Genomic DNA, 230,686 nt, shown 5'->3' with positions numbered 1-230,686 from the left:
CCGCGGCTTGCCTCCTGCGCATAGGTATAAGCACCGATTGTATGCTCGGCGCCCAAGCCTGCCGGCAACGCTTCGCCGCGGCTCAGCTCTGCAGCAGCCTGCAGTCCGTGCTCGGCCAGATGCGGCAAATGCAGCGGCTTCGGCGCTTCGCCTGCGTGACGCGGATTTTTCGCCAGCCAATCGCAGATATGGCCCAAGGTATCTGCACCCTTATCACCGTAAGCTTCGGCATCATGGGCATAACCGATACCGAAGGAATCCAACAACAGAATAATAGTACGAGCCATTTTTTCACCTGCTTTCTTAAGCAAAAGGGAGCTGCTAACACCAACGCTAAACAACTCCCCTAAAATCAGAATCCTAAACTTTCACCAACTAAAATGACTTTAATGCGTCCCTTATTACGACTGGTACGCGTTATAACAATCTGCGAGCAGATGCAGTCCGCGGAAAGGCAGTCACCGCAAAGGCCGGCTTTATAACAAGGTGTCTGCAGTCTGGCAAACCTTTTGGCATTTATCGGCGCAGCTACATTGCGCGCTCTGTCCATGGCAGCCTCCAAGGAGCCTGTAACTTTATTCAGACCGGCAACAACAAGCACCTGCTTCGGTCCGTAAATCAAAGCGGCGCAACGGTTGCCGTTACCATCGATATTTACCAGCTGACCATCACTGCTGATGGCATTGCTGCTCATTAAATATGTATCACATAAAAGCGCCTGACGCATCAATTCTGTTTTTTCTTCCGGAGTTGCTGCCGCAGCTCTGTCGATAACCTTATTGCGCTCCTTTACTGCGCTCAAAAGGCCTATTTCATCAATCGTTACAGAACCGCCCCAGGAAACAACATCCTCCTGCGGAATCAGCGCCAATGCCTGCTCGAGCGCTGTCTGCTTATCAGCACAGTAATAAGCATCAAAGCCACGCAGCTTCAGTTTTTTTACCAGCGTTGCGCCCAAAGCCTCATTGCGCAACATTTCAGCCTGCTGCATAGAATCTCCTCCTGTTCCATTAACAAGCTACTGTTGATTATTCTTCGATATCACCGATTGCTACTTCATCAATGCCGTCTTCCTCTACCAGGTATACATTGATAGCTTCCTTGTGGGAGGTAGGAACGTTTTTGCCGGCAAAATCCGCACGAATCGGCAGCTCGCGATGTCCGCGATCAATAAGTACTGCCAGCTGAATAGCCTTCGGACGGCCCATATCCATAACCGCATCAAGAGCAGCACGGATAGTACGGCCGGTGTAAAGCACATCGTCAACCAGAATAATGGTTTTGCCGTTCAGGTCCAGATCGATTTCTGTACCGTGAACAATCGGATTATAAGCCAAGGTAGACAGGTCATCACGATAAAGAGTGATATCCAGCATTCCTACCGGCAGCTCAACATTCTCTATATCTTTAATTGCTGCTGCCAGACGTTCCGCAATAGGTACACCGCGGGTACGGATACCGACAATAACAACATTGTCTACGCCTTTATTTCTTTCGATAATTTCATGAGAAATACGGACAATCGCACGGCGCATAGCCTCTGCATCCATAATAACATTCTTTTTAACAAAATTGCTCATTTGGCTCACCTCTTATTTTTATTCAGGCTTTTTAACCTGCTATCAAGACTGCCCTAAGGCAGAACTCTGCTAATTAAACTGTCCCAGGCGCAGGCGGGTAACAATCTTATGCATATCCTCCGGCAACGGAGCTTCAAAGCTCAAGCGTTCTCCCGTACGCGGGTGGGTGAATTCCAGTGTCTGCGAATGCAGAGCCTGTCCCTGAATGCTGAAGGGAGTTTTCATCGGAGAATATTTCGGGTCGCCTACCAAAGGATAGCCCAGATACTCCATATGCACGCGAATCTGGTGCGTGCGTCCTGTACGCAGGCGACAACGCACAATAGTATATTTGCCAAAGCGCTCCAGTACCTCGTATTCGGTAACAGCATCACGTCCGCCTTCTTTGACAACCGCCATTTTCTTGCGGTCGTTTTTATCGCGGGCGATAAGCGTTTCAATCACGCCGCTGTCTGTCTTGATGTTGCCGCGTACTACAGCAAGATAGGTACGCTGAGCGGTTTTGGCCTGTATCTGCTGCGACAGGGAAAGATGCGCCGCATCATTCTTAGCACAAATCATAATACCGCTGGTATCCTTATCCAGACGGTGCACGATACCCGGGCGGATAACACCGTTGATACCGGATAAGTTTTTGCAGTGATACAAAAGCGCATTGACCAGCGTTCCGTTTAAATTGCCGGCTGCCGGGTGGACTACCATACCGCGCGCTTTGTTGACAACAACAACATCCTCATCCTCATAAATAATATCCAAAGGAATATTTTCCGGCTGTACATCCAGAGGCTGCGGCTCAGGCAGAGTAACATCAATTTCGTCACCCAGACGCAACTTGTAGTTGGATTTCAGCACCTTGCTGCCGCGCACCGCACGGCCCTCCTCCAGCAGCTTCTGCATATTAGAGCGTGTAAGCTCCAGCATTGCCGCCAGGCCTACATCGGCACGCTGGCCGGCCTCCTGTTCAGTTATAATCAATCGTTGCTGCTCAGCAGCTCCGTTTTCAATATGCTCCATATAATCAAACCTACTCCCACACAAATTGCTATATCGGCCACATTAAATATCGGCCAGATACGAAAATCAAAAAAGTCGATTACCACACCGCGTGTAGTGCGGTCAATCAGGTTACCCAAAGCACCGCCGGCAAAAAGCGCTGTTCCCCAGCAGGCCATCGCGCCGATTTTAGCAATCTCCTCGCGCATATACCAGACACCGCCGATTACCGCAAGCGCAATCAGTACGAACAGCCAGCGGCTGCCCTCCAGCATGCCGAAGGCGGCACCACGATTCAGTATAAACGTCCAGTGAAATACATTATTAATCACCGGTACGCTCTCCCCTAACGCAAAATGTGTTACCACATAATACTTTGTTGCCTGGTCCAGCAGAACCACCAGCAAAGCTAACAAACCATAAACCATTTTATTCTCCTATTATCTTGATATGTATATTATAACACACTAAAGACATAAAAATACAGATGACACAAAAACTTAATGAAAAAAAGCCATTGCATATTTCCGCAATGGCTTTCGTAAATACTAATTAATTATTTTCAGTTGCCAGATCTTCACGAATCTCAGCAAGCTGTTTGCGACGGCTGTGAACCTTTTCCCAATGCTCGAAGTACAGCTTGGTTTCTGCCACAACCACACCGCTCAGGCCCAGCAGAGCAATCAGGTTAGGAATAGCCATCAGACCGTTAACGATATCGGCAATAATCCAAATCATTTCCAGCTTCAGGAATACACCCAGGCCTACCAGAATGATATAACCGATACGGTAAGGCATGATGCATTTTACGCCAAAGAGGTATTCTGCGCAACGCTCGCCGTAATAGCTCCAGCCGATAATAGTGGTGAAAGCGAAGAGTACCAGGCCGCCGGTCAGGACATACTTGGCAACAGCCGGGAAAGCAGAAGCGAAAGCAGCCTCAGTCAAAGCAGCACCGTTCAGGTCACCGGCCCAGGCACCGCTGACGATGATGGACAGGCCGGTCATGGTGCAGATGATGATGGTATCGATAAAGGTACCGGTCATAGAAACAAGGCCCTGTTCTGCAGGCCATTTGGTTTTCGCTGCAGCTGCTACGATAGGAGCGGAGCCCAGACCGGATTCGTTGGAATAAATACCGCGGGCGATACCACTGCGCATTGCCAGCATAATTCCGGCACCGGCAAAACCGCCTGCTGCCGCAGTACCGTTGAAGGCACCGTCGATAACCAGCTTAATTGCTGCCGGCAGAGCATCGGCATAAAATACCAGCACGGAAACGGTTGCGATAACATAAACAGCAGCCATGAAAGGAACAATCTTGCTTGCTACGTTAGCAATGGATTGCAGACCGCCGATAATAACAACAGCAACGAGAACAGTCAGGATTGCTGCTACAACGTATTCGGAAACGCCGAAGGATACATTAACAATAGAGGTAATGGCATTTACCTGAGTAAACGTACCACTGCCCAGGCAGGCAGTCATAACACCGAAGATAGAGAACATTACAGCCAGGGGCTTGAATTTTTTGCCCAGGCCCTGTTCAATGTAGTACATCGGACCGCCGGAAGCGTTGCCGTTTTCATCATAGGTACGATACTTAACAGCCAGCACGCCTTCGGAATATTTGGTTGCCATACCGAAGAAAGCTGCCAGCCACATCCACAGCAAAGCACCGGGACCACCGAGCTTAATTGCCGTTGCTACGCCAACGATATTACCGGTGCCGACAGTTGCGGCCAAAGCAGTGCACAAAGCCTGAAAGCTGCTTACATCACCTTCGCCCTTGCTGCGGGCGGTAAAAATCAGCTGCAAGGCTTTAGGCAGCTTCATAACCTGAAGCAGACCAAGACGGACGCTCATTAAAATGCCTGTGCCCATAAGCAGCATCATCAAAGGCGGGCCCCAAATAAAGCCATCAATAGAATTCAAAATCTCCAACATAAAAAAATTCCCCCCAGTAAAAAATTAAAACACGTTTACAATTTAAGGCTTTTTCCCGAAGCCCATGTATAGTATTGTAGCACATCAATATATAGTGTACAATACTTCACACGATTGTATACACGTATTCTTCTTAGCGGCAGGGAATAGTGTGACAACTTATTGCATGCAAGCAAAAAGCCTCCGTCTGCGGCCAAAGGCCACAGGCAGAGGCTTCTATTCCTTAATCAGCGATGCTTATTTTACTTCGCATTCTACACGCGCCAGGATAAAGCACAAATCAGACAAACGGTTCAGGCAAACCAGAACATTGGGGTTAACCGGTTCGGTTTCAGCCAGACGCAGCAGGCAACGCTCGGCACGACGGGTAGTAGTGCGTGCGATGTCCAGTGCGGCAGCGCCTACAGTATCGCCGGGGATAATGAAATGGCCCAGCGGCTGCAGCAGAGAATCAAACTTGTCTATTGTATCTTCAAACAGCTTAACGTGTTCTTCTTTGATGTAAGGTTCGGGCAGGTTGAGGCTGGCAATATCAGCCATCACAGACATGAGCAGCTTTTGTACATTGAAAATGGTTTCACGCACATCCTCACGCGTAACCTGAGCACGTGCCAAACCTAATGCCGAGGAAATTTCATCCACAGTACCATAGGCTTCTACACGCAGGCTTTGCTTGGGAACACGTTCTCCGGTGTACAAACCGGTAGTTCCTTTATCACCGGTTCTGGTATAAACAGCAGCTTTCTTCATTTCTGCACCATCCTTTCCGTGAGAGTGTAACCCCTCTCAGTCAGCACATGGCCGCCGAAAGGCTAAAGTTAATTAGTAAATTTCTTCCGGAGCGAAGAAGTTGTTGATTTCGCGTTCAGCAGCTTCCGGGCTGTCGGAACCGTGAACAATGTTTTCACCGATGCTCAGAGCGAAGTCGCCGCGGATAGAACCGGGAACTGCTTCGATCGGGTTGGTAGCACCGTTCAGTTGACGAACAGCTTTGATAGCGTTTTCGCCGCGGATTACAGCGCAAACCAGCGGAGCGGAGGTAATGAAGTCAACCAGTTCGCCGAAGAAGGGTTTGCCTTCATGCTCAGCATAGTGGAATTTAGCTTGAGCTTCGGTAACTTTAACCAGTTTCAGAGCTGCAACTTGCAGGCCTTTGTGTTCGAAACGAGCGATGATATCGCCGATCAGATTTTTCTTAACTCCATCAGGTTTTACGAGTACGAGTGTTTGTTCCATTTGTAAATCTCTCCTTAAAGTGTAATTAAATTTTTTATACTAACCCAGTCACCGATGTGACTTAGAGGTATAGTTGAATTGTTAACGGATACCCATTTTTCTTGCCTGCTCACGCAGCAGCTGAACTCTTTCCTCGGTTGCGGGGTGAGTACTGAAAAGCTGCTTGGCATCAACACCGGCAAAGGGGTTGATAATAAACATATGCGCAGTTGCTTCGGTAGCACCGGGCATTACGCGACGCTCCGCATAGGCTTCAATCTTCAGCAGAGCATCAGCCAGAGCATTGGGATTGCCGCAAAGCTCACCGCCGGATTTATCTGCCATATATTCGCGGGAACGGGATACTGCCATCTGAATCAGCATAGCTGCCAAAGGCGCCAAAATCATAACCAGAATAGAAGCGATAGGATTACGGCTTTCGCCATTCTCATCACGGCCGCCGCCAAAGAACATACCCCATTGGGCAATCGTGGAAATAGCACCTGCCATAGAAGCGGCAATAGTGCTTACCAAAATATCACGATGCTTAACGTGGCTCAGCTCATGGCCTAAAACACCGGCCAGCTCTTCCTTGGTCAGCATATCTGCCAGCGCAGTATTTACCGCAACGGCAGCATGCTCCGGATTTCTGCCGGTAGCAAAAGCGTTAGGCACCGGACTATTGATAATATAAACCTTCGGCATAGGAATATTGGCTTTTTTAGCCAGCTTTTCTACTATTCCGTACAGCTCCGGCGCACTGTTGCGGTCAACCTGTTGTGCATCGTAGTGTGCCAGAACCATCTTATCGCTGTTCCAATAAGCAAAGAAGTTCATTGCCACGCCTACAAAAAGCATTACGGTCATGCCGCGCAGACCACCTAAGAAGTCGCCCAGGAGCATCAGCAGCGCTGTCATTAACGCCATTAAAAACGCTGTTTTCATCTAAGTAATTTCCTCCTCATAAAAGACCTGCACTGTAAACAGGTACAGGCATTAATAGAATACATTTTCAACATATCTATTATAACAAGTAATTACTTATTTTTCAATTTGGGCCTTGATAGAGTTTAACATATTTTCACTGTTTTCACGAACTTTTTTCTTAAGAATAGGATTCAGCAGGCCGGCAATCATCGGAATACCGAACTCAAAATCAACTGCCAAAGTTACCTCGCAGCCGTCAGCCTGCGGTGTAATCAGCCAGGAGCCTTCCATTCTCTTCAAATCACCCTCGGTCTGAGCGTAGGTAATCTTCAGCTCCTCAGGATAGAAGGTATCGCGCTCGGTCCAGACAATTTTGCGTCCGTCAACATTACTTACCCAATGAGAAACAGTGTAATTCTCACCGCGCTCCAGAATTTCTACGCTTACCAGGTCATGCATAAAATTAGGGTAAGCAGCCATATCCTTGATAATATCATAAATTTTTGCACCATCGCCCTTGATGGTGGTTTTGCTCTCTACATAAGGCATAATCTTATCTCCTCTTATAAATCTTCAATAACATCTGCGGTTTCCTTAACTGCGCCTCTGAAAGCTTCCAGAACATGGTCGATAACCTCTTTAGGCATAATCAGCGGCGGCTCCATACGGATAACCTTAGGATTGTTCAAGGTATAAGCAACAATAATGTGCTGGTTAATCATCAGGCTCATCAGCATACCGCCGGCGCCCTCTTTAGTCAGCTCAATACCGATCATCATACCGCGACCGCGTACTTCCTTGATAACGGAAGGATATTCCGCAGCGATAGCCTCCAGACCAGCCTTCAGATAAGCGCCTGCCTCACGTCCGCGACGCAGCATATCCTCTTCCTTAATAGTCTTGATGGCTGCTACACCGGCAGCACAGGCCAGCTGGTTGCCGCCAAAGGTAGAGGTGTGCAGGAACGGTGCTTCAATCAGACCGGCCCAGGCACGCGGAGTACCGATAATCGCACCTATGGGCATTACGCCGCCGCCCAAAGCCTTAGCGCAGGCCATCAGGTCGGGAGTAACGCCGTCATGGTTAACGCCGAACCATTCGCCGGTACGGCCGATACCGGTCTGTACCTCATCGGCAATCAGCAGAGCACCCTTCTTCTCGCAGATTTCCTTCACCTCGCGCAGGTAGCCTGCAGGAGGAACAATAATACCGCCCTCGCCCTGAACAGGCTCCAGAATAACGGCAGCGGTATCTTCATCAACAGCTTCATCAACAGCTGCGGCGTCGCCGTATTCTACATGAGTAAAGCCATCCAGCAGCGGTTTAAACGGCTCGCGATACATATCACGGCCGGTAGCAGTTAAGCTGCCAAAGGTTTTACCGTGAAAAGCATTCTTCGCAGCAACGAACTTTTTGCGTTTTGTTGCCAGACGTGCTACCTTCAGACAGCCTTCAACGGATTCGGTACCGCTGTTGACAAAAAAGCTGTATTGCAGCTCACCGGGAGTAATCTCAGCCAGTGCCTCCGCCAAATCAGCCATCGGACGGTTGAACAGCACCTTGCCGCACATCGGCATAGCATGCAGCTCCTTTTCCACAGCCTCGACAACCTTCGGATGACGATGACCTAAAGCAAACATACCATAGCCGCCCAGGCAGTCAATAAACTCCTGCCCTTCACTGTCGGTAATAGTCCAGCCCTCAGCATGGCCTTCAATGCTTGCCAGGCCCATGAAGCGGAACAGCTTCGCCTGCGCGGGATTAATATACTTTTCATATTTACCGATTGTTTCTTCTACATAATTAGACATTTTCTTACCTCGATTCAGTTTATGTAAATTAGAGTTTTGCAAACATAATATGTACACATAAGAGCCTCTCCTTGGGGAGAGGTGGCATCGCGTAGCGATGACGGAGAGGGGTGTATCATTTTACCGTATAAAACACTATTCACGAACAATCCCCTCTCAGTCGCCTTTTAGGCGACAGCTCTCCCCAAGGAGAGCCAATTTTCTTGCCTTTTCCAACTGGAAAAGCAACTGCCATTAACCTTTCTTGCCGGCTTCTTTCAGTTATGAAAGAAGCCGAATCCCAATACTAATACAAATTTAATACAGCAGCTCCGTCACCGGCACAAAGGTTATCCCCGTCCGCTTAAACTCCGCCGCATACATCTCCCAGCATTTGGCAGTATTCGGTCTGGCGTGGCAGATAGCAATAACGCTGCCGTTCTTTTCCGCCATAGCGAAAGCCTTATATATCTGCTGACGAATCGCCTGCACGTCAGAGCTGTTATCCAAAAAGATATCATTGCGGGCAGTCGAAACACCCAGCTGCTGCGCCATATTGCGTGCTACCGAAGCAGAATTTGTACGGCTGTCCACAAAAAACAGCTTCTGCCGCCGCAGCTCCTGCAAAACAACTCTCATAGTATCCTTATCCGCAGTCGCCTTCGAGCCCTGATGATTATTCACACCCATAACTCCCGGCAGACTGTTAAGCGCTTTGCGCGTCAAGGACAGCTTCTCCGCCGCAGACAAATCCGTACGAATAGTAGCAGCGCCCTCGCTCATAGCACTGCGGTCAATAGGCTCCATCGGCAGATGCAGCATCGGCACACGTCCTTTAGCCTTTACCATCTCCAGAACATCGCTGCTGTACTGCTTATACGGCAATATCGCATAGCTGAACGGCAGACCAGTATTCAGCAGCTTGCGCACCGGCGCCATATCATAACCGCAGTCATCAATAACGATGGCTACTTTTCCTCTGAATTGCCTGACGGTCCCCTGCTGCTCCTCTTCTGCCTTTTGCTCCGGTAAATCCTTAACATCCTTATCCTGCTTAGTCAGGTTACTGTTATGGAAGAAAACCACAGTATCCGTTACAAAGCTCTTGCTGCCTGCACCGGCCTTAACCTTAATACCTATTTCTGCCTTATAGGCATCCCATTTTTTATATTTGGCAGGCTTGCCGCTGATATAAACCAGTCCGGCCTGCTCCACCTTCGTCTGCAGCCAATCACCGGCACCGGTCAAACTGGTGCTGGATGGAATTCCCACCGCCAGTTCACGCTGGTTAATCTGCACCTTAGCGCCGGATTCTTCAACCTCAACATCCTTTTTGCCGTGATCGTTTTCAATCAGCTGCCAATTATTTTTCTGCAGCAAAATATTATCCAACAATCGTTGTGCTTCTATAGATTCATCCAGCAGACTTACCGTCTGCGGCTCGTCACCTTTCTTGTCCAAAACATCCTTCTTGCTGTTGCTGGTGGCATAAAAAAGTCCGCAGCCAATGGCAACAATCGCAATAACCGCTGTTAAAATCAGCACAGCATATTTACTGCCGGAGGATTTTTTCTTGCTTGCTTTTGTCATAGGTGTTCTCCTTTCTAAGCCCGTGGGTGCGTTTTATCATACACCTCGCGCAAACGCTCCACATCAAGATGCGTATATATCTGCGTGGTAGAAATATCTGCATGTCCCAAAAGCTCCTGCACTATGCGCAGGTCGGTACCGTTATTCAAAAGATGCGTCGCAAAGGAATGTCGCAGCATATGCGGTGTAACGCGCTTGCTGATGCCTGCGCTCTTGCCGTATGCCACAATAATTTCGTAAAAACGCTCCCTTGTCATCGGTCCGCCCCAGCCGGTTACAAAAAGTTCTGCAGCCTTATCAGGCTTGCCATGCAGAAGCTGCGGGCGTATCACAGACAAATAATGCTCCAGATAATGCAGTGCGGTACGGCCTAACGGCAGCATACGCTCCTTGGAGCCCTTGCCCATAACAATGACATACTGCATCTTCATATCAACATTCTTTACCGGCACATTTACCAGCTCAGACACACGCATACCGGTAGCATATAACAGCTCCAGCATCGTCTTGTCGCGATAACCGTCCAAAGTTCCCAAATTAGGCTCATCCAAAAGCCTTTCGACCTCCTGAACGCTCAGCACCTTCGGCAGATGCAGTCCTCTGCTCGCCGCCTCCAGCACCTCGGCAGGATTGCGTCGGATATAACGCTCTGCCGTAAGAAAACGGTAAAACGCCTTAATCGAAGCCAGCTTGCGTGCCACCGTCGAGGCAGCGCGGCCCTCCTGCTTCAACCGCACAAGATAGGCAATCAGCTGCTGTCGCGAAACCTGCAGCAGCTCTTCATCTGCCTTCAGCTGCAGGCTTTTCATCAGCAGACGCAAATCACGCATATACGCCAGCTGTGTATTTTTTGCCAGTCCCAGCTCTACCGTCAGATATTCCTGAAACAAGGCCAGATAATCAAACATAAAAACCTGCCTCCATCCCGCAAATTCGCTGTTTGCAAATTTTGCCGGATGCAATCTCTTTCAGAAAAAGAAAAACAACGCTTATGCGCCGTTTTTCTCTATAATCATAACTTTATTAAAATTCTTTTTTCTCAGGCTGCATAATAGTAATATTAGTTGCCGGAGAAATAGTGGAAATAGCATGCTTGTAAACAAGCTGCTGTTTGCCTTCGTTTTCAATAATAACAGTAAAGTTGTCAAAACCTCTTACTAAGCCACGGATTTGGAAACCGTTCATCAGATAGATGATAACACCCAGGTTTTCCTTGCGAACATGGTTTAAAAAGCTGTCTTGCAAATTCATTGCGGGTTTTACTGAAGTAATCATTAAAAGCCCCTCCTACTCATTCGTTATCTCCGGAAGCACAGATTCCTAAAAACCTACACTCCTCTTTATACTTACATTTTACACCGAAATGCCACTTTCTACAAGTATTTCGGAAATTTCTGCCACTGCCTGTTTATAATCAGGCTCATCGTCCAGATGCAGCCAGTGAATATACGGCATTTTTTTATACCAGGTAATCTGCCGCTTGGCAAAGTTACGCGTTGCCTGCTTCAGCTTGTCTACGGCAGCCGCGTAATCCATACTGCCGTTAAGATACCATACCATCTGTCTGTAGCCGATGCTCTGCATCGACTGACACTCGGGCGCTACGCCCTGCTCCAGCAGACTGCGCACCTCCTGCTCCAGACCGGCCTCCAGCATCAGGTCAACACGCTTGTTGATGCGCTCGTACAGCGCCTGACGCTCCATCTCCAAACCGATAACTACGGCATCATAAGGACTTTCCTGCGCACCGTACTGGTTGACAGCCTCGCCCTGCATAGCAGATTCCAACGCACGGATGACGCGGCGCACATTATTGGGGTGAATGCGCTGCGCCTCCTGCGGCGCCAGCTCCTGCAGACGCGCATGCAGCGCCAACGCGCCCTTTTCCTGTGCCTCGGCCTCTAGCCTGCGGCGCAGCTCGCTGTCCTCATCCGCATTGTTAAAGGCATAATCCTCGAGCAGCGCTTTGATGTACAAACCTGTACCGCCGGCAATTATCGGCAGATGTCCGCGCGCATTGATTTCCGTAATCAGCGCAGACGCACGCTCCTTAAAATCCACAACGCTGAAGGATGCGTCCGGAGGCAGAATATCCACCAGATGATGCGGTACGGCAGCAAGCTCCTCGGCAGTAGGCTTGGCAGTACCGATATTCATATTTTTATAAACCAGCATTGAATCACCGGAAATGATTTCGCCATGAAACTGCTTGGCAATCTCAATAGCGCAATGGCTTTTTCCGGTTGCTGTCGCTCCTAAAATAACAACTACCTTGGGTTTTTGCAACATAAATCACCTTTTTATTATTCCGTACTTAATCCTGCTGTATTTACCGCCGATAAATTCCTCGCAGCCATACTCGCGCAGAATATATTCGCTGCGCTCCTTGATAACCACGCGCGGTGCTACACGCAATGCCAGCTGCAGCGTTTCTGCCGACAGCGCTTCCTCGTAGGAAAGCGGCCGCAATGCTTCCATGCCCTTGGCACCGTTAACAGGATGGCGGAACATCGGATCGAAATAAACAACATCAAAGCTGTCCGGCGCACACTGCGCCAGATAATCCTCCGCCAGCGCCTGCACCGGCTGAATCCGGCGCAGTGCCGCCGTCAGGTCAGCATCCTCGGCAAAGTAATTTTTAAGGCCATAGCTCACGGCAAAATACAATAGCGGTGAAGCCTCCAGCCCTACAACCGTTCCATCCTCACCGACAGCATAGGAGCTGATGGCGGCATCCGCCGCCAGGCCCAGCGTAGCATCCAGCACTCTTTTCCCCGGACGCAGGTCCAGCGCTGTCAGCAAATGCTCCGTCGCACCGCGCTTCAGCTGCTGCAGACGCAGCACGGCCATCCCCGGATGATAGGCAAAGCTGCCTACGGCACTGTGAATACGCGGGCCGTCCTTTTCGCCCACAACAAGCGCTGCCAAGTCATGTTGCGCCATAAGCTCGTCTACGCCCATATTATGCGGACGCTCCACATAAAGTGCGCCCAGCTGCTCCGCCCAGGACCTGGCCTGAGCTGCAGCGGCGCTGCCTGTCGCATTTCTGGCCGTTGTTACGCCAATTTTGCCTGTAAGCATTAAAAGCCCGTCCTTTTAAACATTTTATACAGCTGATTGCTGTCAATTTCAATCATGCAAGGTCTGCCGTGCGGGCAGGTAAACGGATGCGTAGTATTGCACAAATCAATAATCAGCTGACGCATCTGCCGCATATTCAGCAGCTGTCCTGCCTTAATCGCTGCCTTGCAGGCAGTCATGTGCAGCACCTCCTGCCGCAAATCGCTGCCGTTGACATTACGCATTTCCCGCAGCATTTTGCTGATAGCGTTGATAAAATCCTCGGCGGCATCTGCCTTGATATCCGCAGGCAAGCTGCTCACGCGCAGCAGGCTTTCGCCGGCGCTGGCAGCGTCCACACCCAAAGCCAGGAATTCATCCCTGTGCTCCTCAATCAATGCAATATCATCGGCAGCCATATCTACATACAACGGCATCAAAAGCTGCTGCGACGGAATCTGCTCATGCGAAGCCACGAGCTTGTCATAAAGAATGCGCTCATGGGCAGCATGCTGATCAATAAGATAAAGCGTTGTTTCGCTTTGGGCAATAATAAAGGTTTTATCAACCTGACCAATCGGCCAGATAGTATCCATACCGCTGTCGGTATCGGTAAAAGCAATAGTTTCCCTGTCAGTCGCAGGTGCAGCCTCCGCCGGCTGCGGCTTGGCAAATTCACTGCGCGCCTCATGCACCTCCAGCACAGGCTCCTGATATCCCTTGCTGTAGGAAACGGTTGCGGCGGTTTGGGCAAAATCATCAAACGGCTGCCACATTGCCTGCTGCTCTCCCTGCTCCTTTTTCACAACAGGCGCAGGCTGCTCAGGCACCAGCAAACTTTCGGAAGCAGGTGCAGGCTGCACATCTTCCTTGCGCTCCGGCGTTTTAAAAATCGGCTCTGCACCGCTCTTGAACACAGGCTGCGGCGCCTGATACGCCGGCTTAGGCTGCGGTGCAGGTGCAACCGGCACAGAAACAGATTGCGGCTGCGGCTTCACAAATACATTCAGCTCCGAATCCGGCAGCAGCGTTACCTGCGTCTTTTGCGCACTCATCGGCTTCGTCAGCGCATCGGTCAGCGCCTTATACATAGCCTTGTAAATAAGGCTGTCATCACTGAATTTGATTTCGCTCTTCTGCGGATGCACGTTAACATCAACGCTGGCTGTATCAACCTTTAAATTGATGACAGCAAAGGGAAAGCCGCTTTTAGGAATCTGCGACTGATAAGCATGGTCCATAGCCTTGGAAAGCATCTTGCTGCCAATGCAGCGTCCGTTAACGAAGAACGTCTGCCACTGGCGCGTTCCCTTCAGCAGCGTAGGCTTGCCGATAAAGCCGCTTACTCTTACCTTGGGATCATTCAGCGATACCTCCAAAAGATTTTCGGCAACATTCTTGCCGTACAGCGCTCTGATAGCATGCTCCAAATCACCGTCACCGGGAGTGCTGAGCACCTCTTTATCATTATTTACCAGCTTAAAGCGCACATCGGGACGCGAAAGCGCCAGCCTTGTCAAAAGCTCGCTGATATAACGGCCCTCGGTGCTTACGGTTTTCAAAAACTTACGGCGTGCAGGCACGTTGAAGAACAAGTTCTCCACAATTACGGTAGTACCTGTACTGCCGCCGCTTGCCGTAACCTCCGTGTTTTCACCGCCGTCGATATGGACGGAGGTAGCGAATTCCTCGCTCTCCGGACGGGTCAGCAGCGTAAAGTTAGAAACAGAAGCGATACTGGGCAAGGCTTCACCGCGAAAGCCCAAGGTATTCAGGCTCAGCAAATCCTCAGCCTTCGTAAGCTTGCTTGTGGCATGGCGCAGCACAGCCATTTTGGCATCAGCTTCACTCATGCCGCAGCCATTATCAGTTACTCTGATATATTCCGTACCGCCGGCAAAAATCGTTACTTCAATTTTATCCGCACCGGCATCCAGTGCGTTCTCAACCAATTCCTTTACTACGGACGCAGGCTTTTCTACAACCTCGCCGGCAGCAATCTGGTTAGCGGTATTCGTATCCAACAAACGGACGGCATGCTCTTCTGCCATTATTTACCCAGCTCCTTTCTTGCTTCATCCTGCAATTTATACAAAGCGCTCATCGCCTCAATCGGTGTCATACTCATAACATCGAGCTTCAAAAGCTCATTGGCAATAGAACTGCCAAACAGCGAGCCCATCATATTATCCGGCGCTGCAGCAGCTGCAGGCTGCTGTACACGTCCGTTATCATTATCATATTCCTTCAGCAGCTCTTCCGAACGCTCCAGCACCTTCTTCGGCAGACCGGCGAGGCGTGCAACATGTACACCGTAACTGCGGTCGGTACCGCCCGGTACAATACGGCGCAGGAAGATAATATCCTTGCCTCTTTCTTTGACGGCAACGGAATAATTTTTTACTCCGCTCAGCACATTTTCCAAAGCAATCAGCTGATGATAATGCGTAGCAAACAGCGTCTTTGCCTTGATGCGGTCATGGATATATTCCATAACTGCGTGGGCAATACTCATACCGTCAAAGGTACTGGTACCGCGGCCAACCTCGTCAAGGATAATCAGACTGTTTTTCGTAGCGTATTTTAAAATCTGCGCTACCTCGTTCATCTCCACCATAAAGGTGCTCTGGCCTGTTGCCAGATCATCACTGGCACCGACGCGAGTAAAAATCTTATCTACCGGGCAAACGCTCGCCTGACGCGCAGGAATAAAGCTGCCGATTTGCGTCATCAGCACCAGCAGCGCCACCTGACGCATGTAGGTTGATTTACCTGCCATATTCGGACCGGTAATAATTATCATGCGCTCATCGGCATTATTCAGATTGGTGTTGTTTGGAACAAAAATCTCCTTTTCCAACAGGCGCTCTACTACAGGATGGCGTCCGTCAACAATCTTGATTTCGCCGTTATTATTCAGCTCCGGTCTTACATAATTATATTTATAGGCAGCCTCTGCCAAACCTGTCAGCACATCAATGTAGCTGACGGCGCGGGCAGTTTCCTGAATCTCCTTGATTTTGCCGCGAATCAAAGTACGCAGCTCATCAAACAGATAATACTCCAGCTGCTCGATTTTTTCCTTGGCACCGAGAATCTTATTCTCGAACTCCTTAAGCTCGGGAACAATATAACGCTCCGCGTTTACCAGCGTCTGCTTACGTACAAAGTACGGAGGCACGCTGCTGCTCTGACCCTTGCTTACCTCGATATAATAGCCGAAAACCTTGTTGAAGCCGACCTTCATGGTTTTAATGCCGGTTTCCTCTTTGATTTTCTGCTCAAAGTTCTGCATCCAGGTTTTGTTGTCGGCAGCAATCAGATGCAGCTCATCCAGCTCCTGATTATAACCGGTGCGAATCATGCCGCCCTCGCGAATAGAAAACGGCGGCTCATCGACAATCGCCTGCTGCAACCTTGCTGCCAGCTCCTCGTGCAGATGCAGGCCCTTCCACAGCTTACGCAGCAGTCCGCTGCTGCAGCCTTCCAGAATACCCTTCAGTCCCGGCAGTACGCTTAAAGAATTACGCAGCGCTACCAAATCTCTGGCATTGGCACTGCCTACCTCAATACGGCTGACAATACGCTCCAGATCCGCAACTGCCTTCAGCTGCGCCACAATCGCTTCGCGCAGCTCTGCGGCTGCCGCCAGCTCGGCTACCGCCTCCTGACGCTCATAAATGCGGCCTACATCCAGCAGCGGGCTTTCAATCCAGCTGCGCAGACGGCGCGCACCCATCGAGGTATTGGTAAAATCCAGCACCTGCAAAAGCGTACCGCGCTTCGAGCCATCCGTCATATTGCGAACCAGCTCCAGATTGCGGACAGCTGTCACATCAAGATTCATAAAGCTGTTGCGTTCAATTCGTACCAAACGGTTAATATGGCTCAAATCGGCCATAACCGTTCCGTGCAGATAGCGCAGCAAAAGCTCAACCGTACTGTGTACCTCATCCGGCACATCACAACCGGCAAAGTGCTGCGCAAAATAATCAGCCTCCGGCGTACTCTCGTCATAATGCGTAACAACGCATTCCGGCAATCTTGCAGCCAGCCATTCCTGCAGCTTCTCACTCATTTTCTCCGAAGCAAGATGCACAACAAGCTCTGCTGGCTGCAGTCTGTAAAGCTGCTCGGTGATATTCAAAAAGCTTTCCGATGTCTGGTCAAGGAACCATTCGCACTCGCCCGTAGTTACATCGGCCGCTGCCAGGCACATTCCCTTTTCCTGAGCCTGCTGTAAAAATACCAGATAGCGGTTATGCTTATCCTCCAGAAGCTGTTCGTTCAGTGCCGTTCCCGGCGTAATAATTTTAATAACCTTGCGCTCTACAATGCCTTTGGCGAGCTTAGGATCCTCCACCTGCTCGCAGATAGCGATGCGATAGCCTTTTTTTATCAGCTTGGCGATGTAACCGTCAACCGAATGATAAGGTACACCGCACATCGGCATATGCTCCATGCCGTTGGAGCGCTTGGTCAGTGTTAAATTAAGTTCACGTGATGCCGTAATAGCATCGTCAAAAAACATTTCATAAAAATCGCCCAGACGGAAGAAAAGCAGCTCATTCTGATGCTCCTGCTTCACTGCCATATATTGCTGTACCATGGGCGTAACATTTGCAGCAGCCATTAATCAACCGCCTTACCTTTCACAAGCCAGGTCTGTGCAGCGTCAATCTGCACGTTAACCTTTTGTCCTACCTCGTATTGCTTATCTTCAATCGGCCACAGCACCAAAACTCCTGTGCGTGTGCGTCCGTTCCAGACGGTTTTCTGCTTGCTGGGACCTTCTGCCAGCACTTCCACAGTCTGACCTACCAGCTTTTCATGGCACTTCAGGCTGTTTTCGTTCTGCAGCGCCATCAAACGGTTCAAACGCTCCTTCTTCACTGCCAGCGGCACCTGGTTTTCCATCTTGGCAGCAGGTGTACCGCTGCGCTTGGAATAAATAAAGGTATAAGCAGAGGTAAAGCCAACCTGACGCACAACATCGAGAGTTTCCTCAAAGTCCTCTTCGGTTTCGCCGGGGAAGCCTACAATAATATCTGTAGTAATCGCTGCGTCCGGCACATACTTGCGTACCAGCTTAACCAGCTCCAGATATTTTTCCTTAGTATAACCGCGGTTCATGCGGCGCAGAATTTCCGAGCTGCCTGCCTGGAACGGCAGATGGAAGTTTTCGCAGATATGCTCGCATTCTGCAACAGCCTTGATAACCTCTTCGCTCATATCGCGCGGATGACTGGTCATATAATGAATACGCTCAACGCCGGGAATAGCATCTACACGGCGCAGCAGCTTAGCGAAAGCATCCTTGTCACCAAAATCCTTGCCGTAGGAATTAACGTTTTGTCCCAGCAGAGTAAATTCTTTATAACCATCCTTCACCGCTGCCTCAATCTCGGCAACAATATTATCGATGCTGCGGCTGCGCTCGCGTCCGCGTACATACGGCACGATGCAGTAGGTGCAGAAATTATTGCAGCCATACATAATAGGAATCCAGGCAGCAAAAGAGCTTTGGCGTACCATATGACCTTCAAACTCACTTTGATGAATAGTCAGATCGGTATAAACCGCAGCCTTGCGCTCTGCCAGAAATTCCAGCAGCAAACGCTTGAAATCGTTAACGTAAGCAGTACCCAGCAGCAAATCTACCTGAGGATGCTTTTTGCGCAGCTTTTCGCCGTCCTTCTGTGCCATGCAACCGGCCACACAGATAACTACATCCGGATTGGCACGTTTTACAGCCTTTAATTCGCCAATTTTGCCGGCAATTTTCTTTTCCGCACTTTCGCGCACGCAGCAGGTGTTAACGATGATTATATCTGCGGTATGAAAATCAGGATTAGGCGCATAACCAAGCTCTTGCAGCTGTCCTGCATAATGCTCCGTATCGGATTCATTCATCTGGCAGCCATAATTTATCAGACAGTAGGTTTTATTTTTATCACTCATGTAAATACCTCCGTGTAAAATCAGTCTATCATTATATTATAACCAATTACACTCACTTCCCGCAACATTTCCCACGGAAAGAAGTAGGGAATAATTTATAAAATATTTTAGTAGTAGGTATTGAAATCTGCCCTTAAGATGATTACAATATATGCAGGCAAAGAATTTTTCCGATTGCCTTTTAATATAGTTTAGGAAGGTCAAAATCATGCAAAGCAAAAAGAAATGGTTTGTTGTATTTATTCTGCTCGCTGCCCTTGCAGGCGCAGCCTTTTATTTTCTTTATTTCATCCGTACACCGGCCTACGCTCTAAATGAAGCGCGTGTTGCACTGCAGCAGCATGACAGTGCAAAATTTTCACGATATGTTGATGTTCCATCTGTTATGGACAACGCTTTTGAGGATATCATCAAGGCAGAAAGCAAAATCAACAATGATAATGTTTTCTCCAACCCGTTCGCACTCGGCATTCTGCATATGCTGAAGCCGTCCGTTGTAGACCTGATGACGCAGGAGGCTTTAGACAAAATCGCCGCTAAGCCGGACAATGCGCCTAAGCAGACAGTCGACCCGGTACCGGATGCTATGAAGCGTAACCTGGAGCGTCACATCCCCATCCAAAACCTTACTGTCAAAGATCTGAAGCTCAGCAAGCATGAAGGCGAAACAGCTAAAGCAACGCTGGTACTGCGCGATAAGGATCTGGAAAAGGATTTTATTGCCGAGCTGTTGATGCAGCAAAATGATAAAGGCGATTGGCAGATAAAAAAAGTCAGCAATCTGGCAGACTTTATCATCCAATTAGACGCAGCTAAACGTGCTAAACAAGCTCTGCTGAACAAGCCTGTTATGGAACGTCTGAATAAAGCACTGCAGGCAACCAGCGAACGTCTGACGCTGAACAAGGACAATAACAAAGCAGGCAGCGAAGAAAAAGCTACGCTTACCGCTACCATCATGGCCAAAAACATGAGCAGTGTTGCTATCAACCGTATGTATTACGATGTAACCGTTCTCAACGATAAGGGCGAACAGCTTTATTCCTATCCTGAGCATTACCAGGGCAGTATTGCCCCCGGACAGGCAGTGGAGCTCACAACCAGCAAAACTCTGAATTCCATGTTGCCGGATGACAAAAAGCTGATGAATCTGGATATTACCAAAGAAACCGTAAAAATTCAAGTCACCTACATTGCTTTTGATAACGGCGAAGTAATTTCTCCTAAAGGTTTGATTGAATAACCACAAAAAATTAAACGCTTACATCCCACGTGATGCGTGGGGCGTAAGCGTTTTTTTGTTTGTTGTTACGTTTCAGCCCACAACCCTCAGCCAGCCTTTATCCAGCACTGATTGGCAAAATACATCCTCTTTAAGAATATAGATATTCCTGCCCGCGCTTTTCATACTGATGGCAAGCTGCAAATCTGTACTGTCACACACGGAAGCATCAGCCGTGCCGACAATAACCATATCAGAAGCTGCTGTAACATGATAAGCAACGCTTGCACCAAGCGCAGTCAGTATCTCCCGAAGGTTTTTAAGATAAAGGCTGTCAAAAGAGCCTAACAGAACTATATTTTTATCTGCCAACGGTCTTAAGCACCTGAAAGACGGTACAACTGCAAGCTCTCTTTGCTGCGGCGGCAGATGATAATCAGCCATCGCCAGCTCCTTCAGCTTTTGGTAGCAGCCATTGCAAATATTGCAGTCAACAAGCGCCCTGTGCGCACCTGCTGTAGCAATGTTGAAGTATTCGGCGACCACAGTCTGCTTATACCTGCCTAAAAACGGCAATTCATTCTGCGCCAGCTTCATAACATCAACATAATTATTGGCTAATCTTTTGGCATAATAGCCTGCCAGATTTTCGGCAATAAAGCTCAAATCAAAGCCTACATTATAGCCTGCAATAATATCATCAGCCAAAAAATCCATAAAGGATAAAATTACCTCGTCGATTGCCGGAGCATCTGCTACCATAGCGTCATCGATGCCGGTAAGCCGTGTAATATAATACGGAATAGATAATTCCGGCTTAACTAAGCTGGAAAATTCATCTACTCTGCGATTATTGCGGTATTTTATGGCCGAGATTTCCGTTATATAATCATTTTGCGGACTCAATCCGGTAGTTTCAATATCTAAAACAGTATAATCATCAGGATAAGCTAAAAGCAGCTTGCCATCCATATACCTGTTTCTTTTTACAGAACTCAAATAATCACCTTGCCGAGCCTAGCTCAGCGTCTATGTCCTTTCTTTTGCTTATTTCTCCAACACCTTCATGCACATAATGCCTTTTTCGTTACGCACCAGGAAAAAGCTGATTTCATCGCCCTTATGCAGACCATTTGCAGTTTCAGGCTCGGAAAGCAGCGTACCGATAATATTTACCTCGCGTACCTCCTTAAGCAGCACATGAGCTGCTTCGGCCTCATCGCCGCACACCAGATAAACCGTGACGATATCGGGATGCGCCGCAAGTCTTGCCGGATCTAACGAAGTAAGCTTGCGCATGGCTTCCGTTGCTTCATCGGCTTTATATGTTTTTTGCACTGTTGCAACCTTGCTTTGAAACTCGCTCAGCCTAGGCATTTCGCTCGGCAGCACAGCTGCCTGCGCTTCCAACAGCTCAGCTAAGCGTATCTTCGCTGATTGCTCGTCATTGCCATGCAACAGCTTCAACGTATTTTTAGCTGCATCATATACGGCGCAACATAATATTTCGAAGCAGATGCCTGCCTGTGCATCTATATAGCCATAGCAGAGCACGCCGGTAGCATCTTCTGTTACCTCAAAAATTCTGCCAAGGTTTTGCGCCACGCCGACTGCATCTATGTAAAGATATTTATCCACGATGTCACGGAAATTCATTTCTTTAAGAAGCATATTATCACCTCATAGGAATGGAGTTAGTTTTAATTATGATATAGGCATTTTACTTTACGCTTTTGTAAAAGATTGCCTGTAATCAATCATACATGCAAATTAAGTAATTTGCAATAAAGTCGTGAGTATTTTTGAGTGTGTTGGGTTTGGCAAAAGTAAAAGAGGAGAAAATGAAAACGTCCCACCCGTCAGACGAGTGGGACGAAAGTTCATTATAAAGCTATCTTAGTGGTGGAACAGGCGCAGGCCGGTGAATGCCATAGCAATACCGTACTTGTCGCAGGTTTCGATAACATTATCATCACGGATAGAGCCGCCTGCCTGTGCAATATACTGAACGCCGCTGCGATGCGCACGCTCAATGTTATCGCCGAACGGGAAGAATGCGTCACTGCCAAGAGCAACATCCTTCAGCTGTGCAACCCAAGCCTTTTTCTCTTCGCGAGTCAGCGGTTCCGGTTTTTCAGTGAAGAAGTTTTCCCATACGCCGTCAGCCAGTACATCCTCATAATCATCGGAGATGTAAACGTCGATGGTGTTGTCGCGGTCGGGACGACGGATGCTGTCTTTAAACGGCAGAGCCAAAACCTTCGGATTTTGGCGCAGCCACCAGATATCAGCCTTACCACCTGCAAGACGGGTGCAATGTACGCGAGATTGCTGGCCGGCGCCGATGCCGATAGCCTGACCGTCTTTTACATAGCAAACGGAGTTGGACTGAGTGTATTTCAAAACGATTAAGGAAATCAGCAGGTCGCGTGCTGCGCCTTCCGGAATTTCTTTATTCACGGTCGGACGGTTTTGCAGCAGGTCAGCGGTAATTTTAGCTTCGTTACGCTCCTGCTCGAAGGTAATACCGAATACCTGCTTGTGCTCCAGCAGTTCCGGCTTGTAATTTTCATCAATTTTAATAATGTTGTAGGTGCCTTTGCGTTTGCCTTTCAGAACAGTAAGTGCTTCTTCGGTATAACCGGGTGCAATAACACCGTCGGAAACCTCGCGTGCCAGCATTTTAGCGGTCTGCACGTCGCAAACGTCGGACAAAGCAACAAAATCGCCGTAGGAGCTCATGCGGTCAGCGCCACGAGCGCGTGCATAAGCATTTGCCAGCGGAGAAAGCTCCAGGTCATCTACATAATAAATTTTCTTCAAAGTATCGCTCAGCGGCAGGCCTACTGCAGCGCCTGCAGGGCTTACATGCTTAAAGGATGCTGCTGCCGGCAGGCCGGTTGCTTCCTTCAGCTCCTTTACCAGCTGCCAGCTGTTAAAAGCGTCGAGGAAATTGATGTAGCCGGGGCGGCCGTTCAGTACCTCAATCGGCAGCTCGCTGCCATTGTTCATGTAAATACGTGCGCTGCCCTGATTAGGATTGCAGCCATATTTTAATGCTAATTCTTTCACTATAACTCCTCCTCTTTTGTATAGTGCCAGTCACTTAGACAAACAAAAAAACCGACTCACTGGCACAAGAAAAAATCTTTGCCCAGACGGTCGGCGTGCTACCGGTCATACTCCCCTGTGGTAACCCACTTCCGTCAGTTATATGACCTAATACTAAAATTATAAGATGCCTCGTTGTTTTTGTCAATACCGGGCGATTGTGGTAGAATAATGGTATAACGAATTAGAGTGTTGCAGAAGAGAATCTCTCCCAGAAGAGATAAGATGAATTGCCCGTAAGGCAAGGAAGAAAGCCCTCGGACGGATGTCATCGCCAAGAAATGACGGAGAGCGGTTTTGCCTGTCATAACATTATCATTAAACGTATGATGTACCCTCTCAGCCATCATATAATACCAATAACACCAATAACAGCTCTAATTTTCAAAGGAGGAAATAATATGACTCTCTGTTATGTATGTCCGCATCGCTGCGGCGTAGACCGCCCGGCAAATATGTCTGATACTACCGGCTGCTTCGGCAGCTGCGGCGTAGGACTCGCTCCGATTGTTGCCCGCGCCGGCCTGCATATGTGGGAAGAGCCCGTCATCAGCGGCACTAAAGGCAGCGGTACGGTTTTCTTTTCCGGCTGCAACCTGCACTGTGTTTTCTGCCAGAACTATGACATCAGCTGCAAAGGCTTCGGCAAGGAAATTACTATTGAACGTCTGAAAGAAATCTATCACGAGCTTATCGCCCAAGGTGCGCACAATATCAATCTTGTTACGCCCACCCATTTTACCGAGGCAGTACTGCAAAGTTTGGACGAGCCTCTGCCGGTGCCTGTTGTTTATAACACCAGCGGCTTTGAAACGCAGGATACACTGCGCCGCCTTAAAGGCAAGGTGCAGATTTATCTGCCTGATTTAAAATACAGCGACGATATGGCTGCTATTAAATACAGCAATGCACCCTACTACTTCCGCATCGCAACCGAAGCAATTAAGGAAATGTATAATCAAGTCGGTGACTACCATATTGATGATAACGGTATTATGACGAAAGGCGTTATTATCCGTCATCTGATTATGCCCGGCATGCCGGACAACACCAAGAGAATTATCGACTGGGTTGCTGCCAACTTCAAGCCCGGGCAGGTAATGTTCAGCCTGATGCACCAGTATGTTCCCTGCGGCCGCGCCAGCGAATATCCTGAAATCAACCGTAAGGTTACGGATGAGGAATACAAGGAACTGGAAAACTACCTGCTGCAAAGCACTATCGAAGATGGCTTTGTGCAGGAGGGTGATGCAGCCTGCAAAGATTTCATCCCCTGCTTTGACGGTACAGGAGTATAAAAGGCATGAAAAAAAACCGCCTAGTGTAGAGGCGGCTTCCTTCAAACTCAAACTTTGCAAGGAAAGCCGACCTACCACAATCGGCTATCTCTATTCTTAATTATAACAGTTTTTTGTTATTGTCAATTTGCCTCCCGACGCAAAACCTCCGCCAGCACCTCGATGCCGCGGCAGATATCCTCAGTTGAAGCGTACTCTGCCGGGTTATGGCTGATGCCTGCGCGACAGGGAATAAACAGCATCGTCGTGGGGCAGATTTTCGTCATATGCATAGCATCATGGCCGGCGCCACTGTTCATATGCAAGAAGCTGAAGCCCTTTTCCGCACATATCGCTTCGCTCTGCGCGGCCAAAACCTTATCCAAAGCAACAGGGCTGTCTGCAGTCAGCATTTCTATCTGCACGCCGACGCCGTCGCAAACAGCAACGTTTTCGGCCTGCTCGCGGATGCTTTGCAGTACGCGCTCAATGCTGTCTTTATCAACACCACGCACATCAACCCACAGCGTAACTGCTCCCGGCACAACGTTAATTGAACCGGGTTCTACGTCAACCACGCCAACGGTACCGACACTGCCGTTGGCTTTTTCTGTTTCAGCAGCCTCGTTCACCGCTAAAATGAGCTTAGCAGCGCTGACGAGCGCATCACGGCGCATGCCCATCGGCGTTGCACCGCTATGGTCGGCCATGCCCTTGATATGAATTTTAAAGCGCGTCGGTGCCGCAATATTATGCACGATGCCCAGCTGGTGCTGCGTTTGCTCCAGCACCTTGCCCTGCTCGATATGCAGCTCCGCAAAGCACTTATAGCTGCCGGGCGCAATTACGGCATCACGATAAGCGTCAGGATCACAGCCCCATTCACGCAAGGCCTCGATAAAGCTGATATCACCTTTCTTGGCTCCATTGTTCAGCTGCTCCGGCGCTGCGCTGCCTGTCAGCAGCTTGCTGCCCATAGTTGCAAAGCCGAAGCGGCTCGATTCCTCCGCACGGAAAATAATCACCTCAATGCTGTGCTCAAGCTCCTCGTCCTGCAGCATATACAGCGCCTCCAGGGCACCTACCACACCGCACATGCCGTCATAGGCACCGCCATGGATAACAGTGTCCAGATGTGAACCGCCGGCCACCGGCGCCAGCTGGGACTGTTTACCCTCGCGACGCAAAAAAACATTGCCAACAGCATCTGTACGGATTTGCAAATGCAAATCCTTCACCTGCTCCAACAACCAGCTCTGAGCCTTTTTATCCAGCGGACTGTAGGCAAGACGGGTAACACCATCCGCACTATCTGTAAAAGCTGCCAAACCCTGTAAAAGCTTGGCCACACGCTCCTGATTTACTTTTAACATTTTTATTCCCCCTTCATCTAGAAAAAATCAACAACAGAAATATAAATAGCATAGATGACAGCTTTATTATACTTGCTTCTGAAGCATCACACAAGAGCGGCACTTCATCTGAAAATCCGAGATTATGCAAACTTTTTTACACTTTTCCTAAAAACTCCTTGCAATTAATGTAAAATCCACGTAAAATTATCATAGCAAATTTTAAGAAAAGAGGTTATTTATTTTGGAACGCAAAGTTATTCAAGTTGAAGAACGTCCGCCATTACTACTTAACATTCCTTTAAGTATCCAGCATCTGTTCGCTATGTTCGGCTCCACCGTGCTGGTTCCCTTTTTATTCAAGGTCAACCCTACCACCTGCCTGTTTATGAACGGCCTGGGCACCCTGCTCTACATCTTTATCACCAAAGGCAAAATCCCTTCCTATCTCGGCTCCAGCTTTGCCTTCATTTCTCCTGTACTGCTGATTATGTCCACATCTGCCTATAATCATGCACAGTCCGGCTTCATCGTTTTTGGTCTGCTGTTCATGCTTTTCTCGCTGATTATCCACTGCGTAGGTACCAAATGGATTGATGTCATCTTCCCGCCGGCAGCAATGGGCGCAATTATTGCTGTTATCGGTTTGGAGCTGGCACCTGTTGCAGCCAACATGGCAGGTTTGACCGGCGATAAAATCGACATGGTCAACGTTGCTATTTCTATGTTCACATTGGCTGTCGGCGTTATCGGCTCCGTTGCCTTCCGCGGCTTTATGAGCATCATCCCGATTCTCTTCGGCGTTGTCTGCGGTTATGTTTTTGCTGCTATCATGGGTATCGTCAACTTCCAGCCGGTAATCGACGCACCCTGGTTCCAGGTACCGCATTTCTACGCTCCGGTTTTCGATATCAACGCTATTATGATTATTGCTCCGGCAGCACTCGTTGTTTTGGCTGAGCATATAGGCCATCTCGTAGTAACCGGCAACATTGTTGACCGCGACCTGATTAAGGATCCCGGCCTGTCCCGTTCCCTGTTTGCTGACGGTCTTTCCAATGTTATCAGCGGCTTTGCCGGCGCAACTCCGAACACCACCTATGGTGAAAACATCGGCGTTATGGCAATTACCAAGGTTTACAGCACCTGGGTTATCGGCGGCGCTGCTGTCATGGCGATTATTCTTTCCTTCTGCGGTAAGCTCAGCGAGCTGATTCACAGTATCCCCGTTCCTGTTATGGGCGGTATCTGCATCCTGCTGTTCGGCGTAATCGCTGCCAGCGGTATCCGCGTACTTGTTGAACGTCAGGTAGATTACAGCAAATCCTCTAACCTCGTAATGACCTCTGTTATTATGATTATCGGTCTTTCCGGTGCGAAGCTTTCTTTCGGCGCCTTTTCCGTACAGGGCATGGTTTTGGCAACTGTTGTTGCTATTATTATGAGCCTTGCCTTCAAGCTCTTTGAATACCTGCACCTGCTGAACGAATAAGACTACTAAAGCACAAAACCGCTGCAGAAGCTCTGCAGCGGTTTTTTAGTATTTGCAACGCAAGCCTGCACCCGCAGGCTTGTCTTTTTTTATTTTAGAAACGGAAATCTCTTTCACCCTGAGCAATTTTTTGCAGACGCTCTACGCAAACCTCACGCACCTTTTCCTGCGGAATGTTCGGCAGCTCGGCCTGTACCAGTTTTTCGCCCAAAGCCTTAGTTGCCGGGGAAGCATAATCCTCCAGATATTCCTTCAGCGTCAGCAGCGCATTAGGATGGCAGCAGTTCTGAATCTGCTTAGACTTGCACAGCTCCATAAATCTGTCGCCGGTACGTCCAGCACGGTAGCAGGCAGTACAGAAGGAAGGCAGGAAACCAAGCTCCATCAGCCATTCTATTACTTCATCCAAAGAACGTTGGTCAGAAACGTCAAACTGCTCGGTATCAGTCGGGCGCACATCCTCGGTGTAACCGCCTACGGAAGTACGCGAGCCGCCACTGATTTGCGAAATGCCCAAATGTAAAGCCTTTTCACGCACAGCCTGATTTTCACGCGTAGAAATAATCATGCCTGTATAAGGAACAGCAATACGGATAATAGCAATAATCTTGCAGAAGGTTGCATCATCAATACCGTTGTCAAAAACGCCCGGGTCGATATCGTCGGCGCGTTTGATACGCGGTACGCTGATGGTATGCGGACCTACGCCATGCACTGCCTCCAGATGCTCGGCATGCATCAAAAGGCCGGCCAGCTCGTAGCGGTAACGTTCCAAACCGAACAGTACGCCCAAGCCGACATCATCAATGCCGCCCTCCATAGCTCTGTCCATAGCCTCCGTATGGTAAGCGTAATTGTGCTTCGGTCCACGCGGGTGCAGGTTCTCATAGCTTTCCTTATGATAGGTTTCCTGGAAGAGGATATAGGTACCGATGCCTGCTTCCTTCAGTTTGCGGTAATTTTCTACGGTAGTAGCCGCAATGTTTACGTTTACGCGGCGGATAGCGCCGTTTTTATGCTTAATAGAATAGATAGTCTTGATGCAGTCCAGAATGTATTCAATAGGATTGTTTACCGGGTCCTCGCCGGCCTCCAGCGCCAGGCGTTTATGGCCCATATCCTGCAGCGCGATAACCTCGTCGCGTACCTCGTCCTGCGTCAGCTTTTTGCGTCCGATATGCTTGTTGGTAGCATGATAAGGACAGTAAACGCAGTGATTGATGCAATAATTGGATAAATACAGCGGAGCAAACAGCACTATACGGTTGCCGTAAAAGTCCTTTTTAATCTGCTCAGCCAGAGCAAACATTTCCTGCACTAGCTTTTCGTCCTCGCAGGCAAGCAGTACGCTGGCCTCACGATGGCTCAAGCCCTTGCGCAGCTTGGCCTTGGCAATAATCTGCTCCAACAGCTCCTTGTTGTTTTTGTTGGCCTCAGCATAAGCAAGCGTGTCGAGGATTTCCTCATGACAGATAAATTCTTCGGCCTTCATTGATTTTGCATTATACATTTTGTCTCCTCCTTACAGGTCAGTAATATCTTTCCCGTCAGATAGTTTGTACCCAGCAGTTTTATTCCTTAGCAATTACGTTGGAATAAGCAGTTTTGGCATTCACACCGGCCAGCAGTCCCAGCTTACCGCTCATAGCGCTGATAATATCCTGCGGTGCATCAACGGCTACGCAGATAATATTAACATTCTTCTGGCGATATGGCAGGCCCATGCGGCCGATAATATAACTGCTGTAGGTGTGTAAAATTGCGTTAAGCTCTTCCACGGCCTCAGGCTGCGTTACAATCAGAGAAATAACAGCTACTCTTGTTTCCATACTAATCACCCTTCTCTTTTTGGAACTTAGCAGAATCTAAATCTGCGATATTTTGCTGAATATATCTATAATAGTATACCATATTTCACGAAAAGTGTGGTATACTAATTCTATAAATATTTATCTGCTTGTAAACAGCTTATAACAAAAGGAGCCATTATAATGCTGAATATATTTTTCTCTTTATTTCTTTTGGGCATGCTGATCGTTTTATGCGGCAAGGCTATCAGCCGCGCCATGCACCAGCAACAGCCGTTAAACAGCAAGGAAGCTGCTCTGCTCATAGCGCTTTCGCTTGGCTGCCTCTTTGCTCTGAATGCCGGCGTCAGCGCCGTCTACAAAACCCAGCTGCTTTTCTACTGAAAAGAGCGCAGCCCGGCTGCCGCATTTGCGGCAGCTTTTTTGCTTTACGCAAAAAAGAGGCAGACAGCAGGCTGTTGCCTCGCTGTTTGCCTCTTATGCCGCTATTTTGTTGTGCGTTCTGTCACAGGAATCCCCATAAAAACCTTTTCATACTTTTATAATTAATCCTGCTTCAGAAAATTAATAGTTTGTTACCTTCAGCTCGAAATAACCCTGAGGATGGTCACATACCGGGCATTTTTCTGGAGCCTTTTCAGCGATAACAATCTTACCGCAGTTAGTGCAGATCCAAACCTTTTTCTCTTCACGTTGGAAAACACGATCATTCTCAATGTTTGCCAAAAGTGCACGATATCTTTCTTCATGCTCTTTTTCAATCTTGCCTACTTCCTCAAACAGGAATGCAATTTTATCAAAGCCTTCCTCTTTGGCAACCTTGGCAAATTCGGCATACATTTCGGTCCACTCATAGTTTTCGCCTGCAGCTGCATCCTTCAGATTTTCAATAGTCTGGGGAACAGCGCCGCCATGCAGTGCCTTGAACCATAATTTGGCATGCTCTTTTTCATTACCGGCAGTTTCGGTAAAAATAGCACCAATCTGGTTGTAGCCTTCTTTTTTGGCTGCACTTGCATAATATTGGTACTTAGTGTGAGCCTGAGATTCTCCCGCAAAAGCGGTCTGCAGATTTTTTTCAGTCTTGCTGCCTTTTAAATCCATTTTCAATTCCTCCTCTTGAAAACGACGCAACAGCCTTCCTAAAATAAAGCTTATACAGCTTTATTATCAGTTTTGGTCATCACCCAAAACATCTTCGCTTACAGGGTGCTCTGCCATTTCCTTTTGGCATTCGGGGCAGATACCACTGAAAACAATATCATGATGATTCATTTTGTAGCCGGTTACAGCAGCTACCTTTTCATCCATATCCGGAATATAATCAAAGTTTTCTACGTTCATGAACTTACCGCATTCAGTGCATTTGATGTGGTAATGTCTTGCGAGAATATGATCAAAACGATCAGCACCGCTAGGAACGGAAACCTTGCTCAGCAGGCCGCTTTCAACCAAAGAATTAAGGTTGCGGTAAACGGTACCTTTGCTGATATCGGGATACTCCATAGTGATGCGGTCATATACTTCTTCAGCAGTAGGGTGATCTGCTAAAAAACGTACAGCCGCGATAACAAGTTGTCTTTGAATAGTGTTTCTTTTAGCCATTTTCATCATCCTTTATCAAAAATAATTCTCATTTAGAATTATACACCCTCCGTCAAAATTGTCAAGTATTTTTAGCACCAATCTACAAAATAATCACAAATAAATTTATACTTTTTTTGCTGTTGTCTAGCATATAATCAATTCATTCTTAATTCTAAAATTACTCAATAGGAAAATTATAACAAAGAATAGAAAATGCTTCTCATTAACACTTTATTCAAAATATAAAAAAAGTACTGTCGGAACTTTGTCCGACAGTATTAGTTAACCTATACCATTTATTCGGTTTTCTCCCAAATCAACTGCACAGGCAGGTTAGAGGCTCCGGGAGGAGACCAGATAAAGCTGTATTCGCCCGCTTTCAGCTGAGCAAGCTCAATAGCTTCCTCTATTTGGGAACCTAAGCATACTTTTTTCTCCGGCAATGCCAACAGCTGACGTTCACCCTTGGTTTTGTTTTCCAGTACGCCGTAACCGGCAAACGGTCCGCCGATTGGGTTTAAAATAAAGCTGATTGGCTTTTTGCCGGCAATTGTAAAGTTTACCTTATAGATAACGCCGTAGTTGCCGTAGTTTTCCGCAGGCAGTCCGGTAGTAGCATCAACACCCTTGGCATAACCCTCCTGCGACGTTGCCAGCTCCAGCATGAGCGGTTTTTCCGGCGCATTGACAGGCTTTTTCAGCGTATAGTTCCAGTCTGCAGCCTCAAAGGTACCGCGCAGCGGATGCTCATCCATCGGCTGAATGGCGGCAGCTTCGTTAAACAGCTCCAGATCACTCTTTGTTTCGCACATCAGCACGCTCACCTCAACAGGCTTGTCAAAGTGCAGGTCAACAGTTGCCGTATAAAGCTTATCCGTCGGCAAAATAATTCCGTGGCCGCTGAGCAGCTCATGGCTGCCACCAAAGCTCAGCTTGCCCTCCTGCGGCTTCTGGCTGCTGTCATCAAAATATTCCTTTTGGGAGTTTTTGCCGTCACGCATATAATCATAAGCAAAGCCTGCTACGCCGCTGCGTGTTACCTTATAATGCACAGGACGCAGATTATCTGTATTCTTCAGCATTACCGCCAACTTTTTCTTGCCGGCAACACCATTGACATGATGCAGGAATAAACGTACATCACCCTCCACCTTATCGCGGTACAGAATGCCGTTATGATAAACAGTTTCAGGACTGTCGCTGAAAAGCAGCTTCGGTCCATTGGCGACAAAATCCGCCTGTGCCTGCTCGGTAACATAATCTTCCGGAATAAATACAGGTCTTTGCTGTGCGCCTGCTACATTCAGCATGCCACAGGATACAGTAACAAGAAAAGCCTGCAAGGCTTTTTTTAAATTCATCAAACCCCTCCTTAAAGCTCACATGAAAAACTTTCCGCAGCCAAAATTATTACCAATAATTAAGGCTGCGGACTCAGTAACAATATTCTAAGATTTTTACTTCAGGCTGTTTTGATAATCAGCCATAAACTGCGCCAAACCCTTATCTGTCAGCGGATGGATAATCATCTGCTCCAGCACCTTAGTAGGAATAGTTGCAATCTGGCAACCGGTCAGCATAACCTTTTCTACATGCTCCAGATTACGGATGCTGGCAGCAATTACCTCGGTAGTAATGCCATAAAGCTTAAAAGCTTTGACAATGTTTTCTACCAGCTGTACACCGTTTTCACCGATATCGTCCAAGCGGCCGATAAACGGGCTGACATAGCTGGCACCTGCGCGTGCGGCCAGCAAAGCCTGAGCCATACTGAATACCAGCGTTACATTTGTTTTAATACCTTCCGCGCTCAGAATTTTTACTGCCTTCAGACCTTCCGGAATGCAGGGAATTTTGATAACGATGTTATCCGCAATCTTTACCAGCTTGCGTGCTTCCTCTACCATGCCGTCACATTCGGTGCTGATAACCTCAGCGCTGACAGGACCGGCAACCAGCTTGGCAATTTCCGGGATAACCTCAGCCTGGGTACGGCCGCTTTTGGCAATCAGGCTCGGGTTGGTTGTAACACCATACACAACGCCCCAATCGACAAATTTGGCAATCTCCTCTACATTAGCAGTATCCATAAAAATCTTCATTTTTTAACTAACCCTCTTTACAAATCAAATTCATATTTTTGTTATTTATTATTGTGCTTTATCGCGCGTCCTTACGGAAGTACGACTACCTTCTCAGCATGAATCTGAGCAGGCAAGCTCATGGTCATCATGCTGCTCCAAACCAGCAGCTTATCACCTTTTTTAATCTTAGCGAAGTCTGCACACGCATTGGCATCAATCGTCGCAATAACATCATTATTGGTGTTGAGTACGGTTACATAGCTGCCGTCCTTAGCAAGGCTTGCCTGTGCTACCTCAAAAAAGCTTACAGGCTCTTCGCTGTCTTCGATAACAATCGCCAAAGCATGGCTTTGCGGCGGCATGCTACGAGTCATGGTTGCGGAATAATAAGCAGTAACCTTCTGGCCTTCCTTTAAAGCATAGGGCAGACGCAGCTTACCGCTGGCACCCTCCACAACGTAGGTATCACGGTCAACAATGGCTGCAACCATATTTCTGCTGCCCTCACCTTTAATCACGTACATGCCATTCTCTACAGCAACTATTTCGCCACGGGTAACATAGGTTCCCGGTGCGCGCATTACCTCAGGATTTGCCTGCACCTCGTCCAGGGGAGAGGATTGAGCCGCGTCAGCGGCGAAAGCACTGCCGGCACCCAACAGTGCCATGCAGGAAAATACCAAAGCGATTTTTTTAAGTGATTTCATAATATATACCTCCAAGATATTGCTTTTGTTTATGTTTATAAGTATAGCATAAGATTATGGCAAAATCATGGCAGTTTTGATTAATTATTTACTTGTTGCTGAAATGTACAGCGATTTCCGTAACGGTAGCAGCAGCCTTCCACAGGCAATCCTCATTGAAATCGAAGTGACTGTTATGATGACCTGCCGCAATCTTGGTGCCGTACATCATATACAGGGCACGGCCGCCATGCTGCTGTACGCGCTCCATGAAGTAACCGCAGTCCTCGCTGCCGCCCATGTCCACATATTCAACAACCTCGTCATAATGACATTTTTCCTCAATCAGCTCTGCTACCTCATGGCCCAGCTCCTTGTCTGCAAAGCAGGCAGGTGCAGCACCGGCCATGGTGATTTTTACCTTAACGTCATACATAGCAGCGCAGGCATTAAGAATGCGCTTAGCCTCGGTAACCATGTATTCATCGATTTCAGTAGTAGCACCGCGTGTTTCCAGCTTAATAGCAGCGATATCAGGCACAACATTGCGGCCGGTGCCGGCGTTGAGTACGCCTACGTTGATACGACTGGAGCCCTTGCTGTGACGGGGAATGGTATTTAGGGAAATTGCAGCCTGTGCCGCTGCCAGCAAAGCATTCTTGCCCTGCTCCGGAGCAGCGCCTGCGTGGGCAGACACACCGGTGAATTCCGCATCCAGCTTCGTTGTTGCCAAAAAGCCGTCAGTCATCGTTACCAGGCAGTTGTCTGCAGTAGCTTTGAAGCCGATATGACCGCCGAACAGGTAATCCACATCATCAACTACACCTGCGTTCATCATAGCGAAAGCACCGCGTACACCCTCCTCTGCCGGTTGGAAAATCAATTTAACAGTGCCTGCCAAACGTGCTTTATTAGCAGCAAGCAGTTTTGCTGCCGACAGGCCGATGGTTACGTGACCGTCATGACCGCAGGCGTGCATAGCCTTTTTATGTTCGGAAGCAAAGCCTTCCTTAGCAGGGCGATGCTCCTCGCTGCGCTCCTCTTCTACGTCGTTGCAGTCCATATCAAAGCGGAAGGCAACTGTTTTACCGGGTTTATCTGTCTTAAGAGTTGCCACGATACCGGTCTTGCCGCCGGCCATCTTCTTTACCAGCTCCGGATCCGCACCCTCGCTGATGGCTCTTTGCATATAATCAGCCAGCTCTGCCTCGCTCGGCACGCCCATCATAGATTTTTCGTCAATAACGTCAGCGCCGAATTTAACATCATAGCCAAGCTTTTTCAGCTCACCGATAATCATGCTTGCCGTACGGAATTCCGTCCAGCCTGTTTCCGGATGTCTATGCAAATCTCTGCGGCGTTCGACCATTTCATCTTTTAATTCTTCAGCCTGTTGCCAAATTGTTGCCATGTTTCTTACCCCCATTAAAAAAGTACAGTCTGCTCACTGTCTAAAGGCAGATAAACCTCACTCTTATCTTTTAAACGATTGTTATTATCCACCCACTGTCCGCACGGACATTGTATTACAGCGGTAGGCAGCGCCCAAGCCAAATGTTTGCCGCAATCAGGACAGATATATTCTACCTGCAGCCTGTCACGCTCTTTTTTCTTCATAAATAAAGCGCACCTCCTGCTTCTTATTGCGGTTTTTATTATAGCACATTTGTACCATTAAGAAAATGCTTTGACGGCAGTAAGTGTTAAAATTGACATACTCCCCACGGCTAAAGCCGGGGGATTCTGGGATATTAGCGAACCTTGCCTACCAGAATAGCAGATCTTACGAGTTCTCTCCACAATGGACAATGCCCTGCCCATTTTTATTTCATGCAAAGAATATCCTTATTCCTTCCCGTTCAATATTTATCGAAGCGTTCCTGTCCCGATTATGAGTGCTGCCACATTCAGGACAAACCCACTCTCTGATTTCCAGATTTTTGATTTTGGTGTTCTGGTATCCGCATGCTGAACATATTTGGCTGGAAGGGTAGAACCTGTCTATTTCTATAACAGACGAACCTGTCTTGTTTGACAGGTATTTCAGCTTGTCTACGAAATCAGCAAAACCTAAATCAGATATTTTCCTGCCAAAACGCTTTTGCATAGCCTTCAAGTTTAAGCTTTCAAGGCATATCAGGGCATATTCGGCAACGAGCCTGTGAGCCACCTGCCAGTGAAAATCATTTCTCTGATTTGCTATCTTTTTATGCAGTCTTGCCAAAGTTAGTTTTGCTTTTTGACGATTATTAGAGCCTTTGACCTTACGGGACAGATTTTTATTAGCTCTTTTTACTGCATTGGCATTTTGCTTGAAGAATAGTGGAGAAGCAATATCCTTCCCGTCAGAAGCATTAAGAAACATCTTCAGGCCGAAGTCAAAGCCGACACTTTTACCTGTTCTTGCCAAGACTTCATTTTCTGATGTTTCGCAGACGAAATATAAATATATATCGCCTAATGCGTCACGTTTAATAGTCAGGATTTTTATTTTTCCGTCTATTTTTCTTGATTTTGCATAACGATAGCGTTGTTTACCGATTATGATGCTGTTATCAGCTTCGTTAAGTTTCCAGCCGCTCTGTTTCAAAGTGAAAGATTTATATTTTTTTATTTTCTTGAAAGATGGCGGCGCTGTGCGGATTTTATGTTTTAAGTTGCGAAAAAACAGTTTATATGCTTTGTCTATCCTCTGGGTTATATCCTGTACAGCCTGGGAGCCGATTTCTTTCAGATAGGTAAATCTGGAAATTTTCTTCAATTTGCTCAGATACTTTTGCAGTCGATATATGTTCAGAGATTTCCCGAACAATCTATAGTATCGCTTATGCAAAGCAATGCAGTGATTGTAGACAAGGCCTGCCGCATTAATCTGACTATGGAGTTTCCTGTTTCTTTTTGAATCATACAGCTTAAAACAATATGTCTTCATCTACAATCACCACCTTATTTTGATTTCTGATTTTCAATGTATTGTTTAATAACAGACAACGGAGCACCACCAATAGTAGAACAAAAATAACTGTTTGTCCATAATCTTGGTATCTGGGAACGCAACCACGGAAACTCTTGTCTTAAAATACGGGATGTAGTTCCTTTAATAGTTTTAACTGCTTTATGAATTCCAAATTGCGGATCTACTCCTAGCAGAATATGTACATAATCTGGCATTATTTCCATTTCTATTATATCGACATGGAGTTCTTCACATATTGAGTTAACCAGCTCCTTTAGTCTGGTATCAACGCCATTAACCAGTACCTTTCTACGGTATTTGGGGCAGAACACGATATGATACTTGCATGAGTATACTATATTATAATTAGACTTATATATTATTTACCCATAGCTATATAATAATATAAAGATATATAATTTGCAACCGTATTGGCAAACGTGCCTTATATCCCCATGCCTAAAGGCAGGGGATATAAGGCACTTATGGTAAGTTAACCGCCGTTTCTTATAGACCTGCTACAGCCTCACGCTTACAGCTTCGTGTTTTTTCTGTGTCTTTCAGATTTAAATTATATTTATATGCTATAATTAAGCTGATTAAATCAGAATCAGGAGGTTAGAAATATGTCTAAGATTAAACAAATGCTTTGTGCTCTGCTTACCGTCTGCCTGCTGCTTATCGGCAGCACAAATGCCATGGCAGCACAGCCTGATACCCCCAGCATCAGCGTCAGCGCCAATGCAACCATTGAAGTGGCACCGGATACTGCCGTAATCAGCTTTGATGTCAATGGCAAGGGCCGTACCGCCGCCGAAGCAACAAGCGCATCTGCCGCCAAAATGGATAGCGTTAAGCATAATCTGCTTGGCTGCAATATTTTAGGTAATGATATTACAACAACAAGCTATACTCTTTATCCAGATACCGACATCAAGGGAAAAATCACCGGTTATACTGCCAGCAACAGCGTGCGCATCAAGCTCAAGGATATCAGCAAGCTTGGTCCGGTAATTGATAAAATCAGTGCTGCCGGCGTTGATACAATCAATAATATTTCCTTCAGCGTCAGCAGCAGAGAGCTTTACCGCAACAAGCTGCTGGCTCAGGCTGTCGAAAACGCACGCCAGCAGGCTGCCGTTGTCGCCAATGCCGGCGGACGCACGCTCGGCAAGCTGCTGAGCGCTAACATCAGCACCTACAGCGGCGGCATAGAGCGCTCCTATGGCAACATGAAGCTGATGGCTGCTGCCGATAGAGCTGCTGCCCCCGAAACAAGCATCGCTGCGCAGGAAATTACGATTAAGGCCAGTGTTGATACCGTTTTCGCTATGGAATAAATTACTGCAAGCTAAAAACTGCTGCCTAGCGTCACAGACGCAGGGCAGCAGTTTTTCTTTGGCAGAACAAGCCTGCCGTATTGCACTGTTTTATTTTTTCTTCGGCAGCTTGTATTCCTTCAGCGCCTGAAAAAGCTCCGCACTTCCTGGTGCATATTGAGCACACAGCTCCTTGAGTGCCGCAAAGTTTTTCAGCTCTACACCCCACAAAAAGCAGTCAGCATCATCATATGCAGCAACAACGATAAACTTTTTAGCATCCAGCGGTGTTTTGCCCAAATCATCCGTCAGCATAATATAATCCGTGCCAAAATCCATACCGTACACCGTAATATTTTCTTCCGGAGTAGCATCCTCCCAAAAGCCAAGTTGATCAAAATCAGCAGCAGTAAGCATAATACACCTCATTTTCATATAATCTAGCCTTAATATAACACGTTGCGCTGTCATTTGCAACTTTAGCTGATAACATAATGCAACTTATATTTATGCCGCTGACTCGGCTCCTTATTCAGCCAAAATATGGTTTACTATTTTTTATTATCAGTTAACAATATAAAGATAATTTAAAGAATAAATTTTGTAAATAAAATTCGTCTTTTTTTTATAAAAATACTGCCCTATCCTACCCGAAATCGCCATTTGGTGTAGGGACATTCAGGTATAAATCTGTCATAATATACTTGAAGGACGAAGCAACGGCTCGCGTTCATACCGAGAAAAATAAAATATGCTATTGTTAAACAGCAGCTGGAGGTGTTATTATGGCAAGCTTAACTGTAAATCCTGACTACAAGCTTATCGGCAACAATATCAAACAAATGCGCACCAAATCTCAGGTGTCGCAGCAAAGCCTGGCAAAAGCGATTAATATTTCCCAAACCCACATGAGCAATCTGGAAAACGGTAAGACTGGCGTAAGCCTGGCAATTGCCATCCGTATCTCCCAACATCTTAAATGCAGCCTGGATGAGCTGATTTTCGGCACGAATAAAAAATCTTGTCCGGCAGCAGGCAAGCCATTGAGCGACCACACTGTTGATGAATTCAATCAGCTTTTGAAGCGCTCTCTAGCAGAAATGATGTTTCAATGCCTGCAGCATCCGGAAGGCAAGCAGGCAAAATAAGCAAGCATCTTTACTGCACTTCTAAGCTGAATTTTTCAAAAAATCACTTTAAAAGTCTTTACTAAATGAGAAAAAACAGTTATGATTATATATAAGGCTTTTAAGCTATCTATAATTGGAGGTAATGTAAATGAAAAAATTAGTGTTAGTCTTAACTATGCTGCTTGCTTTTGCCTGCAGCAGTATGGCCTTTGCTGCTGACGGCGGCGATTTGAACAAGGAGCAGAAAACCGCTGAAAAGATGATGACCTCTCTCGAAGCAGATGCTGCTGCCAGCTATACTGCTCTTGCTCCCACACTGAGCGCTGACCTTAACAAAGCTCTGGGCGAGAAAAACTTTGCTGCTATCCAAAAACAGGTTAAGCAACAATTCGGTTCCTTGAAAGAAACAAAATTCCATAGCTTTGAGCGTTTTGACCAAGGCGACAGAGTAACCTATATTGCAGCCTTCTCTAAAGAAAATGTTGTTATTATGACCTTCATGTTTGGCAAGGATGCCAAACTGCAAAACTTCAGCTTCTCTCCGTACAAAGCTCCGGAAAAAGCACCTGCTGAAAAGAAATAATCCTCTTTGAACTGCATCCTGCCAAAGTGTGGGATGCAGTTTTTTTATTGCTTATAACCAACCTTTCGCTTATAATTAACTTATCCAAAATTTTTTAGGGAGTAGGTATGTATTTATGGAAAGAGAAAGCTTTTCCTCACGCCTTGGCTTTATTTTAATCTCTGCCGGCTGTGCAATCGGCTTAGGCAATGTCTGGCGTTTCCCGTTTATTACGGGCTTATACGGAGGTGCCTCCTTCGTTTTAATTTATCTTTGCTTTTTGCTGCTTTTGGGCCTGCCCATCATGGTAGCGGAATTTGCTGTCGGCCGTGCCAGCGTGCGCAGTGCGGCAAAATCCTTCGACGTACTGGAGCCTGCCGGTACAAAATGGCATCTTTATAAATACGGTGCTATTGCCGGCAATGTTCTTCTGATGATGTTCTACACCACTGTTTCCGGCTGGATGCTGTATTATTTCTATAAAATGGCTGTCGGCGGTTTCGTTGGTCTGGACGCCAAAGGTGTCGGCAACGTGTTCGGCAGTCTGCTGAGCGATCCTGTAACCATGGCAGGCAATATGATTATTATCGTTCTCTCCTGCTTCGGTGTCTGCTATCTGGGCGTCAAAGCCGGCGTAGAACGTATAACAAAAAATATGATGGCCTGCCTGCTGCTGCTCATGCTGATTCTGGCAGTAAATTCCATTTCCCTGCCCAACAGTGCTGCAGGTCTTAAATATTATCTCTATCCTGACTTCAGCAGAGTTCTGGAGCACGGTATCCGTGAGGTAGTCTTCGCTGCTATGGGACAGGCCTTCTTTACGCTGAGCCTTGGCATCGGCGCACTGGCTATCTTCGGCAGCTACATCGGCAAGGAACAGCGCCTGACCGGTGAAGCAATGTGGATTATGGCATTGGATACCTTTGTTGCGATTGTTTCCGGCCTGATTATTTTCCCGGCCTGCTTCAGCTTCGGTATCAATCCCGACAGCGGCCCGAATCTGCTGTTCATCACCCTCCCCAACGTATTCAACGCTATGAGCGGCGGCCGTATCTGGGGTACTCTGTTCTTCCTGTTCATGCTTTTCGCAGCCATGTCTACAGTAATCGCTGTATTCGAAAACATTACCTCCTGCATTTGCGACTTAACCGGTTGGGAGCGCAAAAAGACTATTCGCTTCAATATTATTGCGATTATCCTGCTTTCCCTGCCCTGCGTGCTGGGTTTCAATCTGTGGGGCCACATTCAGCCCTTGGGCAAAGGCACCTGCATTCTTGACCTCGAAGACTTCCTTGTCAGCAACAATCTGCTGCCCCTGGGCAGCTTAATTTACCTCAGCTTCTGCACCAGCCGTTACGGTTGGGGCTGGGATAACTTTATTGCAGAGGCAGATACAGGCAAGGGCATTCCCTTCCCCAAATGGATTCGCTTCTATGCTACCTACATTCTGCCGCTGATAGTGCTGTATATCTTCTTCAACGGTTACTATGCTATGTTCGTAAAATAAGCTTGCGTTGACAGTTTACGTCAGTGCATTTATAATTATTATATAAATATAAGAACAAAAAGAGGTAAGACTAATATGAGTAAAATTATTCTGACCGGCGACCGTCCTACCGGACGTCTGCATGTAGGCCACTATGTAGGCTCTCTGCGCCAGCGTGTACAGCTGCAAAATTCTGGTGCATACGATAAGGTATATATCATGATTGCTGATGCCCAGGCGCTTACAGACAACGCTGAGCATCCGGAAAAGGTACGTAAGAACATCATCGAAGTAGCACTGGATTATCTGGCATGCGGCCTTGATCCTGCTAAATCTACCCTTTTCATCCAATCCATGGTACCGCAGCTGACCGAGCTGACCTTCTACTATATGAATCTGGTCACCGTATCCCGTTTGCAGCGTAACCCGACCGTTAAGAATGAAATCAAAATGCGTAACTTTGAAGCAAGCATTCCTACCGGCTTCTTCTGCTATCCTATCAGCCAGGCTGCAGATATCACCGCTTTCCGCGCTACTGTAGTGCCTGTAGGCGAGGACCAGCTGCCGATGCTGGAGCAATGCAAGGAAATCGTGCACAAGTTCAATTCCGTGTACGGCGAAACTCTGGTTGACCCGGACATCATGCTGCCGCAGAACGACGCCTGCCTGCGTCTGCCCGGCATTGACGGCAAAGCAAAAATGAGCAAATCCTTGGGCAACTGCATTTATCTTTCCGATGAACCGGAGGATATCAAAAAGAAAGTTATGTCCATGTACACCGATCCTGACCATGTACGCGTAGAGGATCCCGGTAAGATTGAAGGCAACACTGTTTTCACCTATCTGGACGCTTTCAGCACCGAAGAGCACTTTGCCAAATTCCTGCCGGACTATGCTAACCTGGACGAGCTGAAGGCTCACTACAAACGCGGTGGTCTGGGTGACGTAAAGGTTAAGAAGTTCCTCAACAACGTGCTGCAGGACGTTCTGGAGCCCATCCGTGAGCGCCGTCACTATTGGGAACAACGCATCCCTGAGGTTTATGAAATCCTGCGTGCAGGCAGCAAGGAAGCTGAAGCTGCTGCTGCTGCAACTCTGCATGACGTACGCGAGGCAATGCGCATCAACTACTTCGATGACGAAGCTCTGATGAACCAGCCTTACGAAAAACAACACTAAGCCATAAACAAGCTATCCCCCTGTTCCTTAACCGGAACAGGGGGATTTTTTGTGCGCTGCAAAGCTCGTAAAGCTGCCTGCAGGCAAAATAAAAGACCTACGGTATTTCTACCGTAGGCCAATATTGTAATGTTATTCCTGATTCCTTACATGCAGCTGTGCCAGCGCCTGCTTAGCAGCATGCTGCTCCGAATCTTTTTTAGTGCGACCGCTGCCCTCGCCGATAACAGTATTACCTAACATTACCTGAGAGGTAAATACCTTATTGTGCTCCGGACCGGTGCTGCCTAAAAGAACATAATGGATATCTGCATCGCCGTCACGCTGCAGATACTCCTGCAAACGTGTCTTGTAATCATTAAAGATACCATGGCGACAGATAAAATCTATTTCCGACTGCATCATACCCAGCAGGTAGGTCTGTACGACCTCAAAGCCCTGATCCAGATAGATGGCACCCAAAACAGATTCAAAGGCATCAGCCAGAATAGACGGACGCTCGCGTCCTCCGCTCAGCTCCTCGCCCTTGCCAAGCTGCAGGTAGTCTCCCAGATGAATCTTTTTGGCATATTCATACAGGGAGCCTTCGCAAACAAGATAAGCACGCAGCTTAGTGAGCTGGCCTTCAGCCAAATCAGGAAAGTTCTTATACATGTAGGTGCTCACGATAACGCTGAGCACGGAATCACCCAAAAACTCAATCCGCTCATTATGATGCGGTTTAGGATACTGCTTAGCTTCATGGGCATAAGATGTATGGGTCAGAGCCATGTCAAGAAGCTCTAAATCATGCATATGGATACCCAGCCCCTGGCAGAAGCTCTGCAGCTGCTGTGTACGTTTTTCCTGCATTTTAATCAATCCTGCTTATTAATCAACGTATTTTTTGAATACGATAGAAGCATTGTGACCGCCAAAGCCCAGGTTGTCGCTCAGTGCAACATTAACAACTTTCTTACGAGCTTCGTTCGGTACATAATCCAGATCCAGCGGACCTTCCGGATCGTCCAGATCCTTATCCTGGTAGTTGATGGTCGGCGGAATGATATCGTTTTCGATAGTCATAACGGTAGCAATAGCTTCTACGCCGCCGGCAGCGCCCAGCAGATGGCCGATCATGGATTTGTTGGAGCTGATGCACAGTTCGTAAGCATGCTCGCCAAATACCTTCTTGAAGGCAATGGTCTCGCCCAGGTCATTACGATGGGTAGAAGTACCATGAGCATTGATGTAGTCAACCTCTTCCGGTTTTACGCCAGCGTCAGCAACTGCTGCAGCGATGCAGGCAGCCGGAGTTTCGCCGGTCGGGTCCGGAGCGGTGATGTGGTATGCGTCGCAATTCATAGCAAAGCCGGCCAGCTCAGCATAGATGTGTGCGCCACGAGCCTTAGCATGCTCCAGCTCTTCGAGAACCAGAACGCCTGCGCCTTCACCCATTACAAAGCCATCACGCTTTTTATCGAACGGGCAGGATGCTGCTTCCGGATTTTCGTTGTTGGTGGACAGAGCCTTCATGTTAGCAAAGCCTGCGATAGCAATCGGAGAAACTGCAGCTTCGGTGCCGCCTGCCAGCATTACGTCAGCATCACCGTATTGAATGGTACGCAGAGCGTCGCCGATGCAGTTGGTGCCAGTAGCACAAGCAGTTACGATAGCGGTGTTAGGACCTTTCAGACCGGTTGCAATAGCAATCTGGCCAGCAGACATGTTCGGAATTTCCATCGGAATGAAGAACGGGCTGATTTTGGACGGGCCTTTGGAACCCAGCTTCAGGGATTGCTCCAGGAAGGTGTGGATGCCGCCGATACCGCTGCCAACGCAAACGCCGCAACGCAGAGGATCTTCCTTGCTCATATCCAGCTTAGCATCTTCGATAGCCAGTTTAGCAGCAGCAACTGCAAAGTGGGTTACACGGTCCATACGCTTGCCTTCTTTTTTATCGATGAAAGCAGTGTAATCAAAATCCTTAACCTCACCGGCAATCTTTACTGTGAAATCAGTAGTATCAAACTGAGTGATAGGGCCGATACCGGATTTACCGGCAACGAGATTATTCCAGAAGGTATCCTTGCCGATACCGATAGGAGTTACAGGGCCAACGCCAGTTACTACAACTCTTCTTTTACTCAAAATAGTTCACCTCGTAATCAAATTTTTGAAATTTCATCCTTTATGCGCCTGAAGATTTCTTTTACAGGCAGAATTTCCTTGATTTTCCACATATTGGCACCGGTGAAAACAAGACCGGTTTCTACGTCACCCTGCTGTGCACGAGTCAGCGCTCTGATAATACAGAAGCTGTGGGTGCAGTGCTTCAAGCACAAATCGCAGGTGGTGGGTTTAGGAGCTTTATTTTCTAAAGATAACTGTGCAAAGGGATTGCGGATAGCACGTCCCTTATAGCCTACAGGGCTGTCAATCTGCACAACATCTTCTTTAGTCATTTTAAGATAGAATTCTTTTAAAGCAGGTGCGCCGTTGGATTCCTCACTGGCAGCGAATCTGCTGCCCATCTGCACACCGCTTGCGCCCAGCTTCAGAAGCTCGGCAACATCACTGCCGCAGACAGCGCCGCCGGCAGCAATAACAGGTATATTAACGGATTTAACAATCTCCGGAAGTATCTCTTTAATAGATTGCTGAGTTCCCAAGTGACCGCCTGCTTCGGTGCCTTCGACAACGATAGCAGAAGCTCCCAGCTTCTCAGAAATCTTAGCCAGTTTTACAGAAGAAACAATTGGTACTACTTCGACACCATATTTACGTCCGACGGCAAAAATATCTCTTGAAAAACCGGCGCCGGCTACGATTAAATCTATTTTCTCTTGTGCAGCGGTAGTAATCAGACCTAAAAACTCTCTTGCCGCAAACATTGCATTAATACCAATAATGCCTTTGCCGCCTGTAAGTTTTCTTGCCAGACGTATTTCTGTACGCAGTTCGTCAAAGCTCATGCCGGACGCTGCGATAAGTCCTATACCGCCTTCTTTAGCTACAGCAGCTGCCAAACGGGCTGTAGACAGCCTGATAGCCATGCCTCCTTGTATAATCGGTACTTCAGCAACAAGCTTACCGATTTTCAGCACTGGTAGTTTCAACAAATATCCCCCATTTCAGGACTAAAGTAGAGTAGCTTGTGTCCGGGAACCCACAAGGGGTTCCCTAAACATAAGCAGGTAAAGCATTATTTTTCTTCATCCAGCAGTTTAACAGCGTCAGCTACAGTGCGGATTTTTTCAGCTTTTTCATCAGGGATTTCAACACCGAATTCCTCTTCGAAAGCCATGATCAGCTCAACGATATCGAGGGAGTCAGCGCCGAGATCATCGATGAAAGCGGATTCCATCTTTACTTCGTCAGCGTCAACGCTCAGTTGTTCAACAGTGATGTCTCTTACTTTGTCGAAAGTGCTCATTACGATTCACCTCCTTCCAATAGGTAAAGTTGCAGGTCTCCCAAACGGGCCCCCTATTACATTACCATACCACCGTCAACATGTAAAGTCTGTCCGGTAATATAATTGGCGTCATCGCTCACAAGGAAGACAACAGCCTTGGCAATATCAGTAGTTTCACCCAGTTTGTGTAAGGGTATAGAAGTCAGCATACCTTCAACAACTTTGTCGGAAAGTACACTGGTCATATCAGTTTTAATAAATCCGGGAGCAACAGCATTCACGTTGATACCGCGAGCAGCTACTTCCTTAGCTACGGATTTGGTAAAACCGATTACGCCGGCCTTAGCAGCAGCGTAGTTAGCCTGGCCAGCATTGCCCATCAGACCAACAACAGAACTGATGCTGACAATTTTGCCGGCTTTTTGTTTCATCATGTATTTGATAGCAGCCTTGGTGCAGTTGAACACACCCTTCAGATTGGTGGTCAGAACTGCGTCCCAATCCTCTTCTTTCATACGCATCAGCAGACCATCGCGGGTAATGCCTGCGTTGTTTACGAGGATATCAATGCGGCCGAATTCTTTTACAACTTCGTCTACCATAGCAGTAGCAGCTTCGTTGGAGGAAATGTCTGCCTGTACTACGAAAGCCTTGCGGCCCATAGCTTCGATTTCTGCAGCAACCTCTTTAGCGGCAGCTTCACTACCTGCGTAGTTTACAACAACATCAGCACCTTCTGCAGCGAGAGCCAGTGCGATTGCACGGCCGATACCGCGGGAAGCGCCGGTTACGAGGGCTTTTTTACCTTCTAATTTCATTTTGAGTTCTCCTTATCCTTCAATTCATCAACTGTCTTTTATGCTTCACAAATACATACTGCATCTACATATAGGGGAACCATGAAGCGGACAGTTCAGCTTGGTGAATTATTTATTCAGCTCAGCTAAGGTTTTTTCCAGGCTTGCAGCGTCTTCTACGTTCAGAGCCATCATACCTTTGGCAATCTTCTTGGTGAAGCCGGTCAGAACCTTGCCCGGGCCAACTTCAACAAAAATGTCTACGCCGCCTGCAACCATGTTGCGTACGCTGGTTTCCCAGAGAACAGGCATAGCAGCTTGTTTAACGAGCAGCTTTTTGATTTCTTCGCCGCTGGTAACTTCCTGAGCAGTTACGTTAGCAACAACAGGAACGGTGATATCTTTGATTTCAATCGGAGCCAGAACCTCTGCCAGACGATTGGCAGCGGGCTGCATCAGAGTGCTGTGGAAAGGAGCACTTACGGGCAGCAGCACAGCGCGTTTTGCACCGGCAGCTTTCAGAGCTTCGATAGCTTTATTTACAGGATTAACTGCGCCTGCGATAACAACCTGACCGGGGCAGTTGAAGTTTACTGCTTGAACTGCTTCGCCGGATTCAGCTTCTACGCTGCGGCAGATTTCTACGATTTTGTCGCTGTCCAGGCCAAGAATAGCAGCCATGCTGCCTTCGCCTACAGGAACAGCCTCTTGCATGAACTGGCCGCGTTTGTTAACGATGCGTACAGCGTCAGCAAATTTCAGAGCGCCGGTGTTAACCAATGCACTGTATTCGCCCAGGCTGTGACCAGCAGCGATATCGCAGCTTACGCCATGCTCCTTCAGAACTGCTGCACAAGCAGTGCTGGCAGTCAGGATAGCGGGCTGGGTGTTAGCGGTCAGCTTCAGGTCTTCAGCAGGACCTTCGAAGCACATTTTGCTGATGGAATAGCCAAGAGCGTCATCAGCCTCTTCAAAAATCTGTTTTACAACAGGATATTCATCATAAAAAGCTTTGCACATGCCAACGGTCTGAGAACCTTGGCCGGGGAATACGAATGCGATTTTACTCATCGTGTAAATTACCTCACTTTCGATAAAAATCAATTACTATCAAGACAAACGAGAAGGGTTTAGATACGAGCAATGGCGACGACGGCGTACTACTGCTACTCCTAGGAGCCATTACGAAGTAGATGGGCCCTTATCGTTTGGATTATTTACTCCACTTGAAGACAATGGCAGCCCAGGTCAAGCCTGCGCCAAAGCCATCAAGAATAATGTTGTCGCCTTTTTTCAGTGCGCCGGCCTTTTGAGCCTCGCACAGAGCGATAGGAATAGATGCAGCAGAGGTATTAGCGTATTTGTCTACGTTTACCCAAACCTTATCCATCGGCATCTTCAGACGCTTAGCAGCGGAGGTGATGATGCGGTAGTTAGCCTGATGCGGGAACAGCATATCCAACTCTTCCGGCTTCATATTCGCCTTAGCAAGAGCACGCTTTGCAGTCTTGCCCATAATCTGAATAGCGAATTTGAATACTTCCTGACCGTTCATATGAATGGTGTGGTCTTTTGCAGCAACAGTTTCTTCACTTGCCGGATTACGGCTGCCGCCTGCCGGTTGCAGCAGGAACTTGCCGCCGTTGCCGTCGGCACCCATGTCAATGCCTAATACACCATAGCCCTCTTCAACTTCACCGATTACAGCAGCACCAGCGCCATCACCGAAGAGAACGCAGGTGTTACGATCGGTCCAGTTCATAATACGGCTCAGAGTTTCCGCACCGATAATCAGAATCTTGTTGTACAGACCGCTCTTAACCATCTGGCTTGCTACAGCAAGGCTGTAAACAAAACCGCTGCAGCCTGCAGCCAGGTCAAAGGCAGCTGCGTTTTTAGCACCCAGACGAGCCTGTACCAGGCAGGCAGTGGACGGGAAAATATAGTCGGAGGAAGCAGTGCCTACAATAACGAGGTCCAGCTCTTCCGGAGCAACGCCGGCGTCCTTCAGTGCTTCTACAGCAGCATTGTACGCCAGATCAGAGGTTGCTTCTTCCGGAGCAGCAATGTGACGCTGCTTGATGCCGGTGCGCTCAGTAATCCATTCGTCACTGGTCTCAACAATTTTCTCCATGTCTGTATTAGTGATAATCTTCTCAGGAACATAATGTCCTAAACCTAAAATACCAACAGCTCTTGTCATTTATCTAATTCCTCATTTCTTTTGATTCCGCAATCTTATCTTTGATGATACTTACAACATCCTGCTCGGCAAAGTCCATAGCTACATGAATAGCATTTGTAATTGCCTTGGCCTTGGAGCTGCCGTGGCAGATAATAAAAGGCGCGCGGATGCCCAACAGCAAAGCTCCGCCGTATTCGGCAGGATCAAGACGTTTCTTCAGCCCCTTCAGTGCAGGCTTGATTAAAAGTCCGCCCAGCTTTGCCAGAATGCCGCCGTTCATAATCGCTTCCTTGATAAGCGTCATAATAGCCTTCGCCAGACCTTCACCGAACTTCAGCACAACATTGCCGACGAAGCCGTCGCAGACAACTACGTCTACCGTGCCTTTGTTGATGTCACGACCTTCAACATTGCCGATAAAGTTTATCGTCCGAGTATCCTTTAAAAGCGGGTAGGTTGCCAGTGCTTGTTCGTTACCCTTAGTTTCTTCTTCACCGATGTTCAAAAGTCCTACCTTCGGCTGAGAAATTTTTAAAATTTTTTCTGCGTACACCGTACCCATGATAGCACTCTGTACCATATGCTCAGGTTTGGCGTCTACCTTGGCGCCGCTGTCAAGCACTACAGTAGTACCCTTCAGGCTGGGAATCGGCGTTGCAATAGCAGGTCTTTCCACGCCCCTGATGCGGCCTACGCAAAAAAGCGCTGAGGCAACGGCAGCACCGGTGCTGCCGGAGGAAACAAGGGCATCACATTCCTTGTTTCTCAGCAATCCTGCCGCAACTACGATAGAAGCGTCCTTTTTGGACTTAACCGCAATTGCAGGATGCTCGTCCATCGCAATTACCTCGCTGGCATGATGAATAGTAATCTTCGGATTTTTATCCGCACCGTATTTTACCAGCAGCTCACGGATTATTTTTTCATCGCCAACCAAAACAGTTTCGCAGCCATACTCTTTAACAGCGTTGACTGCGCCTAAAACAAGCTCCTTGGGACCATAATCGGTACCCATAACATCTACGGCGATTTTCATGCTTCCTGCTCCCCCTCATGCTTAGTTCTGTTATCCAAAGAAACAATAATGAACTTAGCGCGAAAAACCTCTTCGTTATTGTTTTTCACGGAAACAAAAATATAATATTTATCCATGCGGCGGTGCGTAACCACTGCACGGGCTACAAGTACAGCTCCTGCGTTGACAGGCAGCTTATACTTGACATTACCTACAGCAGTCAGTGCATATTCCGCATCTACAACTGCCAGAGCCAAAGTATTGGCCATGGCAAACATATAATAACCGCGTGCGATTCCGGTACGTTCAAGCACCATATCCGGTGTAATCTTCAGCGTTGAGATGCCGATTTTGTTCAGCTCCAGATCCAGCAGTTCGCCCACGATATCTTTTTTATCAATGGCACGCAGCTTGGTCTGAGCTTCCTCTGCCATAGTACGAGTTCTGGCACGCAGCTCAGGAATTCCCAGAGCAACACGGTCCAGACGAATTGTCTGTACGCTGACATCCAGCATTTTTGCCAGTTGCTCATCAGTGCTGAAGGGATTATCCCTAAGCAGCTTCTTCAAGCTTCTGTGACGTATTAATTTTTTAGAAGAAGTCATTACCTCACCTGCTTTTTAGTACCAGCTCATAATATCTGTTTTTATTATAAGAGCATCGCAGGTTTTTGGCAAGGGCTTTTTAGCAAAAAATTTGTGATATCCCTTACATTCCGCCAATTTCTTTAATTACATAATTAACTATCCGTGAAATTGGAGATTTTACCGTACCATGTAAAAAGCCTCCGGAAAAAATTCCGAAGGCCTTATAAACAGCTTAAAATTATTCAGCTTTAGCAATGACTTGTTTGCCATTGTAGTAACCGCATTCAGGGCAAACGCGATGCGGCATTTTCATTTCATGACATTGCGGGCATTCAACCATGCCAGGAACGCTCAGTTTCCAGTTAGCACGACGTCTGTCACGACGGGCTTTGGACATTTTTCTCTTAGGTACTGCCATTTCTCAATACACCTCCTCAGTGCTATGAAGTGAATTTAATTTTTGATGAATTGCTTTAATGCCGCCAGCCTCGGATCTACAGTGGACCTGTCGCATCCGCAGTCACCATCATTAAGATCAGCGCCACAAACGGGACAAAGTCCCCGGCAGTCTGGCTTACACAGAGCCTGCATGGGCTCTGCAAGCAGCAGCCCTTCACGAAGCGGTTCCGTTATATCAATAACGTCCGAATCGTAGACAAAAGCATCATTTTCAATATGTTCAGCACTTGCCGGATAAAACTTCTCGACAACTTCTGCCCTGGCTACACCTGTAAAATCCTTCAGGCAACGGCCGCAGGTACGTTGTACCTTAGCAGTCATTACAGCCTGCAGTAATAATACATCACCAGCATTGCTCATAGTGCCTTCCAAATTTACTGTACCGTCAACAACAAGCTCTTCAGGTGTTATTTCCAGTTCAGCAGGCGAAAGCTCATAAGCAAGAGTCTTTTCACCGACTAGTCTTTTCTTGATTTCTGCGACATTTATTTTAATCATATTTCACCAATCGTTACAATTATAGCGGTATTACCGCTCTTTGTCAAGTAAAAATGCTTTGTACGGATAAAAACTGTTATCAGTTACTATAACCTCATGCAAATGCCTACAGCTTAATGATTCTGCGGCAGATGTTATATGTATCGCGGGCAATAACCAGCTCCTCGTTTGTCGGGATAACGAAAATTTTTACACGCGCACGGCGCACGCTGATTTCACGCTCTTTGCCGCGTACCTGGTTGAGTTCCGGATCAATGCGCGTACCGAGATATTCCAGACCGTTGCAGATTTTATCACGCATAAAGGGAGAGTTCTCGCCCAGGCCTGCGGTAAAGACAATCGCATCTACACCGCCCATTGCCGCTACATAACCGCCGATATATTTTTTTACCTTGTAGGCAAAAACATCGATTGCCAGCTGGCTGCGGTCATCGCCGCGGTTAGCAGCGCTTTCCAGATCGCGGAAATCGCTGGACAGACCGCTGATGCCGAGAATACCGCTGCGGCGGTTCAGGTAATCGTCTATCTGCTGCGCATTCATATTTTCCTTTTCCATCAGGAACGGAATAATTGCCGGGTCAATCTCGCCGCTGCGTGTGCCCATAATCAGGCCCTCAAGCGGTGTATAACCCATGCTTGTATCAATAGATTTGCCGTATTTGATTGCCGCAATGCTGGCACCGTTGCCCAAATGGCAGCTGATGATACGCAAATCATTCATATGCTCCTGCATCAGCTCCGCAGCACGCAGAGCCACATATTTATGCGAAGTGCCGTGGAAGCCATAACGGCGTACACCGTATTTTACATACATTTCATAAGGCAGACCGTAAAGGTATGCAACCTTCGGCATCGTCTGATGAAAGGCCGTATCAAAAACAGCCACCTGCGGTGTACCGCGCATAATTTCCATGCAGGCATTAATGCCGTACAGGTTAGGCGGATTATGCAGAGGCGCAATCTCACAGCAGGCCTCGATACCGCGCAGTACATCACTGGTAATCAGTACGCTGTCGGTAAAGCGCTCGCCGCCGTGCACAACACGGTGACCTACGGCATCAATCTCGGACATATCCTTGATAACGCCGTATTCCTTGCTGGTCAGTGCCTTAATAGCCAGACGGATACCAACCTTATGGTCGGGAATTTCCTCTTTTAAATCAATTGTATATTTGCCTGCCGGCGTATGCTTCAGTGTGGAACCTTCCATACCGATGCGTTCAATCAGGCCTTTGGCCATGACACGCTCGCCTTCCATGTTTATCAGCTGATATTTGATGGAGGAGCTGCCACAATTTACTACGAAAACAATCACAATAAGCCTCCCGGTCAACGCCAAAATTAAATCGAGTCTTAAATACCAATACACTATTAGTATACACTATTCGCGGCCAATTGAACAGAAATATTTTCTCAATTCACAGCCTATGTTATAATATTCCCAGAGATAAAATCATGCGAGGTAAAAAATATGCAGGCCACTGGCATCATTGCCGAATATAATCCCTTTCACAACGGTCATCTATATCATATACAGGAAACAAAGCGCCTGACGCAGCAACCGGTCATTGTCGTCATGAGCGGAAGCTTTATGCAGCGCGGCGAGCCTGCCGTTTTAAGCAAATGGCAGCGCGCCTCATTCGCAGTACAGGGCGGTGCCGATTTGGTGCTGGAGCTCCCCTGCGTCTTTACACTACGCAGTGCCGAATTCTTTGCCAAGGGTGCTGTGCAGCTTTTAGCAGCCACAGGCTGCGTCAACACCCTTACCTGCGGCACAGAAAATCCGCAAAGTGATTTTGAGGCGGCAGCAAGCCTTGCCTGCAGCGCTGAAGCGCAGGGAAGGCTGCGCGAGCTGCTGCAAAGCGGCTTAAGCTATGCGCAGGCCTGGGAAAAAATTTTGGGCGCACACACAGTCTTCCGCTCTCCCAATGACATTTTGGCCTTGGAATACACCAAAGCACTGCTGCAAACTGCCGCAGACATTCAACCGCTTTATCTGCAGCGCACGGACGATGGCTACAATTCCACCACTATCGGCAGCAGTATAGCCAGCGCCAGCGCCATCCGCCGGGCAATAGCGGACGGTAACGAAAACTGGCAGCAGGCAGTTCCCGACTATACACACGCAGCTCTTGCTGCCGGAGGCTACGACGCACAGCTTTTGTGGCAGCTGCTGAAATACCGTCTGCGCCTGCTCACGCCGCAGCAGCTGGCGGAGCGCTGCGAAGCCAGTGAAGGCCTCGAAAACCTGCTCAGCAAGGCCGCTGACTGCGCAAGCCTGCAAGCCGCGCTCACTGCCTGCAGCAGCAAGCGCTACACTGCCAGCCGTATTCGCCGTCTGCTACTGCAAATACTTTTGGACCTTCCGAAAGCAGTATGGCAGCAGCAAGCCCCGGCCTATCTGCGTGTGCTGGCCTTTAATGACACCGGACGCCAGTTGCTGCACACGATGAAAACAAGTGCTCAATTCCCAATCATCAGCAAGCTTGGTAAAAACGCCCTGTACAACGACACCCCCGCCTACAGGACGCAGCTTTCAACAGAAGTAACTGCTACCGATCTGTGGTCCCTGCTGCAGAAAGATGCAGCACTCAACCGCAGCGGCAATGATTTTTATCAGTCACCGGTCTATGTCCGCAGCAAAATATAATATCAGACTATACCGGCGAAATCTGCTGTAAGGCAACAAAAAAGCTGTAACGCAAGCGCATTTGCATGACGCTCGTTGTTACAGCTTTTATATTGCTTTTATTCTTCCTCGGGAGCTTCCTGTACGGGAGCCTCCTCAGCAACTGCCGGAAGCTTGAGATTCTGCATCTCATTTTCTACGTTTACTTTATTTTCTTCTAGGCCTTTCAAAGCACTGGACAGATTACCGCTCAAATAAGCCAGCATATCCTCTGCATATTGCAGGGAATCCTGCTTTACCTGCAAAGCATAGTCATCGGCAGCAGTCTTGGTTTCCTCCTGATAGCGCAGCGCATTGGCTTTGATATCTTCCGCCGCAGCATTAGCCTGCTTAACAATTTCCTCCTGCTGTACCTTGGCATCAGCCTCAGCCTGGGCAACGCTGACAATACGCTCAGCTTCATCCTTGGCCTGCTGCACTATACGGTCAGCATCGGCATAAGCCTTATTGACAATATTCTTCTGCTCCTCCAACACCTGGTTAGCGCTTTTGATTTCGCGTGGAATTGCTTCCTTGAGATCGTCGATAATATTCAGCAGATCATTTTCATCAACCATAATCTTATCTACCAGAGGAACACGTCTTGCCTCGGATATCAAATTAAGAAATTGCTCAAAAAGTCCATCAAGTGCTACGTTAGTTTTGTTGCGTTCAATCATGATATCAACCCCTCTAAAATCTATTCAAACTTTTTGTAAACATGCTTGCGTACGCGTTCTTCAATGCATTCAGGCACCAAATCCTTCAGCTGACCGCCAAAGGTTGCCAGCTCACGCACACCGGAGGAGCTGACGAAGGAATATTTGGCATTGGTCATAATAAAAACCGTTTCCAGATCATTATCAATTTTTTTCAAAAGCAACGCTCTTTGGAATTCATATTCGAAATCGGTAAAAGCGCGCAAGCCTCTGACGATAAAAGGAGCCTCTTCCTTTTTGCAGAATTCATTCAGCAAGCCGGAAAAGCAGGTTACTCTTACATTTGGAATATGCTTGGTTGCTTCCTTAAGCATTTCCACACGCTCTTCCATGGAAAACATGGCCTTATCCTTACCAGGATTATGAAAAACGCTGATAATCAGCTCATCAAACATCGCACTTGCTCTTTCAAAAATATCAATATGACCCTTGGTAACAGGATCAAAGCTTCCTGGACAAACTGCTCTGCGCATAGCCAGACCTCCTAATCTATCCTTAATCAAAAAAATGACCAAAGAAATTCCTATATTATATCTTGTCTTTTATTCGACATAAAAGGCGAGAATCCTTTTTATTCTCCAAAATACTATATATTATAACATATTATAACAAATAAAATCCACTATTGTTTCACCGTAACGGCTGCTGCGTACCAGCTCACAGCCTGCCGGCAGCTCCGGCAGTGCGTTATGCGCGCTGCGTTCCACAACAAGATAGCCTCCCGGACGCAAAAACGACTTTCTGCCCAGAAGCGCAATTATCTGCTCAATCCAGCCCTTATTGTACGGAGGGTCGCAAAAAGCAAAGTCAAACAGCTCCCCTGCTGCCGCCAGTCTTTCCGCAACTGCCGGAGCGCTTCCCTGCAGCACCCTGCAGTCAGCCTCCGCACGGCACTTGGCAATATTGCTACGCACCAGTCGCAGCGATTCCTTGCTCGCGTCAATAAATGTAACAGCTGCAGCACCACGACTCCAGCTTTCCAGCCCCAGGTTACCTGTACCCGCAAAAAGGTCCAGCACCTCAGCACCGATAATCTTACTGCCTATAATATTAAAAACGGATTCCTTAACCCTGTCCGCAGTCGGCCGTACATCGTATGTTTTCGGTACAGTCAGCTGCAGGCCGCGGGCCTTGCCGGTAATTATTCTCATATACTGCTCCTCTGTGTTATAATTGGGTTGAGATGGCATTTCGCCCCCTTTCGCCTCACTTCGTTCGGCACCTTCCCCGTAGGGGAAGGCAAGCAGTCAGCTTTCGCAATCACTTTCTCGCCTGCCCCATCGGGGAAGGTGTCAGCGAATGTAATGAGCTGACGGAAGGGGGAAATTAATCTTAAACATTCTCTACATTTTCTTTCAAAGGACACCCTTATGCGCAATTCAAGCAAAATAATCTTCATAATTTGCACCATAATGCTGATATCAGGCATTTGCTTACGCCTTGCGCTGCCTTCAAGCACTCCGCTCAGACTGAAGCAGCAACCGTCAACGCAAAGTATTTTGCTGCTCCCGCTGGACAGCCGCCCCGTCTGCAGCACTATGGTACAAAAACTGGGCGCGCTTGCAGGCCTAAATGTAATTTTACCGCCAAAAGCCTGTCTTGACAACTACCGGACGCCGTCTGACAGACAAAAACTTTTACAATGGCTGCAGACAAGCCAGCCCAAATACGATTACAGCATCATTTCTGCCGATAATCTGCTGCACGGCGGCCTGCTGGCCGCCCGCATGAACACCGCCGCACCGGCGGAGGAGGATGCGCTGCTGGAGCAGCTGCGGCAGCTTACACCGAAAAAACAGCAGGCCGTTTTTTCCGTCATACCGCGTCTGCTCGTCAGTGACCAGCTTTTACCGGACCGTTGGTACCAATATCAGCTGATGCGCTATTCCCAACTTGCCGACATGGTGCGCATCACCGGCAGCTTCGCCCTCACGCAGGAGCTGCGCCGCACAGAAGCTAAAATTCCTGCCAAGGTTCTGGTTAAATATCGCAGCCGTTATCAGCAGAGCGACCGCTTTAACCTGGGCCTGCTTAAGCTTGCCACGGACGACAGGCAAATAACCTTCGGACAGGACGATGCTTCGCCTATCGGACTGCCGCATGCCAGTGCCGTAAGGCTGCAAAGCAGCATCGCTGCCCAAAAGCTGCAGCAACAGGCTCAGCTCACCTACGGTGCTGATGAAATTGCAGCCATGCTGCTCACGCGCTACTATCTGCAGCAAAGCGGCTGGCAGCCAAAGGTTTACCTGCATTATGCTTCTCCCAAAACAGAAGGTGCGGATATGCCCTATATGGCTGTCTGCGTCGGTGCAGCGCTGCGCAACCAGTTGAAGCTCATGGGAGCTTCAGAAGCAAGCACGCCGGATAGTGCAGACCTCATCTGCTATGTTAACTGCGGTAATGACGATTTCCGTCCATCTGCCAAGCAGGCGCAGGAGCTGCAGCAAATGCTGAACCAAGGCTATAAGGTCGCACTCATCGACAGCAGCGCCAACTTTGAAGCCGAAGAGCTGCTGCTGCCGCAGCTTTTGGCACACAACGTACAAATCAACAGGCTTGCCGCCTACGCCGCCTGGAACACCTTCAGCAATTCGTCGGGCACAGCTTTAGCACAGGGGCTGCTTTTCTGCGGCCGTCTGCGTCAGCTGCAGACAGCAGGTGCAGCTGCGGACCGACTGGCAGCACTCTACGCTACCAATCTGAACTTTACGGCAGAGCGTATCCTCGAGGATTATTATTACCAAAAGCTGGTGCATCCGAAACTGCGGCAAACACTGGAATCTTTTGGTATAAATCCCGTAGAGCTAGACAGCGAAGATAAAACGGCAACAGAGCAATATATTCAGGGAAAGCTCAGCCTGCAGGCATATAAGCTGCTGCACGATAATTTGGGACGCACACCCTTTTATCAGCAAAACGGGCAAAGCTATTATCTGTGCGACCTCAGCGTCGGCGCCAAGCTCCCTTGGGCAAGAATTTTCGAGGTAGAACTGCAGGTATGGACAGATACGGGTGTCAAAACAGAATAAAATACAGTACAAGCGTATTTTTCTTAATAAGCTTAAACGAAATAAGCCTCTGATATAACTTCTTTTAACAGTATATCGGAGGCTTATTTAAATTTATAAGACCAATCACACAAGTTCTATAATGCTAAATTCTTAAATACCTTGAGAATCAAAAACGAAGGCTGTACTTTTGACAGCACAGCCTTCGCTCTTTTATCTCAGCAGAAGCCGAAAATATTATTTTTTAGCTTTAGAATCAACTACGTCTTTCAGGATTGCTTCAAATGCTTCGAAGCTCATAGCGCCCATATCGCCTTCGGTGCGATTACGCGGAGAAACGGTATTGTTTTCCATATCGCGGTCGCCGACAACCAGCATGTACGGAATCTTTTCCAGCTGACCTTCGCGGATTTTCTTACCGATTTTTTCGTTACGTGCATCAACAGTTACACGATAGCCGTTAGCCTCCAGCTTATGAGCCAGCTCATAGCAGTAGTCAACAGCACGGTCGGTTACCGGCAGGAAGCGAACCTGCTCCGGAGCCATCCAGGTCGGCAGTGCGCCTGCATAAGTTTCGATGAGGTATGCCAGAGTACGCTCGTAGCAGCCCAAGGAAGTACGATGGATGATATACGGCAGTTTCTTCTCGCCGTTCTCATCAACATAGTACATACCAAATTTCTCTGCCAGCAGCATATCAATCTGAATGGTAACGATGGTATCTTCTTTGCCGAATACGTTGTGGAACTGGATATCCAGCTTCGGACCGTAGAAGGCAGCCTCGTCAAAGCCAACTTCATATTTAACACCGAGGTCATCAAGGATTTTCTTCATAGCAGCCTGTGCATGATCCCATTGCTCAGCGGTGCCTTCATATTTGTTGTTCGGGTTAGCAGGATTCCATTGGCTGAAGCGGAAGGTGCATTTATCCAGCATGCCTACAGTTTCCAGGCAGTATTTAGCCAGATCCAGGCAGCCCTTAAATTCTTCTTCCAGTTGGTCAGGACGAAGAATCAGATGGCCTTCGGAAATGGTGAACTGACGAACACGGATCAGGCCGTGCATTTCGCCGCTGTCCTCGTTACGGAACAGAGTAGAAGTTTCGCCCAAGCGCATCGGCAGCTCACGATAGGAACGCTGACGGTTCAGGAAAACCTGATATTGGAACGGGCAGGTCATAGGACGCAGAGCGAAGCATTCTTTAGTTTCGTCATGCGGGTCGCCCAAGATGAACATGCCGTCAAGATAATGATCCCAGTGACCGGAAATGCGGTACAGATCGCGTTTTGCCATCAGCGGAGTCTTGGTCAGCAGATAGCCGCGTTTTTGTTCCACATCCTCAACCCAACGTTGCAGCAGTTGGATTACACGTGCGCCTTTCGGCAGCAGGATAGGCAGACCTTGGCCGATATAATCAACAGTAGTGAAGTATTCCAGATCACGGCCCAGTTTGTTATGGTCACGCTTCAAAGCCTCTGCCTGCTGTTCCAGATATGCGTCCAGCTCTTCCTTCTTCGGGAAAGCAATACCATAGATACGTTGCAGCATCTTGCGGTTGGAATCGCCACGCCAGTAAGCGCCGGTAGCGGAGGTAAGTTTAATAGCGTTGCCTTTAATACGGCCGGTAGAATCAAGATGCGGGCCTGCACACAGATCAGTGAAGTCGCCTTGTTTGTAGAAACTGATAACCGCATCCTCAGGCAGGTCGTTAATCAGTTCAACTTTGTACGGTTCTTCTTTTTCTTCCATGAATTTTACAGCCTCTGCGCGCGGCAGCTCAAAACGCTCTAATTTCAACTTTTCTTTGCAGATTTTACGCATTTCGCCTTCCAGAGCAGCGAGGTCCTCCGGAGTGAACGGAGCCGGAGTATCGAAATCATAATAGAAGCCATTGTCAATGCTCGGACCGATGGCCAGCTTAACATCCGGATGAAGTCTCTTCATAGCCTGCGCCAGCACATGGGAGCAGGTATGCCAATAGGTTTGGCGGTATTCCTTGTTTTCAAAGCTAAATTTGTTTTCCTCAGACATTTTTGTTTCCTCCTAACATGATGTATCGTAAACAGTGCAGTCCGGGCAAAAAAATAAACCCCGGTCCCACACCAAAGGGACGGAGTTATCCGCGGTTCCACCCTCATTGACATATGTAGTGACATACGCCCACTCGGTACCGTTAACGCCGGTAATACGGACTGGCATACTTGCTTGCGCGTTCCGCAGTCAGTTTGAAGGCGGTACGCCCTTCGTTTCCTTCCTGCTGCTCTCAGCCACGGCAGCATTTTCTGTAGAACCCTCCACGACGGCAATTCCTTCGCATTACTGTTACTATTTTCATTTACCAGTTTATTATAGCACACCGGCAATGCTTGTCAAGCTTCCACTGGAAAAAACTTTTATTTCATAGTATAATAAGAAAATAAATTCTTCTACTTGTAAACATGCCAAACAACGAGTCCTTTGTGCATGTATATTAACCTTTATAAAACGTATATATTCAGAACTGTTAATAATCAAGGAGGCGTACGCATGGCAAAATTCACATTCCGGCACCATAAGCTGGCAGCAGCCATCTGCACAGCTGCTTTACTGATGCCGGTTTCCGTCCAGGCCAAACGCCTGACTATTCTTTATGTACCCTTAGACAACAGACCTGTCTGCTCCGCCTATGTACAGCAGACAATGGAGGCAGCAAACTGTAAAATTATTCTGCCGCCCGAAAAATATATTGCCACTAACGAAAAAAACGGTAATCCCGAAGCTATCTGGGACTGGCTGGAGCACAAGGCTCCCAAGGCTGATGCCGCAGTTATCAGTACAGATAGCCTGGTTTACGGCGGCCTTGTTGGCTCGCGCACACACAACGTAAGCCAGGAGGAGCTGCAAAAGCGCGTTAATCACCTCTACAAGCTGAAAACCACCCTGCCGATAAAGCTATATGCTTTTTCGACGATTATGCGTACCCCACGCGCCAGCAAAGGGCGCGTAGAGCCCCCCTACTACAGCACCATAGGCCCCAGCATTTTTGCCTACAGCCAGCTGCTGGACAAGCAGGACCAGGGTAAGCTGTCGCCTGCGGAAAAGCTGACGATGCAGGCACTGGAGCGCAACATGAAAAAAGCTGAGCTGGGTAACTGGTTGGAGCGCCGTGAAAAGAATCTGCTTATCAATCAAGAGCTTACACGCATGGCCCGCAACGGCAAATTTCATTATTTAGCCATCGGCAAGGATGATAACGCCACCCTTTCCGCTACGCACATGGAAGGACGCAAAATCAGCCTCAGCACCTTTGATATGAGCAAGGACTGCTTCCAGATTTTGGACGGAGTTGATCAGCTCGGCCTGCTTTTAATCGCCCGTGCCTACAACGAGGCCAACGGCACCAAACCTTCCGTCTATCCCCTGTACAGCGTAGGAGCCGGTGCCTCCACCCTGCCCCAGTACAGCGACGCACGTCTGCAGGACAGCGTACCGCAGCAGATTATCGCTGCCGGTGCAGTACAAGCACAGTCCGCTGACAACGCCGACCTTATTTTGGCGCTCAATACGCCGCAGGACGGCATCGTCAAGGATTCCACAGCAGACGACAATCAGCCATTCGCATCTGCCGGCAATAAAAATTTTGTCGGAATCCTAGGACAGCTGCTCCGTTCCGGACGCAACGTTTCCCTGGCCGATATCAGCTATTCCAACGGCGCGGACAACGGCTTTATGAGCCTGCTGGCCAACAGCATCAACCTGCAGCCGTTAGCAGCCTACAATGGTTGGAATACAGCTGACAACGCCGTAGGCTATGCCATCGCCCAAGGACTTATCGCCCGCGATATGAACAGCGAAGCACGCAGCAGACTGCTGCGCCAACGCCTTATCGACGATTGGTTTTACCAGAGCAATGCCCGCCGCAGCATTTCCAACGAGCTGGAAAAGCATAACCGTGAGGATTTGAAATATGATCTAGCTACAGAAGAAAAAAACATCCTGCAGCAGATTACTGCCGACTGCCAGAGCATGGCCAACAGCTATTCTATAACAAGAGGCACTAAATTCACCCTCTCCTTCCCCTGGAAGCGTTTATTCGAGGTAGACGTAGAAATTAAGAAATAAAAAACAAAGCGCAGAGAAGCTCAGTCAAATACTGAAAGCTCTGCGCTTTTTTATGTGCATCAGCCCCATATGTCGAAACTTAAATTTTTTAGGCAACAAAAAATCTCCCGCCACTTACGTGACAGGAGATTTTGTTTTTTGATTTATAAAGCATATGGTACTTTAGTCGTCAGTCTGGAATTATTTGCCAGGGAAGAACGGCCATACCATCGGGATAACAACCAGGGATACTACGAAAGCTACCAGAACCAGGCCGGTACCAGCTTTTACATAGTCCATGAATTTGTATCCGCCAGGGCCAAGTACCAGAGTGTTCGGAGGAGTACCTACCGGAGTTGCGAATGCGCAGGATGCTGCAACAGCGATAGCCATCAGAACTGCCTTCGGGTCAGCGCCTAATTGTTTGGAGATTGCAATACCGATTGGGCACAGCAGAGCTGCAGATGCGGTGTTGGACATGAACTGAGTCAGGCCGCAGGACAGGATGAACAGAACTGCGGTTACAACCAACGGAGAAGGAGAGCCGCCCATCAGGCTAACAGTCCATTCAGCGATGAGTTTACCAGCGCCGGTTTTATCCATTGCGGTAGATACAGGCATCATACCTGCGAACAGGAAGATGGTTACCCAGTCGATGGAAGCATAAGCTTGTTTTTCAGTTAAGCAACCGGTCAGCACGCAAACCAGAGCGCCGATGATAGCAGCCATCTCAAGGGTTACGCCTTTGATACCCAGTGCCATTACGATAACAACTGCCAACAGGATAATACCGGAGATGACCATTTTCTTGGAATCGGTGCTGTTAGCTTCGATTTCCTGTTCGATCTCCTGATCAGCATCAAGCTCAACCTTCGGGAGCAGATGTTTACCGATGAACATCATGTACAGCATACCAGCAACGGATACCGGAATACCGATCCATGCGAATTCGAAGAAGCCGAATGCAGGAAGACCGGCAGCGGTCATTGCACCAGTAGCAATGATGTTAGGAGGTGTACCAACCATGGTGATGATACCGCCCCAACCGCAGGCAAATGCCAAAGGCATTAACTGACGGGAAGCAGGAATCTTAGCTGCAGAGCAGATACCTAATGCTACAGGCAACAGGCAAGCTGCAGTACCGGTGTTGGAAAGCACGGAAGAAAGTACGGTGCCAACAACCATCAGGCCAAACATCAGGCTGTTTTCACCAGTGCCGCACAGATGAACTACTTTGTTACCGATAGCCTGAGCTAAACCGGTGTAGAACATTGCTGCACCAACAACGAACATGCCGGCGGACAGTACAACGGTGGAGTTAGACAAGCCGCTAAATACTTGTTTAGCAGGAATCAGGCCTAACAGGCCGCACGCAATAGCGCCAGCGGTTGCAGTAATTGCCAAAGGAATGAGTTCGGTTACGAAGAATAACGCAACTACTGCCAAGAGGATTAAACACTTAATTGCAGGGGACATTTTAAGTTCCTCCTTTGTAAAAAAATTTTATATACAATGTCATCTGGACATTATATAACATTAAGTATAGCTTTGTGAAAGTACATGTCAAAGCAATGTTTTTACTTTATTAAGTATTGTTGTTTGCTTTGTTGAATTTATAATAACAGCATTTTTTCTGCGCTTCTGTTGCACAAGCAACACATTTTTTAGCACCAGCTCTTCATATTGCATATATGACCATGCTATCATAAATCCCTAAGCGTTATTTTTTTCTTTTAGAAATAACTGCATATATTCCGCAATCCCTTTTATTAACTGTATTTTACCACACTCTCTCATTTTTATTAAAGTAAAAATGCCATGCAATTACGCACGGCATTTTTACCACTTTCTTTAGTTTTTTAAGTAAAGTAAGTACTAATTTGTCAAAATATTACATTCAACTCACTTGCCCGGGAAGAACGGCCATACGATAGGAATTACAATCAGGGATACGATGAAGCATACGATAACCAGACCGGTACCTGCTTTAACATAGTCCATGAATTTGTAGCCGCCGGGACCAAGAACCAGAGTATTCGGAGGAGTACCTACCGGAGTTGCGAATGCGCAGGATGCTGCAACAGCGATTGCCATGATAACAGCTTTCGGGTCAGCGTTAAGCTGTTTTGCAATTGCTACACCAATCGGGCACAACAGAGCTGCGGACGCAGTGTTGGACATGAACTGAGTCAGGATGCAGGAGAGTGCAAACAGTACAGCAGTTACAACCATCGGAGAAGGATCGCCGCCCATCAGACCAACAGTCCATTCAGCAATGAGCTTGCCGGCGCCGGTTTTATCCATAGCGGTGGATACAGGCATCATACCTGCGAACAGGAAGATGGTTACCCAGTCAATGGAAGCATAAGCCTGTTTTTCGGTTAAGCAGCCGGTCAGTACGCAAATCAGCGCGCCGATAATAGCAGCCATTTCCAGAGTTACGCCTTTGATATCGAGAGCCATTACCAGAACAACGGCAATCAGGATAGCACCGGAGATAATCTGTTTTTTGCTGTCAGTGCTGGTAGCTTCGATTTCCTGCTCAATATCCTGGTCAGCATCAAGCTCAACCTTCGGCAACAGGTGTTTACCGATAAACATCATGTACAGCATGCCGGCAATGGATACGGGGATACCGATCCAGGCAAATTCGAAGAAGCCAAAGCTCGGCAGGCCGGCAGCAGTCAGAGCGCCGGTTGCAATGATGTTAGGCGGTGTGCCTACCATGGTGATGATACCGCCCCAACCGCAGGCAAATGCCAGAGGCATTAACTGACGGGAAGCGGGAATCTTCGCTGCGGAGCAGATGCCTAATGCTACAGGCAACAGGCAGGCCGCAGTACCGGTGTTGGAGAGCACGGAAGACAGTGCAGTGCCGACAATCATCAGACCAAACATCAGGCTGTTTTCACCGGTTCCGCACAGGTGTACAACTTTGTTACCGATGGACTGTGCCAAACCGGTGTAAAACATCGCTGCACCTACGACAAACATGCCGGCAAACAATACTACGGTAGAATTGGATAAGCCGCTAAAAACTTGCTTAGCAGGCAATAATCCCAACAGACCGCAGGCGATAGCACCGGCAGTAGCAGTGATTGCTAATGGAATAAGTTCGGTAATGAAAAATAATGCAACCACAGCCAACAGAATCAAACACTTAATTGCAGGGGACATAACAGTTTCCTCCTTTTATAAGTTTTTACGTAATGTATAAATATAACTTATCACAGTTTATTTCTACATTCCCGTTGTCTTAATATTAACGTAAAAACATCAACCATTGTGTGACTTAAGCAACATTTTAAACGGTTTTTCAGAATATTTTAAATGATTTTATTTACATTATATTTATTTAATTTTTTAAAGTTATTTTTAGTACTTGTTACGCCGTTATTATGCGTCTAGGTACTAAAAAAATATAACGTATTATAGGCTGTCAACACTGTCATTCTTATCATATTTTTCCGCCTACATAACAGCAGAAGGCCGCTGCGCTTTTACAGCAACAGCGACCTTTCTGCCAGTGTTTGATTCAGGGTGTCGTCTAATATGGGAGCATTAAGGGAAGAACGGCCATACCATCGGAATAACAATCAAGCTTACAACAAAGCATACCAGCACCAGACCGGTTCCGCATTTCACATAGTCCATAAATTTGTAGCCGCCGGGACCAAGCACCAGAGTACAGGGCGGAGTGCCAACGGGAGTTGCGAATGCGCAGGATGCTGCAACAGCAATCGCCATTACAACGGCCTTGGGGTCTGCATTCAGCTGTTTAGCAATCGCTATACCAATCGGGCACAGCAACGCAGCAGAAGCGGTGTTGGACATGAACTGTGTCAGGAAGCAGGAGATGGAGAACAGTACTATCGTTACAATAAGCGGTGTGGGTTCGCCGCCCATCAGTCCTACTGCCCAGTTAGCAATCAGCTTGCCTGCGCCGGTTTTATCCATTGCAGTGGACACAGGCATCATACCTGCAAACAGGAAGATGGTTACCCAGTCGATAGAGGAATAAGCCTGTTTTTCAGTCAGGCAGCCAGTAAGTACGCATACCAGAGCACCGATAATAGCAGTCATTTCCAGGCTGATAAACTTCAAATCCAAGGCCATTACGATTACGCAAACCAACAGGATCATACCGGAAATCATTTGCTTTTTCTTATCATGGGTAGTAGCTTCAATTTCCTGTTCGATTTCCTGGTCTGCATCAAGCTCTGCCTTCGGCAGCAGATACTTGCCAATCAGCAGCATATAGAGAATACCTGCTACAGATAAAGGAATACCGATCCAGGCAAATTCAAAGAAGCTGAAACCAGGCAAACCGGCAGCTGTCAGAGCGCCACTGCCGATAATATTAGGCGGTGTACCTACCAGAGTAATAATGCCGCCCCAACCGCAAGCATATGCCATCGGCAACAGCTGGCGGGACGCAGGGTTTTTGGAAGCAGCACAGATACCAAGTGCTACCGGCATCAGGCAAGCGCAGGTACCGGTGTTGGAGAGAACAGAAGAAAGAGCAGTTCCGACAAGCATTAAGCCAAGCATCAGGCTGTTTTCACCGGTGCCGAAAATATGCACTACCTTTTCACCTAAAGCCTGAGCTAATCCGGTGTAGAACATTGCCGCGCCAACTACGAACATGCCGGCAAACAGTACTACAGTAGAATTAGAGAGACCGCTGAAAACCTGCTTGGCCGGAATCAGACCCAACAAGCCGCAGGCAACAGCGCCGCCGATTGCAGTAATTGCCAAGGGTATAATTTCAGTTACAAAGAACAAAGCAATTACCGCTAACAGAATTAAACATTTGATTGCGGGGGACATAAGCAATACCTCCTTTTAATCTTTTTCCGAAAGTCATACAGCAACGAAATCTTATATGCTCTTCCGTTGATTTTATGATAGCATTTTACCCCATCTTTACGCTGTAGCCTAGGCAACAAATTTATTATATTTTACATAATCTTTTTCATGTTTTAGTTTCTAAATTTCATAATTTCTATTGTATTTTTGTTTATAAACTTACGTATCTTATTTTAATTACTTAAGCACTGTTTTTCAGCTGTCCAGGTACTAATTTCAGCAACTGTTCATGACAATAAAAAAGACACCTTCACGGTGCCTTTCTTAATAAATATATAATTATTATTCCGTATGAGAATGCTCCAGAATCTCAAATGTATTCTTCTCAAAGCTGATAAGTCCGTCAGCACGCATGCGCGCCAGCTCCCTGGTCAAAGCACTGCGGTCGGCATCCAGATAATTAGCCAAATCGGTACGGTTGAAAGGAATAGTAAATTTATCACTGTCATTGTACCGGGCTTCCTGCTCAAGATACGCCATAATCTTACCGCGCAAGGTCTTTTTGCAAAGAATTTCCGTTTTCTCAATCAGGCGTGTATTATTATCTGCCAGAATCGAAACGATATTGCACATCAGACGTCTGTTGGTTTCATTGTGATTGCTGCCGTCAAACAGCATTCTTCCCAAAGGAAGCATCAGAATCTCGCTGTCGCTTGCCGCAAAATAGCTTACCACACTGCGGTCACTCAGCTTACCCAGGTAGTTTTCCGCAAAAACGTCACCTGCGCTCAAATTGGCAATAATGGATTTTTCACCCCAGATATCCTCTTTAATCATCTGAACGGTGCCTTCCATGACAACGCATAAATTTTCGATGCAGTCACCTGCCAGATAAATATAGTCGGATTTAGGAAAATGCTTAATCAGTCCATGAAACTTGTGCAAAACCTCGTTAATCTCTTCTCTGCCCAAGCCTTTAAACAACGGTATATCATGATAATTCGGTGCAAACATTTTTACTGCCATATTATCACCAGCCTTCTATTTCATATTAGTTATTCCACATCCTTATTATCCCAAATTAAAATACATATGTAAATATTATGTAATTAAAGTAAACGTTTAGTAATTTTGTTGCTCATGCAACATTTTTTCTGATTTTCAAAATTGAGAAAAATCCCCTAAAACTGCGCTTTTATGCGATATCCGGCTCCACTTACAAAACTTACAAAATTATTCTTTTCTGATATGTTTTGTAAATAAAGAAAGCACTTGCAAACTGTTAAAACGTTGCTATGGCAACGCCCACAAATTGTCGCGCAATTTATAATATAACCATAATAACCTTAAGACATTTGCTGGGACGTTGTTCCTTATACCAATTGCTTTACCGGTACATTTTGAGGGAAGTGTACCGGGATTTTTTTGCATTATAAGCATCAGCCGGTATATGAGGATTGCCCACTGTATAGACAAAAAAGCGCAGACTGTTCACCAGCCTGCGCTTTTTGTATCTGACTAATCTATAAATGTTATCTTTAACCGAACATAGCCGCAATCGCCTGCTCCAATGTTTTGACGCGCACAATCTGCGCCTTGACAGCCGGCAGCTGCAGCTTGCTGTCCGGTACAATAAACTTGCTGAAGCCAAGATTAATGCCGTCCATAATTCTGCGCTCTGGCGCGCTGACGCGACGCACCTCGCCTGTAAGACCAACCTCGCCAAAGACGAGGATACCCTTAGGCAGAGGCCTGTTGCGATAGCTGGAAACAAGCGCTGCCGCCACCGCCAAATCTGCCGCCGGCTCATTAACCTTCATGCCACCGACTACGTTGACATAAGCATCATAAATGCCAAAGTCTAAGCCAAAACGTTTTTCCAGAATCGCCAGCAGCATATTCACCCTGTTATAGTCAAAGCCGACTGCCGTACGCCTTGGCATGCCGTAGGGGGTTTTGGCTACCAACGCCTGGATTTCTGCCATAATCGGCCTATTACCCTCCATACAGGCACCGATAACGCTGCCTGCCGCTTCGCCGTCTCTGTCCTCCAGGAAAAGGCCCGCAGGATTTGCTACCTCCTGCAGACCGCCCGCCTCCATCGAGAAAATGCCGCTTTCGCTCGTACTGCCGAAGCGGTTTTTTAATGCGCGCAAAACACGGAAGGAATAGGAACGGTCGCCCTCAAACTGCAGCACTACGTCCACCATATGTTCCAAAAGGCGCGGTCCGGCGATAGTGCCGTCCTTGGTAACGTGACCGATAAGCAGCACGGCAATGCCCGTACTTTTGGCAAACTGCAGCAGCTTAGCCGTACACTCACGCACCTGCCCCACACTGCCGGCAGCAGTCTGCAGCTCAGGATTATACATCGTCTGAATACTGTCGATAATCAGAAGCTGCGGCTTCAAGGCATTCGCCTGCGCCAAAATAGCGTCCAGATCCGTTGCCGTAAGAATCAACAGGTTATCATTAGCCTGCGCTCCGCCAAGGCGGACAGCACGCATTGCAGTCTGCTCCTCCGATTCCTCGCCGCTGACATACAGCACCTTGATTCCCTGCTGCCCGAAGCGCAGGCCTGCATCCAGCAAAATCGTAGATTTGCCAATGCCCGGCGTGCCTCCCAGCAGCACAAGACTGCCTGGAACGACACCGCCGCCCAGCACACGGTCAAATTCACGGATGCCTGTTGCCAGACGTTCTACCTTCGTTTGAGCAACACTGGCAATAGTACGCGGCCTAAGCTTTTCATTATTAGTCGGCAGATAGCTTTTGCCGGCCTTGGCAGTCACCTCTGCCTCCTCCACCAGCGTGTTCCAGCCGCCACATTCCGGGCAGCGTCCCAACCACGAGGAAGCAACATAACCGCATTCCTGACAGACAAATCTGCTCTTAGTTCTGGCCATGCTGCGGCTCCTTTCCGCTGCTTACAGCAACAGTCTGTTCATCTGTCACCGGCAGCTCCAGCAAAAACTGTGCTCCCTCAATCGCCGTATGAAAATCCATTTTTTTATCTGCAGCCTCGGCAATAATCTTATCACCGCTGTGGAATTTTCCTGCCAGGAATAAATCACTCAGCGGATCCTCCACCAGCTTGCGCAAAGCGCGGCGCAGCGGACGCGCACCATACTTGCTGTCACTGCCTTCCTTCAGCAGCAGCTCGCGTGCCGGAGCGGTAAGCTCGATGCTGAGGCTGTTGCCTGCCAGACGCTGGTTCAGCTCACGCAGCATGTTGTCGGCAATCAGCTCCAGCTCCTGTCTGCCCAAGGAATTGAATACAAGGATTTCGTCCACACGGTTTAAAAACTCCGGACGGAACACGTTCTTGATTTCAGCAAGCACCTGCTCCTTACGATTCTTGCGCTCGCCTGCCTCATTACCGGCAAATCCCAGCGGTCTGGTGTTGGCCAGCTGCTGTGCGCCGGCGTTGCTCGTCATAATCAGCACGGCATTACGGAAGTCTACCGTGCGTCCCTGTCCATCGGTCAGACGGCCATCCTCCATAATCTGCAGCAGCAGATTAAACACATCCGGATGTGCCTTTTCGATTTCGTCCAACAGCACTACGCAGTAAGGCTTACGGCGTACCGCATCCGTCAGCTGTCCGCCCTCGTCGTAGCCTACATAGCCCGGAGGTGCGCCAATCAGGCGTGCTGTGGTGTGCTTTTCCATGTATTCCGACATATCGAAGCGCAGCATAGCACGTTCATCGCCAAACAGCTCCTGTGCCAATGCCTTCGCCAGCTCAGTTTTGCCTACACCGGTAGGACCGAGGAACAGGAAGGAACCGACAGGTCTGTTTTTATCCTTAAAACCTGCGCGGGCACGGCGAACAGCTCTGCTTACCGCGCTCACAGCCTCATCCTGACCGATAACACGCTTGTGCAGACGCCGCTCCAGCTGCAGCAGACGGCTGCTTTCTGTTTCCGTCAGACGTGTCAGCGGAATACCGGTCCAGGAAGCAACAACCTCAGCCACATCCTCCGCAGTTACCGGCTGCTTCATGGCCACCTCGGCCAAGGCTGCCGCCAGCTGTGTCTGCAGCTCGATCTCCTTGTCACGCAGCTCCGCTGCCTTTTCGTAATCCTGCTGCTCTACAGCCTCTTCCTTTTCCATCTGCAGATATTCCAGCTGCTCCTGCAGCTCTCTTGCGGGTGCAGATTTTTTATACAACTTGATACGCAGACTGGCACAGGCCTCATCCATCAGGTCGATAGCCTTATCAGGCAGATTTCTGTCCGTAATATAGCGGTCACTCAGCTCCACCGCAGCCTTGACAGCCTCCGGCTGAATCTTAAGCTTGTGGAATTCCTCATAACGCTTGCGCAGTCCCAACAGCATCGCTTCGCTGGTTTCCGCACTCGGTACATCAACAAGCACAGGCTGGAAGCGTCTTTCCAGCGCCGCATCCTTTTCGATATGCTTGCGGTATTCATCAACCGTTGTTGCGCCGATAACCTGCAGCTCGCCACGTGCCAGCGCCGGTTTGATAATATTGGCAGCATCGATACTGCCCTCGGCACTGCCTGCACCGATAATAGTATGCAGCTCGTCGATAAAGAGAATAATCCGTTTGTCGTCACGCACCAGCTTTAATATTTCCTTCATGCGGTCTTCAAATTCACCGCGATATTTTGCACCGGCCACCAGCATTCCCAGCTCCAGCGAAAAAATAATTTTCCGTTGCAGAAACTCAGGTACGTCACCCTTGATAATCTTTTGCGCCAGACCTTCGGCAATAGCGGTTTTACCCACACCGGCCTCGCCGATAATTACCGGGTTATTTTTTGTTCTGCGGCACAAAATCTGGATAAGGCGTTCAACCTCCTTATCACGGCCGATAACAGGATCAATTTTGCCGCGGCTGGCTTCCAGGTTCAGATTACGTCCGTAACCCGAAAGGACCTCCAGAACATCAGCCTGCTTTTCTTCTACCGAACGGCGCTGCTGATTTCTGCCCGGCACAGCCTTGCGCTGATCATCCAGTGCCTGCACCAGCTCCTTGACAGCAGCCAGCGTAATCTTAAACTTCTGCAGTACCTGATAGGCAATGCCGTCGCCTGCAGCCAACAGACCTACAAGCAGCTGCTCACTGCCGACATATTCCTGCTCCAGCTCCTGCGCGTTCTCTGCCGCACGCTCCATTACACGCTGCGCGCGTTGGCTGTACTGCGGCAGTTTGGACTGCTTACTGCCTTTATCCAGCCAGCTCTCCAGCTCTGTTTTCATCTCATCGAGATTATTATGCAATTTGTGCAGCAGCTTCTTGCCGGTACAATCCGGTATCGTCAACAAGCCCCACAAAATATGCTCCGTACCTATATGCTCGCTGCCGCAGTCCAAAGCCTTGGTGGTAGCCAGCTCCAGCACCTTGGCCGCAGCCTCGCTGAAGCCCTCGCGGGTAACCTTTTTCTTGGGCTTGCGTCCTGCGCCCTTCAGCATTTCATCCAAAAAGCGTTTAGCTCCCTCAGGTGTCAGCGGCATATCGCCCATGCCCATAGGCAGGTAATCCTTGGCGCAGTCACCGCAAAGCCATTTATCAATCTGCTTATCACCTACAAGGCACACCATGTGCATGATAGCCTGTTTTTTATGACAATTTTCACAAAGCATTTCTTCACCTCCGTCCGGTGTTGTGCAGCAAGCCTACAGCCTGCTGCAATATTTCCTTCTTCTTATCCTCATCGGCGTCGATAATCTGCAGCATATACTGCAGCAAAGCGCCTTCTCTTGCTGTAACCATTTTCTGCTGCAGCAAATGCTGCACCAGCTGCAAGGCTGTAGGCGGCTTGGGTGTTTCTGCCGCAGGCTGCATACGTACAATGCGTACAAAACCGCCGCTGCCGCGCCTTGACTCCACCATAAAGCCACGCTCCGGCGTAAAACGCGTACTGAGCACATAGCTTATCTGCGAAGGAGCGCAGGACAAACGCTCAGCCAGCTCATTGCGCTGCACAAGCACAGTATCCTCATGCTCTCGCAGCAATTCACCTATAATAAAGCTTTCAATTGCATCTGCTAAATTTTTCATAGTAACTCACCTTGATTATATATTTGAATATATTATATTTGACTTTTCGACTTTAGGCAAGTGAAAAATCTATGGCAGAAAAAAGCATATAAAAAAAAGACTACCGCAACCATACTCAGTCACGGCAATCTTTAACATTAAATTGATTAACCCTTAATAGTCTTCAGCATCTGCAAAGCCTGCACGATATCCTGCATAGTGAAATTCTCCAGAGAGGTTGTCTGGGTTTCTTTCTTGGCTTTTTCTTCACCGAATACTATATCATCAATACCACAATTAAAAATATTCGTCATCTTAACCAGATTTTCCAAAGTCAGACCGGCACGTCCGCTTTCGATATTACTCATATGGGTTTGCGATACACCTATATTTTTAGCCAGCTCAGTCTGATAAATATTATTCTTCAAACGCAATGTTTTGATGCGTAGACCAACAGCCTTATAATCCACTTGCTTTGCCATATTAGCTCATCCCCTAACTATTTGCTGATATAGTGATGCCAGCTACATCCTACTGCTTGTGAAATGACCTCCTACATAACCGCACCCTATATAATATAACACAGCATTCTCTAAGAACCCCTTCCTGCAAAGCTACCCCCTCTCCCGGAACCGGCGCTCTATTCGCACTTTAATTGTCCTTTTAACGAATGCTTAAACCAGCTTACCTAATTATATAATACACCTCTTTAAGGCATTACGCAATAATAATAATTAATATTTTAAGGCAATTAAGTTGCATCCAAACTTTTCTCCTTCTTATTCTCATTGTTTGAAAACAAAAAGCATCTCTGTTTTATAAATAATTTTCTATGATTCTTTAATTGCTGAAAAAAAGCGGCATATTTCACAATAGTTTCGCAAATTCTTTGCCTTTTTGACTTTTCATAAATTGACAGCAGTAAAGCTTTCTTTTACAATTAAATTAAGCAGGCTGTACATGCCTGCCTGATGTCCGTTAATACGAAAGGAGCTATAAAAATGAGTAAAGGTATTTTAGGTGTTATCGCCGCTATTGTCATTATGGCAGCTATGTTTTTCAGCAGCTATAACGGTCTTGTAAGTATGAATGAAAACGTTACCGGCAAATGGTCGCAGGTGGAAAACCAGTTGCAGCGCCGTAACGATTTAATCCCTAATCTTGTAAATACCGTCAAAGGCTATGCAGCGCACGAAACAGAGGTATTCAAGGCTGTATCCGATGCTCGTGCTAAGCTGGGCGGTGCCAAAACCGTAGCAGAAACAACTGCAGCCAACAATGAAATGAACAGTGCTCTGAGCCGCCTCTTAGTTGTTGCCGAAAATTACCCGGATTTAAAGGCCAACACCAACTTCCAGCAGCTGCAGGATGAGCTGGCAGGTACCGAGAACCGTATCGCCGTAGCACGTAAGGACTACAATGATGCGGTACAGTCCTACAACGCCAAAATCAAATCTCTGCCTACCTCTTTATACGCCGGTGCCTTCGGCTTTACCGCCAAGGATTACTTCAAGGCAGATGCAGCTGCCCAAAAGGTACCGCAGGTTAAATTTTAAGCAGATAATCCCGCTAGCTGCAAGCTGCTGACGGAGGGATAATAATGAAACGTTTTATAATCTGCCTGCTGCTTATCTTGCAGACCTTCTTTGCCGCTTACGCCGGCGCCGCACCTGCCATTCCGCCGCGTCCGGCGGCCGGCAGCGGCATTTACGTACAGGACAACGCCGGTGTCATCTCCGCAGAGGATAAGCAGCAAATGCTCAGTTTGGGCGCTGAGCTTGACAACAAAACAACAGCACAGCTGGCAGTACTGACAATCAACACGCTAGACGGCGAGCCTATTGAGGATTACGCTCTGGAAGTGCTGCGCCAATGGGGCATTGGCAGCAAGGAGCAGAATAACGGTGCGCTCATTGTTGTCGCCGTTAAGGACAGACGCTCACGCATTGAAGTAGGCTACGGTCTGGAGGGCTCGCTGCCCGATGGTCTTACAGGACGCATCCAGGATCAGTATATGATTCCTTACTTCAAGGACGGTAACTACAGCAAAGGTATTTTGCAGGGCTACAAGGCTGCCGCAGCCAAAATTGCCCAAGGCTATAATACGGAGCTGAGCGGTGTAAAATATCAAGCTCCCGCTTCCCAACCGCAAAAAAATACCGGCTCCGGCCTGGATGATTTGCTATTGGCACTAGGAGTCATCGGTTTTCTTATTGTGGATAATCTTTTATTGGGCGGCTTTTTCACGCGCATATTACTGCTGCTGATTTTCCGCGGCGGTGGTCGCGGCGGAGGAGGAGGCCGAGGCTTCGGCGGCGGCAGCGGCGGTGGCGGCGGTTCGTCCCGTAGCTGGTAAATACACAACAAAGCCCACTCTGAACTGCATCCCCTTCCGGTGATGCAGTTTTTTGTATGCTCACTTTACAGTGAGTCGACAATACAGCCACAATGCTAAAACTCCTGCCAAGGCACAATGCCTAGGCAGGAGCTCATATTATTTTATATTATTAAACGAAATTCAGCAGTTATACCATGCCTCTGATTTTCATTGCTTCTTCCAGGCTTCCCAGAGCAACCATGTAAGCGGCAACACGCAACGGCACATTATACTGCTTTGCCTTTTCATAAACAGCCTTGAAGGCCTTGCGCATCAATGCGTTCTGCTTTTCAATAACTTCTTCTTCAGGCCAGAAGTAACGATACAGATTCTGTACCCATTCGAAATAGCTTACAGTTACACCGCCGCCATTAGCCAGAATATCCGGGATAACCATAACGCCCTTAGCCTCCAAAATATCGTCAGCCTCCGGTGTAGTCGGTCCGTTGGCACCCTCGCAGATAATGCTGGCCTGTACAGCAGCTGCATTTTCCGCAGTAAGCTGCAGCTCAATAGCGCAGGGTGCCAGCACAGTAACTTCCATCGCCAGCAAATCAGCATTGGTAATCGCTTTACTGCCCGGATAGCCTACTATGCTGCCTGTTTTCTTAACGTAAGCATCTACATCATAGCAATCAAAGCCATCTGCCTTAAAGATAGCGCCATAAACATCACTCAAGGCAATAACCTTAACGCCTGCATCACAGAACAGCTTGGCAGTCCAGCTGCCTACATTACCGAAGCCCTGAACAGCAGCGGTTGCCTCATGCGGCTGAATTCCTTTCAGCTTCAGTGCTTCCAGTGCCGCAACAACAACGCCGCGTCCGGTAGCAGCAGTACGTCCCAAGGAGCCGCCTACGCTGATTGCCTTGCCTGTAATAAAGCCGGGCTCATATTGACCGGTAAGCTTGCTGTATTCATCCATCATCCAGCCCATAATCTGAGCATTAGTATTCATATCAGGTGCCGGGATATCACGTTTTTCACCGATAATCGGTGCAATTTTATCTATATAACCGCGCGTCAGACGCTCCAGCTCTGCTTTCGAAAGCTTAGACGGATCTACGATAATACCGCCCTTACCGCCACCATACGGCAAACCGGCTACGGCACATTTACAGGTCATCCAAAAGGCAAGCGTCTTTACCTCATCCATGCTTACATTCTGATGATAGCGTACGCCGCCCTTTGCGGGGCCAAGGATTGTGCTGTGCTGGCTGCGATAGCCGGTAAATACTTTTGTAGTACCGTCATCCATTTTTACAGGAATAGAAACTTCCAAAGTACGTTCGGGAACCGCAATAATAGCTGCTGCGCCTGCATCAAGCTCCATTGTTTCAATCGCTTTATTCAGTGGAATTTGGGCCATTTCAAAAATATTCATAATCAAGCCTCCTTGCTTTCCAAAAGGATATAACCCCATATCCGTACTTTTATTATATCGTGTACACTATTCACTGTCTACAGAATTTTTTGTAACTTTTCTTATATTCAGAAGCTTTTTTACTTACAAAATCACTTTATTTACAACAAAAACGCCGGCAAAGCCACCGGCGTTTTACTTTAGTCTATCACAGGAAACTCGTCATATACTCTGCCAAAATCAATTCCACCAATAATTTTATTCTTGTACTGCTCGCGAATAGCCCGCTCGCCCTCCTCCATATGCTTGGAGGTTATGCCATAGCGACGCGACAGCCACACCTCTACAAAGGCCGAAAGATTATCGCAGCCTTTGAGCACACTGCCGTCAATTGCATGGAAGCCCGGCTTGTTGTACTTGCTGCTAATCTCTTCAATACTCGTATGTACTACCTTGCCGTCAATTCTGACACGATTGGAAAATTCATCCTGCGTATAATACAGAATATCCTCATGCCAGGTATAAGGCAAGAGCGGCAGGATCTTTTCAGCTACCATACGCTCTTCCATACGCTTAATCAGCTCATCAAGGCCCGGTACACTGCGTTTGACCGGTGAAATAATATCGCGTGTCAACACCTCCGGCAAATCGTGGAAAAGGCCGCAGAGGAAATCGCCCACGATACGCTCATCACAGGCTCCCAGCTTAACTGCGCAAAAATAACCCATAATCGCTACCAGCAGTACATGCCCCATAACAGAGGTTTCAGGAACACGCGGCGACTGCGCCCAACGCTTTTGGAAGCGAAGTTGGCCGACAAGATCGATAAACTTGCTGCTCTTACCCTTCAGCGCCAGCTTCTTTACTGCCGCCAAGTCGTAATGATCCTCCAGCTCGTTTTCTATAACAGCCTTGGTATCCTCACTGCCGTAAATACCCTCATTAAAGTGATATATCAGCTCAAATTCCCATTTGGTTGCCAGATAATGGGCAGCGCGTAAAATCTTTTTTTCCATAGCGCAGTATTGCGGGTCCTCAAAATAAAGCTGCATTTTTTCCATAAAATCTTCCTGAATATCAGGAATCCGCCGCCGCAGCTCCTGATAAACCCAGGCATTAAGCTCCTTGCCATAAACACGCATCATTTCATGGAAAATCTGCGGCTTGATATCAGTCAGCACGTTACGCTGCAAAAACTCAAAAATACCGCCCTCAATCAGCAGACGCCAGTTGAGCTGCGCACCATGGTCATCCTCCTCATGGCGGGCCAGCACATACATAATCATCATCTTATGAGCCTGCTTATCAAGCTCTGTAAAGCCGCTGGGACGGATATGCTCATTCCAGCGCTGGATATGCGCTGCATCATATAAAAATTCAATAAAGCTTTTGGTCAGCATTGCTTCATCTCCCTCATAAACACGTCTACTCTTATTTAACAGCAAAAACAAGCTTTTGGCAAGAACGCCGATAACTTTATTTTGTACCTGCATATATTAAAAGGCAGCCTCCACCTGTGCGAAAGCTGCCCGTTAATTAACTTATGCCTTTTTATCCAGCATTTGCTCCAGTGTATGCCAGCCAAGCACGGCGCATTTAACGCGCGCCGGCATGTGGGATACATCCTGCAGCACACCTGCTTCCTCCAGCTCGTCAATCTCTTCCTCGCTGGCAGTGCCCTTAATCATGCGCAGGAAAATATCAGCAAGGCGCAAAGCATCTTCCTCACTCTTGCCGATAACCAGGTCCAGCATCATATCAGCACTTGCCTGGCTGATTGCACAGCCGCTGCCCTGAAAGGCACCGTCAACAACCACGCCGTCGGCAAGCTTCAACTTCATGGTGATATCATCACCGCAGCTGGGATTGTAGCCGCGCATCTCTACGTCTGCATCAGGCAAATCATGCTTATGACCGGGATGCATATTGTGGTCGATTAAAATTTCGTTATAAAAGGCTCTATTATCTGCCATAGCCCATTCTCTCCCTTATTGTAGATAAGCTGCTGATGAAGCGCTCTACATCTGCTGCCGAATTGTAGAAGGCCAGACTTGCACGGGCAGTAGCACCGGTGCAAAGGTGGTCCAGCAGCGGCTGAGCGCAATGATTGCCGGCACGTACATTTACGCCGTCAGCATCAAGAATTGCAGCGATATCATGTGGATGCACGCCTTCTACCGTAAAGGTAAGAATACCCTTATGCTCTTCCGCAGTTTTGCCGCCGATAATATGCACACCGGGAATATTCTGCATAGCATCAAAGGCTAATTTCGTCAGCGCTGCTTCGCGCGCTTCGATTACCTCAAAGCCGATGCTGTTGATATATTCGATAGCAGCATGCAGTCCGGCAGCACCGGCAGCATTTACCGTGCCAGCTTCAAACTTGTGCGGCAACGGCGCATATTCCTGGCCGTCACGGCTTACAAAGCTGATCATCTCGCCACCGCTCAGGAACGGAGGCATAGCCTCCAGCAATGCCTTTTTGCCGTATAACACACCGATGCCCATAGGTCCGAGCATCTTGTGGCCGCTGAAAGCAAGAAAATCAGCGTCCATTTTCTGCACATCAATCGCCATATGCGGTGCGCTCTGCGCTGCGTCAATCACAGCAACAGCGCCAACCTTATGCGCAGCGGCAATAGCCTTGGCAACAGGATTCAGACGTCCCAAAACATTGGAAACCTCTGCCATCGCTACGATTTTAGTTTTTTCGGTTACAGCAGCGTCAATAGCCTCATCGCTGATGCTGCCGTCAACAGCACATTCAATGTACTTTACTACAGCACCGGTCTGCTGCGCAACCATGCGCCAGGGCAGCATGTTGCTGTGATGCTCCATAATCGTCGTAACGATTTCATCACCGGGCTTAAGGTTAGCCAGACCGTAGCTGTAAGCTACCAGATTCAGGCTTTCCGTAGTATTGCGGGTAAAAATAATCTCCTGCTCGCTCTTGGCATTGATGAATTTCTGCACAGCAACGCGTGCATCCTCATAAATATCGGTTGCCTGCATTGCCAGGTCATACAAGCCACGCAATGGATTAGCATTGTGTTTGAGATAAAAATCACGCTCTGCCTCAATAACGCAGGCAGGCTTTTGTGTGGTAGCAGAGTTGTCCAAATAAGCAACATCGTTAGCTGCCAGCAAAGGAAAATCCTTTTTATAATCAAAGGACAGTAAATCCTTATCATTCACCATCTGCCATCACTCCTTCCAGATAACGCTGTACCAATTGCACAGTATCCTCGTCATCAATCTTGCGGCACAAAGCATCAATCTTCGCCTTGGCCATCATATCAACAGCCTCCTGCTCACTGAAGCCGCGGCTGCACAGGTAGAATAATAATTCGTCATCAAGCTTGCCGATGCTGGCGCCATGGTTGCCCTGCACGTCCTCCTCGCTGCACAGAATCAGCGGAATCGTCTGGTTAACCACGTCGTCGCTCAACAGCAATACTGTTTCCTTCTCGTCACCAATCGCACCGGCGCTGCCGTTTTTGAAATCAATCGTGCCACGGTAAATTTTCTTGGCACCACCCTGCAGCACGCCGTCTGCAGTCATTTCGCAGGTAGTCTTTTTGCCGTAATGGTTGGCGATAAAGTTCATGTCCACAGTCTGTCCATGGCGGCCGTAATAACCGATAGCAGCATTGAAATCACTGCCGTCACCGAGAAGCTCGGTGCGTACGCCATTATAGATTTTATCTGCACCAAGTTGGATTTGCAGAAGCTCAAAGGCAGCATTGTTGCCAAGCTCACTGCCAACGTCATTGATATGCAGGAAATCTCTACCTAAAAGCTGCACCTGCACCAGCTTAACCTTAGCACCGGCAGCTACGTCTATCTTAGTCTGAATGCTTGCCTGACCTTTAGCCTGCGCTGTAGAGATATAGGTCATCAGCACAGTAACCTCACTGCCGGGCTTAGCTTCGATTTCAATCTGATTATAGCAGCTTGTATTATCGGCATAACGCAAAGTAACAGCAGCTACGCTCTTGCCTGCGTCAGCAACAAGACGCAGCTTTTGGCCTTCGCCCAGACTGCTCATTGCTTCACCGACACCGCCTGCTATTTTGGCAAAATCAGTGCCATGTACTGCACACTGAGCCTTTTCGCTGCAGCCGCAGCAGTTGCTGCCCTTGCTTTTATTCAGGCAAACACTGCCCTCCAAAGCTACACGCGGTTCACAGATATCCTGCGGCAGCTCCAGACCGGACAGCTTTGTTTCATTCATTTTTAACCTGTTCCAGGTCGGAGCAGGCAACTGATTTATTACTAATTCTTCTATCATGCTGCTCCTCCTTAACCTATACTGCCTTGCATTTCCAGGCGAATAAGGTTGTTCATCTCAACAGCGTACTCCAACGGCAATTCTTTGGAAACATTATCCGCAAAGCCGCTGACAATCATCGCTCTTGCTTCTTCCTCGCTGATACCGCGGCTCATCAGGTAGAACACTGCGTCATCGCTGATGCGGCCGATTTTTGCCTCATGTCCGATATCCGCGTCGGCAGTACGCACATCAATAGCGGGAATGGTATCGGAACGGGAAATATTATCCAGCATCAGGCTTTGGCAGGAAACAGAAGATTTGGCCTGCTTAGCCTTATTGGTAACAACTACGCTGCTGCGGAAGGTGCTGATGCCGCCGCTCTTGGAAATAGAGCGTGTGTTGACAATGCTAGTAGTTTTCGGTGCATTGTGCACAACCTTGCAGCCTGTATCCAGGTTCTGGCTGTGACCGGCAAAGGTTACGCCGGTAAATTCACTGTGCGCGCCGGTGCCGTTCAAAATACTCATCGGATAGAGATAGGAAACATGCGAACCGAATGAGCCGGAAACCCATTCAATAGTACCGCCCTCTTCAACCAAAGCACGCTTGGTATTAAGGTTGTACATATTCTTCGACCAGTTTTCAATCGTAGAATAACGCAGCTTAGCATTTTTGCCGATAAACAGCTCAACGCAGCCTGCATGCAGGTTGGCAACGTTATATTTCGGTGCGCTGCAGCCTTCGATAAAGTGCAGGTCTGCGCCCTCGTCAACAATAATCAGCGTATGCTCAAACTGGCCTGCGCCCTTCGCATTTAAGCGGAAGTAGGATTGCAGCGGAATAGCCACGCTTACTCCCTTCGGTACATAAACAAAGGAACCTCCGGACCACACTGCGCCATGCAGTGCGGCAAATTTATGGTCGGTAGGAGGCACCAGCTTCATAAAATGCTCATGCACCATTTCCGCATAAGGTCCGTTCAAAGCGCTTTCCATATCAGTATAAATAACGCCCTGTTCTTCTACCTCTTTACGCACATTATGATAGACAACCTCGGAATCATACTGTGCGCCTACACCTGCCAGACTGCTCTGCTCTGCCTGAGGAATACCCAGACGATCAAAGGTATCCTTAATGTCTTCGGGAACATCCTCCCATTTACCCTGCATGTTCGTATTCGGACGTACATAGGTAACGATGTTATCCATATTCAGACCATCAATAGAAGGTCCCCAGTTCGGCACCTGCAGCTTATTATAAATATCCAGGGATTTCAGACGGAATTCCAGCATCCATTCCGGATCATGCTTTTCACGGGAAATTTTTTCAACAATCTCACGTGTCAGGCCTTCCTGAATGCGGTAAGCGTCCTTATCCTCGTTACGGAAGTCGTAAAGACTTCTGTCTATATCATCAACATAGGTTTTTTCTTCCATATTTTCCCCACCAGTTATTCCTTATTCTGCAAAAACTTTTCAAAGCCATTTTTGCTGACTTCATCAACCAGCTCCGGACCGGCATTTTTGATAATCTGTCCCTGAGCCAGAATATGAGTATGGTCAACATGCAAAGCATCCAGAATTTTAGTATTGTGAGTAATAATCAGCAATGCGCCCTGACGATGCTCCTGGAAGGTTTTGATGCCTTGGGAAACAATCTTCACTGCGTCAACGTCCAGACCACTGTCTGTTTCGTCAAGAATTGCCAGCTTAGGATTCAGCATCAAAAGCTGCAGAATTTCTGCCTTCTTCTTTTCGCCGCCGCTGAAGCCGGTGTTCAGATCACGCTCGGCATATTTGCTGTCCATCTGCAGCAAAGCCATAGCCTGACGCAGTTCCTTACGGAAATCCCAGGCCTTGATGCGTACACCGCGTTGCTGCTCCAAAGCAGTTTTCAAAAAGCTGCTCAGGCTGATGCCGGGAACCTCCAGCGGATTCTGGAAGGAAAGGAACAGACCTGCCTTAGCGCGTTTATCTACGGCAAGTTTGGTAATGTCTTCGCCGGCAAAATTAATGCTGCCGCCCTTTACGGTATATTTGGGATTACCCATCAGCGCATAACCCAAGGTGGATTTGCCTGCACCGTTAGGTCCCATAAGCACATGAGTTTCACCCGGCTTAATATCAAGATTAATATTGTGCAGAATCTCTTTGTCCTCTACATTGACTACGAGATTTCTTACCTCTAATAAATTCTCTGCCATATTTATCCTCCAATCGAAGCAATCCGGAAGAACTGCTTCTCAAAATTTTAATTCCCACATTTCTAGTATGAATTCCATACCCTATTATAAAATTATTTCTCGCACTATGCAAGCGCTTAACGCAAATATGCGCCTACAATTTGCAAATATTTTGCAATACAGCGCACTTAAAAATGCCTTTTAACAGCATTCTTCTTATTATATAATATTTTCAGGAAAATTTATAGTGAGGCGGGAAAATTTATGGTCAAAACAGCAAAATTCACTGTCTAGGAAAATTTTTTTCGGAAACAGCGCCGAGAAAATTACAAATCGAAGCACAGTAGTCCGGATTCGTTTAAGCCGATTACTAAACTCAAGTCCTATGACAAGCTTAAAAAACGCTCCCAAAGTAAAACAGGATGCGCAAGCATATGCCTCAGCTTCGCATCCTGTTATTGATTATAATAAAAATATACGCAGCTAATGTCTGCTAATTGGCAGACATTAAGTTAGCCACATAACGAAAAAAAGCACTCCATTTGCATGAAGTGCTGAATTTACGTGGTGGGCGCTAACGGGATCGAACCGCTGACATTCTGCTTGTAAGGCAGACGCTCTCCCAGCTGAGCTAAGCGCCCGAAAATGGTGACCGGTGGGGGAATCGAACCCCCGATACCGCCGTGAAAGGGCGGTGTCTTAACCGCTTGACCAACCGGCCAGGTGGCTCCCCGAGTAGGACTCGAACCTACGACGCCCTGATTAACAGTCAGGTGTTCTACCGGCTGAACTATCGGGGAATATTTCGTGATGTTTTGTGTTGTTCAACATCACGAGTGTTATTATACTAAGTCCACACGCATTTGTCAACACTTTTTTTAAACTTTTTTATGATTTTTTCAGAAAAAGTTTTTCAAAGTCGTCAAACCGCTTTGTTTAAGCAGCAAAAACCGCTCAACCATGCGTGTTTTAGGCTTTTACCTTAACTACGATTTTTTGTACGTTGCTGGCGATTTTTTCTACAGAACAATTCGGTCTGTGCAATTCCCACGGGAAAAAAATTGCAAAATCACCGGAACTTAATACTGCGCAGTTCTTCTCCTGCGGGTCAGCATAAAAAATTACATCTTCTTTTTCTGCTTTATTTTCTGTTTCTACACAATCAGCTGTCAGCGGTGTATACCAAATTACTTCCTCACCGCGAGCAACAAACTGTACATCAATATAATCGTTATGCTTTTCCGGACGGCGTTCAGCCTTAGGCTCGGTATCATAAGTATTGACGCGGGCAAAAACATTGCGTCCGTCAATTTCATATTCTCCGTTTTCTACCTTGCTGAAATCAGTCGCAGCAACGTAAGCCAAAGCTTTTTGCAAACGCTCGCTTACATACGGCAGAAGCTTTTCAATATCATTTTTATTTCCTTGCAGCATAATTATTTTCCTCCTCTATCGTTGACGAAAGCATTGTTGATTGTTATAATATATGTAGGTTGGTCTGACGATTGAGCCCGTCAGCTCTTCCCAATTAATTCTTTAAGTTAAGAAAAGGCTGGCTTGCTTTAGTCGGTCTTTTTCTTTTTATGTAATGTTACTTACACGCCAAGATAATGGTCGCAATAAGAATGCCGAAAGCAATCATAAAACTTAAGGCTTCGTACATTCGCATAGCTCCCAACTCCCTTGAGGGGCAGCCGACGTTCGTAAAACCATTATCATTATACCAAAACTAAACTAATAAAGCGAGGTTTTTATGAGCTACTTAAACGTCACCAATGTTTCCCACTCCTTTGGCGGCCGCCAGATTTTAGAAAACGTTTCCTTTAAGCTCCTGCGCGGTGAGCACGTCGGTCTTGTCGGCGCTAACGGCGAAGGCAAATCCACCTTTTTAAATATCGTAACCGGTCACGTACTGCCTGACGAAGGCAAGGTTGAATGGCCCGGCAAGGTTACCGTCGGTTATCTGGACCAGCAAAGTACCCTGGAAAAGGGCATGACCATCCGCGAAGTTCTGCGCACTGCCTTCGACGGCATGTATGCTATGGAGCAGCAGATGCTGGAGCTGTACGATAAAATGGGCGATGCTTCTCCCGAAGAGCTTGATAAAATGATGAACACCGTCGGCGAAATCCAGTCTGAGCTGGAGCACAGCGGTTTTTATTCCTTAGACAGCAAAATCGAAGAATTTGCCAACGGCCTCGGTCTTGGCAGCATCGGTCTTGATAAAGACGTAAGCGAGCTTTCCGGCGGTCAGCGCAGCAAGGTTCTGCTTACTAAGCTGCTGCTGCAGAACTCCCAAATTCTGCTGCTGGACGAGCCTACCAACTATCTGGACGTTGAGCATATCGAATGGCTCACCAAGTTCCTGCAGAACTATGAGCATGCCTTCATTTTGATTTCCCATGACATTCCCTTCCTCAACAAGGTTGTCAATGTCATCTATCATCTGGAAAACTGCGAGCTTACCCGTTACAGCGGCGACTACGATAAATTCCAGGAAATGTATGCTATCTATCAATCCCAGAAGGCTGCAGCCTACGAGCGTCAGCAACAGGAGGTTGCTAAGCTGGAGGACTTCATCGCCCGCAACAAAGCGCGTGTTGCTACCACCAATATGGCAAAAAGCCGTCAACGCAAGCTCGATAAGATGGAAATGATCGAAAAGCCGCGTGAAAAGCTGAAACCGACCTTCAAATTCACCGAAGCACGTACCCCCAGCCGCTTCATCGTAGAAGCGAAGGATTTAGTACTCGGTTACGACAGCCCTCTCACCCGCCCTGTTACCTTTAATCTTGAACGCGGTCAGAAAATTGCTATCCGCGGTGTCAACGGCTTAGGTAAAACCACCCTGCTGAAAACTATTTTAGGCATCATTCCGCCTGTCAGCGGCAAGGTTGAACTGGGTGAATTTCTGGAGCCCGGCTATTTTGAGCAGGAAGAGCGCGAAAAGAACGAGAATACTGCTCTCGATGATGTTTGGAACGAATATCCCGGCCTGACCAACTACGAGGTGCGTGCAGCACTCGCAGGCTGCGGTCTGACTAACGAGCACATCACTAGTAAGGTTTTCGTCCTCAGCGGCGGTGAGGCTGCCAAAGTGCGTTTGTGCAAGCTGATGCTGAAGGATGTCAACTGGCTGGTACTGGACGAACCTACCAACCATCTCGATGTTGACGCAAAAGACGAGCTAAAGCGTGCGCTGAAGGAATTCAAGGGCAGCGTTCTGCTTGTTTCCCACGAACCGGAATTCTACGAGGATTGGGTAGATAAGGTTTGGAACATTGAAGACTGGACCACTAAGATTATTTAATATCATAAGTATAAGACACAAAAAGCGTTCTGCCGCAAAATTACGGCAGAACGCTTTTTTATTTGCAACAGCTTGCTTTTCAGCGTACACGTTTCTTAAAAATTTTAAACAGCTCCGTCTTTTCTTCAGACATAAATTGATAACCCGGTGCCAACAGCGCAGCACGCTCGCGTGCCGCCTCCAGATCATGGAATACATCCCATTTGGATGCTACCAGCTGCTTGCCGTACTGACGCAGCAAATACGCCGGATGGTAGGTAGCAATGCAGTCAAAGCCCTGTTCCGTGCGGAACCACATACCGCGGTCGCGCGTAATGCGCATATCGGGACGGCCCAGACAATGCAGCGCCACGCTGCCCAAGGCCACGATTACCTTCGGCTTAATAATCTCCAGCTCACGCTTCAGCCACTGCTTAGCGCAAAAATCTGCTTCGGCAATATCCGGTGTACGGTTATTCTTCGGTCTGCATTTAATCACGTTCGTGGTCAATACTCTGTCACGCGTCATCTTGGCTGCCCACAGAGCCTTGTCCAGCAATTGTCCGGACGGACCGATTAACGGACAGCCGTAATCATCCTCGACCTGGCCCGGGCCCTCTCCTACAAACACAATCGGGCTTTCGGGATTACCGTACCAGCCTACGGGAGCAATAGCATCCTGACGTAAGGGGCAGGCTTGACAGTTTGCCAGCTCGCCCTCCAATTCACTTAAATCCATATCCTCATCCTCCACTATTTCAACATTCTAATATCCTAAGTCAGCTTCATGCTGCGTTACGATAAACGGCAGCTGCTCACACAAGGCTTCGCGTGCCTGCCAAAGGTTTTCGCCAACAGCCTGAATATTGCCTACAGCCGGTGATACCTTACGGCCGAAGCTGCCAAGCGCCAGCATGCGCCCGTTTTTATCAACCAAAGCCTGTTCCAACGTCAGATACCAATAACCATCCTTGGGAGCCTGACTGCCATCCATGCCGCAGACCAGCATATATTCCGCACCGGCCTCTTTGCTGAGCTTCAGCAAATCCTGCTTTGTGTAGGCATCCTTCGGCAGATTGCGTTCCATAATAATATAGCTTGGCAGCATTTTGCGATATTCGTCAAGCACAAAACGCTTGATATCCGTTACATAGGCAAGCTTTTTCAGACTGTCGGAGGTATTTACCCAAACAGCTACCACGGGCTGCTGCGTAATTTTTCTATCCGTAACAGGCTCCAGGCGTCCCATGCTTATCTCTTTGTCACGCTCTTTATAGTATTCGCTGATGCTGTAATCAAAATACATAGCCATAGCATGCTGCAGATTGCTGATTTTATTGGAAAGGCTGTACTTCACAGGCTCGCCGAACTGCTTATAGCCGCCGAAAAAAGTCTGCAGGCTTCCGGGCACAGGGTCCGCCGTGTTGCTGATACGCAGCAGCTTAATCTTATCACCGTACTGCTCCGCAAAGGCACTGTTGCCAATCGCCGGAGCGCCAAAGGTGATAACAACGAACTTTTCCTTAGGCATTCCCAGGCTCGCTAAACGCTCGCCCAGCAGCGTCGCTGTCGCTCCGCCAAGGCTGTGACCTGTAAGCACAAGATAAGCATCAGAATCCTCGCTTACGCGCTTGAACAGCCCTCTCAGCTTGCCGTTCTCGTCAACTACGCCGCTGCGCAGCACAGCATCCACATAGCTGTTAAAGCCTGCATGCACTGCCGCGCCATCCTTAGGCACAGGCTGCGCTGCCAGCTCCTGCATCTCCGCTAAGGTAGAACCGCCGTAATTAACCTTTTTGGTTGCAAGATTAATCTTCCAATCACTCTTGCTGGCGCTGCCGCGAAAGGTTACCAGATATATTTGCTTATTAACTTGCGGAAAATAATTTTTGGCTACAGCATAATTCAGCTCCACCTTGCCATCATTTCCCTGCTGGCTTTCAATCTGCCAACCATAGCTGCGCAGATAGTCAAACTCCTGAGAAGTATACGGCAGATAAACACCCAGACAGGATGCTGCCGCGATTGTTGTAAAATAACTCTGCATATAGGCAGAGCTTACCGGATTAGGTGACGCTGCATATGTCATCGTACCCAAGCCGAAAAACAGACATACAATTGTAAGTAAACGCATAAGCTTAAGCATGCTGCACCTCCTTGTAACATACCATTGCTATTATTATAACACAAAAGTCCGAACCTCTTGAAGAGATTCGGACTTTTGCGTTATATATCTGTGCTTACCTTTTAATTATTCCCCAAGGCCACGGACGAATTCGTCTACGCCTTTACCGGGCGCAACCATCGGTACTACCATATCCTTAGGATCGATATCAACCTCAATTACATAAGTATGGTCCTTGTCTAAACCGCGCTTTACTGCAGCAGCAAAGTCTTCCGGTGTAGCAACATGCTCTCCTTCCAAACCGAAGGCTTCCGCATATTTTACAAAGTCAACATAGCCGGGACATTCGCAGGCCATAAAGCGTTTATTAAACTGCACCGTCTGCAGCTGACGGATCATGCCCAAACCGCTGTTATTGAAAACAACGGAAACTACAGGAATATTATTGCTTGCTAATGTAAACAGCTCGCTGCCTGTCATTTTATAGCCGCCGTCACCGCTGATGCAGATAACTTTTGTTTCCGGACGGGCAAGCTTTGCACCCATAGCTGCCGGCAGACCAAACCCCATTGTTCCCAGTCCGCCGCTGGTAATCAGCTGGCGTGCATATTCAACCTTCAGATGCTGTGCCGTAAACATCTGATGCTGTCCTACATCCGTTGCCAAAAGATAGTCCTTGCCCTTCAGGACAGGATTAAGAGCTTCAATAAAGAGCGGTGCGGCATTATTGCCGTAATCCTCATCCATACCGGGCCAGGTCATGATTGTATCCCACCATGCTTTTATATCATGTCCCTTGCAGCCTTTGTCCAGCATCTTCAAAATAGTACGCATATCACCGGAAATATCAATCGTGCTGGCAATATTTTTATTCAGCTCAGCAGGATCAATATCAATATGGATAATTGTTTTATGCGCGCTGTATTTATCACGGTCACCTGTTACACGGTCATTAAAGCGTGTACCTACTGCCAGAACAACATCCGCATTAGCGACAGCATTGTTGGCACGCTCATGTCCATGCAAGCCGCTCATGCCCAAAAATTGTTCACGGTAGGAGCTGATGCAGCCCAAGCCCATCAGCGTGCTGGCTACAGGCAGATGCATTTTTTCACAAAGATGCACAGCTTCGTATTCCGCACCGGAGATAGCTACACCGCCACCAACCAGCATCACGGGACGTTCAGCCTTGTTCAGCGCAGCTACAGCTGCAGCAACCAAATCCTTTTGCGGCATAGCAACTGGCAGCTCGCGCAGCTTGCTCGCATGATATTCCATCATGCTCGTCTGCACGTCATGCGCTACATCTACAAGCACAGGGCCGGGACGACCGCTTTTCGCCATCTGAAAAGCCAGGCGCATGGTCTGCGCCAATTCTTCCGGCTTATTGACCAGGAAATTTTGCTTCGTAATCGGCATAGTGATACCGGTAATATCTACCTCCTGGAAGGCATCATGACCGATCATGCTGCTTTTTACCTGTCCGGTAATAGCTACTACAGGAATAGAATCAAGAAATGCATTTGCCAGACCTGTTACAAGATTCGTCGCACCGGGACCGGAGGTAGCACAGCACACGCCAACCTTGCCGCTGGCACGTGCATAGCCATCAGCAGCGTGCGCTGCTCCCTGTTCATGCGCTGTCAGTACATGCTTAATATTTTTTACATCACGCAGCGCGTTGTAAAACGGCAGTATAGCACCACCGGGATAACCAAAAATTGTCGAAACGCCTTCTTCCTCAAGGCATTTCACCATAACTTCCGCACCAGTAAGCTGCATAGTGTTATACTCCTTTCTTACGCTTCTTCGGCATGAGGCCATTCATAGCGTGATTCTTTAACTTCCAATGCTTCATCGCCACGTTCTAAAGCAACGATTCCAGTCTGCACCATTTCGACAATACCATAACGGCGCAGAGCATTGGCAAAGGCGCACAGCTTGCCTTCATCACCTGTGTTGACAAAGGTCATGCTGTTGCCGGTAACATCAATAGCATGGGAACGGAAGGCTGTTGCTAATTGCAGCACCTCCATTTGCTTTTCGCCGGCGTGTACCTTGACCAGCAGCATACTGCGCAGTGCGCTCGTTTCACGATGCAGCACCTTAATGCGTTCTACCTCGCTAAGCTTAGCCAACTGCTTGCAGACCTGCTCGATTGTCAGCTCGTCCGCATCCAGTACGATGGTCATACGTGCATATTCCGGATCCTGCGTACTGCCGCTGGTTAAGCTGTCAATATTATAGCCACGACGGGAAATCAGTCCCGTAACCCTCATTAACACACCAGGACGATTGTGTGCGACAATAGATAATATCTGTTTCATTTCTTTTCTCCTGAATCTGATAAATCCACAGCTATTTTATCTTTATTTAATAAATTTAACGTGTGGAATAATCTCGTTATATACTTCTTCCTTGCGTTGGTTATAAATTACCTTTTGCTCTTCAAAAAAGTTTCTGCCATAGCTGTCGATAGAAACAATCAGCGGGCCAAACATTTTTACATGGCAGCTCCACAGAGTTTCCGGCATACCCAGCTCACGCCAGTTGGCATCCACAATTTCCTGCACTTCAGTTGCTGCCACAACAGCGTTGCCTGCGGGGAATACGCAATGAATAGCGCCAAAGTTTTTGCAAGCATATTCAGTGTTGGGGCCCATGCCGCCTTTGCCGACGATAACGCGGACACCGGTTTTTTCAACGAACTCTTTCTCAAATTTTTCCATGCGCATGCTGGTGGTAGGACCAACAGATACCATTTCAAATTTGTCATCGCCCAAGGGACGGATAATCGGACCGGCATGCAGAATTGCTTTATCCTTAACATCAACTGGCAGCTCACGGCCATATTCTACGACACGGCGATGTGCAACGTCACGACAGGTGGTAATGTCACCATTCAGATAAACAATGTCACCAATATGAATATTCTTTAAGTCTTCTGCGCTTACAGGAGTAGTTAAAACCTTTTTGCCATCAATTACTTCGTACATTATAAAGTCACCCCGCTATGAGAAAGAATTTTGTAGTTTAAGTTTTTGTCGAATACGATATGGCCACGACGATGAGACCAGCAGCCAACATTTACAGCAACACCGATTACAGACGGATGACGTGCAGAATTTTCTACGTTAACGCCCATAACGGAATATTTGCCGCCTAAGCCTTGAGGACCAAGGCCGATTTTATTGATGCCATCCTCCAGCAGTTGTTCCAGGAGTGCTGCATTCTTGTTCGGGTTATGGCTGCCAATCGGACGCATCAATGCTTTTTTAGCATGCAGAGCAGCTACTTCTACAGAAGTACCAACGCCAACACCTACCAGAAGCGGCGGGCAGGCATTCAAGCCATAGGAGGTCATAACGTCCAACACGAATCTGGTTACACCTTCATAACCGGCACCGGGCATCAGCACCATTGCTTTACCGGGCAGGCTGCAGCCGCCGCCGGCCATATAAGTATACAGATCCAGCTCATCGCTGTTCGGCACAATCTCCCAGAAAATAGTAGGAGTACCGGTGCCAACATTTTTACCGGTGTTGTATTCATCAAAGGTTTCTACACTGTTATGACGCAGCGGAGCTTGCTGAGTTGCGCGAACAACAGCTTCCTTCAGCAGCACCTCCAGCTCGTTGATCAGCGGGAAATTGGTGCCGCATCTTACTACGAACTGCATAACGCCGGTATCCTGGCAGCTGGGACGATTCAGATCCTTAGCCAGCTTCTGGTTCAGCTTCATGGTCTGGTAGATAGTTTTAGACAGCGGGCTGTCTTCCTTTTCTGCCAGCTCATCCAGCTTAGCGATAACATCGTCAGGTAAAACCTTAGCGGTGTGCGCTACAAAATGTGCTACATAGTTTGTTAATTGTTCAACTTGTTCTTGCTTATCCATTTTTACCCTCCATACGCAGCATCGGCTGCAAATTTATTATTTATTGCCTGCTTTCTCCACACTCTCAATTTCCTCCTTGGAAACATCAGTAAGAGTAAGCTTTTGAAAAAACCTTGTTTTAGGAATCAGGAAGTTAAAGCCTTCGGTTCTGCCCATATAAGCCTTGCCCTCCTGCAGGGAGCAGTCAAAAACATGACCGCCCATAGTTCTGTCATCAGAAATAAAATGCACATGCCAGCCTGCAACATTCAAGCCATCCATATATTGCGGAAAATATACGCAAACGAGGCTGCCGCTGACATTTTTAAATTCAAACTCACGCTGATCTGTTTCCAAAACCTTAGCAAATGTTTTATAAGGCTCGCTATGCTGCTTCTTTTCAGAACGCGCGTAAATTTCGTTAAAATACCCATCTATACGGCAAGCGTAGATATTGTTCTCACCATGAGCTTTGCCAACCTCGTCCAGCTTAGCCAGAAGCTCGCTCATATCAGCGATGTTCTCCAGCTCAAAAGCTATATTCTTATTGAGATACGTCACAGAAGCAAACGGCGTCGCAGCGTCTGCAGCAGCAATCTCTACTGTACCATCTGCTTTCGCCCGATAGCAGACACCATCAAGTACAATCATTTCACCATCAACCGCTTCAAAAGTACCTAAGCCTATATCGCCGTTGGTAAGCAGTTCTTCAATTGTTGCATTGCCATAAAAATCACCCTTTGCTAAAGCCTGCAGGGTTGATACCTGATACATTAAAGCCATCCTCTGACCTCCTCATGCTTTTTCTCTAATCAAGACCGCCTGAAACCACATACATTAAAGTATCTGTATGTCATTATCCTGTACTTTAGCAGCAGTCTTTCTTGACCTGCCTTTACTATAACATCAATCTAGTGTATAATCAATTTTATAGAATTAATGTTTCTATAAAGGAGATTTATAGTATGGAGCTAGAAAAAAAGTATATCTACCAGGTCTATCAATGCGGCAGTTTTTCTAAAGCTGCAGAAGCGTTATTCATTACTCAGCCTGCACTGAGCATAGCTATCAAAAAAGTGGAGCAGGAAATAGGTGCTGCCATTTTTAACCGCAGTCAAAGACCGCTCACACTCACAAGCATCGGCGAACTGTATCTGCAGCACATCAAAAAGGAAATGCTGCTGGAGCAGCAGCTCAAGCAGCAGATTGATGATATTCATGGTTTAAAAAGCGGTGATCTGAAAATCGGCGGCACGCATTATATGAATGCTTATCTCCTGCCATCATACATAGCCCAATTCAACATTCTCTATCCCAACATCAACATTACAATGGCAGAAACAAGCTCTGATATGCTCATTGAAATGCTCAAAAATAACGAGCTTGATTTCACCTTCAGCTGTGATGAAGACGTAGTACAAGAGTTTGACAGCTATCCTACTTTTTCAGACCATATCCTGCTCGCCGTTCCGCAAACCTTCGCGCTCAGCGATAAATTACTGGATGATAGCCTGAGCGCAATAGAAGTCAGACACGGCATCCACCTATCGGAAAATTGTCCCAGTGTTGACTTACATCAATTCACGGACTACAACTTCATCCGTATCGACGCCCATGTCAACCTTGGCATGCGCACGCTCAAAATGTTTGAAGAAGCAGAAATTCTGCCACGTATAAAGGTCAAGGTGCCGCAGCTCGTCACAGCCTTTCAGCTTGCGGAGCATGGTATCGGCGCTACTTTTATCAGCGACAAGCTGGTAACCGGCAACGAAACCTCTCTGCGCTTTTTCAAGCTGCAGTCTAAGCAGGCAGAAAGAAAATATTCTCTGCTTTTACCACATAATGTTTACGTTCCTAACGCAGTCATCGAATTCATCAAGCTTTTCCGGCAATGACATTATATGAAGAAAAATACAGCAGCTGAGGGTTTGCCCTTCGGCTGCTTTTCTTTGCGCTTTATTATAAATCAGATTTATATGCTTATTAATTCCATAAAATTGATTTATCTTATTATCCGTGGTATATTTTAGTCAGTTCAAAAAACAGCTGCTAAACAAGCATAAAGAAAAATACACAGTAGCTGTTATCCATACAAATTTTAAAAATCATGTTTTATTTTACGGAGGGATTTTACTATGAATAATGCAAAACAATACTTCAGAATCGAGCCCTGGAAAAGCGTTCGTGCTTTAAAACTTCAACTGCTTGGTCTGAGCGACTAATTAACATCAACGAAAAACATATTTGAACTTACGGAGGTAACTACCATGAATAACGCAAAACAATACTTCAGAATCGAGCCCTGGAAAAGCGTTCGTGCTTTAAAACTTCAACTGCTTGGTCTGAGCGACTAATTAACATCAACGAAAAACATATTTGAACTTACGGAGGTAACTACCATGAATAACGCAAAACAATACTTCAGAATCGAGCCTTGGAAAAGCGTTCGTGCTTTAAAACTTCAACTGCTTGGTCTGAACGACTAATTAACATCAGCAAGACTTTTTATTCAAACTTACGGAGGTAACTATCATGAGCAATGTAAAAGATTTCATCAGAATTGAACCCTGGACAAGCGTACGTACCCTTAAAGTAAATCTGCTTGCTTCGGCAATGCATCTCAACTAACCGGAGGCAAGAGCATGGCAAACAAACCTGTAAAAATCGTAGAAACCGTCCTGCGTGACGGACACCAATCCATCGCCGCAACACGTATGCGCATCGTTGATATGCTGCCCGTGCTGGAGAAAATTGATAACGCCGGCTACCATGCCGTTGAAGCCTGGGGAGGCGCAACCTTTGACTCCTGCCTGCGCTTCCTGCATGAGGATCCTTGGCAGCGCCTGCGTCTGCTGAAGAAGAATCTGCCGCACACCCCGATTCAAATGCTGCTGCGTGGTCAGAACGTTCTTGGCTACACCAATTTAGCCGACGACGTTGTTTCTGAATTTGTTAAACGCTCTGTAGATAATGGCGTTTCCATCATCCGTATCTTTGACGCTTTGAACGATACCCGCAACCTGGAAACCGCAATGCGCGCCACCAAAGAAGCTGGCGGACATGCTCAAGGCTGTATCGTTTATACCATCAGCCCTTACCATAAAGATGAAAATTTTGTGCAGCTTGGCAAAGAACTTGTACAGATGGGTGCCGACTCCATCTGCATTAAGGATATGGCAGGACTTTTACGTCCCTATGATGCTTATAACCTGGTTAAAGCATTGAAGGCTGAAATTAATGTGCCGATTGATTTACATACTCACTTTACCAGCGGTATGGGTGATATGACTTATCTGAAGGCTATCGAAGCAGGCGTAGATATTGTTGATACTGCGCTCTCACCCTTCGCCTGCTCTACCAGCCAACCATGTACCGAATCTTTGGTAGCAACATTACAAGGCACAGAATACGACACCGGCATTGACCTGCCGCTTCTGCATGATTTGGCAGATTACTTCAAAGGTGTCAAAAAGGATCTGGTAGATGATTTCAACCTGAACACCAACATTCCTATCGATCCGAAAGTACTTACCTTCCAAATCCCCGGTGGTATGCTTTCCAATCTGCTCAACCAGATGAAGGAAATGGGCGTTGCCGATAAATATCCGCAGCTGCTCGAGGAAATGCCCCGCGTGCGTAAGGAATTAGGCTATCCGCCGCTGGTAACACCTACCAGTCAGATTGTGGGCACCATGGCAGTACTGAACGTAGCCTTGGGCCGCTATAAGATGATTCCTCGCGAAGTTAAGGATTTAGTTTTAGGTAAATACGGACGTACACCCGCACCTATCGACCCTGAGGTTAAGCGTCTGGCTATCGGCAACGCAGAGCCTATCACCTGCCGCCCCGCGGATTTAATTCCGCCGCAGTTGGATAATTTCCGCAAACGCTTGGCTGAGGACGGTTATCCTAATGCCAGCATGGAAGACCTGCTGAGCTATATTTCTTTCCCGGAAGTAGCAAAAGCATTCTTCGGTCACAACAGATAAGCACAACTCAACTCATATTTCTCTCACTAAAAGTCATCAATATATTCCTACCTTTAATTTAAATACAGCAATTGGACAAAGAGCACAAAAGCCCGAACCTCTTCAGGAGATTCGGGCTTTTCTATATTTCGGGATACACTCTCAGACGTTTTATTGAATTTTTTCAAATTCGCCGTTGTAACGGGCATTTTCCTTGTCATAGGCTGCAGGATCAGCATAGCGGTTAACCTTGCTGTTCAAAGTGCAAGCCTCGGTAATGCAGTCATTAACGGCATTTTTTGTATTGATGCGCGGATCATCTTCACTGGCAATAACATAACCAGCTACACGCAGCATGCTGCTGTCATATTCTTTGATACCATAATCATAGCTGAAAAGCTTACCATCTACAACGGTGCTTTCCTTCAGCGCAACCTTCACAGTGCTGTATTTGCCGACCAGCTTTTCACCGCTGCCAACACCGGCCAGATTGAGCTTCACAACAACCGGCACCCAATTAGGACGGGTAACCAGGGATACATCTGCGGCAGTCAGTTCCTTATCCGGAGCAGCCTGCTTAATCATCTGTACAGGAAAACGCTTGCCGTAATTTGCCATGAGGAAGGCTTCAAATTCAGTCTTACCCTTCTCAACATCATTTTCAAGATTCTGCGCTTCCAAAACAGCCTCCGGAACCTGATACCATAGAACTACCTTTTTTGCAGGGGCAGCAGCGCAAACGGAACACATCAACAGACAGAGAATACAAAGAAACAGTTTTTTCATGGACCTTTCCTCCTCGCTATATTCGTTAACTATATTGTAGCAAGAAAACAGCCCGCTGAAAAGAGTAATTGATAATACATTCCCAAGAAAACGAAAAGAGAGCAAGGCTTTCCCTGCTCTCTCTGCAAATGACAAATTTTCTTACAGTGTTTAAAACACCAGCAAATCTACAGCCATCCAACCGGCAAATAAAATCAATATCGGGTATAAATCCTGCATAACGCTTACCTCCTACGCATATCGCAGACTTAATTCATCTTTGTTATACATAGTATAGCCTCTGAATATTAAATGCAGATTAACCTTAAGGTAAAATCCGGGTAAACAATATTCGATTCCGTTAAATGCTTTTATTTGTCAGTCATAACCTGTTATAATTTATAATCCGCTTTCAGCTCTGCAATATGCGCTTCCAAATCCTTGGTATTGCCAAAGCCGCAGCAGTATTCAAATACCTGCGTAGCCTGCGGTGCATACTTTTTGACAGCGCCGAAATATGCCTTCCAGTCAATATCGCCCTGACCTACCGGCAGATGAGCGTCACCGCTGCCATCGTTATCGTGAACATGGCAGGCCGCTAAACGCTCGCCCAACGCCTTTACTACCGCAGGAATATCCCAACCGTTGACATGCGCATGACCTGTATCAAGCAATGCTCCTGCCTGCGGAAAAATATCAAACAGAGCAACATACTCAGGCAAATCAAACAGTACATTATTTTTAGTACGCAGGCCGACATTTTCAATAAGCACCTTAACGCTATAGCGCTTGCCCAGGTTCATAACCTGACGCAGACGGCGAATAACACGTGCCTGCAAAAGCTCCTTGTCACCCTCAATGGCTTCATTGGTATGCACCACAACAAAATCAGCCTTGCATTTTTGCGCATAGGCAAAGGTCTTTTCTATAACACGGGCATAATTTTTCTGCTTAGAATCAGCAAGATTCAGCGCAACACAGGGAGCATGAATCGAAAGCGCACGTTCGCCCCATTCCTCCACCTGCTGTTTCCAATAATAATCCTTGCCGAACTCATAGAAGAATTCAATACCATACTGCTTATCAAGCCTCTTCATTGCATCCTTCGTAAATCCCGGAAAGAGTAAATCACTGACTTCAAATTGCATACAACTTCCTCCCTTCAAGGCTTAGCGTACCTTCGCTAAGTTTTCACCGCTTTCGGCATCAAATAGGCAAACGTTTTGCCAATCAAAATTGAAGCCGCGGATATCCTCCATTTGCAGGCCTTGGTCACTGTCCTGCAGATAAAAGCTTTCACCGGTTGCCAATTTAAGTGTAGCAGTTTTCAGGTTGCCTGTATTTTCAACAAAGTCTACCTTACCATTAATCATAGCACTTTCAAAGCTCGGTGTGCAAGCCTCAGGACGCAAACCGAAAAGGACCTTGCTGCGGCCGCCAAGCTCCTGCAAGCGCTCCTGCGGCAGCTTCAAAGCGCAGTCACCGACAATAATTTTACCGTCTAAAATCTCAGCCTGCAGAATGTTCATTGCCGGAGAACCGATAAAGGTTGCCACAAAGGTATTGGCAGGATGATGGTAAATATTTGCCGGAGTATCAATCTGCTGAATTCTGCCCTGATTCATAACGGCAATACGATGCGCTACTGTCATTGCTTCAATCTGGTCATGAGTTACATAAATCATGGTCGGCTTGAACATTTCATGGATTTTTACCAGCTCGGTACGTGCCTTCTGGCGCAGTTTAGCGTCCAAGTTTGATAAAGGCTCGTCCAGCAGGAAATACGGTGACTGCTTTACCAAAGCACGGCACAGCGCAACACGCTGCTTCTGACCGCCGCTCAATTCATGCGTCTTTTTATTTTCGTAGCCTTCAAGATGCAGAATTTCCATCGCCATACGCGCACGCTTTTCCATTTCAGCCTGCGGCAGCTTTTGCAGCTGCAAGCCAAAGGTGATGTTATCCCAAACACTCAGATGCGGAAACAGTGCATAGCTTTGGAACACCATAGCAATGTTGCGCTCACCGGGAGCGATATCATTAACCACGCGGCCGTCCATATACAGCTCGCCCTTGGTGATTTCCTCAAAGCCGGCAATCATACGCAGGGTTGTTGTCTTGCCGCAGCCGGAGGGACCAAGCAGAATCAGACGCTCGCCCTTTTGTATCTCCAGATTCAGATCATTGATTACGACATTACTGCCGTAAGCCTTTTGTACATGTGAAAATATAATGCTGTAATCGTTTTGTAAGTTATCCATCTTCTTATCCTTTCACTCCCGATTGCATAAATGTGTTGATAATAAATTTCTGGCAAAAGCCGTAAAGCACTAACGGCGGCAAGCTTGTCAGCGTTGCTACAGCCATAGCGATGCCCCATTCACTGCCACCCTCGGCATTGATAAACATCTGCAATGCCAACGGCAGCGTCAGATTTGCTTTATCCTGCAAAATCAGCAACGGCCAAAAATATTCGTTCCAGCTGTTAATGAAGAATAAAATCGAAATTGCGAGTACCGAAGGCTTAATCAAAGGCATAATAACCTTGAACAGTACCTGATGCGGTTTGGCGCCATCCAAAATTGCTGCTTCCAGCAAAGGTTTGGGAATACCGCGCATAGTCTGACGCATCAGGAAGATACCCATACCGTCTACAAGACCGGGAGGCATAACACCGTAAGGAGTATCCAAAAGGCCCAGCTTAGACATCATCAAATAGTTCGGCATAATCAAAACGGTGATGGGGATGAAGAACGTCAGTAGCATACCGTTGAAAACTGTTTCCTTATATTTGAAGTTGTAATACACAAAGGCAAAGGCTGCCAGTACGCTTGTCGCAGCCTTGCTGGCCGTAACAACGATAGCAATGTAAAACGTATTCCAGATATAGGTCAGCAGCGGAAAGTTATGCAACACCGTAGTGTAGTTGTCAAAGGTCGGCGGAAACGGTAAAGGATTTAACGTAGATTCAAAGACCTGATTCAAATCCTTCAGCGAGGTAGAAATCATAAACACTATCGGCCACAGCATCAGGAAAACTGCAATGAGCAAAAATGCATGCCAATACCATTCATTCTGCAGCTTAGTTTTCATAGTACACCTTCTTTTCCAAATATTTATTCTTCACGAAGAGGAAGATGAGATAGCAAACCATGGTGATAACCGCATAGGCCGCACTGGTGCCTGCCTTGAAGAAGGTGAAGGCATATTGGTAAATAATATATACAAGGTTACTGCTGCCCTGATCCGGACCGCCCTGCGTCAGCATATTTACAGGTACAAGAACGTACTGCAGGCCAAAAACTACCGTTATCGTAAAAACATAAATTGCGGTAGAAGAAGTCATCGGCAAAATAATTTTTTTGAAGATAACCCAGTTGGAAGCGTTCTCCAGCTTGGCAGCTTCAATCATCTCTTTGGGAACCGCAACCATAGCAGCTAGCATAACGATAAGATTATAGCCGAAAACCTTCCAGCCGATAATCGTGCAGATGGCGAAAATAACCAGATAGTTTTCCTTAAACCAACGCGGTGAAGCGATATCAAACTGACTGAGAACAATGTTAATCGGTCCGGCCAGCGGATTGTAAATCCACAGGAACAAAATACTTGCTACCGCCAGTGATAAGGTAGACGGCAGAAACAGCGCGCTACGGTAGAATGCTGTCCACCGATGCACTAAATGTCCCAGGATAAACGAATAAAAATAAGGCAGAACAAAATTCAGCACCAGCATAATTGCTACAAACAAAACGGTGTTGATTAAAATTTTAATCAGCTCGGCAGAGCTGAAAATAGTGATGAAGTTTTCCAGGCCCACAAATTTTTGATTAGGGCTGATCATATTCCAGGAAAAAACACTCAGATATATGTTCTGCAGCAGCGACCAATAATAAAATACCAGAAAAAGTACGGCAGCAGGCAGCAGATAAAGTATTGCTTCCTTGTTGTTCTTACTCATAGCAACCTCCTTTGCGCTATTAGCAAAATAAGCTGCCGCAACTGCGACAGCTTATTTATCAGACTAATTACAGCAGCTTGTTAATTTTTTCTGCGGTTTGATGTAAAGCATCCTGTGCACTCATTTTGCCGCTCAGGATGATATCGCGGGCATCAATCAGCAGTTGTTCAGCCTGCAGACCGTTAGCACCGGGGAAGCTAGCCCATTTGGTAACCTTAGTCATTTCCTGCAGAGCCATTTTGATGTTGGGGTTTTCATCAGCAAGCTTTTTGAAGCCCTTAGGATCATCAGCTACGCCTTTGCGAGGAGGCAGATAACCGGTACCGGTGCTCCATTTAGCAAGTGCTTCCAGAGATTCCAGATATTTGATGAATTCAATAGCAGCTTTTTGCTTTTCAGCATCTTTGGAGAAGACCATCAGGAAGTTGCCGCCTGCAGGAATCTTGGTCGGTTTGTTGCCGAAAGCAGGGAACGGAGAAGCCATTACTTTGAACTTAGCGCCTTTTTCGAAGTTAGCACGTTTACCGATGGTGGTGCAAACCATGCCCAGCTTGCCGCTCAGATAAGCCTGGAAGCCTTCTTCGTTAGTTGCATGCAGGCCGCTGCCGTTTTTAACCATATCAGCTACAACCTGATAAGCTACAGCAGATTCCGGAGTATCAAAGCCTGCTTTAACCTTGCCGTCAACCTTAGTCAGCATTTGGCCGCCGTTGGATTCGATCAGAGCCTGTTGAGTCCAGTTATCGGCATATTCCTGCATGAAGAAGCCCATGTTGCCGGTTTTATCTTTAATTTGTTTAGCTGCCTTGCTAACCTCTTCCCAGGTTTTAGGCGGATTTTTCGGATCTAAGCCGGCTTTTTCAAAAATTTCCGGATTGTAGAAGAGTACAGGAACACTTACGGAATACGGCAGACCGATTTGCTTGCCGTCTTCGGTTTGTGCCAGCTGCAGTACGTTCGGCAGATAATTGTCTTTCATAAAGTTTTCATCGCCGGCAGCTTTAAATGCTTCATTCAAATCGGTGTATTTAAAGTTTTCAGCAGCGTAGTTCAGGAAGGAATAACCCATTTGCACTACATCCGGATTCTTGCCGGAAGCCATAGCAGCCTGCAGGTTTTGCGTCAGGCCTTTGTACATATCCGGGTTATATTTTTCTACTACTTCAATGTTCGGGTGAGTTTTGTTGAAGTCGGCAACCAATTCTTTTACGGTTGCGCCGCCAAAGCTCTCAGCAGCAACGTGCCAATATTCAATCTGCACCTTTTTGCCGGTGTCAGCACTTTTCTTATCGCTACCGCAGCCGACAAGTGCAGTAGTTGCCAGCAGGGAAATCATTGCTGCTGCCAAAACTTTTTTCAGTTTCATTTCCATTCCTCCGTTTACTGATATTCCACAAAAATTATTGTTGTCATCTTTACAACGTGCTTTTATTGTAACGGATGAATGTAAAATCCAAAGTAAGCTTGCGGTTAAATCTGTGTTAAAAAGGTTACAGAAATGAGAAAAATATCCTTGAGCATTCCACAACTCCAAGCAATTTGCTTTATTGGAAGCATAATGCTGCTTAATAAGATTAAAATCCCTGACAGTCACGAAGCGTTATAACAGCTCATCCTTTCTGCTGATAATTTATCATCCTCACCAATATTCGCATACACTTCTCTTTATACAAAACTCTGCATTTACAATAACTTTAGTTTTTAAAGTTATTCTTTTATACATTGTTGCATTTGCAGTTGACAAGAAGAATTTTCGCTTTGTAAAATAAATTTAAGAGGAGTATTTTTCTTTTTATTGCTTTGACGGAGGTGAAGCCATGTTACGAAAATTATCAGCCATTTTTTTACTCATACTGACCTCACTGGGATTTATAGCAGGCAATGTCAACGCCGCTAATGAGCAACCAAAACAAGAGGTTGTTTTTGCAGACGCCGGTTGGGACAGTGTTAAATTTCACAACGCCGTTGCCGGTTTCATCGGCACTCACGCCTATAACATCACGCCTAAGATTATCAGTGGCTCCACGCCCATCATCCAGACGGCGCTGCTCCGCGGCGACGTAGATGTGCATATGGAGCTGTGGACCGATAACGTGCCTACCTTTGAAGCTGACATGAAAACCGGCAAGCTGCTCAACCTGGGCATCAACTTTGATGATGATAAGCAGGGCCTTTATGTTCCCCGCTATCTTATTGAGGGTGACGCCAGCCGCGGCATTAAGGCACTCGCTCCGGATTTGAAAACCGTCAAAGACCTGGCACGCTATGCACATCTTTTCAAGGATCCAGAAGATCCTTCCAAAGGCCGTCTTTACGGAGCTATCCCCGGTTGGAGCATTGATAAGATACTTTATTTGAAATATGAAGCCTACGGCTTAAACAAAAATTATGTCTACTTCCGTTCCGGCAGCGAGCCGGCGCTGAACAGCGCCTTCCTCGCCGCCTACACTAAGGGCGAACCGATTGTAGGCTACAACTACGAGCCGACCTGGCTCACCGGCAAGCTGGACCTCGTTCTGCTGCAGGACGAGCCCTACAATGAAGTCGGCTTTCAACGTGGACTGACGGAAGCTCGCTCCGTTCCCGTCTGCATCATTGCCAACAAACAGCTGCAAAGCAAAGCACCGGAGTTTGTTGCCTTCCTGCAAAAATATCACACAACCAGCGCACTCACTGCGGAAGCATTGGCGCACATTGCAGATACCAAATGCACCTATGACGAGGCTGCCATCTGGTTCATGCAGCGCCACCCCGAGCTGCTCGCACATTGGTTGCCTGAGGATAAGCTGCAAAGCATCAACAAAGCCCTCAAAGGCGATAAAACAACTGCAGCAAGCTGGCTGCTGAGCTTTCCTGAAGAAGTTCAGGTAGACTGGACTAAGCCCATCGACAATTTCGTCAACTACATCAACACCACCTACGCAAGCTTCTTCAATAAGGTGAAGGATATTCTTACCTGGTGTATTCTTTCTATCGAACGATTGCTGAACTTTATTCCCTGGTGGCTGACTATCATCGCTATTGCTGCCTTGGGCAAGGTGCTTACCGGCAAGCTGTCGCGCGGTATTATCTACGGGATAGGACTGTTCGCCATCGGCGCCTTCGGCTATTGGAGCATGATGAATGAAACGCTGGCAGTTGTTATTTCCTCTGTTATCATCTCGTTGCTTTTAGGTCTGCCCATCGGCATCCTTGTGTCCACCAGCAGACTGGCAAATAGACTGCTGCGTCCTCTGCTTGACGCTATGCAGACTATGCCCACCTTTGTTTATATGATTCCCGCGGTTATGCTGCTCGGTCCCGGCAAGGTGCCTGCAGTTCTTGCTACGGTAGTTTATGCCGTTGTACCTGTAATCCGCTTAACCAGCCACGGTATTCAGCAGGTTGATCCAAATGTTGTCGAAGCCTCAGCTGCCTTCGGCGCTTCGCGTTGGCAAACTCTGTTCAAGGTGCAGATTCCGCAGGCCATGCCCACGATTATGACAGGCATCAACCAGACGATGATGATGGCCGTAGCGATGGTTGTAACCTGCGCGATGATTGGTGCCAACGGCCTCGGCATGGAGGTGCTGATTGCCATCAACCGTACCGAATCCGGTCGTGGACTCATCGCCGGTATTTCTATCGTTATTATCGCGATTATCATTGACCGCCTGACGCAAAGTCTGGCTGACAAGAAAAAGGAGGGAAAATAAATGACTGTACCCGTATTACAAGTAAAAAACCTGTACAAGCTGTTTATTCCTCTGGAGCATTCGCAAAACGAGAAAAAAGCTATGGCCATGCTGGAGCAAGGCGCTTCCCGCACCGAAGTACAGGAAGCCACCGGCATCACCGCAGGTCTGATTGATATAAATTTTACGGTCAACAAAGGCGAAGTATTTGTCCTCATCGGTCTTTCCGGCAGCGGCAAATCCACGCTTATCCGTTGCCTGAATATGCTTAATCCGCCAACCTCAGGCACAGTTTATCTTGAGGGCGATAACATTACCGATTTCAGCAGCAAGCAGTTGCAGGAGCTGCGCCGCACTAAGGTAGCCATGGTGTTTCAGAACTTCGGACTTATCAGCAACCGTAATGTTTTGGAAAACACCTATTATGGTTTGGAAATACGCGGCGTACCGCTGAAGGAGCGAACCGAAAAGGCTATGCAGATGCTGGAAATGGTTGGCCTGCAAGGCTGGGAAAAAACGCGCATCAGTGCGCTTTCCGGCGGTATGAAGCAACGCGTCGGCATCGCCCGCGCACTTGCCAACGATCCAGATATCCTGCTGATGGACGAAGCCTTTTCTGCGCTCGACCCTCTGGTACGTAACGATTTACAGTTTGAGCTGCTGCGTATTCAGGAAAAAACCGGCAAAACCATTGTTTTTATCACCCATGATATCAACGAAGCCTTCCGCCTGGGAACACACGTCGGTATTTTACGCGACGGCCGCATGGTGCAGATTGGTACGCCGGAGGAAATGATTACTAATCCCGCGGATGACTATGTACGCAGCTTTATCAATAATGCCGATTCCAGTAAAATCTTCACCGTGCGTAACGTAATGAGTACGCAGACATGTATCGTGCGCAATATCGACGGTGCCGCCGTTGCACTGCGTAATATGAAAAACAGCGGCGTATCCAGTGCTTACGTAGTTGACGAGCATCTGCACTTTATCGGTATTATCACATTGGATAGCGCTATGCAGGTGCTTTCCGGCTATACAACCTTTGATAAAAGCATTCTGCGCAATGTACCTGTGATAGATAATCTTGATACACCTGTGGCAGATATTATGCCGCTTTCGGCAAGCACGCCCTTCCCTCTGCCTGTAATTGACGATAATAAACTGTTTTGCGGTATTGTCACCAAGGCCTCGGTGATATCCTCCTTTGTTACCAGCTGAACTCTCATCCTCCCGCAAACAGCAAAAAAGCTGATGCTCCGGCAGTTACCTGCCTTAGCATCAGCTTTTTATTTGCATTTATTATTCAACATGCACAACGTTAGTTGCCTGTTCGCCACGGTCACCTTGGATAACGTCAAATTCTACGTTCCAGCCTTCTTCCAAGGTTTTAAAGCCTTCGCTTTTAATACCGGAGAAGTGAACGAACAAATCCTTGCCGCCTTCTCTTTGGATAAAACCATAGCCTTTTTCTGCATTAAACCATTTAACTTTGCCTGTCATCTGTAGGCCTCCCTAATTACTATTTGAGCATCTTAAACTCACTTAGCTTATTATAGCCTATATGTACAGGAAAAGCAAATATTTGTCTGAATCTTTATAATTTTATTCTGCAATGCGAGCCTGCCATGTCTGAAGCAAAGCAAGCTTCTGCTCCCGGCGCAGCTTTTTTATGGCACATTCACGCCGCAAAGCCGCTTCCTTATCCGGCAGCTCCTCACTGTAGACCAGCTCCAAAGGACCGCGTCCACGCGTATATTTGGCACCGCGTCCGCTGTTATGCATCGCCAGACGGTGCTCCAAATCATTGGTCCAGCCTGTATATAAGCTGCCGTCCTTGCAGCGCAGCATATATACAAACGCCGCCATTTATTTTACAACCTCTACCTTTTCCATTGTCACAGCTTCGCGCGGACGGTCACGGAAATCAGTCGGTACTACGCCAATCAGACGTACAACATCCATGCCTTCAACAACTTTGCCGAAAATTGCATGGTGTCCGTTCAGCCAGGGAGTCGGTGCCAGAGTGATGAAGAATTGGCTGCCGCCGGTGTTAGGGCCTGCATTAGCCATGGACAGAATGCCCTCGTCATCATGATTCAGGCCTTCACCGAACTCGTCTTTAATCTTGTAGCCGGGGCCACCCATACCGGTACCAGTCGGGTCACCGCCCTGAATCATAAAGCCGTCGATTACACGGTGAAAAATAATACCGTCATAAAAGCCTTTTTCTACCAGCTCGATAAAGTTTTTGGTGGTCAGCGGAGCCTTGTCCTCAAACATTTCGGCAACGAAAACACCTTTATTAGTCGTAAATTTAATTTTTCTGTTTTCACTCATTGATATTTACCTCCAAAATAGCTTTAAAATACTTCATGCTTCAGCAACGCAACAAACAGATAGATACCGCAGCCTGCCGCAGCACCTACAGCCGGCATCAAAGACGGTACGATAGCATTGCCATGCAAAAATGTCAGACTGAACAGCATCATGCAGAAATAACCCTGCATGGTCTGCAGACGCTTCGGCAGCAGACGCTTGCCGTTTTTATCACCCTTGGACTTCACATAATCTGCCACACGGATTTCCGGCAGGAAAAGGATGAAGGCCAGTGCCATGATAATAATATTGCTCATGGACAGTTCATTGGCAACGGTATCATACTTCGCAAAAAGCAAGCAAGCCAGAGAAATACCTGCCAGATAAAGACTACGGAAATAGCCTGCCTGAATTTGGCTTTCCAGAATATAGGCAGCACCGGTCAGCAGCGGGAATACCCACAAGCCCTGCAGGCCAAGCCAGGCAGCACTGCCAATCATAATAACGTTATCAATCAGACGATGTCTGTCACCGGAGCTGCGGTTCAGCATACGCAGGATAAAGAGCAGCCACAGCATTACCAGGATATTGCCTTCACCCATAAAATAGGTTGCTACCAAAGTCAGTCCGCCGCCGATGAAACCGCCGAGCTGACGGTCGGGATCAAGCTCCAAAGCCAGCATATAGCTGAAAAGGAAGGATAAAGCATAGCCCAAAGCACTTACAACAGCAGCACCGGAATCCATACCGGTAGAGCATTTCCATAGCGTTACCACAACGGAAATAGCAACAGCGCACATCATCGCAATACGCACCGGCTTTTTGTCAAAGTCAATCGGGCGTCCCAGGCCAAGATACTCGCTTATGCCCGTAGGATCGTAAGCGGCAGGCTGATCACCTGCATATTTATTACTTTTTTTCGACATATCATCACACCTTATCTGTAAGATTTTAACTATTTTATTATACCACAAGTGCAGTGTCTAGTCATTATGTAAAACATATAAAGGTTGGCGGAAAGTCAGAATATAGCAAAAAAATTTCCCCGACGCACCATTAGTACGCGGGGAAAGCTTTCAACTCATTATTAAAATTTTATCAGAAGGTTTCTGCCAGCTCAGCCAGCGTCAGCGCAAAGGCTGTTGTTCTGGGAACTGCGGTATTCAAATCTACAGATTCATGGTCGGTATGCTCATCATAGTTTTCTACACCCAAAGCATCCAGTGTCGGTACGAACTTCGCTGTGCGGTTGCCATCTGTCAGTCCGCCTGCTACCCATTCGTTCACCTCAGCACCGTATTCCTCTTTAACGATGCGCTTATAAACGTCAACCATCTTCTGTGCCTGCGCAGTTTTCTGCATAGGTCCGGTAACAATGCCGCCGGTAATTTTTATGCTGGTACCGGGAATAACAACCTTATCTGCCAGCGCCTTAACCTCAGCATCAATGCGCTGCTGCTCTTCAATCGTAAAGCAGCGGATATTTACCTCACAGAAGGCATCGCCCGGAATAACGCTGATTTTGTCATTGGTAGAACCGATTACGCCAACATTTACGGTATTCTGCGGAATAAACTGACCAGCATCAACAATGCCGCGCGCCTTCAGCGCTGCTGCCGTGTAATCCTCCGGATGTCCCGGCATGGGGCTGGCAAGCTTCTGCAGCTCGGTAATCGTGTATGCCAGCTGGTGAATAGCGTTAGCGCAGGATTGAGATGCGTTACCGTGGTGTCCGCCTTTACCGGTAACCTCAACGCGGTATTTGGCATTGCCCTTGCGCTGGGTAACAATACCCCAGTTCGGACGGGCAACGTCCATAATAATCGCAAAGTCGGACTGCTGTGACAGCTCTGCCACAATATCCTCGGCGGTCTTGCTGCCGCCTTCCTCTTCGCCGTTGGTGTAATAAATAATTTCCTTAAAATTATCAAAGCCTGCAGCCTTCAAAGCCTCCAAGCCATATATAACCTCTACAACAGTAGCCTTATCATCGCCTACGCCGGGACCCCAGGCAAAGTTATTCTCGTCAACACGGAACGGACGACGTGCAGCTTCACCCTTCTTAAATACTGTATCAACATGGGCAACAAGCAGAATCGTGTATTTGCCTGTTCCTTTTAAGCGGGAAATCAGATGGCAGGCTCTGTCATTATATCTGAACTCCGTGGTAGCACCGATAGCTGTCATTTTTTCAGCGACAAACTTATTTGCTGCTTCCGTACCTTCTCTGTCACCATTACCGGAATCAATATTCGTCAAGGCTTCCAAATCCTTCACATAATCCTCATAATGCTCGGCAATATACTTTTTTACGGTTTCTCTCATTTTATTACCCCTTTCATATTTGGAATCATAGTTATATTTATTCGTTAGAGCGAGTAAAAAATCCTGCCATGGGAGATTTTTTTAAGTTGATAAAGTGAAAAGCAGCAGCCATTTCTGACTACTGCTTAACAACATGCTACATATTATATTAGTGAGTACCGTCTACGATGGTAATGCCTGCTTCCTGCAGCTCATCAATAATCGCTTTAATCTTGGGACAGAGATGCTTTTCGCCATTGTCATCCTTTTTGTGCGTGCAGTGACTGATATGCAGAGCATCCAGCTCCAAAGCCTTCATACGCTCTATCTTCTTGCGGATACCTTCCTGGTTTTCCAGCTTAGAATTGCCACAACCGTTGCAGGTCCACATCGCCATCAGGCGCAGCTCCTCATCACCATACTGTGCAAAGGCTTTATCCTTTTCATAAAAAGCGCGCAGGCAGCCTGCTCCCGCACAGGAAGCGGAGGTTATCAGGCAGCGCAGAATTGCTATTTTCTTCATAATATAGTCCTCCAAAAAATAACTTGCAGGCATTTTCAGCCTTGCTGTTTATTTGATTTTATCATTATTGAGGATGGTTGGCAAGAAAATCATACTTAAACCGTGTGCTTTATTGCATGACGTGTAGCATCAAAAAGAGGACGGTGCGCACCGTCCTCTTTTCATTTATGCATATGCGATTTTTGCTTTTCAGCGATGTGACAAAAAGTCAAATTAGAACATGAAGTTCAGTTCAGCATACAGGGTGTTGGTTTCATCGTCGCCCTTCTTGCCTTCCAGATCGAAGTATTTAACAGCACCAACGATGTTCTTAGCGAAGGTGTAGTTAGCACCTACCATGTAGCCTTTGAAGCCATCAGCATCAACGCCAAAGTTTTCACCTTCCATGGTATGAGCTACGAAAGTACCAGCAGCTTGATCATAGTATTTAGCGAAGATACCATAAGAACCAGCTACGCCAGCTTTTGCACCTTTGTAATCCAGACCAATTACATAGCCGTCATCATCAATAGATTTGTTGTTATAAGTATCAACATCAGATTTCAGGTATACAGCAGACAGTTTCAAGTCTTTGAGAACAGGGAATGCTACGCCAGCAGTCCAAATCTTGTCGTCATCTTTCAGTGCAGCTACATCAGTAAATTTATAATAACCAACATTAGCATCAACTACACCAAGTTTAGCGCCGAGGTTTGCATAATAAGTATCTTCTGCAACGGAATCTTCATCTTTTACATAAGCTTTAGCTTTTTTATCCCATTTCGGCATACCAGTTGCAGTTGCAGCTTTACCAGCGCCAACAGTCAATTTAACATCTTTGCCATAAGCAACTTGAACACCATCAAGGCGTTGATCATAGATATTACCACCAGTGAAATCAGTCAATTGATAACGACCAGCTTGAACAGCCATACCACCAAGTTTACCAGTTACATAAGCACGTTGGAATTTAACAGTTTCGTCACCAACGTTGTCATGTTGGAAAGTTTGAATGTTTTCTAACATTGCTTTATAAGTCCAATCATCATTGATTGCACCATTTACCCAAATACGGGAACGCAGAGCGTCTTTGGAGTTATCTTTGCCACCATTAGCTCTGTCATAATCCCAATAACGATATTTGGTTTCACCAGTGATTTTAACGTTGTCAGCTTTTTTCTCCAGGTTAGCAACGCGAACGCCCAGGTTGTCCAGTTCGTCAGCGAATTCAGCAGCCAGTTTGTCAACGTTAGCGCCTTTTGCCATTGCTTTAGCAACGATTTGAGCCATTTCATAACGGGTCATCAGTTTGTCGCCACCGAAGGTGGTGTCGCCGTAGCCTTCGATTACGCCAGCAGCAGCCAGTTTGTTGATGCTGTCATAAGCCCAGTGGCCAGCAGGAACGTCAGAAAAGGGGTTAGCAGCGTAAGCGGAAGCGGTTACGCCAAGAGCCATTGCCATTGCGAGAACTAAAGATTTTTTCATTTTCTTTTCCTCCCTTAGGAAATCCGGCAGTATAGTCGACTGCCAATTTTTATTTTTACAAATCACCCTAAGGGAAACTTCAGTAAAGTCTGTGCAAGAGTTGCCTTGTTTCCTCTGTACTTCTTTGCCGGTATCCACCGCGGGCAATTTATAAACGTATTCAACACAGCAAGAGGAGGAAATGCAGATTGCAAAATCCTTAGTACTGTTATAAAGCTATCTGCAAACTCTTGCTGTTGAATTCATTATAATACAGTTGCCCCCCCCGTCAAGACTTATTGTCTGAAAAATTTTCAAATTTACTGCACTTGACGGGCACGTGGAGGAGAAAAAGAAGAAATACATTTGCTTCTCTAAACTCGCAAATGTTTCTATTGAAAAAAGCTGCAGACAGAACTTCTGCCCACAGCTTGAAAACCATATTAATCTTACTTCACCCGCGAATTGATTACGTCAACAATGACAGTTCCGTACAATCCCTTTGCGTCATAGAACTTGATTTTTCCCTGCTGTACGTGCCGCTGCTTCAGCTGCTCCGGCGAAAAATACAGCTCCGCACTCACTGACATCTGTCCCTTGTACTGCTTTATCATCTCATCAGGCGCCAGCTTTTTCCACAAGCCTTTCTTGCTGCTGCGCGACAGCAACATCTGCAAGCCTTCGCCCTCGCAGCGCAGCTGCGCTTGCTTATCATCCGGTAGCAGGCGTAAATATAAGGTATAGATATTGGGCTGCAGCAGATATTTCAGCGCTCCCTCCTTGCCAAGGTCTATTTGGCAATGCACTTCCTGCCCCCGCGCCAGCTTAGCACGAAAATAGTGCTTGTCGTAATTATTTTCACTGCGGAAAAATACCAGGCCTACCATTACTACCGCCATCAACACAAAGGCCAACACACGCTTCAAAATTTGCTTATTCATGCTGCACCACCCCGCCATGATAACGTTTGTAAATTGCCTTGCCTGCCAAAAGCAGTAAAGCAACTATTCCCGGCGCGCAATTCAAGCTGCAGCTGCCGCAAATCCCTGTACATCCTGCCCCTTGCGTAGTAATGCCGCTGACAGGAATTCCCATTGCCGCAATAAAATTTATCAGCTTATTTTTCATACGCGTTTCCTCCCGTAGCTGATAGCCTGCACCGGGCAAGCATGCTGACATACGCCGCAGCAGATACAGTTATGCTGATTAATCTGCGCTTTGCCTTCAGCAAGCTCAGCGGATTCCATCGGACACTTCTTTTCGCATAAGCCACAGCCTATGCATTGGCTTTTATCAACACGCATGCGCAATACAAACGGCAGCCTGCAGCCTATGGCATGCATCAGTACCTGTGCCGCTCCCACCGGACACAAAAAATTACAGAAGCCGCGTCCGCCTTTAGTAAAGATACCAAAGACAAGCACCCACATAACAGCTGTCAGCAGTAGACTGGATGTCAGTGAAATAAAATAACCTCGTGTATAATAGTTAGCCAATAAATCAAACAAAAAGAAGTTGCAATATGAGCAGGCCAGAATGCCGCCGAAAAAGGGCACAAGACAAAAGCCTGCCAGCATACCGTAACGGATGGGGGCAATTTCTGTATAACGGTGCCAGCTTATTTGAAATTTAGACGGCACCAGCTTCGACAGATATTCGGTAAACGCACCTGCCGGGCACAACCTGCCGCAAAAAACAGGCCCCAGGAAGAACGCTGCTGCCAAAAGCAGTAATGTACTCAGCATGCTTATCGGTGTCAGCCGCCAGATGATTCCGTCCAAAATATGCTCTATCGGTATACGAAAACAAAGTCCATGAATACTCTGCGGCTGCCAGCTGCCGTAAAGCAGATAGAACAGGCAGCGCTGAAAGAGCGCCACCGGCGCATAAAACAGTACAAAGCCAAGAGCATAGCCGGTTAAACGTTTAAGGTTATAAGCCATGCATCCACCACCTTCCTTTAGAATTTTTACATATATTGCCTCTCGGCAAAGGCGCAAATAAGGATAGGGCGTGTACTTTACCCTATCCTTATTGCTTTATGTAATTGATGAGAGATGAACGAGGGGATTAGAATGTAAAGTCTACACCAACATTCCAACTTCTACCATCAGCTTTATACCACTGCCAATAATCTCTATCAAAAATATTATTAACAGCAAAGCTAATGGTGCCATTCTTCATGAATTGATAGCTTACTCCAGCATCGGCTGTAAAGAAACCGTCTTCTGCATAAAGTTTACCACCAATCTGTTTTTCAGTATTACGACTACTTACGTATTGTCCATTAATATATGCAGTCCATTTATCATAATTGTATTTTACTCCTGCTTTAAGCAATTGCTTAGGAATAGAGTAAATTCTATCGCCAGCCCCATCCACAGCATGTTGTAAGTTGATATTAGCAAAAGTACTAAACTTATTATCCATTTGATAATCCAGAGCAAGTTCAGCACCTTGACGTTTGGCTTCATCAATGTTTACATACCATTTTTTGCCATCAGAACGAGTTTCAGCATTAATCATATCCGTAGTCTTAGCTGTATATAATGCCAATGTAGCATACAATTTAGAGCCAAAATTCTTTTTCAAACCAATTTCAAAAGTATCACTTGTTTCAGGTTTCAAATCTGGGTTAGCCACATAACCATAAGCCGGATCATGACGATACAACTTATACAGACTCGGTGCATTAAATGAATGTCCGTAAGATACATAATAGGTCGTATCTTCATCCGGCATATATCTGAATGCTAATTTAGGACTCAGTTCTGTATATTTTTCTTCTCGTTGATCGATGTGAGTAGATGCATCATCAAAAAAACCATCTTTCTTTTGATAATGGTCGAGGCGTAAACCCATGGTCAATCCATATACATCACTTAACTTCAAGTCATCTTGAACAAATAACGCACCATTTAAATTAGTGCCTCCCATTCTACTCTTAATAGATGTTATAGAATCTTTATCACTCCATTTTGAAAGGTTTGCTTTAACGTATTCCATCGTATCCTTTTGAACGTTAAAGCCTGCAACTACAGTATTCTTACTTCCTTCCCAAACCTTTTGAAAATCTGCCTTGTAAGCCTTGCTAGGATATTTTGAATCATTGCCGGAACCTTGACCTGCTAAATCACTACCCGTGGCATAACCATAATCTTTTACATTTGTCAGACCTAGATTAAAGTTAATGTTATTTTCATCATCTTTGTACTGCAATGCATGACGATCAATATTACGGCGACCATCATAATCTGTAAAATCGCTCTCAGTAAAATCCAAGTATTTACCATCTGGTAACAGAACGCTACCACTAAACATAGGCTTTCCGTCTGCATCATGAATAAAAGTTACTGGATCAGTTGCAAAATATTTGTATTTATCATGCGTATATCTATAAGTCATAGACTGTTTATCAGTAAAATTATATTTAATCTTAAAGTTATATGTATTATCCTCACTTCGACCACCACCAGGTTGTCCCAAAATATACATATCCTTACCATTGCTATGCTTATCTGCTACTGCACCAGTACCTATTACACTGCCAGAAGCCGGAGTATTCTTAGCTTTTGTTTTGTATTTGTAAATCAACTTCTTGTAATGACCGTCTGTTTCTTTGTTTTCATAACCAAAGCCTAAGGACCATTTGTCATTAAGTTTTTTGCTCAAATTAATGCCACGTTTCCAGGTGCTATCTGAACCATAGTTAGCATAAACATGTACACTATCTTTATCAGGATTCTTACTAATGATATTAATTACACCGCCAACAGCACGTCCACCATAAAGAGAAGAAGCAGCACCCTGAAGAACTTCAATTTTTGCAACATCATCAATAGCAATAGCACTCCAGTTTACTTTGCCAGAATAACCATCATTTAACGGCATACCATCATACAGTACTAAAATTTCATCTTCAGCAAAGCCACGAATTTGAATGCTATTAGCAACATCAGACATGCCACCAGCTCTACCATCATATAAACCAGGTATTGTTTTCAATGCATCAGTAATCGTTAAAACATTTTTTTCTTTAATATCTTCTGCAGTAATAACATTAACCTGAGCGGGAACTTTTATGTTCTCTTGCGCTGTTCTCGTAGCTGTTACAACCATCTCATCCAGTTCATACTCCTGAACCTCATTAGCAAGAACTGTTGTCCCCCCCCAGAGTACGTTACCGCAAATCAATGCGCTCATCAATAAACCTTTACTAGCCAATTTTTTCACAGATATACCTCCATTCACTCATCACAAAAAACATCAACGAAGTGCATATTAAGCACCTAAAATTATTTGGATTAAGTCTTAATATGCATTTTCTCTTTTATATGTTATAATACTGTGTATAGCAGCTAGACAGTCAAGGGGGAAATGCTAAAAATGTCAAAAAACATACAAAATTACTTCACAACCGGTGAATTATCGCAGCTTTGCAAAATTCCCCGCAAGACTCTGCTTTATTACGATAAGCTGGGATTGATTACGCCAGAACTTGTTGACGAAAACGGTTACCGCTATTATAAGCGCAGCCAGCTGTTTTTACTGCAGCTGATTCTGACACTGCGCCAGCTTGATGTGCCGATTGCACGCATCAAAGATTATCTTGCCAACCGCTCGCCACAAAACTACCGTGATTTATTTAATGAGCGCATAGATTTCTTCACACAGGAAATTGCCCGTCTGCAGGCTATGAAAAAAGAGCTGCAAAGCGAACTAAGCAAGCTCGACCATATTGCGGACATTACTCTGGATAAAATTACGCTTGTCCATGAGCAGGCACATTATCTTTATCTGAGCAACGCTACCGAAGAAAATGAATGCTTCAAAAAGCGTTCCTCGCATATAGCCAAAATGTTTACCAATCTGCAACACGATATCACTTTAACAAGCAACGGCTTTGGTTATATTTACGATACGGAAATTCTGCAGGATTTTGCAACAAAGCATCTGAAGCATTATTTTTATACGATCCATGATAAGCTCCCTACACCGCATTGTTATCAAAAGCCCGCAGGCGATTATCTGACGCTTTATTTTCAGGGTATCTACATGTTTAACAATAAAAAGTATCTGCAAATGCTGGCAGAATATTGCAAGGAGCATCAGCTTACGCCGATTTCACCACTCTATGTAACATCGTTGTGTGATTACTGGCTGACAGGTGATACCGATAAATATATATATAAGCTGGAGCTGCAGATAAAATAGCATATTCAATGTACACAAAAACCCCGCGGCAGTCGCCACGGGGTTTCGTAATCAGCAAAGCACTTAGCAAGCTTTGCTCTTTTTTATTTTTACAGCTTTAAGTCAATCTCAGCCTAAGGTTACGGCATCACTGTTCAGCATTGGAATAGGCTTGCCGTTTTTATTATTGCGATACAGTCTGAGGCGCTCAATATCCGCCATTTCTACAGGCAGAGCCAAGCCATATTGCTCGTTCAGCGCATTCAGCAAATCTACTGCCTTCATGCTGCCTGTCGGTGTAATCTTGCAGTCGAAACTGAAGATTGTTTCTGTTTCGGTCTGCTCCGCAGTCAGTTTCGGAATGTAAAACTTAACGTCGATTTCTTTGAACTTCGCCTTAGTCTTAGGTGCTGCTTTTTTGAACAGCAGCTCCGGCGCAGCATTAAACTCTGCAACAGCAGCGCTCACGTCCTCGCTATAGGGCAGCGTTACGCGATAGCTTGCACCTGCCGCCTGACTCATCAGGGCAGCGTGATGCGTATCAACAGCATCGGCAGCCAGTACGCGGATACCGCGCGGTAAAGCAGCATCAAGAGCCAACGCAGCCTTTTCAACCTCCATAGGCTCGGCAAGCTCGATTTCTACGAACTCCGTATAGCTTACAACGCCTACACCCAGCGCAGAAGCCAGACTGAACTTCAAATGCGGATTAAAGCCTTCGGAATAGGCAGCAGGCAGCTTGGCACGACGGATTGCACGGCCGATGGTGCGCACATATTCCAGATGGGAGATAAAGCGGATATCCTTATCCTTGGTAATTTGCATACGCAGTTTCATTATGCCTGTACCTCCCCATTGTTTTGATACTCTTCTTTATAGTCAACGATTTTTACGCCCAGAGCCTGGCAAACACCGCAGCCGGTGCAGCTTGTGCGACGGCAGTCGTGCGTAAGCTGCTGAGCGTAAGCCTTACGCCATTCGTTCCACAGGAAGCGGCGGCTGACACCCGGAGAAATGTGCTCCCACGGGAAAGCCTCCTGCTCACCGCGCTCGCGGGCAGCGTAAAAGTCTTTATCAAGACCGGCGTCGCTGATAGCCTCCAGCCAACGCTCGTAGGAGAAGCAATCACTCCAACCATCAAAACGCGCGCCCTTCTGCCATGCCAGCAGCAGCGCTTTGCCTACACGGCGGTCACCACGGGCGAAAACAGCCTCAATCGTACCGGTCTTGGCATCATGGTAGTTTAAGGTGATATTCTTATATTTTTTGATTTCATCCTTCAGCAGGAACTGCTTACGGCGGATTTCTTCTAAATCGTTCTGCGCGAACCATTGGAAAGCAGTGTACGGCTTAGGTACGAAGGAAGAAGCACTTACAGTAACCTTGCAGCCACGCTTACCGATAATCTGGAAATATTTATACTGTACCTTGCGCGCCAAATCGGCAATCGCCAGTACATCCTCGTCTGTTTCATAGGGCAGGCCGATCATAAAGTACAGCTTAACGCTGTTCCAGCCGGATTCAAACGCTGCACCGACAGCATTCATCAAATCCTCTTCGGTAACGCCCTTGTTGATAACGTCACGCATCTTCTGGCTGCCTGCTTCCGGAGCAAAGGTCAGACCGCTCTTACGCACTGCCTGTACCTCTTTAGCAATAGCAACACAGAAGCTGTCGATACGCAGAGAAGGCAGAGAAACGCTAACGCGTTCATCTTTAAATTCGCCAATCATCTTATGTACGAGCGGTGCCAGGCAGGAATAATCGGCGCTGGAAAGGGATACCAGGCTGATTTCGTTATAGCCTGTGTTATCTACCAGCTTACGCGACAGATCCATCAGCACCTCCGGCTTGCGCTCGCGCACCGGACGATAAACCATACCTGCATGGCAGAAACGGCAACCACGGCTGCAGCCACGGAAAACCTCCAGCATAATGCGGTCATGGACAATCTCACCGAAAGGAACAATCGGAGAGGTCGGGAAATCTACGCTGTTCATATCCTCTACAACACGCTTTTGGATAACAGCAGGAATATCCTCACGCAACGGCTTAATTGCCTTAAAGGTGCCGTCCTCATTATATTCTGCTTCATAGAAGGAAGGTACATAAATGCCCTTGATTTTTACCACACGCTGCAGGAATTCTTGTCTGCCGCCGGGTTTTCCTTCACGCTTCCACTCCTTGTAGCAACGCATTACCTCAATCAAAACCTCTTCGCCTTCACCGATAACGGCAAAATCGAAGAAATCAGCCAAAGGCTCCGGGTTGTACACGCAGGGACCGCCTACAATAACAAAGGGGTCTGCATCGGTACGATCCTTAGCAAGCAGCGGCACGCCACCCAAATCAAGCATGTTTAAGATATTGGTATAGGAAAGCTCGTATTGCAGAGTAAAGCCTACAATATCACATTCGCTCAGAGCCTTTTTAGTTTCCAGAGTGCAAAGCGCAATTTCACGCTCACGCATCTTCGCTTCCAGGTCAATCCAGGGTGCGTAAACACGTTCTGCGGCAATACCGTTTTCCTTGTTCAGCAGGTGGTATAAAATTTTGAAGCCAAGGTAACTCATACCTACTTCGTATACATCCGGGAAGGCCAGAGCAATAGTTGCCTCTACTTCATCAGCAGGCTTAACAATGCTGGCAAACTCGCCACCGGTGTAGCGTGCAGGCTTTTGCACGCTGCTTAAAATATCAATAGTTAAATCCTTTTTCAAATTCATTTTCTCCTCTATTTTTAATGATTGAAGGGTTTATCAAAAACAGTTTTCGTCAATATTTATCTGATATGATGCTTTAGCGTCGACCGATTCTTCTAATATTGTATAAAAAGGTTGACGAGAAAGTGTCAGAGGCGAAGCGACGGCGACGACGGCGTACTAAACGTACTCCTAGGAGTCGTTGCTAAGCATATGGCATTTTAGCGTCGACCGCTCCCTCTACTTTTTTATAAAAAGGTTAATATCATCATCTTCAGAACTGTAAATTCTGCTTCTTAACCTTAATATTCAACAAAATCGCCACCAACATAAGGTTCGTCGTAAGCGAGCTGACGCCATAACTCAAGAACGGCAAAGGTACACCGGTTACAGGCATAATACCGGCAGTCATACCAATGTTGACCATAACATGGAACATAAACATAGATGTTACACCGGTTGCCAGAAGCATGCCGAAGGTATCATCTGCATCAAGCGCAATCGCAATACCGCGCCAAATGATAATCATATACATAGAAATGATAAACACCGTTCCGATAAAGCCAAACTCTTCACCGGCAACAGCAAAAATAAAGTCCGTATGGTTTTCCGGCAAAAAGTTCAGCTGGCTCTGCGTTCCGGCCAGCCAGCCCTTGCCAAGGAAGCCGCCACTGCCGATAGCAATTTTGGACTGAATAACATGATAACCGCTGCCGAAAGGATCAAGCTCCGGATTCAGAAAAACGCGGATACGGTTCTTCTGATAATCCTTCAGAATCATCCAAAATGCCGGCAGCAAGGCCATAAAAGCCAGCCCCATGCGGAAGAACCACTTATACTTAAAGCCGCTGACAAAAATCATACCTATTAAAATAGCTATAAAAGTCAACGATGTTCCTAAGTCCGGCTGACGCATAACAAGTATAAACGGCACCAGAATATAAGCAAAAACCGGCAGGTAATCCTTAAATTCCTCCAGCCATTCAATACGCTTATCCATAAAGGTTGCTAAGCAGATAATGAGAAAGACCTTAGCAAATTCACTGGGCTGAAAGGACATTGAGCCTATTTGAATCCAGCGCTGTGCGCCCAATTGACTTTGTCCTACAAACATTACCGCTAAAAGCAGTATGATATTAATTATATACAGCTTGGTGGCATAATTTTTGAGAACACGGTAATCAAAAGCCAATGATACAGTAACAATAGCCAGGCCAAAGAGCATAAACATACTTTGGCGCTGCACATGCCAGGCCTTACCGGTGCTGACAGCAAAGGAATGGGTAGCACTGTCGATAAGTCCCAAGCCACAGCCCATAAGAATCAGCACAGCAGTAATCAGCCACCAGTCAAGATTTTTTAGGATACGTTTTAAATCCACAATGTACTCCTTCCTGCATTATTGGATGGTGTCCTTCTTAGGGGCAGCCTTATCAGGGCGGGGCATATAACCCCTTTCCTGGAAAAATTCTTCAAATGCTTTATAAACAATAGGACCTGCAGCAACAGAGCCAAAACCACCCTGTTCCACAATGCAGACTACAACAAGCTCGGGATCATCTACCGGTCCATAGGCTACGAACAAGCCATGGTCACGTCCATGAGAGTTTTCTGCAGTACCGGTTTTACCGGCAATAGGCTTAGGCAGACCGGCAAAGTAAGATGCCGTACCACCCTCCTGCGTAGTAGCACTCATGCCCATACGAATATAATCAATCGTCTGCTGCGATACATCGATATGCTTGCCTTCAGCGCGTTTGGGCTTTTCAAAAAGACTGCCGTCACTGTTTATAATACTGTCAACCAAATATGGCTGATACTTAGTACCGCCATTGGCAACAATACTCAGCATAACAGAAAGCTGAATCGGTGTCGTAAGGTTAAAGCCCTGACCGATGGCAGCATTGAAGGTATCACCTAAGCGCCAATCCTCGTCCCAAATTTCACGCTTTACTTTTTTAGAGGCAACAAGGCCCTTGCTTTCGCCTTCCAGGTCAATACCTGTACGTTCGCCAAAGCCAAAGATATGCGCATATTTTTCAATATTATCAATGCCGACGCGATAACCGAGCTCGTAAAAATAAACGTTATCACTCATCGCCAACGCTTTGATAAATGTCAGCCAGCCTAAAACCTCGCCGCCGGCGTTACCCATGGTGGGAACCATCGGATGGAAGCCACCGTCGAAAATCGGCTCATCCAAGCCAACCTTTTTCAACTCGAAGGCAGCACTGCCGGTAACAATCTTAAAGGTAGAACCAGGCGGATATTCACCGGTAATAACCTTGTTATTCATCGGGTAATTGGGATCATTATTAATGGAGTTCCAATTTTTAGAGGAAATGCCATGCACAAACCAGTTGGGGTCATAACCAGGACGGCTGACCATCGCCCTTACCGCGCCATTGCGCGGGTCGATGGCTACTACCGCCGCTGCTCTCGCTCCGGGAGCAATACCGGAGCTGCGCAGAAAAGCAAGATGCTTATCGGTAAAAGCTTCCAGCTCCTTTTGCAGCTCGTAATCTATCGTCAGCTTCAGATTTTTGCCGGGAATAGGCTGCACGGAATCGTAATGCTTGACAACGTTGCCAGCAACGTCAACCTCCTCCATAAAGGCGCCATCCTCACCGCGAAGATATTTATCATAAGTCTTTTCCAGTCCGGCCTTACCGACAAGACTGCCCTGAGTAATATTCTTAAACAGCCCCTGCTCAATTTCATAGGAGCTTACCTCACCTACATAACCCAAAGCATGTACAGCAAGCTCATGATAAGGGTAATTGCGGATAGGCTGCACGGAAAGCATAACCTCCGGCATATAGCGGCGCTGTTCCTCTATTTTCGTTACCATCTGCTGATCAAGATTATTTTTCAGCATAATAGGTTCATAAAAATTTTCGCTCGCCTTAATTTTAGCGTTAATTTCTTCTACCGGCATCTGCAGCAAATTGCTGAGGCGCTGCAGTGTTTCAGGTTTATAGCTGGACTGCTTTTGCAATACTACAGCATAACCGGGCAAATTGTTTACCAGCTCTTTGCCTTCGCTATCATAAATAATTCCACGGGGAGCAAGAATACGCGACTGGCGCAGCCTGTTGCCGTCAGATTGCTTGGCGTAGTAATCACCGCGCCACAGCTGCAAATAAACCATTCGTCCCAGCAGCACGGCAAATAATACCAGACACACAACCAGCAAAGTGTGCAATCTGGTTATCCGGTTTCTATCTTCCATAGGCTAACGTCTGTCTCCTTTCCCGCTTCCTGTTTAATAAGATATATCTTCTTTTCTGATCCATTCATAAATCATCTTCATTATAATTACAACAGGCCATACCAACAGCGCATTGCCTATAATATAGCCCAGGGAATCCCATAAATATGCAAAAAAGATGCTCCAGCGTCCGCCAGTGCGCAAAAGTTCCAGCCACCAGTAAACAAAACGCAAGATAAAAGTAATCGTCGCAATAGCGCTCATATGATAAAGATAATTATCCTTAAATACCTTTTCCTTGGTCAGGCCTACTATATAACCTACACAGATACGACTGAAAATATGGAAGCCAAAAACACCCACCGTCATTGCATCCTGCAGCAGTCCGATGATACCACCGGCTACTGCGCCCGCTTTTTCACCGCGCAGCATCGCATAAGCATATACCGCTAAAAGCAGCAGGTCACAGGAAAGCCAGCCTGTATAGTACACAGACATCGATCCCTGCAGCAGCATTAAGAACAGAAACAGGACGGGCCAAATCAGTCTCCTCATTTTGCCTGTCCTCCCTGTAATACGATTTTCGCTTCCGGCGTAAAGCCAACAATAACCAATACCTGTTCCACATCTGCAATATCAGCAGCAGGTACAATATCAGCTTCCTGCAGCAAACCGACACTATCCATATGAGTAGCTGTAACCTTACCGATAAGAATATCCGCAGGATGAGTGCCGCTGTAACCGCTGGTAACAATGATATCGCCATCACGCAGGCTTGCTTCGCGGTAAATATGCTCCAACAGCAGTTTATCCTTGCCGCTGACACCGCCGGCTACACCGACAGCACGTGAATCAGCGCGCAATACCCTAGCACCTACACGACAGCGCGGAGAGGTAAGCAAAAGTACACGGGCATAATCATCATATACCTCGTCAACCACGCCTACCAAGCCACCGTTTACTACAGCCATATCAGGTGCCAGGCCTCTGTCCTTACCGGCAGCGATATATATGCAGTCACGTAAATCGCCGAAACTGCGGGCAATTACCTTTGCTGCTACAACCTTCTGCGATTTATGCTGCTCCTTATACTCCAGCAAGCCTCGCAGTTGCCTGTTTTCGGCATACATAGAAGCCATCTGGATATTGGCATTACGCAGCTCAATATTTTCTTGTTTCAGATTTGCATTTTCGCTCTGCATTTCTGTCAATGCCTTCCAATAGCCACGCACGCCATCGCCGGCATGGCCTAACCCGGTCAGCATACTTTCTACCGGCAGCACTACTGCCGCCACTGCTCTGTTGACCAAAGGAAAACGGCTTCTGCCTGCTACCGCCATCGCCAGCATAGAAAACAGGACCAGAACAAACAGAGCTACCAACATAACCTTCTTATTCATGTTGCATTCCTACTTATTTAGAGGTCATAAAGCCTTTGCGGTAAATATCAATATTTTCTACAGCAATACCGGTGCCGAGAGCAACACAGTTCAAAGCTTCATCAGATACGAATACCGGCATACCGGTTTCCTGAGAAATCAGTCTGTCCAAATTACGCAGCATAGAGCTGCCGCCGGTCATAACAATGCCACGGTCCATAATATCAGCGGACAGTTCAGGCGGTGTACGCTCCAAGGTATTACGAACAGCATCCACAATCATGCTTACAGGCTCGTTTACAGCTTCGCATACATGGTTAGCATTAACCTCAATGCTCTTAGGCAGACCGCTGAGCAAGTCACGGCCGCGAACCTCCATAACAGCAGGCTCGTCAACCTTCATTGCGGTACCGATTTCAATTTTAATATTTTCTGCTGTACGCTCGCCGATAAACATATTAAAGGCTTTGCGGATATAACGCACAATAGCACTGTCAATAGCATCGCCGCCGCAGCGTACGCTCTTGCTGACAACAATGCCGCCCAGAGAAATTACGGCAACCTCGCAGGTACCGCCGCCGATATCTACAACCATGCTGCCGGTTGCTTCCTGTACCGGCAGGCCGGCACCGATTGCTGCAGCCATCGGCTCTTCAATCAGATAAGCCTCACGCGCACCTGCTTCAATAGTAGCATCAACAACGGCACGCTTTTCTACTTCCGTAACACCGGAAGGCACGCCAACCAAAATACGCGGACGTACAAAGGTACGGTTGCCCATAGCCTGCTTAATAAAATACTTCAGCATAGACTGAGTAATTTCATAGTCGGCAATAACGCCATCCTTCATAGGACGGATAGCGACAATGTTACCGGGAGTACGGCCAATCATTCTCTTGGCCTCCGCACCGATTGCCAGTACCTCGTTAGTATCCTTTTCAACAGCTACTACAGACGGCTCGCGGATAATAATACCCTTATCCTTGCAATGCACCAGCGTATTCGCAGTGCCCAAATCTATACCCATGTCATCCGACATATTGTTAAAAATACTGATATTAGGGAAAGTAAACTTCATTTCCGACTATCCTCCTAAACTTCTAATGCTCCATCTTCCTGAAAGCTGTAATAAGCACCGTCTCCGATAATCAAATGGTCCAAAAGCGGAATTCCCAACGTTTGTCCTGCTGCCAGCAAAACAGCTGTCAGCTGCCTGTCCTCAATGCTTGGCATCGGATCACCAGAAGGATGATTATGTGCCACGCAGATAGAGGCTGCATGCTGCAGAATCGCCGGCAGGAATACCTCGCGCGGATGCACCACCGAGTTGGTCAGCGAACCTTCTGATACCAGCTCTGTGCCTATTACTTTATTCTTACTGTTCAACAAAATTACCAAAAATTGTTCCTTTGTGGCATAACGCAGGCGTGGCATCAAAAATGCCGCACCATCCTGCGGACAGCCAAAATGGATTTTATCCAAAGGGCGGGCCGACGCAATACGCCTGCCTATTTCCAGAGCTGCCAAAACTGTTGCTGCCTTGGCCTGCCCCATACCCTTGATTTGCATAAGCTCATTTAAGTCCCTCACTCCTGCCAGACGCCTGTACAGACCTCCGTCAGCTGTAAGCTCCTTAGCAATTTCCAACGCTGATTTTTGAGCAGTGCCTGTGCGCAGCAATATTGCCAGCAGCTCTGCATCCGTCAGTGCCTCCACCCCACGCAGAAAAAGTTTTTCCCGTGGTCTGTCCTCTAAGGGAAGATTTTTAATACTCTCTGTGTTTGTTGTTTTGTCGATACTACTAAAATCACTGCAAAAATCGCAGGTCCTGCTTACTGCAGGATTAGTCACTCTTCATAGCTCCTCATACTCCCAATCTTTGCATCATTAAGTACAACAATGACAACGGCAGGCCTACAACATTGTTATAGCAGCCATTGATTTTTTCCACCAGAACAGCACCTCTGCCCTGAATACCATAGGCTCCGGCCTTATCCATAGGCTCGCCTGTAGCAATATAAGCATCTATTTCTTCAGCAGTCAGCTGACGAAAGCTTACATCGGTAACGCACACCTCGGACATTTGCTGTCCCTTATAGCGCACAGCAACGCCTGTCATAACCTGATGTGTACGTCCGGACAAACGCTGCAGCATAGCCTTGGCAGCTGCTGCATCCTGCGGCTTGCCCAAAATAACATTATCAATTACCACGATTGTATCTGCAGCAATAACGGGAAGCTCATCTCCCATTTTTGCTGCTACAGCAGCGCATTTACCGGCTGCATTATGCAAAGCAACCTCCTGCGCCTGGCTGGCAGTGCCGCTGCCTTCGGCAAAATCCGCCGGACAAACCAGCGGAGTAATACCTATTTGCTGCAGCAGCGCCTGTCTGCGCGGAGAGGCTGATGCCAAAATAACTTTCATGCTTCAGCCTATTCCTTTTGACCCATATCAATAACAATCTTCGGCTGCTGGATTTCAAAAATAACAGCCTGCTTGCCTTCGCGTACAGCATCACGTTTAAAAATACGTGCATAGTTTACGGTTACCAAAAGCCACAAAACAATGCAGGCAGCGATAAACGGCAATTCATCCATATGAAAGAACGTAGCCATGCTGTGTCCGCAGGCAACACCTGCAAGAATACCTGCTACCGGCAGTCCGTAAATAACCAGCTTAGCCTTGCGTTGGTCAAAATCACGGTATTCCGCACCAACCACATCGCCGGCCTTGGCACCTACCGGGTTCCAGCAATCTATATATTTAGGCAGGCCTGTCAGTTCGCTTTCAGCTTTATCAACCTTTACCTCAGCGCGCTCGCCCTGCTTTTTAACAACAATACCTCTAATTTCTGCCATTGAAGCAAATCCTTCCTCTTATAAAACTTTTAGCTTAATATGCGTGTACGAAAATATACCAATAACCGACGCCGAAAACTACGCCGTAAATCGCCAGGAAAACAAGAACACCTTGCCAGCATACAGGATAACCGAAGTTAATATCCTCACCGAAAATACCACGGCGGTTAAAGAAGGTATATTTTTTACGTTTTCTGAACCAGGCCAATTTGTTATCGGGGCCAACCAGCTTGGCAATCAGATAAATGTAAATAAAAGAACCAAAAAATATTTGCATAACGCGGGCGCAGACTACCACCGGTTCTACGTTAGCTATTGTTTCCATCTGTCAAAGCCTCCTATACCAAAACAATCATCAATTAAAGCTGAATGAATTTATCCGGCATTTCTTTACGCAATACACGGACAAACTCATCACTGGATTTAAACAGCAAACCCGCCAGCTTATTTTTCTTGCCTTCGGTAAATACCAGCAAGCGCTGCGGATTTTCATCAAGTGAATTATAGCGATGGATATAATGTTTAATCGCTGTTTTGCGGAAAAAGCTCTTTACATATTTATCGGTAAAGCTTTCTGTACGGGTCAGGTCAACAACATAACTGCGTTTAATAAAGCCTAAGCCGTGGCTGATTACCTCAAGCTTCATATCCTTGTAGAGTATCAGAGTATAGCCAAAGGCTACACGCCAAATCCACAGAGCCAAAAGCACTGTATCCATACCCCAGCCCAGCATATCAAAGCGTCTATGTTCCTGCAGCCAGGTCCATTCATGCCAATAAAGGCTCGCAATCATAAGCAAGGCAATCACTGCAAAGATTTTTCTTTGCGTACTTGTTCCAGATTCTTCACGATACAATTCTTCCAAAAGAGTTCCCTCCAGCTTCCTAAATTGTGCAATAGCAACAAAGCAATCTTATCCAATTAATTATATCAAATTTTACACTTAAAGCATATACCTCAGGCAATAAAAATCAGTGCAAAAATGTGAATTTTACCTGCATCCGACAGCTTTCCTGCAAAAGCAAAACACCGCTTCGCCGGCTTACGCCATTGAAGCGGGTTTTCGGTAAGTATTATGCTTTATTAAGATTCAGGTGCCGGCATTGCGTCAGCCCCGAGTAATTAAAACCATTACTGAAGTTTTTCATTGCTAACCATTCAGCAACACAGTTACATGTGAGCTTATTTGCGCACCTGACCGTTACCGTTAATCAGATACTTCGTACTCGTAAGCTCCGGCAGTGCCATAGGTCCGCGGGCATGCAGCTTTTGTGTGCTGATGCCGATTTCCGCACCGAAGCCGAATTCGTTGCCGTCGGTAAAACGGGTAGAAGCATTGACATAAACAGCAGCAGCATCCACAGTATATTGGAAAAGCTGTGCCGCCTGATAATTATTCGTAACAATACATTCGCTGTGACCGGTACCGTATTTGGCAATATGCGCCATGGCCTCCTCAATGCTGTCCACAATCTTGACGGAAAGACGCAAATCGCCGTATTCCGTAGACCAGTCTTCTTCCGTTGCCGGATGCACCTGACCGCTGTACTCCTGCACAGCCTCGTCACCGCGTATTTCTACGGCGGAGGAATTATACATCATCAGCATCATCGGCAAGAATTTATCCGCAATATCCTTATGCACCAGCAGTGTTTCCATCGCATTGCATACGGAAGGACGCTGCACCTTAGCGTTGAAAGCAATTTTCATCGCCATCTCCACATCGGCATCCTTGTCAACATAGGTATGGCATACGCCCGCACCTGTTTCGATAACCGGCACGCTGGCATTACGCACTACCGCCTGAATCAGGCCGGCACCGCCGCGCGGAATAACCACATCCACAAGACCATTCATATGAATTAAATCCTGCACAGCCTGTCTGTCACTGGTATCAATAAATTGAATAGAGCCAGCGGGAATGCCTGCACCCTCAGCAGCCTGCGCCAAAATTGCAGCCACAGTCTTGTTGGACTCCATCGCCTCGCTGCCGCCCTTAAGGATAACAGCATTGCCGGACTTCAGGCAAAGGCCTGCGGCATCCGCAGTAACGTTGGGACGCGCCTCGTAGATAATACCGATAACGCCCAAGGGAACGCGAATTTTGGTAATATGCAGACCGTTAGGCAGAGTTTTGCCGTCAATAACATTACCAACAGGATCAGCCAGACCTGCTACCTGACGCAAGCCGTCTGCCATACCGCTGATGCGCTCGGCAGTCAGCTTCAGTCGGTCCAGCATAGAGCTTTTCATGCCCTTGGCTGCAGCAGCAGTCATATCACGCTCATTTGCAGCCAAAATTTCAGCCTGCTGTGCCTCCAGCGCAGCAGCCATCGCCAAAAGTGCCGCATTCTTAACTGCGGTAGAAGTAACGGCAAGCTTTGCCGCAGCCTGCTTTGCAGCCTGCGCCTTAGCCTGAACCAATTCATACGTTGCCATAATCCTCACCCTGCCTTATAAAATAACCAGGTCATCGCGATGGATAACCTCATCAAAATTTTTATGTCCAAGAATATTTGCAATCTCGCCGGAATTGCAGCCCTTAATCTGCTCCAGCTCGGCAGAAGAATAATGCACTAAGCCACGTGCCAGCTCGTGCGCATCCTTGTCGATAACGCTCACCGTACTGCCCGGCAAAAATTCACCCTGCACGGCAAATACGCCTGCCGGCAGAATACTGCAGCCGCCGGCCTTGCGGATAGCCTTGGCGCAACCGTCATCCACAACAATGCTGCCGGCAATCTTTGCACCAAAGGCCAACCAGCGCTTGCGGAACTGCAGACGGTTTTCACGGCTGACGAACAAGGTTCCCAGCTCTTCGCCCTGCAGCACGCGGGTAATGGCATTCTTTTCGGTACCGCTGGCAATCACCAGATGAATGCCGCTGCTCGTCGCAGCCTTGGCAGCCTGAATCTTGGTAGCCATGCCGCCTGTACCACGAGAAGAGCCTACACCGCCGGCACTTGCTTCAATCTCCGGAGTGATTTCCGCAACTTCGGGCACAATCACAGCGTCCGGATGCGTTTGCGGATTAGCGGTATACAGGCCGTCCACATCAGAAAGAATGATAACAAGGTCAGCATCCACAATGCCTGCAACAAGAGCAGACATATTATCGTTATCGCCGATTTTAAGCTCATCAAGTGCCACAACGTCATTTTCGTTGACGATAGGGATAACACGCTGACGCATCAGCTCCATAAAAGTATTACGTGTATTGGTATAACGGTGGCGGTCAATAGCCTCTGTTTTGGTAATCAGCACCTGCGCCACAATCTGACCGTAATCGGCAAAGAATTTTTCGTAGGTGTGCATCAGAACGCCCTGGCCTACGGCAGCAGCGGCCTGCTTGCCGGGAATAGTTTTGGGTTTTCCGGGCAAGCCCATGCGGTCCACGCCCACAGCCACGGCACCGCTGGTAACCAGAATCATTTCCTTGCCCTGATTCTGCAAATCGCTGATTTCACGTGCCAGACGATCAATCTGACTAAAATTGCGCTTGCCGTTGGCATAGGTAATCGTACTCGTACCAACCTTGATGACAATACGCTTAGCCTTTTTTAAAGCCTCACGGCTTGCTTCATTGTTTAACATTTCCCCTCACCTGCAGTTCTAGTTTTTTTGTGCGTTATCCGCAATACATAGCTTTCTCCAAGGACACATAGGATGTATCAGTTACTAAATACAGTTTACAACGGCATACTCCCTAAGGACGCATAGAATGTATCAGATGCTAAATGAAGTCGACGACGACGTACTGCATTGTACGTCTAGGAGGCTTCATGACGCAGATGGTGCATTATCTGCGTCCTTATATACGTCGAGGAATTTTCATGACGCTCGACGGTGCGTTATCCGCAGTCTCAGTCTTTATAGTCGAAAACCATATCCCTAATACGCACACTCTGACCTTCCTGTACGCCTTTCTCCTTCAGCGCCTCGTCAATGCCAAGACGTTTCCAGATCAGCTGGAAGCGGTAAAGTGCTTCGTCGTTATCAAAGTTAGTCATAGCAACAAGACGCTCGATATTCTTGCCGCGAACCTCCCAGTCGGTATCGTTGCCGACAACAATTTCATAGCTGTCCGGATCAATCTCGTCGAAGCGTGCCAGGTCTTCTTCATCCTCCTCGGGAACATACTGCAGCAGCAGGTCGTAAGCCTTAAACATCAGCTCACGCAAGCCTTCGCCAGTAGCAGCACTTGCCTTACAGATTTCGTAGCCTTTAGCTTCAACGTATTCCTTTAAGCGCTCAAAGTTTTCCTGCGCTTCCGGCAGGTCCATTTTGTTGGCAACAACCAGTTGCTTACGACGTGCCAGACGCTCGCTGTATTCTGCCAGCTCTGTATTGATTTTGTCAAAATCCTCAATCGGATCACGGCCGTCAACGCCAGCAACGTCAACAATATGCAGCAGTACCTTAGTACGCTCTACGTGACGCAGGAAGTCATGGCCAAGACCTACACCCTCATGCGCACCTTCAATCAAACCGGGGATATCCGCCAATACAAAGCTGCGCTCCTCATCCAAACGTACTACGCCCAAAACCGGGGACAGCGTTGTAAAATGGTAGGCAGCAATTTCAGGGCGAGCAGCGCTCACCTGTGCGATAATGCTGGACTTGCCTACACTGGGATAGCCTACCAGGCCAACGTCAGCCAGCAGCTTCAGCTCCAGCTTCAGCCAACGGTTTTCGCCGGGTTCGCCCTTTTCGGCAAAGGTCGGAGCACGGTTGGTGCTGGTAACATAGCAGGCATTGCCCTTGCCGCCGCGGCCGCCTTTAGCAGCCGTATAGGTCTGGCCGTCCTCAACAAGGTCTGCCATAACGGCGCCGGTAGCATCGTCACGTACCAAGGTGCCCATCGGCACCTTAACGAATACGGTATCAGCGCGTACACCGGTGCAGTTTTTGGTACCGCCCTGACCGCCGCGCTTAGCAACATACTTTCTCTTGTAACGGAAGTCAATCAGGGTATTAAGGTTTTTATCAGCAATCAGGACAACGTCACCGCCGCGACCGCCGTTACCGCCGTTCGGGCCACCCTTTTCTACAAATTTTTCTCTGCGAAAGCTGCTCATGCCGTCGCCGCCATCGCCTGCTTCTACATAAATTCTCGCTCTGTCAATAAACATTTTGTTTTCTCCTATATCGTAAATTTAGCTATTGCTAGGTATATTTATCTATATTATAGCTTATCTTGCAGGGAAAGTGCAACGTGGTAACAATCAAATCCGCAGAAAAGCTTTGAGTTTGCGAAGATTTCACTTCTGATTTATATGACGCAGATGGTGCATTGCTGTAGCCGTTACCTATTTCAAGGCTACAGCTAATAAAAAATGTGCCTGCAGCTATTTTTCATATATACAAAAGCTGCAAGCACATCTATAAAAGAAAAGGAGAACCGTATTGCTTATTTCTGCAAAAATTTATCAACTACATGTGCGGCACCACGCCCTTCGGCAATAGCCCACACCACCAGACTCTGTCCGCGACGTGCGTCACCGGCGGCAAAAACACCGGGTACGCTGGTCGCATAGCTGCTGTCATCGGCCGCTATGCTGCCGTTAGGTGCCTTCGCCAACTTGAATTCCTCAAACATTCGCTCTTCGCTGCCCACAAAGCCCATAGCCAAAAGCACCAGCTGTGCAGGCACCCTCGCAGGGAGCCGGGCAGACATGAGATGTAAATTCCGGGAAATTATTGGTTTTATTCAGACGGGCATAGGCATAATCATCCATCCCGTGGTAAACAAGATTATTAAATTCCGGCATCAGATTGTGCAGCTGACAGCCTGAAACCATGCGGTTAATCATTACACCGCTATGGCAAAAGGGAACACCGCAATCCATACAGCGCGCTGCTTGGCAGCGCAGTGCTTCCTTGTGCGGCAGGCTGCTCGTCTTAATTTCCTGCCAATCCTTAATTCTTTCTTCGGGGGCACGCAAAGCAAGCTCCGCACGCTTGTAATCCATAAATCCGGTCGGCTTACCCATTATGCCTTCACCTCCTCAAATACCTTCAGGGTGGCAGCTTTCCGGCTGCGTATCAATCAGATTTAGTTCCGGACCGATACCGCTGGTTGTATCCGTAAAAACCTCCTCACGAATGGCATCAATCGGCGGATTTGTTACCTGCGCAAAGAGCTGTTTAAAGTAGTTATATAAAAGCTGCGGCTTTTCGCTGAGTACTGTTTGGCGCATTCCTTGACAAAAAAGTTATGCGGAATCTGCAGCAGTACACCGGCACCGTCACCGGAGTTCATATCTGCTCCCTGACCGCCGCGATGATCCATGTTATGCAAAACCACCAAAGCCTGTCGTAAAATTTTATTAGACTTCTTGCCCTTAATATTGGCAACTACGCCAACACCGCAGGCATCGTGTTCAAACCAAGGATCATACAATCCCTGTTTTTTGGGCAGCGAAGTATTCATAATAAATTCCCCTCTCAAAGCATTTTATCAATAAATCTATTAGCAGTTCCGTTAGTGTTTCTGTTAAAGACCTCCACAGCGACTGTAATTTTAATTATAATACCACGTTATTACGATTGTAAATTGTATACATGTATATTTATTTGCATGACAAAAATTCTGTAAAAGGCAATTTTCTGAAAGAAGCATTTTTTATACCCCTACACTCCCGTGCACTTTGGCAATACTTTTTTCCGTTTCAGATGCACATTAAATGTTTTTCTAGGCATTTTTTCATTTTCACACTTGACAAACCACGAAATTGTTGCGATAATGTGAAGAACACAGTGATGTGTATATTTTAATTTTAAAAACAAAAATGCAATGACCGGGAAAATTTACCTGCCCCAGCATCCAGAGAGACGGCGTATGGTGCAAGCCGCCAACAAGCAGGCAAAGAAGCTCACCCGCGAGCAGCTTCTCTGAACCAAGTAGGAGCAGACGTTTCCAGCACGTTACGCTGCCGATTCGCTAATCGGGAAAATTAAGTACAACTTAGGGTGGTACCGCGAAAAAAACTTCGCCCCTATCTGCAAGCGCAGATAGGGGCTATTTTTATTATAAGGAAGAAGGTTAATTTTATGGGAATGACAATGACGCAAAAAATCTTAGCCAAGCACGCTCACCGCGACAGCGTAAGCGCCGGCGACCTGCTTGTTTCTCAAGTAGATTTAGTATTAGCTAATGATATCACCGGTCCTCCGGCTATCAACGAATTTGAAAAAATCGGCAAGCCGGTATTTGATAAAAACAAAATTGCTCTGGTTCCGGACCATTTCTCCCCCTGCAAGGATATCAAATCCGCAACCATGTGCAAGCGTATGCGTGACTTCGCCCGCAAGCACGAAATCAAAAACTACTTTGAAGTAGGCCAGATGGGTATCGAGCATGCACTGCTGCCGGATAAAGGCCTTGTTGCTCCCGGCGAAATCATCATTGGTGCCGATTCTCATACCTGCACCTACGGCGCGCTCAACGCACTGAGCACCGGTATGGGCCAGACCGATATCGGCTGCGCTATGGCCAGCGGCACCTCCTGGTTCAAGGTTCCGCAGGCTATCAAGGTTAACCTGACCGGCAAGCTGCCGAAATACGTTAAAGGCAAGGACATCATCCTGACCATCATCGGTATGATTGGCGTTGACGGCGCCCGTTACCAATCTTTGGAATTTACCGGCGAAGGTGTCAGCGAGCTTTCTATGGCCGACCGTCTGACTATCTGCAACATGGCTATTGAGGCCGGCGGCAAAAACGGTATTTTCCCTGTTGATGAAAAAACCATTGAATTCTTAAAGGAACGCGGCGTAACACGCGAATGGGAAGCAGTTACTGCCGACGAAGACGCTGAATATGCCCGCGTACTCGATATTAAGCTCGACGAGCTTGTTCCCGTTGTTGCTTATCCGCATCTGCCGGAAAACACCCATCCTGCCAAGGAAGGTCATGCAATCAAAATTGACCAGGTTGTCATCGGCTCCTGCACCAACGGCCGTCTGGAGGATCTTGAGCAGGCTGCCGAAATTCTCAAAGGTCACAAGGTTTGCGACCATGTGCGTATGATTATCATCCCGGCAACCCAGCAGATTTATCAGGAGGCTATGCACCGCGGTTACATCGATACCTTTATTGATGCCGGTGCTGCCGTTTCTACTCCGACCTGCGGTCCCTGCCTGGGCGGCTACATGGGCATCCTCGCTGCAGGCGAGCGCGCTGTTTCCACCACTAACCGTAACTTCCGCGGCCGCATGGGCCATGTCGACAGCGAGGTTTATCTGGCAAGCCCCTATACCGCTGCAGCCAGTGCCATCACCGGTTATATCACCAGCCCTGAGGAGGTAGTAAAATGAGCAAAGTTTGGCGTTACGGCGACCACATCGATACAGACGTTATTATTCCGGCAAGATATCTGAACATTGCCGATTTCAAGGAATTAGCAGAACACGCTATGGAGGATGCGAAGGAAAACCTGGAAATTAACTTCGCCGCCAACGTACAGCCCGGCGACTACATCGTTGCCGGCAAAAACTTCGGCTGCGGCTCCTCCCGTGAGCATGCCCCGGTAGTATTAAAGGTTAAGGGCATCAAATGCATTGTAGCAGACAGCTTTGCCCGTATCTTCTACCGCAATGCTATCAACATCGGCCTGCCGGTGCTGGAAATCGGCGCCGACGTAGAAAAGATCGAACCCGGTGACGAAATTGACGTTGATGTCAACAAGGGTGAAATCAAAATCCTTAATAAAAACATTACAATCAAAACAAAACCGCTGCCGGAATTTATCCAGCATATCGCAGACTGCGGCGGCCTGATTAATTATATTAAAGGAGAAAACAAATAATGAAGATTTGCTTACTGCCCGGCGACGGCATTGGTGTAGAAATAGTTGATGCAGCGGTAGAGGTTCTCGACGCTGCTGCCAAAAAATTCGGCTTTGAAATTGAATATGACAATCAGCTCATCGGCGGCTGTGCAATCGACGCAACCGGCGTTCCCCTGCCGGAAGCAACCATCGCCAGCGCTAAGGCTGCTGACGCTGTACTGCTCGGTGCTGTCGGCGGACCGAAATGGGATAATGTTGCTCCGGATATCCGTCCGGAAAAAGGCCTGCTTGGTATCCGCAAGGCTTTGGGCCTGTACTGCAACCTGCGCCCGATGACCGTTTCCAAATTCACTGCTCATCTTTCTCCGCTGAAAACGGAACGTGCCGAAGGCGCTGACCTTTTAATCGTGCGCGAGCTTACCGGCGGCATCTACTTCGGTGAGCACAACGAAGCGCACCTCAACGCTGACGGTGTTGAGGAAGCAAGCGACGTTGAGCTTTACACCCGTCCGGAGGTAGAACGCATTGCCCGTTTTGCTTTTGAAGCTGCTAAAAAACGCCGCGGTAAAGTAACCAGCGTAGACAAAGCCAATGTATTGGGCTCCAGCCGTATGTGGCGTAAAATCGTTGCCGAAATGCAGGCTAAGGATTATCCGGAAATCGAGCTGAACAATTTCTATGTTGATAACTGCGCTATGCAGTTAGTGCTGAATCCGAAGCAATTCGACGTTATTTTGACCAACAATATCTTTGGCGATATTCTCAGTGACGAAGCCAGCACAATCGCAGGCAGCATCGGCCTGCTTCCGAGCGCCAGCCTCGGCGATGGCACCGGCATGTACGAGCCTATCCATGGCAGCGCGCCTGATATTGCCGGTCAAGGCATTGCTAACCCGCTGGCAACCATTCTCAGTGTTGCTATGATGCTGCGCTACTCTCTGAACCAAAACGAAGCAGCAGACGCTATGGAAGCAGCTGTTGATGCAGTTATGGAGCAGGGCTACCGCACTCCGGACCTTTATGCAGAAGGTCTGAAGAAGGTTTCCACCTCTGAAATGGGCCACCTGGTTGCTCAGGAACTGCTCAAATAAAAATATCGGCAAACGCCATCCCCTCAGCGTTTACCAAAGTATTTCTACCCGTAAGCCTTCCGTTTGGGGCTTACGGGTAAATTTTCCAACATTTAGGCATTATTATATTTTGATTTTTTTGTTTTTTGGATTTTCTTACGATTGTTGTGGTGTATTATGATGCAAATTTCAACTGAAAACATCGATTCCGTATATACTAATAATGCTTCAAGCAATGCTGTGGCCTTCCGCCAAGGCTTGCACGATGGCATCCCCATAGGATTGGGGTATTTTGCCGTAGCATTTTCTCTGGGAATTATTTGCCGCACATCCGGGCTTTCTGTATTACAGGGCTTTTTAACAAGCCTGCTCAACAACACTTCAGCCGGTGAATTTGCCGCCATTACCCTCATAGGGCAAAACGCCAGCTATACAGAAATAGCACTGGTCACACTCATCGCCAATGCACGCTACATGCTAATGAGCTGTGCTCTTAGCCAAAGGCTTAGCAGCGCACAAAGCTTTTTACATCGTCTGGCTATGGCCTTCGCTGTAACGGATGAACTTTTCGGTATCGCTATCTCCCGTCCGGGTGTTTTGAATCCATACTATTACTATGGCGGTATGGCTGTAGCAATTCCCGGCTGGTCGATTGGCACAGCCTGCGGCATTATCGCCGGTGCTGCGCTGCCCGAGCGCATTGTCAGCGCACTGAGTGTAGCACTGTTCGGCATGTTCCTTGCTATTATCATTCCGCCGGCACGCGAAAGCCGTATCATTCTCACTGTTGTAATCACAAGCTTTATCGCCAGCTTCGCAGCAGCATATCTGCAGCCGTTGGCACAGCTTACCGGCGGTACGCGTACCATTATCCTCACTGTAGTCATCGCAGCAGCTGCAGCCTGGCTTAGGCCGGTACAGTCCCAGCAAAAGGAGGATTAGCAGATGGAACACAATATTTATATTTATATTGCAGTCACGGCACTTGTTACCTACGCTATCCGCGTGCTTCCGCTAACACTCATTCGTAAGGAAATCAAAAATCCCTTCATCCGTTCCTTTTTATATTATGTCCCCTACACGACGCTCGCAGTAATGACCTTTCCTGCTATCCTGCAGGAAACGCAGACACCTGCTGCAGGTGCTCTTGCCCTCGGCGTCGGCGTTGCCACCGCCTGGCGCGGCATGAGCCTTTTTCATGTGGCTTGCTGCTGCTGCGCAGTAGTGTTTATCGTAGAATTTATCATGGTGCCGTAAGGCACACAAAAAGCCGCCGGCTCAGGAGATTTTTCTCTGAGTCTGCGGCTTTTTGGTATTACTGTAATTAACGTGCATTTTTTATGCTTGCTGCAACAAAAAAGCCTTCGCGCATATCTGAATATACACGAAGGCCAAAATAATTTATTAAGCTTCTATCTCACAGCAGCCAATGGAACATGCCGAAATAAGAGAAAACACACAACACGGAAACGCCCAGCGCAGAAACGCCGAACATTTTCATAAACAGATTCTGCTGCTGCTTCTGATTAGCATTGGCGGCAGAAGCATATGCTGCCAACGCCAACGCACCGCCTGTAGAAAGCGGACTGATGGCAGCGACATGTGAAATCGTTGTAATCGAGGAAGCCAATTCGAACTCATTCACCCCGCCAAGCTGCTGGGCAACATGCGGCACAGTCGGCAGCAGTGTAGGCATAACAACACCGCTGCTTGAGCTGAACCAGCTCATAATTCCGGAGGTAAGTCCCATAACAGCGGCAGCACTTTTAGCGCTCATCAGCGAAACAAGCACATTGGAAAGCACCTCAATACCGCCGAGATCTATAATCAGCTGCATCAAAACACCGACACCGGTAATCAGCAGCAGCGTATTCCAAGGAATGTGCCTGATAGCTTTGCTCTCATCGGAAACACGTAAAAAGGACAATACCGCAGCAACTGCAAAACTGACCAGTCCGACATTAATACGCAAAAGCATAACCATAAGCACCATTACTACAACACCTGCAATAGTCGTAAGCTGCTTTTTATTGAAGCAAGGAACCTCTTTTGTCTGCTCCACAGCAGCAGAACGCAGCTTATAGCCTCCCAACAAAATATAGATAATAACGGCATAAATAGTAAATGAAAGAATACCATTCATAAGAAAATCATTTTCAATACCGGTTAAGCCAAACTCTGCGCACAGATTCGCACCGATAATGCCGGTAGCAGCAAGCGGTGATAAACCACCGGCGCAAGAACCCAAAACAGTTAAGGTTGAAAGCAGCACAGGACTGATTTTCATTTCTGCTGCCAAGGACATGGAAAAAACCATCATTATAGCCATAGTCGGTACAGAGCCGGGACCAAGCGCAGCAAGTATAATTGAGAATACATAAATGATGATTGGAATCAGGTAAACACGCTTACCTGCCAAGGAAATAACTTTTTGTGCCAGTAAATCCAGACTGCCGTTAATCTGTGCCAAACTGAACAAATAAGTTACACCCAAAAGCATCAGAAACAAAGACGCATTGAATCCTTTAATAATTTCCGCATCACTGATGCCTGCCATACGTCCCAAAAGCAAGGCAAAAGCTATGCACAAAAGACCCGTATTCATTTTACGGATAAAACCAAGCATTATCGCCAGCAGTAAAAAACCCAAGGATAACAGAGCCATCGGAAACCTCCAAAAAATTTATTTGAGAGTGTATTTGAGAGTGTAACAACGGGAATATTAAATATAACAGAATCGCCATTTATATAATAACACTTAGGAATTACTTTGTAAAACGGTAGTTTTATTTATCTTATTCTTGTTTGGCATTAAAATTATTCCATATAGGAATAGTCTTTTTATTGTCGCCTCTGTGCAGATATAGACTATGCTATTCCCACTCTTTAAAGCAAAATAGTTTATTTCCTGCAAAATAAATGTTACAATAAATAATTGAGAGAAGATTAGACAATTTTCATAGCTATAACAACGCTGTGAAAATTACATTATGGAGATGATTGCTTTGCCAAATTATGCAGATATCAACGGACGGCCGATGAAGAAGCTGCAAATACAACAATACCTGCGCAAGCTGCAGCTCAACGATTTCGAGCCGGCTGTTAATTTAGCAACCCTGACTAAATTGCAGGACGCGCACCTCAAATATATCCCCTATGAAAATTTTGACTGTCTTAACGGCAAAATTACCTCGCTCAAAAGACAGGATATGTTCAATAAAGTTATCATGCACAACCGCGGCGGCATCTGCTTTGAGCTGAACGGACTTTACAACTGGCTTTTGGAATCCCTGGGCTTTGATGTGACCAGCTATTCCGCCCGCTTTATCGATAAAATGGAAACCTACCAGCTGCGCCGCCACCGCGTAATGTGTGTAGCTTTAGGCGATAAGCGTTATCTTACCGATGTCGGTGTGAACAGCGAAAGCCCGCGTGTGCCGCTGGAAATTACTGAAGGCCTGATTCAAAGCGACGGCATCAGCCAATACAAATTTACCCGCAGTGAATTTTGGGGCTGGCTGCTTTGGCAGAAGGAACGCGGCAAAATCTGGAAGCGCCTCTTTGGCTTTACCGAAGAGCCGCAGATAGACAAAGACTTTATTACCGCCAGCTTCTGGTGCGACGCACATCCCGACTCACCGTTTATCAAAAGCAAAAAGCTTTCTATTTTCCGCGAGGACTGCAATATTACCATCCGCGGCAACTATTTAAAATTTTACCTCGGCGGTCGCGTTAAGTACCGCTATAAAATTAACACTGGTGCCGAGCTTAAGGAAATTCTTTGGGAATATTTCGGTATTAATGTAGAATACCGCCTCAAGGATGATGGTATAGAATACTAAGCCGGCAGGAGATTTGTAAAATGCCTGATTTGTTTTTTCCCAGTTATACAAAAAAAATACTGTCTGCCTTGAACGCTGCCGGCTATGAAGCATATCTTGTCGGCGGCGCAGTACGCGACCTGCTTTTGGGTAAATCACCGGATGATTACGATATCACCACCAATGCTCTGCCTGAGCAGGTTTTGGCAGTTTGCAAGCAACATGATTGGAAAACTGTTGACCAATTAGGTCACAATTTCGGCTGCGTAGTCATCGTTATCAACGGCGTTGCTACCGAAGTAACAACCTTTCGTGGCGAACGCTATAACGATGACGACATGCATCGCCCTGCTGCAACCTGGTTTTGCAGCAGTCTGCGCGAGGATTTGAGCCGCCGTGATTTTACTGTCAACGCTATGGCGCTATCACTGGACGGCACATTGTATGACTACTTTGGCGGTCAGCAGGATTTACAGCAGAAGATTTTACGCACTGTAGGTGACGCTAAGCAACGCTTTCATGAGGATGCGCTGCGTATGCTGCGTGCCTGCCGCTTTGTGGCACAGCTCGGCTTTACCTATGAGCAGGCAGGCTGCGAAGCACTGCCTGCCTGCGGTGCGCCGAACACGCCCTACTACCTGCCGCATGGCTACAGCTTTCCGGTTAAACGCTGCTCCGGCCTTTCGTTGGAGCGTGTACGCAAGGAGCTTGAAAAGCTCATTACCGCTAAGTATGCAGGCAAGGGCTTAATGCTGATGATGGCAACAGGCCTTTTGGGTGCAAGCTGCCATACCCGTGAAAACGGCAACAATACTGTCATTCCCATTCTGCCGGAAGCACTGCATCTTTTAGGTCTGCACCAAAATCCACGCTTTCATTTATATGACACCTGGGAGCACACACTGCTGGCACTCGACAACAGCCCGCGCGATTTAGCCATCCGTTGGACATTAGTGCTGCACGATTTAGGCAAGGGTTTGCCGAATGTACGCAAGCTGAACAAGGAAGGACAACCAAGCGATCCCGGCCACGAAGCAGAAAGCGCCAAAATGTCTAAGGCTATCCTGACACGCCTAGGCTATAACAAAAGCTTCGTACATCTGGTAACCTGGCTGGTAGCGCAGCATATGCGCTTCGCGCCTATGCTGCTAACCGGCGAGCGCACCCTGCTACGCTGGGTGCGCAGCGAAGCCGCCAGCTCCGGCTTCCGCACGCAGGCAGAGCTGACACAGGCCTACAAACTGCTGGTCGAGGTTTTTCTTGCGGATATGGGCGCTACCCACGCCCGCGAGAACGAACAGCTGATGGCCGAAGGACGTCTTTTAGGCCGTCAGGTTGTGGAGCTGGTACGCACACGCATGCCCGTATGCACCAAGGATCTTGCTGTCAGCGGACGCGAGCTGCTGCAAATTATTCCTCAGCATGAAATCAAAAATATTTTATCCTACCTGCTGGAACGCGTGCAGTCAGGCAATCTGCCCAACGAAAAAAACGCTCTGCTCACAGCAGTCCATAAGTATCAAAAGCGCAAAGCTAAAATCAGTTCAGGAGACAACATATGAAAACAAAACGCATTTTACTGGCCATTGTTTGCCTGATAGTAATTTTAGGCGGCCTTAATTATCTTTTGCAGCAATCCCCTATGCCCATCGGCACTCCCGGCAGCACACCGGCAGCCGGTGCCGCACAATTCGTTGGCAAGCACGATATCAAGGACTCACCTTATTTTAAGCATCCTGATTTCTATAATATGCAATCTGACGAGCATCTTACTATTCTGCCGAAATTTGCAACTACGCAGCAAATCACTCATTATACCTGTGGTCCTGCCGCTGCAAATATGGTAGTAAAATATTACAAGGGCAAGACGCTTGATGATGAGCTGGCCGTTGCCAAAATCATGGGCAGCAGCAAAACAGTCGGCACTAATACTAAAGGCATGGTAAACTACTTTGAAAAAATCGGCTGGGAGGTTCATTCCTCCATTAAAGATAAAACTCCCGACAGTTATAAGGAGTTCCTTAAATTTGTCGATAGTAATCTGAAAAAAAATACCCCTATTATTGTAGAAAACGTCGATTGGGGCGGGCATTGGCGCGTCATCATCGGTTACGACAGCATGGGCACAGCACACCCAAGTGACGATGTGCTTATTATGGCAGATCCCTATGACACCACCGACCATCTGCAGGACGGCTACAGCATTGTACCGGCAGAACGCTTCTTCTATATGTGGTTTGATCACCAGCTTTTCCCGCAAAGTGAGCAAAAACGCCAATGGCTGACGGCTAAACCGAAGGCTTGATGGTTCCGAAGAAAACATTCTATATTTTTCCAAAAATAAAACCGTTGCCGCAAATTCCCTGCAGCAACGGTCTTTTATTTTATATGGATAAACTTTTAGCTTGCAGCTTCCTGCTCCGCTCCACGCACATGCGTGAAATAAGAGTAAACCGCTACGCTCATAAGCACGCAGCCGGCAAATACAAGCACATAACGCGAGCTCATAAAGCTGCCCAAGGCACCGCCAAGCAGCGGTCCTACAACACCGCCAAACTGCTGCGCGCTCGTAACCAGGCCAAAGGCCTTACCACGCATATTGGCAGCAGTAACACGCGTCAGGTTAGCATTGATATTAGGCACAGCGCCTGCCAGGAACAGGCCGTAAACAAACTGGATAGCTGCAAACTGCCACACAGTATTGATGAACACCTGGAAAAGGTTAATAAAACCGGCAATAAAAGTTACAATGCAGAAAACGCGCACATAACCGAAGCGCTGGCCGCGCTTTCCCCAAAACGGTGCCGCTAAAATACCGGTAATACCGGCCAGTGAGAAAATCACACCGGACATCTTAATAGCAGAATCACCCATATCATGCATCAGCTCGCCTACGTACAATGTAATCAGCGGCTGAATCAGCATTACGCAGGTCTGCACCACAAAGAACATAGCCATAATATACAGCAGGCCCTTGTTATGCAAAGCGTTCTTTAAATCTGCCAGCAGATTGCTTGCTTCGCGCGCCCCCTTATTGAGTACGGACATATCCTTAACGATAAACACTACGGCACTAGTTGCAATAAACAAGGCCAAACTACCTACATAAAACGAAGCACGCATGCCAAACCAGCTGCTCAGATAACCGCCCATCAACGGTCCCATGATTGTGCCGCTGGCTACCGCAGTCTGCATCAGTCCCATACCCCAGCCCATACGCTCCTCCGGTAAGGATGAAGATGCCATCGACATGCAGGCAGGCACAAAGCCGGCAACAACACCGCACACAATACGCACAAGCAGAAGCTGATAGACATCCTGACAGACGCCGGTAAGAAAATAGGTCAGCGCCAGGCCATAGCCGGCGCGAATCGCCATCTTTCTCTGCCCGACATGGTCAGCCAAAGCGCCCCAATAAGGTGCCATCACGGCAGAACCCATAAAGGTTACGGCAAAGGTAATACCTGCCCAGAAGTTAACGTCAGGTTGAGCAACATGCAGCTCGCGCAGCAGATAAACAGGCAAAAACGGTATGCACATAGTATAGCTGGCGCAGCATAAAAATACTCCCAGCCACAATACAGGCAAATTTGCCTTCCAGCTGCTTTTTTTGTCAGAAGTAAAAGCTTGTATTGACATTTTATCTCCCTCTCATCTCTCTAATTGCTATTATAACACAACGCAGGCAGATAGTCACAGCAGATAAATGGCGAAGTTTTTTCTTTCTAGACAATAGATGCACTTTTAGCGTATAATATTGTTTAGATTAAATTCGTATTGTTAGCGATAAAATAAACCGCTGGCAACTTTATCAGCGTAAAAATCAAAATGCAGACTTTAAGCCTGTAAAGGAGAGTGCAGAATTTGAAACCTTATAGCATGCAAGAATTAGAAGAATGCGGCTTTTTATCAAAAATATTCGGCAGCAAGCCTACCGAAAACGGCTGGAAGGAGCTCAACAATCTGTTGGCTGCAGCACCAGACGCTTTAGCTGTCAGTGCCGATGATGTACATCACGCTCTGAAAAAATGGGGCGTAAAATTCAACGATGATAATTTCAACCAACGCAGCGGTATTTACCGCAAGCTGGCGGATGTTATCTTTACCGAAGTACAGACTAAGGAAGACAGCCTTTGGGGACAGCTTGCACATTTAGCTGAAATTTTGGAGCTGCCGCCGCATCTGGCAAAGCAGGCTGATAAGGCAGCAAAAACAGCTGCTTATTTTGTCCGTTGCCGTGATTTGCTTGCAGGCACCGAAAAATTGGATATAAAACAATTGAATGACTTATTCGGCTATGACTACGAAGACAGTCTTTCCATGCGTAAGCAGGTTTTTCAAGCTCACTTCAATCTAAAGTTTGACGAAATCAGCAGTGCGCAGCGCTATACTCCGGAAGAAGAAGCTACACTGCGTGCCGACTGCGCAACTCTGGATATCCCTTACGAATTAAAGAATAATATTGTCAGCGCTCTGGAAAAATACCGCAGCCTGTGGAATGCGGAGCATATGCCTTTAGGCGATATCAAACAGGATGCTTTCCCGCTCAACCCCGGTGAAATCTGCCATGCCTATACCAACTGCGGTCTCTGCCAAAACAAAATGATAGAACGCGAGGACAATTACTATGAGCTGACACGCAAATTCCGCATTGACGAAACCGTTGCCTTCAATGGCGAAAAAATCGAGCATCCCAAATTCACCGAGGAAATGACTATTATTGAAGAGCTTGGCATGTTCTTCCTTACTAACCAACGTTTAGTTTACATTGGTAAGAAAAACGCCTTCCACATCCCGCTCAATGTTCTCAACGGTGCTGATTTTGACGGCATCAACATTGTAACCTTCCATCACACCGATGGTACCGACAGTATCTTTAAATTCAGTGACGAGGCTGCCGGAGTTTTATACATTCTGTTCGAAAGAACCTTAAAGGCTGCTAAAGCATAAAACAGCATATATACAAAATACCCCTGCAGAAATTTTTCTGCAGGGGTTAAATTTTTATCAGCTGTAAAATTTACAAGACAGCTTAAGCCATCAAAGAATTACATGCACTCTTTTATTGCTTTAGCCATGCGTTGGATACCTTCAACAATGCGGTCATCCGGCATGTTGGAGTAGTTGATACGCATGCTGCGGTCAGTCTTCCGGTTCGGATAGAAGGCATCACCGATAACGCCGGCAACCTTCATCTCGATGCATTTGTTGAATACTTTGCGTGCGCTTACGCCTTCAGGGAAGGTCAGCCACAGGAACAGACCACCTTCCGGATGAGTCCATTCGGTGCCAGCCGGGAAGTATTTCTCCATGGATTCAAGAATCAAATCACGACGATGTTTGTACAGAGCAACGATTTCTTTAACATGCTCGTCAAGATCATATTGTTCCATGTAAGCATCTGCAACGCCTTGGTCAAAGTTAGAGGTGTGCAGGTCAGCACTTTGTTTGATTTTTACAAACTCGCTCAGCAGGCTGTGCTCTGCAGCGATCCAGCCAAGACGCAGGCCCGGGCAGAAGATTTTGGAGAAGGTACCCAGGAACATAACCAAGCCTTTAGTATCCATAGATTTCAAGGACGGCAGAATAGTACCTTCATAGCGCAGTTCGCCGTACGGATTATCTTCGAGTACCGGCAGGTTGTGTTTGTTAACAACTTCCATAAATTTTTGACGGCGTTCCATGGACCAGGTACGACCGGTCGGGTTTTGGAAGTCAGGAATTACATAGATAAATTTGCAGTTTGGAGTGGTTTCGAGAATTTTGTCCAATTCTTCCGGAATCAGACCACCGTTATCGGTCGGAACCTCAACAAATTTCGGTTGGTAAGCGTTGAATGCGTTCAAAGCGCCGAGGTAGGACGGGCTTTCGCACAGAACAACGTCGCCGGGATCCAGGAACAGCTTGCCTGCGAAGTCCAGGCATTGTTGAGAACCGGTGGTAATCAGAATGTCATCTGGATCAACATTGGTGTGATATTTATCAGCCATGCGTTTAGCAATTTTTGCACGCAGGGACGGACGGCCTTCGGTAGTTGCATACTGCAGCAGCTGGCGACCTTCCTTCAGTACCAGGTCATGAGAAACCTTGGCAATTTCTTCTACAGGGAACAGCTCCGGTGCAGGCAGACCGCCGGCAAAGGAAATAATATCAGGCTGAGCAGTTAATTTTAACAGCTCGCGGATTTCAGAAGCTTGCATACGCTCCATACGTGTTGCGAATTTCATGTTTAAAAACCTCTCTTCATTGGAAACTATATTATTTTACCGTAACACTTATTGTAGCACCACAGTCCAAAACAAACAAGCAAAATATAGCTTTTGCTTAACTCTATCTATTTTCATGGTAAATTATGTTAACTTATTAACGGTTTACACGGAATTTTGTTTGTTTTAATATTTCAGATACTTCAGTAAGCCATCCAGACCTTCCATGATATCATTATAAGTCACTTCAAAATCACCGGTATACCACGGATCGGCAATGCTGGCACCTTTGCGCTCGGTATAATCCAAAAGCAGGTGTACCTTATCCTGCGTATCTTCACCGACTACTCTGCGTAAATTACGAATATTATTGCTGTCCATCACCAGCAGCAAATCATAATATTCGTAGTCACGCTTTGTTACCTGTACTGCATGCTTGCCTGCGACGCTGATACCAAGCTGCGCCAGCTTGTTGCGCGTGCCGTAATGTACGGGATTACCGATTTCTTCCCTGCTTGTCGCTGCCGAAGCAATTTCAAAATCAGCGGCAATGCCGCGCTTTTTTACAATGTCCTTCAATAAAAACTCTGCCATAGGCGAACGGCAGATGTTGCCATGGCAGATAAATAAGATTTTTGTCATTGCTTATATATCCCTTCAAAAGGCTCCAAGCCTTGATATTTCAGGGCTTTGGGCGCTTCTTTCATTTTTGCTGTCATGCCGGAAACCTACGCAGATTTCCGTAACTCTACACAGATTTTCGGGCAAATGGTGTAGTAATTGGTGTAGTGACTGCGATTGCTTCAACCTGATTTTCTCTGCGGCTCCGGTGTGGCAAGCCCTTTGAAATCAATGATCTTTGCCAGCTGCTCGGCAGCGCGGTCATAGCTCGCATGGGTGTAAACATTCAGTGTAACGCCCACATCGGATTGTCCCATGACATACTGCAAGGTCTTGATGTCCATGCCAGCGTTCGCCATGTTTGTACAGAACGTGTGCCGGAACACATGGGGCGTGATGTGCGGCAGAGGCTTGTCCGGGTGCAGTTTTTGATACTTCTTCATTGCCCAGCACATTTCATTCTCGATGTGCAGGGCAACCTTCGGACTGTCGTTTTTGTCCAGCAGAAGGAAACCGCTGTACCCGTCGATGATCGTTTCCGTTTTCACGCGCTTGCGGCGGGAAAGAATATTTTGTAGGCTTCGGTAAACCTCATCCGTCATGGGAATGTAGCGGCAGCCGCACTCGGTTTTGGTTTTCTCCACATAATACTTGCCGCCGCGCTCTCGGACGAGCTGGTGATCTACTCGGATTTTCCGCCCGGTAAAGTCCAGATCAGCCTTTGTCAGCCCGCAAAACTCGCTGATGCGCATCCCGGTTCCCAGCAGCACCACAAACTCGTCGTAATACTTGCAGTAGGTCTTGTCCTCCCGGATGAAATCCATCCAAAGCGTCTGCTGTTCCTCTGTCATGGCAATGCGCTTCTGTGAATCATTGGAAACTACATCGACCAGCTTGACGTCAAAGGGATTCCGACGGATCACATCCTCATTGTACGCCATCTGGAAAGCCGGTTTGACAACGCCCCGAACGCTGGTGAGGGTGCTGTATCCCTTTCCGTCCTCGTGTAGCTTCATGATCCATTTCTGCGCGTCCGAAACCTTGATGTCTCGGATGGAACGGTAGCCAAAATCTTCTTTCTTCACCAGATTCAGCACGAAGTTATAGCCAACCTTGGTATTGTAGCGCACGCCCTGTTTGATGCTGATGTAGCGTTCCAGCAGTTGAATGACGTTGATTTTGCCAGCCGCATAATCAATGCCATCGTCGAGCTGCTTCTGGATTTCCTTTTCTTTTTCCCGCAGTTCTTTCAGATCGGAGGAATACACTGTCTGCCGTTTGCCGCGAATGTCTGTGTACCGATATTGATAAATCAGGTCTTTTCTCTGGCTCTCTCCTGTCCGCAGGATGCGTCCCTTGTTGTCTTTGCGTTTTTCGGACATTGTCAAACTCCTTTCCGTGAGGGAAAGAGCCTTGATATGACACACTTATTGTATCATATCAAGGCTCCGATTTACACCACAAATTTCAAATAGAATACGCCTGCTCGATGAACTGATCGAACAGGCGGCGTTTAATCAGGCGCTTGTTGCCCACCCAGAGGACGAATTTGCACCGGTCCTCGTTGGTGATCTCTCGCAGTTTGTTGATACCAATGCCGGAGTAAGCCGCAGCATCCTCCAAGCTCAGATTGCTCTTTTCCCAAATCGGGATTTCCTTCATAGGCAGTTTACCCTCCATACAAAAATAGCCAGACAGGGCGAGGCGGCAACGAAGTCCGGCAACGGACTTCCAAAAACCTCGAAACATACCCGGTCTACCGGTTGATTTACGTTTTTCCTTTTCTTCTATTTTTCTGTTGTTTTGGTTGTCAACGGCAGAAAAAGCCTGACAGGACAGGGATTCTCCCGGCAACAGGGCAACAACATGCTTTACAACAAGCCGTGCTTTTCAGAACGGTATCTCAATCTGCTCCGTAATCTCTACAAAGCCGTCCAGGATTTCTGCGGCATGGTTGCCGCTGCCCGTTGCAGCCCTTTCACGCTCCCAGCCCTTTTGCCTGCCGTACCCGGCAAGGCTACGGGGATTGGAGAAATACGTCCAGCCAGTCACGCACTGGTTCATAATCTCGTTGATCTCGCGGATCTCCCACTGCTTCGGCTCATCAAATGTGTGATTCAGCGCCTCCTTGTAAAGCTGCTTGGAGCAGACGGTATCGCCCGTGTAGCTGTCCAGAAACGCCTGAATCATGCCTGCTTTCGTGTCCTCCGGCGTCTGCGGGGCATAATCCTCCTTCCAGCGGCATAACAGTCGGTAATAGTCCAACAGCACACGGAAGCAGTAGCGTTCCATGTGCTGATAATTCTGTTCGTCGGTATTCTGTTTTTGTGGCTTACATTGCTTATCTGCGCTGCCCTCATACGGAATGGCAAAATCCTGTGCCAGCAGAATTGCAGCTTCCTTGCTGCCGATCCCGCGAAGCCGGGAAACGAAGTCGATCACGTCCCCGGTGGTACCTCATCCGAAGCAGTAATATCGGCGATCCAGCTTCATGCTGGGCGTACTGTCATCATGGAACGGGCAGCGGCACATTCCGTTTCGCTCCACCCGGATGCCGTATCGCTCCGCAGCCTGCCGGGTGGTCACAGACTGCTTGACGGCTTCAAAGATACTCAATAGGCATTGTCCTCCTTAGTGTTCGATTTCCTGCTTTTTCTGCCTCGTCGCGGCGTTCTGGCGCTCTTGTTCATGCTGCACCTCGTAGATGTTGTAATGAATTACCCAGAGCTTTTTCGCGTCGGCATGGAGCGGCAAAAGCTCCGTTTGAATGTCCTTGTATTCCTGCTCCAACTGTTCGCGCTCCTTGCGCCATGCGGTGATGGGCAGCTTGCCATCCTTGAAATGTGGTCTCAGCTTGCGATCTGCCATGTAGAATGTCCGCAGCTGGCTTGCCGGACTTCTAATAATCCACCATGCGCAGCAGCTCGTCCACTTCTTTGATACGAGCTTGCTTTGTGGATGCAGATTTTTTCAACGTATCGATCTTGTCCTGCATGGCATGAAGCGTATTTTCCAGATCGTCCACGGTGTAAAGGTTTTTGGATTGTAAAAAGCTGAACGCCTCGGCGTAACGCTGCAAATTGGCGTTCTTCGCCTTATTGCTGTACGCGCCCTTGTTGCGGATGCTACAATGCAGCACCAGCAGATCATTCAGCATGGGCGGCTGGGGCTTGGCAAGCTCGGCTTTTACGTCCTTCAGCCAGCCAATCAGCGCGGCGATTTTTTCTTTTGCCTCACGCAGCAGCGCGTTTGTTTTCCGAATGAAACGGTTGAGATCGCCTTTGTCAGTGCGGATGCCCTTTGCCTCCATTACCCGGACGGTGGGACCCTCGTGCTGGGTGGGTATCTGCTCCACACCCTGACGGGCAAAGCTGCGGTGGTCAATGCGGCAGCCTAAGCCTTTTTCGGAAAACTTAGCATTGCACAGGTCAGCCCATGCCTGCCGCCACGCTTCCAGCGTTTCGGGTTTGCCCCAGTCGGTTGTAGGCACAGCGTTGAACACATAGTTGCCTGCCTCGTCCAGAACACGCTCGCCGTGTTCGTCCAGCACATATTCCCGCCGCTGTTTGTTTCCCCACCTGCCGTCCGGCTCAATGGGACGGATGGGACACATGACGTGAAAGTGCGGGTTGGAAATGCCGCCGTCCTCCTTGTCTGGCTGATGCACAGCGAAGTCCGCCACCATTCCCCAGTTCACGAAATTGTCCAATAAGAATTGCCTTGCAAGATCGATGTTCTCCTGCATGGAAAACTCATTCTGCAAGGCAATGTCAAAGCTGTAGGCAAGCTGTGCTTTCTTCCCACGCTCGGATTTCTCTACGGCGTTCCAGAGCGTTTCGCGGTCTGCATACTCAGGCGGCGCGTGTGACGGGAGTAGGATTTCAGAGCAGATCACGCCGCCTTTTCGGGTGTAGTCGCTGATCTCGCCGTAGTATTCGCTGTGCAGCTTTTCCCCGGCACGGTAGGCGGCAGCAGCCACAGCAGATTGCCCCGCGCTGCGCTTGATCTGCGTCACATGAAAATGAAATAACGCGATACTCAGTCACCTCCCGCATGATCTCTGACGGTTTTTGTGAGCAATCTTTGCGTGTCTGTCAGCGCAAAGACCTGTTCGGCAAAAGCATAAAACGCGCTTTCGCTCAAATCCTTTGTCTGCGGTGCGACGCTCTCGATGGCTGCACCACGGGTGATAAGCCGGTGCGCCCGCTTGCGCCGTTCTCCCTTTGCATAGTAGGCGGCGCGGTTTTCAAGCCGCTGGATTATGTGCTGTTCCTGTACAATCTGGCGTTCGATTTTCTCTTTCTCGGCTTGCAACTTCTCAATTTCTTTTTCGTGCATGATTTTAACCTCCTGACTGATAAATGATGGGGTGGATAGATACAAAAAGACCGCCTACGTTTTCAGTAGACGGTCTTGATAACGATATGGATTTTCAGGCTTTGCGGTGGAAATGATCTGCGCCAGCAGACGATTTCCACTGCAAAGTCCGCTGGGATAGGCGCGCAAGCGTCGCAAGGGGTGCAGCCCCTTGTTCGGAGCAAAGTGACGCAAAACAGCCCGGACATTTGGCTGTCCGGGCTGTCTGCCTCGCAGAGCGCACATACTCCCGTCAGGGGAGTATAGAAGTGCGCCCTTTGTTCCAAAGGGTTGACGTAGGCCGATCTTAGTCGAACTTGCTATTGACCATAGCAAAAAGTTTTTCAAATCGTCCTATTGTTTCGTCTGAAAATACAAGGCTACCAATATTCTTAGCCATATAATTTGCAGGTGAATAATGGTTAAAGGCCTTATTGCCGTTAAGCCGTTTTAACTGCGACATTATTGGTTTATTCGTATCGAGCTCACTAATTTGAACCGATTTTCCAAATGCTCCATTAAACAGCACAAGGTACTCTTCCTTGTCAAATAAATCCTCAATATCGGCGTAAGCTTGCCCCACGATCGAATGGTAATACAAAATTTTTTTATCGGCGATAATTTTTTGCTCGACCATGCGCTTCAAGCGAGCTTGGGCTGCCTGATCTGTAAAGGTATCAAGCAAACACACCGTGGATAGCTCGTTGCCCCGCATTAACGAAATAAAGGTTGCAATTTTATCTGCACCACCTACCGGAACTATGGTAATATCCTCAGACAATCCCTCTTTTCCCATATCTTTGAGAATTGTTGAGAAATGATTTAGGTACACCAAATCCGAGATTCCTTCCACCAAAAGATTTTTAGGTGAAACATATAGATTTTGGGCAATTGTATATCCTAATGCCGCTTACAGCGGAAACAATGTATCAGAATCCTTTTCCTCTACAGCATCGGATACAACACTACCAATCTTAGGATTTTGTGTATCATAAACAGTTCGCACCTCATTAAGCTTGAGAGAATCAATCATAAATGGGGAGTGCGTTGTATATATAACCTGATACTCCGGTGCCAGCTTCTCATCGATAAACCGTAGTAAATCATTCTGCGCAGAAGCATGAAGGCTTAGTCCCGGCTCATCAAGAAGTAAAATATATTTACTTTTCTTATCACCTTGAATCTTGCTGAACCACACCAAAAATGAAAAGAACCACAAGAAGCCTTTGCTACGATTTTTCAAAGGCAGAGTAACTCTGTGCTTTGAATTATAAATTCTGATGTTCAAATATCGAACACCGTTAGGCGCGTGTTCAATCTCAAAACGAATTTCAAGATTCTGATTTGTTGTCCAGTATTCAAACATATCATCAGTAATCGAATTGGAGGTTGCCTCCAATTGCGCCTTAAACGCTTCAAAATTACTTTCGTTTTGAATATCAGAGACCCGCAAACCACTCAACTCAAATAGAGCATTTGCAATTTTGACCTCTTCACGAGATAGATTATTAGTTGGCTGTCCCGCAGAAAAATCATCCAAGTTTATTCGGCATGGCAAGCTAAAATAGTCGCTGAAATACCATAGCTTCGGAATTTCCGGAGAAAGATACGTGTTGTAAATGTACCCCTCAAGTCTATTCTCAAAATCCCCAGCCCCTGTTTTAATCTCCCCCAGTTGAGCTTGGATTTGTTCCATCGCGGGGAGTTCTGCATTTTCAGATACGACACTCTCTAAAGTTGAGAAGGAATCTGCTGCCCGAATAAGCTGTTTCCCTTGATCACCAACGCCAAAAAATGAGATTAGCCAGTCCTTAAAGACAGTAAAATCACTCTCTACACCTGATGCCTTGCTTGTATTATCATAAAAAGAAGTTACGCAAAAATTTTTCCGTGGTATTATTCCTTTGGCGAACGCGGTTTCAACACGACTAATATCCTCGTCTGACAATTCATACTCACAAGTTAGGGCGGGTGGATTTTCGTTACGCACTTTTATGAGCTCACTACGAGGGTAGTCTAAGTCCTTGTTAAATCGGAACTCAGTATTATCTTCAAAATAATTTGATTTTGCCAGAGCTTCCAGCAAAGCAGTTTTCCCGGATTCGTTTTTCCCAACAATTCGTGTGATTTGCGGCTCTACTTCATAAGATTGCTCGGTTAAAAAACTCTTGTACTTGTGAATGCTAACTTTTTTGAGTAACATACTACCCTCCTTCCTCAGTCATACAGCGAATGGCGGATTGCATCACGGTAGACGTTTTGATCTGGCAAATCTACCGCAGAAAATGCCTCTTGCACCTTGTAAACAGTAGTGCAATACTCCTCTATTACTCCCAGCGGCTTGATTGTGCCGTCTTCAATCGCCGCGTCTGGCAGGTAATCATAAGCAACAAAATGGATTGCTGCGGGCTGTGTTGGAAATTGTGGTAATTTGTTTTTTCCTCCCAGCCGCTCAAGCACGCGCTCGTACACAGGTTTAGGACAGACAAAATACAGTCCGCTCCGGCATAATTCTTCTCTTTGCAGAACCTGCCCTTTATAGATAATCTGAGGTATAATTCTTTTCGATACGTTCTCCCAGTTTAGTCCGACCGTATCTTTTTCAATTTCATGGCGTTCAATTAACGCTCTACGCGCATTTTGATAAGTACCAGTAGTATCGATTGTTTGCACTTCAATTGCAGTAAACTCAACGAGCTCTCCGGTTTCATCCAGTCTAGCCAGAATCCAATCTACATAGTAGGAGCCTCTACCCTGACGTTTTGGGAGAGGAAGCTCACCGCCCCATCCATGCCCAAATACGGCAATTGCGCCACCTTCTTCTTTAGACTTTTCAACAGCCAAACGCCCCGAATAAAGATTGTAACTCCGGCCAAATGCTTTCAGTGCTATTGTGGCCAGCATTTTGTAGTTGTCTGCGTAAATTCTATTGGGGCAGCAAATCACAGCAGGAGAACCTTCTGATACCTGCCTTATGGCGCATACACCGGACAAAGTACGATTAGTCTTATCTCCGAGAGCCTTCGTGCAGTACGAGGAAAGAAAAGGACATACTTGTTTAGATGTATTATCAAGTGCAGTAACCGAGGAGTCCTCTGCCCGGTAACCAAAAAACTCTGAAATATAGCCCGACATGATCAATCCTCCGTTTCTAAAATTGAACGTAGTGACAGCCCTACAGCCTGTGCCAAAAGCGGCGGAACTGCATTGCCTACTTGTGCGAACTGTTCTGCAAGGTTTCCTGTAAAGACAAAATGATCGGGAAACGACTGCAAACGAGCCGCCTCACGGACTGTAAACGAGCGATCCTGTTCATAGTGGAAAAACGCTCCCCAATGTGGGTCGCATTTCGTGAGTATGGTTGACGCCAGTCCGTCTGGAAGAACTCGTCCATATCTCTTAGTGTGATCAGACTTTCGCGCCTTTTGCATTCCTTTTGGCAGCAGTTCATCCGGAATATCAGTCCAGTTTCCACCAGGTTGAATATACTCTAAGCGTTTAAGGTTTATTGGGGAAAGACGCGGCGCCTCGTGGTTCATTACACCTACGGAGCCTAAACGGGATCGGCGTTGATAGGCGCAGAACGCATCACAACGGTATTCTTTAATAACCTCTCCTTGCTCTCCGCTTACTAACGAAGGCAGGTCTCCGATTGCCTCATAAACGGTGACAAAATTAGCGTTAGCCTCTGGTGAAGGTTCTTTGATAATCGATTGTCCGTCAAAAGTGCTGGTGAAATTTGCTCGAATCGGAGCATGATAAATCGGTTCAGGATATGCCCCCGCAGGTAAAGTCCTTCCCCGTACTCCCAGTATAATGGTACGCCAACGCATTTGAGGAACGCCATAATATGGCGCACCCAGAATCCGAACATCTGCACCATATCCTAATTCGGCTAAAGCATTCAAAATCGCATGGAGCGTTGCACCATGCTCAAATGAAACCAAACCTGGAACGTTTTCAATTAGGACAGCACGCGGAGCAAAGGCGTCAACAAATCGAAGGTACTCTTTGAAAAGATGATTTCTTTCATCTAAAGTAGTTCGAACTGGGGCATTGATAGAAAAGCCTTGGCACGGAGGGCCACCAGCAATTAAGTCAAGTTCTCCACGTTCAATTCCCAATGTTGTACGAACTTCATTTGCATCTAATGTTCGAATATCGGCAGTAAATACGTTTGTGTCTGGGTGGTTTTTTTTGTAGGTTTGAGCATATACCGGAACAATTTCAGATGCAAATAAGCTATGGAAACCTGCCTCAGATAGTCCTTCAGAAAGACCACCTGCACCTGAAAACAAATCTATCATTTTTAATCTCTCAGAGTTCATAATTCAAATTCCTTTGTCCATTCGTGTCTTAAATACTTACATTATTCTTCTAACCGGCTGAAGCTCCATAATATCAGCTAAGTCACATTCTAAAACAGCACAAATACGAACAAGAATATCTGTGGTTACATTTTCATTTTTCCCTAATTTAGCCATTGTTCCAGAACTTAAACGGGCCTTAGTTCTCAAGTCTGTTTTATTCATGCCTTTATCAATTAACAACTTCCACAACTTGTTATAGCTGATTTCCATTTTACACCTCATCGTGCTTTTGAATTTCTTTTATTATATCGCAAAGCTCGAAAAAGTGCAATTAAAATCTATGATTATAGATTTTATGTTCATCCTATAGTGTCATTATCTGTTTCTTCGCTTCTGCCACACAATGTCATACCCCAGCGCATCCGCAAGCTCCACCGCCTCGCCATAGCGGAGCGAGCCGCGCTTGAGTTTGCCGGAGAGATTGTGAACGCTGCGGCTCCAGCCGTATTCATCGGAGAGATAGTCCACCACCTCGGTCATAGTCATGCCGGTGCGGACGATATAGGACTTGATTTCATTGCGATAGGTTTCAGATTTTCTCATATTCAAACTTTCCTCCTGTTTTTTCGATGCGCCCTATGGTAAAATGGATTTGTCAAATCGTGACACCCGTTCGCCATAGGGCGCTGGTTTTTAATACACGGCTTTTCGCTGGAAATGCCGCCGATGATACGTTGGTCACAGGCGACACCTTCCGCTTTTGCCGTTTGGTGTGTCTTTGCGTGAAACGGCGAAACATCATTCTGAATGGCAAACGCCGTTCGCTGCTGAATAGCACTCTGTTCCGTGCAGATAACCGCACAGAGCAGAAAACTATTTCGCCGTTTTCACTTGCTTTGATTTTTACATTCGATTTTGCCGCTCTTTCCGAACGTCGTTCCTGCCCGGAGGATCGCTCCCAGCGTTTCGTTCTCCTTGGTGCGCTGGATGCGGCACTTCGCCAGAGAACATATCCCGTTCGGACGGTCATGCAATTTTCAAGGTTCAGGTGCGATTGCAAGACCATTTTAGCGAAAAATATAGCCCTCTCCCGTATATCCAAGAGGTCGGAAAACGCGCCGAAAAATGTAAATTTTCACGCTTATGGACAAGACCGGAGAAAGGCCGAAATTTGAAGGGAGGACATCGCTATGCAGGCAAAGCTCACCATTCATGAACGGCTCAAAGACCTGCGCGTGGAGCGCGGTCTGACGCTGGAACAGCTATCTGCGGAAACAAGTATTTCAAAGTCCGCGCTGGGAAAATACGAAGCCGACGATTTTAAGGACATCAGCCCGTTCAGCATGGTGGAGCTGGCAAAGTTCTACGGCGTGTCCACCGATTACCTGCTGGGGCGGACAGAACAAAAAAATCACCCAAACACAGAGCTGGACGCTCTGCATTTGGGTGATGATGCAATCGAAGTATTGAGAACGGGCAAATTCAACCACCGGCTACTTTCGGAGCTGATCTGCCATAAGGATTTCCTGCGTTTCATGCTGGACGCCGAGATTTACGTTGACCGGATCGCGGATATGCGCATCAATGATATGAACGCCGTGCTGGAAGCTGTTCGGCAGATGGCGCTGATGAAAAACGGCGGCGAGGAAAATGATCTGCACCTGCGGACGCTGGAAGTCGCACAGATCAGAGAGGACGAGTATTTCGGAAGCTTGATTGCAGATGATCTGAAAGGTATCCCCCGTGACATTCGGAATGAACATCGTCCCGACACCATGACTGCGGATGAAACATCCCTTGTCGCAACCGTACAGGGTCAGTTGCAGGATGCGATGAACTTTGAGGGCAGTTCTGAGGAAAAGCAAGTCCGTGCGCTCATGGCAACAATCGGGCTTGATTATGACACACTTACGAAGGAAGAGTTTGTCTCAATCATCAGCGGACTTAAAAAGTCCAAGTACTTGAAAAGCCCCATCAGCCAGCGCGGAAAGGCAAGACCGCAGTTGCAGCACGGGAAAGGCAAAAAGAAACGCAGATAAAAATGGAGAGGACATATCCGGCACCGTGGATATGTCCTCTCCATTTTATTCAGAATGTGTAATTTGGGATTGTCACATCAAAGCTCTTTCGCAAATGGTGTAATTGTGGTGTAGTAAGCGCCATCTGAGCGATGAAAGCCATTGATATAGCAGGCTTTTTCGAGGCTTCTTAGGATAATGCCATGGCAGATAAAGAGAATTTTATGCATGGGTTTGTCCTTTCTAAAACTTAAGAATTAATTAGAGCCTTATTTAATCCGTTTCTGAATATCTTCAACAGATGGCAGTTGCTTTTCCAGATTATCCGGCAGGCTACTGGTTATTTTGTATTCGCTTACACCAATCGGCTTTGAAATATCCTTGAGTGAATATTCTGCAACCACATTGTTTTTGCTTTTACACAGAAGCAAACCAATGGACGGATTATCCTGCTCTTTTTTCAAAATGCCGTCCACGGCTGACAGATAAAAGTTTAGCTGACCAGCATATTCCGGCTTGAAATCACCGGTTTTCAATTCGATAACTACATAACAGCGAAGATTCAGGTTATAGAACAACAAATCAATGTAAAAATCATCGCCGCCTACGTTCAGGTGATACTGGTTTCCCAGAAAAGCAAACCCTGTTCCAAGCTCCAGAAGGAGCTTTGTGACATCCCTAACAAGTGCCTGCTCAATATCCCGTTCGAGCATATCCTCCCGGAAAGGAATAAAATCAAATACATATGGGTCTTTCATTGTCTGCACCGCAAGTTCACTTTGCGGAGACGGTAAGCGGTGATTAAAATTTGTAACTTTATCTGCCAGAACCTGCCGCTGATACAAACCGCTTTCGATTTGATGAATCAAAACATTGTGAGACCATCCATTTTCAGCAGTTTTTTCAATGTACCATATACGCTGTTGAGGGTCTTTGACTTTTTCCAAAATTGCAATATTATGGGACCACGGAATTTGTGCAGACACTGTCTGCACAAATTCCCGATCTGGATAGATCTCAGCAAATTTTGCCATGTATTTTAGATTACGAACAGAATATCCCTTACTTTCTGGAAAAGCAATCCTAATATCAGTGGCAAGATTGTCAATAAACTTGTTGCCCCATGATTTATGTTCATTAATCACACAACCTATATCATGATAAAGGAGCAACATATCTGCATTCGCATGAACTGCTGCACGGTACTGTGCAGCCCTAATTTCGCTCTTGATATTTTCGATAATGGAGAGATACTCAGTTGTATTCATTAGCACACTCATCGCCTCGCTTTCACATAATTCTTATCATTATTTTCTATATATAAGATGCTTTAATACTCAATCCTGAAATAATCAAGTTATTCCTTATATCTATCCTGCGCAGCAAGGCAGGTATCCGTCAGATAAGCGTTTTCTTTGCCCCACTCCTGCAAAAAAATTTTCAACAAATTTCTAATATCAGTATAGCATGTTGACGGCAAAAACTTCAATTAATTTATTCTTGCTGTGTAATCATTTTTGCCCTTGAAAATTTCTTTTTATTTTTTTATTATATTTACGCATTCTCACTCCTAGAAAAATACAAAGGAACTGCCACTTACGCGACAGTCCCTTTTAGCTTATCATTATTACTTCAGCAGTTCCTTTTCTTCCAGATACACAGCCAGCAGCTGCGCTACCTTATTCACCAGCTTCAGGCAATTTTTCAAATGCTCACGCGTATTAAACTCGTAAGGCATCAAATCACCGCAGGCACAGGAGCCGAATTCCTTGGCAAAGCGCTCATGAAATTCCAGCGTTAACGGATAAATTTCTGCCAACGGCTTCTCGCTCGGCTGATTGCGGCCTGCAAGCGTACTGATGACCATCACACAGCCTGCCATCGCACCGCACAAATCGCGCGCATGGCCAATGCCGCCGCCAAAGCCGGAGCACAGACGGAAAGCGTTATCATCAATATTCACGCCTGCCTCCTTGCGAAAGGTTTGCACAATCGCTTCGCAGCAGTTATAGCCGCTCTTAAAATTATTGCCTGCTGCCATGCCCATTTTTTCGCTAAATTCACTCATGCTTTTCTCCTCCTTGCATAACAATGTTAAAATACTTACTTTTTGTTGTTATCGCTTTCCGTTGCATACGGCCAACCGCTCATGCCTCCCTCCAGGCTGTAAACATCACTGAAGCCGCGGGCGCGCAGGATAACCTCTGCTTCGTAGCCGCGCAAATCAATCTGACAGGCTGTAACTATTTTCTGCTCTTTATCCATCTTGCTGATATCCGCTGTCCGCAAGGTATCAAGCGGCAGATTTACTCTCGACGGAATGTCGGCAATACGCTTAGCTGCTACCTCTGCCGGCGTGCGTACATCAACGAATAAATAATCCTCCTGCATGCGGTTCTTTTCAAAGTCTACAGGATTAATGCTGCGCAGCTGTCCGTCAAGTTTATTTTGCAGGACATTGGCTGCCGTTGCGATATTCTCAATCGGCGTATTAAACGGCGGAGCATAAGCCAGATCAAATCCGGACAAATCCTCCAGCGTTGCACCTAAAGAAATTGCCGCTGCCAATGTATCAATGCGCTTCGCTACGCTCGCTCCGACAGCCTGCGCCCCCAATACGCGTCCGCTGCTCTTTTCCGCCAACAGCTTCAGCACAATACGTCCTACTCCCGGCATATAACCCAAACGATCGAAGCCTGGTACAACTACGCTTGCAAAATCAATACCGGCCTGCCGCGCAGTCCGCTCGTTCAAACCGGTTGCCCCAGCTTCCTGCGCAAAGAAGCGACAAGCGGCAGTTCCCAGGACACCGGGATATTGCTTCCGCGCTCCGCAGATATTATCCGCAATTACGCGACCATGCTTGTTGGCGGTAGAACCCATAGGCACAAATACCTTGGCTCCGCTGACACGATGAGTATTTTCCGCACAGTCACCTCCGGCATAAATTGCATCATCGCTTGTCTGCAGGTATTCGTTAACCGCAATACAGCCGCTCGGACCTATAACAAGACCGGCCTCGCGCGCCAGCTCCACGTTCGGACGCACGCCGACGGCAACGATAACCAACTGTGCCGGGATTACGCGTTTATCTGTCTGCACTCCGCTAACTTTACCGTTTTCTACGGTAAAGGCACCCGCTCTTTCCTCCAGATAAATATCGAGCAGAGGATTTTTCGTATCACGCAGCAACAGTGCTGCCATATCCTCATCAAGCAACTGCGGCAGCAGTCTGTCCTGCTGTTCCAGAACGCTGGTATGCAAACCGCGGCGCACAAAAGCTTCTGCCAGCTCCAGACCGATAAAGCCTGCGCCGATGATAACTACATCCTTAACGCCGCCTTCGGTAATTTCCTTATCTACTGCTTCAACATCCCATGGGAACCAGAAGCTGTGAATGCCTGCGGCATCAGCATTAGGCAAGGGAAGCTTCACCGGCGTACTGCCGGTTGCCAACACCAGCACGTCATAAGACAGCTGTTTCGGCTCTCCATTTTCCATATAATGCACGCATTTTTGCACTCTGTCTATTTTTTGCACATTACAGCCACAGCGGGCATCAATGCCCTTCACGGCCGCAAAATAATCACTGTCGCGCAAGGCTCCCTGCGGTGTATGGTCAAAGCTGTCCATGCTCTTAACCTCACCGCTGATAAAATACGGAAAGCCGCATGCGCCATAGCTCAGTTGCGGTCCGCGTTCCAGCACGATAATCTCTGCTTCAGCATCCAGCCTGCGCAAGCGCGCCGCCGTTTTCATACCGGCGGCCACCCCACCGACGATTACTACACGTTTACCCATAATGTCACCTCCAAGAACGAATTCAACGTTGTCTTACTATTATGAAAATTTAATTGTCAAAACCGCTTCTGTCAGCAAATACTACTCTATAATCATTATAACAAAACAGCCTCCGAAAGCAAAGCTTCAGAGACTGTTTACCAAAATTATTATATACTATTTTGCTTCATACACACTCAAAGCTTCCATTGCCAAAGCATAGCCTGCAAAGCCCAGGCCGCAAATCTGTCCGACGCAGCCTGCCACCGTTACAGAATGATGTCGGAACTCCTCACGCTGATGGATGTTGCTGATATGCACCTCAATCGCAGGAATATTTACTGCCTTCAATGCGTCCAAAATTGCTACGCTGTAATGCGTAAATGCCGCCGGATTGATAACAATGCCGTCAAAATGACCGTAAGCATTCTGAATAGCGGTAACTATATCGCCCTCATAATTGCTCTGCAGCAGCTCCACCTCTACGCCAAGGCGGTCAGCCGCCGAGCGAATGTAAGCACACAGGCTGTCATAATCATCACGGCCATAGATATTTTTTTCACGGATACCCAGCATATTAATGTTAGGACCATTTAAAACTAAAATTTTACGCATCTTTATCCCTCCAGCTTAGCGGCAATATTCAGCAGTTCGCGCAGCACGCGACCGAAATCACCGTTATTGTCAATCGTATAATCCGCATATTGGCGGTACAGCGCAATACGCTCGTTATATAAAGTATAAAGCTTCTGCTTATCGGCAGCAAGCAACGGACGCGCATCCCCGGCAATACATCCGATGATGTTTTCCGGCTTGCGGTCGATAAAAACCACAACACCGCCGCGCTTCAGCAGCTCCATGTTTTCCGCACGCTTTACGGCACCTCCGCCTGTTGCGATAACAGCTCCGTCACATTCCGCCAGATACGCCAGCGTGCGCGTTTCTGCTGCGCGGAATGCATCTTCGCTTTCCGCGAAGAAAGCCTTTATCGTGCGCTGCTCGCGCTCTTCGAGGACAGAGTCTGCATCATAAAACGGCAGCTGCAAGCGCTTCGCCATGCGCTTGCCAAAGGTGCTTTTGCCGCAGCCCGGCATACCAATCAGCACAATGTTTTTCATATATTCTGCTCCAAATCCTGCATGATTTTGACGATGAGCTCACTGTCATATTTTTCGCCCTGCCAGATTTCCTGGGCAGCCACAGCCTGCGCCACAAGCATAAACAAGCCGTTGACAATCTGCATCTTCGCCTCGGCAGCCTGCTTCAAGAACAAAGTCTGCTTAGGATTATAAATTAAATCGACGGCTGCGTCAAAATTGCTGATTTCCTCAGGCGTAACCGGTGCAGCATTAACCTTGGGATACATGCCCACAGGCGTGCAGTTGACAATCACATCACCTGTCAAAGCTGCCAGGCCGTCATAATCAATAAACTTGCACTTAGGCGCAATTTTAAGGAAATCCTTATCAACATGCGCAACGTCACGCGTAACAAGATACAGCTTGCCGACACGCTTATCAACCATATATTTGACAACCGCACGCGCAGCGCCGCCGGTGCCCAGCACCGCAACGCGCTTAGCTCGTACATCAATATTATTGTATTCCAGCATTCTACCAAAGCCAAAGTAATCGGTGTTATAGCCTTCAGCACCGTTTTCGTCGAACTTAATCGTATTTACAGCGCCGATAGCCTTAGCCTCGCGCGTAATGCTGTCCAAAAAAGGCATAACGTGCAATTTATGCGGAATGGTAACATTGCTGCCTGCATAGTTGGCACGCAGCTCCTCCATGCGCTTAGGCAAGTCCTCCTGCGGCGTTTCCAGCAGCGTATAATCACCCTCGATACCTGTATACTTAAAAAACAGCTTGTGAATCTGCGGTGAAAGGCTGTGTCCCAGCTTACCGCCCAAAAGTCCGTAATGCTTCATCTGTTTATTCCTTTCGTTCATAAGCACGATAGTTGCCAAGAACCTTGCAATAGGTGCTCTTAGATTTTATTTCTTCCATCACATCGATAACCAGCGGATCTGCCAGATTACCGGTGACATCGATGTAGAAAAAGTATTCCCACGTTTTGCCGACAATCGGACGCGATTCAAGATTCAGCATATTCAGGCCCATATGGTAGAAGCTGGCGAGCATCTTATACAGCGAGCCTGTTTCGTGCTTCACGGCAACAATCAGCGTAATCTTATTTGCGTTCGCTACGATTTCCGGTTTTTTGGCAATAATAACAAAGCGGGTATAATTATTGCTGTTGCTGTTAATCGCCGGCGCAATAATCTTTAAATTATAAAGCTCTGCTGCCTGCTTACCGGCAATAGCACCCAAGCTTACATCCTGCTTTTCGGCAACCTCCTCCGCACTCTTAGATGTACTGAAATAAGGAACCTGCTCTATATCCGGATAGTCATGAAAGAAATCAGCGCACTGCTTCAAGCCCTGCGGATGCGAATACACTGTTTTAATCGTGCCAAGCGATGCACCCTCACAGCCTAACAGGTTTTGCTCAATCTTTACGCATTGCTCACCCACAATGCTGCAGTCATACTGACGCAGCAAATCATATACCTCGGTAATACCGCCTGTCGAAGAATTTTCAATCGGCAGCACGGCGTAATCCATCGTACCCTCGCTGATACTGGAAATCACTTCTTCGAAAGTCTGGAAATGATGACGGTTATATTGACGTCCGTGAAAATATTCCTCCAACGCCTGATGTGTAAAGGAGCCGGCAGGACCGAAGCAGGCCACCTCAAAGATTTTGTCATTTGCTTCAGCCAGAGCAGTTTCTTCCAGCAGACAAGCCTGGTCGATAATACCACGCATAATGTTTTTCACAGCAACGGAATAATCCTTATTCTCCAAAAAGCCTGCTACCTTTTCGATAACCTTGGCTTCACGGTTTTTGTCCTTAACCGGCAGTCCCTTGGATTTTTTATAGGCAGCCACCTGCATAACTAACTGCAGACGGCTTTCCAGTACGTCTGCCAGCTGCTGGTCAACCTTGTCTATTTCTTGGCGAATTTTTTCTAAATCAAGCTCCTGCATCTTATTTCTCCCATTTCTTCGCTTCTAAAAGTAAATCCCACAGCGTCCATGCAACCACCGATTCGATAACAGGCACAGCGCGCTGCACAATACAGGGGTCATGTCTGCCTACGATAGCAAGCGTTGTATCAGCCTGCTCCTTAAGGCTCACCGTCTGCTGCTCGCGTGCAATCGAAGGTGTCGGCTTAATGGCCACGCGCACTACCAAAGGCATGCCATTGGTAATACCACCGGTAACGCCACCGTTGTGGTTTGTCAATGTCTGCACCTTGCCGTCAACGTAATGCAAAGCGTCATTCGCTTCGGCACCCGTCATACCGGCAAAGCCAAAGCCGTCGCCAAACTCTATGCCTTTAACCGCAGGCACGGAAAACAGCGCATGGCTCAGCATGCTTTCCACGGAATCAAAATACGGCGCGCCGATACCTGCAGGCAAATGCAGTGCGATGGCTTCAATTACACCGCCCACGCTGTTAAGCTCACTCTTAGCCTGTAAAATGCGCTCCTGCATTTTTTCGCCGACAGCATCATCCATAACCGCAAACTTTTTCGCATGCAGCTCTGCCAATTCTGCATCACTTACGCCCATTGGATTGAAGCGCTCTTCTTTGATATCGTTAATCTGCAGAATATGCGAACCGACAACAATGCCGTATTGCGCCAACGCCTGCTTGGCCACAGCACCGGCAAAAACGAGCGGTGCCGTCAGTCGACCGGAAAAATGGCCGCCGCCGCGATAATCATTAAAGCCCTGATAACGTACATGGCCTGCGTAATCTGCATGACCGGGACGCATTTTATCGGCGAGAATGCTGTAATCCTTGGAATGCTGGTCGCTGTTGACTATACGCGCGCACAGCGGCGTACCTGTCGTAAAGCCATTGAAGAAGCCGCTTTGGATTTCTACCGTATCGCTTTCCTTGCGCGCGGTGCTCAAGGCATTCTGTCCGGGAGCACGACGCACCATTTCCGCAGCAATCTCTGCTTCATCAAGCGCCAGTCCCGGCGGCAGTCCGTCCAGCACTACGCCGATGGACTTGCCGTGCGATTCGCCGTATATCGCCATTTTTATATTCATGCCAAAAATTCCGCTCATGCCAGCACCTCAATTTTTCCGCCTACGCTCTTGTAATCCTCCCAGAAGTCAGGATAGGATTTACTTACACTGCCTGCGCCGGTTAATGTAATCGGTTCTGCGCAGCATTGTGCAGCAATTGCCAGGCTCATAGCAATACGATGATCGTTCCAGGCATCTACCTCTACGCCGCCTTGCAAGCCTTCCGGCTTGCCGGTAATTGTCAGGCCCTCCGGTTCTTCCGTAATTTCTGCGCCCATTTTATTTAATTCACTCGTCATAGCCGCCAATCTGTCGCATTCCTTGATACGCAGGCGTCCTGCATTGATAATCTTCGTTGTTCCCTCGCTAACTGCCGCCAGCACGGTAAGCACAGGAATAATATCAGGACAGTTCGAGGCATCTATCACCGTTGCCTGCGTTGCACCACTGTTTACGGTTACGCTGTCGGAAGCTTTTGTAATATCCGCACCCATGCGCTGCATAATTTCTACCACAGCCTTATCGCCCTGTAGCGAAGTAAAATCTACACCGCTTGCGGTAATGCCTGCGCCCAAAGCACCGCCGACAGTCCAAAAGGCTGCCTGCGACCAGTCGCCCTCAACCTTGCTGTCCTGCGCTTTGAAATGCTGCTTGCCAGGTACAAGATAATGACGGTGTGCGCCATCTACATTTTCTACTTTAACACCGTACTTCGCCAGGCAGTTCAGTGTCATATCTACATAAGAAGCAGATTCCAGCGACGAAGTAATGATAATTTCGGAATCGCCCTTTAATAACGGCAATGCAAAAAGCAGACCGCTGACAAACTGACTGCTGACATCTCCCGGCAGCTCAAATTTACCAGGCATCAGGTGACCGTTGACTGTCAAAGGCAGATTGCCGTTATCATTAAAATATTGCACAAACTGCTTATCCAGAATATCGTAATATGCCTGCAAAGGACGCGATACCAGCTTGCCGTGACCGATAAAGGTCAGAGGACAGCCAAGATTTGCTCCCAACGGAATGAAAAAGCGCAAGGTCGAACCGGATTCACCGCAGTCAACATTATCTGCCGCCGCAATCGGATGACCTGTGCCCGTAATCTGCAAAGCCTTACGTCCCTCTAGCATGCTGGGAATTTCGTCAACGCTCACGTTCATAGCACGCAAAACGCGCATCGTTGCTTCAATATCCTTGGACATGCTGATATTATCGACAATGCTGGTGCCGCCTGCCAAACCTGCACAAATGATTTCTCTGTGTCCCATGCTTTTTGATGACGGCACCTGCACCGTTCCTGCCAATTTTGCAGGATAAATTTTTACCTTTTCCATTTAGCCTCACCCCAAATACTTCGGCACTTCCTGCCAATCTACTTTCTGCAGTACGCCCTCGCCTATCTGCTGCAAAATAATGAGGGTAATGCTGTTGCCGTTCTTTTTCTTATCTCTTGCCATTGTATCAAGCAGCTGCGCTTTTTCTACGCCCGCAGTCAACGGCAAATTGTACTTTTCAAGCACGCTCTTAATACGCTCGGCGCTGCCTTTGGCTGTCATTCCCAGCTCTTCGGTGCGCTTAGTCAGCTGATACATACCAATCGCCACGCCCTCGCCGTGCGTGAAGCAGCTGTAGCCGAAATGCTGCTCCACCGCATGTCCCAAGGTATGACCGAAATTCAGCAGCATACGCAGGCCTGTATCAAATTCATCCTGCTCGACAATGCGCGCTTTGATAGCACAGCAGGTAGCAACCACACTGTCAATATCTGCCAAAAGCTCTGCATCATCAGCATAGCCTGCGATTTTTTCAAACAGCGCCGCATCCTTAATGCAGCCGTATTTAATCGCTTCTGCCAGACCATCGTGTAAAAAGCGTGTAGAAAGCGTTGCCAGTAAATCTGTGTCGATAAAGACAGCCTTGGGCTGATAAAAGGCACCGGCAAGATTTTTTCCGGCCTTCAAATCTACGGCAACCTTACCGCCTACGCTGCTGTCAATCTGCGCCAGCAGTGAAGTCGGTATCTGCACAAAGGCAATGCCACGCATAAAGCTGGCAGCGGCAAAACCACCCAAATCACCGACAACACCGCCGCCAAGCGTCAGCACAACGTCGGTGCGCGTGAGTCCTGCTGCAGCAAGCTGCTCCAGTACATCGCTGAGCACCTGCATATTCTTGCTCTGCTCACCGGCTTCAATTACCACCTTATGCACAACAAGGCCAGCCTCTTCGAGGCTAGCCTGTAGTTTTTCCGCATATAACGGTGCAACATTTGTATCGCTGATAATTGCAGCCTTGCGCGCCTTCGGCAGCAACGCTGCAACCTTAGAGCCGACCTGCGGCAGCAGGCCGGCGGCTATTTCAATATCGTAGGCATGAGCGCCTAATGCAACATGAATTTTCTTCATTAAAAAAGCTCCCTTCTCCGTGCTCCCGCCTTGCGCATCAGCTCCTTAAGCTTTTCGCCGTCGTCACCGCGCAGAGCGTCGCGCCACAGCGCCAACTGCTCCATATATTTGTCTATTTCATCCGCAACCTTTTCCCTGTTGGCAAGGAACAGATTGCACCATAATTCAGGATTGATATCTGCTACACGAGTGCCATCTCGGAAGCTGCCGGCAACGAAGTACTTAGTCTTATCATCAAAGGAAGCGCTGTCCATGAGCGCTACCGCAGTAACATGCGGCAAATTACTGGTATAGGCAATAGTTGCATCATGCTGCGCCGGTGTTACCTGCACCGTATGCTTGCAGCCAAGAGCCAGAGCAAATTGCTCCAGCCAGCTGATAGCAGCCTGTGTGTTATGCTTTTCCGGCACGATGATGTAATTTGCATTCTGAAAGATATGCGCATCGCTCATGCCCAAGCCGCTGCCCTGACGTCCGGCCATCGGATGGCCGGAAATAAATTCCATGCCACCCTTTAAAAGTGCCTGCCCTCTGCTGATCATATCGTTTTTAATGCCTGCAACATCAGTCAGCAAAACGTTTTCGTTAAAGAAATCAACGTTTGCAGCTATAAAGCCCACGATTGCTTCCGGATAAATAGCGCAGATGATTACGTTGGCCTCCTTAAGCCGGTTATCAGGCTCAGTCATGCCAATATCAACCAAGCCCTGCTGCTTTGCCTCCTGCAGTGTTGCTGCATCACGCTCTATACCGATAATCTGCTTAACGCCCAGCTTACGCAATGCTTTGGCATAGGAGCCGCCAATCAGCCCCAGGCCAACGATAGCAAAGCTGAGCTTCTGCCACCTTGTACTTCTATTTTCGCCACCAAAATCAGCTTCCAAAAAAATCACTCCTAATCTACCATACTACTATTATAACTCTCTGCCGACAATGTTCGCAATGCCTCTGAGGTCGCCCATCAGCTTAGCAAAACGGTCAGGCTTCAAGGATTGTGCGCCATCGCACCATGCTGCTTCCGGATCGTTATGTACTTCAATCAAAAGGCCGTCTGCGCCGACTGCAACTGCTGCTTTAGCCAAAGGTTCTACCATCCACCACATGCCTGCTGCATGGCTTGGGTCAACTACTACCGGCAGATGACTGAGTCTTTTTACTGCAGGAATAGCGCTTACATCAAGTGTATTGCGGGTGTAGGTTTCAAAGGTGCGGATACCGCGTTCGCAAAGGATAACGTTTTCGTTGCCCTCGCTCATAATGTATTCCGCTGCCATCAGCCATTCCTCAATCGTTGCTGCCAGACCGCGCTTCAACAGAATAGGCTTATTGGTTTTGCCCAATTCCTTCAGCAGATCAAAGTTCTGCATATTGCGGGCACCGACCTGAATCAGATCAACATCTTCAACAAAGCGTTCCACCATGTAAGGTGACATGATTTCCGTAACAATCGGCAGACCGGTTGCTGCTCTGGCATTTTTCAGGAAATCCAGACCTTTTTCCTTTAAGCCCTGGAAGGAGTATGGGGAAGTACGAGGCTTGAAGGCACCGCCGCGCATCAGCGTAGCGCCTGCAGCCTTAACATCCTTGGCAATTTCCGTAACCTGCTCCTGAGTTTCTACGGAACAGGGACCTGCGATAACCTGCAGCTTTTTGCCGCCGAATTTTCTGCCTGCAACATCAATAATGCTGTCCTCAGGATGGAACATGCGGTTGGCACGTTTGAAAGGCTCCTGCACACGCATTACCTTTTCTACACCCTCAACAACACGCAAAAGGTTGATATCCAAAGCGCTGGTATCACCAACTACACCAAAAAGTGAAGCATTTACGCCATCACTGGCATGAATCTGAAAGCCCTTGCTTTCTAATTGGTTTTTCAGCTTAGTTTTTTCCTCAACAGTTGCATTTTGTTTGAATACGATAATCATGATAAAATCTCTCCTTTAATCTAATCTGCTATGCTACAATACTACTCCCAGATCAGGAGTTATTACAAACCCTTACGCTTTTTTATATTGCTAAGGGATAATGCCTTGACTTACATATCTCTGCCGACAATTCTGGCAATGCCCTTCAACTCGCCCATCAGTCTGGCGAAGCGTTCAGGTCTTAAGGACTGTGCGCCGTCACAAAGTGCTGCTTCCGGATTGTTGTGGACTTCAATCAAAAGTCCGTCAGCACCGACTGCTACAGCAGCCTTCGCCAAAGGCTCTACCATCCACCACAGTCCTGCTGCATGGCTCGGATCAACTACTACCGGCAGATGGCTGAGCTTTTTCACAGCGGGAATTGCGCTTACATCCAGTGTGTTGCGCGTATATGTTTCGAAGGTGCGGATACCGCGTTCGCAAAGGATAACGTTTTCGTTGCCCTCGCTCATGATATATTCCGCTGCCATCAGCCATTCCTCAATCGTTGCCGCCAGACCACGCTTTAACAAAATCGGCTTATTGGTTTTGCCTAATTCCTTCAGCAGTTCAAAGTTCTGCATGTTGCGAGCGCCAACCTGAATCAAATCTACATCTTCTACAAAGCGCTCAATCATATACGGTGACATGATTTCTGTTACAATCGGCAGGCCTGTTTCTTTTTTGGCACCTTTTAAATATTCCAGGCCAACCTCCTTCAAGCCTTGGAAGGAATAAGGCGATGTGCGGGGCTTAAAAGCGCCGCCGCGAAGCATTGATGCTCCACCAAGCTTGATGGATTTGGCAATGTCCGTAACCTGCTCCTGTGTTTCTACGGAGCACGGACCTGCGATAACCTGAATCTTACGTCCGCCGATTTCAACACCGCCTACATTAATTACGGAATCCTGCGGATGGAACATGCGATTGGCTCGCTTGAACGGCTCCTGCACACGCATTACCTTGTCTACCGCATCATCAATACGCAGCATATTGATATCAAGTGTACTCGTGTCACCGATGATACCGAAGATGGTCATGTTGACACCGTTGATTTCGTTAATTTGGAAGCCCTTGCTTTCCAAATTGCTGCGCATCTTCGCTTTATTTTCCTCCGGAGCTCCCGGCTTGAATACTATTACCATAAATTGTCTCCCCTTCGTTCTGACACTCTTGTCATTAAATTTACCATACTGCTATAAGCTACCATGCTACAAAAAAAGCAGGCTCCCGTAAAAGAGCCTGCTGTAAAAGCTAAATCTTAATTGCAAGCACTGCGCTCGCAAATACTATTTATAGTCTCCAATACGATGATTACTGCTATATGATTTTTCCCATGCAAAATAACCGGTGCTAAAATAATAGTTAAATACCGGTGCGTAATAAAAACCATATTCAATTGCAGTGTTCATCATTTTAGATTCCATCATTTTCACCTGCAACAACTTCAGCATTTCCTTATGCTTCAAATTTTACCGCCGCAATCAGCGATTGAGGTTATTTTACTCCTCCTGCTCAGCAAACGTCAAGAAAAAAGCTTAATTTTATTTATTTTTTATCTTATCGCATAATTATTGTAAACTAGGTTACAGTAATAATGCTATCTACAAAGCAGTAACACATAGTTTTACTGCTGATTTATAAGACACATTATTTTTAAGCCAACTTATAAATTTTGCCAACCGCTCCACAAAAGCATCAGCGCTCCTACAAGCACCACCGCCAATGCCAGCTTACGGAACAGATGCTGATTCAGGCGATAGAAAAATTTTTCTCCCAACCAGATAGCCAAAAACATCACCGGTATAGTATACAGCAACAAACTCCAATCAATGGTACCGCTGACATTACCGTAAAAATAATTCACCAACACCGTCAAAAAGCCGCTTAAGCCAAAGAACCAGATCATGTTAGCCCGCATAACATCCTTCGGCAGCTTTTCGTTAAGAAAATATAAAACCAGCGGCGGTCCGCTGACGCTGGTAGATGCGCCGAAAAAACCGCTCAAAATTCCTGCAGCAAAACGTCCGCAGGTTTTATTTTTTATCGGCAGCGTAAGCTGCAGGCTAAGCAAAACCGTGGCAACCACGAGCACCGCTCCCAAAAACACCTCCAGCTGTGCCGCAGGCAAAACCTTCAGCACCCAGCTTCCTGGAACCATACCAACAACACTTCCCAAGGTCGTCAGGATAACCGTTGCTTTATCATAGCCTTCACGCACCCTGTACATAGTAATCGCCCGCAGGACCAGATTCAATAGCAACACAAAAATAACCGCCGCTTTGATCGACATCACCAAAGTAAGCACAGGCATGGCCACCAAAGCAAAGCCAAAACCGGAAACAGTAGAAAAAAACGACGCTGCAAAAATAATCCCGATTGTCAAAATAATCGCAGTACAATCCATTAGCTTCTCCCCTACAAATGAGATATTATAAATTTAATTGTAGCAAGTGCAGCAAAGGCAGTCAAATTAAATGTCATGCAAAAGCAAAAAATCCGTGCAAACCAAAGTCAAGCTTCTGTTTACACGGATTTTCTATTTCAGCTTTCTTCTAAAATACAGGGATTAGTCAAAGCACCTACGGCATCCGCACGACAGCGGTTGCAATGCAGCATCTGCGGCATCCACTGCCTGCAAACCTGACGCAGCTGAGAAATTTCTTCGGCCGCAGGCTCCGCAAGATGCGCAAAGGCAGTTTTCTCCACCGGCAGCATCGGTAAAATATTCTGCAGCTTCGCTCCCAGCAAAGCCATACGTCTGGCAATCGCCGGAATTTCCTGTATGTTCACGCCGGGAATTGCCACCGTATTTATCTTCACCTTCACGCCATATTCGCCAAGCAGCTGCAGGCCTTCTATCTGTCTTGCTAAAAGCAGCGCCGCAGCTTCTTCACCGACATATTTTTTGCCGTCATCATTGATAAAGCTGTAAATATGCGCTCCGGTGTTGCTTGTAATCGCATTCACCGTCACCGTAACATAATCAACGCCTAAGGCTGCAATTTTCTTGGCATACTTCGGCAAATACAGGCCGTTAGTCGAAAGGCAGAAGAACACATCCTTATCAACCTCACGAATCATGCTCAGCGTTCTGCTGACCGCTGGCCAGTTGGCCAGCGCATCGCCGGGGCCGGCAATACCTGCTACCGTCAGCTTCGGCACCTTGGCCTTCATCTGCAGATACCAGTCGACTGCATCCTCCGGCACCATAACCCGTGCCACGACACCGGGACGGCTTTCATTCACACAGCTGTATTTGCGCAGGCAATAATTGCACTGCATATTGCATTTAGGTGCCACAGGCAGATGAATACGGGCGTAATCGCTGCATTTTGCTGTAAAACAAGGATGTGTTTCAAGCTCACTCATGATTTACCTCACAAATACTTTCACGCAAGCCGGCATACAGCCCTTCCGCTTTGTACTGCTGCTGCAGGGCGCCGTTGACAATATGCTCAATAAATAAAGCCGCGCCACGCGCTCCGACCAACGTGTTATCGGTAAAGCACAGCTGGTCAAAGGCAGGATAAACGCAGCGCACTAACGGCACCTGCTGTGCATCGGCCAAATTCTTTAAGAACGAAGAACCGCACAGCAATACAGGTTTATATTGCTTAGCAGCCTCCGTCATTTTATCCAGGCTGAATTCCGCCGTATCCTCTGCAATAACAACGCGCATGCCCAGCTCTTCGGCAAAAAAGCTCTGCAGGCCCTCTAAATGTGCCTTATCCGCAGCCAAAGCCACAGGCAGCTGATACAAATTCACCAGATAATCGGCACTGCGATAAACGAGCTTTTTCGCAGCAGCTTCCAGTTCGGCAAGCTCATAGGAGAAATCAATTTTCAACGCTTCTCCTAGCTGACGCAAAAACTGCTGCATGCCTGCCACACCATAAGGATAAGCGCATTTGATATACGGCACGCCAAATTTTTCCTGCATCTTTTGTGCCAACGGCTCACCATAGCCAAAGCAGATATTCAGCTCTGCCTGCGGCATTGCTGCAATATCCCGCAAGTTGCAATCCTGCAGCGCGCAGTTAATTTTAACCTTAGAACCTAAAAATTTCTTCAGCTCGGACAAGTCATTATCAGCATAAGGATCATCGTTCATTATGCCAAAAATATTTATCGTGGCAGCTTCTTTTTTCTCCGCAGGTTGGAGCAAAGGCAGCAACGTCAGATAAGCTGCTTCTGCACCGCTGTCAATATTCCCTGCGTATCCGGGTGCTTTTACATGCAGCAATTTTTGCGAGCCTTCGGTAGTAGCCAAAATACCGTCGACATCATCGCCGATCATATTCGGTACACAGCCACTAACCACAAATACCGCACCGCAATGCGCAAAAATACGCTCCGCCTCTCGCAAGGCCTTGCGCAAAACCTTCTCGCCGCCATTAACAACATCCTCATCATAGATGACATCGGAGACCTGACGTACATCATAAGGCTTGCCCGCATAGCGGAAAGTCAGGCTGCCCCACTGACAGCCGACAACGGAATGCTGCAGAATTAAGGCATCCTTAATACCTCCGAGAGCACGCACAGCACCAAACAACGCACAGCTACTTAATGGTTTCATTATTTTCTCTGCCTCCATACTCTGCTATACAGTTCGCGTGATGCTTTACTGTCTTTATCAGCCTCGCGCATCGGATAAAATACCGGGTCATAGGCCAGTTTGCTCAGCAAAAGACTGCTGCCTGTACGCTGCGGTCGCTGCAGCATCTGCCAAACCTCTTCCATAATATTCACAAAGCCCTGATAAGACCACACCGAGCGGTCAAACAAATTATAAAGCACCGGCACATCCAAAGAAGCATAACGCGGATGACCGTTGCAGATAACAAAATCACAGCTCTGTGCTGCCTCACGCAAAGCCTCCGCAGAAGGCTCCAATAAAATTTCCGCCTCACAGCCATACTCAGCCTTAGCAAGCTCAATTCTGTCCTTAAACCTCTGCATCATTGCATCATCCAAGCCTGTTTCCGCCTGGTAAGAAGGATTCATGATAATGCATATTTTGCTTATAGGCAAACCATAGTCCTGCTGATAAACGCGCAGCGCATCCGGCAAATATGCAATACCATGCGCAATCAGGCAAAACTTATACTTGGCAAATTCTGCACACAGCTCCCGATAACGGACGGCAATCTGTTCATATTCTGCCTGCAGCACGCGTTCAACAGCATCCTCGCAGCCAAGCATTTTGCCAATCTGCCTGTATAAATCACTGATACCATCAATTCCATGCCACTCCTGCATATCGGCAACATGCAGAAACGGCGTGCCAAAGCGCTGCTCCATCGCCAGCGCCCACTTTTTGCGACGTACTATATTCAGCGCTGCCCGCGGAGCCTTTTTGATTGTCTGCAAATCAGCGGCAGGAAGATAAGCATTGACCTTGATGCCCATTTTCTGCAGCATATCACTCATGCCCTGCAGTTTATCCTCGCCATTATAACCCCAGGCAAATGTTTCGATATTTACGCTCTGCGGCTGTACGCTTTGAGGCTCCATCACCTGCTCAACTAAAGCGTCCATCACCTCTACATAACCGCAGCCTGGATAGACCGCACTGGAAGAAAACTTTTGCTTCTGCTTTTGGCAGGCCTTTTCACGCAAAACCTTGCGGCTGTTGCTCTTATCCATATGCGAAAAAACCTGCGACGTAATCGGCACGAGCTTTGCTTGGAACTGCGGCTGCAGGCTGCAGGCCAGACCTGCCAAATCATCATTGATAATATCCGACACCACGGATGGCAAGAGAAAAATAATCTCCGGCTTTTGCTCACGCTCCACCTTTTGCAGTAATGCCATCAGCTTTTTTTCACCGCCGAAAATTACATCTTTGTTGCGCAAATCAGCACATTCCAGCTCATAAACCGGGCTTTGACGGCTGCGCGCATGATAGCGATAATGAAAGCCGCAGCCACGCGGACTATACAAGACAACCGCAAGATTTTTGATTTCGCTGATGCAGGCAAGATTTCCCGACACCTTGCCGTTGACGGCGTAGCGATGCAGATAACTGGAAAGGTTCATGCCCAAAAGCATGTTATCCTGATAATATTGGTTCATAGAGTTTTCCTCTCTTCATAATATATCATTACAAATTTTACTCATCATCTGTTACAAGTTCAATTTTATTGATGGCACCGTAATTTTTTATACGACTGCTGGTCGCAGCTATCGCCATATCGTTAAACAAAGGAACAACAGGCTGCTCTTCAACAGCAATTTCTTGTATTCTATTGAATATCTCCCGTCGTTTCTGCTCATCTGTAGTATGCTTGACCTCGTTCATCAAACTAACAATTTCATCATTTTCATACGCAACGCTATTATTCTTGTTTAACGCTCCGTCAGGCATTACAAAGGGATACAAGGCAGTATACGGATCTCCGTTTGCCAAACCCTTTTGCAGACGAACTATATTACACTCTCCTTTCCGTATCATTTTTAATAAGGTCGCATACTCCAATACCCTTATTTTAACATCTAAGCCAATATCTTTCAGCCAATAAGCAATTATTTCTGCTTCACCTTTTTGCAAAGGCTCCGCACCGTTAATTCCGTAAACAATCTCTACACGCTTATCTCCCAGCACCTCATGTGCAAGACGTTTGGCTTCTTGCAGGTCATATTTTACCGGGAACTCTTTATATCCCGGACTGCAATAATTCAGAATGTTAACAGTCGGTATTGCATAGCCCATATATAGAGCATTAACTAAATCCTGCCTGTCAATTGCCAAGCTCACAGCCTGCCTCATTCTGACATCATTAAAAGGAAATTTTTTACCGTTTAATGCCAGATAGCGTACCATGGTTGATTTATTTTTATAAACGACAAAATTGTTATCCTTTTTCAATTCTTCCGCTAAAAAAGGCGGTATAGCATTCAAATCGGTAACGCCATCAATTTCGCCGGATTTTAACGCAGCATAACGTGTATCCGTATTAGGTATTTTACGCACAATAAATGTTTTTATTTTGCCTTTTTCACCCCAATAATTATCATAACGCTCTATTTTTACATGACTGTTCAGTTGGTTTTCTATTATTCTATATGGCCCGGTGCCTATTGCGAAGGTTTTAAAATTACCATCTTCCGCGAAGCATTCCGGAGCATAAATCGGACTGCCAAAATCTGTCATCTTATACAGTTCGTTAATATTCGCTTCTTTAAAGGTCAGTTTAACAGTATACTCATCTAATTTTTCATATTTCAACAGTGAGGGATAAAATGCATCTATATTCAAGCCATAAAAAGTTGAACGCTTAACACCTTTTTTCATTCGGTCAAAATTAGCAATCACCGAATCCGCATTAAATTTCGTTCCGTTATGAAACAGGACATTTTTACGCAGATGAAAAATCCAGATTTTTCCATTATCCTGCATCTCCCAGCTTTGAGCCAGACAGGGTGCAGGCTTGCTATCTTTATCCTTAGTAATCAAAGGCTCCCAAACACCCAAGGAGCTGCTGCAATAATAGGCATCCTTGTTACCTGGAGCAAGCTGACGATAGCCAGCCAGAGTCACTGTATCATTATCTTTTTTTATAGTATTTTCTTTAATATTTTCCTGCTTACCGCAACCGGTCGCAAGAACAAGTAATATGAGAGCAATAATACAATATAATTTTTTCATAACACTACCAAAAACATGTAATTTGAAGAAAAGAGGGCAGTAAAACCGCCCTCTTAAACATCATCAGTTAAATATCAAATTGAGCGGACAGCATAAAGGTTCTGGGGCTGGACAAATGCAGTCCGGAACCATAAGCAATCCAATAATCTTTACCGGTCAGATTATAGCACATTGCACTCAATGTAACAGGCATTTTGTTAATTTGTGTCTTGTAATTAACGCCTGCATCAAAAGTAGTATAAGAAGGAACTTCCCATTCAATCGCATTGCTTGCCGGGAAAATAGGAGTAGGACCAACATATACAGCTCTTGCCAAAAGTGACAAATCATTATTCGGTTTATATTGCAAGCCTGCAACAGCATTGAATCTGGGGATACCGCCTACTCTGTAGCCGTCATAGGTGCCTTTATTGGTTCTTACTCTCTCTGTATCAAGATACATTAAACCGCCAAAAGCATTCCATTTATCTGCAATAGCTCCGTTGAAAGACAGCTCAATACCCTTGTACTCGTTTTCGCCATCATTGGTAACCCAATACCAATCAGGCTTTTTGTCGTCATATATGTTTAAAGTAGAGGACTCTCTGTTTTTGAACAGGGCCAAGGTAGCCAAGAAGTTCTTGTTGCTGTATTTAACGCCGATTTCGTCCATTTTTGTTTTAGACGGATCTAAGATTTCATCTGCATTATAAACAGTGCTGCCGCTGACTCTGCTGCCGGCATCAAAGAATTCGGAATGGCTGGCATAAATTGATACTTCATCTGTAGGCTGGTAAACAAAACCGTAAGCAGGACAAACAGCGCTGGACTTAACACTTGCTACCTTACCGGATTTAGTCGGATCCGGATAGGTTACAGCATTGGATTCATGCTTATGAACGCCTAACATCATCTGAGCCTTGCCTAATTTCATAGTATCTAACAGAGAAACACCCCAGAAGGTTCTTGTACTGTTATGGAAATTACTGAAGGTAGGAATATTTACGCTCTCATTAGGATTAACGCCACCTGCTAAGGTTCCGCCCAAGCCCTTAAAGTTAGTCAGACCATAACCGCCGACAACACCGGTCCAGGACTTAGACCAGGATTTGTCAACTGCCAAAACCACATCATGTTCAACCTCACCGGTTTTAAAAGTATTCTCAATACCGGTCTGCACATAATACTTATGGCCAGGAGTTCTTCTGGTAAAATATTTGCCTGCATAATTGCCTGCATCATCAAGAATAGTCAAACGGCTGCCTTGACCGGTAATATTTTTACGTAAATTGCTTCTTGTCCAACCGCCGTTAAAGAAGGCCTTAGTGCCGTGACCGATTGCCTGCTCATGGTTCAATACCATCAATGCGCCTTCGGAGGCTTTGGTCATGCCGGGGAAGCTATAATTGTTTTTGGAATTCGGAGCAGAGGGAACGTGAGTCAAAAGACCTTTTTTTACATTATTAGCATCAAAGCCGAACCATCTCATGCCATCATCAACTTCATAATATTGATAACCGACGAGCAAATTGGATTTACTGTCAGCGTCCTGATGGTCAATGTTGGCAAAAATGCTGGAACCCTCTTTGCTTGCTTTATAATGACCGGGATTTCCATTTAATACCTCTGTATTTACTCTGACACCCCATTCTTTATTCTTACCGAATCTTTTACCGATATCCAGATATTCACCTAAGCCGCTTTCACCGGAAAATACTTGTTTATATCTGAATACAGGCTTATCAAGAGCTTTTTTTGTATCAACGTTTACTACCGCAGCAACACCGGTGCCTTCACCTGTGGGGAAGGAGCCGGAAATAGCTTTATTCGGTCCTTCGGTAACCTGAATGCTTTCAGCCATAAAAATCGGAACTGTAAACTGTCCTAACATTCCCGGAACGCCATTCAGATAGAAGAAGGAACCATTGGTAGATTTACCTCTTACAGAAAAAATCACCATGCAGCATGGTACCGGTCTGACGCACGGATGGAATATTTACCAGAATATTATCCAAAGGCTGGTTCATACCGCCAAAGGTTTCCATAGCATCAGCTGTAATATTTGTTTGAGAAAAAGGTACATCCATTACATTTTTATTACCAATGATACCAACGTTACCGGTTCTGGCAACCATGCCACCCGGCAATACATCTGCACTTCCCTCAACAATAACCTCTTCAAGATTACCATGCATAGTTTCCGCACTTGCGCCCATCACAAAGCCTACGCTTGCTACTGCGCACAGCACGGACATAGCCAATGCTTTTTTCTTTTTCATCATACTCATACACCTCATCAAAAATTTATTTTCTAACCTTCGCTGCCGAGCTGTCCTAGTTTCGCGTGCAGCGTCGGTTAAAAGCCATGTGTTGTGGGATTCTCGTTTTCCGGCAATCAAAAACGCCCTTCTGCCAAATTACAGAAAGGCGCACTTATCCCCTAGCAGCCTCCTGTCGCTCGCAGTACACTCCCGTTAACTTTTTCAGGCAATTCTTCTGGCTCAGTTTCCTCGCAAGCCTCGCCTTCCCGGTTGCCCAGTGACATTATTAAGGCTTACTCCACTTTACAGCTGCGTGACAGCGCAGGCTTCGCACCTGCTTATTTATTAAGTCTTTCGACACCTGATAGCTTTAGTTTATTAAGCTAATTTTGTAACATATGTTGCATTTTATATTCAGAATTATAGCACATCTTTATATTCATGTCAAGAAAACACGTTGCTTACGAAAGGTTCCAGATACAATCTATTAATTTCTTGCAAAATAAAAATCAATCATGCTCATTCAACAGTTCTACCTTACTCAAATCCACGCCATAGATTAAAGGCTTGTAGTTTTTCAGTCGTTTATTATACGCAACAATATTCACGTCATTAAAAAGTGGAATAACGGGCTGTTCATAACCAATAATAACTTGCACTCTGTCAAAAACACGCTGTCTTTCCTGCTCATCTGTTATATGCTTCACATTATTCATTAAAGTAATAATCTCATTATTTTTATAACCAAAACGATTGTTGACGTTCAACGCACCGTCAGGCATAACAAATGGATATAAAGCACTGAAGGGATCACCATTTGCCAAGCCTCTTTGAGTGCGCACAATATTGAAATCACCCTTGCGCAGCATTTTCGACAAAGTAGCATATTCTATAGACTTAATCTTTACATCCAAGCCGATTTTCTGCAGCCAATAAGCAATAAGCTCCGCTTCCCCCTTCTGCAAAGGCTCACTGCCGTTGATACAATAAGTAATTTCGCATCTTTCATCGCCTAATACCTCATGCGCTAATCTTTTTGCTTCCTGCAAATCATAGTCTAGTGGCAAAGCCTTATAACCGGGGCTGGTGTAATTTAAGATATTAACCGTCGGCTCAGCATAATCCAAGTACATATTATGCACCAGATTTTTTCTGTCGATTGCAAGGCTTACAGCTCTGCGCATGCGGATATCATTAAAAGGGAACTTGGTACCGTTAAGTCCCAAATAACGAATCATTGTTGATTTATTTGTTCTAACCTCAAAGCGTGGATCTTTTTTTATTTCCTCAGCCAAAAACGGTGGTATCGCATTGATATCTATGACTCCGTCTATTTCTTCCGATTTCAGAGCAGCATAGCGTGTATCCGTATTGGGAATCGTCCGCACAACATACTTAGCTATTCTGCCCTTTTCTCCCCAATAATTATCATTGCGTTGAAGAACTACGTATTTATTTAAAGCATTCTCTGTAATCTTATATGGTCCTGTACCTATCGCAACGCTCTTAAAATTGCCATCTTCTGCAAAGCACTCAGGTGCATAAATAGGACTACCGAAATCAGTCATCTTATATAATTCATTGACATTTGCTTCTTTAAAAAGCAGACGAATAGTATAATCATCCAGCTTTTCATATTTTATAAGAGTCGGATAATACGTTTCCATATTCAAGCCATAAAATGAAGACCGCTTATAACCTTTTTTCATACGATCGAAGTTGGCAATGACAGAATCTGCAGTAAATTTTGTGTCATTGTGAAAATACACATCCTGACGCAGATGAAAAATCCATTCTTTGCCGCCATCACGCATCTCCCAGCTTTGCGCCAAGCAAGGAGCCGGTCTATTGTCGGCATCTTTAGTAATAAGCGGCTCCCATACTCCCAGAACGCGACTGCAATACAATCCGTCTTTGTTGCCGGGAGCAAGATGCCTGTAAGCTGCCAGAACAACAACATTCTTCTCACTGCTTTTATCTATATGCTTTTGCTCTTGCTTTTGATTCCCGCAACCTGTTAATAATATAACCAAAAGCAGAAATATAATGCTTAAAAATTTTTTCATAGCATGCTTACCACCAATACAATCAGAAGAAAAGAGGGCAGCCTAAACCACCCTCTTAACAAATGAATTATTAAATATCAAACTGCGCAGACAGCATGAAGGTTCTGGGAGCGCCCAGAGCTACAGAAGTACCTCTGGAAATCCAGTAATTCTTGTCAAACGCATTATAGCACATTGCGCTAAAAGTTACCGGTACGGTGTTGATAGCAGTTTTATATTTCACACCCAAATCAACGGTCATATAATCCGGAGCTTTTACACCATTATCATTAACATGTGCTTCACCAACATAATTAGCTCTGCCGATAAAGGAGGTGTTTTTGTCAGCCTCATATTCAGCAGCTAAAACAGCATTCCACTTCGGAGTACCGGTAGCAAACTTGCCTTCCAAGTTTTCCTTACCCATGGTGAGTTTTTCACGCTTGCCGTTCAAATACAGTACACCGCCCATCAGGTTCCATTTATCGGCAACCTTACCGGTCAGAGAATACTCTATACCTTTGAAGCGGTTTTCGCCTTCTTGTGTATATTTTTGGCCGATTGCGGTATTGGTAGCTTCTTTGATATAGCTTGCCTGGTTCAGATCAAAGAATGCCAAGCTATGCAGAACATTAGCATTTTCGTATTTTACACCGATCTCGTTCTGTTTATTTTTGATAGGCTTCAGAATTTCGCCGGTGTTATCGTAACCGGTGCCAACCTCAACAGGTTTGGTATAAGCTTGTGCATGGCTTGCGTAAACAGATACATTTTCAACAGGTTTATAAGCAACTGCAAATGTCGGATTCAGGCTATCCTTGCTAACCTTTTTACCGGCAGCAGTTGTTGTTTCGGAATCACGATATTGTAACGCACCGAAAACAGAAACCTTGCCAATCTCTACTCTGTCAGCAAGAGTCATGGCTTTAGCAGTTTCTTTGCCATAACCGACAGAATCGATAGAAGGAGCAAAAATCGGCGTACCGCTCAGATGTACACCATTCCAGATATCACCGGAAAGATTGGAAGGATTCTTACCACCGGAGTTTACAGCCTTGCTCTTGTAATTGAAATAATCAACAGCTAAAGAAATGTTGTTTTTAATATTGCCTACTTTAGTTTCGTTGGAAACGCCGGCCTGCCAATACATGCTCTTGCTGTCGGAAATATAATCTCTGAACTTGCCGCTCAGCTTACCGTCATCACCCAAGGTTAAGGAACCACTGTTGGGATCCCATTTATGCTCGGAATATTGACCATAACCGCCGTTAATGAAAGCCTGCCAGCTATCGCTTAACTTTTGTGTATGATTCAAGGTCATCATATAGCCATGGTTATATTTTGTTTGGCTGTCAAAGCTCAGATTGTTTTTGCCACTCGGAGCACTTGCCAGATGGCCTGCTTTTACACTGCCGGCCTGCAGCCATCTTTGGCCGCCGTCAACCTTCCAGTCAAAGTAACCGCCAAACAGGTTAGTAGTGCTCTTCTCATCTTGATGATCTACGTTAATATAAACGCTCTTATCGGTAACCTTGGCACCTTCCATAGAAAGACCGCCGTTTTCATGATGAGCATTTACACGCACGCCCCACTCCTTATTTTCGCCGAAGCGTCTGCCAAAATCAATATCTTCGGTCAAAGTGCTGCGACCGGAAAATCTTTGGGTATATCTGGTAACATCCTTATCGGTCGCACGTTTAGTGGTAGCATTCAAAAGACCTGCAGGAGCATCTGTACCATTGGTACCGTTATTGGAGAAGGTTGCACCATTCAGAACTGTGTTAGGACCGGATACAATATCTACACTCTCCAAAGTATATGCAGGAATGCTTCTTGTCTGGTTGAACAGATTAGGAATACCGTTAATATAATAGTGAGCGGCGTTCATATTAACCCCACGCATACTGAAGTCAGTATACATCGGAGAAGGACTGCCAACTCTGATAGAAGGATTGTTAGCTAAAGTACCGTTTAACGGTTGGTTAGGATCATAAAAGGTTGCGATAGTTTTTTCGGAATACTGCTTTTGGGTGAAAGGAACATCAATAACCTTGATATCGCCAAGAATACCAACTCTGTCATTTGCAACAAGGAAACCGCCGGGCAGTACATCCTTGCTGCCCTCAACAATAATTTCATCCAAATTGCCATGAATAGTTTCCGCACTTGCGCCCATCACAAAGCCTACGCTTGCTACTGCGCACAGCACGGACATAGCCAATGCTTTGTTCTTTTTCATCATACTCATACACCTCATCAAAAAATTTATTTTTTAACCTACACTGCCGAGCTGTCCGAGTTTCGCGTGCAGCGTCGGTTAAAAGCCATGAATTATGGGTTCTTCGTTTTTTGGCAATAAAAAACGTCTTCCTGCAAAATTACAGAAAGACATACTCATCCCCTAGCAGCCTCCTGTCACTCGCAGTACACTCCCGTTAACTTTTTCAGGCAATTCTTCTGGCTCAGTTTCCTCGCAAGCCTCGCCTTCCCGGTTGCCCAGTGACATTATTAAGGCTTGCTCCACTTTACAGCTGCGTGACAGCGCAGGCTTTGCACCTGCTTACTTATTAAGTCTTTCGACACCTGATAGCTCTAGTTATTAAACTCATTTTGTAACATATGTTACAATTCGTTTGAAATTATAGCATACGTTCTACTTACTGTCAAGTGAATATTCTGATACTATAAACATAAAAAATGGGCAAACTAAAGTATAACTTTAATTTACCCGAGATTTTCTATCAGGCAATACATTTATCTAATCGTGATTTGTATAATCCAGATTAGATAAATTATACCAAGTGCCCCTGCTCTATATGCAAGACTCTGTCACAAAGCCACTCTGCGAGCTGTTTATCATGCGTAATAAACAAATATGCCAGTTGCTTTTCCTTGCGTATATCACGCAGCAAATGCAAAATCTGCGCCTGCACGGAGATATCCAGCATCGATGTAGGTTCGTCTAAAATGAGCAGCTTCGGCTCTAACAGCAGCGCTCTTACCAGACAGATACGTTGAATTTCGCCACCGCTTACCTGATGAGGATAACGCTGCAGAAGTTCAACATTCAGCTTTACTAAATCAAGCATCTCTTTGATTTTTTCTTCATCATAAGGCAGATTAAAAACAGTAAATGCTTCCCGCAGACTAGAACCTAAGGTCTGACGCGGGTCAAGAAAGCTTTCCGGACGCTGCGAAATAAACTGTACATTGCGTCTGAACGAACTTAAATTTTTTCCTGTCGCATTCGTAATATCTTGCCCCTGAAAATAAATTTTGCCGCAATCGCATGGCAACAGGCGCAGCAAAATACGTGCCAGCGTACTTTTACCGCTGCCGCTGCCACCCATCAGCGCCACAGCTTCACCGGGCTTGAGCTCCAGCGAAACATTATGCAGAAGCTCAAATGTTTTTCCGTTGCTGCGGTCAACAAAGCTTTTAGAAATATTTTCAGCCTTCAGCATACAAAAAGCACCTCACTTCCGCATCACCGACCTGCTGCATGGCAGGCTTTTCTTCCTTACAGCGTTTTGTAGAATAAGGACAGCGTGCCGCAAACTTACAGCCGGTAAAGCTTTCCCCCGGCATCGGTGCCTTTCCCGGAATGACCTGCAGACCATTCTTTGGTAAAGCCTGCAAAAAACCTTTGGTATACGGATGCAGCGGTTTATGCCAAATATCCGCATTATGCTCCAAAACCTGTCCTGCATACATCACCAGCACATCGTCACACACCTCTTGTGCCAAAGCAATATCATGCGTAATAATCAGCATACTTAAATGCAAATCCTGCTTAATCGTCAGCAAATTTTTGCGTACAACAGCGCCAACCTGTTCATCCAGACCTTTTGTCGGTTCATCAGCTAAAATCCATTCCGGCTTACTGCTGACAGCCATAGCGCACAATACACGCTGCAGCATACCACCGGAAAGCTCATGAGGATACGCTGCCAGAACACGCTCTGCTTCCTGCAGTCCAAACAAATGCAGACACTGCTTTTTATAGCTATTGTCACTATCGGCGATATTATGAACATTCAAAATATCCTGCATCTGCTTGCCTATTTTGCGCACAGGATTCAGCGACTCACTTGGGTTTTGCGGAATAATACCAAAAGCAGATAATATTTTCTTCACCTGCTCGCCATTATAAAGCACTCTACCCTTTTTTACGACTCCGGATGGCAAAATATTTAAAACAGCCTGCCCCAATACAGATTTACCGCAACCGCTTTCACCGATAATCGCAGTAAAATTCCCTCCGGGCAAGTTCAGGCTTACATCATCTACAGCATAAAATACGCCTTGCGGCAGCTTAAAGCCTACAGATATATTTTCTAACACCAGATTTTTTACCATTTGCGCACCTCATCAAGCTGATTGTCTAATCTGTCACGTAGATGCTCTCCGATGATATTCAGAGAATAAATCAGCAAAAATACAAACAGGCCGGGAATAATAATCAGGTGAGGCGAGCTGCGGTAATACATAATGGCATCATTAATCATTACACTCCAGTCGGGTGTAGGCGGCTGCACACCTAAGCCCAAAAAGCTCAAACCGGCAATCGCCAGTATTCCTCTGCCAAGACGAATAGTTACCAAAACCAGCAGCTTATTGGCAATATTGGGCAGCAAATGACTGAAAATAATCCGCCAGTCACTGCAGCCAAGGCAGTGCAGGCCTTCAATGAAAGGCTCTCCCATCAGCTGCAGCACTTCTGCACGCACAATACGCGAAAAGCCAGCCCAAGATGTCACAACCAAAGCCAAAACCAGACTATAAATGCTGGGACCGAGAATACCAGCCAAGGCTATCATAAAACAGCTTCCCGGTATACCTTGGAAAATATTGCTCAAAACGGTAAAGAACATGTCTAATTTACCGCCGTAAAAACCGCACAATAAACCAACGCCCACACCTAAAATCAACGCCAAAACAGATGAAATCAAGGTCAAAAGCATGGATGCCCTGCCACCATAAAGAATACGGCTGAACATGTCGCGCCCCAAAGCATCCGTGCCGAAGAAATGTTGCCAGCAGGGACTTTGCAGACGATTGGCCATATCCGGTTCAAAGGGATTATGCGTTGCCAGAAGCGGAGCTAAAATACTGCCGAGAATGATAAACGCAAGTACAAATATAGCAAAGTTAAGCTGTATTTTTTTAGTCATGTACTTCAGCGCCTCCTCTCAGCTTCGGATTCAGATAAAACATCAGTAAATCAACCGCTAAGGTTATCAATACCAAAAGCCAGCCTGTAAAAAGCACGTAGGCCTGCAATACAGGGTAATCGCGGAAGCGGATTGCTTCCAAAGCCATACTGCTGATGCCCGGCAAAGCAAAAATGCTTTCCGCAATAACAGAACCACCTAAAATACCTGCCAAATAATTACCCAGCAAAGCAATTACTGGCAGCATGGCATTAGGAAACGCATAGCAAAAAAGCAGCTTTATTTTGCTGATTCCGCGCACACGCGCTACTAGAAAATATTGCGAAGCAAATTCCGTCAGCAGCGAGCTGCGCATATAACGGCACACTGTTGCTGAAGTAGAAAACGAAACCGCCAACGCCGGCATAATAAAATACCGTAAGCTCTCACTGCCGCTTGTCGGAAGCAGGCGCAGCGTTTCACTGAACAGCAAAATCATCAGTAAAGCCAGCCAAAAACCGGGTACAGCTAAAAGTATATTAGTCAAAAACTGTACCGCATCATCCAGCCAGCTGTTTTTGTAAACAGCGCATAAGGTGCCCAAAGCAATGCCAACAACCGCAGCAATGGCCAATGCCAGTAGCGCTAGCTCCACCGTCACCGGCAGACGCAGCAAAAGCTCATGCAGAATATCCTTACCGGTAATGTAGCTGCTGCCGAAATTACCATGCAGCACCTGCATAAACCAGCTGAAATACTGCACATAAATTGGTCTGTTCAGGCCAAGCTCTTCCCGCATCGCCGCAATCTGTGCATCCGTAGGTGCATCCAGCCCATCCTGATTTAAAGCAAACTCCGCCGGATCGCCGGGTGATAATAGTCCTAAAACGAACGCCAGCAGACTGATGCCAATCATTACAGGCACTGCTAATAAAATTCGTCGATAACAATATCTAATCATAGTCCTCCGCCAATTCTACCTTGCTCAAATCCACACCGTAGATTAAAGGTTTATAATTTTTTAAACGCTTATTATAGGCAACGATATTCATATCGTTGAAAAGAGCCACTAACGGTTCTTCTTCTACCGCTATTTCCTGCACTCGGTCAAAAATCCGCTGGCGCTCTTTTGCATCAACTGTATGTTTTACCTCATGCATCAATCCCTGCAGTTCTTTATTCTGGTAGCCTGTGTGACTGCTTATATAGATAGAGCCCGTCGGCATCAAAAAGCTGTTAAGTACCTCATAGGGATCTCCGTTTGCCAGTCCCTTTTGCAGACGTGCAATATCATAATCGCCCTTGCGCAGCATTTTCGCTCTTGTAGCATACTCCAAAGACTGAATATGGACATCCAGTCCTATTTTACCCAACCAATAAGCAATCAGCTCAGCTTCGCCCTTCTGCAGCGGTTCCGCGCCGTTTATGCAATAGGTAACATCGCAGCGCTTATCCCCTAATACTTCATGTGCCAGCTGTTTAGCTTTTGCTAAATTATGCTCCAAGGGAAATTCCTTATAACCGGGGCTAGTGTAATTCAATACATTCATGGTTGGCTCTGCATAACCCATATATAATGCGTCGACAAGATTTTTGCGGTCAATAGCCAGACTTACGGCCTGACGCATGCGCACATCGTTAAAGGGAAAACGACTGTTGTTTAAAGCAAGATAACGTATCATTGTCGATTTATTGCTTGCCACAGCAAAGCGCTTATCTTGCTTGATTTCGTCAGCCAAAAACGGCGGTATCGCATTCAAATCCAATACTCCGTCAATTTCACCTGATTTAAGTGCTGCATAGCGTGTATCTGTATTGGGAATATTGCGAACAACAAAATCTTTTATCTTGCCTTTTTCACCCCAATAATTATCATTACGCCTTAAAACAACATACTTATTCATGACGTTCTCGGTTATTTTATATGGTCCGGTACCTATAGCTATATCCTTAAAATCACCATTGGCATCAAAGCATTCAGGAGCAAACATTGGACTGCCGAAATCCGTCATTTTATATAATTGATTAATATTCGGTTCTTTAAATACCAATCTGACAGTATATTCGTCCAGTTTTTCGTATCTGGTTAAGGAAGGATAATATAAGGCTAAAGATAAGCTGTAAAAATTAGAACGCTTCAAACCCTTTTTCATTCTGTCAAAATTAGCAATTACAGAATCAGCATTAAACTTCGTTCCATTTTGAAAATATACATTTCTTCTTAAACGAAATATCCATACCTTGCCATCATCCCGCATCTCCCAGCTCTCAGCCAGACACGGGGCAGGCAAGCCTGCTTCATCTCTCGTTATCAGCGGCTCCCATACGCCGAGTATCTTACTGCAATAATAGGCATCCTTATTACCGGGAGCAAGATGCCTGTAGGCAGCCAAGGTAACAATATTTTTGTTTTTATTATCTATGTGATTTTGCGATTCTTCCTGCTTGGCACAGCCGACACACAGTAAAAGCAACAGCAGCAGAAAAAAGCTCAATATTTTTCTCATATTCGCATACCATTATACATCTTGTTTATATAGAATAAAAGAGGGCAGAAAAACCGCCCTCTTTAAATTTTATTTTATTACAGACTAAATTCAGCAGACAAGAAGAAGGTTCTCGGAGTAGACAGGTAAACCTGATCACCGCGAGCAACAGTCCAATAATCCTTATCAAACAAATTGTAGCACATTGCACTGAATTTTACAGGAACGCTGTTCAGCTTAGTATTATAGGTTACACCTAAATCATAAACCATGTAAGCCGGTGCTTCCAGATGCTTGCTGTCTTTGGTAACAGTGCTGGAATTATAGTTTACAGTGTAGAACGGAGTGGTGCCGGTATAGGTTGCACGGCCGATTACGCTAAAGCTATCGTCTGCTTTATATTCCAAAGCTGCAGATGCACTCCATGCGCCCTGACCGGATTCGCGTACACCGTTTTTGTACTCATTGCCTTTACCCATGTTTTTATATTTAGCATCCAGATAAGCAAGGCCAACCATACCATACCATTTATCTGCTAATTTACCGTTAACAGATAATTCAAGACCTTTGTGGTTAACTTTACCATCTTGTACAAGGAAAGGTTTAGCGTAGCCTGCTACATCCTTGCTTACATTATTGGCTTGGTCAATATCAAAGTATGCCAAGGTATACATAGCACCTTTATTTTGATATTTCACACCAACCTCATTTTGTTTAACCTTGGTCGGCGGTAATACTTCACCGGAATTCTGGTAGCTGGTGCCGGCACTTGCACCGATATCAAAGTTCTCTGCATGGTTGCCATAGAACATTACATGCTCATCAGGTGCATAGCTCAAGGAATAAGTCGGGCAGGTTGCATCGGATTTAATTTCTTTACCCCAGGATTTGCTGGTTGCATTCCAGGATTTTGCCGTAGCAGCATGTTTGTGAATGCCAATCATAGCATCCCATTTGCCGAAGCTGATGCTATCCAGCAAGGAAACACCCCAAATAGAAGTTTTGTTGTTAGGTCTTGTAGTATAACCAATATATCTTGCATCAACATCCTGGAAGGAAGTTCCTGTGAAAATGTTGGAGCCGCCAACCAAAGTTGTACCGGGTACAGTTGTAGAACCGTTACGGTTTCTCCATGCCTTATCAGCAGACAGCATTACCTCATGCTTCAGCGCACCGGTTTCGAATTTATTCTTAGTGCCTAATTGAGCATAGTAAGAGCGTTGCGGAGTTGCACTGTTGGTCTGCAGGAAGTCATAATTACCTGCATCGTCCTTAATCCAATAGGAGCTCATATTCGGAGATACGTTTTGATTCAGCTTTTGTCTGCTGTAGCCAAAGTTAGCAAACAAAGTCCAATTATCATTCATGTATTGCTCATGATTCAAAGTTGCAAACCAGCCATAGCCTGCCTTCCAGGTACCTGCAGCAGCATAGTTTTTACCTCCGTCCGGAGCACTCGGAAGATGAGTTACACCGGGAATGGTTTGTTTAATGCTGTTACCGTTAGCATCCTTTACATTTGCTGTTCCGGGATTTGCCAATTTAAACCAGCGAATACCATTGTAAATATCCAGATCTCTATAGTTAGCAAAGAAATTAGTGCTGCTGTGTTTATCTTTATGGTCAACATTTACAGCAATGCCCTTTGCCTTCATATCTGCATCATTAACGGCTGTTTCACCATTCAGCAGCTCTGTATTCAGGCGCACGCCCCATTCACGTTTTTGGCCGAGACGTTGGCTGATATCCAGATATTCACCAAAGGAGCCTTTGCCGGAGAAGGTTTGTTTATACTTAACAAAGTCAGTATCACCGGCACGTTTTGTTCTGGCATTGATAATACCACCTGCAGTATTGGATTCATATTGAACACCGCTGGCACCTAACATAGAGTTAGGACCGGAAACAACATCAATGCCCTCCATAGCAAACATCGGAAGATTGAACTGAGTCATAACACCGTGTACACCATTTACGTACATAGCAGTACCATTGGTACGGAAGCCACGCACAGAAAAGTCACCGTGCAGAACACTGCCTGACGCTCTCACAGACGGAATGCCAACCAAAGCCTTATCCAAAGGCTCATTAGGTCCGAGGAATAAATCCATAGTCTTTTGCGCTACATTGGTTACGCTAAAAGGAGTTTTCATAACATCCTTTTCACCCAGCAGGCCGACAGAACCTTTAGCGTTAACCATTTCACCAGGCATTTGGTTGCGAGAACCTTCAACAACAACCTCATCCAGATTGCCATGAGCAACATCTTCTGCACTTGCGCTCATTACAAAGCCTACGCTGGCAATAGCGCACAGCACTGACATAACCAGTGCTTTTTTGTTTTTCAACATACTCAAACACCTCATTAAAAAATATATTTTTCAACCTTTGCCACCGAGCTGTCCGAGTTTCGCGTGCGGCTCCGGTTAAAAGCATGTTTTATTGTGGGCGTTCCGTATTCCGGCAAGAAAAAACGCCCTTCTGCACAATGACAGAAAAGCGCACTTGTACTTTACCATTCTCCTGTCACTCGCAGCATACTTTGGTCTTTTCTTTCTCAGGCAATTCTTCTGGCTCAGTTTCCTCGCAATCCTCGCCTTCCCGGTTTCCCAGTGACATCCTTTAGGCTTGCTCCACTTTACAGCTGCGTGACAGCGCAGGCTTCGCACCCGCTTACTTATTAAGTCTTTCGACACCCGATAGGTCTATAATATTCATTTGTTCATTATTGCAATCTACTTTTTCACGCAGAATTATAGCATAACGCACATACTACGTCAAGTAACATGAAATTGCATTAGCAATCAACAACAATTGATATATATCGCTGTTATGTTAGAACAGTTTACATATTATCATTACCTATAATATTAGTTTAATTAGTTTGCCAAAGTAAGTATATAGAATATTTTACTACTCTAAAAATAAATAACTCTGAGAAGTCAAAGTAAAACTTCGGTTTCTCAGAGTTTTTATGATTTTTCTATCCTACACACCTAAACCAACTCATCTAAGGAAACTAACTTTATTCCCTGTTCTGCCGCATAAGCAACCGCTTGCTCTGTATAACCGGCTTTTGAGAAGAAATAATAATATAAGCTTTTATCCTGCGCTACTTTTTTTGCTAAGAAATGCTTAAGATCCTTTACATCCACCGGTCTGTGCTTATATTTACACTCGCCCAAAAGTATTTGCGTTTGCCTGTAATCAACTGCCATAATATCTATCTCATCAGTCTTGTTCCACCAGCGACCAATCTTGGTAAAATAAAACGGTAAACTATGTTTTCTGTTCTGCTTACGTAAATATTGCTGACAAACATCTTCGAATACATATGATGTAAAACGCTCCAGCTCAGGCTTGACAACATATTGATAAATTCCTTCTGCATCGCCTGATTCCAGCTCAGATAAATTCGGGAAAACAAAGGCATACCAAAAACCGAAGAAATTGTCGGTAACCTTATATAAGCCTCTCTGTGTATTAGCTTGCTCCTTAATATTGGCATCCACAGAAAACTCTCTGCACAAAATTCCCAATTCCAAAAGATTTTTCAAATATACACTCAGCTTGCTTTTATCAATCTGCGTTTTTTGATAAATATCATTTAATTGGGTATTGCCTAACGCAACTGCTTCAATTACTGCATTATAAACGCTCGTCTCGCGCAGTTCCTGACGCATAAGAAACTCCACTTCACTGTAAAGCACACTGCCTCTGCTTAAAATACTACGCACAATATTTTCATCGAGAGAGTATTTATCGGAAAACTGCTTTAAATAATGCGGAATACCACCCAAAATTGCATAGGCAGTAATCTTATCCTCAATGCTGTAATTAGGAAAAAACTGTTGAGCAGAATAAAAATCCATTGCCTGCATTTTTAAAATTCCCGTAGCACGTCCATAAAGCGGATTTTTCTCTGCTAAAACTTCTTTTTCTATAAATGACATTGCACTGCCACACAAAATCAGCATTACGTTAGACTGCTTTAAAACCTCATCCCACAGCTTTTGCAAAATAGAAGGAATAGCATTATTCCCCTTAACCATATAGGGGAATTCATCAATAACTACAACTATTTTTTTATCTTTTGCCAGCTCCGTTATACTGAGCAAGGCCTGCTCCCAATCACTAAAGCGTGTAATATATTTTGCCGCCTGCTGATTCTTTTCCAATAATCGCTTACTAAACGCTTCAAGCTGTTTTTCATCAATAATTTCTGTGCAAGTATAAAAAATGTGCTCTTTATCTTGACAAAATTGACGCAGCAGCTCTGTTTTGCCTACACGTCTTCTGCCGTAAAGCACTACAAGCTGACCATCCGCACTGTTATATCGGTCCTCTAAAAATTTCAGTTCTTCCTCACGGCCAATAAACATCTTACTCACCTCATTTATCTAATCGTGATTTGTATAATCTGGATTAGATAAATTATATACCATTATAAGGAAGTCTGCAAGAGATAGGCAGTTGAAAGAGAAAAAATAAAGGTATGCTTTGAATTCTCAAATTTCTTTATGTCTTTTCCATTAATTTCTACATAAAGAAATACCTCGCTTTTATTTTTCTGCTACCTTAAGTCAACATTGTTACATTCTAAACACTTTCAGCTAATTATCTCCCTTAACCTCTTGCATTTTACATATTGATAATATATACTATAAATTAACACAATTCAGCTTGTAACATTTTTCAAAACAAGCTGTGGCAGTTGCTGCTGCCAAAAAATTTTTATGATGAGTATTTTTAGGAGGCAATTCATGGAAGCAATTCAACAAACAATTATGTATTTTCACAAAGGCGGTCTCGTTATGTGGCCGCTGCTTTTCTGCTCAATCGCAGTAATTGCGATTGCTATTGAGCGTTTTCTGTTTTACAAGGCAGAAGACAGCGGTCAGCCCTTTGCCGCTAAGTATTGCGAACTTTTGCGAGCTGACGAAAGAGAAGAAGCTTTTCAATTAGCTGAAGCAACCACCGGCGAATGCGCTAAAATCGTTGCTGATGCTGCAAAAATCACCGACGGCAGAGAACAGCAAAAAGCATTTTTGGAAAGCCAGGCAGGTATTTTCATTGCTAAACTGAAAAACAAACTGGACTACCTTGCTATTATCGTTACTATGTCCCCGCTGCTGGGCCTGCTCGGTACCATCGTTGGTATGATCGGCGCCTTCAGTATCTTCAATCTGGAATCCGGCGCTCCTATCGCTATTACCGGCGGTATCGGCGAAGCACTTATCGCTACCGCTACCGGTCTTTGCGTAGCTATTCTTTCCTTGTGCGCACACTCTTATTTTGCTCATCGTATGGATAATATGATTACCGACATGGAGCAATGCTTCAGTGCTCTTCTCGAAGCAGAAACAAGGAGTGGTAAATAATGCAGCTGCGCAATGTACGTGATAGAAAAACACCGGAGCTTATTATTATCCCTATGATCGATATCATGTTCTTCCTGCTGGTATTCTTCATGCTCAGCACAATGTACATGATCGACCTGAAAACCATTCCCGTAAAACTGCCGCAGGCAGCACATGCTGCTACTGATACAACGACAACCTTCGCTGTATCCCTGAAAAATGACGGCTCTCTTTATCTTGGCGATGCGCCGACAGATATCCAATCTTTAATAACCCAATCCTCAATCGAGCAAAAAAATAATCCTCGTTTTGCTATTGTTATCAGAGCTGACAAGGATGTTGATTACGGTCGTGTTATTGAACTTATTGATAAACTTAAAGGCGCAGGTATTACCCGCTTTGGTTTGGCAACGGATGGAGCTGGTAAATAATGAATTCTGGTCAACGCAGTAGAATCGGTTTTATCGGTTCTATCGTAACACATATTTTTATCTTACTTTTCGTAAGCTTCGTCGGACTGTTTAATTTATCGCATCCGCCTGCTAACGATATCGTAGAGGTATCACTGTTCGGCGGCGGCGGCGGTGGCGGCAATGATGCCGATATCGAAGACAGTAATGCAAACGACGAAGAAAACTCTACTGAAGAGGAGGTACAGGAAGAGCCTACACCGGATCCGGATGCTATCTGGAAAAACGATGACAACAAGCCTCAACCTGTACATAAAAAATCTGCTGTAAAAAAAGTTGCCCGTAAGGGCAGCGGCACCGGTCAGGGAAGCGGCCACGGCAGCGGTGTCGGCCCCGGCACAGGCTCCGGCAGTGGCGGCGGTAACGGCAGCGGCCACGGCACAGGCAATGGCAGCGGTTACGGTTCCGGCAATGGTAACGGCGCTGTAGCTGTTATGCCGCGTATTATCCGCAAGATTGACCCTGTATATCCTGCTGCAGAACGCAATGCAGGCATCACCGGTTCAGGCGTTGTACGCCTTCTGGTCAATACCAACGGTACTGTTGATGAGGTTACCCTCGTAAGCTCCAGCGGTAATGCTAACCTCGACCAGGCAGGTATCAATGCCGCTTATAAATGGCGCTTCACCAGCGCTGTCGGTACTAACGGCCAAAAGGTTCGCTGCTATTTGCGCTTACCTTTCACCTTCAGACTGCGATAATTAAAACCTGTTAGCTGAAAAACTCAGCTAACAGGTTTTTTTGTGCTTCAAATATTAAATTTACTTTTCTTGATGACCTTCAGTCAGATAGGTCCAGCCGTTCTCCTGACGCACCTTGCCCTCTTTCATCAGATGGCCCAGAGCACGCTTGAAGGCAGCCTTGCTGATACCAAACTTCTGCTTGATAATCTCCAGCGGCGTAGAATCGCAGTAAGGCATGCTGCCATTGCGCTTCACCAGGAAATCATAGATATCCTGAGCATCCGCAACAAGTGCATTCTCCTTCTGCAGACGCATAGAAACGTTAATACGTCCATCCTCGCGCAGATAGGTTACACGGCAGGTAACCTCCTGGCCGAAGTCAAGTCTGCCACCAGGCACTTCACTGCGATGCAAGAAAGCAATAAAGCGTTGGTTTGTAAAGAGGAAGAAGCCTTCCGGCAGAATGTTGTAAATCGTACCGGTAACCTTATCACCGATTTTCAAGCCTTCTGCAGGCTTCGAAGCCTTCACCATATCTTCTTCTACGCGCATCGTCACAGCCTGACGGCCGCTCTTATCGCGATACAGTCTTACCCATACGAGCTGACCGGGGTTTACATGACCGCGCATCTGGCTATAGGGCAGGAACACACCACGCTCTGCGCCGATATCAACGAAGCCGCCGTCACGGGTAACGCTCAGCACACGTACATAGCCTAATTGGCCTTCACGCATCTTCGGCAGCTTCATGCTGGCCGTCAGACGCTTGCTGGGATCAAGGTAAAGATATACCTTTACCTCATCGCCAATATTAACCTCAGAGGTCTGCTGCAGCTTATGCAGCATGATATCGTCAGAGGTGTTACCGGTGCCTGCGTCAAGGAATGCGGCATTTTCATTTGCACGCACAACCTTGAGGCTGACTACATCACCGGGACGGTATTTAGTATTGTTCGTAACAACAGGAGCCTTCTTGCTTCTGCTGAATTTTTTATTATCAATCATCCGTATTCTCCACAAAGCTTTCAGACGGAGCATCTGCCCACAGCTGCTCTAAATTATAAAAATCGCGTTCTTCCTCCAGGAAAACGTGAGCAACAACATCACCGTAATCCAACAGTACCCAACGTGCGTCAGCATAGCCTTCCTTGTGGGTAGGATGCACGCCTGCTTCTGCCAGCTTGTCTTCGATATTATCGGCAATTGCCTTAACCAGAGTGCTGTTGCCGGCACTGCAGATTACATAAAAATCGGTAACGGGAGATAAGCCTTCCATATTTAATAAAAGTATATCCTTTGCTTTTTTGTCATTGGCCGCAGCCGCAATTTTTTGTGCAATGTCTTTAGTTTCCATTAAACATCCTCCTTAATTATTGCTTGCCTTTTCAGCAAGCTTTGCTTCTTTTTCCAATTCATCTCTATCCTTAGGCTGCAGATGCTCCTTCGGCTCTTCTTCTGCTTCTGTTGCGGTATCTTCCTCATCTTTAAGATAAGGTATACCAAGCTCATCCAAGGATTTGTTTACGTCAGCCTGCTCGGCATTCCAATAGCTTACACCGGAGCTATCGTCAAATTTGCCATAAAGCATACAGCTGCGCAGCTTGTCATCACCAAACAGTTTAAAGCTGTTGGCAGCCTTAAGCATCGTCAAGGTATTAAGATCTGTTTCTACATATTTGTCCAGCGTTGCCAGCAGACTGCTTATTTTGCCCACATTTTGCACGGAAAACATCTGCTCGGCAGCTGCCTTCAGGAATTTCTGCTGTCTTTGCACGCGTCCGATATCACCAAGCTCATCCTTGCGGAAGCGCACATATTTACCGGCAGTTTCACCATCCATATGCTGATAGCCATGTTTGATATCAATAACCAAATCAGCATAAGGATCCTCGTAATACATATCCTTGTCTACATAAATATCTACGCCGCCGATTAAATTTACAACATCAATAAAGCCGCGCCAGTTTGCCAACGCATAATAATGGATAGGCACACGCAGCAGATTAGCCACGGTCTGCTTTGCCATCACAGCTCCGCCATAGGCATAGGCTGCATTAATTTTTTCCGGATCCTTGTGTCCCGGAAGCACTACCTTCGTATCACGCGGAATAGATAAAACCGCTACCTTATTATTCTGCGGATCAAAGCTCAGCAGAATAATCGCGTCTGTACGCTTAGGCTCGCTTTCCGCTGCCTCACTGTCGCCATCATCAATGCCCAGCAGCAGAACGTTGATGCGTTCATTGAGCTTCTGGTCATCACGTATTTTATCGTCTGCCGCAGTTACGCTTACATGCGGCGGATTGATAAAATTGTTATAAATCCAACAGGTTCCGAAAAAAAGTGCTGTTCCTAACAGACCTGCAAAAAGCAGTAAGCAAAGCAATCTTCCCCAGCGAAACTTGCGTCTGGTACGACGTTTTGCCGGCTGCTGTTGATTATTATTTTCTTCCATACTTGCCCTGCCTGCCTATTTGTTATCTGATTTCTGCGCCAGCATCAGCTCATTATAGCCGTCAATGCAATGCGGATGAATTAATTGTCCGCCGGCAAGCAGATATTCAATAGTATTGCTGTAAGCCTTAAGCATTGCTTTATCAAGGCTTTTATGTGCCAGCTTGCGCAAATCCTCTATCCCCGGGAAATCTCTTCCCGGTTCAATCATATCTGCCAAAAATACAACCTTTGCCAAATCCGTCATATGAGCGGCACCAGTTGTATGCTGCGCAATACCTGCCAAAATTTCCTTATCTGTTACACCATACTTGGTCTGCGCATAGTATACGCCTAATTTAGCATGCAGCAAAATCGGCTGGTTACGTTCTACATCATCGATAGCAATTCCCAGTGCATCTGCCTTCGCCGCACTTTCCTTGCTGGCAACCTCACGGCCACAATCATGCAGCAGCGCGCAAATCGCTATTTTTTCTTCCGGCAGCTTATGTGACTTTGCCAGTTCCAAAGCGGTTTCGTAAACGTGTACGGAATGCTTATAACGCTTCGGCGGCAAGGAAGCCTGCAAAAGCTGTTTCATTTCGTCTATTGTCATCATTTCTGCTTCATCCCTGCCTTTGATATAAATTGTGAGCATTGATATATTGCTCCACAGCCCGCGGCACCAAACCCGCCAGGCTCGCTCCTTCATGCAGCCTTGTCCTTATTTCGGTAGATGAAATATCATATTCGGGTGTATGCAGCAACATAATTCTTTCTGCGGCAGCAGCGCCCAAATGATGCACTACCTCTTCCATCACACCTTCGTAACCCGGTCTGCCGGCAGCTACAAAGGTTGCCAGCTGCAGCATTTCGTTGATAGAATTCCATGTATGCAGTTGAGCCACCGAATCAGCTCCGATAATAAAATAAAGCTCCTTATCCGGATATATCTGCCGCAGCTCACGCAGGGTATCTATCGTATAGGATACGCCGCTACGCCGCAGCTCCATATCCGACACGGTAAAATGCGGATACGGCTTTACCGCCAGCTCAGTCATCGCATAACGATGCTCTGCCGGCGCATAATCCTGCCCTACCTTATGCGGTGGTACAAAAGCCGGGATAAAAATAATTTGTTCCAGTGCAATACGTTCGTAAACAGCTTCAGCAATACGCAGATGCCCTATATGAATAGGATCAAAGGTCCCGCCTAAAATACCAAGTCCCTTTCCCGTCACAGTCATCCTCCTTGCTCAACACTTTTCTATTATTTTATTATATCAATCACTCAGCATTTGTACAACCTTCTGCAGCAGAATTATTATCGCAATAAGCAATAAAATTCCCTTTGTACGGTCTTTGAAATCAAAAACAGTTTTAGGCCTTCTCAGATAATCTGAAAAGGCCTGCAAATAATCTTTAAATGTAGGGGGTTTAGGTTCTCGTTTTGTCATTTTTTCTCCAATTTTAAAGATAAAGTGAAGATATCCTATCTTCACTTTATCATATTATTTTACTCGTATCTCAAAGCATCAATCGGGTCAAGCAGCGCTGCCTTACGTGCCGGGTAAATGCCGAAGAACAGACCGATGCCGACAGAAAAGAATACCGCAATAACAATCGCCCAAACGGAAATAACCGTATTCCAGCCTGCCATACTGCTGATGATGCAGGAAGCACCGATACCGAGTATTACACCTAAGGTGCCGCCGATAATACCTATTACCATGGATTCAACCAGAAACTGCAGCAGGATATTATTATATGTAGCGCCCAAGGCCTTGCGGATACCAATCTCACGTGTACGCTCTGTTACAGACACCAGCATAATATTCATAATACCGATACCGCCTACCAAAAGGCTGATAGCAGCAATGCAGCCGAGAAGTATTGTAATATTATTGGCTGTTTCCATCATAGTTTCCATAATCTGCGCCATATTGCCTACGGTGAAATCATCGTTAGCGCCCTCTTTAATCTTGTGGCGGGTACGCAATACCTGTTCTACATCAGCCTGTACATCATTAATAATATTTTCATTCTCAGCCTGTACCGTGATGCGCTGTACATTCGTAATACCCATCATGCGGTTCTGTGCCGTTGTCAGAGGAACATAAACCACGTCGTCCTGGTCCATGCCCATGCTGCCCTGGCCCTTGCTTTTCAAAACACCGATAACCTGAAACGGTGCCTTGTTAATACGCATAATCTTACCCACAGGATTGCCCTCGGGGAACAGGCTGTCAGCAACAGTCTTACCGATAACTGCCACCCTGCCGCGGCTTATGAGGTCGCGATCATTCAAAATACGTCCGTCATCAACCTCAAGACTGGAAATGGTAAAGTTGCTTGGCGTTGTACCTTCAACACGGCTGGTCCAGTTCTGATTGCCTGCAACCATCTGATAGCTTCTGTTGACACTAGCCGTAATGTTGGCAATGCCGTCAACCTGCTTCCCGATAGCCTGCATATCATCATACGTCAGCTTAACGCCTTCACCAGCTGCCAGACGTGCACCACTGGCAGTACGGCCGCCGGAGGTAATAATCAGCAGGTTACTGCCCAGCTTGGAGATATTGCTCTTAACATTCTCTTTCAGGCCAAAGCCCAAGCTGACCATCGCAATAACAGCACCAACACCGATGATAATACCAAGAAGCGTCAGGAAGGTACGCAGCTTATTGGAGACCATGCCCTGCAAAGCCATTTTAATGCTTTCATTCAACATAAATATCTACCTTCCTTTATCAGCTCTGCGTACCGTCACGCATCTGCTGCAGCTCTATAGCAGCATAATCAGTCTTGCCGCCGCTGCGTTCATCACTTACCAGCTGTCCGTCGCGCATTACCAGAATACACTTCGTCTGCTCGGCAATATCAGGCTCATGGGTAACCATAACCACAGTCTTGCCGCTTTCATTCATTTTCTTGAAGATATCCATAATCTCGTAACTGGATTTTGTATCAAGATTGCCTGTAGGCTCATCGGCCATAATAATCGCCGGATTATTGATTAAGGCTCTGGCAATGGCTACACGCTGACGCTGACCGCCGCTCATCTCCATAGGCTTATGCTCCAGCCTCTCGCCCAGGCCAACAGCCTCCAGCGCCTTCTTAGCGCGCTCCATGCGCTCTTCTTCATCCACACCGGCATATACCAACGGCAAAGCTACATTCTCCTGCGCTGTCAGCTTAGCCAACAGATTAAAGTTCTGGAAGACAAAGCCTATCTTTGCGTTACGTGTATGCGCCAGCTCATCGTCATCATAGCCGGCAATCTCCTTGCCATCAAGAAAATATTCGCCGGAGGTCGGTCTGTCCAGACAGCCAAGAATATTCATCATTGTTGATTTACCGCTGCCGGAAGGACCCATGATAGAAGTAAATTCACCTGGTTCTATCTTCAGATTTACGTGATAAAGCGCGTGTACCACGCTGTCACCCATCTGATATGTTTTCATAATATCTTTTAATTCGATAACAGACATAAAGCTAACGCCTCCTTAGTGCATCGGCGGTGGGCCCATTCTGTTACTGGTCTGCTTGCTGACAGCCTTCTTCACCAGCAGCTTGTCACCAACATTAAGACCGGTTGCCGTAACTGCTACCTCACTGTCGCTTGTCAGGCCGAGTTTTACGTCCACATCACGTGTTTCCTTAGTCTTTTCGTTATATACCTTTACGTAACGGCGGTTGCCCTCGCTATAAATGCAGTTCAGAGGCACAATCGTTACATCGTTTGCTTCATCGATAATAATCTCGGTTCTTGCTGTCATAGTCGGCAGCAGCTTGCCCTTAGCATCATCAACGGTAACATAAACCTTATAATAGATAACGTTGTTTTCCGTAGTTGCACTGCGGGAAATCAAGCGCACCTTACCGGTAAATGTTTCGTTTGGATAAGCATCAACAGTAAATTTGACCTTCTGTCCATCCTTGACCTGACCGATATCGGACTCGTCAACCATTGCTTCAATCTCCATATTATCCAGCGTTGCCACAGACATAATAACCTGCGGTGTGCTGATACCGGAGCTGATGGTCTGGCCAACCGGGGTAGGCTTACCAATAATATAACCGGAAATCGGTGTAGTAATAACAGTGTCGTTAACGTCAGAAGCAGCCTTTTCATAGTTACTCTTGGCTACAAGATAATCGGCCTCCACACCATCAAATGTTGATTGGCTGATTGCACCGCGGTTCAGCAGGTTCAGATTACGTTCATAGTTAGCCTGAGCGTTATGCAGCTTGGCCTGCATCTGTGCCAACGTTGCGTTCAAAGATGTAGCATCAAGGCGCACCAGTACGTCACCGGCATTAACATGCTGGTTTTCCTTAACCAGTACCTCAACAATTCGTCCGGTAATCTTGGAGCTGATATCAACATTATCCTGTGCGCTTAATGCGCCGGTTGCCGAAACAGTTTCCGTAATGTTGCCTTTTTTTACTTCGCCCATCTTAACAGCAGCAGTTGTAACCTGCGTGCTTTGATAATATTTATAGCCGCCATAGCTGCCTGCAAGCAAAATCGCAGCTGCTACGAGGATATATTTATTCTTTTTCACAAAACTCATCATTTGGCATCCCTCATTCTTAGATATATTCCTTTACTATTATAACCTCTACTCTTTTTGAGGTCAAAGCAAGTATAGCAAAAAGATGTGTTTTTTTTATGGCACCATTAACAAAATTCAACACACATAACAAAAACCCCCGTCACTTTCGTGACAGGGGTTAATTTGCATTTACGATAAAGCATATGGTGCTTTATTCGTCTTTAATTCCCCAGGCTGGCGAGAAAGTGCCAGAGGCGAGGAACGGATGCCGCCGGCGTACTTCCAGTACGTCAAGGCATTTGCGACGAAGCATATGGTGCTTTATTCGTCAGTCTGGAATTATTTGCCGGGGAAGAACGGCCAAACCATCGGAATAACGATCAGGGATACGATGAAGCATACGATTACGAGACCGCAACCAGCTTTCAGGTAGTCCATGAATCTGTATCCGCCAGGGCCAAGTACCAGAGTGTTCGGAGGAGTACCTACCGGAGTTGCGAATGCGCAGGATGCTGCAACAGCGATAGCCATCAGAACTGCTTTCGGGTCAGCGCCCAGGTTTTGGGAAATTGCAATACCAATCGGGCACAGCAGAGCTGCAGATGCGGTGTTGGACATGAACTGAGTCAGACCGCAGGACAGGATGAACAGTACACCGGTTACAACCAGCGGAGAAGGAGCGCCGCCCATCAGGCCAACAGTCCATTCAGCGATGAGTTTACCAGCGCCGGTTTTATCCATAGCGGAGGATACAGGCATCATGCCAGCGAACAGGAAAATGGTTACCCAGTCGATGGAAGCATAAGCTTGTTTTTCAGTCAGGCAGCCGGTCAGTACGCACAGCAGAGCGCCGATGATAGCAGCCATTTCCAGGGATACGCCCGGGATACCAACAGCCATTACCAGGATTACGCCCAGCAGGATAACGCCGGAAACCATTTGTTTAGATCTGGAAACTTCGTTAGCCTCTACCTCTTGCTCGATTTCTTGGTCAGCATCGAGTTGTTTGTTCGGGAGCAGATATTTGCCCAGGAACATCATGTAGAGCATACCAGCTACGGAGATAGGAACACCGATCCAAGCGAATTCGAAGAAACCGAACGGCTCGATACCAGCAGCATTCATTGCACCTACTGCAATGATGTTCGGCGGGGTACCTACCATGGTGATGATACCGCCCCAACCGCAAGCGAATGCCAACGGCATTAACTGACGGGAAGCAGGAATTTTAGCTGCAGAGCAGATGCCCAGTGCAACCGGCAGCATGCAAGCTGCGGTACCGGTGTTGGACAGAACTGCGGACATTACAGTACCAACGATCATCAGACCGAACATCAGGCTGTTTTCGCTGGTGCCGCACATTTTAACTACGGTGTTACCAATTTCTTGAGCCAGGCCGGTGTAGAACATGGAAGCGCCTACAACGAACATACCTGCAAAAAGTACTACAGTAGAGTTGGACAGACCGCTGAATACTTGCTTAGCAGGGATCAGACCTAACAGGCCACATGCCACAGAGGCACCAATAGCAGTAACTGCGAGAGGAATAAGTTCAGTTACGAAGAATAATGCAACTACTGCCAACAGAATAAGACATTTGATAGCTGGGGACATTGTTTTCCTCCTTAAAATAAATAAAAATGTTTTGTTGTCTGTGTGTCACTATACACACTGAAGGTCATCAATAAAATAATTCTACAAGTTATCAGTAAGTTCTATCATTAAAAAATTATAGAGCTTACATTTTAGCCAAAATTTCATTAGTTAAAGGCTTTTAGTTTTCCTCACTTACATAACTTACTTTATTGGCTTTTTCACTTACTTTAATTACTTAATTGTCAACAGTGTTAAGTTTAACACACTTCTGACAAATTTGCAAGCCTTTTTCATTTATTTTATTCCTGTGCTTTACATGTTCTTCCACTCAGCTTATTGTATATTTATGCATAAATTTGCTTGTTTATTATTATATTCTCTTGTACACCATTCTTTAAAAAAATATGTCTGTATGTTCACTCTTAGTTTCACGTATTCTGGCTGCTATTATCCCTATTTTGAACAACAAAAATCCCCGTCACTTTCGTGACGGGGATTGATTTGCATTTTAGCTTACTAACCTAACAAATTATTTGCCAGGGAAGAACGGCCATACCATCGGGATAACAACCAGGGATACTACGAAAGCTACCAGAACCAGACCGGTACCAGCTTTTACATAGTCCATGAATTTGTATCCGCCAGGGCCAAGTACCAGAGTGTTCGGAGGAGTACCTACCGGAGTTGCGAATGCGCAGGATGCTGCAACAGCGATAGCCATCAGAACTGCTTTCGGGTCAGCGCCCAGGTTCTTGGAGATTGCAATACCGATCGGGCACAGCAGAGCTGCGGATGCGGTGTTGGACATGAACTGAGTCAGGCCGCAGGACAGGATGAACAGAACTGCGGTTACAACCAACGGAGAAGGAGAGCCACCCATCAGGCCAACAGTCCATTGAGCGATAAGTTTGCCAGCGCCGGTTTTATCCATAGCAGAGGATACAGGCATCATGCCAGCGAACAGGAAGATGGTTACCCAGTCGATAGAAGCATAAGCTTGTTTTTCAGTTAAGCAACCGGTCAGTACGCAAACCAGAGCACCGATGATTGCTGCCATTTCCAGGGTTACACCTTTAATGCCGAGAGCCATTACCAGAACAACTGCCAGCAGGATAACGCCAGAAACGATTTGTTTGGATTTAGAGGTTTCATTTGCTTCGATTTCTTGCTCGATTTCTTGGTCAGCATCGAGTTGTTTGTTCGGGAGCAAATATTTGCCTACAAACATCATGTACAGCATACCAGCTACAGAAACCGGAACACCAATCCAAGCGAATTCGAAGAAACCGAAAGGCTCAAGACCAGCAGCGGTCATAGCACCGGTAGCAATGATGTTAGGAGGAGTACCTACCATGGTGATGATACCGCCCCAACCGCAAGCGAATGCCAACGGCATTAACTGACGGGAAGCAGGAATCTTAGCTGCGGAGCAGATACCGAGTGCTACAGGAAGTAAGCAAGCTGCGGTACCGGTGTTGGACAATACTGCGGACAGTACGGTACCAACGATCATCAGGCCGAACATCAGGCTGTTTTCGCCTGTGCCGCACATTTTAACTACGGTATTACCGATTGCTTGTGCGAGGCCGGTGTAGAACATGGAAGCGCCAACTACGAACATGCCTGCGAACAGAACAACGGTGGAGTTAGACAGACCGCTGAATACTTGTTTTGCAGGAATCAAGCCTAAGAGGCCGCATGCGATAGCTGCGCCGGTAGCAGTAACTGCAAGAGGGATAAGTTCGGTTACAAAGAATAATGCAACTACTGCCAACAAAATAAGACATTTGATTGCTGGGGACATTTTATGTTCCTCCTTTTAAAATTAATTTATATACAATGCCGAGGGAGACATTCTATATCAGCTATTAATATGTAGTTTTCAAAGAACTTACGGAAATCGCTTATGTATTTTCTTGCATTTCCATGTACCTATTATAACACTATAAGCGTAAAATAAAAAGTTATTTTATTGAAAAATTTACATTATTAACGTAAATAGTGTTTTTCTGTTACACACTTCTATATTGCAATTTATGGACATAACTGTCATGGTGTTTTATTTTTATACTTTTATATGCTTTCCCGGAATTAAGTTAAACTATGAGTGAATGATTTTTGAAACGTGTATAAGCCTTTTGTCTGAAAATTATCTTAATTCTCTTTATAAAATCTGCTCTGATAAATTACAGCTTTCTGCTCTAAACCCCATTATATCAAGGGTTTGCGATTCATATAATTTTTTTAGTACCTTCTATAAGTTATTTTTAACAGCTGATGCTAATTTTGCTTTTCGTATTGAATGTAATCCCACGGTACATGTCCACTGATTATGGACACAAAAATGCCATCTTTTTTGTTTAAAATGTGACAGTTTAGTATTTCAGACCGCTTTTTAGGCAAAAATTAAGAGGACGCGCCTTGCAGCGCGTCCTCAGGGGAGTTTCAGTATAAATTATTTACCAACAGGACCAATCATAGCCAGCATAGTACCTGCAGCAACTGCAGTACCGATAACGCCTGCTACGTTAGGACCCATAGCATGCATCAGCAGGAAGTTGGACGGATTTGCTTTTTGGCCAACAACTTGAGATACACGAGCAGCCATAGGAACTGCGGATACACCGGCGGAACCAATCAACGGGTTGGTCTTGCCACCGTCAACGATGCACATCAGCTTACCGAAGATAACGCCGGCAGCAGTACCACCGATGAAAGCAACCAGACCAAGGATGATGATCAGGATGGTCTGATAGTTCAGGAATGCATCAGCACTCATGGTCAGACCAGTACCGGTAGCCAGCATAATGGTTACGGTGTTCATCAGAGCGTTTTGTGCGGTGTCGGACAGACGATCCAGGCAGCCAGCTTCTTTGAACAGGTTACCAAGCATCAGCATACCAATCAGAGCGGTTACGGAAGGTAACAGCAGGGAGATAACGATGGTGCACATGATCGGGAATGCAACTTTTTCGAAGTGGGAAACCGGACGCAGCTGTTCCATAACGATTTTACGGTCAGCTTCAGTGGTGAACAGTTTCATGATAGGAGGCTGAATCAGCGGAACCAGAGACATGTAGGAGTATGCAGCAACTGCGATTGCACCTAACAGCTGAGGAGCCATTTTAGCAGCCAGGTAAATGGAAGTCGGGCCGTCAGCACCACCGATGATGCCGATAGCAGCAGCTTCTTGTACGGAGAAGCCAAGCATCATAGCGCCCAACAGAGCTACGAATACGCCAGCCTGTGCAGCAGCGCCCAGGAGCAGGGTTTTCGGGTTAGCCAGCAGAGGACCAAAGTCGGTCATAGCGCCTACGCCCAAGAAGATCAACGGCGGGAATACTTCGTGGTGAATACCATACATGATAACGGACATAACACCAGGTTCTTCGAAACCGTTTTTAGGAATGTTAGCAAGAATACAACCGAATGCGATCGGGGACAGCAGCAAAGGCTCGAAACCTTTAGCAATAGCCATATAAAGCAGAAGCAGACCAACGCAGATCATGATTACATGACCGCCTGTCAGTGCAGAGAAGCCGGAGTCTGCCCATACAGAAGACAAAGCAACAAAAAATGCCTCAAACATGTGAATTTTTCCTCCTTGTTTCCCTTAATTGGGATGTTATAAGTGCAAATAAGCTCCACAATAATGCTACAACACTTTCATTTTAACTGTATCACCACAGTCTCCCCTAGTCTACCTGTGGTCTGCTTGGCGAAGCAAGCAACACATCGGAAAATGTCATTTCTTCTTATGAAGCTGCTTAAAGCAGCAGCACTGCTTTGAAACCTTGTTTCAGCTAAATCTTATTTAGCCTTGGTAGGATCAACTACCTGGATTAAACTCATCAACATGCCTAATCCGATTAGAACTCCAAAGACAATGGTCATGTTGATTATGGCAATCAGCCATGGATTTGTTGTTACAGGACCCACTGTTTATCACCTCTTCCTAAGATAATTAAAGGGGAACTAAGTTCTATAAGCAAGATGCTTATCTTACTTTAATAAGTATAAAGTTATATTTTTTTATCTTCTGTTGCACAGGTCACACTGTTTTTTGCAAAACAGTTACTTTATTTACATTATTGTTTTACTTTAGCTTCTATACTATTTCAAAAGTTCATTAATCGTTTTTGTTGCTTGTGCAACAGATTGTCATATTCAGTTTGCTAAAATAAATACTGCAAAGCAACAATTTAATATCCTCTCAGTTTTCAATTTGTCTAAAGAGAGATTGGGAGAATGCTGAAACGACTGCGAATTTAGTTTTGGCAATAAAAAATAACCAGCTGCGAACTGGTTATTTTTTTTTGCTTTCAAACAGCCACAGCGTAGCGGCTGCAAGCATATTTATAGTTAAACAAAAGCAAAGCCCATCCGGTAAAAACCGGACGGGCTTCACTTTTTAGGGAGAGTCATCACAATAACTGTTTATTTAGCAACAGGGCCGATCATTGCGAGCATGGTACCTGCAGCAACTGCAGTACCGATAACGCCTGCTACGTTAGGACCCATAGCATGCATCAGCAGGAAGTTTGCCGGATTAGCCTTTTGACCGACAATCTGGGATACACGGGCAGCCATAGGAACTGCGGATACACCGGCGGAACCAATCAACGGGTTAGTTTTGCCGCCATCAACCATGCACATAATCTTGCCGAATACTACACCGCCCCAGGTGCCTGCAGCAAAAGCAACCAGACCTAAGCAGATAATCAGGATAGTCTGATAGTTCAGGAAGGCATCAGCACTCATAGTAAGACCGGTACCGGTAGCCAGCATGATGGTTACAGTGTTCATCAAAGCATTTTGTGCAGTATCGGACAGACGGTCCAGGCAGCCTGCTTCTTTGAACAGATTACCAAGCATCAGCATACCGATCAAAGCTGTTACCGGCGGCAGCAGCAGAGAAATAACGATGGTGCACATAATCGGGAAAACGACCTTTTCAAATTTACTTACCGGACGCAGCTGCTCCATAACAATCTTACGTTCTCTTTCGGTAGTAAACAGCTTCATTACAGGCGGCTGAATCAGTGGTACCAGGGACATGTAGGAATAAGCTGCAACGGCAATAGCACCCAAAAGATGCGGAGCCATTTTAGCTGCCAGATAAATAGCTGTCGGGCCGTCAGCACCGCCGATAATACCGATAGCAGATGCTTCCTGTACAGTAAAGCCCAAAGCCATAGCGCCCATCAAAGATACAAATACGCCAATCTGAGCAGCAGCACCTAAAAGCAAGGTTTTAGGATTAGCAATCAGCGGACCGAAGTCGGTCATTGCGCCAACGCCCAGGAAAATCAATGGCGGGAATACTTCGTGGTGAATACCATACATAATAACGGACATAACACCCGGCTGTTCGAAACCGTTTTTAGGAATGTTAGCCAGAATACAACCAAAGGCGATTGGAGACAGCAGCAAAGGCTCAAAGCCTTTGCCTATAGCCATATAAAGCAGAACCAAACCAACGCCAATCATAATTACGTTGCCACTTGTCAGAGCAGAAAAACCTGAGTCTGCCCAAACAGAAGCCAAAGCGACGATAAATGCCTCAAACATAGAATAATCCTCCTCTGGGCCCATATTGGGAAAATAAGTGCATTTTTTAATAGATTAGACAGGGCAAAACTTTGCATAATTTGCTTCAATGCTTATTTCTAGTAGGGTCAACCAACTGAATCATACTCATGAGTACACCTAAAGCAATGAGCACACCAAAAACGATTGTCATGTTGATAATAGAAATCAGCCACGGATTAGTTGTTACGGAACCCATATAAATCACCCCTTCCAAATAAATTTAAATATAATATTTACCGCAATATGCTTCCGGATATTTGACTTCAAACACCCCTTTTTGCCTTGCTGAATTAAGTATAAAAATAATTCTGCTGTTATTCCGTTGCTTATGTCACACATAATAAACGGACGGTCTTAGTTTACTTACAGATTGTATTCGTTTTAAATTTGTTATTGTTATTAAAATTTAAAAAGCACTTTTGTTATTGAAAAGGATTAGTTTACTTATGTAACTTAAAAAAGCAGGCTCTTTGAGCTTGCTTTTCATATCAGAATAACCATTAACTTCTATGCTATTATTTATGTATAAAATTAAAAATATGCATTTTACTGTCTAACATCAGCTATTGAAAATTAAAAACGCCGCTCGTTTGAGCGGCGTTTTTTAGCAGCATTACAGCTGTTCGGTTACATTATCTTCGGGAGTCCCCTTCTTTTTGCGGCTGAAGAAGCGTTCAACAACTACAAAGAGTACAGGAATCAGGAAGATACCAAAGAGAGTAGCAATGGTCATACCACCAACTACGGCGTTACCCATGGATACACGCGCGCCGGCGCCCGGGCCGGTAGCAATAGCCAAAGGCAGACAGCCTAAGATGAAGGCGAAGGACGTCATCAGGATAGGACGCAGACGGACATGAGCAGCCTCAACAGCCGCATGTACAACATCCATGCCCTGCTCCATATTCATCTTCGCATATTCGACGATCAGAATAGCGTTCTTTGCTGCCAAGCCGATCAATGTAATCAGGCCGATCTGCATATAAACGTCATTCTGCAGGCCACGTGCATACTGTACCAGGAAACAGCCGAAAACTGCGGAAGGTACGGACAGCAGTACAGCCAGAGGAATTGTCCAGCTTTCATACAGAGCTGCCAGACACAGGAATACGAAAATCAGGGAAATGATGAAAATCTGAGTAGAACGGTTGCCTGCTTCAATTTCGTCAAGGCTCTGACCAGTCCATTCGTAGGTGTAGGTGTTAGGCAGAACCTGCTTAGCAACTTCTTCAATGGCAGCCATAGCCTGGCCGGAGGAATAACCGCTGGCCGGGTCACCGGAAATATTAATCGCACTGGCACCGTTAAAGCGTGTCATAACAACAGAGCTGTTCTTAGGAGTAGGCTTTACGAGTGTATTCAGCGGAATAGATTTACCATCGTTGCTGCGTACAAAGAAGTAACGCATATCCTCTACACCGGTACGATATTTTTCATCAGCCTGCATAACAACCTTCCAGGTACGGCCGAAGTTATTAATATCGTTAATTTCATTACCGCCTAAGAAGGCCTGCAATGCGGAATAAACAGTAGATACAGGCACGTTCATAGACTGTGCCTTTTCACGGTCAACCTCAAACTGATACATAGGAGTATTGGTGTTCAAGGTGGTGTACAGCATACCGATTTCCGGACGCTTGCGGCAAGCAGCCAAAAATTCATTAGCACGCTCACCCATGGTGTTAACATCTTCACCGCCAAGGTTCATGAGATAAAGGCTCAAGGTACCGGTACTGGAAGCACCCGGCAGAGAAGGCGGCTGGAAAGCCATAACGGTTGCATCAGGAATCTGTGCGCCCATACCGAAAATCATCGGAATAATATCCTGTACGCTGTTGCTGCGCTGGCTGTAGTCCTCCATAGAAACTACTGCCAGACCGGCGTTAGCCTTCTGACCCATGGACAGAATATCAATACCGCTAACCTCCATAACATTTTTAACACCAGGTAACTTTCTCATATTTTGGGAAAGGCCTGCCATAATCTGCTGTGTACGATTACTGGAAGCACCTTCAGGCAGAGCAATAGATACAGCAGTCATGCCCTGGTCCTCGTTCGGTACAAAGCCTGTCGGCGTTGCCTTCGCCAGGAAACCGATGCAGATAACCACAATAACAAGACAGGTCAGGACAAGCTTAGATTTACGGATGCAGCCTTCAACGTTTTTCACGTATTTGGCCAGCGTTCTTGCAAACCAATCATCAAATGCTTTTACAGCCTTGCCGATAAAGCCCTTCGGTGCCTCCTCCTTCTTCACCAGAATCAAGGAGCAGAGCGCAGGAGTCAGGGACAACGCAATAATCGCAGAAAGCATCATGGATACGGAAATCGTAATCGCAAACTGCTTATACAATTCACCAACAGTACCGCCGGTAAAGGCTACAGGGATAAATACCGCAGACAGTACGAAGGCGATAGCCACAACAGGGCCGGAAACCTCGTTCATAGCGCGGTAGGTTGCCTCCTTAGGAGACATACCGTTTTCCTGAATATGATGCTCTACTGCCTCTACTACAACGATAGCGTCATCGACAACAAGGCCGATAGCCAAAATCATTGCGAAAGCAGTCAGAGTGTTGATAGTAAAGCCCAAAATTACGAAGGAAGCGAAGGTACCAATCAAGGATACCGGTACAGCCAGAATAGGAATCAAGGTTGCACGCCAGCTGCCCAGGAACATGAATACTACCAGAATAACCAGAATCAAAGCTTCAACGAAGGTATGTGCAACCTTCTCCAAAGACTCGGTAATAAACTGGGTGTTATCCTGAATAACAATCAGCTTCATATCGTCAGGGAAACGGCTTTCAGCGTCCTTTAATACCTCGCGGATATTCTTAACAGTTTCGATAGCATTCGCATCAGAGGTCAGGGATACCGGGAAGACAACGGAATCGCCGCCATTCAACTTGCTGACGATAAGGTCATTACGAGGACCTTCTTTAATAGTTGCGATATCCTTCAGCTTCAGGTTATCGCCATTGTTGGAACGAATAATTACGTTACCGAATTCCTCAGGTGTATTCAGACGACCTTGAGCACTTGCGGAATAGGTACGCTCCTGCTTGTCAACAGTAGGACGGTTACCGATAGAACCAACCGCTGCCTGAATGTTTTGCGTTTTGATAGCGTTGGAAACGTCGGTTACGGTTACGCCCAGTTGCGCCATTTTTTCAGGATTAAGCCAGATGCGGACTGCATATTCCGGACCATATTCGCCAACTGTAGATACGCCCTTAACACGCTTTACAGCATCCAAGAAGTTCGCATCCGCATATGTTCTTAAGAACATTGCATCATAGGTATTTTTAGGAGAATAAAGACCAAAATACATAATGGTCTCGGCAGATTCTTTGGCAGTAGTAACACCATAACCAGAAACCTCGCTCGGCAGAGAGCTGGTTGCCTGGGATACACGGTTCTGAACCTCTACAGAAGCGATATCTGCGTTTTTCTCCAGGTTGAACTCAACATTGAGCTTGTACTCACCACTGGAGGTACTTACAGAGGACATATTCAGCATATTTTCTACGCCGCTGACCTTCTGCTCAATGGTTTGTGCTACAGCCTTTTCAACGATATCGGCACTTGCACCTACATAGTTGGTGTTTACGCTGATACGCGGTTTAGTAATGTTAGGATATTGGGCGATAGGCAGGCTGAAGCCGGCAATCGTACCCAATAAGGTAATAATAATCGCCAGTACTATCGCAAATACAGGGCGATCAATAAAGAAACGAGCCATCTAGCCAACCTCCTTATTGCTTCTTGCCGGCGGTAGCACTGTTGTCAACAGTAGTATCCAGATCAGCCTCAGTCATCGGCTGCGGGTTAACCTGAGCACCCTGTCTGATCTTACCGGTGCCTTCAACTACGATTGTCTCATCGCCGGTCAGACCGCCTTCAACCATATAGAAACGGCCGACAGAAGGACCAAGAGTTACTTCTTTCATAGTAACCTTGTTATCGCTGCCAACAACATAAACAAATTTCTTGTACATCAATTCAACAACTGCACGCATAGGAATCAAGAGAGCATCCTTTTTGGTGCCTGCTGTAGCCTGTACGTGAGCAAACATGCCAGGCAGCAGACGATGTGCAGGGTTTCTGAACAAAGCCTTTACAGTCATGGTACCGGTGTTATCATTGATGCCACGGTTAACCTCTGCAACAGTGCCTTTCAAATCATAGGTACTGCCATCACTCAGAACAACAGTCAGGTTGTCAAGAGAAGCAGCGCCGCTGTTATCATGAGCACCGGAAAGCTTCAGATATTCCGGCTCAGCGATGCTGAACTGTACGAATACAGGGTCAGTGTTGCTGATTTTTGCCAGAGTAGTCTGACCTGCAGTTACATAGTTGCCAACCTCCAGCGCGGTGGTATCAATACGACCGCTGAACGGAGCGGAAACGCTGGTATCGGTCATGTTAATCTGCGCATTTTCCAGAATTGCTTCCTGCGCATTTACAGAAGCCTGAGCCTGGTCGCGCTGCATAATAGCGTTATCCAGAACCTGCTTGGAAATTGCATTCTGTGCATACAAAGTGCTGTAACGCTCTGCGTTCAGAGCTGCGTTGGCCAAAGCCGCACGAGCATTAGCCAGGCCTGCCTGCGCATTGAGTACGTTGGCCTGATATGTACGCTGGTCAATAGCATACAAGGTCTGACCTGCGCTTACAGTGTCACCGCCCTTGAAATACTTAGCTGTAATCTGGCCGCTTACCTGAGCTTTCAGCTCCATTTCCTGCTGAGCCTGTACAAAGCCTGTATAATCATATACCAGAGGGGTGTCACGCTTAATAACCTTCATGGTTTTAACCAATGCTGCCTGATTGCCGCCCTGCTGCTGTTTTTGACCGCAGCCTGCAACGCTCAGTACAAAGGTTGCCGCCAGCGCCGCAGCCATTGCTTTTCTCGCACGGCCGGAGCGAATAAAACTTAACATAAAAAAACCTCCTTCACCTTCACTCTGAAACTACTCAATATATATAATAACTAATAAGACTGCTATATTGTAGCGCCTTTACCTGAAAATATTCCTGCTCCAGTTTCAGAATACTACTATTATAATGGACATTTTTCAGAAAAGCAAACGTCATTTAAGCAGTTTTCGCCACTTTTTCTTGCATTTTCTCCCATTATCTTCTTCTCACAAATTTTACTGACTGACCAGTCAGCTTTTGCTGTTCAACAGCTCTTTTTTCAGCAAAAATTTATGCAGATTGCCCATGGCAAAACCGGATACCTGGTCCACACCATCAATACGCTGCATCAAGAACAGGTTATCTCCTTCAATATACCATTCATCCGGCAGTCTGTCCTTATATACAACCTTCTTATTGGTATTCAGCAGATTAAGCAGCGGCAGCAAATCCTTATCCTTGACATTGAGCACTTCATCCAGACGTATTTTTTCACCCGTCTTTGGATTTACGTTCAGCTGATGATGGATAAAGCTGTTTTTACCGCTGATCAGCTGCAAGCTCAGAATCTGTTCATCGGCACGCATCACCTTAAAAGCCATATCTGCCTCGCCATTGTAAAAATGCTCCAGATAATCTTTGCATTCATCCTGCAGCAGCTTATTCATTTTATTTTGCAGCTCTACGTCCTTACCGGCAAAAACCGGGAAGGTCGCTTCACCGCCGGGAACTACCATCTTGCGCACCAATATAGTACCGGCAGCAAAATCCTTGCCATCATTTACGGTATTATCCTTAGGCGTAGGCGCAAGCGTCATAATGGTCAGGGAAAACTGTTTCCATTCCTTAGTTTTCTTGTCCTGCTTCCAGATAGCACCCACATCTGCCAGAGGTTGCTTTTTCTGCACCAGCTGCTGACAGCCTAACAATTCATCTGCGCCGTCATTATCTACATCATGTGCCACCAGCGAATGCAAGCCGCCATACTCCAGCTTGCCGTCTTCAACCTCACTGCCTGCAGCCGGTGTTAAATCCGACTTATTGCCATCGATTAAAACTACATGCATTTTACCGTCCTTGGCATAGGCTTGCGTTACCAGTCCCATGCTTTCGGCAGCACCAAAGACCTCACGCACATTTTTCTTGTTGGCAAAGGAAAGCACACGATATTCACTGGGCGCATGCCAATCTCCCTGAGCAGCACTCACCAGCAGCTGCTGTCTGCCGTTTTTGCCTGCCCACAGCTTAATAGGCTGCAGCTGGCAATTATACCCTCCCTTAATAGAAGGTGCATGAGCCGTCAAAAGCTTCTTGTCCTTGTCCTTAATCATAACAAGCAGATCATTGGCGTAGCCGTTAGGCATCTTGTCACCCCAAAGCTCGGCAGTAACAGTCTGCTCCGCTGTCAGCTGCAGCGGCACCTGCGCCAGCAGCGTGTCAGCGGCAGCAGCAATAGTGCTGCAGAAAAGTACGCTGCTGCAGGCCAGGCCTTGCACCAACCATTTTATCTTCACGTCTCCACGTCCTTTCTTCAAACATACTATTATATTATAGCATTTTTTTGTTATTAAGAACCGTATTAACACAGATTTTTTACATAAAGGTGTCTAAAGCATCGGCAAATTCTGTTGCATTTCGTACAAAAAAGCTTTTTCTTAGTTTCCAAAACGATTTTTTCATTAATATTACTGCTTTTTATTGTTAAATAGTGTAGAATAAAAGCGGTATTTTATGAATTTTTGGGAGAAGGGAAGGATTTATTAATGAAGAAAATTGTTGCTCTTCTGCTCAGCCTTTGCCTATTAGTATTAGCTGCAGGCTGTGGCGGTAACGATTCAAAAAAAGACACACCCAAAGAAAAGACTAAGGTAAGCCTTGGCATGCTGCGCCTGACAAGCAGCGCTCCTTTATTTATCGCTATGGATAAGGGCTTCTTTGCTGAAGAAGGTATTGAAATTGAACCGCAATGGTTTGATGCCGCTCATCCGATTGCCGTATCCACCGCTTCCTCTAAGGTTGATGTCGGTGCTACCGGCATTACGGCCAGCCTTTATAACATGGCGGCCAACGGACAAAAGCTGGGCATTGTTGCAGATAAAGGCCGTGAACAAAAAGGCTATTCCTCTTCTGCACTGCTTGTGACCACCGACAATTATAACGCCGGCGTAAAAAGCCTGAAGGATTTGAAGGGCAAGCGTATCGGTATTACGCAAAAGGGCTCTACCTTCCATTATATGCTTGGCAGAATGCTGGAAACCCAAGGCATGAGCCTCAATGATGTGGAAATTGTTCCCCTGAGCAAGCTCAGTGCTGTTATGGCTGCTCTGGAAAGCAAGCAGATTGACGGCTGTATCTTAAACGAGCCCAACATCACCAAGGTGCAAAAAGCAGGCTACGGCAAACTGGTCGTACAGGTTGGCGACGTTATTCCTTACCAGACCTCTGCTATCTTCTACTCACCTGACTTTATGAAGAATAAGGATGCGGCTGTACGCTTCATGCGTGCTTACAACAAAGCCTGCAACTATTACTACGAAGCTGCAGTAGAAAAGAAGGATGCCAAGAAGCTGGAAGAAGTTGTTAATATTGTGGCCAAATACGTTAAGGCTCCGGCTGAAGACATTAAAGCAGGCTTGCCCTATATTGATAAGGACGGCAAGCTGCTTGTCAGCGATATTGCAACCCAGATTAAATGGTACACTGACAACAAGATGATTTCCGGCAAACTAGACGCGAAAGATGTTGCCAACACCAGCTTTCTTGATGAAGCTATGAAGAAATAAACTATTGTATTAAAGCAAGACTGGCGTAAATGTAACAGCTGCAAAATGCGTTGACGATGCTTTAGCACCAAAACGCTGCGGCTGATATATTAGCGCCAGTCTTTTTGGAGGATGGTAGAAAATGAAATTAGAAATCGCAAATATCTGCAAGGATTTCACCACCACCAGCGGTAAGCTTCTTCCTGTTTTGCAGGATATTAACCTCAGCATTAATAAGGAAGAATTTGTAGCATTGGTAGGACCGTCCGGCTGTGGTAAATCAACCTTGCTCAATATAACCGCCGGGCTTTTGGAGCCCACAAGCGGTAACGTAAAATTTACTGATGTCGCTGCAGGCTATGAGCCTCGTATGAGCATCGTCTTTCAGGAAACTGGTCTCTTCCCCTGGCGCAATGTGCATGATAATATCGCCTTCGGGTTGGAAACAGCAGGCATGAAAGCAGACGAAAAGGAAGCACGCATTAAGCATTACATTGAACTTGTAGGCTTAAAGGGCTTTGAAAAATCCTTCCCGCACCAATTAAGCGGCGGTATGCGTCAGCGCGTAGGCATTGCCCGTGCTTTAGCTATCGAGCCTGACCTGCTGCTGATGGATGAGCCGTTTTCTGCCTTGGATGCGCAAACACGCACCATCATGCAGGAGGAGCTGGTAACGCTGTGGGAAAAGACGCGTCTGACCACGCTATATGTTACACATAATATTCAGGAGGCAGTAATGCTTGCTGACAGAGTTGTACTGCTTTCGCGACGCCCCGGAAAAATCAGCAAAATACTGCAGATTGCCATTCCGCGTGCCGAGCGTGCTAAGCCTGAGCACACAGACGAAATTGCGGAATTTGTCCGTATCATCTGGGAGCATATCAGCAAGGATGCGCGTGCTGCCTTAATGGAGGTGGAAGACAATGCCTGAAAAGAAAACTGCTGCCAACGCAGCTAATGAATATATAGTGCGCAACCGTATGACGCATTGGCAAAAGACTTATCCGCATTGGGTAAGCGTTGCTTCCATCATCATCCTGCTGCTCTTTTGGGAGGCTATCTGCCGCTGCGGCCTGGTTTCTTCTTTGTTTTTACCGGCACCGAGCCAGATTATCAGCGCCCTGCTTACCATGCTTGCCGACGGTGAAATTGGTGTTAGCCTGGCAGCCAGCATATACCGTATCTTAATCGGTTTTGCTGTCGGCAGCCTTATCGGACTTGCAGTCGGTCTTGTTACCGGTACCTCGGCACTGGCAGATAAAATCGGCAATCCTGTTGTCAATGCACTTTATCCTATCCCTAAAATCGCTTTGCTGCCGTTGTTCATTCTCTGGCTGGGAATCGGCGAGCTTTCGAAAGTAACGATTATTGCTCTCGGCGTCTTCTTTCCGGTAGCAATGAACACCTACAGCGGCGTCAAAAATGTTGATACACTACTTATCAAGGTTGCAGTCAGCTTTAACGCCAGCTGGTGGAAGACAATGAAAAGTGTTGTTCTGCCTAACGCCTTACCTATGATTTTCGCAGGTCTGCGCCTTGCTGCCGGCACATCTCTGCTGCTGCTGGTAGCAGCAGAGATGATTGCCGCCCAGGTCGGCATCGGCGCCCTCATCCTGCATTACGGCGATTTGATGATTACCGACCGCTTGATGGCCGGAGTTATTGTATTGTCGTTGCTCGGCCTGCTCTTTAACCTGTTCCTGCAATGGTTGGAGAGAAAGGCTATCCCCTGGAAGAACTGATAAAAGCACAAAAGCACTGTCTGCTCACTGATATTCTTATATCAGATAGAGCTGACAGTGCTTTTTCTTTTTCTGCTAAAATCTTACAACAGTTTCTTAAAATACTGTTACGCTGATACACAAAAACTGCTTTCTGCTAAGCTATTACTGCAGCCTTGCCGAAGCCTCTTTTAAAACTGCTGTCACGGTTTCCGGCGGCAGCTCGCCTATCTTCTTGATCAGCTCAGGCTGCTTGGGATGTTCGGCAATAACCTTCTCCATCAACACCATGTCCAGCCAATGGCCGTGCTTGAAGCCTGTATTATTGAAGGTACCAATAATTTTATAGCCACACGCCTCATGCATTTTGACGCTGTGCTCATTGCTGGCAGTAATGCAGGCATAGGTCACAACTATTCCCTGCAGGCGCAGTAAAGCTTCCAGCGCCGTGTACATCACCTTGCCCAATCCGTGTCCCTGACCCTCAGGTGCCAGATAAATCGTTACCGCGGCACCCCACTGATAGGCAGCACGCTGCATATAAGGATGGGCATAAACATAACCCAACAGTCTGCCATCATGCTCACAAACTATATAAGGATAGTGCGCAGAAATATTTTTGATTCGCTCTGTAAATTCTTCTACCGACGGTACCTCATATTCAAATGATACATCACTGAGCGTCCTGTCGCTGCTGATGACAAAGGGCGCGTAAATTTCCAGCAGCTTTTCGGCATCGTCAGGCTTCGCAAAGCGAAGCGTATACTTCATCGACATTTTATCGCTCCACCTTTACTTCAAACATTCTGCTCCACGGCAGCGTAAATTTATATTCTTCGGCAGTATTGCCCATATACGGCTTGCTTACCTTGTTGATTTCCCGGGTAATAAACTCTTCCGCCGCAGTACGCTGCTCCTCATTCAGTCCGCTATTGGGCCAATAGTTAGGCCAGATAAGCTGCTGGTAGGTTTGCATGCGCACATTCGCCTGATAAGCCCAATCATCAAGATAACGCACATTAAGCAGATTTTCTCTTGCTTCCGGCATTAACTGCTTATACAGCAGTCCCTGCGCCAGAGCAAAGCCCAAGCTGTTGCCTGCGGTATTCCAACCGCCATAGGAAGCCAGACGATATGCCAACTGTTTGTCAAACAAGTTCTTGACCAAAGCATTGTCCGCACCATTGCCAAAACGGATGTCTGCCACAGTCACAGGATGATTATGCTTAAGAATGCGTTCAACCTTATTAACGAAATTTACGGTAGCAGGCAATGCCTTGTAGCTGTTGCTTGCATCAGACGCCTCATGCGTCACACCATCGGCAGGAGTGTTGACAGCCAAAACCAAATCCGCATTTTTGCGCGAATATACCGGGAAGGCACCTGCCGCATAGATATGCTGCTTGGCGCTCACGGCCACAGTATCATCCTCGTAGGTAGGCACTGTTTTACCGCCCATGCCGGCAGCATAGGTTACATTTACCAAAGGCAGCTCATACTGCAGACGGTTGGCAGCACGGCTCAAAAGCAGCAGGCCAAGCTGATCTGCGCCGGCGAAGAAACGGATTTTTTCCTTCGGCAGCTCATTTACCAGAATATCCATCTCGCGTGCTTCCCTATGTGCCTGAGAATAGGCTGCAGTATCATCACGTCCGATAAGCATATAGTCAAAATCGCCGCTTTCCACACCATGCAACAAAAGCTCTGTGGCGCGGATATTGTTGTTGCGGCGTGTAAACATATCAGCAAGTATTTCCCGGGGAATGCTGCTGCGCAGTTCCGCCAGCTCCTTGACCTCTTTACGCTTAATCTGCTTAAGCTCCAGCTTGTCCTCCAGCTCTCCCAAACGGAAAATCTTAGGACCCCATTCCTTATAATATGCAGGCTCTGTCGGCGCACTGCTGGCCTTAGGCGAACGCATAATAGTGGTAAAAACATAAACCTTCTGCCCACCATGCTGCTTTTTCAGCTCTACCAAGCGTTCGGCACGCTGCTGCAGAAGCTCCGGCGAAATTTCATGTGTGCGCGATGCTACCAGGCCGCCATAAAGCAAAGCATCGGAGGAAGCAACAATGGCTACCGATTCACCGGCCTTAGCCTCCAGCCAGTTAAAAAGATTTTCCGGCTGCCCTGCTGACTGAGCACCGGCAATATATTCGGCCGGCGGCAGCTGTACATCCCAGCCTGCAGCCTGCATCGTCTGCACTGTGTAATCAAGGCACACCGGTCTGTTGTCCATAGGTATATATAACAGAGTGCCCTTAGCGGCAAATGCTGTATGAGTAGTCAACAGTAAAGCGCAAAGCAAAACACTTCGCAAAACCTTCATCATTTTTATCACTACCTTTAACTCTTTCTAAGCAGAGATATTCCTCGCCTTAATAGAAATTCTACAGCAATAAATAAAATTCCTGCGTTGACTTATAATTTCTTCTTGCATTTCTCGGTTATGATAAAAGCTCATCGCAAAACAAAAGCTCCCTGCTTCAAGGTATACCTTGAAACAGAGAGCAAAGCTACGTTATAAAATTAGTTTAAGCGTTAGCAAATCTGCTTAAGAAATCCTGGGTACGTTTATTCTTCGGATGCGTAAACAGCTCCTGCGGCTCGCCTTCTTCAGCAATTACGCCTTGGTCGATAAAGATAACACGGTTAGAAACGTCACGGGCAAAAGCCATCTCATGCGTTACGATAACCATCGTCAGGCCTTCCTTAGCCAGGTCGCGGATAACGCGCAGAACCTCGCCAACCATTTCCGGGTCCAATGCGCTTGTCGGCTCGTCCATCAAAAGAACCTCCGGCTCCAGCGCCAACGCACGTGCGATTGCCACACGCTGCTTCTGACCGCCGCTCAGCTGGTGCGGTTTGGCATTTACATAGGTATCCATACCAACATGCTTCAGATATTTCAACGCAGTTGTGCGGGCTTCCTCCTTGCTTTTGCCAAGGACCTTAACCTGACCGACCATGCAGTTTTCCAGAACAGTCATATTGTTGAACAGGTTAAAGGATTGGAACACCATGCCTACCTTTGTACGATACATAGTGAGCTTTTTGAAAGCTTCGTTGACATCCGTACCACGGTAATCAATAGTACCGGCGGTCGGATGCTCCAAATAGTTCACGCAGCGGATAAGCGTAGACTTGCCGCTGCCGGAAGGACCGATGATGCAGACAACATCACCGCGACGGACATCAAAGCTGATGCCCTTTAAAATTTCACGCTCGCCAAAGCTTTTCTTTAAATCATGGACTGATAACAAAAGTTCCTTTTCCATAGCTTAGTACCGTCCTTTCGGCTTCTTAGTAGGCAGAGGAATATCACCGCAGGGATCCATCATCGGGTCATAGGTAACCAGCTGATAATCCTTCGGGCCATCCATCTTGCTTTCCAACCAGCGCAGCAGGCGGGAAGCGGTAAAGGTCATAATAAAGTAAATTACGCAGGTAATGAAGAAAATTTCAAAGTATTTGTAGTACACGCCTGCAGCAGACTTGGAAGCAAAATACAGCTCTGTTACGGAGATAACGTTCAATACAGAGGTATCCTTGATATTGATAATCAGGTTGTTGCCCAGCTGCGGCATTACATTGCGCAGAGCCTGCGGCAGAATAACGCAACGCATGGTCTGGATATGGTCCATACCGATAGCAATTGCTGCTTCCTTTTGTCCCGGGTCAACAGATTCAATACCGCCACGCACAGTTTCTGCCATGTAAGCACCGGTATTGATAGAAACAACCAAAAAGCCTGCAAACAGCGGTGACATATCGATATCAAACAGGCTCATTGCACCATAATAAACAACCATAGCCTGTACAATCATAGGTGTACCGCGGAACACCTCTACGTAAGCGTCTAATAAGCGCTGCACACAGCGCACCAAAGTTCTCTTAACCTTGCTGTCATTATCCTCCAAAGGAATTGTTTGGATAACACCAACAATAAGGCCGATAATACAGCCGATAAATGTGCCTACTACTGCCAGCAGCAGAGTAACGACCGCGCCCTTCAGCAGGACAGAGCCATATTGCTGCAGCAGGTAAACTACCCAGCCAAAAAATGTTTCCGGCATTACATACACCACCTTAATTTAATACAAAAAGGGGCGACAACCGCCGCCCCTTGCAAATGGCGTAACTCGTTATTGCAACGCAGCTATTCCATTCTTATACAGCTTATTTTGCCAAAGGCTGTTTCTTAATAGCTTCATCCATAATCTTATTGAAGTCAGCCTCGGTCATACCGCTCAGAACCTTGTTCATAGCGTCTGCCAGTTCCTTGTTGCCTTTTTTAATAGCAATACCGATTTCAACATCTTCTTTAGAAGTTTTGAAGCCTTGACCTTCAGGGAAGGTTACCATAGTCAGTTCGGGGTTAGCAAAAGCAGCAGCCTTAGCAGTCGGGATATCGGTTACAATCAGGTTGCATTTGCCGGATTTCAGCGCAACAATCATGCCGGGAACGTTGTCGATAGCAGGCAGCTTTTTAACGTCCGGAACCTGGTCAATCTGGTCATACCAGATGGTGTTCAGCTGAGAAGTAGCAATAGAGCCTTTGAGGTCGGCAACGCTCTTAGCCTGAGCTTGCGGGGAATCCTTTTTAACCAGTGCTACTACAGTTGCATAGTAGTAAGGTTTAGTGAAGTCAACGGATTCTTTACGTTTGGAGGTAATGGACATGCCGGCAATAGCAGCATCAATTTTGCCGCTTACTACTGCAGGAGCCAAACCATCCCATTCGATTTTATGGATTTCCAAGTCAGCGCCCATGGAATCAGCTAATTTTTTAGCAATCATAACGTCATAGCCATAAGCATATTCGTTAGAGCCGGCGATTTTTACAGCGCCGCCGTCAGCAGACGGTTGGGACCAGTTGTACGGAGCGTATGCGCATTCCATACCAACCTTCAGTACCTTTTTACCGCTGTCAGCTTTTTTATCGCCACCGCCGCAGCCTGCGGTAACAGCCATTGCAACAACCATAGCACTGCACAGAGCAGCTTTCAAAAATTTCTTCAAGTTCATCAAAAACACACCTTTCATTGTGAAATTATCTATTAAGTTACGTAATACTTTACTATATTACTGTCAAAAAAGCAAGAGTTCAAGCACAGATATAATGTATACATGAGCACTGCTACATAAAAGCCGTACTATCTCCCGCAAGAAACAGTACGGCTTGAAATGCTTAAGCTTATTTTTTCAGTCCGTTAATAATACGTTCCATAGCTTCGATGGTATTTTCACGGCTACCGAAAGCAGTCAGGCGGAAGAAGCCTTCGCCCATTTTACCAAAGCCTGCGCCCGGAGTACCTACAACCTGCAGTTTTTCCAGCAGGAAGTCAAAGAATTCCCAAGAGCTCATGCCGTTGGGGCATTGCAGCCAGATGTACGGAGAATGTACACCGCCATAATATTTAATGCCAACCTTGTCAAAGCCTTCCATGATAATACGTGCGTTTTCCTGGTAGTAAGCAATGCTTTCGCGACATTGTTTAATGCCTTCTTCGCTGAATACAGCCTCTGCACCGCGTTGGATAATGTAAGGAACACCATTGAACTTAGTAGTCTGACGACGCAGCCACATTTTGTTCAGTTCCATTTCCTTGCCGCTTTCGGTTTTACGAACCAGTGCATGAGGAACAACAGTATAACCGCAACGGGTACCGGTAAAGCCGGCAGTCTTGGACAGAGAGCACAGCTCGATAGCACATTTTTTAGCATCTTCGATAACGAAAATGCTGCGCGGAATTGCCGGATCGGTTACATATGCTTCATAAGCAGCATCGTACAGAATAACAGCATCGTTTTTCAGTGCATAAGCAACCCATTCCTCCAGCTGCTCTTTGGTATAAGCAGAACCGGTCGGGTTGTTCGGAGAGCACATATAAATTACGTCAGCCTTTACATTTTCGTCCGGCATCGGCAGGAAATCATTTTCCGGCTTGCCTTCCATATAAATGATGTGACGGCCGCACATAATGTTGGTATCCAGATATACAGGGTATACCGGATCAGGAATCAGGATAGTGTTTGCATTGCTGAAAATATCGGTGATATTAGCGCAATCGCTCTTTGCACCGTCGCTGATGAAAATTTCATCGCTTTCCAGGGTAACGCCGAAGGAAGCATAATATTTTACCAGTGCTGCATGCAGAAAATCATAGCCCTGTTCCGGACCATAACCGCGGAAGGTAGACTGTACGCCCATTTCAGCTACAGCCTTCGCCATTGCATCAACAACACATTTTGCCAGCGGCAGGGTAACGTCGCCAATGCCCAGGCGAATAATCTTTTTGTCTGGATGTGCCTCAGCATATGCGCTTACCTTGTGCGCAATATCAGCAAAAAGAAAGCTTTCTTTTAAGTTACAATAGTTTTCGTTTACAAATGCCATTGAAAAACCCCCATTATTAAAATCATTTTAAATTTATAGCAAACGCTTGAAAAATTACTAGCTGCAAGCATTGCGATACCTGCAGCCAGTAGTTCAAGCAATTTGTTTACTCGTTAATAACACTCTCAGGAATATCAATTACGCCGTCAAATACTGCGACTGCGTTACCCTCCAGGGTAACATGATCGTTCAGCTCATGCGTAACCTTGAGCAGGCCGCCCTTGCAATGTACATTGAGCGGTTCGCCCTTCTTGCCTGCTTTATTCAGCATAATGCAGGCTACGGTAACAGCGCTCGCACCGGTGCCGCAGGCCCAGGTTTCGCCGCTGCCACGCTCCCAAACGCGGAACTTGACAGTGTTCTTGTCCAGAACCTGTACAAACTCAGTGTTCACGCCTTCCGGGAACAGCTTATGATGTTCAAATTGCGGTCCCAGCTCTTCCAGGTTCAGGCTGTCCACATCATCCACAAAGGTAACAAAGTGCGGATTGCCCATAGAAATTGCCGTACCGTTATAGAAAACCTTTTCTTTGGTTACATCATCATGATTATCATTCAGAACAATTGCCTGGTCAACAAAAATATAATGATCGCAGTTCATCGGAATTTCGGTAGCACGGAAAACAGGCTTGCCCATATCTACCTTCGCACCTACAACCTCACCGTTTTCGACAACCATTTCAATTTCCTTAACACCGGAAAGAGTTTCCAGGGTAATAGTAGTTTTATCGGTCAGACCTTTGTCATGCACAAATTTAGCTACGCAGCGCACGCCGTTACCGCACATCTTGCCTTCACTGCGGTCAGCGTTGAACATACGCATTTTGAAATCAGCAACGTCTGATTTGCAAACGCAGATAAGACCGTCACTGCCAATACCAAAGCGTCTATGGCTTACATATTCGGAAATAGCACCCGGGTTCGGCAGCATCTCCTTGGTGCAGTCTACATAGACATAATCATTACCAGCACCATGCATTTTTGTAAATTCTATTTTCATGGCCCTTCCTCCTTTGAATCCTCTTTACTCATTATAACAAAAATATACTGAAATTCCAACCGGATAAACAATAAAGTTAGCTTTAGCGCACAAAAAAGCCGGCACATTTCTGTACCGGCATATTATAATGAGCAGTATTTCTTTTTATACCAGCAAAATATTCACATACAGCAGTATTTTGCTCCCAAAAAATGCTTCGAAATTATTTAAGCAAATCTTTTGGAAGGTCTGCACCACATCAGCGCTGCAAAAATCAGTACAGCGGTAACACCCATGCTTACAGGATAAACGTACATCAGGGAACGGAAATCATGATACACCGGGAAAACAAAGGCAACCCACAAGAAACGTACACCGCAGACACCTAAAATCGTAAGCAGCGACGGTAAAAACGATATGCCGAAGCCACGCAGATAACCTGACATAACATCATACGAAAGGCTGAAAATGTAGGCGCAAAATACAATAGAAGCTCTGATATAACCAAGCCTGATAACCTCGCTGTCGTCGTTGATGAGCGCAATAAGCCTGTCTCCGAAGATAAATACGATAAGCATACAAAAGCCAGTGCAGATAACATCCTCCAGCAGGCATAAGCGTAAAATCTCACGACAGCGGGCCAGTTGCCGTGCACCATAATTTTGTCCGACAAAAGTCGTACACGCCTGTGTAAAGGAGCTGAAGATACTGAACGCTACCATCTCCAGAATCAGTGAAGCACTGGAGGCAGCTATGACCTCTGTGCCCAAGCTGTTGATAGCACCCTGAATAACAACATTGGCCAGGCTGAAAACTGCGCCCTGGATGCCTGCAGGCAAGCCGATGCTTACTATTTCTTTCAGCGTAGGCATATCAAGGTGCAGCTTACTCCATTCCAACTTAATTATAGAATCTGTTTTCAGCAATAAGCGGAGCAGAATCAAAGCAGAAACCGCGTTAGCCAACACTGTAGCAATCGCTACACCGGTAACATCCAGCTTGCATACGCAGACAAAAAATAAATCCAGCACAATATTAACCAGGCTGGCTGCAATAAGCGCCATCAACGGTTTTTGCGTTTCACCGATACTGCGGAAAATAGCCGCTTCAAAATTGTACAGCAAAATAATCGGCATACCTAAAAAATATATCCTGAGGTACATCACAGCTGAAGGTAAAACTTCTGCCGGAATTTCCAACAAATCTAAAATCGGCACAACAGCAAACTGTGCAAAAACAGCTACCGCAATACCGATAATCAGCGAAAGGAGTACAGCAGTATGCACCGCCTTCTTTACGCCTTCCGTATCACGTCTGCCGATAGACTGCGCAATAACAACATTAGAGCCTAAGGCCAATCCTAAGAACAGAAAAATAATCATACCGATAATCGGCAAATCTGTTCCTACGGCAGCCATCGCTGCAGTTCTGTCGCTGTTAGCAAAGTTGCCGGCAATCACTACGTCCGTAGCGGTAAAAAACTGCTCTAAGATAGCTGTTGCAGCTACCGGCATAGAAAATTTAAATATTTTATCCCATAAGGAACCGTTAAGCATGTCCATGCTTGTCCGCATATCTTCAATACCTTCTCTTTCTTTTAGCTAGTGATAGATATTATAATACTAAAATCAGGCAATAGCAAATTGATATTTTCTCTGCCCGGTTATAGTTATAAGGCATAATATAACGCTTATGATAAGCAATGCTTAACATACAAAAAGCCGATACATTTCTGTATCAGCTTTTCGATCATAAAATATTTCGTTTAAGCAGCCTGTTTACGCATATAAGTACGCATAACCAGCAATGTTACGAATAATAAGCACAGCGTAATCGGCAAAGCAATCAGCGCTAAGGAGCTTTCCGTAAAGTACGCAATACCGCCGGCAATCAGATAGCCGGCAACGGACACAGCAGCTGCAGTCAAAGCATAGGGCAGCTGTGTGGAAACGTGGTTAACATGGTCGGAATGCGCGCCTGCGGATGCCATAATCGTTGTATCGCTGATAGGCGAGCAGTGGTCACCGCATACCGCGCCGCTCAGGCAAGCAGCTATAGAGATAATCAGCATTTCATAGGTATCGCCGGAACCGAAAACGTTGCAAACAACAGGAATCAGAATAGAGAAGGTACCCCAGCTTGTACCGGTAGAGAACGCAAGGAACATAGCAACAACAAAGATAATTGTCGGCAGGAACATTTTCAGGATACCTGCGGAGTTTGCAACAAGATCATGCACATAGAACTTCGCACCTAAAAGACCGGTCATACCGGACAGAGTCCAAGCCATGGTCAGAATCATAATCGGCGCAACCATTGCTCTGAAGCCTGCAGGAATACACTCAGTAAATTCCTTAAAGGTCATTACGTTGCGTACCATGTAAAAGCAGAAGGTGAAGAAGAAGGTTGCCATGCTACCGAGTACCAGGCCTTTGGGAGCGTCAGCGCCTGCAAAAGCATCAACAAAGGTTTCGCCTGTGAAGAAGCCACCGCTATAAATCATACCGATAATACAGCAGATAATAAGTACAATTACAGGCAGTACAAGGTCAATAACCGCACCGTTAGGCTTATCGGTATTGTCATCATCATCACCATACGGACGAGCAGCAGTAGTAAACAGGTCACCCTTATTTGCGTTATCCTCATGAACCTTCATGCTGCCGAAATCAAATTTCATGATAGTCAAAAGAAGCATCATAGATAATGTAGTAATTGCGTAGAAGTTATACGGAATAGTCTGCAGGAACATGTTAAAGCCGTTAATATCAGAGCCTTTAGGTACTGATGAAGTTACAGCTGCAGCCCAGCTGGAAACCGGCGCAATAATACAAATCGGCGCAGCAGTTGCGTCAATAAGATATGCCAGCTTTGCGCGGCTAACCTGATGTCTGTCGGTAACAGGACGCATTACGGAACCAACAGTCAGGCAGTTAAAATAGTCATCGACAAAAATAAGTACACCAAGCGCAATGGTTGCAAGCTGCGCACCAACGCGAGTCTTGATATTTTTAGAAGCCCACTGGCCGAAGGCAGCACTGCCGCCAACCTTGTTCATAAGAGCTACCATGATACCTAAAATAACAAGGAATACCATGATACCAACGTTACCGCTATCCGACAGCTTGGTAATCATGCCGCCGTTTTCATTGTACAGCATAGTATTTAAACCAAGCTCAAGATTACCGTTGGAATATAACAGTGCACCGATTGCAATACCTACGAACAAAGAAGAATATACTTCCTTAGTAATCAAGGCCAAAGCAATTGCGATAACCGGGGGCAGCAAAGCGCCGATTGTCGAATATACGGCAGGCTTATAGGTTTCAGGATCAACAGTGTTAGGATGCTGTCCGCTTATATAAAATAGGCCAACCATGATAACAAGCGTTACCGCCAAAAACAAATAATTGATTTTTCTCATCTAATTAATCACTCCATAATTTTTTTCTAAAAAGTCCGAAAAAATTATATCATGATTACGTAACTAAAAGCAAGTATATTATTAAAAATCGCTGACAAATTGTTAAGAATTATACATTGTTGTCTAAATAAGTGCAAAACAGGGCACTTTAACACTGATGTATATTGCTTTAATGTCTATTCACAGTTGACATAATTCAAGGCTTACATAGCAGGCGCATATATTCTTTATTCACGCATCCAAGAAGCGAGTCTGCAGGACGATGCTGATTGATAAGAAGACAAGTAAATTGAGCGATGGGTATATCGTGCAAGGAATAGCAATTTTAGCAAATGAGTGTCTGGAATCATCGAAGTGTTGCATTGTCTGAGCGCTAAGCTATCTACTATAGTAAAATCTCTTTGCATAGCGCGAGTTTTGCGACACTTCGTCTTGATTCCACACGAAATTTGCGTTAAGAAATTGCTGCTGACTGA

The 230,686-nt window shown here is 46.6% G+C and carries 212 protein-coding genes, 3 tRNA genes, 9 pseudogenes, 4 riboswitches and 1 other annotated feature (1 of these 229 cut by a window edge); of the genes and pseudogenes, 37 read left to right on the top strand and 187 right to left on the bottom strand.

All coding sequences use genetic code 11. The features are described 5' to 3' along the window. The 19 genes from KAH19_RS07390 to miaB all read right to left on the bottom strand — a co-directional run. Nucleotides 1–287: the 5' portion of a phosphopentomutase gene (locus tag KAH19_RS07390; protein ID WP_210684050.1), read on the bottom strand. It extends 937 nt beyond the left edge of the window; the window shows 287 of its 1,224 coding nt (coding positions 1–287); the start codon lies at nucleotides 285–287; its stop codon lies off the left edge, out of view. A gap of 65 nt (nucleotides 288–352) precedes the next feature. Further along, on the bottom strand, nucleotides 353–991 hold the full coding sequence (locus tag KAH19_RS07385) for a lactate utilization protein (RefSeq protein ID WP_210684049.1): 639 nt from the start codon (nucleotides 989–991) through the stop codon (nucleotides 353–355). Nucleotides 992–1,028: 37 nt separating this feature from the next. Beyond that, entirely contained in the window at nucleotides 1,029–1,580 is a 552-nt protein-coding gene (gene pyrR / locus KAH19_RS07380; RefSeq protein ID WP_210684048.1) for a bifunctional pyr operon transcriptional regulator/uracil phosphoribosyltransferase PyrR, read from the bottom strand. Between the two features lie 69 nt (nucleotides 1,581–1,649). Then, nucleotides 1,650–2,594 carry an RluA family pseudouridine synthase gene (locus tag KAH19_RS07375; RefSeq protein ID WP_009145903.1) on the bottom strand — a complete coding sequence of 315 codons (945 nt, stop codon included), beginning with the start codon at nucleotides 2,592–2,594 and terminating at the stop codon, nucleotides 1,650–1,652. Beyond that, complete coding sequence (gene lspA, locus KAH19_RS07370; protein WP_210684047.1) at nucleotides 2,552–3,001, bottom strand: signal peptidase II; 450 nt, start codon at nucleotides 2,999–3,001, stop codon at nucleotides 2,552–2,554. The genes KAH19_RS07375 and lspA overlap by 43 nt, the downstream gene beginning before the upstream one ends. A 124-nt stretch (nucleotides 3,002–3,125) precedes the next feature. Further along, nucleotides 3,126–4,520, bottom strand: a complete 1,395-nt coding sequence (locus KAH19_RS07365; protein ID WP_210684046.1) for a sodium:alanine symporter family protein — start codon at nucleotides 4,518–4,520, stop codon at nucleotides 3,126–3,128. A gap of 237 nt (nucleotides 4,521–4,757) precedes the next feature. Continuing rightward, nucleotides 4,758–5,270: a cob(I)yrinic acid a,c-diamide adenosyltransferase gene (locus tag KAH19_RS07360; RefSeq protein WP_210684045.1), complete on the bottom strand. Its 513-nt coding sequence runs from the start codon at nucleotides 5,268–5,270 to the stop codon at nucleotides 4,758–4,760. Between the two features lie 72 nt (nucleotides 5,271–5,342). Continuing rightward, on the bottom strand, nucleotides 5,343–5,756 hold the full coding sequence (gene ndk / locus KAH19_RS07355; protein WP_009145907.1) for a nucleoside-diphosphate kinase: 414 nt from the start codon (nucleotides 5,754–5,756) through the stop codon (nucleotides 5,343–5,345). A gap of 81 nt (nucleotides 5,757–5,837) precedes the next feature. Beyond that, nucleotides 5,838–6,680, bottom strand: a complete 843-nt coding sequence (htpX, locus tag KAH19_RS07350; RefSeq protein WP_210684044.1) for a zinc metalloprotease HtpX — start codon at nucleotides 6,678–6,680, stop codon at nucleotides 5,838–5,840. A 96-nt stretch (nucleotides 6,681–6,776) separates the two neighbouring features. Further along, on the bottom strand, nucleotides 6,777–7,211 hold the full coding sequence (locus tag KAH19_RS07345) for a type II toxin-antitoxin system RatA family toxin (protein ID WP_210684043.1): 435 nt from the start codon (nucleotides 7,209–7,211) through the stop codon (nucleotides 6,777–6,779). A 14-nt stretch (nucleotides 7,212–7,225) separates the two neighbouring features. Then, on the bottom strand, nucleotides 7,226–8,473 hold the full coding sequence (locus tag KAH19_RS07340) for an aspartate aminotransferase family protein (RefSeq protein ID WP_210684042.1): 1,248 nt from the start codon (nucleotides 8,471–8,473) through the stop codon (nucleotides 7,226–7,228). A gap of 297 nt (nucleotides 8,474–8,770) precedes the next feature. After that, nucleotides 8,771–10,042: a divergent polysaccharide deacetylase family protein gene (locus KAH19_RS07335; protein ID WP_210684041.1), complete on the bottom strand. Its 1,272-nt coding sequence runs from the start codon at nucleotides 10,040–10,042 to the stop codon at nucleotides 8,771–8,773. Nucleotides 10,043–10,056: 14 nt separating this feature from the next. Further along, on the bottom strand, nucleotides 10,057–10,950 hold the full coding sequence (xerD, locus tag KAH19_RS07330) for a site-specific tyrosine recombinase XerD (protein ID WP_210684040.1): 894 nt from the start codon (nucleotides 10,948–10,950) through the stop codon (nucleotides 10,057–10,059). Between the two features lie 115 nt (nucleotides 10,951–11,065). Continuing rightward, a complete protein-coding gene (gene hfq, locus KAH19_RS07325; RefSeq protein WP_210684039.1) occupies nucleotides 11,066–11,317 on the bottom strand; it encodes an RNA chaperone Hfq in 252 nt (83 codons plus the stop codon). 78 nt (nucleotides 11,318–11,395) lie between these two features. Further along, entirely contained in the window at nucleotides 11,396–12,331 is a 936-nt protein-coding gene (miaA, locus tag KAH19_RS07320) for a tRNA (adenosine(37)-N6)-dimethylallyltransferase MiaA (RefSeq protein WP_210684038.1), read from the bottom strand. Nucleotides 12,332–12,334: 3 nt separating this feature from the next. Further along, nucleotides 12,335–13,123 (bottom strand): class I SAM-dependent methyltransferase, encoded by a 789-nt coding sequence (locus KAH19_RS07315; RefSeq protein WP_210684037.1) that lies wholly within the window; start codon nucleotides 13,121–13,123, stop codon nucleotides 12,335–12,337. Continuing rightward, nucleotides 13,123–15,153 carry a DNA mismatch repair endonuclease MutL gene (gene mutL, locus KAH19_RS07310; RefSeq protein WP_210684036.1) on the bottom strand — a complete coding sequence of 677 codons (2,031 nt, stop codon included), beginning with the start codon at nucleotides 15,151–15,153 and terminating at the stop codon, nucleotides 13,123–13,125. The genes KAH19_RS07315 and mutL overlap by 1 nt, the downstream gene beginning before the upstream one ends. Further along, the gene (mutS, locus tag KAH19_RS07305; RefSeq protein ID WP_210684035.1) at nucleotides 15,153–17,735 is read right to left on the bottom strand and encodes a DNA mismatch repair protein MutS; all 2,583 of its coding nucleotides are present in this window, start codon (nucleotides 17,733–17,735) and stop codon (nucleotides 15,153–15,155) included. The genes mutL and mutS overlap by 1 nt, the downstream gene beginning before the upstream one ends. Continuing rightward, nucleotides 17,735–19,063 carry a tRNA (N6-isopentenyl adenosine(37)-C2)-methylthiotransferase MiaB gene (gene miaB, locus KAH19_RS07300; protein WP_210684034.1) on the bottom strand — a complete coding sequence of 443 codons (1,329 nt, stop codon included), beginning with the start codon at nucleotides 19,061–19,063 and terminating at the stop codon, nucleotides 17,735–17,737. Before miaB ends, mutS begins: the two co-directional genes overlap by 1 nt. A gap of 208 nt (nucleotides 19,064–19,271) precedes the next feature. On the opposite strand from miaB, the gene KAH19_RS07295 reads away from it, so the two are divergent. Further along, a complete protein-coding gene (locus KAH19_RS07295) occupies nucleotides 19,272–20,306 on the top strand; it encodes a DUF2939 domain-containing protein (RefSeq protein WP_210684033.1) in 1,035 nt (344 codons plus the stop codon). Nucleotides 20,307–20,378: 72 nt separating this feature from the next. On the opposite strand, the gene KAH19_RS07290 is transcribed toward KAH19_RS07295, so the two are convergent. From KAH19_RS07290 to KAH19_RS07280, 3 genes are all read right to left on the bottom strand, one after another. Continuing rightward, nucleotides 20,379–21,257 (bottom strand): exonuclease domain-containing protein, encoded by an 879-nt coding sequence (locus tag KAH19_RS07290; RefSeq protein ID WP_210684032.1) that lies wholly within the window; start codon nucleotides 21,255–21,257, stop codon nucleotides 20,379–20,381. 75 nt (nucleotides 21,258–21,332) lie between these two features. Beyond that, complete coding sequence (locus tag KAH19_RS07285; protein WP_210684031.1) at nucleotides 21,333–21,956, bottom strand: hypothetical protein; 624 nt, start codon at nucleotides 21,954–21,956, stop codon at nucleotides 21,333–21,335. A gap of 225 nt (nucleotides 21,957–22,181) precedes the next feature. After that, nucleotides 22,182–23,360, bottom strand: coding sequence for a phosphoribosylaminoimidazolecarboxamide formyltransferase (locus tag KAH19_RS07280; RefSeq protein WP_040564796.1), 1,179 nt, complete (start codon nucleotides 23,358–23,360; stop codon nucleotides 22,182–22,184). A 70-nt stretch (nucleotides 23,361–23,430) separates the two neighbouring features. Next, nucleotides 23,431–23,509: riboswitch (ZMP/ZTP riboswitch) on the bottom strand. 288 nt (nucleotides 23,510–23,797) lie between these two features. Between KAH19_RS07280 and KAH19_RS07275 the strand changes: the two genes are divergently transcribed. Then, nucleotides 23,798–24,694, top strand: a complete 897-nt coding sequence (locus KAH19_RS07275; RefSeq protein ID WP_210684029.1) for a radical SAM protein — start codon at nucleotides 23,798–23,800, stop codon at nucleotides 24,692–24,694. Between the two features lie 122 nt (nucleotides 24,695–24,816). Here KAH19_RS07275 and KAH19_RS07270 read toward each other — a convergent pair whose 3' ends face one another. Then, nucleotides 24,817–26,046 (bottom strand): M20 family metallo-hydrolase, encoded by a 1,230-nt coding sequence (locus KAH19_RS07270; protein ID WP_210684028.1) that lies wholly within the window; start codon nucleotides 26,044–26,046, stop codon nucleotides 24,817–24,819. A gap of 223 nt (nucleotides 26,047–26,269) precedes the next feature. On the opposite strand from KAH19_RS07270, the gene uraA reads away from it, so the two are divergent. Beyond that, the gene (uraA, locus tag KAH19_RS07265) at nucleotides 26,270–27,517 is read left to right on the top strand and encodes a uracil permease (RefSeq protein ID WP_210684027.1); all 1,248 of its coding nucleotides are present in this window, start codon (nucleotides 26,270–26,272) and stop codon (nucleotides 27,515–27,517) included. A gap of 94 nt (nucleotides 27,518–27,611) precedes the next feature. On the opposite strand, the gene hydG is transcribed toward uraA, so the two are convergent. Together hydG and KAH19_RS07255 are read right to left on the bottom strand one after the other, a co-directional pair. Then, nucleotides 27,612–29,027, bottom strand: a complete 1,416-nt coding sequence (gene hydG / locus KAH19_RS07260; protein ID WP_210684026.1) for a [FeFe] hydrogenase H-cluster radical SAM maturase HydG — start codon at nucleotides 29,025–29,027, stop codon at nucleotides 27,612–27,614. A gap of 61 nt (nucleotides 29,028–29,088) precedes the next feature. Then, entirely contained in the window at nucleotides 29,089–29,346 is a 258-nt protein-coding gene (locus KAH19_RS07255; RefSeq protein WP_210684025.1) for a TM1266 family iron-only hydrogenase system putative regulator, read from the bottom strand. A gap of 162 nt (nucleotides 29,347–29,508) precedes the next feature. On the opposite strand from KAH19_RS07255, the gene KAH19_RS07250 reads away from it, so the two are divergent. Continuing rightward, a complete protein-coding gene (locus tag KAH19_RS07250; protein ID WP_009144888.1) occupies nucleotides 29,509–29,709 on the top strand; it encodes a hypothetical protein in 201 nt (66 codons plus the stop codon). 180 nt (nucleotides 29,710–29,889) lie between these two features. Here KAH19_RS07250 and rbr read toward each other — a convergent pair whose 3' ends face one another. From rbr to tnpA, 9 genes are all read right to left on the bottom strand, one after another. Beyond that, complete coding sequence (rbr, locus tag KAH19_RS07245; protein ID WP_009144889.1) at nucleotides 29,890–30,429, bottom strand: rubrerythrin; 540 nt, start codon at nucleotides 30,427–30,429, stop codon at nucleotides 29,890–29,892. 66 nt (nucleotides 30,430–30,495) lie between these two features. Beyond that, complete coding sequence (locus tag KAH19_RS07240; protein WP_246869331.1) at nucleotides 30,496–30,930, bottom strand: Fur family transcriptional regulator; 435 nt, start codon at nucleotides 30,928–30,930, stop codon at nucleotides 30,496–30,498. A gap of 278 nt (nucleotides 30,931–31,208) precedes the next feature. Beyond that, complete coding sequence (locus tag KAH19_RS07235) at nucleotides 31,209–32,273, bottom strand: copper amine oxidase (protein WP_210684023.1); 1,065 nt, start codon at nucleotides 32,271–32,273, stop codon at nucleotides 31,209–31,211. A 96-nt stretch (nucleotides 32,274–32,369) separates the two neighbouring features. Continuing rightward, nucleotides 32,370–33,014 (bottom strand): fructose-6-phosphate aldolase, encoded by a 645-nt coding sequence (fsa, locus tag KAH19_RS07230; RefSeq protein ID WP_210684022.1) that lies wholly within the window; start codon nucleotides 33,012–33,014, stop codon nucleotides 32,370–32,372. Nucleotides 33,015–33,085: 71 nt separating this feature from the next. Beyond that, nucleotides 33,086–33,703, bottom strand: coding sequence for a hypothetical protein (locus KAH19_RS07225; RefSeq protein ID WP_210684021.1), 618 nt, complete (start codon nucleotides 33,701–33,703; stop codon nucleotides 33,086–33,088). Between the two features lie 88 nt (nucleotides 33,704–33,791). Beyond that, complete coding sequence (locus tag KAH19_RS07220) at nucleotides 33,792–35,093, bottom strand: amidohydrolase (RefSeq protein WP_246869330.1); 1,302 nt, start codon at nucleotides 35,091–35,093, stop codon at nucleotides 33,792–33,794. 14 nt (nucleotides 35,094–35,107) lie between these two features. Beyond that, nucleotides 35,108–35,299, bottom strand: coding sequence for a hypothetical protein (locus tag KAH19_RS07215; protein ID WP_021720046.1), 192 nt, complete (start codon nucleotides 35,297–35,299; stop codon nucleotides 35,108–35,110). A gap of 211 nt (nucleotides 35,300–35,510) precedes the next feature. Beyond that, a complete protein-coding gene (locus KAH19_RS07210) occupies nucleotides 35,511–36,614 on the bottom strand; it encodes an RNA-guided endonuclease TnpB family protein (protein WP_210684019.1) in 1,104 nt (367 codons plus the stop codon). 14 nt (nucleotides 36,615–36,628) lie between these two features. Further along, nucleotides 36,629–37,021 (bottom strand): IS200/IS605 family transposase, encoded by a 393-nt coding sequence (gene tnpA, locus KAH19_RS07205; RefSeq protein WP_210685515.1) that lies wholly within the window; start codon nucleotides 37,019–37,021, stop codon nucleotides 36,629–36,631. 243 nt (nucleotides 37,022–37,264) lie between these two features. On the opposite strand from tnpA, the gene KAH19_RS07200 reads away from it, so the two are divergent. Further along, the gene (locus KAH19_RS07200) at nucleotides 37,265–37,978 is read left to right on the top strand and encodes an SIMPL domain-containing protein (protein ID WP_210684018.1); all 714 of its coding nucleotides are present in this window, start codon (nucleotides 37,265–37,267) and stop codon (nucleotides 37,976–37,978) included. Nucleotides 37,979–38,068: 90 nt separating this feature from the next. On the opposite strand, the gene KAH19_RS07195 is transcribed toward KAH19_RS07200, so the two are convergent. After that, nucleotides 38,069–38,374, bottom strand: coding sequence for a hypothetical protein (locus tag KAH19_RS07195; protein WP_040564802.1), 306 nt, complete (start codon nucleotides 38,372–38,374; stop codon nucleotides 38,069–38,071). Between the two features lie 368 nt (nucleotides 38,375–38,742). On the opposite strand from KAH19_RS07195, the gene KAH19_RS07190 reads away from it, so the two are divergent. The 4 genes from KAH19_RS07190 (at nucleotide 38,743) to trpS (ending at nucleotide 42,314) form a co-directional block, all read left to right on the top strand. Beyond that, the gene (locus tag KAH19_RS07190; protein WP_210684017.1) at nucleotides 38,743–39,105 is read left to right on the top strand and encodes a helix-turn-helix transcriptional regulator; all 363 of its coding nucleotides are present in this window, start codon (nucleotides 38,743–38,745) and stop codon (nucleotides 39,103–39,105) included. A 130-nt stretch (nucleotides 39,106–39,235) separates the two neighbouring features. Further along, on the top strand, nucleotides 39,236–39,670 hold the full coding sequence (locus KAH19_RS07185) for a DUF3887 domain-containing protein (RefSeq protein ID WP_210684016.1): 435 nt from the start codon (nucleotides 39,236–39,238) through the stop codon (nucleotides 39,668–39,670). Nucleotides 39,671–39,785: 115 nt separating this feature from the next. Next, a complete protein-coding gene (locus KAH19_RS07180) occupies nucleotides 39,786–41,156 on the top strand; it encodes a sodium-dependent transporter (RefSeq protein ID WP_210684015.1) in 1,371 nt (456 codons plus the stop codon). Nucleotides 41,157–41,231: 75 nt separating this feature from the next. Beyond that, complete coding sequence (gene trpS / locus KAH19_RS07175; RefSeq protein ID WP_210684014.1) at nucleotides 41,232–42,314, top strand: tryptophan--tRNA ligase; 1,083 nt, start codon at nucleotides 41,232–41,234, stop codon at nucleotides 42,312–42,314. 132 nt (nucleotides 42,315–42,446) lie between these two features. Here trpS and rnc read toward each other — a convergent pair whose 3' ends face one another. From rnc to KAH19_RS07115, 12 genes are all read right to left on the bottom strand, one after another. Continuing rightward, nucleotides 42,447–43,166 carry a ribonuclease III gene (rnc, locus tag KAH19_RS07170; protein ID WP_210684013.1) on the bottom strand — a complete coding sequence of 240 codons (720 nt, stop codon included), beginning with the start codon at nucleotides 43,164–43,166 and terminating at the stop codon, nucleotides 42,447–42,449. An 18-nt stretch (nucleotides 43,167–43,184) separates the two neighbouring features. Beyond that, on the bottom strand, nucleotides 43,185–44,444 hold the full coding sequence (gene fabF, locus KAH19_RS07165) for a beta-ketoacyl-ACP synthase II (protein ID WP_210684012.1): 1,260 nt from the start codon (nucleotides 44,442–44,444) through the stop codon (nucleotides 43,185–43,187). A gap of 17 nt (nucleotides 44,445–44,461) precedes the next feature. Continuing rightward, nucleotides 44,462–45,412: a nitronate monooxygenase family protein gene (locus tag KAH19_RS07160; RefSeq protein ID WP_040565456.1), complete on the bottom strand. Its 951-nt coding sequence runs from the start codon at nucleotides 45,410–45,412 to the stop codon at nucleotides 44,462–44,464. An 86-nt stretch (nucleotides 45,413–45,498) separates the two neighbouring features. Continuing rightward, nucleotides 45,499–45,729: an acyl carrier protein gene (locus tag KAH19_RS07155; protein ID WP_009146372.1), complete on the bottom strand. Its 231-nt coding sequence runs from the start codon at nucleotides 45,727–45,729 to the stop codon at nucleotides 45,499–45,501. Between the two features lie 56 nt (nucleotides 45,730–45,785). Then, the gene (gene fabG, locus KAH19_RS07150; RefSeq protein ID WP_210684011.1) at nucleotides 45,786–46,529 is read right to left on the bottom strand and encodes a 3-oxoacyl-[acyl-carrier-protein] reductase; all 744 of its coding nucleotides are present in this window, start codon (nucleotides 46,527–46,529) and stop codon (nucleotides 45,786–45,788) included. Nucleotides 46,530–46,637: 108 nt separating this feature from the next. Further along, complete coding sequence (fabD, locus tag KAH19_RS07145; RefSeq protein WP_210684010.1) at nucleotides 46,638–47,579, bottom strand: ACP S-malonyltransferase; 942 nt, start codon at nucleotides 47,577–47,579, stop codon at nucleotides 46,638–46,640. 142 nt (nucleotides 47,580–47,721) lie between these two features. Continuing rightward, complete coding sequence (locus KAH19_RS07140; RefSeq protein WP_210684009.1) at nucleotides 47,722–48,711, bottom strand: beta-ketoacyl-ACP synthase III; 990 nt, start codon at nucleotides 48,709–48,711, stop codon at nucleotides 47,722–47,724. 4 nt (nucleotides 48,712–48,715) lie between these two features. Continuing rightward, nucleotides 48,716–49,729, bottom strand: coding sequence for a phosphate acyltransferase PlsX (plsX, locus tag KAH19_RS07135; RefSeq protein WP_210684008.1), 1,014 nt, complete (start codon nucleotides 49,727–49,729; stop codon nucleotides 48,716–48,718). Beyond that, on the bottom strand, nucleotides 49,726–50,313 hold the full coding sequence (gene fapR, locus KAH19_RS07130; protein ID WP_210684007.1) for a transcription factor FapR: 588 nt from the start codon (nucleotides 50,311–50,313) through the stop codon (nucleotides 49,726–49,728). The genes plsX and fapR overlap by 4 nt, the downstream gene beginning before the upstream one ends. A 220-nt stretch (nucleotides 50,314–50,533) precedes the next feature. Beyond that, complete coding sequence (gene rpmF, locus KAH19_RS07125; protein ID WP_021720064.1) at nucleotides 50,534–50,713, bottom strand: 50S ribosomal protein L32; 180 nt, start codon at nucleotides 50,711–50,713, stop codon at nucleotides 50,534–50,536. Nucleotides 50,714–50,748: 35 nt separating this feature from the next. Further along, nucleotides 50,749–51,252, bottom strand: a complete 504-nt coding sequence (locus KAH19_RS07120) for a DUF177 domain-containing protein (protein ID WP_210684006.1) — start codon at nucleotides 51,250–51,252, stop codon at nucleotides 50,749–50,751. A 106-nt stretch (nucleotides 51,253–51,358) separates the two neighbouring features. Next, nucleotides 51,359–52,567, bottom strand: coding sequence for an acetate/propionate family kinase (locus KAH19_RS07115; protein WP_210684005.1), 1,209 nt, complete (start codon nucleotides 52,565–52,567; stop codon nucleotides 51,359–51,361). Nucleotides 52,568–52,723: 156 nt separating this feature from the next. On the opposite strand from KAH19_RS07115, the gene KAH19_RS07110 reads away from it, so the two are divergent. Then, nucleotides 52,724–53,902, top strand: a complete 1,179-nt coding sequence (locus KAH19_RS07110; RefSeq protein WP_210684004.1) for a nucleotidyltransferase — start codon at nucleotides 52,724–52,726, stop codon at nucleotides 53,900–53,902. Nucleotides 53,903–54,000: 98 nt separating this feature from the next. Here KAH19_RS07110 and KAH19_RS07105 read toward each other — a convergent pair whose 3' ends face one another. The 3 genes from KAH19_RS07105 to rsmD all read right to left on the bottom strand — a co-directional run bounded on the left by KAH19_RS07105 (nucleotide 54,001) and on the right by rsmD (nucleotide 55,790). Continuing rightward, entirely contained in the window at nucleotides 54,001–54,600 is a 600-nt protein-coding gene (locus KAH19_RS07105) for a hypothetical protein (RefSeq protein WP_210684003.1), read from the bottom strand. A 20-nt stretch (nucleotides 54,601–54,620) separates the two neighbouring features. Beyond that, nucleotides 54,621–55,112, bottom strand: a complete 492-nt coding sequence (gene coaD / locus KAH19_RS07100) for a pantetheine-phosphate adenylyltransferase (protein WP_040565452.1) — start codon at nucleotides 55,110–55,112, stop codon at nucleotides 54,621–54,623. A gap of 120 nt (nucleotides 55,113–55,232) precedes the next feature. Next, complete coding sequence (rsmD, locus tag KAH19_RS07095; RefSeq protein ID WP_246869329.1) at nucleotides 55,233–55,790, bottom strand: 16S rRNA (guanine(966)-N(2))-methyltransferase RsmD; 558 nt, start codon at nucleotides 55,788–55,790, stop codon at nucleotides 55,233–55,235. 219 nt (nucleotides 55,791–56,009) lie between these two features. On the opposite strand from rsmD, the gene KAH19_RS07090 reads away from it, so the two are divergent. Further along, on the top strand, nucleotides 56,010–57,668 hold the full coding sequence (locus KAH19_RS07090; protein WP_371816680.1) for a DUF4127 family protein: 1,659 nt from the start codon (nucleotides 56,010–56,012) through the stop codon (nucleotides 57,666–57,668). A gap of 216 nt (nucleotides 57,669–57,884) precedes the next feature. Here KAH19_RS07090 and thrS read toward each other — a convergent pair whose 3' ends face one another. After that, entirely contained in the window at nucleotides 57,885–59,678 is a 1,794-nt protein-coding gene (gene thrS, locus KAH19_RS07085) for a threonine--tRNA ligase (RefSeq protein ID WP_210684000.1), read from the bottom strand. A gap of 495 nt (nucleotides 59,679–60,173) precedes the next feature. On the opposite strand from thrS, the gene KAH19_RS07080 reads away from it, so the two are divergent. Then, nucleotides 60,174–61,748 (top strand): DUF4127 family protein, encoded by a 1,575-nt coding sequence (locus KAH19_RS07080; protein ID WP_210683999.1) that lies wholly within the window; start codon nucleotides 60,174–60,176, stop codon nucleotides 61,746–61,748. A gap of 180 nt (nucleotides 61,749–61,928) precedes the next feature. Here KAH19_RS07080 and KAH19_RS07075 read toward each other — a convergent pair whose 3' ends face one another. The 8 genes from KAH19_RS07075 to KAH19_RS07040 form a co-directional block, all read right to left on the bottom strand. Then, entirely contained in the window at nucleotides 61,929–63,203 is a 1,275-nt protein-coding gene (locus KAH19_RS07075) for an SLC13 family permease (RefSeq protein WP_210683998.1), read from the bottom strand. 426 nt (nucleotides 63,204–63,629) lie between these two features. Beyond that, a complete protein-coding gene (locus tag KAH19_RS07070; protein WP_210683997.1) occupies nucleotides 63,630–64,904 on the bottom strand; it encodes an SLC13 family permease in 1,275 nt (424 codons plus the stop codon). 384 nt (nucleotides 64,905–65,288) lie between these two features. Then, nucleotides 65,289–66,557, bottom strand: a complete 1,269-nt coding sequence (locus KAH19_RS07065) for an SLC13 family permease (protein ID WP_210683996.1) — start codon at nucleotides 66,555–66,557, stop codon at nucleotides 65,289–65,291. 321 nt (nucleotides 66,558–66,878) lie between these two features. After that, the gene (locus KAH19_RS07060; protein WP_210683995.1) at nucleotides 66,879–67,562 is read right to left on the bottom strand and encodes a Crp/Fnr family transcriptional regulator; all 684 of its coding nucleotides are present in this window, start codon (nucleotides 67,560–67,562) and stop codon (nucleotides 66,879–66,881) included. Between the two features lie 512 nt (nucleotides 67,563–68,074). Further along, nucleotides 68,075–69,442, bottom strand: a complete 1,368-nt coding sequence (gene radA, locus KAH19_RS07055; protein WP_210683994.1) for a DNA repair protein RadA — start codon at nucleotides 69,440–69,442, stop codon at nucleotides 68,075–68,077. Further along, nucleotides 69,429–72,149, bottom strand: a complete 2,721-nt coding sequence (locus KAH19_RS07050; RefSeq protein ID WP_210683993.1) for an ATP-dependent Clp protease ATP-binding subunit — start codon at nucleotides 72,147–72,149, stop codon at nucleotides 69,429–69,431. The genes radA and KAH19_RS07050 overlap by 14 nt, the downstream gene beginning before the upstream one ends. Nucleotides 72,150–72,153: 4 nt before the next feature. After that, complete coding sequence (locus KAH19_RS07045; protein ID WP_210683992.1) at nucleotides 72,154–72,567, bottom strand: CtsR family transcriptional regulator; 414 nt, start codon at nucleotides 72,565–72,567, stop codon at nucleotides 72,154–72,156. Nucleotides 72,568–72,713: 146 nt separating this feature from the next. Further along, the gene (locus tag KAH19_RS07040; protein ID WP_009145545.1) at nucleotides 72,714–73,028 is read right to left on the bottom strand and encodes a helix-turn-helix domain-containing protein; all 315 of its coding nucleotides are present in this window, start codon (nucleotides 73,026–73,028) and stop codon (nucleotides 72,714–72,716) included. A gap of 519 nt (nucleotides 73,029–73,547) precedes the next feature. On the opposite strand from KAH19_RS07040, the gene KAH19_RS07035 reads away from it, so the two are divergent. Then, a complete protein-coding gene (locus KAH19_RS07035; RefSeq protein ID WP_210683991.1) occupies nucleotides 73,548–74,102 on the top strand; it encodes a LemA family protein in 555 nt (184 codons plus the stop codon). A gap of 44 nt (nucleotides 74,103–74,146) precedes the next feature. After that, entirely contained in the window at nucleotides 74,147–74,902 is a 756-nt protein-coding gene (locus KAH19_RS07030) for a YgcG family protein (RefSeq protein WP_210683990.1), read from the top strand. A gap of 169 nt (nucleotides 74,903–75,071) precedes the next feature. Here KAH19_RS07030 and KAH19_RS07025 read toward each other — a convergent pair whose 3' ends face one another. The 12 genes from KAH19_RS07025 to KAH19_RS11095 form a co-directional block, all read right to left on the bottom strand. Then, nucleotides 75,072–76,307 carry a Glu/Leu/Phe/Val dehydrogenase gene (locus KAH19_RS07025; RefSeq protein ID WP_210683989.1) on the bottom strand — a complete coding sequence of 412 codons (1,236 nt, stop codon included), beginning with the start codon at nucleotides 76,305–76,307 and terminating at the stop codon, nucleotides 75,072–75,074. Nucleotides 76,308–76,486: 179 nt separating this feature from the next. After that, the gene (locus KAH19_RS07020) at nucleotides 76,487–77,686 is read right to left on the bottom strand and encodes an HD domain-containing protein (protein ID WP_210685514.1); all 1,200 of its coding nucleotides are present in this window, start codon (nucleotides 77,684–77,686) and stop codon (nucleotides 76,487–76,489) included. A gap of 141 nt (nucleotides 77,687–77,827) precedes the next feature. After that, complete coding sequence (gene sufU / locus KAH19_RS07015; protein ID WP_210683988.1) at nucleotides 77,828–78,259, bottom strand: Fe-S cluster assembly sulfur transfer protein SufU; 432 nt, start codon at nucleotides 78,257–78,259, stop codon at nucleotides 77,828–77,830. Continuing rightward, a complete protein-coding gene (locus KAH19_RS07010; protein WP_246869326.1) occupies nucleotides 78,249–79,484 on the bottom strand; it encodes an aminotransferase class V-fold PLP-dependent enzyme in 1,236 nt (411 codons plus the stop codon). The genes sufU and KAH19_RS07010 overlap by 11 nt, the downstream gene beginning before the upstream one ends. Further along, nucleotides 79,474–80,577 (bottom strand): SufD family Fe-S cluster assembly protein, encoded by a 1,104-nt coding sequence (locus tag KAH19_RS07005; protein WP_210683987.1) that lies wholly within the window; start codon nucleotides 80,575–80,577, stop codon nucleotides 79,474–79,476. The genes KAH19_RS07010 and KAH19_RS07005 overlap by 11 nt, the downstream gene beginning before the upstream one ends. Nucleotides 80,578–80,588: 11 nt before the next feature. Further along, nucleotides 80,589–81,995 carry a Fe-S cluster assembly protein SufB gene (gene sufB / locus KAH19_RS07000; RefSeq protein WP_009145554.1) on the bottom strand — a complete coding sequence of 469 codons (1,407 nt, stop codon included), beginning with the start codon at nucleotides 81,993–81,995 and terminating at the stop codon, nucleotides 80,589–80,591. A 14-nt stretch (nucleotides 81,996–82,009) separates the two neighbouring features. Beyond that, nucleotides 82,010–82,762 (bottom strand): Fe-S cluster assembly ATPase SufC, encoded by a 753-nt coding sequence (sufC, locus tag KAH19_RS06995; protein WP_009145555.1) that lies wholly within the window; start codon nucleotides 82,760–82,762, stop codon nucleotides 82,010–82,012. A 544-nt stretch (nucleotides 82,763–83,306) separates the two neighbouring features. Continuing rightward, a tRNA-Val gene (locus KAH19_RS06990) sits at nucleotides 83,307–83,382 on the bottom strand. A gap of 5 nt (nucleotides 83,383–83,387) precedes the next feature. Further along, a tRNA-Glu gene (locus KAH19_RS06985) sits at nucleotides 83,388–83,462 on the bottom strand. Nucleotides 83,463–83,465: 3 nt separating this feature from the next. Further along, a tRNA-Asn gene (locus KAH19_RS06980) sits at nucleotides 83,466–83,541 on the bottom strand. A gap of 169 nt (nucleotides 83,542–83,710) precedes the next feature. Further along, the gene (locus tag KAH19_RS06975) at nucleotides 83,711–84,175 is read right to left on the bottom strand and encodes a YhcH/YjgK/YiaL family protein (protein WP_210683986.1); all 465 of its coding nucleotides are present in this window, start codon (nucleotides 84,173–84,175) and stop codon (nucleotides 83,711–83,713) included. 157 nt (nucleotides 84,176–84,332) lie between these two features. Then, nucleotides 84,333–84,404, bottom strand: coding sequence for a putative holin-like toxin (locus KAH19_RS11095; protein WP_371816701.1), 72 nt, complete (start codon nucleotides 84,402–84,404; stop codon nucleotides 84,333–84,335). Nucleotides 84,405–84,494: 90 nt separating this feature from the next. Here KAH19_RS11095 and KAH19_RS06970 point away from each other — a divergent pair, with 90 nt between their 5' ends. Next, nucleotides 84,495–86,051, top strand: a complete 1,557-nt coding sequence (locus KAH19_RS06970) for an ABC-F family ATP-binding cassette domain-containing protein (RefSeq protein WP_210683985.1) — start codon at nucleotides 84,495–84,497, stop codon at nucleotides 86,049–86,051. A gap of 79 nt (nucleotides 86,052–86,130) precedes the next feature. Here KAH19_RS06970 and KAH19_RS06965 read toward each other — a convergent pair whose 3' ends face one another. The 7 genes from KAH19_RS06965 to budA form a co-directional block, all read right to left on the bottom strand. Beyond that, nucleotides 86,131–86,769, bottom strand: a complete 639-nt coding sequence (locus tag KAH19_RS06965) for a uracil-DNA glycosylase family protein (protein WP_246869325.1) — start codon at nucleotides 86,767–86,769, stop codon at nucleotides 86,131–86,133. Between the two features lie 27 nt (nucleotides 86,770–86,796). Then, complete coding sequence (locus KAH19_RS06960) at nucleotides 86,797–88,176, bottom strand: lipase family protein (RefSeq protein ID WP_210683983.1); 1,380 nt, start codon at nucleotides 88,174–88,176, stop codon at nucleotides 86,797–86,799. Nucleotides 88,177–88,281: 105 nt separating this feature from the next. Then, nucleotides 88,282–89,937, bottom strand: a complete 1,656-nt coding sequence (gene ilvB, locus KAH19_RS06955; protein ID WP_210683982.1) for a biosynthetic-type acetolactate synthase large subunit — start codon at nucleotides 89,935–89,937, stop codon at nucleotides 88,282–88,284. A gap of 17 nt (nucleotides 89,938–89,954) precedes the next feature. Further along, nucleotides 89,955–90,482: an acetolactate synthase small subunit gene (gene ilvN, locus KAH19_RS06950; RefSeq protein ID WP_210683981.1), complete on the bottom strand. Its 528-nt coding sequence runs from the start codon at nucleotides 90,480–90,482 to the stop codon at nucleotides 89,955–89,957. Nucleotides 90,483–90,524: 42 nt separating this feature from the next. Continuing rightward, nucleotides 90,525–91,151, bottom strand: a complete 627-nt coding sequence (gene ttdB, locus KAH19_RS06945; protein WP_210683980.1) for a L(+)-tartrate dehydratase subunit beta — start codon at nucleotides 91,149–91,151, stop codon at nucleotides 90,525–90,527. Continuing rightward, nucleotides 91,151–92,050, bottom strand: a complete 900-nt coding sequence (gene ttdA, locus KAH19_RS06940) for a L(+)-tartrate dehydratase subunit alpha (protein ID WP_210683979.1) — start codon at nucleotides 92,048–92,050, stop codon at nucleotides 91,151–91,153. The genes ttdB and ttdA overlap by 1 nt, the downstream gene beginning before the upstream one ends. Nucleotides 92,051–92,086: 36 nt before the next feature. Beyond that, nucleotides 92,087–92,812, bottom strand: a complete 726-nt coding sequence (gene budA, locus KAH19_RS06935; RefSeq protein WP_210683978.1) for an acetolactate decarboxylase — start codon at nucleotides 92,810–92,812, stop codon at nucleotides 92,087–92,089. 182 nt (nucleotides 92,813–92,994) lie between these two features. Here budA and KAH19_RS06930 point away from each other — a divergent pair, with 182 nt between their 5' ends. Together KAH19_RS06930 and KAH19_RS06925 are read left to right on the top strand one after the other, a co-directional pair. Next, entirely contained in the window at nucleotides 92,995–93,924 is a 930-nt protein-coding gene (locus KAH19_RS06930) for a LysR family transcriptional regulator (protein WP_210683977.1), read from the top strand. A gap of 747 nt (nucleotides 93,925–94,671) precedes the next feature. Continuing rightward, nucleotides 94,672–96,018: a pyruvate carboxylase subunit B gene (locus KAH19_RS06925; RefSeq protein ID WP_210683976.1), complete on the top strand. Its 1,347-nt coding sequence runs from the start codon at nucleotides 94,672–94,674 to the stop codon at nucleotides 96,016–96,018. A gap of 150 nt (nucleotides 96,019–96,168) precedes the next feature. Here the strand turns inward: KAH19_RS06925 and KAH19_RS06920 are convergent, their stop codons facing one another. The 6 genes from KAH19_RS06920 to KAH19_RS06895 all read right to left on the bottom strand — a co-directional run bounded on the left by KAH19_RS06920 (nucleotide 96,169) and on the right by KAH19_RS06895 (nucleotide 102,095). Beyond that, entirely contained in the window at nucleotides 96,169–96,783 is a 615-nt protein-coding gene (locus KAH19_RS06920) for a hypothetical protein (RefSeq protein WP_210683975.1), read from the bottom strand. 371 nt (nucleotides 96,784–97,154) lie between these two features. Continuing rightward, nucleotides 97,155–97,910 carry a sugar phosphate isomerase/epimerase gene (locus tag KAH19_RS06915; protein ID WP_210683974.1) on the bottom strand — a complete coding sequence of 252 codons (756 nt, stop codon included), beginning with the start codon at nucleotides 97,908–97,910 and terminating at the stop codon, nucleotides 97,155–97,157. A gap of 21 nt (nucleotides 97,911–97,931) precedes the next feature. Further along, on the bottom strand, nucleotides 97,932–99,023 hold the full coding sequence (locus tag KAH19_RS06910; RefSeq protein ID WP_210683973.1) for an ABC transporter ATP-binding protein: 1,092 nt from the start codon (nucleotides 99,021–99,023) through the stop codon (nucleotides 97,932–97,934). A gap of 4 nt (nucleotides 99,024–99,027) precedes the next feature. Then, on the bottom strand, nucleotides 99,028–99,855 hold the full coding sequence (locus tag KAH19_RS06905; RefSeq protein WP_210683972.1) for a carbohydrate ABC transporter permease: 828 nt from the start codon (nucleotides 99,853–99,855) through the stop codon (nucleotides 99,028–99,030). Next, a complete protein-coding gene (locus KAH19_RS06900; protein ID WP_210683971.1) occupies nucleotides 99,845–100,723 on the bottom strand; it encodes a carbohydrate ABC transporter permease in 879 nt (292 codons plus the stop codon). The genes KAH19_RS06905 and KAH19_RS06900 overlap by 11 nt, the downstream gene beginning before the upstream one ends. A gap of 67 nt (nucleotides 100,724–100,790) precedes the next feature. Next, nucleotides 100,791–102,095 carry an ABC transporter substrate-binding protein gene (locus KAH19_RS06895; RefSeq protein ID WP_210683970.1) on the bottom strand — a complete coding sequence of 435 codons (1,305 nt, stop codon included), beginning with the start codon at nucleotides 102,093–102,095 and terminating at the stop codon, nucleotides 100,791–100,793. Nucleotides 102,096–102,540: 445 nt separating this feature from the next. Here KAH19_RS06895 and KAH19_RS06890 point away from each other — a divergent pair, with 445 nt between their 5' ends. After that, nucleotides 102,541–104,418: a glycine betaine ABC transporter substrate-binding protein gene (locus KAH19_RS06890; protein ID WP_210683969.1), complete on the top strand. Its 1,878-nt coding sequence runs from the start codon at nucleotides 102,541–102,543 to the stop codon at nucleotides 104,416–104,418. Continuing rightward, entirely contained in the window at nucleotides 104,419–105,618 is a 1,200-nt protein-coding gene (locus KAH19_RS06885; RefSeq protein WP_210683968.1) for a glycine betaine/L-proline ABC transporter ATP-binding protein, read from the top strand. It abuts the gene before it with no gap. Between the two features lie 81 nt (nucleotides 105,619–105,699). Here the strand turns inward: KAH19_RS06885 and KAH19_RS06880 are convergent, their stop codons facing one another. The 11 genes from KAH19_RS06880 to KAH19_RS06830 all read right to left on the bottom strand — a co-directional run bounded on the left by KAH19_RS06880 (nucleotide 105,700) and on the right by KAH19_RS06830 (nucleotide 115,219). Further along, nucleotides 105,700–105,900 (bottom strand): cold shock domain-containing protein, encoded by a 201-nt coding sequence (locus tag KAH19_RS06880; protein ID WP_009145305.1) that lies wholly within the window; start codon nucleotides 105,898–105,900, stop codon nucleotides 105,700–105,702. 102 nt (nucleotides 105,901–106,002) lie between these two features. Then, the gene (locus KAH19_RS06875; RefSeq protein ID WP_009145306.1) at nucleotides 106,003–106,266 is read right to left on the bottom strand and encodes a GIY-YIG nuclease family protein; all 264 of its coding nucleotides are present in this window, start codon (nucleotides 106,264–106,266) and stop codon (nucleotides 106,003–106,005) included. After that, nucleotides 106,267–106,737, bottom strand: a complete 471-nt coding sequence (locus KAH19_RS06870) for a peptidylprolyl isomerase (protein WP_210683967.1) — start codon at nucleotides 106,735–106,737, stop codon at nucleotides 106,267–106,269. A 23-nt stretch (nucleotides 106,738–106,760) separates the two neighbouring features. Next, the gene (locus KAH19_RS06865) at nucleotides 106,761–107,642 is read right to left on the bottom strand and encodes a hypothetical protein (protein ID WP_210683966.1); all 882 of its coding nucleotides are present in this window, start codon (nucleotides 107,640–107,642) and stop codon (nucleotides 106,761–106,763) included. A 172-nt stretch (nucleotides 107,643–107,814) separates the two neighbouring features. Then, on the bottom strand, nucleotides 107,815–109,041 hold the full coding sequence (locus KAH19_RS06860) for a M20/M25/M40 family metallo-hydrolase (RefSeq protein ID WP_210683965.1): 1,227 nt from the start codon (nucleotides 109,039–109,041) through the stop codon (nucleotides 107,815–107,817). Nucleotides 109,042–109,189: 148 nt separating this feature from the next. Continuing rightward, nucleotides 109,190–109,543, bottom strand: coding sequence for a CGGC domain-containing protein (locus tag KAH19_RS06855; RefSeq protein ID WP_210683964.1), 354 nt, complete (start codon nucleotides 109,541–109,543; stop codon nucleotides 109,190–109,192). A gap of 213 nt (nucleotides 109,544–109,756) precedes the next feature. Next, complete coding sequence (locus tag KAH19_RS06850) at nucleotides 109,757–111,007, bottom strand: S-layer homology domain-containing protein (protein ID WP_210683963.1); 1,251 nt, start codon at nucleotides 111,005–111,007, stop codon at nucleotides 109,757–109,759. A 428-nt stretch (nucleotides 111,008–111,435) separates the two neighbouring features. Next, the gene (locus KAH19_RS06845; RefSeq protein WP_210683962.1) at nucleotides 111,436–111,927 is read right to left on the bottom strand and encodes a hypothetical protein; all 492 of its coding nucleotides are present in this window, start codon (nucleotides 111,925–111,927) and stop codon (nucleotides 111,436–111,438) included. Then, nucleotides 111,920–112,114, bottom strand: a complete 195-nt coding sequence (locus KAH19_RS06840) for a hypothetical protein (protein WP_210683961.1) — start codon at nucleotides 112,112–112,114, stop codon at nucleotides 111,920–111,922. The genes KAH19_RS06845 and KAH19_RS06840 overlap by 8 nt, the downstream gene beginning before the upstream one ends. Then, nucleotides 112,111–112,929, bottom strand: a complete 819-nt coding sequence (locus tag KAH19_RS06835; protein ID WP_210683960.1) for a 4Fe-4S binding protein — start codon at nucleotides 112,927–112,929, stop codon at nucleotides 112,111–112,113. Before KAH19_RS06835 ends, KAH19_RS06840 begins: the two co-directional genes overlap by 4 nt. 127 nt (nucleotides 112,930–113,056) lie before the next feature. Beyond that, nucleotides 113,057–115,219 carry a TonB-dependent receptor gene (locus tag KAH19_RS06830; RefSeq protein ID WP_210683959.1) on the bottom strand — a complete coding sequence of 721 codons (2,163 nt, stop codon included), beginning with the start codon at nucleotides 115,217–115,219 and terminating at the stop codon, nucleotides 113,057–113,059. 153 nt (nucleotides 115,220–115,372) lie between these two features. Here KAH19_RS06830 and KAH19_RS06825 point away from each other — a divergent pair, with 153 nt between their 5' ends. Beyond that, entirely contained in the window at nucleotides 115,373–116,200 is an 828-nt protein-coding gene (locus tag KAH19_RS06825; protein WP_210683958.1) for a MerR family transcriptional regulator, read from the top strand. Nucleotides 116,201–116,308: 108 nt separating this feature from the next. On the opposite strand, the gene KAH19_RS06820 is transcribed toward KAH19_RS06825, so the two are convergent. The 19 genes and pseudogenes from KAH19_RS06820 to KAH19_RS06730 form a co-directional block, all read right to left on the bottom strand. Then, the gene (locus tag KAH19_RS06820) at nucleotides 116,309–117,016 is read right to left on the bottom strand and encodes a TIGR03936 family radical SAM-associated protein (protein ID WP_210683957.1); all 708 of its coding nucleotides are present in this window, start codon (nucleotides 117,014–117,016) and stop codon (nucleotides 116,309–116,311) included. Continuing rightward, nucleotides 117,016–118,905: a TIGR03960 family B12-binding radical SAM protein gene (locus KAH19_RS06815; protein ID WP_210683956.1), complete on the bottom strand. Its 1,890-nt coding sequence runs from the start codon at nucleotides 118,903–118,905 to the stop codon at nucleotides 117,016–117,018. The genes KAH19_RS06820 and KAH19_RS06815 overlap by 1 nt, the downstream gene beginning before the upstream one ends. Nucleotides 118,906–119,155: 250 nt before the next feature. Then, nucleotides 119,156–120,262: a rod shape-determining protein RodA gene (gene rodA, locus KAH19_RS06810; protein ID WP_210683955.1), complete on the bottom strand. Its 1,107-nt coding sequence runs from the start codon at nucleotides 120,260–120,262 to the stop codon at nucleotides 119,156–119,158. An 18-nt stretch (nucleotides 120,263–120,280) separates the two neighbouring features. Next, the gene (gene mrdA, locus KAH19_RS06805) at nucleotides 120,281–122,113 is read right to left on the bottom strand and encodes a penicillin-binding protein 2 (RefSeq protein ID WP_210683954.1); all 1,833 of its coding nucleotides are present in this window, start codon (nucleotides 122,111–122,113) and stop codon (nucleotides 120,281–120,283) included. Nucleotides 122,114–122,146: 33 nt separating this feature from the next. After that, nucleotides 122,147–122,647, bottom strand: coding sequence for a rod shape-determining protein MreD (mreD, locus tag KAH19_RS06800; protein ID WP_210683953.1), 501 nt, complete (start codon nucleotides 122,645–122,647; stop codon nucleotides 122,147–122,149). Then, the gene (mreC, locus tag KAH19_RS06795) at nucleotides 122,644–123,492 is read right to left on the bottom strand and encodes a rod shape-determining protein MreC (RefSeq protein ID WP_210683952.1); all 849 of its coding nucleotides are present in this window, start codon (nucleotides 123,490–123,492) and stop codon (nucleotides 122,644–122,646) included. The genes mreD and mreC overlap by 4 nt, the downstream gene beginning before the upstream one ends. Before the next feature lie 13 nt (nucleotides 123,493–123,505). Continuing rightward, entirely contained in the window at nucleotides 123,506–124,549 is a 1,044-nt protein-coding gene (locus KAH19_RS06790) for a rod shape-determining protein (RefSeq protein ID WP_009145323.1), read from the bottom strand. Between the two features lie 14 nt (nucleotides 124,550–124,563). Continuing rightward, complete coding sequence (radC, locus tag KAH19_RS06785; RefSeq protein ID WP_210683951.1) at nucleotides 124,564–125,322, bottom strand: DNA repair protein RadC; 759 nt, start codon at nucleotides 125,320–125,322, stop codon at nucleotides 124,564–124,566. A 13-nt stretch (nucleotides 125,323–125,335) separates the two neighbouring features. Further along, nucleotides 125,336–125,896 carry a nucleoside triphosphate pyrophosphatase gene (locus KAH19_RS06780; RefSeq protein ID WP_210683950.1) on the bottom strand — a complete coding sequence of 187 codons (561 nt, stop codon included), beginning with the start codon at nucleotides 125,894–125,896 and terminating at the stop codon, nucleotides 125,336–125,338. Nucleotides 125,897–125,904: 8 nt separating this feature from the next. After that, a complete protein-coding gene (locus tag KAH19_RS06775; protein WP_210683949.1) occupies nucleotides 125,905–126,330 on the bottom strand; it encodes a SoxR reducing system RseC family protein in 426 nt (141 codons plus the stop codon). A gap of 34 nt (nucleotides 126,331–126,364) precedes the next feature. Beyond that, a complete protein-coding gene (locus KAH19_RS06770; protein WP_009145327.1) occupies nucleotides 126,365–126,655 on the bottom strand; it encodes a hypothetical protein in 291 nt (96 codons plus the stop codon). 34 nt (nucleotides 126,656–126,689) lie between these two features. Beyond that, nucleotides 126,690–127,196: a hypothetical protein gene (locus KAH19_RS06765; RefSeq protein ID WP_009145328.1), complete on the bottom strand. Its 507-nt coding sequence runs from the start codon at nucleotides 127,194–127,196 to the stop codon at nucleotides 126,690–126,692. A gap of 317 nt (nucleotides 127,197–127,513) precedes the next feature. Then, complete coding sequence (locus KAH19_RS06760; protein ID WP_210683948.1) at nucleotides 127,514–128,770, bottom strand: glutamate-5-semialdehyde dehydrogenase; 1,257 nt, start codon at nucleotides 128,768–128,770, stop codon at nucleotides 127,514–127,516. 15 nt (nucleotides 128,771–128,785) lie between these two features. Further along, complete coding sequence (proB, locus tag KAH19_RS06755) at nucleotides 128,786–129,925, bottom strand: glutamate 5-kinase (RefSeq protein WP_210683947.1); 1,140 nt, start codon at nucleotides 129,923–129,925, stop codon at nucleotides 128,786–128,788. A 269-nt stretch (nucleotides 129,926–130,194) separates the two neighbouring features. After that, nucleotides 130,195–131,463 carry a GTPase ObgE gene (gene obgE / locus KAH19_RS06750; protein ID WP_210683946.1) on the bottom strand — a complete coding sequence of 423 codons (1,269 nt, stop codon included), beginning with the start codon at nucleotides 131,461–131,463 and terminating at the stop codon, nucleotides 130,195–130,197. A gap of 278 nt (nucleotides 131,464–131,741) precedes the next feature. Continuing rightward, nucleotides 131,742–131,930, bottom strand: coding sequence for a hypothetical protein (locus KAH19_RS06745; RefSeq protein ID WP_246869323.1), 189 nt, complete (start codon nucleotides 131,928–131,930; stop codon nucleotides 131,742–131,744). A gap of 37 nt (nucleotides 131,931–131,967) precedes the next feature. Continuing rightward, nucleotides 131,968–132,324, bottom strand: a pseudogene (locus KAH19_RS06740) (glutamate synthase); the annotation flags it as partial. 33 nt (nucleotides 132,325–132,357) lie between these two features. Beyond that, nucleotides 132,358–132,519 (bottom strand): annotated as a pseudogene (locus KAH19_RS11090) (glutamate synthase central domain-containing protein); the annotation flags it as partial. 2 nt (nucleotides 132,520–132,521) lie between these two features. Further along, nucleotides 132,522–132,764 (bottom strand): annotated as a pseudogene (locus tag KAH19_RS06730) (glutamate synthase); the annotation flags it as partial. A 354-nt stretch (nucleotides 132,765–133,118) separates the two neighbouring features. Then, nucleotides 133,119–133,334 (top strand) — a binding site (T-box leader). A 50-nt stretch (nucleotides 133,335–133,384) separates the two neighbouring features. Here KAH19_RS06730 and leuC point away from each other — a divergent pair. The 5 genes from leuC (at nucleotide 133,385) to KAH19_RS06705 (ending at nucleotide 137,450) form a co-directional block, all read left to right on the top strand. Then, nucleotides 133,385–134,650: a 3-isopropylmalate dehydratase large subunit gene (gene leuC / locus KAH19_RS06725; RefSeq protein WP_021720499.1), complete on the top strand. Its 1,266-nt coding sequence runs from the start codon at nucleotides 133,385–133,387 to the stop codon at nucleotides 134,648–134,650. Continuing rightward, complete coding sequence (locus KAH19_RS06720) at nucleotides 134,647–135,141, top strand: 3-isopropylmalate dehydratase small subunit (RefSeq protein WP_210683941.1); 495 nt, start codon at nucleotides 134,647–134,649, stop codon at nucleotides 135,139–135,141. The genes leuC and KAH19_RS06720 overlap by 4 nt, the downstream gene beginning before the upstream one ends. Beyond that, entirely contained in the window at nucleotides 135,141–136,214 is a 1,074-nt protein-coding gene (leuB, locus tag KAH19_RS06715; protein ID WP_210683940.1) for a 3-isopropylmalate dehydrogenase, read from the top strand. The genes KAH19_RS06720 and leuB overlap by 1 nt, the downstream gene beginning before the upstream one ends. Before the next feature lie 156 nt (nucleotides 136,215–136,370). Continuing rightward, nucleotides 136,371–137,135: an AzlC family ABC transporter permease gene (locus KAH19_RS06710; protein WP_210683939.1), complete on the top strand. Its 765-nt coding sequence runs from the start codon at nucleotides 136,371–136,373 to the stop codon at nucleotides 137,133–137,135. Between the two features lie 3 nt (nucleotides 137,136–137,138). Continuing rightward, a complete protein-coding gene (locus KAH19_RS06705; RefSeq protein ID WP_210683938.1) occupies nucleotides 137,139–137,450 on the top strand; it encodes an AzlD domain-containing protein in 312 nt (103 codons plus the stop codon). A 160-nt stretch (nucleotides 137,451–137,610) separates the two neighbouring features. Here KAH19_RS06705 and KAH19_RS06700 read toward each other — a convergent pair whose 3' ends face one another. Then, a complete protein-coding gene (locus tag KAH19_RS06700; protein ID WP_210683937.1) occupies nucleotides 137,611–138,858 on the bottom strand; it encodes an SLC13 family permease in 1,248 nt (415 codons plus the stop codon). 331 nt (nucleotides 138,859–139,189) lie between these two features. Here KAH19_RS06700 and KAH19_RS06695 point away from each other — a divergent pair, with 331 nt between their 5' ends. The 3 genes from KAH19_RS06695 to KAH19_RS06685 are packed head-to-tail and all read left to right on the top strand — an operon-like array spanning nucleotide 139,190 to nucleotide 142,319. After that, nucleotides 139,190–140,035, top strand: coding sequence for an arylamine N-acetyltransferase (locus KAH19_RS06695; protein WP_246869458.1), 846 nt, complete (start codon nucleotides 139,190–139,192; stop codon nucleotides 140,033–140,035). Nucleotides 140,036–140,055: 20 nt separating this feature from the next. Beyond that, nucleotides 140,056–141,576 (top strand): CCA tRNA nucleotidyltransferase, encoded by a 1,521-nt coding sequence (locus KAH19_RS06690; protein ID WP_210683935.1) that lies wholly within the window; start codon nucleotides 140,056–140,058, stop codon nucleotides 141,574–141,576. Continuing rightward, entirely contained in the window at nucleotides 141,573–142,319 is a 747-nt protein-coding gene (locus tag KAH19_RS06685; RefSeq protein ID WP_210683934.1) for a C39 family peptidase, read from the top strand. The genes KAH19_RS06690 and KAH19_RS06685 overlap by 4 nt, the downstream gene beginning before the upstream one ends. A 95-nt stretch (nucleotides 142,320–142,414) precedes the next feature. On the opposite strand, the gene KAH19_RS06680 is transcribed toward KAH19_RS06685, so the two are convergent. Next, complete coding sequence (locus KAH19_RS06680; protein WP_210683933.1) at nucleotides 142,415–143,653, bottom strand: MFS transporter; 1,239 nt, start codon at nucleotides 143,651–143,653, stop codon at nucleotides 142,415–142,417. Between the two features lie 225 nt (nucleotides 143,654–143,878). Here KAH19_RS06680 and KAH19_RS06675 point away from each other — a divergent pair, with 225 nt between their 5' ends. Further along, on the top strand, nucleotides 143,879–144,964 hold the full coding sequence (locus tag KAH19_RS06675) for a hypothetical protein (RefSeq protein WP_210683932.1): 1,086 nt from the start codon (nucleotides 143,879–143,881) through the stop codon (nucleotides 144,962–144,964). 98 nt (nucleotides 144,965–145,062) lie between these two features. On the opposite strand, the gene KAH19_RS06670 is transcribed toward KAH19_RS06675, so the two are convergent. From KAH19_RS06670 to KAH19_RS06610, 14 genes and pseudogenes are all read right to left on the bottom strand, one after another. Then, nucleotides 145,063–146,241, bottom strand: a complete 1,179-nt coding sequence (locus KAH19_RS06670; RefSeq protein ID WP_210683931.1) for a PLP-dependent aminotransferase family protein — start codon at nucleotides 146,239–146,241, stop codon at nucleotides 145,063–145,065. Nucleotides 146,242–146,406: 165 nt separating this feature from the next. Next, nucleotides 146,407–146,862 carry a low molecular weight protein-tyrosine-phosphatase gene (locus tag KAH19_RS06665; protein ID WP_210683930.1) on the bottom strand — a complete coding sequence of 152 codons (456 nt, stop codon included), beginning with the start codon at nucleotides 146,860–146,862 and terminating at the stop codon, nucleotides 146,407–146,409. Between the two features lie 161 nt (nucleotides 146,863–147,023). Next, complete coding sequence (locus KAH19_RS06660; protein WP_210683929.1) at nucleotides 147,024–148,223, bottom strand: tyrosine-type recombinase/integrase; 1,200 nt, start codon at nucleotides 148,221–148,223, stop codon at nucleotides 147,024–147,026. A gap of 85 nt (nucleotides 148,224–148,308) precedes the next feature. After that, a complete protein-coding gene (locus tag KAH19_RS06655) occupies nucleotides 148,309–148,503 on the bottom strand; it encodes an excisionase (protein WP_246869322.1) in 195 nt (64 codons plus the stop codon). A gap of 228 nt (nucleotides 148,504–148,731) precedes the next feature. Then, nucleotides 148,732–149,055 (bottom strand): annotated as a pseudogene (locus tag KAH19_RS10960) (virulence-associated protein E); the annotation flags it as partial. Next, a pseudogene (locus KAH19_RS11085) lies at nucleotides 149,044–149,457 on the bottom strand (CHC2 zinc finger domain-containing protein); the annotation flags it as partial. The pseudogenes KAH19_RS11085 and KAH19_RS10960, both read right to left, overlap by 12 nt. Nucleotides 149,458–149,472: 15 nt before the next feature. Next, nucleotides 149,473–150,877, bottom strand: a pseudogene (gene mobQ / locus KAH19_RS06645) (MobQ family relaxase). A gap of 2 nt (nucleotides 150,878–150,879) precedes the next feature. Continuing rightward, a complete protein-coding gene (locus KAH19_RS06640) occupies nucleotides 150,880–151,179 on the bottom strand; it encodes a DUF3847 domain-containing protein (protein WP_210683928.1) in 300 nt (99 codons plus the stop codon). A gap of 325 nt (nucleotides 151,180–151,504) precedes the next feature. Then, complete coding sequence (locus KAH19_RS06635) at nucleotides 151,505–152,050, bottom strand: TOPRIM nucleotidyl transferase/hydrolase domain-containing protein (protein ID WP_371816679.1); 546 nt, start codon at nucleotides 152,048–152,050, stop codon at nucleotides 151,505–151,507. Nucleotides 152,051–152,107: 57 nt separating this feature from the next. After that, nucleotides 152,108–153,400, bottom strand: a complete 1,293-nt coding sequence (locus KAH19_RS06630) for an AAA family ATPase (RefSeq protein ID WP_210683926.1) — start codon at nucleotides 153,398–153,400, stop codon at nucleotides 152,108–152,110. Between the two features lie 14 nt (nucleotides 153,401–153,414). After that, on the bottom strand, nucleotides 153,415–154,332 hold the full coding sequence (locus tag KAH19_RS06625) for a NotI family restriction endonuclease (RefSeq protein WP_210683925.1): 918 nt from the start codon (nucleotides 154,330–154,332) through the stop codon (nucleotides 153,415–153,417). Between the two features lie 2 nt (nucleotides 154,333–154,334). Continuing rightward, complete coding sequence (locus KAH19_RS06620; protein ID WP_210683924.1) at nucleotides 154,335–155,504, bottom strand: DNA cytosine methyltransferase; 1,170 nt, start codon at nucleotides 155,502–155,504, stop codon at nucleotides 154,335–154,337. A gap of 57 nt (nucleotides 155,505–155,561) precedes the next feature. After that, nucleotides 155,562–155,777, bottom strand: coding sequence for a helix-turn-helix transcriptional regulator (locus KAH19_RS06615; protein WP_210683923.1), 216 nt, complete (start codon nucleotides 155,775–155,777; stop codon nucleotides 155,562–155,564). Nucleotides 155,778–155,882: 105 nt separating this feature from the next. Next, nucleotides 155,883–156,110: an LLM class flavin-dependent oxidoreductase gene (locus KAH19_RS06610; protein WP_210683922.1), complete on the bottom strand. Its 228-nt coding sequence runs from the start codon at nucleotides 156,108–156,110 to the stop codon at nucleotides 155,883–155,885. A gap of 35 nt (nucleotides 156,111–156,145) precedes the next feature. Between KAH19_RS06610 and KAH19_RS06605 the strand changes: the two genes are divergently transcribed. Then, entirely contained in the window at nucleotides 156,146–156,682 is a 537-nt protein-coding gene (locus KAH19_RS06605; RefSeq protein ID WP_210683921.1) for a hypothetical protein, read from the top strand. Between the two features lie 15 nt (nucleotides 156,683–156,697). Beyond that, nucleotides 156,698–157,546, top strand: coding sequence for a helix-turn-helix domain-containing protein (locus tag KAH19_RS06600; protein WP_210683920.1), 849 nt, complete (start codon nucleotides 156,698–156,700; stop codon nucleotides 157,544–157,546). 248 nt (nucleotides 157,547–157,794) lie between these two features. Here KAH19_RS06600 and KAH19_RS06595 read toward each other — a convergent pair whose 3' ends face one another. The 30 genes and pseudogenes from KAH19_RS06595 to KAH19_RS06455 form a co-directional block, all read right to left on the bottom strand. Beyond that, nucleotides 157,795–158,793: a YhcG family protein gene (locus KAH19_RS06595; protein WP_246869319.1), complete on the bottom strand. Its 999-nt coding sequence runs from the start codon at nucleotides 158,791–158,793 to the stop codon at nucleotides 157,795–157,797. 89 nt (nucleotides 158,794–158,882) lie between these two features. Then, nucleotides 158,883–158,981 (bottom strand): annotated as a pseudogene (locus KAH19_RS11080) (cell filamentation protein Fic); the annotation flags it as partial. 171 nt (nucleotides 158,982–159,152) lie between these two features. Continuing rightward, nucleotides 159,153–159,593, bottom strand: coding sequence for a C-GCAxxG-C-C family protein (locus tag KAH19_RS06590; protein ID WP_210683918.1), 441 nt, complete (start codon nucleotides 159,591–159,593; stop codon nucleotides 159,153–159,155). A 35-nt stretch (nucleotides 159,594–159,628) separates the two neighbouring features. Continuing rightward, complete coding sequence (locus tag KAH19_RS06585; protein WP_210683917.1) at nucleotides 159,629–161,326, bottom strand: FAD-dependent oxidoreductase; 1,698 nt, start codon at nucleotides 161,324–161,326, stop codon at nucleotides 159,629–159,631. A gap of 156 nt (nucleotides 161,327–161,482) precedes the next feature. Further along, complete coding sequence (gene aroQ / locus KAH19_RS06580) at nucleotides 161,483–161,920, bottom strand: type II 3-dehydroquinate dehydratase (RefSeq protein ID WP_009144674.1); 438 nt, start codon at nucleotides 161,918–161,920, stop codon at nucleotides 161,483–161,485. Between the two features lie 2 nt (nucleotides 161,921–161,922). Further along, the gene (locus KAH19_RS06575; RefSeq protein WP_210683916.1) at nucleotides 161,923–162,423 is read right to left on the bottom strand and encodes a shikimate kinase; all 501 of its coding nucleotides are present in this window, start codon (nucleotides 162,421–162,423) and stop codon (nucleotides 161,923–161,925) included. Then, the gene (gene aroE / locus KAH19_RS06570) at nucleotides 162,420–163,235 is read right to left on the bottom strand and encodes a shikimate dehydrogenase (protein WP_210683915.1); all 816 of its coding nucleotides are present in this window, start codon (nucleotides 163,233–163,235) and stop codon (nucleotides 162,420–162,422) included. The genes KAH19_RS06575 and aroE overlap by 4 nt, the downstream gene beginning before the upstream one ends. 4 nt (nucleotides 163,236–163,239) lie before the next feature. Further along, on the bottom strand, nucleotides 163,240–164,358 hold the full coding sequence (gene pheA, locus KAH19_RS06565) for a prephenate dehydratase (RefSeq protein WP_210683914.1): 1,119 nt from the start codon (nucleotides 164,356–164,358) through the stop codon (nucleotides 163,240–163,242). 1 nt (nucleotide 164,359) lies between these two features. Then, a complete protein-coding gene (aroC, locus tag KAH19_RS06560; RefSeq protein WP_210683913.1) occupies nucleotides 164,360–165,454 on the bottom strand; it encodes a chorismate synthase in 1,095 nt (364 codons plus the stop codon). Continuing rightward, nucleotides 165,451–166,752 (bottom strand): 3-phosphoshikimate 1-carboxyvinyltransferase, encoded by a 1,302-nt coding sequence (aroA, locus tag KAH19_RS06555; RefSeq protein WP_210683912.1) that lies wholly within the window; start codon nucleotides 166,750–166,752, stop codon nucleotides 165,451–165,453. Before aroA ends, aroC begins: the two co-directional genes overlap by 4 nt. A 6-nt stretch (nucleotides 166,753–166,758) precedes the next feature. Further along, complete coding sequence (gene aroB, locus KAH19_RS06550; protein ID WP_210683911.1) at nucleotides 166,759–167,823, bottom strand: 3-dehydroquinate synthase; 1,065 nt, start codon at nucleotides 167,821–167,823, stop codon at nucleotides 166,759–166,761. Continuing rightward, the gene (locus KAH19_RS06545; protein WP_210683910.1) at nucleotides 167,823–168,707 is read right to left on the bottom strand and encodes a prephenate dehydrogenase; all 885 of its coding nucleotides are present in this window, start codon (nucleotides 168,705–168,707) and stop codon (nucleotides 167,823–167,825) included. The genes aroB and KAH19_RS06545 overlap by 1 nt, the downstream gene beginning before the upstream one ends. Before the next feature lie 30 nt (nucleotides 168,708–168,737). Then, the gene (gene aroF / locus KAH19_RS06540; protein WP_009144666.1) at nucleotides 168,738–169,751 is read right to left on the bottom strand and encodes a 3-deoxy-7-phosphoheptulonate synthase; all 1,014 of its coding nucleotides are present in this window, start codon (nucleotides 169,749–169,751) and stop codon (nucleotides 168,738–168,740) included. A gap of 110 nt (nucleotides 169,752–169,861) precedes the next feature. Then, the gene (gene aroF / locus KAH19_RS06535; RefSeq protein ID WP_210683909.1) at nucleotides 169,862–170,875 is read right to left on the bottom strand and encodes a 3-deoxy-7-phosphoheptulonate synthase; all 1,014 of its coding nucleotides are present in this window, start codon (nucleotides 170,873–170,875) and stop codon (nucleotides 169,862–169,864) included. A gap of 521 nt (nucleotides 170,876–171,396) precedes the next feature. After that, nucleotides 171,397–172,137 carry a sulfite exporter TauE/SafE family protein gene (locus KAH19_RS06530; RefSeq protein WP_210683908.1) on the bottom strand — a complete coding sequence of 247 codons (741 nt, stop codon included), beginning with the start codon at nucleotides 172,135–172,137 and terminating at the stop codon, nucleotides 171,397–171,399. 137 nt (nucleotides 172,138–172,274) lie between these two features. Continuing rightward, a complete protein-coding gene (locus KAH19_RS06525; protein ID WP_210683907.1) occupies nucleotides 172,275–173,102 on the bottom strand; it encodes a radical SAM protein in 828 nt (275 codons plus the stop codon). Then, on the bottom strand, nucleotides 173,095–174,312 hold the full coding sequence (locus KAH19_RS06520) for a nitrogenase component 1 (protein WP_210683906.1): 1,218 nt from the start codon (nucleotides 174,310–174,312) through the stop codon (nucleotides 173,095–173,097). The genes KAH19_RS06525 and KAH19_RS06520 overlap by 8 nt, the downstream gene beginning before the upstream one ends. Next, nucleotides 174,312–175,811: a nitrogenase component 1 gene (locus tag KAH19_RS06515; RefSeq protein WP_210683905.1), complete on the bottom strand. Its 1,500-nt coding sequence runs from the start codon at nucleotides 175,809–175,811 to the stop codon at nucleotides 174,312–174,314. Before KAH19_RS06515 ends, KAH19_RS06520 begins: the two co-directional genes overlap by 1 nt. A gap of 37 nt (nucleotides 175,812–175,848) precedes the next feature. Continuing rightward, entirely contained in the window at nucleotides 175,849–177,384 is a 1,536-nt protein-coding gene (locus KAH19_RS06510; protein ID WP_210683904.1) for an ABC transporter substrate-binding protein, read from the bottom strand. A gap of 67 nt (nucleotides 177,385–177,451) precedes the next feature. Continuing rightward, a complete protein-coding gene (locus KAH19_RS06505) occupies nucleotides 177,452–179,323 on the bottom strand; it encodes a TonB-dependent siderophore receptor (RefSeq protein ID WP_210683903.1) in 1,872 nt (623 codons plus the stop codon). Then, the gene (locus tag KAH19_RS06500) at nucleotides 179,298–179,645 is read right to left on the bottom strand and encodes a hypothetical protein (protein WP_210683902.1); all 348 of its coding nucleotides are present in this window, start codon (nucleotides 179,643–179,645) and stop codon (nucleotides 179,298–179,300) included. The genes KAH19_RS06505 and KAH19_RS06500 overlap by 26 nt, the downstream gene beginning before the upstream one ends. Nucleotides 179,646–179,831: 186 nt before the next feature. Beyond that, nucleotides 179,832–180,004: riboswitch (cobalamin riboswitch) on the bottom strand. A gap of 129 nt (nucleotides 180,005–180,133) precedes the next feature. Further along, nucleotides 180,134–181,690 (bottom strand): ABC transporter substrate-binding protein, encoded by a 1,557-nt coding sequence (locus KAH19_RS06495; RefSeq protein ID WP_210683901.1) that lies wholly within the window; start codon nucleotides 181,688–181,690, stop codon nucleotides 180,134–180,136. 70 nt (nucleotides 181,691–181,760) lie between these two features. Further along, entirely contained in the window at nucleotides 181,761–183,911 is a 2,151-nt protein-coding gene (locus KAH19_RS06490) for a TonB-dependent siderophore receptor (RefSeq protein WP_210683900.1), read from the bottom strand. Nucleotides 183,912–184,098: 187 nt separating this feature from the next. Then, a riboswitch (cobalamin riboswitch) is annotated at nucleotides 184,099–184,271 on the bottom strand. A 190-nt stretch (nucleotides 184,272–184,461) separates the two neighbouring features. Beyond that, the gene (locus KAH19_RS06485; protein ID WP_210683899.1) at nucleotides 184,462–185,133 is read right to left on the bottom strand and encodes an ABC transporter ATP-binding protein; all 672 of its coding nucleotides are present in this window, start codon (nucleotides 185,131–185,133) and stop codon (nucleotides 184,462–184,464) included. Further along, nucleotides 185,120–186,028 carry an ABC transporter ATP-binding protein gene (locus KAH19_RS06480; RefSeq protein WP_210683898.1) on the bottom strand — a complete coding sequence of 303 codons (909 nt, stop codon included), beginning with the start codon at nucleotides 186,026–186,028 and terminating at the stop codon, nucleotides 185,120–185,122. Before KAH19_RS06480 ends, KAH19_RS06485 begins: the two co-directional genes overlap by 14 nt. After that, nucleotides 186,022–186,843, bottom strand: coding sequence for an ABC transporter permease (locus tag KAH19_RS06475; RefSeq protein ID WP_210683897.1), 822 nt, complete (start codon nucleotides 186,841–186,843; stop codon nucleotides 186,022–186,024). Before KAH19_RS06475 ends, KAH19_RS06480 begins: the two co-directional genes overlap by 7 nt. Next, nucleotides 186,836–187,738 (bottom strand): ABC transporter permease, encoded by a 903-nt coding sequence (locus KAH19_RS06470; protein ID WP_246869318.1) that lies wholly within the window; start codon nucleotides 187,736–187,738, stop codon nucleotides 186,836–186,838. The genes KAH19_RS06475 and KAH19_RS06470 overlap by 8 nt, the downstream gene beginning before the upstream one ends. A gap of 37 nt (nucleotides 187,739–187,775) precedes the next feature. After that, complete coding sequence (locus tag KAH19_RS06465) at nucleotides 187,776–189,317, bottom strand: ABC transporter substrate-binding protein (RefSeq protein WP_246869317.1); 1,542 nt, start codon at nucleotides 189,315–189,317, stop codon at nucleotides 187,776–187,778. 89 nt (nucleotides 189,318–189,406) lie between these two features. Next, entirely contained in the window at nucleotides 189,407–191,659 is a 2,253-nt protein-coding gene (locus KAH19_RS06460) for a TonB-dependent siderophore receptor (protein ID WP_210683894.1), read from the bottom strand. 191 nt (nucleotides 191,660–191,850) lie between these two features. Beyond that, a riboswitch (cobalamin riboswitch) is annotated at nucleotides 191,851–192,023 on the bottom strand. Between the two features lie 281 nt (nucleotides 192,024–192,304). After that, nucleotides 192,305–193,690, bottom strand: a complete 1,386-nt coding sequence (locus tag KAH19_RS06455; RefSeq protein WP_210683893.1) for an ATP-binding protein — start codon at nucleotides 193,688–193,690, stop codon at nucleotides 192,305–192,307. Nucleotides 193,691–194,071: 381 nt separating this feature from the next. Here KAH19_RS06455 and KAH19_RS06450 point away from each other — a divergent pair, with 381 nt between their 5' ends. The 3 genes from KAH19_RS06450 to KAH19_RS06440 are packed head-to-tail and all read left to right on the top strand — an operon-like array spanning nucleotide 194,072 to nucleotide 195,839. After that, complete coding sequence (locus tag KAH19_RS06450) at nucleotides 194,072–194,689, top strand: MotA/TolQ/ExbB proton channel family protein (protein ID WP_246869316.1); 618 nt, start codon at nucleotides 194,072–194,074, stop codon at nucleotides 194,687–194,689. Then, entirely contained in the window at nucleotides 194,689–195,099 is a 411-nt protein-coding gene (locus KAH19_RS06445) for a biopolymer transporter ExbD (protein ID WP_009144651.1), read from the top strand. Before KAH19_RS06450 ends, KAH19_RS06445 begins: the two co-directional genes overlap by 1 nt. Beyond that, nucleotides 195,099–195,839, top strand: coding sequence for an energy transducer TonB (locus KAH19_RS06440; protein WP_210683892.1), 741 nt, complete (start codon nucleotides 195,099–195,101; stop codon nucleotides 195,837–195,839). The genes KAH19_RS06445 and KAH19_RS06440 overlap by 1 nt, the downstream gene beginning before the upstream one ends. A 60-nt stretch (nucleotides 195,840–195,899) precedes the next feature. Here KAH19_RS06440 and KAH19_RS06435 read toward each other — a convergent pair whose 3' ends face one another. The 18 genes and pseudogenes from KAH19_RS06435 to KAH19_RS06360 form a co-directional block, all read right to left on the bottom strand. Then, complete coding sequence (locus KAH19_RS06435) at nucleotides 195,900–196,826, bottom strand: S1 RNA-binding domain-containing protein (protein WP_210683891.1); 927 nt, start codon at nucleotides 196,824–196,826, stop codon at nucleotides 195,900–195,902. After that, the gene (gene rsfS, locus KAH19_RS06430) at nucleotides 196,819–197,175 is read right to left on the bottom strand and encodes a ribosome silencing factor (protein WP_009144648.1); all 357 of its coding nucleotides are present in this window, start codon (nucleotides 197,173–197,175) and stop codon (nucleotides 196,819–196,821) included. Before rsfS ends, KAH19_RS06435 begins: the two co-directional genes overlap by 8 nt. Nucleotides 197,176–197,187: 12 nt before the next feature. After that, nucleotides 197,188–198,276 (bottom strand): LCP family protein, encoded by a 1,089-nt coding sequence (locus KAH19_RS06425; protein ID WP_210683890.1) that lies wholly within the window; start codon nucleotides 198,274–198,276, stop codon nucleotides 197,188–197,190. A 15-nt stretch (nucleotides 198,277–198,291) separates the two neighbouring features. Continuing rightward, a complete protein-coding gene (gene yqeK, locus KAH19_RS06420) occupies nucleotides 198,292–198,912 on the bottom strand; it encodes a bis(5'-nucleosyl)-tetraphosphatase (symmetrical) YqeK (protein ID WP_210683889.1) in 621 nt (206 codons plus the stop codon). Beyond that, nucleotides 198,881–199,501: a nicotinate-nucleotide adenylyltransferase gene (gene nadD / locus KAH19_RS06415; protein ID WP_363316381.1), complete on the bottom strand. Its 621-nt coding sequence runs from the start codon at nucleotides 199,499–199,501 to the stop codon at nucleotides 198,881–198,883. The genes yqeK and nadD overlap by 32 nt, the downstream gene beginning before the upstream one ends. 36 nt (nucleotides 199,502–199,537) lie before the next feature. After that, entirely contained in the window at nucleotides 199,538–199,711 is a 174-nt protein-coding gene (locus KAH19_RS06410) for a hypothetical protein (RefSeq protein WP_021720142.1), read from the bottom strand. 59 nt (nucleotides 199,712–199,770) lie between these two features. Next, a complete protein-coding gene (locus KAH19_RS06405) occupies nucleotides 199,771–200,985 on the bottom strand; it encodes an ABC transporter permease (RefSeq protein ID WP_210683887.1) in 1,215 nt (404 codons plus the stop codon). A 19-nt stretch (nucleotides 200,986–201,004) separates the two neighbouring features. Continuing rightward, on the bottom strand, nucleotides 201,005–201,745 hold the full coding sequence (locus KAH19_RS06400) for an ABC transporter ATP-binding protein (RefSeq protein WP_210683886.1): 741 nt from the start codon (nucleotides 201,743–201,745) through the stop codon (nucleotides 201,005–201,007). A gap of 15 nt (nucleotides 201,746–201,760) precedes the next feature. After that, the gene (locus KAH19_RS06395) at nucleotides 201,761–202,834 is read right to left on the bottom strand and encodes an efflux RND transporter periplasmic adaptor subunit (protein ID WP_210683885.1); all 1,074 of its coding nucleotides are present in this window, start codon (nucleotides 202,832–202,834) and stop codon (nucleotides 201,761–201,763) included. A 318-nt stretch (nucleotides 202,835–203,152) separates the two neighbouring features. Further along, on the bottom strand, nucleotides 203,153–204,427 hold the full coding sequence (locus tag KAH19_RS06390; protein ID WP_210683884.1) for an SLC13 family permease: 1,275 nt from the start codon (nucleotides 204,425–204,427) through the stop codon (nucleotides 203,153–203,155). A 511-nt stretch (nucleotides 204,428–204,938) separates the two neighbouring features. After that, nucleotides 204,939–206,213, bottom strand: a complete 1,275-nt coding sequence (locus tag KAH19_RS06385; protein WP_210683883.1) for an SLC13 family permease — start codon at nucleotides 206,211–206,213, stop codon at nucleotides 204,939–204,941. A 651-nt stretch (nucleotides 206,214–206,864) separates the two neighbouring features. Beyond that, nucleotides 206,865–207,998, bottom strand: coding sequence for a sodium ion-translocating decarboxylase subunit beta (locus tag KAH19_RS06380; protein ID WP_210683882.1), 1,134 nt, complete (start codon nucleotides 207,996–207,998; stop codon nucleotides 206,865–206,867). A gap of 224 nt (nucleotides 207,999–208,222) precedes the next feature. Next, nucleotides 208,223–208,348 (bottom strand): annotated as a pseudogene (locus tag KAH19_RS11075) (sodium pump decarboxylase); the annotation flags it as partial. A gap of 498 nt (nucleotides 208,349–208,846) precedes the next feature. Continuing rightward, complete coding sequence (locus KAH19_RS06375; RefSeq protein WP_246869315.1) at nucleotides 208,847–209,980, bottom strand: sodium ion-translocating decarboxylase subunit beta; 1,134 nt, start codon at nucleotides 209,978–209,980, stop codon at nucleotides 208,847–208,849. A gap of 91 nt (nucleotides 209,981–210,071) precedes the next feature. Further along, a pseudogene (locus tag KAH19_RS11070) lies at nucleotides 210,072–210,197 on the bottom strand (sodium pump decarboxylase); the annotation flags it as partial. 417 nt (nucleotides 210,198–210,614) lie between these two features. Beyond that, nucleotides 210,615–213,746, bottom strand: a complete 3,132-nt coding sequence (locus tag KAH19_RS06370) for an efflux RND transporter permease subunit (RefSeq protein WP_210683880.1) — start codon at nucleotides 213,744–213,746, stop codon at nucleotides 210,615–210,617. Nucleotides 213,747–213,759: 13 nt separating this feature from the next. Further along, the gene (locus tag KAH19_RS06365; protein WP_246869314.1) at nucleotides 213,760–214,947 is read right to left on the bottom strand and encodes an efflux RND transporter periplasmic adaptor subunit; all 1,188 of its coding nucleotides are present in this window, start codon (nucleotides 214,945–214,947) and stop codon (nucleotides 213,760–213,762) included. A gap of 228 nt (nucleotides 214,948–215,175) precedes the next feature. Beyond that, the gene (locus KAH19_RS06360) at nucleotides 215,176–216,438 is read right to left on the bottom strand and encodes a hypothetical protein (protein WP_210683879.1); all 1,263 of its coding nucleotides are present in this window, start codon (nucleotides 216,436–216,438) and stop codon (nucleotides 215,176–215,178) included. 249 nt (nucleotides 216,439–216,687) lie between these two features. Between KAH19_RS06360 and KAH19_RS06355 the strand changes: the two genes are divergently transcribed. From KAH19_RS06355 to KAH19_RS06345, 3 genes are all read left to right on the top strand, one after another. Then, nucleotides 216,688–217,707: an ABC transporter substrate-binding protein gene (locus KAH19_RS06355; protein WP_210683878.1), complete on the top strand. Its 1,020-nt coding sequence runs from the start codon at nucleotides 216,688–216,690 to the stop codon at nucleotides 217,705–217,707. Nucleotides 217,708–217,828: 121 nt separating this feature from the next. Further along, nucleotides 217,829–218,617, top strand: coding sequence for an ABC transporter ATP-binding protein (locus tag KAH19_RS06350; RefSeq protein WP_210683877.1), 789 nt, complete (start codon nucleotides 217,829–217,831; stop codon nucleotides 218,615–218,617). Next, nucleotides 218,610–219,428, top strand: a complete 819-nt coding sequence (locus tag KAH19_RS06345) for an ABC transporter permease (RefSeq protein WP_210683876.1) — start codon at nucleotides 218,610–218,612, stop codon at nucleotides 219,426–219,428. The genes KAH19_RS06350 and KAH19_RS06345 overlap by 8 nt, the downstream gene beginning before the upstream one ends. A gap of 144 nt (nucleotides 219,429–219,572) precedes the next feature. Here KAH19_RS06345 and KAH19_RS06340 read toward each other — a convergent pair whose 3' ends face one another. The 9 genes from KAH19_RS06340 to KAH19_RS06300 form a co-directional block, all read right to left on the bottom strand. Continuing rightward, the gene (locus KAH19_RS06340; RefSeq protein ID WP_210683875.1) at nucleotides 219,573–220,184 is read right to left on the bottom strand and encodes a GNAT family N-acetyltransferase; all 612 of its coding nucleotides are present in this window, start codon (nucleotides 220,182–220,184) and stop codon (nucleotides 219,573–219,575) included. A 1-nt stretch (nucleotide 220,185) separates the two neighbouring features. Beyond that, entirely contained in the window at nucleotides 220,186–221,739 is a 1,554-nt protein-coding gene (locus tag KAH19_RS06335; RefSeq protein WP_210683874.1) for a DUF4127 family protein, read from the bottom strand. 202 nt (nucleotides 221,740–221,941) lie between these two features. Next, on the bottom strand, nucleotides 221,942–222,685 hold the full coding sequence (locus tag KAH19_RS06330; RefSeq protein ID WP_009145731.1) for an amino acid ABC transporter ATP-binding protein: 744 nt from the start codon (nucleotides 222,683–222,685) through the stop codon (nucleotides 221,942–221,944). A 3-nt stretch (nucleotides 222,686–222,688) separates the two neighbouring features. Next, nucleotides 222,689–223,483 carry an amino acid ABC transporter permease gene (locus tag KAH19_RS06325; protein ID WP_210683873.1) on the bottom strand — a complete coding sequence of 265 codons (795 nt, stop codon included), beginning with the start codon at nucleotides 223,481–223,483 and terminating at the stop codon, nucleotides 222,689–222,691. Between the two features lie 103 nt (nucleotides 223,484–223,586). Further along, nucleotides 223,587–224,435: a transporter substrate-binding domain-containing protein gene (locus KAH19_RS06320; protein ID WP_246869313.1), complete on the bottom strand. Its 849-nt coding sequence runs from the start codon at nucleotides 224,433–224,435 to the stop codon at nucleotides 223,587–223,589. A gap of 169 nt (nucleotides 224,436–224,604) precedes the next feature. Further along, nucleotides 224,605–225,807 carry an LL-diaminopimelate aminotransferase gene (locus KAH19_RS06315; protein ID WP_210683871.1) on the bottom strand — a complete coding sequence of 401 codons (1,203 nt, stop codon included), beginning with the start codon at nucleotides 225,805–225,807 and terminating at the stop codon, nucleotides 224,605–224,607. Nucleotides 225,808–225,913: 106 nt separating this feature from the next. Further along, nucleotides 225,914–226,801 (bottom strand): diaminopimelate epimerase, encoded by an 888-nt coding sequence (gene dapF / locus KAH19_RS06310; protein ID WP_044484008.1) that lies wholly within the window; start codon nucleotides 226,799–226,801, stop codon nucleotides 225,914–225,916. A 212-nt stretch (nucleotides 226,802–227,013) separates the two neighbouring features. Beyond that, nucleotides 227,014–228,360, bottom strand: a complete 1,347-nt coding sequence (locus tag KAH19_RS06305) for an MATE family efflux transporter (protein ID WP_246869312.1) — start codon at nucleotides 228,358–228,360, stop codon at nucleotides 227,014–227,016. A 191-nt stretch (nucleotides 228,361–228,551) separates the two neighbouring features. Further along, the gene (locus KAH19_RS06300) at nucleotides 228,552–230,210 is read right to left on the bottom strand and encodes a Na+/H+ antiporter NhaC family protein (protein WP_210683870.1); all 1,659 of its coding nucleotides are present in this window, start codon (nucleotides 230,208–230,210) and stop codon (nucleotides 228,552–228,554) included. Nucleotides 230,211–230,686 lie beyond the last annotated feature (476 nt).

Source organism: Phascolarctobacterium sp. Marseille-Q4147, from assembly GCF_017968825.1.
Lineage (GTDB): Bacteria > Bacillota > Negativicutes > Acidaminococcales > Acidaminococcaceae > Phascolarctobacterium_A.
The sequence above is the reverse complement of the archived record's forward strand: the minus strand, read 5'-3'. Positions and strand labels throughout refer to the sequence as shown.

What these genes read in the sequence shown, in the direction of transcription:
- KAH19_RS07070 (WP_210683997.1), bottom strand. Translation starts at nt 64,904, where the DNA reads ATGTCCCCTGCAATTAAGTGTTTGATTCTGTTGGCTGTGGTTGCATTA.
- coaD (WP_040565452.1), bottom strand. Translation starts at nt 55,112, where the DNA reads ATGCGCAGAGCAGTTTGTCCAGGAAGCTTTGATCCTGTTACCAAGGGT.
- KAH19_RS06865 (WP_210683966.1), bottom strand. Translation starts at nt 107,642, where the DNA reads ATGTCGAAAAAAAGTAATAAATATGCAGGTGATCAGCCTGCCGCTTAC.
- KAH19_RS07340 (WP_210684042.1), bottom strand. Translation starts at nt 8,473, where the DNA reads ATGTCTAATTATGTAGAAGAAACAATCGGTAAATATGAAAAGTATATT.
- KAH19_RS06870 (WP_210683967.1), bottom strand. Translation starts at nt 106,737, where the DNA reads ATGAGTGAAAACAGAAAAATTAAATTTACGACTAATAAAGGTGTTTTC.
- KAH19_RS06575 (WP_210683916.1), bottom strand. Translation starts at nt 162,423, where the DNA reads ATGAAAAACATTGTGCTGATTGGTATGCCGGGCTGCGGCAAAAGCACC.
- rbr (WP_009144889.1), bottom strand. Translation starts at nt 30,429, where the DNA reads ATGGATTTAAAAGGCAGCAAGACTGAAAAAAATCTGCAGACCGCTTTT.
- thrS (WP_210684000.1), bottom strand. Translation starts at nt 59,678, where the DNA reads ATGTCTGAGGAAAACAAATTTAGCTTTGAAAACAAGGAATACCGCCAA.
- proB (WP_210683947.1), bottom strand. Translation starts at nt 129,925, where the DNA reads ATGTTAAACAATGAAGCAAGCCGTGAGGCTTTAAAAAAGGCTAAGCGT.
- mutL (WP_210684036.1), bottom strand. Translation starts at nt 15,153, where the DNA reads ATGGCAGAAGAGCATGCCGTCCGTTTGTTGGATACGAATACCGCTAAC.
- KAH19_RS06790 (WP_009145323.1), bottom strand. Translation starts at nt 124,549, where the DNA reads ATGAAGTTTACTTTCCCTAATATCAGTATTTTTAACAATATGTCGGAT.
- KAH19_RS07365 (WP_210684046.1), bottom strand. Translation starts at nt 4,520, where the DNA reads ATGTTGGAGATTTTGAATTCTATTGATGGCTTTATTTGGGGCCCGCCT.
- plsX (WP_210684008.1), bottom strand. Translation starts at nt 49,729, where the DNA reads ATGAAAATCGCCGTAGATGTTATGGGTACCGATTATGGTCCCAAGGAG.
- KAH19_RS07295 (WP_210684033.1), top strand. Translation starts at nt 19,272, where the DNA reads ATGCAAAGCAAAAAGAAATGGTTTGTTGTATTTATTCTGCTCGCTGCC.
- KAH19_RS06385 (WP_210683883.1), bottom strand. Translation starts at nt 206,213, where the DNA reads ATGTCCCCAGCAATCAAATGTCTTATTTTGTTGGCAGTAGTTGCATTA.
- KAH19_RS06425 (WP_210683890.1), bottom strand. Translation starts at nt 198,276, where the DNA reads ATGGAAGAAAATAATAATCAACAGCAGCCGGCAAAACGTCGTACCAGA.
- KAH19_RS06500 (WP_210683902.1), bottom strand. Translation starts at nt 179,645, where the DNA reads ATGATGAAAAAGAAAAAAGCATTGGCTATGTCCGTGCTGTGCGCAGTA.
- KAH19_RS06695 (WP_246869458.1), top strand. Translation starts at nt 139,190, where the DNA reads ATGATTGCTTTGCCAAATTATGCAGATATCAACGGACGGCCGATGAAG.
- KAH19_RS06665 (WP_210683930.1), bottom strand. Translation starts at nt 146,862, where the DNA reads ATGACAAAAATCTTATTTATCTGCCATGGCAACATCTGCCGTTCGCCT.
- KAH19_RS07270 (WP_210684028.1), bottom strand. Translation starts at nt 26,046, where the DNA reads ATGTTAAAAGTAAATCAGGAGCGTGTGGCCAAGCTTTTACAGGGTTTG.
- fsa (WP_210684022.1), bottom strand. Translation starts at nt 33,014, where the DNA reads ATGAAGATTTTTATGGATACTGCTAATGTAGAGGAGATTGCCAAATTT.
- KAH19_RS06355 (WP_210683878.1), top strand. Translation starts at nt 216,688, where the DNA reads ATGAAGAAAATTGTTGCTCTTCTGCTCAGCCTTTGCCTATTAGTATTA.
- KAH19_RS06320 (WP_246869313.1), bottom strand. Translation starts at nt 224,435, where the DNA reads ATGAACTTGAAGAAATTTTTGAAAGCTGCTCTGTGCAGTGCTATGGTT.
- KAH19_RS06305 (WP_246869312.1), bottom strand. Translation starts at nt 228,360, where the DNA reads ATGCGGACAAGCATGGACATGCTTAACGGTTCCTTATGGGATAAAATA.
- KAH19_RS06920 (WP_210683975.1), bottom strand. Translation starts at nt 96,783, where the DNA reads ATGAAAAAACTGTTTCTTTGTATTCTCTGTCTGTTGATGTGTTCCGTT.
- KAH19_RS06700 (WP_210683937.1), bottom strand. Translation starts at nt 138,858, where the DNA reads ATGGCTCTGTTATCCTTGGGTTTTTTACTGCTGGCGATAATGCTTGGT.
- rsfS (WP_009144648.1), bottom strand. Translation starts at nt 197,175, where the DNA reads ATGGAAACTAAAGACATTGCACAAAAAATTGCGGCTGCGGCCAATGAC.
- hydG (WP_210684026.1), bottom strand. Translation starts at nt 29,027, where the DNA reads ATGTATAATGCAAAATCAATGAAGGCCGAAGAATTTATCTGTCATGAG.
- KAH19_RS07155 (WP_009146372.1), bottom strand. Translation starts at nt 45,729, where the DNA reads ATGAGCACTTTCGACAAAGTAAGAGACATCACTGTTGAACAACTGAGC.
- KAH19_RS06850 (WP_210683963.1), bottom strand. Translation starts at nt 111,007, where the DNA reads ATGAAAAAATCTTTAGTTCTCGCAATGGCAATGGCTCTTGGCGTAACC.
- KAH19_RS06910 (WP_210683973.1), bottom strand. Translation starts at nt 99,023, where the DNA reads ATGGATAACTTACAAAACGATTACAGCATTATATTTTCACATGTACAA.
- radA (WP_210683994.1), bottom strand. Translation starts at nt 69,442, where the DNA reads ATGGCCAGAACTAAGAGCAGATTTGTCTGTCAGGAATGCGGTTATGTT.
- lspA (WP_210684047.1), bottom strand. Translation starts at nt 3,001, where the DNA reads ATGGTTTATGGTTTGTTAGCTTTGCTGGTGGTTCTGCTGGACCAGGCA.
- KAH19_RS06840 (WP_210683961.1), bottom strand. Translation starts at nt 112,114, where the DNA reads ATGAAAAATAAGCTGATAAATTTTATTGCGGCAATGGGAATTCCTGTC.
- fabG (WP_210684011.1), bottom strand. Translation starts at nt 46,529, where the DNA reads ATGAAATTAGAAGGTAAAAAAGCCCTCGTAACCGGCGCTTCCCGCGGT.
- KAH19_RS07110 (WP_210684004.1), top strand. Translation starts at nt 52,724, where the DNA reads ATGCAGGCCACTGGCATCATTGCCGAATATAATCCCTTTCACAACGGT.
- KAH19_RS06315 (WP_210683871.1), bottom strand. Translation starts at nt 225,807, where the DNA reads ATGGCATTTGTAAACGAAAACTATTGTAACTTAAAAGAAAGCTTTCTT.
- KAH19_RS06690 (WP_210683935.1), top strand. Translation starts at nt 140,056, where the DNA reads ATGCCTGATTTGTTTTTTCCCAGTTATACAAAAAAAATACTGTCTGCC.
- KAH19_RS06825 (WP_210683958.1), top strand. Translation starts at nt 115,373, where the DNA reads ATGTCAAAAAACATACAAAATTACTTCACAACCGGTGAATTATCGCAG.
- KAH19_RS06630 (WP_210683926.1), bottom strand. Translation starts at nt 153,400, where the DNA reads ATGTTACTCAAAAAAGTTAGCATTCACAAGTACAAGAGTTTTTTAACC.
- KAH19_RS06375 (WP_246869315.1), bottom strand. Translation starts at nt 209,980, where the DNA reads ATGTTTGAGGCATTTATCGTCGCTTTGGCTTCTGTTTGGGCAGACTCA.
- KAH19_RS07195 (WP_040564802.1), bottom strand. Translation starts at nt 38,374, where the DNA reads ATGCTTACTGCTGCTGATTTTGATCAACTTGGCTTTTGGGAGGATGCT.
- KAH19_RS06720 (WP_210683941.1), top strand. Translation starts at nt 134,647, where the DNA reads ATGAGCAAAGTTTGGCGTTACGGCGACCACATCGATACAGACGTTATT.
- KAH19_RS06770 (WP_009145327.1), bottom strand. Translation starts at nt 126,655, where the DNA reads ATGGAAACAATAGCTAACGTAGAACCGGTGGTAGTCTGCGCCCGCGTT.
- KAH19_RS06445 (WP_009144651.1), top strand. Translation starts at nt 194,689, where the DNA reads ATGCAGCTGCGCAATGTACGTGATAGAAAAACACCGGAGCTTATTATT.
- KAH19_RS06625 (WP_210683925.1), bottom strand. Translation starts at nt 154,332, where the DNA reads ATGTCGGGCTATATTTCAGAGTTTTTTGGTTACCGGGCAGAGGACTCC.
- KAH19_RS06300 (WP_210683870.1), bottom strand. Translation starts at nt 230,210, where the DNA reads ATGAGAAAAATCAATTATTTGTTTTTGGCGGTAACGCTTGTTATCATG.
- KAH19_RS06390 (WP_210683884.1), bottom strand. Translation starts at nt 204,427, where the DNA reads ATGTCCCCAGCTATCAAATGTCTTATTCTGTTGGCAGTAGTTGCATTA.
- ilvB (WP_210683982.1), bottom strand. Translation starts at nt 89,937, where the DNA reads ATGCAGCTTACTGGTGCGGAAGTTATGGTGAAATGCCTTGAGGAAGAA.
- fabD (WP_210684010.1), bottom strand. Translation starts at nt 47,579, where the DNA reads ATGAGTAAAATCGCATTCGTATTCCCCGGCCAAGGTTCTCAGACCGTT.
- KAH19_RS06590 (WP_210683918.1), bottom strand. Translation starts at nt 159,593, where the DNA reads ATGAGTGAATTTAGCGAAAAAATGGGCATGGCAGCAGGCAATAATTTT.
- KAH19_RS06860 (WP_210683965.1), bottom strand. Translation starts at nt 109,041, where the DNA reads ATGAGAGAAACCGTAAAAAAGTATATTGCCGAGCATTATGAGGATTAT.
- ttdA (WP_210683979.1), bottom strand. Translation starts at nt 92,050, where the DNA reads ATGGATAAGCAAGAACAAGTTGAACAATTAACAAACTATGTAGCACAT.
- KAH19_RS06600 (WP_210683920.1), top strand. Translation starts at nt 156,698, where the DNA reads ATGCAGGCAAAGCTCACCATTCATGAACGGCTCAAAGACCTGCGCGTG.
- KAH19_RS06515 (WP_210683905.1), bottom strand. Translation starts at nt 175,811, where the DNA reads ATGAACCAATATTATCAGGATAACATGCTTTTGGGCATGAACCTTTCC.
- rsmD (WP_246869329.1), bottom strand. Translation starts at nt 55,790, where the DNA reads ATGAGAATAATTACCGGCAAGGCCCGCGGCCTGCAGCTGACTGTACCG.
- KAH19_RS06845 (WP_210683962.1), bottom strand. Translation starts at nt 111,927, where the DNA reads ATGAATAAGCAAATTTTGAAGCGTGTGTTGGCCTTTGTGTTGATGGCG.
- KAH19_RS07255 (WP_210684025.1), bottom strand. Translation starts at nt 29,346, where the DNA reads ATGGAAACAAGAGTAGCTGTTATTTCTCTGATTGTAACGCAGCCTGAG.
- KAH19_RS07120 (WP_210684006.1), bottom strand. Translation starts at nt 51,252, where the DNA reads ATGATTAAAATAAATGTCGCAGAAATCAAGAAAAGACTAGTCGGTGAA.
- KAH19_RS07050 (WP_210683993.1), bottom strand. Translation starts at nt 72,149, where the DNA reads ATGCTTTGTGAAAATTGTCATAAAAAACAGGCTATCATGCACATGGTG.
- KAH19_RS06855 (WP_210683964.1), bottom strand. Translation starts at nt 109,543, where the DNA reads ATGAAGAAAATAGCAATTCTGCGCTGCCTGATAACCTCCGCTTCCTGT.
- KAH19_RS07190 (WP_210684017.1), top strand. Translation starts at nt 38,743, where the DNA reads ATGGCAAGCTTAACTGTAAATCCTGACTACAAGCTTATCGGCAACAAT.
- KAH19_RS06340 (WP_210683875.1), bottom strand. Translation starts at nt 220,184, where the DNA reads ATGTCGATGAAGTATACGCTTCGCTTTGCGAAGCCTGACGATGCCGAA.
- KAH19_RS06960 (WP_210683983.1), bottom strand. Translation starts at nt 88,176, where the DNA reads ATGCTTAAGCTTATGCGTTTACTTACAATTGTATGTCTGTTTTTCGGC.
- aroE (WP_210683915.1), bottom strand. Translation starts at nt 163,235, where the DNA reads ATGAAGCATTACGGACTTTTGGGCGGTAAGCTGGGACACAGCCTTTCA.
- KAH19_RS07200 (WP_210684018.1), top strand. Translation starts at nt 37,265, where the DNA reads ATGTCTAAGATTAAACAAATGCTTTGTGCTCTGCTTACCGTCTGCCTG.
- KAH19_RS06745 (WP_246869323.1), bottom strand. Translation starts at nt 131,930, where the DNA reads ATGTTTGAGGAATTCAAGTTGGCGAAGGCACCTAACGGCAGCATAGCG.
- KAH19_RS06680 (WP_210683933.1), bottom strand. Translation starts at nt 143,653, where the DNA reads ATGTCAATACAAGCTTTTACTTCTGACAAAAAAAGCAGCTGGAAGGCA.
- KAH19_RS07025 (WP_210683989.1), bottom strand. Translation starts at nt 76,307, where the DNA reads ATGAATATTTTTGAAATGGCCCAAATTCCACTGAATAAAGCGATTGAA.
- mreC (WP_210683952.1), bottom strand. Translation starts at nt 123,492, where the DNA reads ATGAATAAGAAGGTTATGTTGGTAGCTCTGTTTGTTCTGGTCCTGTTT.
- KAH19_RS07060 (WP_210683995.1), bottom strand. Translation starts at nt 67,562, where the DNA reads ATGGCAGTAAAAATGTTTGCACCGAATTATCATGATATACCGTTGTTT.
- KAH19_RS06450 (WP_246869316.1), top strand. Translation starts at nt 194,072, where the DNA reads ATGGAAGCAATTCAACAAACAATTATGTATTTTCACAAAGGCGGTCTC.
- KAH19_RS06970 (WP_210683985.1), top strand. Translation starts at nt 84,495, where the DNA reads ATGAGCTACTTAAACGTCACCAATGTTTCCCACTCCTTTGGCGGCCGC.
- KAH19_RS07180 (WP_210684015.1), top strand. Translation starts at nt 39,786, where the DNA reads ATGGAAAGAGAAAGCTTTTCCTCACGCCTTGGCTTTATTTTAATCTCT.
- KAH19_RS06460 (WP_210683894.1), bottom strand. Translation starts at nt 191,659, where the DNA reads ATGTTGAAAAACAAAAAAGCACTGGTTATGTCAGTGCTGTGCGCTATT.
- KAH19_RS06915 (WP_210683974.1), bottom strand. Translation starts at nt 97,910, where the DNA reads ATGCAATTTGAAGTCAGTGATTTACTCTTTCCGGGATTTACGAAGGAT.
- KAH19_RS06660 (WP_210683929.1), bottom strand. Translation starts at nt 148,223, where the DNA reads ATGTCCGAAAAACGCAAAGACAACAAGGGACGCATCCTGCGGACAGGA.
- mutS (WP_210684035.1), bottom strand. Translation starts at nt 17,735, where the DNA reads ATGGCTGCTGCAAATGTTACGCCCATGGTACAGCAATATATGGCAGTG.
- budA (WP_210683978.1), bottom strand. Translation starts at nt 92,812, where the DNA reads ATGGCTTTAATGTATCAGGTATCAACCCTGCAGGCTTTAGCAAAGGGT.
- KAH19_RS06440 (WP_210683892.1), top strand. Translation starts at nt 195,099, where the DNA reads ATGAATTCTGGTCAACGCAGTAGAATCGGTTTTATCGGTTCTATCGTA.
- KAH19_RS06965 (WP_246869325.1), bottom strand. Translation starts at nt 86,769, where the DNA reads ATGGATTTAAGTGAATTGGAGGGCGAGCTGGCAAACTGTCAAGCCTGC.
- KAH19_RS07290 (WP_210684032.1), bottom strand. Translation starts at nt 21,257, where the DNA reads ATGGATGGCAAGCTGCTTTTAGCTTATCCTGATGATTATACTGTTTTA.
- KAH19_RS06380 (WP_210683882.1), bottom strand. Translation starts at nt 207,998, where the DNA reads ATGTTTGAGGCATTTTTTGTTGCTTTGTCTTCTGTATGGGCAGACTCC.
- KAH19_RS06775 (WP_210683949.1), bottom strand. Translation starts at nt 126,330, where the DNA reads ATGGCAGAAATTAGAGGTATTGTTGTTAAAAAGCAGGGCGAGCGCGCT.
- KAH19_RS06585 (WP_210683917.1), bottom strand. Translation starts at nt 161,326, where the DNA reads ATGGGTAAACGTGTAGTAATCGTCGGTGGGGTGGCCGCCGGTATGAAA.
- KAH19_RS07315 (WP_210684037.1), bottom strand. Translation starts at nt 13,123, where the DNA reads ATGCTTACAGGCAAAATTGGCGTAACAACGGCCAGAAATGCGACAGGC.
- KAH19_RS06710 (WP_210683939.1), top strand. Translation starts at nt 136,371, where the DNA reads ATGATGCAAATTTCAACTGAAAACATCGATTCCGTATATACTAATAAT.
- KAH19_RS07105 (WP_210684003.1), bottom strand. Translation starts at nt 54,600, where the DNA reads ATGATTGAACGCAACAAAACTAACGTAGCACTTGATGGACTTTTTGAG.
- KAH19_RS06900 (WP_210683971.1), bottom strand. Translation starts at nt 100,723, where the DNA reads ATGAGTAAGAACAACAAGGAAGCAATACTTTATCTGCTGCCTGCTGCC.
- KAH19_RS06815 (WP_210683956.1), bottom strand. Translation starts at nt 118,905, where the DNA reads ATGAATTTGAAAAAGGATTTAACTATTGATATTTTAAGCAGCGTGCAA.
- leuC (WP_021720499.1), top strand. Translation starts at nt 133,385, where the DNA reads ATGGGAATGACAATGACGCAAAAAATCTTAGCCAAGCACGCTCACCGC.
- KAH19_RS06595 (WP_246869319.1), bottom strand. Translation starts at nt 158,793, where the DNA reads ATGAATACAACTGAGTATCTCTCCATTATCGAAAATATCAAGAGCGAA.
- KAH19_RS06885 (WP_210683968.1), top strand. Translation starts at nt 104,419, where the DNA reads ATGACTGTACCCGTATTACAAGTAAAAAACCTGTACAAGCTGTTTATT.
- nadD (WP_363316381.1), bottom strand. Translation starts at nt 199,501, where the DNA reads ATGACTGTGACGGGAAAGGGACTTGGTATTTTAGGCGGGACCTTTGAT.
- htpX (WP_210684044.1), bottom strand. Translation starts at nt 6,680, where the DNA reads ATGAAAACAGCGTTTTTAATGGCGTTAATGACAGCGCTGCTGATGCTC.
- KAH19_RS06820 (WP_210683957.1), bottom strand. Translation starts at nt 117,016, where the DNA reads ATGAAACTGCGTATGCAAATTACCAAGGATAAGGATATCCGCTTTATC.
- mreD (WP_210683953.1), bottom strand. Translation starts at nt 122,647, where the DNA reads ATGAGGAGACTGATTTGGCCCGTCCTGTTTCTGTTCTTAATGCTGCTG.
- KAH19_RS06470 (WP_246869318.1), bottom strand. Translation starts at nt 187,738, where the DNA reads ATGATTGGCATCAGTCTGCTGGCGTTCGTTTTAGGACTATTATCACCC.
- KAH19_RS07140 (WP_210684009.1), bottom strand. Translation starts at nt 48,711, where the DNA reads ATGACAAGAGCTGTTGGTATTTTAGGTTTAGGACATTATGTTCCTGAG.
- aroF (WP_210683909.1), bottom strand. Translation starts at nt 170,875, where the DNA reads ATGGTAATAGTATTCAAGCCGGGAGCTCCGGAGGAAAATAAAGCGAAG.
- KAH19_RS06835 (WP_210683960.1), bottom strand. Translation starts at nt 112,929, where the DNA reads ATGGCTTATAACCTTAAACGTTTAACCGGCTATGCTCTTGGCTTTGTA.
- KAH19_RS06335 (WP_210683874.1), bottom strand. Translation starts at nt 221,739, where the DNA reads ATGATGAAGGTTTTGCGAAGTGTTTTGCTTTGCGCTTTACTGTTGACT.
- KAH19_RS06895 (WP_210683970.1), bottom strand. Translation starts at nt 102,095, where the DNA reads ATGGAAATGAAACTGAAAAAAGTTTTGGCAGCAGCAATGATTTCCCTG.
- KAH19_RS06905 (WP_210683972.1), bottom strand. Translation starts at nt 99,855, where the DNA reads ATGAAAACTAAGCTGCAGAATGAATGGTATTGGCATGCATTTTTGCTC.
- KAH19_RS06640 (WP_210683928.1), bottom strand. Translation starts at nt 151,179, where the DNA reads ATGCACGAAAAAGAAATTGAGAAGTTGCAAGCCGAGAAAGAGAAAATC.
- KAH19_RS06345 (WP_210683876.1), top strand. Translation starts at nt 218,610, where the DNA reads ATGCCTGAAAAGAAAACTGCTGCCAACGCAGCTAATGAATATATAGTG.
- KAH19_RS06525 (WP_210683907.1), bottom strand. Translation starts at nt 173,102, where the DNA reads ATGAGTGAGCTTGAAACACATCCTTGTTTTACAGCAAAATGCAGCGAT.
- KAH19_RS06400 (WP_210683886.1), bottom strand. Translation starts at nt 201,745, where the DNA reads ATGTCTGTTATCGAATTAAAAGATATTATGAAAACATATCAGATGGGT.
- sufB (WP_009145554.1), bottom strand. Translation starts at nt 81,995, where the DNA reads ATGGAAGAAAAAACCTATGTTGATGATATAGACAGAAGTCTTTACGAC.
- ilvN (WP_210683981.1), bottom strand. Translation starts at nt 90,482, where the DNA reads ATGAAACAGATATTATCTATTGTCGCACACAATCGTCCTGGTGTGTTA.
- KAH19_RS06685 (WP_210683934.1), top strand. Translation starts at nt 141,573, where the DNA reads ATGAAAACAAAACGCATTTTACTGGCCATTGTTTGCCTGATAGTAATT.
- pheA (WP_210683914.1), bottom strand. Translation starts at nt 164,358, where the DNA reads ATGCAGGAGCTTGATTTAGAAAAAATTCGCCAAGAAATAGACAAGGTT.
- KAH19_RS06610 (WP_210683922.1), bottom strand. Translation starts at nt 156,110, where the DNA reads ATGAGAAAATCTGAAACCTATCGCAATGAAATCAAGTCCTATATCGTC.
- KAH19_RS07065 (WP_210683996.1), bottom strand. Translation starts at nt 66,557, where the DNA reads ATGTCCCCCGCAATCAAATGTTTAATTCTGTTAGCGGTAATTGCTTTG.
- KAH19_RS06410 (WP_021720142.1), bottom strand. Translation starts at nt 199,711, where the DNA reads ATGACAAAACGAGAACCTAAACCCCCTACATTTAAAGATTATTTGCAG.
- KAH19_RS06890 (WP_210683969.1), top strand. Translation starts at nt 102,541, where the DNA reads ATGTTACGAAAATTATCAGCCATTTTTTTACTCATACTGACCTCACTG.
- KAH19_RS06670 (WP_210683931.1), bottom strand. Translation starts at nt 146,241, where the DNA reads ATGAAATTCGCAACACGTATGGAGCGTATGCAAGCTTCTGAAATCCGC.
- KAH19_RS07250 (WP_009144888.1), top strand. Translation starts at nt 29,509, where the DNA reads ATGCTGAATATATTTTTCTCTTTATTTCTTTTGGGCATGCTGATCGTT.
- KAH19_RS06930 (WP_210683977.1), top strand. Translation starts at nt 92,995, where the DNA reads ATGGAGCTAGAAAAAAAGTATATCTACCAGGTCTATCAATGCGGCAGT.
- KAH19_RS07225 (WP_210684021.1), bottom strand. Translation starts at nt 33,703, where the DNA reads ATGAAATCACTTAAAAAAATCGCTTTGGTATTTTCCTGCATGGCACTG.
- yqeK (WP_210683889.1), bottom strand. Translation starts at nt 198,912, where the DNA reads ATGCTCACAATTTATATCAAAGGCAGGGATGAAGCAGAAATGATGACA.
- KAH19_RS07035 (WP_210683991.1), top strand. Translation starts at nt 73,548, where the DNA reads ATGAGTAAAGGTATTTTAGGTGTTATCGCCGCTATTGTCATTATGGCA.
- KAH19_RS06435 (WP_210683891.1), bottom strand. Translation starts at nt 196,826, where the DNA reads ATGATTGATAATAAAAAATTCAGCAGAAGCAAGAAGGCTCCTGTTGTT.
- KAH19_RS06505 (WP_210683903.1), bottom strand. Translation starts at nt 179,323, where the DNA reads ATGGTGATTTTTTCTGTAAGAGGTAAATCTACCAATGGTTCCTTCTTC.
- KAH19_RS06615 (WP_210683923.1), bottom strand. Translation starts at nt 155,777, where the DNA reads ATGGAAATCAGCTATAACAAGTTGTGGAAGTTGTTAATTGATAAAGGC.
- KAH19_RS06510 (WP_210683904.1), bottom strand. Translation starts at nt 177,384, where the DNA reads ATGAAAAAATTATATTGTATTATTGCTCTCATATTACTTGTTCTTGCG.
- trpS (WP_210684014.1), top strand. Translation starts at nt 41,232, where the DNA reads ATGAGTAAAATTATTCTGACCGGCGACCGTCCTACCGGACGTCTGCAT.
- KAH19_RS07335 (WP_210684041.1), bottom strand. Translation starts at nt 10,042, where the DNA reads ATGACAAAAGCAAGCAAGAAAAAATCCTCCGGCAGTAAATATGCTGTG.
- KAH19_RS07075 (WP_210683998.1), bottom strand. Translation starts at nt 63,203, where the DNA reads ATGTCCCCTGCAATTAAGTGTTTAATCCTCTTGGCAGTAGTTGCGTTA.
- KAH19_RS06975 (WP_210683986.1), bottom strand. Translation starts at nt 84,175, where the DNA reads ATGCTGCAAGGAAATAAAAATGATATTGAAAAGCTTCTGCCGTATGTA.
- KAH19_RS06395 (WP_210683885.1), bottom strand. Translation starts at nt 202,834, where the DNA reads ATGATGAGTTTTGTGAAAAAGAATAAATATATCCTCGTAGCAGCTGCG.
- KAH19_RS06455 (WP_210683893.1), bottom strand. Translation starts at nt 193,690, where the DNA reads ATGTTTATTGGCCGTGAGGAAGAACTGAAATTTTTAGAGGACCGATAT.
- sufU (WP_210683988.1), bottom strand. Translation starts at nt 78,259, where the DNA reads ATGGCAGATAATAGAGCCTTTTATAACGAAATTTTAATCGACCACAAT.
- KAH19_RS06365 (WP_246869314.1), bottom strand. Translation starts at nt 214,947, where the DNA reads ATGTTAAGTTTTATTCGCTCCGGCCGTGCGAGAAAAGCAATGGCTGCG.
- aroQ (WP_009144674.1), bottom strand. Translation starts at nt 161,920, where the DNA reads ATGCGTAAAATTTTAGTTTTAAATGGTCCTAACATTAATATGCTGGGT.
- KAH19_RS07240 (WP_246869331.1), bottom strand. Translation starts at nt 30,930, where the DNA reads ATGGCTAAAAGAAACACTATTCAAAGACAACTTGTTATCGCGGCTGTA.
- KAH19_RS06875 (WP_009145306.1), bottom strand. Translation starts at nt 106,266, where the DNA reads ATGGCGGCGTTTGTATATATGCTGCGCTGCAAGGACGGCAGCTTATAT.
- KAH19_RS07285 (WP_210684031.1), bottom strand. Translation starts at nt 21,956, where the DNA reads ATGCTTCTTAAAGAAATGAATTTCCGTGACATCGTGGATAAATATCTT.
- leuB (WP_210683940.1), top strand. Translation starts at nt 135,141, where the DNA reads ATGAAGATTTGCTTACTGCCCGGCGACGGCATTGGTGTAGAAATAGTT.
- KAH19_RS07275 (WP_210684029.1), top strand. Translation starts at nt 23,798, where the DNA reads ATGACTCTCTGTTATGTATGTCCGCATCGCTGCGGCGTAGACCGCCCG.
- KAH19_RS06880 (WP_009145305.1), bottom strand. Translation starts at nt 105,900, where the DNA reads ATGACAGGCAAAGTTAAATGGTTTAATGCAGAAAAAGGCTATGGTTTT.
- aroB (WP_210683911.1), bottom strand. Translation starts at nt 167,823, where the DNA reads ATGAAGAAAATTCATGTTGCATTAGGCGCTCATGCCTACGATATTGAA.
- KAH19_RS06760 (WP_210683948.1), bottom strand. Translation starts at nt 128,770, where the DNA reads ATGGCAACGTATGAATTGGTTCAGGCTAAGGCGCAGGCTGCAAAGCAG.
- KAH19_RS07045 (WP_210683992.1), bottom strand. Translation starts at nt 72,567, where the DNA reads ATGAAAAATTTAGCAGATGCAATTGAAAGCTTTATTATAGGTGAATTG.
- KAH19_RS07360 (WP_210684045.1), bottom strand. Translation starts at nt 5,270, where the DNA reads ATGAAGAAAGCTGCTGTTTATACCAGAACCGGTGATAAAGGAACTACC.
- KAH19_RS07210 (WP_210684019.1), bottom strand. Translation starts at nt 36,614, where the DNA reads ATGAAGACATATTGTTTTAAGCTGTATGATTCAAAAAGAAACAGGAAA.
- xerD (WP_210684040.1), bottom strand. Translation starts at nt 10,950, where the DNA reads ATGTTTGATTATCTGGCCTTGTTTCAGGAATATCTGACGGTAGAGCTG.
- aroA (WP_210683912.1), bottom strand. Translation starts at nt 166,752, where the DNA reads ATGGAAAAGGTAAAAATTTATCCTGCAAAATTGGCAGGAACGGTGCAG.
- mrdA (WP_210683954.1), bottom strand. Translation starts at nt 122,113, where the DNA reads ATGGAAGATAGAAACCGGATAACCAGATTGCACACTTTGCTGGTTGTG.
- hfq (WP_210684039.1), bottom strand. Translation starts at nt 11,317, where the DNA reads ATGATTACTTCAGTAAAACCCGCAATGAATTTGCAAGACAGCTTTTTA.
- KAH19_RS06350 (WP_210683877.1), top strand. Translation starts at nt 217,829, where the DNA reads ATGAAATTAGAAATCGCAAATATCTGCAAGGATTTCACCACCACCAGC.
- KAH19_RS07090 (WP_371816680.1), top strand. Translation starts at nt 56,010, where the DNA reads ATGCGCAATTCAAGCAAAATAATCTTCATAATTTGCACCATAATGCTG.
- KAH19_RS06495 (WP_210683901.1), bottom strand. Translation starts at nt 181,690, where the DNA reads ATGAAAAAATTTTTAAGCATTATATTTCTGCTTTTGGTTATATTATTA.
- ndk (WP_009145907.1), bottom strand. Translation starts at nt 5,756, where the DNA reads ATGGAACAAACACTCGTACTCGTAAAACCTGATGGAGTTAAGAAAAAT.
- KAH19_RS06490 (WP_210683900.1), bottom strand. Translation starts at nt 183,911, where the DNA reads ATGATGAAAAAGAACAAAGCATTGGCTATGTCCGTGCTGTGCGCAGTA.
- pyrR (WP_210684048.1), bottom strand. Translation starts at nt 1,580, where the DNA reads ATGAGCAATTTTGTTAAAAAGAATGTTATTATGGATGCAGAGGCTATG.
- KAH19_RS06620 (WP_210683924.1), bottom strand. Translation starts at nt 155,504, where the DNA reads ATGATAGATTTGTTTTCAGGTGCAGGTGGTCTTTCTGAAGGACTATCT.
- KAH19_RS06330 (WP_009145731.1), bottom strand. Translation starts at nt 222,685, where the DNA reads ATGGAAAAGGAACTTTTGTTATCAGTCCATGATTTAAAGAAAAGCTTT.
- KAH19_RS06925 (WP_210683976.1), top strand. Translation starts at nt 94,672, where the DNA reads ATGGCAAACAAACCTGTAAAAATCGTAGAAACCGTCCTGCGTGACGGA.
- rnc (WP_210684013.1), bottom strand. Translation starts at nt 43,166, where the DNA reads ATGCAGGAAAAACGTACACAGCAGCTGCAGAGCTTCTGCCAGGGGCTG.
- obgE (WP_210683946.1), bottom strand. Translation starts at nt 131,463, where the DNA reads ATGTTTATTGACAGAGCGAGAATTTATGTAGAAGCAGGCGATGGCGGC.
- KAH19_RS07040 (WP_009145545.1), bottom strand. Translation starts at nt 73,028, where the DNA reads ATGGCAAAGCAAGTGGATTATAAGGCTGTTGGTCTACGCATCAAAACA.
- KAH19_RS07220 (WP_246869330.1), bottom strand. Translation starts at nt 35,093, where the DNA reads ATGGCAACAATTTGGCAACAGGCTGAAGAATTAAAAGATGAAATGGTC.
- KAH19_RS07235 (WP_210684023.1), bottom strand. Translation starts at nt 32,273, where the DNA reads ATGAATTTAAAAAAAGCCTTGCAGGCTTTTCTTGTTACTGTATCCTGT.
- KAH19_RS07005 (WP_210683987.1), bottom strand. Translation starts at nt 80,577, where the DNA reads ATGATAGAAGAATTAGTAATAAATCAGTTGCCTGCTCCGACCTGGAAC.
- ttdB (WP_210683980.1), bottom strand. Translation starts at nt 91,151, where the DNA reads ATGTACGAAGTAATTGATGGCAAAAAGGTTTTAACTACTCCTGTAAGC.
- KAH19_RS06370 (WP_210683880.1), bottom strand. Translation starts at nt 213,746, where the DNA reads ATGGCTCGTTTCTTTATTGATCGCCCTGTATTTGCGATAGTACTGGCG.
- miaA (WP_210684038.1), bottom strand. Translation starts at nt 12,331, where the DNA reads ATGTTGCAAAAACCCAAGGTAGTTGTTATTTTAGGAGCGACAGCAACC.
- KAH19_RS07080 (WP_210683999.1), top strand. Translation starts at nt 60,174, where the DNA reads ATGGCAAAATTCACATTCCGGCACCATAAGCTGGCAGCAGCCATCTGC.
- KAH19_RS06325 (WP_210683873.1), bottom strand. Translation starts at nt 223,483, where the DNA reads ATGCCGGAAACATTTTTTGGCTGGGTAGTTTACCTGCTGCAGCAATAT.
- miaB (WP_210684034.1), bottom strand. Translation starts at nt 19,063, where the DNA reads ATGAGTGATAAAAATAAAACCTACTGTCTGATAAATTATGGCTGCCAG.
- KAH19_RS06655 (WP_246869322.1), bottom strand. Translation starts at nt 148,503, where the DNA reads ATGAAGGAAATCCCGATTTGGGAAAAGAGCAATCTGAGCTTGGAGGAT.
- sufC (WP_009145555.1), bottom strand. Translation starts at nt 82,762, where the DNA reads ATGGCAGAGAATTTATTAGAGGTAAGAAATCTCGTAGTCAATGTAGAG.
- fapR (WP_210684007.1), bottom strand. Translation starts at nt 50,313, where the DNA reads ATGACTTCTTCTAAAAAATTAATACGTCACAGAAGCTTGAAGAAGCTG.
- KAH19_RS06405 (WP_210683887.1), bottom strand. Translation starts at nt 200,985, where the DNA reads ATGTTGAATGAAAGCATTAAAATGGCTTTGCAGGGCATGGTCTCCAAT.
- KAH19_RS07385 (WP_210684049.1), bottom strand. Translation starts at nt 991, where the DNA reads ATGCAGCAGGCTGAAATGTTGCGCAATGAGGCTTTGGGCGCAACGCTG.
- KAH19_RS06530 (WP_210683908.1), bottom strand. Translation starts at nt 172,137, where the DNA reads ATGGATTGTACTGCGATTATTTTGACAATCGGGATTATTTTTGCAGCG.
- KAH19_RS07215 (WP_021720046.1), bottom strand. Translation starts at nt 35,299, where the DNA reads ATGAAGAAAAAAGAGCGTGACAGGCTGCAGGTAGAATATATCTGTCCT.
- KAH19_RS07010 (WP_246869326.1), bottom strand. Translation starts at nt 79,484, where the DNA reads ATGGTGAATGATAAGGATTTACTGTCCTTTGATTATAAAAAGGATTTT.
- KAH19_RS06485 (WP_210683899.1), bottom strand. Translation starts at nt 185,133, where the DNA reads ATGCTGAAGGCTGAAAATATTTCTAAAAGCTTTGTTGACCGCAGCAAC.
- KAH19_RS06605 (WP_210683921.1), top strand. Translation starts at nt 156,146, where the DNA reads ATGGTAAAATGGATTTGTCAAATCGTGACACCCGTTCGCCATAGGGCG.
- KAH19_RS06705 (WP_210683938.1), top strand. Translation starts at nt 137,139, where the DNA reads ATGGAACACAATATTTATATTTATATTGCAGTCACGGCACTTGTTACC.
- KAH19_RS07375 (WP_009145903.1), bottom strand. Translation starts at nt 2,594, where the DNA reads ATGGAGCATATTGAAAACGGAGCTGCTGAGCAGCAACGATTGATTATA.
- KAH19_RS06480 (WP_210683898.1), bottom strand. Translation starts at nt 186,028, where the DNA reads ATGGTAAAAAATCTGGTGTTAGAAAATATATCTGTAGGCTTTAAGCTG.
- aroF (WP_009144666.1), bottom strand. Translation starts at nt 169,751, where the DNA reads ATGATTATCGTATTCAAACAAAATGCAACTGTTGAGGAAAAAACTAAG.
- rpmF (WP_021720064.1), bottom strand. Translation starts at nt 50,713, where the DNA reads ATGGCAGTACCTAAGAGAAAAATGTCCAAAGCCCGTCGTGACAGACGT.
- KAH19_RS06520 (WP_210683906.1), bottom strand. Translation starts at nt 174,312, where the DNA reads ATGAAACCATTAAGTAGCTGTGCGTTGTTTGGTGCTGTGCGTGCTCTC.
- KAH19_RS07185 (WP_210684016.1), top strand. Translation starts at nt 39,236, where the DNA reads ATGAAAAAATTAGTGTTAGTCTTAACTATGCTGCTTGCTTTTGCCTGC.
- KAH19_RS07345 (WP_210684043.1), bottom strand. Translation starts at nt 7,211, where the DNA reads ATGCCTTATGTAGAGAGCAAAACCACCATCAAGGGCGATGGTGCAAAA.
- KAH19_RS06475 (WP_210683897.1), bottom strand. Translation starts at nt 186,843, where the DNA reads ATGACTAAAAAAATACAGCTTAACTTTGCTATATTTGTACTTGCGTTT.
- KAH19_RS07020 (WP_210685514.1), bottom strand. Translation starts at nt 77,686, where the DNA reads ATGCTGACCAAAAGCTTTATTGAATTTTTATATGATGCAGCGCATATC.
- KAH19_RS07030 (WP_210683990.1), top strand. Translation starts at nt 74,147, where the DNA reads ATGAAACGTTTTATAATCTGCCTGCTGCTTATCTTGCAGACCTTCTTT.
- KAH19_RS06780 (WP_210683950.1), bottom strand. Translation starts at nt 125,896, where the DNA reads ATGAAAGTTATTTTGGCATCAGCCTCTCCGCGCAGACAGGCGCTGCTG.
- aroC (WP_210683913.1), bottom strand. Translation starts at nt 165,454, where the DNA reads ATGAGCGGAATTTTTGGCATGAATATAAAAATGGCGATATACGGCGAA.